At 70.9% G+C, this 229509-nt stretch carries 195 protein-coding genes, 1 tRNA gene, 3 rRNA genes and 3 pseudogenes (2 of these 202 cut by a window edge); 121 read left to right on the top strand and 81 right to left on the bottom strand.

The annotated features are described in order from the left end of the window. The 3 genes from ACQEVM_RS32640 to ACQEVM_RS32630 form a co-directional block, all read right to left on the bottom strand. A protein-coding gene (locus tag ACQEVM_RS32640) for a hypothetical protein (protein ID WP_433084990.1) crosses the window boundary here: on the bottom strand, positions 1 to 79 show its 5' end (the start). The gene continues 611 nt to the left of window position 1, outside the view; only the first 79 of its 690 coding nucleotides appear in the window; its start codon is at positions 77 to 79; the stop codon falls past the left edge of the window. Next, the gene (locus tag ACQEVM_RS32635) at positions 79 to 387 is read right to left on the bottom strand and encodes a DUF6112 family protein (protein ID WP_433084988.1); all 309 of its coding nucleotides are present in this window, start codon (positions 385 to 387) and stop codon (positions 79 to 81) included. Before ACQEVM_RS32635 ends, ACQEVM_RS32640 begins: the two co-directional genes overlap by 1 nt. 87 nt (positions 388 to 474) lie before the next feature. Further along, positions 475 to 1620, bottom strand: a complete 1146-nt coding sequence (locus tag ACQEVM_RS32630; protein ID WP_433084986.1) for a C40 family peptidase — start codon at positions 1618 to 1620, stop codon at positions 475 to 477. Between the two features lie 578 nt (positions 1621 to 2198). On the opposite strand from ACQEVM_RS32630, the gene ACQEVM_RS32625 reads away from it, so the two are divergent. Beyond that, entirely contained in the window at positions 2199 to 2945 is a 747-nt protein-coding gene (locus tag ACQEVM_RS32625; RefSeq protein ID WP_433084984.1) for a DNA-methyltransferase, read from the top strand. A gap of 96 nt (positions 2946 to 3041) precedes the next feature. On the opposite strand, the gene ACQEVM_RS32620 is transcribed toward ACQEVM_RS32625, so the two are convergent. Then, positions 3042 to 3977 carry a DUF5655 domain-containing protein gene (locus tag ACQEVM_RS32620; protein ID WP_433084982.1) on the bottom strand — a complete coding sequence of 312 codons (936 nt, stop codon included), beginning with the start codon at positions 3975 to 3977 and terminating at the stop codon, positions 3042 to 3044. Positions 3978 to 5069: 1092 nt separating this feature from the next. On the opposite strand from ACQEVM_RS32620, the gene ACQEVM_RS32615 reads away from it, so the two are divergent. Then, the gene (locus ACQEVM_RS32615) at positions 5070 to 5570 is read left to right on the top strand and encodes an N-acetyltransferase family protein (RefSeq protein ID WP_433084980.1); all 501 of its coding nucleotides are present in this window, start codon (positions 5070 to 5072) and stop codon (positions 5568 to 5570) included. Between the two features lie 133 nt (positions 5571 to 5703). On the opposite strand, the gene ACQEVM_RS32610 is transcribed toward ACQEVM_RS32615, so the two are convergent. Further along, positions 5704 to 7416: a bifunctional 3'-5' exonuclease/DNA polymerase gene (locus ACQEVM_RS32610; protein WP_433084978.1), complete on the bottom strand. Its 1713-nt coding sequence runs from the start codon at positions 7414 to 7416 to the stop codon at positions 5704 to 5706. A gap of 94 nt (positions 7417 to 7510) precedes the next feature. On the opposite strand from ACQEVM_RS32610, the gene ACQEVM_RS32605 reads away from it, so the two are divergent. Further along, complete coding sequence (locus tag ACQEVM_RS32605) at positions 7511 to 8680, top strand: DUF2786 domain-containing protein (protein WP_433084976.1); 1170 nt, start codon at positions 7511 to 7513, stop codon at positions 8678 to 8680. Between the two features lie 82 nt (positions 8681 to 8762). Here ACQEVM_RS32605 and tatA read toward each other — a convergent pair whose 3' ends face one another. Next, positions 8763 to 8957 carry a Sec-independent protein translocase subunit TatA gene (gene tatA, locus ACQEVM_RS32600; protein ID WP_433084974.1) on the bottom strand — a complete coding sequence of 65 codons (195 nt, stop codon included), beginning with the start codon at positions 8955 to 8957 and terminating at the stop codon, positions 8763 to 8765. A 30-nt stretch (positions 8958 to 8987) separates the two neighbouring features. Between tatA and ACQEVM_RS32595 the strand changes: the two genes are divergently transcribed. The 3 genes from ACQEVM_RS32595 (at position 8988) to ACQEVM_RS32585 (ending at position 11757) form a co-directional block, all read left to right on the top strand. After that, positions 8988 to 9164 (top strand): hypothetical protein, encoded by a 177-nt coding sequence (locus ACQEVM_RS32595; protein ID WP_433084972.1) that lies wholly within the window; start codon positions 8988 to 8990, stop codon positions 9162 to 9164. A 32-nt stretch (positions 9165 to 9196) separates the two neighbouring features. Continuing rightward, positions 9197 to 11254, top strand: coding sequence for an FUSC family protein (locus ACQEVM_RS32590; protein ID WP_433084970.1), 2058 nt, complete (start codon positions 9197 to 9199; stop codon positions 11252 to 11254). A gap of 257 nt (positions 11255 to 11511) precedes the next feature. Continuing rightward, positions 11512 to 11757 carry a DUF397 domain-containing protein gene (locus tag ACQEVM_RS32585; protein ID WP_053678492.1) on the top strand — a complete coding sequence of 82 codons (246 nt, stop codon included), beginning with the start codon at positions 11512 to 11514 and terminating at the stop codon, positions 11755 to 11757. A 123-nt stretch (positions 11758 to 11880) separates the two neighbouring features. On the opposite strand, the gene ACQEVM_RS32580 is transcribed toward ACQEVM_RS32585, so the two are convergent. Then, a complete protein-coding gene (locus ACQEVM_RS32580; protein WP_433084968.1) occupies positions 11881 to 12399 on the bottom strand; it encodes an ATP-binding protein in 519 nt (172 codons plus the stop codon). A 351-nt stretch (positions 12400 to 12750) separates the two neighbouring features. On the opposite strand from ACQEVM_RS32580, the gene ACQEVM_RS32575 reads away from it, so the two are divergent. From ACQEVM_RS32575 to ACQEVM_RS32550, 6 genes and pseudogenes are all read left to right on the top strand, one after another. Further along, on the top strand, positions 12751 to 13629 hold the full coding sequence (locus ACQEVM_RS32575) for a helix-turn-helix domain-containing protein (protein WP_433084966.1): 879 nt from the start codon (positions 12751 to 12753) through the stop codon (positions 13627 to 13629). A 92-nt stretch (positions 13630 to 13721) separates the two neighbouring features. Then, entirely contained in the window at positions 13722 to 15179 is a 1458-nt protein-coding gene (locus ACQEVM_RS32570; RefSeq protein WP_433084964.1) for an aldehyde dehydrogenase family protein, read from the top strand. 63 nt (positions 15180 to 15242) lie between these two features. Then, positions 15243 to 17306, top strand: a pseudogene (gene mrdA, locus ACQEVM_RS32565) (penicillin-binding protein 2); the annotation flags it as partial. Between the two features lie 155 nt (positions 17307 to 17461). Then, positions 17462 to 18016, top strand: coding sequence for a DinB family protein (locus tag ACQEVM_RS32560; protein ID WP_433084962.1), 555 nt, complete (start codon positions 17462 to 17464; stop codon positions 18014 to 18016). Positions 18017 to 18093: 77 nt separating this feature from the next. Continuing rightward, entirely contained in the window at positions 18094 to 18852 is a 759-nt protein-coding gene (locus ACQEVM_RS32555) for a MerR family transcriptional regulator (protein ID WP_433084960.1), read from the top strand. 141 nt (positions 18853 to 18993) lie between these two features. Beyond that, positions 18994 to 19698 carry a DedA family protein gene (locus ACQEVM_RS32550; protein WP_433084958.1) on the top strand — a complete coding sequence of 235 codons (705 nt, stop codon included), beginning with the start codon at positions 18994 to 18996 and terminating at the stop codon, positions 19696 to 19698. Positions 19699 to 19859: 161 nt separating this feature from the next. Here ACQEVM_RS32550 and ACQEVM_RS32545 read toward each other — a convergent pair whose 3' ends face one another. Both ACQEVM_RS32545 and ACQEVM_RS32540 read right to left on the bottom strand, forming a co-directional pair. Next, the gene (locus ACQEVM_RS32545) at positions 19860 to 21506 is read right to left on the bottom strand and encodes a threonine/serine ThrE exporter family protein (RefSeq protein ID WP_433084956.1); all 1647 of its coding nucleotides are present in this window, start codon (positions 21504 to 21506) and stop codon (positions 19860 to 19862) included. A 271-nt stretch (positions 21507 to 21777) separates the two neighbouring features. After that, positions 21778 to 22272: an inorganic diphosphatase gene (locus ACQEVM_RS32540; RefSeq protein WP_214947725.1), complete on the bottom strand. Its 495-nt coding sequence runs from the start codon at positions 22270 to 22272 to the stop codon at positions 21778 to 21780. Between the two features lie 163 nt (positions 22273 to 22435). Here ACQEVM_RS32540 and dacB point away from each other — a divergent pair, with 163 nt between their 5' ends. The 7 genes from dacB (at position 22436) to ACQEVM_RS32505 (ending at position 31117) form a co-directional block, all read left to right on the top strand. Continuing rightward, positions 22436 to 23860, top strand: coding sequence for a D-alanyl-D-alanine carboxypeptidase/D-alanyl-D-alanine endopeptidase (gene dacB / locus ACQEVM_RS32535; RefSeq protein ID WP_433084954.1), 1425 nt, complete (start codon positions 22436 to 22438; stop codon positions 23858 to 23860). Between the two features lie 52 nt (positions 23861 to 23912). Next, the gene (locus ACQEVM_RS32530) at positions 23913 to 25058 is read left to right on the top strand and encodes a zinc-dependent metalloprotease (protein WP_433084952.1); all 1146 of its coding nucleotides are present in this window, start codon (positions 23913 to 23915) and stop codon (positions 25056 to 25058) included. 338 nt (positions 25059 to 25396) lie between these two features. Then, positions 25397 to 26455, top strand: coding sequence for a tRNA lysidine(34) synthetase TilS (gene tilS, locus ACQEVM_RS32525; protein WP_433084950.1), 1059 nt, complete (start codon positions 25397 to 25399; stop codon positions 26453 to 26455). A gap of 68 nt (positions 26456 to 26523) precedes the next feature. After that, a complete protein-coding gene (gene hpt, locus ACQEVM_RS32520; RefSeq protein ID WP_053678471.1) occupies positions 26524 to 27084 on the top strand; it encodes a hypoxanthine phosphoribosyltransferase in 561 nt (186 codons plus the stop codon). A 250-nt stretch (positions 27085 to 27334) separates the two neighbouring features. Next, complete coding sequence (gene ftsH, locus ACQEVM_RS32515; protein ID WP_053678470.1) at positions 27335 to 29365, top strand: ATP-dependent zinc metalloprotease FtsH; 2031 nt, start codon at positions 27335 to 27337, stop codon at positions 29363 to 29365. 94 nt (positions 29366 to 29459) lie between these two features. After that, a complete protein-coding gene (gene folE, locus ACQEVM_RS32510) occupies positions 29460 to 30068 on the top strand; it encodes a GTP cyclohydrolase I FolE (protein WP_053678468.1) in 609 nt (202 codons plus the stop codon). A 170-nt stretch (positions 30069 to 30238) separates the two neighbouring features. Continuing rightward, entirely contained in the window at positions 30239 to 31117 is an 879-nt protein-coding gene (locus tag ACQEVM_RS32505; protein WP_433084947.1) for a hypothetical protein, read from the top strand. 16 nt (positions 31118 to 31133) lie between these two features. On the opposite strand, the gene ACQEVM_RS32500 is transcribed toward ACQEVM_RS32505, so the two are convergent. The 6 genes from ACQEVM_RS32500 to ACQEVM_RS32475 all read right to left on the bottom strand — a co-directional run bounded on the left by ACQEVM_RS32500 (position 31134) and on the right by ACQEVM_RS32475 (position 36146). Further along, entirely contained in the window at positions 31134 to 31622 is a 489-nt protein-coding gene (locus ACQEVM_RS32500; RefSeq protein ID WP_433084945.1) for a DUF3180 domain-containing protein, read from the bottom strand. A gap of 54 nt (positions 31623 to 31676) precedes the next feature. Then, positions 31677 to 32285 carry a 2-amino-4-hydroxy-6-hydroxymethyldihydropteridine diphosphokinase gene (folK, locus tag ACQEVM_RS32495; RefSeq protein WP_433084943.1) on the bottom strand — a complete coding sequence of 203 codons (609 nt, stop codon included), beginning with the start codon at positions 32283 to 32285 and terminating at the stop codon, positions 31677 to 31679. Continuing rightward, the gene (folB, locus tag ACQEVM_RS32490; RefSeq protein WP_053678462.1) at positions 32282 to 32641 is read right to left on the bottom strand and encodes a dihydroneopterin aldolase; all 360 of its coding nucleotides are present in this window, start codon (positions 32639 to 32641) and stop codon (positions 32282 to 32284) included. Before folB ends, folK begins: the two co-directional genes overlap by 4 nt. Positions 32642 to 32771: 130 nt before the next feature. Next, positions 32772 to 33215, bottom strand: a complete 444-nt coding sequence (locus ACQEVM_RS32485; protein ID WP_078998882.1) for a nuclear transport factor 2 family protein — start codon at positions 33213 to 33215, stop codon at positions 32772 to 32774. Between the two features lie 28 nt (positions 33216 to 33243). Further along, on the bottom strand, positions 33244 to 34116 hold the full coding sequence (gene folP / locus ACQEVM_RS32480; RefSeq protein WP_433084940.1) for a dihydropteroate synthase: 873 nt from the start codon (positions 34114 to 34116) through the stop codon (positions 33244 to 33246). 179 nt (positions 34117 to 34295) lie between these two features. Beyond that, positions 34296 to 36146: a phosphatidylglycerol lysyltransferase domain-containing protein gene (locus ACQEVM_RS32475; protein ID WP_433084938.1), complete on the bottom strand. Its 1851-nt coding sequence runs from the start codon at positions 36144 to 36146 to the stop codon at positions 34296 to 34298. A 153-nt stretch (positions 36147 to 36299) separates the two neighbouring features. Between ACQEVM_RS32475 and ACQEVM_RS32470 the strand changes: the two genes are divergently transcribed. After that, a complete protein-coding gene (locus ACQEVM_RS32470; RefSeq protein WP_433084936.1) occupies positions 36300 to 37409 on the top strand; it encodes an alpha/beta hydrolase in 1110 nt (369 codons plus the stop codon). An 88-nt stretch (positions 37410 to 37497) separates the two neighbouring features. Here ACQEVM_RS32470 and ACQEVM_RS32465 read toward each other — a convergent pair whose 3' ends face one another. Then, positions 37498 to 38469, bottom strand: coding sequence for an ABC transporter ATP-binding protein (locus tag ACQEVM_RS32465; protein ID WP_433084934.1), 972 nt, complete (start codon positions 38467 to 38469; stop codon positions 37498 to 37500). 168 nt (positions 38470 to 38637) lie between these two features. Between ACQEVM_RS32465 and ACQEVM_RS32460 the strand changes: the two genes are divergently transcribed. The 4 genes from ACQEVM_RS32460 (at position 38638) to ACQEVM_RS32445 (ending at position 42321) form a co-directional block, all read left to right on the top strand. Beyond that, a complete protein-coding gene (locus tag ACQEVM_RS32460) occupies positions 38638 to 39366 on the top strand; it encodes an ABC transporter permease (protein ID WP_433085518.1) in 729 nt (242 codons plus the stop codon). Between the two features lie 3 nt (positions 39367 to 39369). Then, on the top strand, positions 39370 to 40041 hold the full coding sequence (locus ACQEVM_RS32455) for an ABC transporter permease (protein ID WP_433084932.1): 672 nt from the start codon (positions 39370 to 39372) through the stop codon (positions 40039 to 40041). 65 nt (positions 40042 to 40106) lie between these two features. Further along, entirely contained in the window at positions 40107 to 41096 is a 990-nt protein-coding gene (locus ACQEVM_RS32450) for an ABC transporter substrate-binding protein (RefSeq protein ID WP_433084930.1), read from the top strand. Positions 41097 to 41208: 112 nt separating this feature from the next. Continuing rightward, entirely contained in the window at positions 41209 to 42321 is a 1113-nt protein-coding gene (locus ACQEVM_RS32445; protein ID WP_433084928.1) for a hypothetical protein, read from the top strand. Here ACQEVM_RS32445 and ACQEVM_RS32440 read toward each other — a convergent pair. The 4 genes from ACQEVM_RS32440 to ACQEVM_RS32425 all read right to left on the bottom strand — a co-directional run bounded on the left by ACQEVM_RS32440 (position 42318) and on the right by ACQEVM_RS32425 (position 45996). Further along, positions 42318 to 43580 carry an alpha/beta hydrolase family protein gene (locus ACQEVM_RS32440; RefSeq protein WP_433084926.1) on the bottom strand — a complete coding sequence of 421 codons (1263 nt, stop codon included), beginning with the start codon at positions 43578 to 43580 and terminating at the stop codon, positions 42318 to 42320. The genes ACQEVM_RS32445 and ACQEVM_RS32440 overlap by 4 nt on opposite strands. Before the next feature lie 85 nt (positions 43581 to 43665). Continuing rightward, entirely contained in the window at positions 43666 to 43881 is a 216-nt protein-coding gene (locus tag ACQEVM_RS32435) for a hypothetical protein (RefSeq protein WP_267799911.1), read from the bottom strand. 42 nt (positions 43882 to 43923) lie between these two features. Next, complete coding sequence (locus tag ACQEVM_RS32430; protein WP_433084923.1) at positions 43924 to 44808, bottom strand: arylamine N-acetyltransferase family protein; 885 nt, start codon at positions 44806 to 44808, stop codon at positions 43924 to 43926. Between the two features lie 45 nt (positions 44809 to 44853). Then, a complete protein-coding gene (locus ACQEVM_RS32425) occupies positions 44854 to 45996 on the bottom strand; it encodes an NADH-quinone oxidoreductase subunit D (protein WP_433084921.1) in 1143 nt (380 codons plus the stop codon). 31 nt (positions 45997 to 46027) lie between these two features. Here ACQEVM_RS32425 and ACQEVM_RS32420 point away from each other — a divergent pair, with 31 nt between their 5' ends. After that, a complete protein-coding gene (locus tag ACQEVM_RS32420) occupies positions 46028 to 46519 on the top strand; it encodes a PH domain-containing protein (protein WP_433084919.1) in 492 nt (163 codons plus the stop codon). Continuing rightward, positions 46516 to 47820 carry a PH domain-containing protein gene (locus ACQEVM_RS32415; RefSeq protein WP_433084917.1) on the top strand — a complete coding sequence of 435 codons (1305 nt, stop codon included), beginning with the start codon at positions 46516 to 46518 and terminating at the stop codon, positions 47818 to 47820. The genes ACQEVM_RS32420 and ACQEVM_RS32415 overlap by 4 nt, the downstream gene beginning before the upstream one ends. Positions 47821 to 47859: 39 nt before the next feature. On the opposite strand, the gene ACQEVM_RS32410 is transcribed toward ACQEVM_RS32415, so the two are convergent. The 3 genes from ACQEVM_RS32410 to ACQEVM_RS32400 form a co-directional block, all read right to left on the bottom strand. After that, positions 47860 to 48813 carry an IS481 family transposase gene (locus ACQEVM_RS32410; RefSeq protein WP_433084915.1) on the bottom strand — a complete coding sequence of 318 codons (954 nt, stop codon included), beginning with the start codon at positions 48811 to 48813 and terminating at the stop codon, positions 47860 to 47862. 120 nt (positions 48814 to 48933) lie between these two features. Beyond that, complete coding sequence (locus ACQEVM_RS32405) at positions 48934 to 49602, bottom strand: response regulator (RefSeq protein ID WP_053678436.1); 669 nt, start codon at positions 49600 to 49602, stop codon at positions 48934 to 48936. A 17-nt stretch (positions 49603 to 49619) separates the two neighbouring features. Then, positions 49620 to 50822, bottom strand: a complete 1203-nt coding sequence (locus ACQEVM_RS32400) for a sensor histidine kinase (protein ID WP_433084913.1) — start codon at positions 50820 to 50822, stop codon at positions 49620 to 49622. 107 nt (positions 50823 to 50929) lie between these two features. Between ACQEVM_RS32400 and ACQEVM_RS32395 the strand changes: the two genes are divergently transcribed. Continuing rightward, entirely contained in the window at positions 50930 to 51964 is a 1035-nt protein-coding gene (locus ACQEVM_RS32395) for an SAM-dependent methyltransferase (protein ID WP_433084911.1), read from the top strand. Positions 51965 to 51998: 34 nt separating this feature from the next. Here the strand turns inward: ACQEVM_RS32395 and ACQEVM_RS32390 are convergent, their stop codons facing one another. Both ACQEVM_RS32390 and ACQEVM_RS32385 read right to left on the bottom strand, forming a co-directional pair. Next, entirely contained in the window at positions 51999 to 53549 is a 1551-nt protein-coding gene (locus ACQEVM_RS32390) for a M28 family metallopeptidase (RefSeq protein WP_433084909.1), read from the bottom strand. 186 nt (positions 53550 to 53735) lie between these two features. After that, positions 53736 to 54860, bottom strand: coding sequence for a DUF5937 family protein (locus tag ACQEVM_RS32385; protein WP_433084907.1), 1125 nt, complete (start codon positions 54858 to 54860; stop codon positions 53736 to 53738). A 165-nt stretch (positions 54861 to 55025) separates the two neighbouring features. Here ACQEVM_RS32385 and ACQEVM_RS32380 point away from each other — a divergent pair, with 165 nt between their 5' ends. Further along, positions 55026 to 55235, top strand: coding sequence for a hypothetical protein (locus ACQEVM_RS32380; RefSeq protein ID WP_433084905.1), 210 nt, complete (start codon positions 55026 to 55028; stop codon positions 55233 to 55235). A gap of 86 nt (positions 55236 to 55321) precedes the next feature. Here the strand turns inward: ACQEVM_RS32380 and ACQEVM_RS32375 are convergent, their stop codons facing one another. Further along, positions 55322 to 56446, bottom strand: coding sequence for a threonine aldolase family protein (locus ACQEVM_RS32375; protein WP_433084903.1), 1125 nt, complete (start codon positions 56444 to 56446; stop codon positions 55322 to 55324). Between the two features lie 97 nt (positions 56447 to 56543). Here ACQEVM_RS32375 and ACQEVM_RS32370 point away from each other — a divergent pair, with 97 nt between their 5' ends. The 8 genes from ACQEVM_RS32370 to ACQEVM_RS32335 all read left to right on the top strand — a co-directional run bounded on the left by ACQEVM_RS32370 (position 56544) and on the right by ACQEVM_RS32335 (position 64807). Next, positions 56544 to 57488 carry a Rossmann-like and DUF2520 domain-containing protein gene (locus ACQEVM_RS32370; RefSeq protein WP_433084901.1) on the top strand — a complete coding sequence of 315 codons (945 nt, stop codon included), beginning with the start codon at positions 56544 to 56546 and terminating at the stop codon, positions 57486 to 57488. Further along, the gene (gene panC, locus ACQEVM_RS32365) at positions 57485 to 58480 is read left to right on the top strand and encodes a pantoate--beta-alanine ligase (RefSeq protein ID WP_433084899.1); all 996 of its coding nucleotides are present in this window, start codon (positions 57485 to 57487) and stop codon (positions 58478 to 58480) included. The genes ACQEVM_RS32370 and panC overlap by 4 nt, the downstream gene beginning before the upstream one ends. Next, positions 58477 to 60207, top strand: coding sequence for an L-aspartate oxidase (locus ACQEVM_RS32360; protein ID WP_433084897.1), 1731 nt, complete (start codon positions 58477 to 58479; stop codon positions 60205 to 60207). Before panC ends, ACQEVM_RS32360 begins: the two co-directional genes overlap by 4 nt. 44 nt (positions 60208 to 60251) lie before the next feature. Beyond that, positions 60252 to 61205 carry a carboxylating nicotinate-nucleotide diphosphorylase gene (gene nadC, locus ACQEVM_RS32355; protein ID WP_433085516.1) on the top strand — a complete coding sequence of 318 codons (954 nt, stop codon included), beginning with the start codon at positions 60252 to 60254 and terminating at the stop codon, positions 61203 to 61205. Positions 61206 to 61208: 3 nt separating this feature from the next. Beyond that, positions 61209 to 62018 (top strand): type III pantothenate kinase, encoded by an 810-nt coding sequence (locus tag ACQEVM_RS32350; protein WP_433084895.1) that lies wholly within the window; start codon positions 61209 to 61211, stop codon positions 62016 to 62018. Between the two features lie 202 nt (positions 62019 to 62220). Further along, the gene (locus ACQEVM_RS32345; RefSeq protein ID WP_433084893.1) at positions 62221 to 62973 is read left to right on the top strand and encodes a GntR family transcriptional regulator; all 753 of its coding nucleotides are present in this window, start codon (positions 62221 to 62223) and stop codon (positions 62971 to 62973) included. Between the two features lie 98 nt (positions 62974 to 63071). After that, the gene (locus ACQEVM_RS32340; protein WP_433084891.1) at positions 63072 to 63263 is read left to right on the top strand and encodes a DUF397 domain-containing protein; all 192 of its coding nucleotides are present in this window, start codon (positions 63072 to 63074) and stop codon (positions 63261 to 63263) included. Between the two features lie 2 nt (positions 63264 to 63265). After that, entirely contained in the window at positions 63266 to 64807 is a 1542-nt protein-coding gene (locus ACQEVM_RS32335) for a protein kinase domain-containing protein (RefSeq protein WP_433084889.1), read from the top strand. A 28-nt stretch (positions 64808 to 64835) separates the two neighbouring features. On the opposite strand, the gene ACQEVM_RS32330 is transcribed toward ACQEVM_RS32335, so the two are convergent. Both ACQEVM_RS32330 and ACQEVM_RS32325 read right to left on the bottom strand, forming a co-directional pair. Further along, positions 64836 to 65147, bottom strand: a complete 312-nt coding sequence (locus tag ACQEVM_RS32330; protein ID WP_433084887.1) for a winged helix-turn-helix domain-containing protein — start codon at positions 65145 to 65147, stop codon at positions 64836 to 64838. Then, positions 65144 to 65539, bottom strand: a complete 396-nt coding sequence (locus tag ACQEVM_RS32325) for a hypothetical protein (protein WP_433084885.1) — start codon at positions 65537 to 65539, stop codon at positions 65144 to 65146. The genes ACQEVM_RS32330 and ACQEVM_RS32325 overlap by 4 nt, the downstream gene beginning before the upstream one ends. A 149-nt stretch (positions 65540 to 65688) precedes the next feature. Here ACQEVM_RS32325 and ACQEVM_RS32320 point away from each other — a divergent pair, with 149 nt between their 5' ends. The 5 genes from ACQEVM_RS32320 (at position 65689) to ACQEVM_RS32300 (ending at position 68191) form a co-directional block, all read left to right on the top strand. Continuing rightward, positions 65689 to 66306 (top strand): hypothetical protein, encoded by a 618-nt coding sequence (locus ACQEVM_RS32320; RefSeq protein ID WP_433084883.1) that lies wholly within the window; start codon positions 65689 to 65691, stop codon positions 66304 to 66306. Between the two features lie 13 nt (positions 66307 to 66319). Next, a complete protein-coding gene (locus ACQEVM_RS32315) occupies positions 66320 to 66487 on the top strand; it encodes a hypothetical protein (RefSeq protein ID WP_266948012.1) in 168 nt (55 codons plus the stop codon). A gap of 171 nt (positions 66488 to 66658) precedes the next feature. Then, on the top strand, positions 66659 to 67138 hold the full coding sequence (locus tag ACQEVM_RS32310) for a BlaI/MecI/CopY family transcriptional regulator (RefSeq protein WP_433084881.1): 480 nt from the start codon (positions 66659 to 66661) through the stop codon (positions 67136 to 67138). 10 nt (positions 67139 to 67148) lie between these two features. Beyond that, a complete protein-coding gene (locus tag ACQEVM_RS32305; RefSeq protein ID WP_433084879.1) occupies positions 67149 to 67679 on the top strand; it encodes an amino-acid N-acetyltransferase in 531 nt (176 codons plus the stop codon). Positions 67680 to 67855: 176 nt separating this feature from the next. Continuing rightward, the gene (locus tag ACQEVM_RS32300; RefSeq protein WP_267801306.1) at positions 67856 to 68191 is read left to right on the top strand and encodes a histone-like nucleoid-structuring protein Lsr2; all 336 of its coding nucleotides are present in this window, start codon (positions 67856 to 67858) and stop codon (positions 68189 to 68191) included. Here ACQEVM_RS32300 and ACQEVM_RS32295 read toward each other — a convergent pair. Continuing rightward, entirely contained in the window at positions 68173 to 68775 is a 603-nt protein-coding gene (locus tag ACQEVM_RS32295; protein ID WP_433084877.1) for an SCO3374 family protein, read from the bottom strand. The two genes, ACQEVM_RS32300 and ACQEVM_RS32295, sit on opposite strands and share 19 nt — an antisense overlap. A gap of 464 nt (positions 68776 to 69239) precedes the next feature. Here ACQEVM_RS32295 and ACQEVM_RS32290 point away from each other — a divergent pair, with 464 nt between their 5' ends. Next, on the top strand, positions 69240 to 71765 hold the full coding sequence (locus ACQEVM_RS32290) for an ATP-dependent Clp protease ATP-binding subunit (protein ID WP_433084875.1): 2526 nt from the start codon (positions 69240 to 69242) through the stop codon (positions 71763 to 71765). A 680-nt stretch (positions 71766 to 72445) separates the two neighbouring features. Beyond that, positions 72446 to 73072, top strand: coding sequence for a M23 family metallopeptidase (locus ACQEVM_RS32285; protein ID WP_433084873.1), 627 nt, complete (start codon positions 72446 to 72448; stop codon positions 73070 to 73072). A 63-nt stretch (positions 73073 to 73135) separates the two neighbouring features. Here the strand turns inward: ACQEVM_RS32285 and ACQEVM_RS32280 are convergent, their stop codons facing one another. The 7 genes and pseudogenes from ACQEVM_RS32280 to ACQEVM_RS32250 all read right to left on the bottom strand — a co-directional run bounded on the left by ACQEVM_RS32280 (position 73136) and on the right by ACQEVM_RS32250 (position 79556). Then, positions 73136 to 74365 (bottom strand): LamG-like jellyroll fold domain-containing protein, encoded by a 1230-nt coding sequence (locus tag ACQEVM_RS32280; RefSeq protein ID WP_433084871.1) that lies wholly within the window; start codon positions 74363 to 74365, stop codon positions 73136 to 73138. A 140-nt stretch (positions 74366 to 74505) separates the two neighbouring features. Next, complete coding sequence (gene cseC, locus ACQEVM_RS32275) at positions 74506 to 75819, bottom strand: two-component system sensor histidine kinase CseC (protein ID WP_433084869.1); 1314 nt, start codon at positions 75817 to 75819, stop codon at positions 74506 to 74508. Then, positions 75816 to 76517 carry a two-component system response regulator CseB gene (gene cseB, locus ACQEVM_RS32270; RefSeq protein ID WP_433084867.1) on the bottom strand — a complete coding sequence of 234 codons (702 nt, stop codon included), beginning with the start codon at positions 76515 to 76517 and terminating at the stop codon, positions 75816 to 75818. The genes cseC and cseB overlap by 4 nt, the downstream gene beginning before the upstream one ends. A gap of 13 nt (positions 76518 to 76530) precedes the next feature. Next, a pseudogene (locus ACQEVM_RS32265) lies at positions 76531 to 77180 on the bottom strand (hypothetical protein). Between the two features lie 38 nt (positions 77181 to 77218). Then, a complete protein-coding gene (locus ACQEVM_RS32260; RefSeq protein ID WP_053678383.1) occupies positions 77219 to 77779 on the bottom strand; it encodes a SigE family RNA polymerase sigma factor in 561 nt (186 codons plus the stop codon). 221 nt (positions 77780 to 78000) lie between these two features. Next, the gene (locus tag ACQEVM_RS32255) at positions 78001 to 78918 is read right to left on the bottom strand and encodes an A/G-specific adenine glycosylase (RefSeq protein WP_267801313.1); all 918 of its coding nucleotides are present in this window, start codon (positions 78916 to 78918) and stop codon (positions 78001 to 78003) included. A gap of 29 nt (positions 78919 to 78947) precedes the next feature. After that, a complete protein-coding gene (locus ACQEVM_RS32250; RefSeq protein WP_433084864.1) occupies positions 78948 to 79556 on the bottom strand; it encodes a phosphatase PAP2 family protein in 609 nt (202 codons plus the stop codon). A 160-nt stretch (positions 79557 to 79716) separates the two neighbouring features. Here ACQEVM_RS32250 and ACQEVM_RS32245 point away from each other — a divergent pair, with 160 nt between their 5' ends. After that, positions 79717 to 80529 (top strand): hypothetical protein, encoded by an 813-nt coding sequence (locus tag ACQEVM_RS32245; protein WP_433084862.1) that lies wholly within the window; start codon positions 79717 to 79719, stop codon positions 80527 to 80529. Positions 80530 to 80698: 169 nt separating this feature from the next. On the opposite strand, the gene disA is transcribed toward ACQEVM_RS32245, so the two are convergent. Both disA and radA read right to left on the bottom strand, forming a co-directional pair. Next, positions 80699 to 81823 (bottom strand): DNA integrity scanning diadenylate cyclase DisA, encoded by a 1125-nt coding sequence (disA, locus tag ACQEVM_RS32240; RefSeq protein ID WP_053678377.1) that lies wholly within the window; start codon positions 81821 to 81823, stop codon positions 80699 to 80701. 183 nt (positions 81824 to 82006) lie between these two features. Then, the gene (radA, locus tag ACQEVM_RS32235; RefSeq protein ID WP_433084860.1) at positions 82007 to 83425 is read right to left on the bottom strand and encodes a DNA repair protein RadA; all 1419 of its coding nucleotides are present in this window, start codon (positions 83423 to 83425) and stop codon (positions 82007 to 82009) included. Positions 83426 to 83674: 249 nt separating this feature from the next. Here radA and ACQEVM_RS32230 point away from each other — a divergent pair, with 249 nt between their 5' ends. Beyond that, entirely contained in the window at positions 83675 to 85423 is a 1749-nt protein-coding gene (locus tag ACQEVM_RS32230) for a BACON domain-containing protein (protein WP_433084858.1), read from the top strand. Positions 85424 to 85527: 104 nt separating this feature from the next. Here the strand turns inward: ACQEVM_RS32230 and ACQEVM_RS32225 are convergent, their stop codons facing one another. Then, on the bottom strand, positions 85528 to 86355 hold the full coding sequence (locus ACQEVM_RS32225) for a hypothetical protein (RefSeq protein ID WP_433084856.1): 828 nt from the start codon (positions 86353 to 86355) through the stop codon (positions 85528 to 85530). Positions 86356 to 86418: 63 nt separating this feature from the next. Between ACQEVM_RS32225 and ACQEVM_RS32220 the strand changes: the two genes are divergently transcribed. The 4 genes from ACQEVM_RS32220 (at position 86419) to ilvD (ending at position 90984) form a co-directional block, all read left to right on the top strand. Then, the gene (locus ACQEVM_RS32220) at positions 86419 to 87348 is read left to right on the top strand and encodes a Ppx/GppA family phosphatase (RefSeq protein WP_433084854.1); all 930 of its coding nucleotides are present in this window, start codon (positions 86419 to 86421) and stop codon (positions 87346 to 87348) included. 159 nt (positions 87349 to 87507) lie between these two features. Beyond that, positions 87508 to 88347 carry a sugar phosphate isomerase/epimerase family protein gene (locus ACQEVM_RS32215; protein ID WP_351761987.1) on the top strand — a complete coding sequence of 280 codons (840 nt, stop codon included), beginning with the start codon at positions 87508 to 87510 and terminating at the stop codon, positions 88345 to 88347. Further along, positions 88344 to 88964, top strand: a complete 621-nt coding sequence (locus tag ACQEVM_RS32210; RefSeq protein WP_433084851.1) for a TetR family transcriptional regulator — start codon at positions 88344 to 88346, stop codon at positions 88962 to 88964. The genes ACQEVM_RS32215 and ACQEVM_RS32210 overlap by 4 nt, the downstream gene beginning before the upstream one ends. A 169-nt stretch (positions 88965 to 89133) precedes the next feature. Beyond that, the gene (ilvD, locus tag ACQEVM_RS32205) at positions 89134 to 90984 is read left to right on the top strand and encodes a dihydroxy-acid dehydratase (protein WP_433084849.1); all 1851 of its coding nucleotides are present in this window, start codon (positions 89134 to 89136) and stop codon (positions 90982 to 90984) included. 34 nt (positions 90985 to 91018) lie between these two features. On the opposite strand, the gene ACQEVM_RS32200 is transcribed toward ilvD, so the two are convergent. After that, positions 91019 to 93151: a protein kinase domain-containing protein gene (locus ACQEVM_RS32200; RefSeq protein WP_433084847.1), complete on the bottom strand. Its 2133-nt coding sequence runs from the start codon at positions 93149 to 93151 to the stop codon at positions 91019 to 91021. A 166-nt stretch (positions 93152 to 93317) separates the two neighbouring features. Between ACQEVM_RS32200 and ACQEVM_RS32195 the strand changes: the two genes are divergently transcribed. The 5 genes from ACQEVM_RS32195 (at position 93318) to proC (ending at position 96735) form a co-directional block, all read left to right on the top strand. Next, a complete protein-coding gene (locus ACQEVM_RS32195; RefSeq protein WP_234350031.1) occupies positions 93318 to 93560 on the top strand; it encodes an SH3 domain-containing protein in 243 nt (80 codons plus the stop codon). 107 nt (positions 93561 to 93667) lie between these two features. After that, entirely contained in the window at positions 93668 to 94198 is a 531-nt protein-coding gene (locus ACQEVM_RS32190; protein ID WP_433084845.1) for a hypothetical protein, read from the top strand. 85 nt (positions 94199 to 94283) lie between these two features. Beyond that, on the top strand, positions 94284 to 95087 hold the full coding sequence (locus ACQEVM_RS32185; protein WP_433084843.1) for an ABC transporter ATP-binding protein: 804 nt from the start codon (positions 94284 to 94286) through the stop codon (positions 95085 to 95087). Continuing rightward, positions 95084 to 95821 carry an ABC transporter permease gene (locus tag ACQEVM_RS32180; protein ID WP_433084840.1) on the top strand — a complete coding sequence of 246 codons (738 nt, stop codon included), beginning with the start codon at positions 95084 to 95086 and terminating at the stop codon, positions 95819 to 95821. The genes ACQEVM_RS32185 and ACQEVM_RS32180 overlap by 4 nt, the downstream gene beginning before the upstream one ends. Before the next feature lie 104 nt (positions 95822 to 95925). Continuing rightward, positions 95926 to 96735, top strand: a complete 810-nt coding sequence (gene proC / locus ACQEVM_RS32175; protein WP_053677118.1) for a pyrroline-5-carboxylate reductase — start codon at positions 95926 to 95928, stop codon at positions 96733 to 96735. Positions 96736 to 96789: 54 nt separating this feature from the next. Here the strand turns inward: proC and trpS are convergent, their stop codons facing one another. Continuing rightward, positions 96790 to 97788 (bottom strand): tryptophan--tRNA ligase, encoded by a 999-nt coding sequence (gene trpS, locus ACQEVM_RS32170; RefSeq protein WP_433084838.1) that lies wholly within the window; start codon positions 97786 to 97788, stop codon positions 96790 to 96792. 886 nt (positions 97789 to 98674) lie between these two features. Between trpS and ACQEVM_RS32165 the strand changes: the two genes are divergently transcribed. The 11 genes from ACQEVM_RS32165 to ACQEVM_RS32115 all read left to right on the top strand — a co-directional run bounded on the left by ACQEVM_RS32165 (position 98675) and on the right by ACQEVM_RS32115 (position 110700). Then, positions 98675 to 100199: ribosomal RNA gene (locus tag ACQEVM_RS32165) — 16S ribosomal RNA — on the top strand. Between the two features lie 286 nt (positions 100200 to 100485). Continuing rightward, positions 100486 to 103608, top strand: a 23S ribosomal RNA gene (locus ACQEVM_RS32160). A 74-nt stretch (positions 103609 to 103682) separates the two neighbouring features. After that, positions 103683 to 103800, top strand: a 5S ribosomal RNA gene (gene rrf, locus ACQEVM_RS32155). The 16S, 23S and 5S rRNA genes sit together here, the layout of an rRNA operon. A gap of 160 nt (positions 103801 to 103960) precedes the next feature. Beyond that, positions 103961 to 104617: an HAD family hydrolase gene (locus ACQEVM_RS32150; protein ID WP_433084836.1), complete on the top strand. Its 657-nt coding sequence runs from the start codon at positions 103961 to 103963 to the stop codon at positions 104615 to 104617. Between the two features lie 107 nt (positions 104618 to 104724). After that, entirely contained in the window at positions 104725 to 105951 is a 1227-nt protein-coding gene (locus ACQEVM_RS32145) for an MFS transporter (RefSeq protein ID WP_433084834.1), read from the top strand. After that, positions 105902 to 107071: an acetoin utilization protein AcuC gene (locus ACQEVM_RS32140; protein WP_433084832.1), complete on the top strand. Its 1170-nt coding sequence runs from the start codon at positions 105902 to 105904 to the stop codon at positions 107069 to 107071. Before ACQEVM_RS32145 ends, ACQEVM_RS32140 begins: the two co-directional genes overlap by 50 nt. A gap of 92 nt (positions 107072 to 107163) precedes the next feature. Next, positions 107164 to 107994: a phosphatase gene (locus ACQEVM_RS32135; protein ID WP_433084830.1), complete on the top strand. Its 831-nt coding sequence runs from the start codon at positions 107164 to 107166 to the stop codon at positions 107992 to 107994. A gap of 114 nt (positions 107995 to 108108) precedes the next feature. Continuing rightward, complete coding sequence (locus tag ACQEVM_RS32130; RefSeq protein ID WP_008738568.1) at positions 108109 to 108318, top strand: helix-turn-helix domain-containing protein; 210 nt, start codon at positions 108109 to 108111, stop codon at positions 108316 to 108318. A 140-nt stretch (positions 108319 to 108458) separates the two neighbouring features. Beyond that, positions 108459 to 108557, top strand: a complete 99-nt coding sequence (locus ACQEVM_RS32125; protein ID WP_003948845.1) for a 30S ribosomal protein bS22 — start codon at positions 108459 to 108461, stop codon at positions 108555 to 108557. Between the two features lie 95 nt (positions 108558 to 108652). Continuing rightward, complete coding sequence (locus ACQEVM_RS32120) at positions 108653 to 109726, top strand: NAD-dependent epimerase/dehydratase family protein (RefSeq protein WP_433084827.1); 1074 nt, start codon at positions 108653 to 108655, stop codon at positions 109724 to 109726. After that, positions 109726 to 110700, top strand: a complete 975-nt coding sequence (locus ACQEVM_RS32115) for a lysophospholipid acyltransferase family protein (protein ID WP_433084825.1) — start codon at positions 109726 to 109728, stop codon at positions 110698 to 110700. The genes ACQEVM_RS32120 and ACQEVM_RS32115 overlap by 1 nt, the downstream gene beginning before the upstream one ends. Positions 110701 to 110752: 52 nt before the next feature. Here the strand turns inward: ACQEVM_RS32115 and ACQEVM_RS32110 are convergent, their stop codons facing one another. From ACQEVM_RS32110 to ACQEVM_RS32100, 3 genes are all read right to left on the bottom strand, one after another. Then, positions 110753 to 111955 (bottom strand): DUF5667 domain-containing protein, encoded by a 1203-nt coding sequence (locus ACQEVM_RS32110; protein WP_433084823.1) that lies wholly within the window; start codon positions 111953 to 111955, stop codon positions 110753 to 110755. Between the two features lie 231 nt (positions 111956 to 112186). Further along, positions 112187 to 112981, bottom strand: a complete 795-nt coding sequence (locus ACQEVM_RS32105; protein WP_433084821.1) for an ECF subfamily RNA polymerase sigma factor, BldN family — start codon at positions 112979 to 112981, stop codon at positions 112187 to 112189. A 394-nt stretch (positions 112982 to 113375) separates the two neighbouring features. Next, positions 113376 to 114380 carry an HAD-IB family hydrolase gene (locus tag ACQEVM_RS32100; protein WP_433084819.1) on the bottom strand — a complete coding sequence of 335 codons (1005 nt, stop codon included), beginning with the start codon at positions 114378 to 114380 and terminating at the stop codon, positions 113376 to 113378. A 180-nt stretch (positions 114381 to 114560) separates the two neighbouring features. On the opposite strand from ACQEVM_RS32100, the gene ACQEVM_RS32095 reads away from it, so the two are divergent. From ACQEVM_RS32095 to hemB, 6 genes are all read left to right on the top strand, one after another. Further along, the gene (locus ACQEVM_RS32095) at positions 114561 to 114839 is read left to right on the top strand and encodes a glutaredoxin family protein (RefSeq protein ID WP_351750059.1); all 279 of its coding nucleotides are present in this window, start codon (positions 114561 to 114563) and stop codon (positions 114837 to 114839) included. Positions 114840 to 115112: 273 nt separating this feature from the next. Next, entirely contained in the window at positions 115113 to 115940 is an 828-nt protein-coding gene (locus ACQEVM_RS32090; protein ID WP_433084816.1) for a redox-sensing transcriptional repressor Rex, read from the top strand. Further along, positions 115937 to 117709 (top strand): glutamyl-tRNA reductase, encoded by a 1773-nt coding sequence (locus ACQEVM_RS32085; RefSeq protein WP_433084814.1) that lies wholly within the window; start codon positions 115937 to 115939, stop codon positions 117707 to 117709. The genes ACQEVM_RS32090 and ACQEVM_RS32085 overlap by 4 nt, the downstream gene beginning before the upstream one ends. Next, on the top strand, positions 117706 to 118674 hold the full coding sequence (gene hemC / locus ACQEVM_RS32080; protein ID WP_433084812.1) for a hydroxymethylbilane synthase: 969 nt from the start codon (positions 117706 to 117708) through the stop codon (positions 118672 to 118674). The genes ACQEVM_RS32085 and hemC overlap by 4 nt, the downstream gene beginning before the upstream one ends. Continuing rightward, positions 118671 to 120347 (top strand): uroporphyrinogen-III synthase, encoded by a 1677-nt coding sequence (locus ACQEVM_RS32075; RefSeq protein WP_433084810.1) that lies wholly within the window; start codon positions 118671 to 118673, stop codon positions 120345 to 120347. Before hemC ends, ACQEVM_RS32075 begins: the two co-directional genes overlap by 4 nt. A gap of 355 nt (positions 120348 to 120702) precedes the next feature. After that, a complete protein-coding gene (gene hemB, locus ACQEVM_RS32070) occupies positions 120703 to 121704 on the top strand; it encodes a porphobilinogen synthase (protein ID WP_053682953.1) in 1002 nt (333 codons plus the stop codon). A gap of 21 nt (positions 121705 to 121725) precedes the next feature. On the opposite strand, the gene ACQEVM_RS32065 is transcribed toward hemB, so the two are convergent. Further along, positions 121726 to 122292 carry a hypothetical protein gene (locus tag ACQEVM_RS32065; protein ID WP_433084808.1) on the bottom strand — a complete coding sequence of 189 codons (567 nt, stop codon included), beginning with the start codon at positions 122290 to 122292 and terminating at the stop codon, positions 121726 to 121728. A 189-nt stretch (positions 122293 to 122481) separates the two neighbouring features. Between ACQEVM_RS32065 and ACQEVM_RS32060 the strand changes: the two genes are divergently transcribed. After that, entirely contained in the window at positions 122482 to 122754 is a 273-nt protein-coding gene (locus tag ACQEVM_RS32060; RefSeq protein ID WP_053682948.1) for a DUF1876 domain-containing protein, read from the top strand. A 6-nt stretch (positions 122755 to 122760) separates the two neighbouring features. Here the strand turns inward: ACQEVM_RS32060 and ACQEVM_RS32055 are convergent, their stop codons facing one another. The 3 genes from ACQEVM_RS32055 to ACQEVM_RS32045 form a co-directional block, all read right to left on the bottom strand. Continuing rightward, entirely contained in the window at positions 122761 to 123087 is a 327-nt protein-coding gene (locus ACQEVM_RS32055; RefSeq protein ID WP_433084806.1) for a hypothetical protein, read from the bottom strand. 89 nt (positions 123088 to 123176) lie between these two features. Beyond that, positions 123177 to 123425: a DUF397 domain-containing protein gene (locus tag ACQEVM_RS32050; RefSeq protein WP_433084804.1), complete on the bottom strand. Its 249-nt coding sequence runs from the start codon at positions 123423 to 123425 to the stop codon at positions 123177 to 123179. After that, positions 123422 to 124207 (bottom strand): helix-turn-helix domain-containing protein, encoded by a 786-nt coding sequence (locus tag ACQEVM_RS32045; protein ID WP_433084802.1) that lies wholly within the window; start codon positions 124205 to 124207, stop codon positions 123422 to 123424. The genes ACQEVM_RS32050 and ACQEVM_RS32045 overlap by 4 nt, the downstream gene beginning before the upstream one ends. Before the next feature lie 151 nt (positions 124208 to 124358). Here ACQEVM_RS32045 and ACQEVM_RS32040 point away from each other — a divergent pair, with 151 nt between their 5' ends. Further along, positions 124359 to 124757 carry an ATP-binding protein gene (locus ACQEVM_RS32040; protein WP_433084800.1) on the top strand — a complete coding sequence of 133 codons (399 nt, stop codon included), beginning with the start codon at positions 124359 to 124361 and terminating at the stop codon, positions 124755 to 124757. Between the two features lie 68 nt (positions 124758 to 124825). On the opposite strand, the gene ACQEVM_RS32035 is transcribed toward ACQEVM_RS32040, so the two are convergent. Both ACQEVM_RS32035 and argS read right to left on the bottom strand, forming a co-directional pair. Then, positions 124826 to 126373 carry a hypothetical protein gene (locus ACQEVM_RS32035; protein WP_433084798.1) on the bottom strand — a complete coding sequence of 516 codons (1548 nt, stop codon included), beginning with the start codon at positions 126371 to 126373 and terminating at the stop codon, positions 124826 to 124828. Between the two features lie 198 nt (positions 126374 to 126571). Next, on the bottom strand, positions 126572 to 128344 hold the full coding sequence (argS, locus tag ACQEVM_RS32030) for an arginine--tRNA ligase (RefSeq protein WP_433084796.1): 1773 nt from the start codon (positions 128342 to 128344) through the stop codon (positions 126572 to 126574). A gap of 177 nt (positions 128345 to 128521) precedes the next feature. Between argS and lysS the strand changes: the two genes are divergently transcribed. Continuing rightward, on the top strand, positions 128522 to 130249 hold the full coding sequence (gene lysS, locus ACQEVM_RS32025) for a lysine--tRNA ligase (protein WP_433084794.1): 1728 nt from the start codon (positions 128522 to 128524) through the stop codon (positions 130247 to 130249). Positions 130250 to 130372: 123 nt separating this feature from the next. Here the strand turns inward: lysS and ACQEVM_RS32020 are convergent, their stop codons facing one another. The 3 genes from ACQEVM_RS32020 to ACQEVM_RS32010 all read right to left on the bottom strand — a co-directional run bounded on the left by ACQEVM_RS32020 (position 130373) and on the right by ACQEVM_RS32010 (position 133888). Continuing rightward, entirely contained in the window at positions 130373 to 131842 is a 1470-nt protein-coding gene (locus tag ACQEVM_RS32020; RefSeq protein ID WP_433084792.1) for a DUF2637 domain-containing protein, read from the bottom strand. A gap of 135 nt (positions 131843 to 131977) precedes the next feature. Further along, entirely contained in the window at positions 131978 to 132823 is an 846-nt protein-coding gene (locus tag ACQEVM_RS32015; RefSeq protein ID WP_433084790.1) for a DUF3558 family protein, read from the bottom strand. A 135-nt stretch (positions 132824 to 132958) separates the two neighbouring features. After that, complete coding sequence (locus tag ACQEVM_RS32010) at positions 132959 to 133888, bottom strand: DUF3558 domain-containing protein (RefSeq protein ID WP_433084788.1); 930 nt, start codon at positions 133886 to 133888, stop codon at positions 132959 to 132961. 193 nt (positions 133889 to 134081) lie between these two features. On the opposite strand from ACQEVM_RS32010, the gene ACQEVM_RS32005 reads away from it, so the two are divergent. Next, on the top strand, positions 134082 to 135275 hold the full coding sequence (locus ACQEVM_RS32005; RefSeq protein ID WP_433084786.1) for an RtcB family protein: 1194 nt from the start codon (positions 134082 to 134084) through the stop codon (positions 135273 to 135275). Positions 135276 to 135280: 5 nt separating this feature from the next. Continuing rightward, a complete protein-coding gene (locus ACQEVM_RS32000) occupies positions 135281 to 135976 on the top strand; it encodes an N-acetyltransferase family protein (protein WP_433084784.1) in 696 nt (231 codons plus the stop codon). A gap of 21 nt (positions 135977 to 135997) precedes the next feature. Here ACQEVM_RS32000 and ACQEVM_RS31995 read toward each other — a convergent pair whose 3' ends face one another. After that, positions 135998 to 136759 carry an SDR family NAD(P)-dependent oxidoreductase gene (locus tag ACQEVM_RS31995; RefSeq protein WP_053675321.1) on the bottom strand — a complete coding sequence of 254 codons (762 nt, stop codon included), beginning with the start codon at positions 136757 to 136759 and terminating at the stop codon, positions 135998 to 136000. 271 nt (positions 136760 to 137030) lie between these two features. Between ACQEVM_RS31995 and ACQEVM_RS31990 the strand changes: the two genes are divergently transcribed. Next, on the top strand, positions 137031 to 137477 hold the full coding sequence (locus ACQEVM_RS31990; RefSeq protein ID WP_433084782.1) for a hypothetical protein: 447 nt from the start codon (positions 137031 to 137033) through the stop codon (positions 137475 to 137477). 241 nt (positions 137478 to 137718) lie between these two features. Here ACQEVM_RS31990 and ACQEVM_RS31985 read toward each other — a convergent pair whose 3' ends face one another. The 3 genes from ACQEVM_RS31985 to ACQEVM_RS31975 form a co-directional block, all read right to left on the bottom strand. Continuing rightward, positions 137719 to 139317: an FAD-dependent oxidoreductase gene (locus tag ACQEVM_RS31985; protein ID WP_433084780.1), complete on the bottom strand. Its 1599-nt coding sequence runs from the start codon at positions 139315 to 139317 to the stop codon at positions 137719 to 137721. A 41-nt stretch (positions 139318 to 139358) separates the two neighbouring features. Next, complete coding sequence (locus ACQEVM_RS31980) at positions 139359 to 140108, bottom strand: Mut7-C RNAse domain-containing protein (protein WP_433084778.1); 750 nt, start codon at positions 140106 to 140108, stop codon at positions 139359 to 139361. A 931-nt stretch (positions 140109 to 141039) separates the two neighbouring features. Further along, a complete protein-coding gene (locus ACQEVM_RS31975; protein ID WP_053675327.1) occupies positions 141040 to 141477 on the bottom strand; it encodes a hypothetical protein in 438 nt (145 codons plus the stop codon). Positions 141478 to 141772: 295 nt separating this feature from the next. On the opposite strand from ACQEVM_RS31975, the gene hemL reads away from it, so the two are divergent. From hemL to ccsB, 7 genes are all read left to right on the top strand, one after another. Then, positions 141773 to 143095, top strand: a complete 1323-nt coding sequence (gene hemL / locus ACQEVM_RS31970) for a glutamate-1-semialdehyde 2,1-aminomutase (RefSeq protein WP_433084775.1) — start codon at positions 141773 to 141775, stop codon at positions 143093 to 143095. Positions 143096 to 143178: 83 nt separating this feature from the next. Then, entirely contained in the window at positions 143179 to 143826 is a 648-nt protein-coding gene (locus tag ACQEVM_RS31965) for a histidine phosphatase family protein (protein WP_433085514.1), read from the top strand. Between the two features lie 243 nt (positions 143827 to 144069). Next, positions 144070 to 145314 carry a hypothetical protein gene (locus tag ACQEVM_RS31960; protein WP_433084773.1) on the top strand — a complete coding sequence of 415 codons (1245 nt, stop codon included), beginning with the start codon at positions 144070 to 144072 and terminating at the stop codon, positions 145312 to 145314. A gap of 66 nt (positions 145315 to 145380) precedes the next feature. Continuing rightward, positions 145381 to 146016 (top strand): TlpA family protein disulfide reductase, encoded by a 636-nt coding sequence (locus ACQEVM_RS31955; RefSeq protein ID WP_433084771.1) that lies wholly within the window; start codon positions 145381 to 145383, stop codon positions 146014 to 146016. A gap of 4 nt (positions 146017 to 146020) precedes the next feature. Continuing rightward, entirely contained in the window at positions 146021 to 146806 is a 786-nt protein-coding gene (locus ACQEVM_RS31950; RefSeq protein ID WP_433084769.1) for a cytochrome c biogenesis CcdA family protein, read from the top strand. 13 nt (positions 146807 to 146819) lie between these two features. Beyond that, on the top strand, positions 146820 to 148532 hold the full coding sequence (resB, locus tag ACQEVM_RS31945; RefSeq protein ID WP_433084767.1) for a cytochrome c biogenesis protein ResB: 1713 nt from the start codon (positions 146820 to 146822) through the stop codon (positions 148530 to 148532). After that, positions 148532 to 149611 (top strand): c-type cytochrome biogenesis protein CcsB, encoded by a 1080-nt coding sequence (ccsB, locus tag ACQEVM_RS31940; protein WP_433085512.1) that lies wholly within the window; start codon positions 148532 to 148534, stop codon positions 149609 to 149611. The genes resB and ccsB overlap by 1 nt, the downstream gene beginning before the upstream one ends. A 152-nt stretch (positions 149612 to 149763) precedes the next feature. Here the strand turns inward: ccsB and ACQEVM_RS31935 are convergent, their stop codons facing one another. Then, a complete protein-coding gene (locus ACQEVM_RS31935; protein WP_433085510.1) occupies positions 149764 to 150180 on the bottom strand; it encodes a MarR family winged helix-turn-helix transcriptional regulator in 417 nt (138 codons plus the stop codon). Positions 150181 to 150357: 177 nt separating this feature from the next. Here ACQEVM_RS31935 and ACQEVM_RS31930 point away from each other — a divergent pair, with 177 nt between their 5' ends. Next, positions 150358 to 150729 carry a cupin domain-containing protein gene (locus ACQEVM_RS31930; RefSeq protein WP_433084765.1) on the top strand — a complete coding sequence of 124 codons (372 nt, stop codon included), beginning with the start codon at positions 150358 to 150360 and terminating at the stop codon, positions 150727 to 150729. Between the two features lie 32 nt (positions 150730 to 150761). Here the strand turns inward: ACQEVM_RS31930 and ACQEVM_RS31925 are convergent, their stop codons facing one another. Beyond that, entirely contained in the window at positions 150762 to 152243 is a 1482-nt protein-coding gene (locus ACQEVM_RS31925) for an MFS transporter (RefSeq protein ID WP_433084763.1), read from the bottom strand. 110 nt (positions 152244 to 152353) lie between these two features. Here ACQEVM_RS31925 and ACQEVM_RS31920 point away from each other — a divergent pair, with 110 nt between their 5' ends. After that, entirely contained in the window at positions 152354 to 153280 is a 927-nt protein-coding gene (locus ACQEVM_RS31920) for a LysR family transcriptional regulator (RefSeq protein WP_433084761.1), read from the top strand. A 54-nt stretch (positions 153281 to 153334) separates the two neighbouring features. Here ACQEVM_RS31920 and ACQEVM_RS31915 read toward each other — a convergent pair whose 3' ends face one another. Beyond that, positions 153335 to 153700 (bottom strand): PLDc N-terminal domain-containing protein, encoded by a 366-nt coding sequence (locus ACQEVM_RS31915; protein ID WP_433084759.1) that lies wholly within the window; start codon positions 153698 to 153700, stop codon positions 153335 to 153337. A 90-nt stretch (positions 153701 to 153790) separates the two neighbouring features. Between ACQEVM_RS31915 and ACQEVM_RS31910 the strand changes: the two genes are divergently transcribed. Genes ACQEVM_RS31910 through mqnP form a run of 3 tightly spaced genes read left to right on the top strand, consistent with a single transcriptional unit; the run spans position 153791 to position 156632 of the window. Further along, positions 153791 to 155245, top strand: a complete 1455-nt coding sequence (locus ACQEVM_RS31910; protein ID WP_351377011.1) for a menaquinone biosynthesis decarboxylase — start codon at positions 153791 to 153793, stop codon at positions 155243 to 155245. Continuing rightward, positions 155242 to 155712, top strand: coding sequence for a hypothetical protein (locus tag ACQEVM_RS31905; RefSeq protein WP_433084757.1), 471 nt, complete (start codon positions 155242 to 155244; stop codon positions 155710 to 155712). Before ACQEVM_RS31910 ends, ACQEVM_RS31905 begins: the two co-directional genes overlap by 4 nt. Then, entirely contained in the window at positions 155709 to 156632 is a 924-nt protein-coding gene (gene mqnP / locus ACQEVM_RS31900; protein WP_433084755.1) for a menaquinone biosynthesis prenyltransferase MqnP, read from the top strand. The genes ACQEVM_RS31905 and mqnP overlap by 4 nt, the downstream gene beginning before the upstream one ends. Here the strand turns inward: mqnP and ACQEVM_RS31895 are convergent. After that, positions 156629 to 157180, bottom strand: coding sequence for a rhomboid family intramembrane serine protease (locus ACQEVM_RS31895; protein WP_433085508.1), 552 nt, complete (start codon positions 157178 to 157180; stop codon positions 156629 to 156631). The two genes, mqnP and ACQEVM_RS31895, sit on opposite strands and share 4 nt — an antisense overlap. Before the next feature lie 153 nt (positions 157181 to 157333). On the opposite strand from ACQEVM_RS31895, the gene ACQEVM_RS31890 reads away from it, so the two are divergent. Then, the gene (locus ACQEVM_RS31890) at positions 157334 to 158023 is read left to right on the top strand and encodes a UbiX family flavin prenyltransferase (RefSeq protein ID WP_433084753.1); all 690 of its coding nucleotides are present in this window, start codon (positions 157334 to 157336) and stop codon (positions 158021 to 158023) included. Here the strand turns inward: ACQEVM_RS31890 and ACQEVM_RS31885 are convergent. Next, the gene (locus ACQEVM_RS31885) at positions 158020 to 158154 is read right to left on the bottom strand and encodes a hypothetical protein (protein WP_267803235.1); all 135 of its coding nucleotides are present in this window, start codon (positions 158152 to 158154) and stop codon (positions 158020 to 158022) included. The two genes, ACQEVM_RS31890 and ACQEVM_RS31885, sit on opposite strands and share 4 nt — an antisense overlap. Before the next feature lie 125 nt (positions 158155 to 158279). Between ACQEVM_RS31885 and ACQEVM_RS31880 the strand changes: the two genes are divergently transcribed. The 10 genes from ACQEVM_RS31880 (at position 158280) to ACQEVM_RS31835 (ending at position 170031) form a co-directional block, all read left to right on the top strand. Then, positions 158280 to 158735 carry an Lrp/AsnC family transcriptional regulator gene (locus tag ACQEVM_RS31880; protein ID WP_053682489.1) on the top strand — a complete coding sequence of 152 codons (456 nt, stop codon included), beginning with the start codon at positions 158280 to 158282 and terminating at the stop codon, positions 158733 to 158735. Between the two features lie 78 nt (positions 158736 to 158813). After that, positions 158814 to 159977 carry an aminofutalosine synthase MqnE gene (gene mqnE, locus ACQEVM_RS31875; RefSeq protein WP_053682490.1) on the top strand — a complete coding sequence of 388 codons (1164 nt, stop codon included), beginning with the start codon at positions 158814 to 158816 and terminating at the stop codon, positions 159975 to 159977. A 175-nt stretch (positions 159978 to 160152) separates the two neighbouring features. Beyond that, on the top strand, positions 160153 to 160677 hold the full coding sequence (locus ACQEVM_RS31870; RefSeq protein WP_433084750.1) for an N-acetyltransferase family protein: 525 nt from the start codon (positions 160153 to 160155) through the stop codon (positions 160675 to 160677). A 79-nt stretch (positions 160678 to 160756) separates the two neighbouring features. Further along, positions 160757 to 161095 carry a DUF4229 domain-containing protein gene (locus ACQEVM_RS31865; RefSeq protein WP_433084748.1) on the top strand — a complete coding sequence of 113 codons (339 nt, stop codon included), beginning with the start codon at positions 160757 to 160759 and terminating at the stop codon, positions 161093 to 161095. Positions 161096 to 161499: 404 nt separating this feature from the next. Then, positions 161500 to 162843: a dicarboxylate/amino acid:cation symporter gene (locus ACQEVM_RS31860; protein ID WP_433084746.1), complete on the top strand. Its 1344-nt coding sequence runs from the start codon at positions 161500 to 161502 to the stop codon at positions 162841 to 162843. Positions 162844 to 163389: 546 nt separating this feature from the next. Continuing rightward, positions 163390 to 164592 (top strand): hypothetical protein, encoded by a 1203-nt coding sequence (locus ACQEVM_RS31855; protein WP_433084744.1) that lies wholly within the window; start codon positions 163390 to 163392, stop codon positions 164590 to 164592. A gap of 110 nt (positions 164593 to 164702) precedes the next feature. Beyond that, positions 164703 to 165335, top strand: a complete 633-nt coding sequence (locus ACQEVM_RS31850) for a DinB family protein (protein ID WP_433084742.1) — start codon at positions 164703 to 164705, stop codon at positions 165333 to 165335. 186 nt (positions 165336 to 165521) lie between these two features. Next, positions 165522 to 167393, top strand: coding sequence for an AMP-dependent synthetase/ligase (locus tag ACQEVM_RS31845; RefSeq protein WP_433084740.1), 1872 nt, complete (start codon positions 165522 to 165524; stop codon positions 167391 to 167393). A 127-nt stretch (positions 167394 to 167520) separates the two neighbouring features. Further along, positions 167521 to 169065 carry an alpha/beta hydrolase gene (locus ACQEVM_RS31840; protein ID WP_433084738.1) on the top strand — a complete coding sequence of 515 codons (1545 nt, stop codon included), beginning with the start codon at positions 167521 to 167523 and terminating at the stop codon, positions 169063 to 169065. A gap of 108 nt (positions 169066 to 169173) precedes the next feature. After that, entirely contained in the window at positions 169174 to 170031 is an 858-nt protein-coding gene (locus ACQEVM_RS31835; RefSeq protein ID WP_433084736.1) for a hypothetical protein, read from the top strand. Positions 170032 to 170266: 235 nt separating this feature from the next. On the opposite strand, the gene ACQEVM_RS31830 is transcribed toward ACQEVM_RS31835, so the two are convergent. The 3 genes from ACQEVM_RS31830 to ACQEVM_RS31820 form a co-directional block, all read right to left on the bottom strand. Further along, entirely contained in the window at positions 170267 to 170479 is a 213-nt protein-coding gene (locus ACQEVM_RS31830; RefSeq protein WP_351377143.1) for a DUF397 domain-containing protein, read from the bottom strand. A gap of 207 nt (positions 170480 to 170686) precedes the next feature. Continuing rightward, on the bottom strand, positions 170687 to 171565 hold the full coding sequence (locus ACQEVM_RS31825; protein ID WP_053682498.1) for a helix-turn-helix domain-containing protein: 879 nt from the start codon (positions 171563 to 171565) through the stop codon (positions 170687 to 170689). 437 nt (positions 171566 to 172002) lie between these two features. Continuing rightward, positions 172003 to 172761 (bottom strand): GOLPH3/VPS74 family protein, encoded by a 759-nt coding sequence (locus ACQEVM_RS31820; RefSeq protein ID WP_384619954.1) that lies wholly within the window; start codon positions 172759 to 172761, stop codon positions 172003 to 172005. A gap of 186 nt (positions 172762 to 172947) precedes the next feature. Here ACQEVM_RS31820 and ACQEVM_RS31815 point away from each other — a divergent pair, with 186 nt between their 5' ends. From ACQEVM_RS31815 to ACQEVM_RS31800, 4 genes are all read left to right on the top strand, one after another. Then, a complete protein-coding gene (locus ACQEVM_RS31815; protein ID WP_433084732.1) occupies positions 172948 to 175632 on the top strand; it encodes a hypothetical protein in 2685 nt (894 codons plus the stop codon). A gap of 128 nt (positions 175633 to 175760) precedes the next feature. Then, on the top strand, positions 175761 to 177737 hold the full coding sequence (locus ACQEVM_RS31810; protein ID WP_433084730.1) for an MFS transporter: 1977 nt from the start codon (positions 175761 to 175763) through the stop codon (positions 177735 to 177737). A 98-nt stretch (positions 177738 to 177835) separates the two neighbouring features. After that, positions 177836 to 178039 carry a hypothetical protein gene (locus ACQEVM_RS31805; RefSeq protein WP_433084728.1) on the top strand — a complete coding sequence of 68 codons (204 nt, stop codon included), beginning with the start codon at positions 177836 to 177838 and terminating at the stop codon, positions 178037 to 178039. A gap of 52 nt (positions 178040 to 178091) precedes the next feature. Continuing rightward, positions 178092 to 178313, top strand: a complete 222-nt coding sequence (locus tag ACQEVM_RS31800; protein ID WP_433084726.1) for a hypothetical protein — start codon at positions 178092 to 178094, stop codon at positions 178311 to 178313. A gap of 23 nt (positions 178314 to 178336) precedes the next feature. Here the strand turns inward: ACQEVM_RS31800 and ACQEVM_RS31795 are convergent. The 5 genes from ACQEVM_RS31795 to ACQEVM_RS31775 all read right to left on the bottom strand — a co-directional run bounded on the left by ACQEVM_RS31795 (position 178337) and on the right by ACQEVM_RS31775 (position 182943). Next, a tRNA-Arg gene (locus ACQEVM_RS31795) sits at positions 178337 to 178409 on the bottom strand. A 399-nt stretch (positions 178410 to 178808) separates the two neighbouring features. Continuing rightward, positions 178809 to 180284, bottom strand: a complete 1476-nt coding sequence (locus tag ACQEVM_RS31790; protein ID WP_433084724.1) for a hypothetical protein — start codon at positions 180282 to 180284, stop codon at positions 178809 to 178811. Continuing rightward, positions 180277 to 181215, bottom strand: a complete 939-nt coding sequence (locus ACQEVM_RS31785) for a hypothetical protein (protein WP_433084722.1) — start codon at positions 181213 to 181215, stop codon at positions 180277 to 180279. Before ACQEVM_RS31785 ends, ACQEVM_RS31790 begins: the two co-directional genes overlap by 8 nt. Positions 181216 to 181440: 225 nt before the next feature. Next, positions 181441 to 182100 (bottom strand): hypothetical protein, encoded by a 660-nt coding sequence (locus ACQEVM_RS31780; protein ID WP_252309402.1) that lies wholly within the window; start codon positions 182098 to 182100, stop codon positions 181441 to 181443. 261 nt (positions 182101 to 182361) lie between these two features. Beyond that, a complete protein-coding gene (locus ACQEVM_RS31775) occupies positions 182362 to 182943 on the bottom strand; it encodes a hypothetical protein (protein WP_433084720.1) in 582 nt (193 codons plus the stop codon). A gap of 413 nt (positions 182944 to 183356) precedes the next feature. Between ACQEVM_RS31775 and ACQEVM_RS31770 the strand changes: the two genes are divergently transcribed. Together ACQEVM_RS31770 and ACQEVM_RS31765 are read left to right on the top strand one after the other, a co-directional pair. Beyond that, entirely contained in the window at positions 183357 to 183680 is a 324-nt protein-coding gene (locus ACQEVM_RS31770) for a helix-turn-helix domain-containing protein (RefSeq protein ID WP_063890625.1), read from the top strand. A 103-nt stretch (positions 183681 to 183783) separates the two neighbouring features. Continuing rightward, positions 183784 to 184179, top strand: a complete 396-nt coding sequence (locus ACQEVM_RS31765) for an NUDIX hydrolase (RefSeq protein ID WP_433084717.1) — start codon at positions 183784 to 183786, stop codon at positions 184177 to 184179. Here the strand turns inward: ACQEVM_RS31765 and ACQEVM_RS31760 are convergent. Next, a pseudogene (locus ACQEVM_RS31760) lies at positions 184157 to 185155 on the bottom strand (MFS transporter); the annotation flags it as partial. The gene ACQEVM_RS31765 and the pseudogene ACQEVM_RS31760 sit on opposite strands and share 23 nt — an antisense overlap. On the opposite strand from ACQEVM_RS31760, the gene ACQEVM_RS31755 reads away from it, so the two are divergent. Beyond that, a complete protein-coding gene (locus tag ACQEVM_RS31755) occupies positions 185147 to 185596 on the top strand; it encodes an aminotransferase class I/II-fold pyridoxal phosphate-dependent enzyme (protein WP_433084715.1) in 450 nt (149 codons plus the stop codon). The pseudogene ACQEVM_RS31760 and the gene ACQEVM_RS31755 sit on opposite strands and share 9 nt — an antisense overlap. 7 nt (positions 185597 to 185603) lie before the next feature. On the opposite strand, the gene ACQEVM_RS31750 is transcribed toward ACQEVM_RS31755, so the two are convergent. Both ACQEVM_RS31750 and ACQEVM_RS31745 read right to left on the bottom strand, forming a co-directional pair. After that, positions 185604 to 186941 (bottom strand): hypothetical protein, encoded by a 1338-nt coding sequence (locus tag ACQEVM_RS31750; RefSeq protein ID WP_433084713.1) that lies wholly within the window; start codon positions 186939 to 186941, stop codon positions 185604 to 185606. A 22-nt stretch (positions 186942 to 186963) separates the two neighbouring features. Further along, the gene (locus ACQEVM_RS31745; protein WP_433084711.1) at positions 186964 to 187461 is read right to left on the bottom strand and encodes an NUDIX domain-containing protein; all 498 of its coding nucleotides are present in this window, start codon (positions 187459 to 187461) and stop codon (positions 186964 to 186966) included. A gap of 186 nt (positions 187462 to 187647) precedes the next feature. On the opposite strand from ACQEVM_RS31745, the gene ACQEVM_RS31740 reads away from it, so the two are divergent. Together ACQEVM_RS31740 and ACQEVM_RS31735 are read left to right on the top strand one after the other, a co-directional pair. Beyond that, on the top strand, positions 187648 to 188280 hold the full coding sequence (locus ACQEVM_RS31740; RefSeq protein ID WP_252309396.1) for a hypothetical protein: 633 nt from the start codon (positions 187648 to 187650) through the stop codon (positions 188278 to 188280). A gap of 72 nt (positions 188281 to 188352) precedes the next feature. Next, positions 188353 to 189441 (top strand): helix-turn-helix domain-containing protein, encoded by a 1089-nt coding sequence (locus tag ACQEVM_RS31735; protein ID WP_433084709.1) that lies wholly within the window; start codon positions 188353 to 188355, stop codon positions 189439 to 189441. A gap of 498 nt (positions 189442 to 189939) precedes the next feature. Here ACQEVM_RS31735 and ACQEVM_RS31730 read toward each other — a convergent pair whose 3' ends face one another. The 6 genes from ACQEVM_RS31730 to ACQEVM_RS31705 all read right to left on the bottom strand — a co-directional run bounded on the left by ACQEVM_RS31730 (position 189940) and on the right by ACQEVM_RS31705 (position 201327). Then, positions 189940 to 191529 carry a protein kinase domain-containing protein gene (locus ACQEVM_RS31730; RefSeq protein WP_433085506.1) on the bottom strand — a complete coding sequence of 530 codons (1590 nt, stop codon included), beginning with the start codon at positions 191527 to 191529 and terminating at the stop codon, positions 189940 to 189942. Between the two features lie 202 nt (positions 191530 to 191731). After that, the gene (locus ACQEVM_RS31725; RefSeq protein WP_433084707.1) at positions 191732 to 192400 is read right to left on the bottom strand and encodes a hypothetical protein; all 669 of its coding nucleotides are present in this window, start codon (positions 192398 to 192400) and stop codon (positions 191732 to 191734) included. A 148-nt stretch (positions 192401 to 192548) separates the two neighbouring features. Beyond that, the gene (locus ACQEVM_RS31720; protein ID WP_433084705.1) at positions 192549 to 195749 is read right to left on the bottom strand and encodes a type I restriction endonuclease subunit R; all 3201 of its coding nucleotides are present in this window, start codon (positions 195747 to 195749) and stop codon (positions 192549 to 192551) included. A 2-nt stretch (positions 195750 to 195751) separates the two neighbouring features. Continuing rightward, the gene (locus ACQEVM_RS31715; protein WP_433085504.1) at positions 195752 to 196969 is read right to left on the bottom strand and encodes a restriction endonuclease subunit S; all 1218 of its coding nucleotides are present in this window, start codon (positions 196967 to 196969) and stop codon (positions 195752 to 195754) included. Between the two features lie 47 nt (positions 196970 to 197016). Further along, entirely contained in the window at positions 197017 to 199026 is a 2010-nt protein-coding gene (locus tag ACQEVM_RS31710; protein WP_433084703.1) for a type I restriction-modification system subunit M, read from the bottom strand. 90 nt (positions 199027 to 199116) lie between these two features. Beyond that, positions 199117 to 201327, bottom strand: a complete 2211-nt coding sequence (locus tag ACQEVM_RS31705) for an N-6 DNA methylase (RefSeq protein WP_433084701.1) — start codon at positions 201325 to 201327, stop codon at positions 199117 to 199119. A gap of 299 nt (positions 201328 to 201626) precedes the next feature. Here ACQEVM_RS31705 and ACQEVM_RS31700 point away from each other — a divergent pair, with 299 nt between their 5' ends. The 7 genes from ACQEVM_RS31700 (at position 201627) to haaN (ending at position 213217) form a co-directional block, all read left to right on the top strand. Beyond that, positions 201627 to 204083 carry an AAA family ATPase gene (locus ACQEVM_RS31700; protein WP_433084699.1) on the top strand — a complete coding sequence of 819 codons (2457 nt, stop codon included), beginning with the start codon at positions 201627 to 201629 and terminating at the stop codon, positions 204081 to 204083. Next, the gene (locus tag ACQEVM_RS31695; RefSeq protein ID WP_386394586.1) at positions 204080 to 204454 is read left to right on the top strand and encodes a hypothetical protein; all 375 of its coding nucleotides are present in this window, start codon (positions 204080 to 204082) and stop codon (positions 204452 to 204454) included. The genes ACQEVM_RS31700 and ACQEVM_RS31695 overlap by 4 nt, the downstream gene beginning before the upstream one ends. 92 nt (positions 204455 to 204546) lie before the next feature. Next, positions 204547 to 207957, top strand: a complete 3411-nt coding sequence (locus tag ACQEVM_RS31690) for an ATP-binding domain-containing protein (protein WP_433084696.1) — start codon at positions 204547 to 204549, stop codon at positions 207955 to 207957. A 462-nt stretch (positions 207958 to 208419) separates the two neighbouring features. Next, positions 208420 to 211197, top strand: a complete 2778-nt coding sequence (gene haaT / locus ACQEVM_RS31685; RefSeq protein ID WP_433084694.1) for a cyclophane-containing RiPP biosynthesis TPR protein HaaT — start codon at positions 208420 to 208422, stop codon at positions 211195 to 211197. A gap of 105 nt (positions 211198 to 211302) precedes the next feature. Continuing rightward, complete coding sequence (haaA, locus tag ACQEVM_RS31680; protein ID WP_351376913.1) at positions 211303 to 211494, top strand: HaaA family cyclophane-containing RiPP peptide; 192 nt, start codon at positions 211303 to 211305, stop codon at positions 211492 to 211494. A gap of 13 nt (positions 211495 to 211507) precedes the next feature. Continuing rightward, positions 211508 to 212659 carry an FxsB family cyclophane-forming radical SAM/SPASM peptide maturase gene (locus ACQEVM_RS31675; RefSeq protein ID WP_433084692.1) on the top strand — a complete coding sequence of 384 codons (1152 nt, stop codon included), beginning with the start codon at positions 211508 to 211510 and terminating at the stop codon, positions 212657 to 212659. 54 nt (positions 212660 to 212713) lie between these two features. Next, the gene (gene haaN, locus ACQEVM_RS31670) at positions 212714 to 213217 is read left to right on the top strand and encodes a cyclophane-containing RiPP N-acetyltransferase HaaN (protein WP_433084690.1); all 504 of its coding nucleotides are present in this window, start codon (positions 212714 to 212716) and stop codon (positions 213215 to 213217) included. Between the two features lie 1240 nt (positions 213218 to 214457). Here the strand turns inward: haaN and ACQEVM_RS31665 are convergent. Beyond that, positions 214458 to 215294: a LuxR C-terminal-related transcriptional regulator gene (locus tag ACQEVM_RS31665; RefSeq protein WP_433084688.1), complete on the bottom strand. Its 837-nt coding sequence runs from the start codon at positions 215292 to 215294 to the stop codon at positions 214458 to 214460. Positions 215295 to 215608: 314 nt separating this feature from the next. On the opposite strand from ACQEVM_RS31665, the gene ACQEVM_RS31660 reads away from it, so the two are divergent. The 5 genes from ACQEVM_RS31660 (at position 215609) to ACQEVM_RS31640 (ending at position 228527) form a co-directional block, all read left to right on the top strand. Continuing rightward, entirely contained in the window at positions 215609 to 216952 is a 1344-nt protein-coding gene (locus ACQEVM_RS31660; protein ID WP_433084686.1) for an MFS transporter, read from the top strand. Further along, positions 216912 to 220313 (top strand): type I polyketide synthase, encoded by a 3402-nt coding sequence (locus ACQEVM_RS31655; RefSeq protein ID WP_433084684.1) that lies wholly within the window; start codon positions 216912 to 216914, stop codon positions 220311 to 220313. Before ACQEVM_RS31660 ends, ACQEVM_RS31655 begins: the two co-directional genes overlap by 41 nt. Further along, positions 220310 to 226312 (top strand): MupA/Atu3671 family FMN-dependent luciferase-like monooxygenase, encoded by a 6003-nt coding sequence (locus ACQEVM_RS31650; RefSeq protein ID WP_433084682.1) that lies wholly within the window; start codon positions 220310 to 220312, stop codon positions 226310 to 226312. The genes ACQEVM_RS31655 and ACQEVM_RS31650 overlap by 4 nt, the downstream gene beginning before the upstream one ends. After that, positions 226309 to 227616 (top strand): M18 family aminopeptidase, encoded by a 1308-nt coding sequence (locus ACQEVM_RS31645; protein ID WP_433084680.1) that lies wholly within the window; start codon positions 226309 to 226311, stop codon positions 227614 to 227616. The genes ACQEVM_RS31650 and ACQEVM_RS31645 overlap by 4 nt, the downstream gene beginning before the upstream one ends. Positions 227617 to 227693: 77 nt before the next feature. Beyond that, positions 227694 to 228527 carry a thioesterase II family protein gene (locus ACQEVM_RS31640; protein WP_433084678.1) on the top strand — a complete coding sequence of 278 codons (834 nt, stop codon included), beginning with the start codon at positions 227694 to 227696 and terminating at the stop codon, positions 228525 to 228527. Here ACQEVM_RS31640 and ACQEVM_RS31635 read toward each other — a convergent pair. Then, positions 228514 to 229509: the 3' portion of a M6 family metalloprotease domain-containing protein gene (locus ACQEVM_RS31635; protein WP_433084676.1), read on the bottom strand. Its footprint extends 282 nt past the window's final position; 996 of the gene's 1278 nt are visible here — the last part of the coding sequence; the start codon falls outside the window, past its right edge; it ends in the stop codon at positions 228514 to 228516. The genes ACQEVM_RS31640 and ACQEVM_RS31635 overlap by 14 nt on opposite strands.

Raw genomic sequence — 229509 nt, 5'->3', positions numbered from 1 at the left:
CCACCAGAGCGGCGGTGCCGAGCAGCGCCCGGCGGCGCACGCGAGATGCGCCGCCGGGGTTCGAGGAGTGGGAGGGCATCAGTGGACCTGCGTCCCCAGCGTGCTGAAGAACGCGACCACGCCGTTCGCGGCGCCCAGCAGAAGGGCCGCGCCAGCGCTGACCAGCACACCCTTCTTGCCGTTGGCCTCGGCCTGGTGGCCACCGGAGTGGTGGCCCCACGCCCACACGCCCGCGCTGACGGCGAGCGCGCCGACCACGGCGATGATCCCGAAGAGGTTGAGGGAACCCATCACCTGCTTGAGGACGGCGAGGCCAGGAAGCCCGCCCTCGTTCGGCTTGATTCCGGGGTCGTAGGCGAGCTGGATGACCTTGTCGGCGAGATACATTGCGAACTCCAGTTCGATTTATTGCACGCTGAAGCCCGAGAGGGCGGAGCGGCGGTGCGAGAGGGAGGGGGGAGGGACAAGCGCCGGTCAGACGACTCGGCGGGCCGCGAGAATCTGCGACTTCCAGGACGCAAGGGTCGCGATACGCACCACATCACCGGTGTGCGGGGCGTTGACGATCAAGCCCTGGCCGATGAACATCCCTACGTGCTCGGGGACTTCGGACGTTCCTTCGGTGAAGACGAGGTCACCCGGCTTGAGGGCGTCGGCCGACGTCGCCTTGCCCTCCTTGACCTGCGTGTACGTCGTACGCGTCAGGGTGACTCCGGCGGCCTTGTACGCCTGCTGCATGAGGGAGGAGCAGTCGCACCGACCCATGGGGTCGGGCCCATGGGAGTCGGTGCAGCTCCCACCCCACTGGTACGGCGTTTTGAGCTGGCCGAGGGCCCAGCGAATCGCTGTCTGGACCTTCGCCGGAGCATCGGCTGGGATCTTGTACTCCGCCGGCACGGCGCCCGGAGGGATGGTTCCGAAGTCGGTTCCGTCCCCGTCGGCCGTACAAGCGCCCGCGGTATCTGATGAAGCGGTGTCGGTGTCAGCAGAGCCAGACGGAGAAGGGCTCGGCGACCCACCGCCGGACTTCGACAGCAGGGGGGCGATGGCCTTCTGCAAGGCGGTGGCCAGCGGCTCCCACTTGGCATACGCCTCCGGGAACCCTGACCGCTGTACGGCCTGAGCAGCCTGGGTGACGGACAGGGACTCCCAGCCCGAGACCTTCTGCAGCCCCTCGTAGAACTTGGTCGAGGCGTGCACCGGATCGAGGATCTCGTTCGCCGTGCCCCATCCCTGCGACGGCCGCTGCTGGAACAGTCCCAGCGAATCACGGTCGCCGTAGGTCAGGTTCCGGAGGCCGCTTTCCTGTAGCGCGGTTGCCAGGGCCACGACTTGCCCTCGGGCCGGAATGCTCATCGCGACGCCGGTGGCCTGGATCGTCTTCGCGTTGGGGACCTGGTCGGCAGGATCATCAAGCCCCGCGACGGAGACCGCGCCCTTGTCGCCACCGTCCAGGATGGCCTTCACCTGTGAAGCAACGGCAGCGGTATCCACAGACTGTGCACCGCCGGTCGAGCAGGAGGCCGAAGCCGTACCTGCCCCGATGGCGAGGATGGGAACGGCCAGCAGCAGCGGACCGGATGCGAAGAGACCGACGACGGCTCCGGTGGTCTTCTTCATCGCCGCTGCCGTTCACCGGTTCGGCGGTGGCCGACGGACAGCGGTGTTGGGTCGGGGCGTGGGGGTGTCAGGGCATGCTGCATCGCAGCGGCTCCTCGTGGTCCGTAGGAGGCGCGGTGCCGACTTCTCGTGCAAAGCCGTCGGCACCGCGCCGATGTGAATCCGCCTCTCAGGGCGGGCCCGGGTCAGTGGAGTTGGTAGCTCCCGGACGCCGGTCTCGGGTCAAGCGCGGCAGCCAGCCGCGCTCGTAATCTCAGGCAGAACACCGGTTCTCCTAACGGCTTCTCGGACGAAGGGCTAACGAGCCTGCCGTGCTGCCAATTTGGACGAGACAACACAGATAAGCACAGGTCAGCGAGGATTAAGCGCTGCTCTGCCCCGGTGACATGGCGAGACAGTAGACCCGGATTCCGGCCGCGCCAAATGGCTCTCGGGCTCGGCCTCGGACAGAGACACGGCTCGTTAGGTGCGGCCGGAATTCGCGATTAACCTCCGGCGCAACCCCGCTCGAAACGACCGCTGTTGAGCGACGTCCGGAGCGGGTTCAGTCCCACCGTGCCCTGAAAGAGGCCCTGCACATGAGCTACACGCTGCACCGAGGCGATGCCCTCACCGTGCTGAAGACCCTCCCGGACGAGAGCGTCAACGCCGTGATCACAGACCCGCCGTACAACTCCGGCGGACGTACCAGCTCGGACCGCACCGGTCGCACCGCGCGAGCCAAGTACGTCACCAGCAACAGTGCGCATGACCTGCAGAACTTCCCCGGAGAGAACCGCGACCAGCGTTCCTACCGCTCCTGGCTGACCGAGCTGCTCACCGAGTCGTACCGGGCCTCGACCGAGCACGCGGTCGCCATGGTCTTCACCGACTGGCGCCAGGAACCGACCACCTCGGACGCCCTGCAGATGGCGGGGTGGACCTGGAGTGGCACCATCCCGTGGATCAAGCCCTCCAGCCGGCCCCGCAAGGGCGGGCCGAAGCAGGACTCGGAGTTCATCGTCTGGGGCGTCAAGGGATCCCTCGACAACACCCGCGACCTCTACCTGCCGGGTCATTACATCGCCTCCCAGCCCCGCAAGGGCCGCGTCCACATCACCCAGAAGCCGGTCGAGGTCATGCAGCAGCTCGTCCAGGTCTGCCCCGAGGGCGGCACCGTGCTCGACCCCTTCACGGGCAGCGGCTCCACGGGAGTCGCAGCCCTGCGAGAGGGCCGCCGCTTCGTGGGCGTCGAGCTGTCCGCGCACTACGCCGATGTCGCCGAGGAGCGGCTGCGCGCCGAACTGACAAAGGACGACTTCGAGCTGGCCGGTCCGGAGGCATGAGCATGAGAGCGGGGAGCCCGGGGTCCGCGCCCCGCAGACGCCAAAGGGCGGCTGGAGTATCGAGTTACCGATGCTCCAGCCGCCCTTCTGTTTGCGTCAAGCCGCCTCGAATGCCCGCCGGATCAACGGGGCTGCCTTCTCCAGGTCGGCTGCCGCAGCGAGGCGTACCTCCAGGTCCCCGGTCCCAAGGTGGCCGATGCCGCGCATGTCCCGGGTGAAGCCCTCCTCCAGCTCGACCGTGTCCGGGTCGAGTCTGAGATAGACCAGGATCGCCTCGTGCTTCGGACGAAAGATCACGGAGGCGACGTTCACCAGCCGCCGGTAAGCGATGTAGTGCCTGAGCGGGGCCACCTCGACCTCGCCCCACGCCGTGAGTGCGTCGTCCAACTCCGCGTACAGGTCGCGCAGGCACGCCGGAACGAGACCCGCGCCCGCCGGCGCGGAAGTCGCCGGGACCGAGGGCACGCCGATGGCTGCCGTGTCCCGCTCCCGGGTTCGCCGAGACGAAGCAGCGTTGGCCGAACCTGGTGAGGAGTCCACGAGCAAAAGGCTCAGCAGATCGCCCTCGAAGACGCGGTAGCGCACCAAGTCGATCCGCTCGGGCAGCCGCTGCACGGCCACGCGGTCGTGGTGGGAGAAACCGGCCGCGATGCAGACCATCCGCGGTCGACGCCAGTCGACCGACTCGGCGGCCTCCGCCCCCAGCACCTTCCGCACGAGCGCCTCGAACTCGTGGTGCGCTGACTCCAGCCAGGACAGATAGAAGACGGCCTGCGACAGCACCCCGCTGTCGGAGCCTTTTTTGAACTCGATCACTACCGGGCTGCCGTTCTCGTCCAGCCCGAGGGTGTCGATCCTGCCCCGGTGCCACGGACCGGTCGGGTACTCCGACGCCAGGAACCGGATGCCGAGCATCGCCTCCAGGCCGGCCTCGACCCGCCGCTGCAGTTCGACCTCCAGCGCCACCGTCGAACCGGGCAGCTCGACGTCGCGCCCGCCCGCGTCTCGCCGGAACATCATCAGCTCGGCCATCACCGTCCCCCTCCCTTGATCGGTACAAGAGAAGCAATCGAAACGGCCAGAGCGGTATTCCAGGCAGGCGGCACCCCTGCCCTTGGGACGGCCCACGACCCTGGCGTCGCGTCACGCAGGGTAACTAGGGTTCTGGCACCGCTCCAGCGGCTGCCCGGCCCTACCAGAGCGAATGCGAGGATCGCCGCGTTCAGGCACATTGCCTCTGGAGCGAGGCTGAAGGACTAGCCTCTGACCCGCGCCGACGGCTGGCAGAGACCGACTGTGGTGCTGAGCGGGCTGCGGACGCGAACCGCGGTTCGGGTATCACTCCCAAGGAGGCGTTCTGCGCCGACTACGGTGGGAACCATCATGGGGAGCGACTTCGCGGGAACGGGGCAGCCGCAGGAGGCACTGTGGAGGATCTACAACCCGTGTGGCGACCCTAGTTGTCGTCATCGGTGGCCAGCCGGTGGCCGGACGCCTTTGGACGAGGTAACACGGGGAAGCACAGACCAACCAACCGCACGTACTCTGATCAGGCGAAACGTCACTCGGCGGCACGACCAAGCACCACGCAGCACGAACGCTCACGGTCTCGTAATGCGTAGGTCTCGGGTTCGAATCCCGAAGGCGGCTCTGTAGAACCCTCAGGACTCACTCGCCGTGACCTGGGGGTTTTGCTTTTTCCGGAGGGCGTTCGACGCGTGAGCGGTCCCGCGCCTGTCGCCGTACGGTCTCGGCGGTCTCCTCGGCGCCGAGCCTGGTTGATCGAACTCCCCCATGGTGCTCCGTGCGGCGTGGAGCGTCCGGCCGTCTCCGCCCCGTCCTTCGGTGTGGCGCTCGGCGAACGTGCCGCCCGGCGCCGGGAGTTCGTCGCAGGGCGGCCGGTCTTCGTCGGGCTCCGGCCGCGACGGCCGTCGCGGCGGGGTCGGCGAGCTGATCGTCGTGCGGGCCGTCCCGGGCGTGGGTGCGGTCATCGTGATGCCGCTCTCGCCCACCCTGCCCACCCGTGTGTCCTCCCTGGGGGACATGAGGTGGGCAGGGCGACGCGGCCCTGTGGCGGCCTGCGGACTAGGGTCGTCCGCGAGGAACGGACGAGGGAGAACAGAGATGCACGGTCAGCCGGCGGAGCACGCCACCCGGTCCCCGCAGGAAGGCCCCGGGGTCGTTCTGCGCGTCGCGGGCGAGGCGGACCTCCCGATCGCCGCCGAGCTGTTCCGCGGCTACCTGGACTTCTACGAGGTGACCGTCGAGGACCCCGACCAGCCGCGTGCCTTCCTCGCCGAACGCATCCGCAAGGACGAGTCGCTCGTCCTGCTCGCCGAGGTCCCGGAGATCGGAACGGTCGGCTTCGCCCAGGTCTACCGCAGCTTCTCCTCGCTCTCCATGCGGCCCATCTGGATCCTGTACGACCTGTACGTCGCCCCGGCCGGCCGGCGTACCGGCGCGGGCCGGGCACTGCTGCGCGAGGTCCTGCGCCGCGCGGCCGAGGCCGGGGTCGCCGGAGTGCAGTTGGAGACCGCCTACGACAACCACGTCGCCCAGGGGCTGTACGAGTCGGAGGGCTTCGAACGCGACGCGTTCCACGTCTACTTCCACGGCCTCGACTGACCCGCTTCCGCTCCCGAACCGGTGCGCCCAGGCTCGGTACGCCCCACGTCCCGAACGCCCTGCGGGCCGGCGGTGTTTCACGTGAAACATCCCGGCGTGGCCACCGCGTCACACGGTCGCCGCGCCGGGGCGCTCACTTCGCGTCGGCGTAACACTCCACGATCGCCGTGGTGAACGGGAACCGGACCGGCGTGTCGCCGAAGGCGATCCGCCCGGCCCGGTCACCGGCCGCGCGGATGGCCTGCGCGACGGCCTCGGCCTCCTCCGCGGGGCAGTGCACGATGACCTCGTCGTGCTGGAAGAACACCAGCTCGGCCCGCATTCCGGCGGTGGCGATGGACTGCCGAAGCGCCGCGAGCAGCAGCAGCGCCCAATCCGCCGCACTGCCCTGGACGACGAAGTTCCGGGTGAACCGGCCGCGCGCACGGGTGTTGGTGGAGGCGTAGCTCGGGGTCCAGCCGTCGTCCCGGTCCTGCGGTACGCCTGCCTCGCCGTCCGGGTCCGAGTCGGTGGCGGATACCGGAGGCGGGCAGGTCCGGCCGAGCCAGGTCCGTACGAGCCGCCCCTCCTCGCCGGCTCGGGCGGCGTCGTCCACGTACGCCACGGCGCGGGGGAAGCGGCGCCGGAGGGCGGCCAGGTTCTTGAGGCCGTCACCCGAGGTCTGGCCGTACACCGCGCCGAGGACGGCCAGTTTGGCCATGTCCCGGTCCCCGGAGAAGCCCTGCCGGGAGATCGCCGTGTAGAGGTCCTCGGGACGGCCCGCGACCTCCATGAACGCCGGGTCGCGGGAGATCGCGGCCAGCACCCGGGGCTCCATCTGGTCGGCGTCCGCGACGACGAGCCGCCAGCCGGGGTCCGCGACGACGGCGCGCCGGATCACCTTGGGGATCTGCAGGGCCCCGCCGCCGTTGGTGACCCACCGGCCGGTCAGGGTGCCTCCGGGGATGAACTCGGGGCGGAAGCGGCCGTCGTGGACCCAGTCCGCCAGCCAGGACCAGCCGTGGGCGGTGTGGATCCGGTACAGCTTCTTGAACTCGACCAGCGGTTTCACGGCCGGGTGGTCCAGCTCCTGGATCTCCCAGCGTCGGGTGGACTTGAGCTTGACCCCGGTCTCGGCGAAGGCCTTGATGACGTCGGCGGGCAGATCGGGGCGTACCCGGCGACCGAACGCGGCCGATACCTCGTCGGCCAGCTCGGCGAGTCGGCGGGGCTGCCCGCTGCCCGCGTACCGCTCGCCGAGCAGCTCGGTGAGCAGGGCGCGGTGCGTGTCGGCCCGCCAGGGGAGCCCGGAGCGGTGCATCTCGGCGGCCACCAGGAACGCGGCCGACTCGGCCGTGGTGAGCAGCCGCATCCGGTCGGGGTGGGCGGTGGCGTCGTGCCGTTCCACCTGGTCGGCGTGGACGGCGAGCAGGGCGTCCAGGGGGACCGGGGCGGGCTGCGGGTCGAAGAGGGAGTCCTGGGCACCGGGTTCGGCGGCCCGCTGCGGGGGATCCGGTGGAACGGGCCGACCCTCCAGCCGTGCCCAGGCGGCGGCGGCCGAGCGGGGCTCGCCGAAGCGGCCCTCGTGGCGGAGCAGCAGCAGTTCGGCGTTCTCGATGTCGTAGCACCGTTCGATGCGGATCCCGGCGGCGAGCAGGCGCGGATACACGGCGGCGGTGGACCGCCATACCCATCGGGTGCCGTCCGGCGCCGCCCGTACGGCCTCGGCGACCTGCCGCACGCGCACCGCCGACGCCCCGGCCGTCAGTGTCCCGCCGCCGCCGCCCTCGCCGGGCGGGACGGGGGCGGCGTGCCACCAGCCGTCGCCGTCCTCGGCGAGGGCCCAGCGGGCGGTGCGGTCGGTCATGTCCGCGAGTGTCCCACCGGGGTGTGACAGGGGTCCCGTACCCCTGTCCGACCTGCGCGGCGGTGGTCCCGGTGGGCCGTGCCAAGCTGGAGCGGTGAGAGACATCGTCGACCGTGCCTGTGAAGCCGCCCTGTACGCCGACGGCGACAGTGGCCTGGACACCGGAGCCTCGCTGCTCGCCGCCGACACGGCCCGCTGGAGCGGGGCCGCGCGGGAGCTGCTGGCGCGCGGGGAGGGGTACGTTCGGCAGGCCTGGGAGCGGGGCTGGCGGCCGGCCGACGTGGTGCGACTGGTGCGCCGGGACCTCGACGAGACGCACGTGCGGATAGCGGGGGACCTGGTCGCCGCCGAGGCGCGGCGGTACGCGCGCCTGCCCGAGCGGTGGACCGACGCCGAGGTGTGGTGGGGCGACGACGCCGGGTACGGGGATGCTCTCGCGGCACGGGAGCGGACGGACCGGTTCTCCCTGGCGACCTCCGTCCTGGAGGTGTTCCGGCTGCTGATCCGGCTGCCTTCAATCGAGCCCGTCGGTCCGCTTCCCGGCGACCCGACGGACGCCCTGGAGCACACCCACATCGAGCCCCGCATGCTGGGGCGGATCCGCGCGCTGCTGGCGAAGGCCGAGGCGACGAACTTTCCCGAGGAGGCCGAGGCGCTCAGCGCGAAGGCGCAGGAGCTGATGGCCCGGCACACGGTGGACGAGGCCCTGTTGGCCGCGCGCGGCGCCGGACCGGACCGGCGGCCCGGCGCCTGCCGGATCGGGGTGGAGCCCCCGTACGAGGAGGCCAAGGCCGTACTGCTGGACGCGGTCTCCACCGCGAACCGCTGTCGGGCGGTGTGGAACAGCGGGTTCGAGTTCTCCACGGTGGTCGGCTTCGAGAGCGACCTGGAGGCGGTGGAGCTGCTCTACACCTCGCTGCTGGTGCAGGGGACGGCTGCGATGACCCGGGCGGAGGCGGCGCAGCGCTCCGGCGGACGCAAGCGAACCAAGACGTTCCGGCAGTCGTTCCTGCTGGCGTACGCGAGCCGGCTGGGTCAGCGGCTGGCCGAGACGGCCGAGCACACCGCCTCCGAGGCCCCCGACAACCTGCCCGCCCTGGTGGCCCGGGACGTGGCGGTCACCTCCCGGGCCGAGGAGATGTTCCCCCGTACGACCACGACCCGGCTGCGCGGTGCGACCGACCTGGCGGGATGGGAGGACGGCACGGCAGCCGCCGACCGGGCGCGGGTGGGCGGCGGCGAGCGCCGCTCCCTGCGGGGGTGAGCCCCGCCGCCCCCGCTCTGCTCCGCACGTCCTGACCCCCCGGCCCTGCCGCCACCGTCCTGACGCCCCGCCTCCCGCCGCCTCAGTGCCCCGCCGGGGGCGTCGGGCCGGGCGCGGGGGAGTCCTCCGCGCGCAGCGCGCGCGTCTCCGACTTCAGGATCCGCATGGACCGGCCCAGCGAGCGGGCCATGTCGGGCAGCTTCTTCGATCCGAACACCAGCAGGCAGACGACGAGCAGCACGATCAGGTGCCAGGGCTCAAGGGCATTGCGGAGCATGGAGTACCCACCTTTCGGACGATCGCCGTCGTGACCGTCGTGACCGTCGTGACCGTCGTGACCGTCGTGACCGTCGTGACCGTCGTGACCGTTGGGACCGTCGTGACCGTTGGGACCGTTGGGATGGACAGGATGGACGGGATGGACGGGATGGTTGTGATGATCCGCCTTATGGAACAGCCTCGTGCCATACCTGTACAAATCTGAAGAAGTCCTGAAAGGGCTCTAGGCTCGACCCCATGAGCTGGCTCCGGGCGCTGAAGCACACCGCCCGGACCGGCATGAAGGTCGAACGGACCCGCCTCGAACCGCTCGTCGCCCTCCGCGCCGCCGTCGGCCTCGCGATCGTGATCGGCTTCGGGCTCGCCTTCCTGGGCCCCGGAGCGGCCGCCAGCTCCGCCTTCGGCGCTTTCATGGCCGCCATCGCCACCTTCCAGAAGAGCTGGCGCCCGCGCCCCGTCCTCGCCCTCGCCTCCGGGCTGACCCTGGCCGTCTCCACCTTCGTCGGCTACCTCGTCGGCTCCTCCACCGGCCTGTTCCTCGCCCTGCTCGCCGTCTGGACCTTCGCGGCGGGCCTGCTCTGGGCGGCCGGCCCCACCGCCGGGATCATCGCCTCCGGCAACGTCGCGGTCATGCTCGTCACCGTGACCCTGCCGACCTCCGTCGCGCAGGCCGCCGGGCACGCCGCGATGATCGCCGCCGGCGGGGTGGTGCAGGCCCTGCTGATCGTGCTGTTCCCGATCCGTCGCTGGGGCGCCCAGCGCGACGCCCTGGCCGACGCCCTCGCCGCCGAGGCCGACTACGCCCGCCGGCTGCGCCACGACCCCGTCTGCGCCTTCGACCCGCAACCCCTGATGCGGGCCCGGGACGCCGCCACCGTGACCGCGCGTCAGGCCCGCCGCCGGCCCGCCGAACTGCACGGGGCGCGGGGGCTCGCCGAACGGGTCCGGCCCGTCCTGGCCTCCCTCGCCGACCCGGCCGTCGGGGCGCCGGCCGAGGGCCCGGGGCGGGACCGGGTACGGGAACTGCTGGACGCCGCCGGCTCGGTGCTGGACGCCGCCGCGCGGGCGATCCGGCACGGGGACCCGGTACGCCTGCCCGCGCCGGCCCTGGCCGTGCTGAAGTCCCCCGACACGGCGGACCTCCTCACCGGCGCGCCGCAGCGGGCCGCGCGCCGGCTCGCCGCGCTGCTGGACGACGTGCTGGAGACCGCCGAGCCCCGCTCCGGCCGGCTCGTCGCCCCCGACGAGTCGATGCTGCGGCCGACCCTCACCGCGCTGGTGCCGACGGTCCTGAGGTCCGTACGGTCCGAACTGCACCCCGACTCGCCGATCCTGCGACACGCCGTGCGCGTCACCGCCGTGGCCTGCGCGGGCTACCTCATCGGGCAGGCCCTGCCGCTCGGGCACGGCTACTGGGCCCCGATGGCCTCCGTCATGATCATGCGGCCGGACTTCAGCCAGACGTACGCGCGGGCCGTCGCCCGGTTCGCCGGAACCCTCGTCGGGGTCGCCGTCGCCACCGGCATCGTGCAGCTCGCGCAGCCGGGGATGTACCTGTCCGGGTTCCTCGCGGTGGTCAGCGCGGGCCTCATGTACGTCCTGATGCGCACCGGCTACGCCGTCTCGCAGGTCTGCGTCTCCGCGTACGTCGTGTTCCTGCTCGGCATGGGGGGCGTCCGCTGGGACCAGACCGTGCCCGACCGGGTCGCGCTCACCCTGGTCGGCGGACTCCTCGCGATGCTCGCCTATGCCCTCTACCCGGCCTGGGAGACCCCGAGGCTGCGGACCCGCCTCGCCGACTGGATCGCGGCCGACGGACGGTACGCGGCGGCCGTGCTCGGGCACTACGCGGCCCCGGCCGACGCCCGGCGGGCCGACGTGCGCACCGCCCTGCTGGCCGCCCGGGACGCCCGGATCGACTGGCAGGACGCCGTGGACCGGGCGGCCGGGGAACCGGTGCGCCACCGCGGCCTGTCCCGTGCGGCGGCCGACGGCGCGGGCGAGGCGGTGGCCGCCCTCGGGCGCAACGCGATGCTGCTGGAGGCCCACCTGCCGGACCACTCCCAGGCCCCGGTGCCCGGTGCCGCGGCCCTGGCCGAGGCGGTGCGCGCCGACACCGAGGCGGGGGCGAAGGCGGTACGGGAGCGGGGCGTGCCGCGCTGGGAGCGCGTGCGCGCGCTCGTGTCGGACGAGGGCGCGCCGGTGTGGGGCGCCCGGGACCCGGGTGTTCTGCGCGCGGCCGGTGCCCAGCTCCTGGACGCGCTGGACGAGGTGTCCGAGGCGCTGCGGGGCTGAGCGAGCGGCCCGCCGGCGCCGCCTTGCCGTTCGCCGACGCCCGGAGGGAGGCCCCCCGCGCGAATGCGCCCGGTCCCTCCCGGGAGAATGCGGGGGGCGCTTCCTCGGCGAATGCGAGGGTCGCTCCCGTGACGAATGTGGCGGCCGTTCCGGTGACGACGACAGCACCCTCCGTGCACGTGCATCTGCCCATGCAGCTGCTTATGAACACAGCTATGATCCGGTGCAGTTGACATCTGCACTATCGGGGGCTTCCTGTGGACCACGCGTACAACGGGATGGCAGCTGCAGAACTCGCTTCCTTGTACGGGCTGACCTGGCAGAAGAGCAGACACAGCAACTCGCAAGGTTCCTGCGTCGAGTTCGCGAGACTGCCCGGCGGCGATGTCGCCATGCGCAATTCGCGATTCCCGGACGGTCCGGCTCTGGTCTACACGCCGGCGGAGATAGAGGCGCTGCTCCTGGGCGTCAAGGACGGCGAGTTCGACCACCTGATCGCCTGATCGGAACAGCGCAATGATCAAGCCATGCACGTGCACTGGCCGGGACTGATCGAAAGGATCAATCCCGGCCGGTTGCCGTTCATGCGCCGCATTTTCCCGCCTGTGAACGCGGGTGACGGCAGGTCAGTCCTGGAGCATGAAGAGCGCCCAGACGACCTTGCCGGTCAGGCGCCCCGCGAGCGGGTGCCAACCCCAGCTGTCGCTGTACGAGTCCACCAGGAACAGCCCCCGCCCGGACTCCAGGTCGAAGTTCTCCTCGGTCCGCTCCGGCGAGAACGCCCCGCCCGGCCGGTCCTCGCTGGGGTCCCGCACGGCGCACACCAATCGGGTGCTCCACCGCATCAGGTGCAGCCGAACCGGCGGCTCCGGAATGTCCGAACCCGGGCGCCCCACCCTTTCCTCATCGGGCAGGGCATGGCGCAGCGCGTTGGTCACCAGCTCGGAGACGACGAGGGAGACATCGTCGAACCGGTCGTCGAGGCCCCACTGGGACAGCGTCGACCGGGTGAAGGAACGGGCCCCGCGCACGGCCTCGAAGCGGGCGGGCAGGGCACAGGAGGCGGACCCGGAGACAGCCGTGGGGTCGACCGGGGGCAGCCCCTGCCGTAACGGCTCGAGCATGGTCGATCCATTCGTCCCCATGCGAGGCACTCCCGGGATTCGCGGACGGAGCGGCGGCTGTCGTCCAGAAAGAACTGCGGGGTGGGTCGGTCCGGCTCCTGCGCGAAGAAGAACGCAGGTGCGCGGGACCATCGTTCCGAATGCCGAAGCCGGATGCAAGGGCAGATGCACGTGCACGCGCCGGACCTGTCCCCTCCCGTGACGGTTCTTGCTCATTTCTTCCTACGCATACTTACGGACTTCTTTTCCGGGACGCCGGATTCCGTTACAGAACGAGTACGGGTCATAGCGTTTTGGTGGCAGACTGCGGGCCCTGGGGTTCGGGGGCCCCGGGACGCGACACACCGCGCAGACCACGCGCACGCCATTGCGATGGGGAGGGCAGGACTAGTGACCGCAGACGCCGGCGGTTCCGTGGTGCGCCGCATCCTCCTGGGCTCACAACTCAGGCGACTCCGAGAATCCCGCGGCATCACCCGTGAGGCGGCCGGCTACTCGATCCGCGCATCCGAATCGAAGATCAGCCGCTTGGAGTTGGGAAGGGTGAGCTTCAAGGCACGAGACGTCGAGGACCTCCTGACGCTCTACGGAGTGACCGACGGCGCGGAGCGGGAGTCCCTCCTGGGACTGGTCCGCGAGGCCAACGCCGCGGGCTGGTGGCACAGCTACGGCGACGTGCTGCCCGGGTGGTTCCAGACGTACGTCGGACTGGAGGGCGCCGCCTCGCTCATCCGCATCTACGAGGTGCAGTTCGTCCACGGACTGCTGCAGACCGAGGCCTACGCGCACGCCGTCGTCAAGCGCGGCATGCCCGGAGCCACGCCCGGCGAGATCGACCGTCGTGTCGCCCTGCGCCTGGAGCGCCAGAAGGCCCTCGTGTCGGAGAGCGCCCCGGTCTTCCACGCCGTCCTCGACGAGGCCGCCCTGCGCCGTCCCTACGGCGACCGCGACGTGATGCGCGGGCAGTTGGAGCACCTCATCGAGGTCTCGCAGCGGCCCAACGTGCAACTTCAGGTCATGCCCTTCTCCTTCGGCGGGCACGCGGGCGAGAGCGGAGCCTTCACCCTGCTGCGATTCCCGGAGTCCGACCTCCAGGACATCGTGTATCTGGAACAGCTCACCAGTGCCCTCTACCTGGACAAAGAAGAGGAAGTGGGTCAGTACACACGGGCCATGGAGCGGCTCCAGGAGGACTGCCCCGACGCGGACCGGACTCGCGATCTCCTGCGCGGACTGCTCCAACTGTCTTGATCCGCACGTACTATGACGTCTGATCAGTGCATGGCGATGACCGATCGGTCTCCGGTGCAGCGCACGGGTGCGCGCTCGCAGTAAGGGATGGCATGTCCATATTCGACGACCTGGCTCACCAGTACATCGACGGCGAATGGCTGGCCGGCACCGGTTCGTGGGACATCATCGACGTCAACCCGTACAACGGGGAGAAGCTCGCGGCCATCACCGTGGCCACCGTCGAGCAGGTGGACCAGGCCTACCGCGCCGCCGAGCGCGCCCAGAAGGAATGGGCCGCCACCAGCCCCTACGCGAGACGCGCCGTCCTGGAGCGCGCCCTGCGGATCACCGAGGAGCGCCGCAAGGAAATCGTCGAGGCGATGATCGACGAACTCGGCGGGACCCGCCCCAAGGCCGAGTACGAGGTCGACCTCGCGGCGGAGTTCATCCGCGAGGCGATCCAACTCGCCATCCGACCCGAGGGCCGCGTCCTGCCCTCGCTGGTCACGGGCAAGGAGAACCGCGTCCAGCGGCTCCCCGTCGGCGTCGTCGCGGTCATCAGTCCCTTCAACTTCCCGTTCCTGGTCACGATCAAGTCCGTCGCCCCGGCCCTGGCCCTCGGCAACGCCGTCCTGATCAAGCCCAACCAGAACGCGCCCGTGATCGGCGGCGGGGTCATCGCCAAGATCTTCGAGGACGCGGGCCTCCCGGCCGGCCTCCTCAACGTCCTGGTCACCGACATCGCCGAGATAGGCGACGCGATCCTCACCCACCCCGTCCCGAAGGTGATCTCCTTCGCCGGCTCGGACCGGGTCGGGCGTCACGTCGGTGCGGTCGCCGCCCGCCACTTCAAGCGGACCGTCCTGGAACTCAGCGGCAACAGCGCGCTGGTCGTCCTCGACGACGCCGATCTCGACTACGCGGTGGACGCGGCCGTCTTCAGCCGGTTCGTGTACCAGGGCCAGGTCTGCATGGCCGCCAACCGCATCCTCGTCGACGCCTCGGTCGCCGAGGAGTTCACCGCGAAGTTCACCGCGCGGGTGCGCGGCCTGAAGACCGGTGACCCGCGCGAGGCCGACACCCACATCGGCCCGCTGATCAACTCCTTCCAGGCCGACGCCCTCACCGCCCTCGTGGACCGCGCCGTCGAGTCCGGCGCGCAGGCGCTCGTACGAGGGTCTACGCGCGGCAACCTCGTCGAACCGACCGTGTTGGCCGGCCTCCCCGAGGACTCCCCGCTGCTGGCCCAGGAGATCTTCGGCCCGGTCGCGCTGCTGATGGTCTTCGACGGCGAGGACGAAGCGGTCCGGCTCACGAACGCGACCCCGTACGGGCTCAGCGGAGCGGTGCACACGCGCGACGTGGAACGCGGGGTCCGCTTCGCGCAGCGGATCGAGACCGGGATGATCCACGTCAACGACTCCACCATCGGCGACGAGCCGCTGGCGGCCTTCGGCGGCGAGAAGGCCTCGGGTCTGGGCCGGCTGAACGGCGAGGCCACGGTGGAGGCCTTCACCACCCAGAAGTGGATCTCGGTGCAGCACGGACGGACGCAGTTCCCGTTCTAGCCGGGGCTCCTCTTAGACTCGGCCGGGCAACCTGCAGACGCGCACGTCCCGGGGAGAACCGAGTTGACCAACATTCCGGAGACCGGGCGGACCCAGCGGGTCCAGAACCGCCTCGTGATCATCCAGATAGTGGTCTTCTCGCTGCTGCTGACGCTCGGCGGGCGCCTCTGGTACCTCCAGATCCGCAACGGCCAGGAATACACGGACGAGGCGAAGAACAACCACACCCAGCAGGTGGTCCAGCCCGCCGTGCGCGGTTCCATCCTCGACTCCCGAGGGGTCCCGCTGGCCGACAACGAGACCCGCATGGTGGTCTCCGCAAGCCGCACCGACCTGTCGAAGATGAAGGACCGCGGCAAGGACGTCCTGACCCGTCTCGCCGGGGTCCTCGGCCTCGACGCCACCGAGGTCACCGACAGCGTCCGACTGTGCGACGCCAAGACCCCCAAGCCCTGCTGGAACGGTTCCCCGTACCAGCCGATCCCCATCACCGACGAGGCGACCACCGAGCAGGTCCTGGAGATACGCGAGCACGCCGAGCAGTTCCCCGGCATCACCGCCGAACCCACCGCCCTGCGCCGCTACGCCGCCCCCGACCAGGCCAACACCTCACAGGTACTGGGCTACCTCTCGCCGGTCACCGACGAGGAGATCACCAAGGCCAAGAACTCCGAATCCCCCTACCTGCGCTCCGACCAGGTGGGCCGCTCCGGCCTGGAGCGCACCTACGACAAGGACCTCCGCGGCAAGGCCGGCGTGACCCACTACGAGGTGGACAACCTCGGCCGGGTCATCGGTCAGGCCGAGAGCGTGAAGCCGCAGCCCGGATCGAACGTCGTCACCTCGATCGACTCGCGGGTGCAGGCCGTCGCCGAGCGGGAACTGAACAACGCGATGATCGAGGCCCGCAAGGGCTACGACAAGAACACGCACCGCAACTACGAGGCCGACTCCGGCGCCGTCGTCGTCATGGAGTCCAAGACCGGCCGGATCGTCGCGATGGCCTCCAACCCGACCTACGACCCCAACGCCTGGGTCGGCGGGATCTCGGCCAAGGACTACAAGGCCCTCACCGAGAAGGGCTCCAACTACCCGCTGCTGAACCGGGCCATCCAGGGCCAGGCCGCCCCCGGCTCCATCTTCAAGGTGGTCACCTCCACGGCCGCCGTGAACGCCGGCTACCCCTTCAACGGCCGTTACCCCTGCCCCAGCTCCTACTCGGTGGGCAACCAGACCTTCACCAACTTCGAGTCCCAGGGCTACGGCGACATCACCATCGGCAAGGCCCTCGAAGTCTCCTGCGACACCGTCTACTACGGCATCGCGGACCGCGAGTGGAAGAAGGACGGCGGCATCAAGCCCAAGAACCCCGAGGACTGGTTCTTCAAGACGGCCCACGAGTTCGGCCTCGGCAAGCGCACCGGCATCGACCTGCCCAGCGAGGTGCCCGGCCGGGTCCCCGACCGGCAGTGGAAGAAGGACTTCTTCGAGGCGAGCAAGGTCGCCTGGTGCCGGGACGGCAAGAAGGACGGCACCTACGGCGAGCGGATCGCCTACGAGAACTGCCGCCAGGGCAACCAGCTCCGCGAGGGCGACGCGATCAACTACTCCATCGGCCAGGGCGACACCCTCGTCACCCCGCTCCAGATGGCCTCCGTCTACGCGGCCATCGCCAACGGCGGGACCCTGCACCAGCCCGCCGTCGGCAAGGCCGTCATCAGCCCCGACGGCACCTCGGCCCGGGAGATCGCGCCCAAGGAACTGGGCCGCCTCCCCATGGACCGGAAGCTCCGGGACAACATCGACCAGGCCCTGGCCTCCGTGGTCACCGACGGCAGCGCCGCCTGGCGGTTCGGCGGCTGGCCCCAGAAGCAGATCCCGATGCACGCGAAGACCGGTACCGCCGAGGTCCAGGGCAAGCAGACCACCTCGTGGTTCGCCTCCTACACCGCGGACTACTCGATCGTGATGACGATCTCGCAGGGCGGCACCGGCTCAGGGGCCTCGGGCCCGGCGGTCCGCAACATCTACGAGGCCATGTACGGCCTCGACGACGCCGGCAAGCAGGACCTGTCCAAGGCCCTCCTGCCCAAGCCCCGCACGGAGCTCCCGGCGATCAAGCCCGAAGCCCGCTAGCCGCTGCGGGTAGGGGCGGGGACGCGGACGCGGGCATCGGGAGGAACCGGTGCCCGCCGCCGCCCGATAGAGGACAGAAGCTGTCCGCAAGCCTTCGTAACGTGTCTCTCGTCAGCACAAGCGCACCAACGAAGGCGGTCGGTTCCATGGTCACCCACGTCCCCGCAGAGGCTTACGGCGACGAGCGCGGCGCGCTGCTCTCCTTCGTGGAGGCCCAGCGCGGCGCCCTGCGCCGCTCCCTCCTCGGCCTGACCGAGGAACAGGCCGCGAGCCGCCCCAGCGCGAGCGAGCTGTCCCTCTCGGGGCTGCTGAAGCACGTCGCGGAGACGGAACTGAACTGGCTGCGGATGGCCCAGCAGCAGCCGAACGAGAAGCAGCGCACCGAGGAGACCTGGAGCGACAGCTTCCGCCTCGTCGAGGGGGAGTCCGTCGCCGCGATGTCGGCCTTCTGGGACGGCGTCGCCGCCGAGCTGGAGGAGTTCGTCCGCACGGTGGCGAGCCTGGACGACACCTTCCCGCTGCCCGAGGCGCCCTGGTTCCCCAAGGAGGGCCGGGTCTCGATGCGCTGGTTGCTGATGCACCTCGTGGAGGAGCACGCCCGGCACGCGGGCCACGCCGACATCGTCCGCGAGTCCCTGGACGGCAAGACCGCCTTCGAGCTGGTGGCCCTGGAGAGCGCCCAGACCCGCGACCGCGGCTGACGCGACGCGCGGGCTTGCACCTCACGCCGCGTGAGGGACCACAGTGAAGGGCGTACTCGACCAGAGGAGCGGGAACGATGGGCCATTCCGTGGGCCAGGTCGCCGGGTTCGCCGGAGTCACGGTGCGCACCCTGCACCACTACGACGAGATCGGGCTGCTCTCTCCGAGCGGCCGCAACCACGCGGGGCACCGGCGGTACGACGACGCCGACCTCGACCGGTTGCAGCGCATCCTGTTCTACCGGGAGCTCGGCTTCCCCCTCGAAGAGGTCGCCGTATTGCTGGACGACCCGGACTCGGACCCGAGGGAGCACCTGCGCCGGCAGCACGCCCTCCTGACCGACCGGATCGCCCGGCTCCAGCAGATGGCCAAGGCCGTCGAGCACGCCATGGAGGCGAAGAAGATGGGCATCGACCTCACGCCCGAGGAACGGTTCGAGGTGTTCGGGGACAAGGATCCCGAACGGTACGAGCAGGAGGCGCGGGAGCGCTGGGGGGACAGCGAGACCTACGCGGAGTCGCAGCGCCGGGCCGCCACGTACACGAAGGACGACTGGAGGCTGATGCAGGACCAGGTGGCGGACTGGGGCGTCCGCTACTCGGCCCTGATGGACGCGGGCGAGCCGGCCGACGGCGAGCGCGCCATGGACATGGCCGAGGAGCACCGGCAGCACATCGGCACGTGGTTCTACGACTGCGGGTACGAGCTCCACACGTGCCTCGGTGACATGTACGTCTCCGACGAGCGGTTCAAGGAGTTCTACGACTCGATGCGGGCGGGTCTCGCCGAGCACCTGCGGGACGCGATCACCGCCAACGCCATCCGGAAGGTGTAGCCGGGGCGCGGGCAGAAGTTCCCCGTCCGGTCCCCGCAGGTACCTGGAACCTGGCGGGGACCGTGTGCGTTCATAATTGGAACCACCCGTCCTGCCTCGTGTCCCCGCACACACCCCCCGATCCAGGAGATCCCGGAACTCGTGTACACGCTTGCGCTCGGCCCTGAGTGGCTGTCCCCGGAGTACCTGATCGGGCATTTCGGCCTGATCGGCATCCTGGTCATCGTCTTCGCGGAATCCGGCCTCTTCGCGTTCCTGCCCGGCGACTCCCTGCTCTTCACCGCGGGCCTGTTCGTCGCGAGCGGCGACATCAGCCAGCCGCTGTGGCTCGTGTGCACCCTGATCGTCGCCGCCGCGATCATCGGTGACCAGGTGGGCTACCTGATCGGCAAGTACTTCGGTCCGAAGCTCTTCAATCGACCGAACAGCAAGGTGTTCAAGCGGGAGAATCTCGACGCCGCGCACGACTTCATGGAGAAGCACGGCCCCAAGGCGATCGTGCTGGCCCGCTTCGTGCCGATCATCCGCACCTTCGCGCCGATGGTCGCGGGCGCAGGCGAGATGAAGTACCGCACCTTCCTGACGTACAACGTCATCGGCGGCATCGCCTGGGGCGCGGGCGTCACCTGCCTCGGCTACCAGCTCGGCCAGTTCGACGTCATCAAGGACAACGTCGAGACGATCTTCATCGGGATCGTGCTGGTCTCCGTCATCCCGGTGATCTTCGAAGTGCTCAAGGCCCGCAAGAACAAGGCGAAGGCCGGCGAGAGCGCCGTCCGGCCCGGCGACGGCGCCCAGGACGACCCGCAGCCCCCCGGCGGGCGCGGCCGGCACGCGAAGCGCTAGCCGACCCCGTGCGGCCCTCCCCGGACCGCACACGGCCGCACAGGGCCGCGCACACCACCCTGTCGTACGACGAACGCCCCGCCCGACCTTCCCGGTCCGCGGGGCGTTCGTCGTAGGGGAGTCGCAGAAGGAGTCGCAGGGGGGCGGGGCAGGGGAGGGGCCTAGAACCCGCGGGTGCGCTTCGCGGCCCGGCGGTTGGCGGCGCTCGCGGCCCCCGGGATGCGCATGAAGAGCCGCGAGGCCTCCGAGCCGAGGTTGACGCCGATCGCGATGGCCAGGGCGATGGCCGCGGCGTTCACCAGTGACCCGAGCCCCTCGTTGAACCGGTTCTCGGCGATCAGCAGCAGTCCGTAGTACGTGGCCGAGCCCGGCAGCAGCGGGCCGATCGCCGCCGTCGTATAGGGCAGGGCGGAGGCGAAGCGGTAGCGGGAGAAGAGCTGCCCGAACAGGCCGACCAGCCCGGCCGCGATGGCCGTGGACGGCACGGGCGGGATCTCGCCCGCGTAGTGCAGGGCCCCGAAGGTGACCCAGGCGACGGCGCCGTTCAGCGTCACGATCAACACAGTGGAACGTTCCTGCTGGAGCAGGACCGCGAACGTGAACACCAGCACCATCGACGCGGCGATCTGGATCAACGGCCGCTGGGTGATCTGGAGGACCTCGTCGGGGTTCGGCTGCGCGTCGAGCTGGAGCCCGATGTACAGCACGACCAGCACGCCCATGATGATGCCGATGAAGAGGTACATGACCTCCAGCAGTCGGGCCGACGCCGTGATGTAGTAGCCGGTCAGACCGTCCTGCACGGCCGCGACCAGGGCCCGCCCCGGCAACAGCGCGAACAGCCCACCGGTGATCACCGCCGAGGCCTTGACGTCGATCTCGGCCAGCTTCAGCGCCACCCCTATGGCCGCGGGCGGCATCGCGGCGACCACGAACTGGTAGAACTCCGGCAGCCCGCGCCCCGCGCACAGCCAGGCCAACCGGTCGCCCAGGACCGCGCCGATCGCGGCGGCCAGGAAGACCAGCACCCCACCGCCGACCAGCGTGGAGGCCGCGCCGGCGAGCAGCCCCGCGGACGCGGTGAGCATCCACCCGGGGTACGGGTGCCTGTTGCGGCGGATCTCGGCGAGGCGGCGGTAGGCCTCCTCCAACGAGACGTCCATCTCGTGGGCGCTGATGTCGTCCACCAGCCGGAAGACGGCCGCCAGCCGGTTGTAGTCGGTACCGCGACGGCGCACCGTACGGTTCGCCGAGACCGGATCGTCCACCAGCGAGGGCTGGTGCGTCACGGACAACATGGTGAAGGTGACGGTGGGCTCGCAACGGTCCAGGCCGTAACTGCGGGCCACGGCGAACATCGCCGCCTCCACGTCCTCCGCCCCCTCGCCGCCGGCCAGCAGCAGCTCGCCGATGCGCAGCGTCAGGTCGAGCACGCGGCCCACGGCGGGCCCCGACTCGCTCACCCGCTGGACCGCCTCCGGCACCGGCCGCACGTCCACCGGCATGCGCAGCATCGTGCGCATCCGGTCCTGCCAGGGGGACTCCTTCATCCGCACCACGGGAAAGCCCTGGCCGGGCGTGTACGCGGGCGGGGACTGCGCGGCCGTGTAGGTGTGAGGCGTGGCGAACGCGGACCCCTCGGGCTCCACGACCACCGACGCCAAACCGTCCGGAACGGCGAACTCCGAGGTCGGTTGATCGTCCTCCGGCGCCTCCGCGTGTATCCCGACGGGTGCCGTGAACGCGCTGCGCGCCTCGTCGGATTTCGGCTTCCGGTCCTCGAAACCGACGCCCTCGCCCTCCGCCACCCGTCCTCCAGTCCACCGGCCGGCCCGTCCGCCGGCCTGATCATCAATCAGTATGCGGAACACGCCCGTCCATGGCGAAAGCGGAAGCCGCGCCCCGACCCCGCCTGCCCGACTTTCCCGACCGCACCCCGCCCGCACCCGGACCCCACGCCGCCCGCACCCGGCCCGGGCGGGGGAACGACAACGAGCGGCACCCCCTCCGAAAGGGGATGCCGCCCGCGATGTCATCGGGGAGCCGGGACGTCCCGACCACCCGTCATCGAGCCGAAGCTCAGTGGTGGCCGCCCTGGGCCTCAAGGCGCTTGTACGAGGCCTCGATCTCGGCCTCGGCCTCGGTACGACCCACCCAGTTGGCGCCCTCGACGGACTTGCCGGGCTCCAGGTCCTTGTAGACCTCGAAGAAGTGCTGGATCTCCAGGCGGTCGAACTCCGACACGTGGTGGATGTCGCGCAGGTGCTCGACACGCGGGTCCGAGGCGGGAACGCACAGCAGCTTGGCGTCGCCGCCGGCCTCGTCCGTCATGTTGAACATGCCGATCGCGCGGCACTTGATCAGGCAACCCGGGAAGGTGGGCTCGTCCAGGATGACCAGGGCGTCCAGCGGGTCGCCGTCCTCGCCCAGGGTGTTCTCGACGAAGCCGTAGTCGGCCGGGTAGCTGGTCGAGGTGAAGAGGCGACGGTCCAGGCGGATCCGGCCGGTCTCGTGGTCCACCTCGTACTTGTTCCGCGAACCCTTGGGGATCTCGATGGTGACGTCGAACTCCACGTCCTGCTCCTCCATGATCAGCTTCATTGCTTCGGGACTGCGTTGACTCACCTGCGTGCGCGTCCGATCCAGCCCTGCCGGGTGGGGTGCCATGCTCGCGGCAAGACGCAGTGGTTAAGTGTCCCTCACGCATAAGTGTGATCGCGAAAGGGGCTGGTCCGAGGTGCCATTGGACAAGACGTGGCAGCTCATCGCGGGGTCGGCCGTGGCCGGCCTCGCCCTCTCGCTGGCGACGGTGGCCGCCGCCGGTCCGTGGGACTCCGGCCAGCGTAAGGCCGAGCGGGACAGGGCCGCCTCCTGGAGCCGTACGGGTGGCGCAGATCACGCCGCCGGCGGCCTCCCGCAGGCCGCGCCGAGCGCCCCCGGCGTACTGGCCGGGATCGGCCGGGCACCCCGACAGGTGACCGCGGGCGGCCCCGGACTCGCCGAGGCACTCGAACCGCTGCTCGCCGACCGCGGGCTCGGCGACCTCCGATCGGCCGCCGTGGTGGACACCGCCACCGGGCAGGTCCTCTTCGAATCCCGCGCGCGCGAGGCCATGACCCCCGCCTCCACGGTCAAGATCGCCACGGCCGCCGCCGCCCTCGCCGCCCTGGGCCCCGAGCACAGGATCCGCACCACCGTCGTCCCCGGCACCGGACCCGGGCAGATCGTGCTCGTGGGCGGCGGCGACCCCTCCCTCACCGCCAGGAAGAAGGCACCGGCGGGCTCCGGCGGCAGCCTCGTCGCCCTCGCCGCCGACACGGCCCGCGCCCTCAAGGCCGCCGGGACGACCACCGTCGCCCTCGGCCACGACGACTCGCTCTACAGCGGCCCCACCCGCCACCCCATCGGCGTCAACGACAACATCGCCCCCGTCACCGCCCTCATGGCCGACGAGGGCCGCCCCGACGACTCCGTCTCCGGACCCGTCGACCGCACCGAGGACCCCACCGGGGACACCGCCCGCGCCTTCGCCACCCTCCTCGGTGAACGCGGCATCAAGATCACCGGCGACCCCGCCGAAGCCAAGGCCCCCACCGGGGCCAAGCCGCTCGCCACCACCCTGTCCACCCCCCTCGGCGGCCTCGTCGAGCGGATGCTGACCAACAGCGACAACGACATCGCGGAGGCCCTGGCCCGCCAGACCGCCATCGCCTCCGGACAGCCCGCGAGCTTCGAGGGCGCCGAGAAGGCCGTCGCCGCCCGGCTCGCCGCCCTCGGCGTCGACGTCACCGGCGCCCGCTTCGCCGACGGCAGCGGCCTGGCCCGCGCCGACCGGGTCACCACCGCCCTGCTCACCGCCGTCCTCGCCAAGTCCGCCGACCCCGAGCGACCCGAGCTGCGACCGGTCCTCACCGGCCTGCCCGTCGCCGGGTTCTCCGGAACCCTGCGCGCCCGCAACGCCGGCAACTCCCCGGCCGCCGGCCTCGTCCGCGCCAAGACCGGCACGCTGAGCGGGGTGAACGCCCTCGCCGGCACCGTCGTGGACCCGTCCGGACGGTTGCTCGCCTTCGCGTTCCTGACGGCGAACGGCCCCGACCCCGCCGCCGCCGAGAAGGGCCTCGACAAGCTGGCCGCCACCGTGGCGGGCACATCCGGGCCGTGACCGCGCCCTTCGGGGGGATCCGCCGCGGCGCCGGTCCACGTACGGTTGACGCATGACGAGCATCGGTGGTGTGGAGATGGTCGACTGGAACCTCGCGGTGGCGACCGCGACCCGGCTGGTCCGGCCGGGTCCGGAAGTCAGCCGCGACGAGGCCCGGGCGGTGGTGGCGGAACTCCGCCGGCACGCAAAGACCTCGGAACGGCACGTGCGCGACTTCACCCGGATGCTGCCCGACGGCGCCGAGGTGCACGACACCCCCGTCCTGGTCGTGGACCGGGTCGGCTGGGTCAAGGCCAACGTCGCCGGCTTCCGCGAACTGCTCGGACCCCTGCTCGGCAAGATGCAGGAACGCCGCGAGGGAACCCCCGGCGGCTCCGTGCTCGGCGCGTTCGGCGGCAAGGTCACCGGCGTCGAGCTGGGCATGCTGCTCAGCTTCCTGGCCTCCCGGGTGCTCGGCCAGTACGAGACCTTCGCGCCCGCGGGCCTCGACCTGCCGGGCTCCGCCGCCGGCGGCGGCCGACTGCTGCTCGTCGCGCCGAACATCGTGCACGTGGAACGCGAGCTGGAGGTCGCCCCCCACGACTTCCGGCTGTGGGTCTGCCTCCACGAGGAGACGCACCGTACGCAGTTCACGGCCGTCCCGTGGCTCCGCGCCCACCTGGAGGGCGAGATCCAGACGTTTCTCGGTGCCACCGAGATGGACCCGACGACCGTCCTGGAACGGCTCCGCGAAGCCGCCCAGTCCTTCGCGGGCGCCCGACCCGACGCCGAACGCGGCGACGAGGGCCGCTCGCTGGTCGAGCTGGTACAGACCCCCGAACAACGGGAGGTGCTGGGCCGGCTCACCGCCGTCATGTCCCTGCTCGAAGGCCACGCCGACTTCGTCATGGACGGGGTCGGCCCCGACGTGGTGCCCTCGGTGGCCGAGATCCGGGAGAAGTTCCAGCAGCGCCGGGCCAGTGGGGCCGGCCGACTCGACGCCACCCTGCGCAAGCTGCTGGGTCTCGACGCCAAACTCCGCCAGTACCGCGACGGCGAACGATTCGTCCGCGCGGTCGTCGGCCAGGTCGGCATGGACGGCTTCAACCGGGTCTGGACCTCACCGAACACGCTGCCGACCAAGGCGGAGATCGCCAAGCCCGCGGACTGGGTGGCCCGGGTGCACGGCAGGGGAAACGAGGACGGCGCAGCGGAGTGAGCCCGGGGCGATCCCGGCCGCCCCGGGGCGACCGGGAACGCCCACCGGGCGTCCGGGAGCCCCGAAGGGTCCACTTACCCGACTCACCCGCCCGACAGGCTTGAAATTGTCCCGTTGGGGGAAACAGCGTCACCCGTCCGAGGGACCGTGGGCCGTGGAAGGGCGTGCGATGCTCAGGGAACGGCTCGGTTCTGTCACCATCGACGCACTCTGAGTGACAACCGGTGCTCGCCGGAAGCTCCTCGCGGAGAACCCCGCCGATCACCGGCACCACCGAACACCCCTGCGCACCACCCCAACGCCTCCGAGGCATCCGAACTCCACGAAGGGCACCGGACATGGGTCCCCATCCTGCGGTCGCGGCGATACGCCTGGCGGTCCGCCGCGTACTCCACGACGTCCTCACCGACCTCACCGATCCGATCCAGCCACACCCGACCGGCCGCCCCGCCGACCGTCGCACCGCGCCCGGCACCCCGCCGCTCGTCCTCGTCGCCTGCTCCGGCGGCGCCGACTCCATGGCCCTCGCCTCCGCCCTCGCCTTCGAGGCCCCCAAACTCGGCATCCGCGCCGGCGGCGTCACCGTCGACCACGGCCTCCAGGCCGGCTCCGACCTGCGCGCCGCCGAAGTCGTCAGCCGCATGACCGCGCTCCGCCTCGACCCGGTGGAGTCCGTAGCCGTGCGCGTCGGCCGTGACGGCGGACCCGAGGCCGCCGCCCGCGACGCCCGCTATGGAGCCCTGGACGCCACCGCCGACCGGCTCGGAGCCGCCGCCGTACTGCTCGGCCACACCCGGGACGATCAAGCCGAAACCGTCCTGCTGGGGCTCGCCCGAGGCTCCGGCATCCGCTCCCTCTCCGGCATGGCCGAGAAGTCCGGCGGACCCGGCCGCACCAACCGCTACCGTCGCCCCTTCCTGCAGATCGACCGGCAGACCGCCCGCAAGGCCTGCATGGTCCAGTCGCTCCCCGTCTGGGACGACCCCCACAACATCGACCCCGCCTACACGCGCTCCCGACTGCGCCACGAGGGACTGCCCGCCCTGGAGAAGGCGCTGGGCAAGGGGGTCGTGGAGGCGCTCGCCCGCACCGCCCAGCTCTCCCGGGACGACGCCGACGCCCTCGACGCCTGGGCCGCCGACGCGGACGCCGGCGTCCGCGACGCGGACGGCCGCCTGGAGTGCGCGAAGTTGTACGCGCTGCCCCCCGCCGTCCGCCGCCGCGTACTGCGCCGGGCCGTGGTCGCCGCCGGCTCCCCCGCAGGCTCCCTCTTCGCCCGTCACATCGAGGAAGTGGACCGGCTCATCACCGGATGGCGCGGTCAGGGCGCCATCAACCTGCCCGGCCGGGTCGAGGCCCAGCGGCAGGGTGGCAGACTTGTCATTCGGCAGGGCTGATCGGTGCTGAAACGCGGCTGAGCCTCCGGAGGCACCCACCTCCGGAGTCGCGGCCGACAACGAAAGTGATGCGGGTGGACGAGAAGGACATGGGTTCCGACCTCGAGTCGGTGCTCATCACCAAGGAAGAGATCGACGCGAAGCTCGCCGAGCTGGCAGCGAAGATCGACGCGGAGTACGCGGGCAAGGACCTGCTCATCGTCGGCGTGCTCAAGGGCGCGGTGATGGTGATGGCGGACCTGGCACGCGCCTTGTCCACCCCGCTCACCATGGACTGGATGGCGGTGTCCTCCTACGGCGCCGGGACCCAGTCCTCGGGCGTGGTCCGGATCCTCAAGGACCTCGACACCGACATCAAGGGCAAGCACGTCCTGATCGTCGAGGACATCATCGACTCCGGCCTGACGCTGTCCTGGCTGCTGTCGAACCTGGGCTCGCGCGAACCCGCGTCCCTCCAGGTCGTCACGCTGCTGCGCAAGCCCGAGGCCGCCAAGGTCGCGATCGACGTGAAGTGGGTCGGCTTCGACATCCCGAACGAGTTCGTCGTCGGATACGGCCTGGACTACGCGGAGAAGTACCGCAACCTGCCGTTCGTCGGCACGCTCGCCCCGCACGTGTACGGCGGCTGACTCCGACGGCCGCACGCGCCCGCGTCCCGACGCGGGCGCGGCACACACCCCGACCCCTCCCGGGGAACCGACAGGGAAACCTGGGGAACCTGGAGGCGATTCCCGCCGTTGGAGCAGGGGAAGGTGGGTCTGTCAGCCGTCCCACGAGGCCGCGGGTGACAATACAGGGGTACATTCCGAAGAACAGTCTTTACTCACAGCAGCATTTACCTACGGGCAGGAGGGACGGGGTGCCTAGCGCCCCGTATGGATGGACGTGAAGCGATACTTCCGTGGGCCGGTCATGTGGATCGTGCTGGCCGTCCTCGCCGTGGTCGTGTTGATGAACGTCGTCGGCTCCGGCGGCGGCTACAAGTCGGTGGAGACCAGCGAGGTCATCAAGGCGATCAACAGTGGCCAGGTGGAGAGCGCCAAGCTCACCACCGGTGACAGCCAGATGATCAAGATCGAGCTGAAGAAGGACCAGAAGCTCGGCGACAACGACGGCACCAAGTTCCAGGCCAACTACATCGGGGACCAGGGCGTCCAACTCGCCCAGAACCTCCAGACCAAGTACGAAGCCGGTCAGATCCCGGACGGTTACACCGTCTCCCCGGACAAGACCAGCCCGTTCCTCAGCGTGCTGCTCTCGCTGCTGCCCTTCGTCCTCATCGTGGTCGTCTTCCTGTTCCTGATGAATCAGATGCAGGGCGGTGGCTCCCGGGTGATGAACTTCGGGAAGTCCAAGGCCAAGCTCATCACCAAGGACACCCCGAAGACGACGTTCGCCGATGTCGCGGGTGCGGACGAGGCCGTCGAGGAACTCCACGAGATCAAGGAGTTCCTCCAGGAGCCGGCGAAGTTCCAGGCGGTCGGCGCGAAGATCCCCAAGGGTGTGCTGCTCTACGGCCCGCCCGGCACCGGAAAGACCCTGCTCGCGCGTGCCGTCGCGGGCGAGGCCGGTGTTCCCTTCTACTCGATCTCCGGTTCCGACTTCGTCGAGATGTTCGTCGGTGTCGGTGCCTCGCGTGTCCGCGACCTGTTCGAACAGGCCAAGGCCAACGCTCCGGCGATCGTGTTCGTCGACGAGATCGACGCAGTCGGCCGGCACCGCGGTGCGGGCCTCGGCGGCGGTCACGACGAGCGTGAGCAGACCCTCAACCAGCTGCTCGTCGAGATGGACGGCTTCGACGTGAAGGGCGGCGTCATCCTGATCGCCGCCACGAACCGACCCGACATCCTCGACCCGGCGCTGCTGCGTCCGGGCCGCTTCGACCGGCAGATCGCGGTCGACCGTCCCGACATGCAGGGCCGTCTGGAGATCCTCAAGGTCCACCAGAAGGGCAAGCCGGTCGCCCCGGACGTCGACCTGGGCGCGGTCGCCCGTCGCACGCCCGGCTTCACGGGTGCCGACCTCTCCAACGTCCTGAACGAGGCCGCGCTGCTCACGGCCCGCTCGGACAAGAAGCTGGTCGACAACCACGCGCTGGACGAGGCGATCGACCGTGTCGTGGCGGGCCCGCAGAAGCGGACCCGGATCATGTCGGACCGGGAAAAGAAGATCACCGCGTACCACGAGGGCGGACACGCCCTGGTCGCGGCGGCCTCCCCGAACTCCGACCCGGTCCACAAGATCACCATCTTGTCCCGCGGTCGGGCCCTGGGTTACACCATGGTCCTGCCCGACGAGGACAAGTACTCGACCACGCGCAACGAGATGCTCGACCAGCTGGCTTACATGCTGGGCGGGCGCGCGGCCGAGGAACTGGTCTTCCACGACCCGACCACCGGTGCGGCGAACGACATCGAGAAGGCCACCGCAACGGCCCGCGCGATGGTCACGCAGTACGGCATGACCGAGCGTCTCGGTGCGATCAAGTTCGGCGGCGACAACACCGAACCGTTCCTCGGGCGCGAGATGTCGCACCCGCGGGACTACTCGGAAGAGGTCGCGGCGCTGGTCGACGAAGAGGTCAAGAAGCTCATCGAGACCGCGCACAACGAGGCCTGGGAGATCCTGGTCGAGAACCGCGACGTCCTCGACAACCTCGTCCTCGCGCTGCTGGAGAAGGAAACGCTGAACAAGGAGCAGATCGCCGAGGTCTTCTCCACCATCGTGAAGCGTCCGGCCCGCCCCGCGTGGACCGGTTCCTCCCGCCGCACCCCCTCCACCCGTCCGCCGGTGCTCTCTCCCAAGGAGCTCCAGCTGACGAACTCGGCGAACGGCACCTCGGCGGCGACGCCGGCCGTGTCGGTGGACAAGGACCCGGAGCCCTCCCCGGAGGAGCGTCCCGAGGCCTGATCAGTCCCGGAATGGATGCCGCGCCCCCCAGGTTCTAGCCTGGGGGGCGCGGCACTTTCACGTGCGCGTGTGCGTAGACAGGAACGAGGAAGAGATGACCGACCCAGTGACCCTGACCGGTGGCGAGGGCACGATCGGCGAGTTCGACGAGAAGCGCGCCGAGGCGGCCGTCCGGGAACTCCTGATCGCGGTCGGCGAGGATCCGGACCGCGAGGGCCTGCTGGCGACCCCGGGGCGGGTCGCGCGGGCGTACAAGGAGATATTCGCCGGTCTGCGGCAGCGCCCGGAGGACGTCCTGACGACGACCTTCGACCTGGGTCACGACGAGATGGTCCTGGTGAAGGACATCGAGGTCATGAGTACCTGTGAACATCATCTGGTCCCCTTCCACGGCGTGGCGCACGTCGGCTACATCCCGTCCACCGACGGCAAGATCACCGGACTGTCGAAGCTCGCCCGCCTGGTGGACGTGTTCGCCCGCCGTCCTCAGGTGCAGGAACGGTTGACCACCCAGATCGCCGAGTCCGTCATGGAGATCCTGGATCCGCGCGGGGTCATCGTGGTCATCCAGTGCGAGCACATGTGCATGACCATGCGCGGGGTTCGCAAGCCGGGAGCGAAGACCATCACGTCCGCCGTCCGCGGTCAGCTCCGTGACCCGGCGACGCGCAACGAGGCGATGAGCCTGATCATGGCCCCCTAGCCGGATTGTCAGACCTGCCCGATAACGTCGTTGATCAGACGATTGGCCTGATCGGGGGCGGGATGGGCGGGCTGCCAAGCAACCAGACCGTGAATCGGGTCGCCGGTGTGGCTCGGGCGCGAAGCCTCTGTGCCGGTGATCGGCTCTGGACCCTGGACGGTGACCGGACGGTGCCCACGGCTGTTCTGGGCGTCGCGGCCGTGAATGCCCGCGAGGTCGTGGAGGTGGTCACGGCCGGGCAGAGCTTCACGGTGGCGCCCGACCAGCTGCTGCGTACCGGTGACAGGTGGATTCCGGCCGCACAATCGGCAGGAACCATGGTGGTGTGGACGCCGCCGCGCAAGCTGTGTCGGCGCCGTCCGGTGATTCGGGCCGGCTATGACTTCGGCTACTTGGTGGGAGCCACCTGCGCCGACGGCACGGTCGGCAAGAACTACGTGTCGCTCGTCGTGAACGACAAGGGCTTCGCGGCCATGTACGCCGAGTCCCTGACGTCGGCCACCGGCCTCACCGCCCAGCTGGAATCCGTGACGAGGCCGTCCGGCTTCCTCCAGCGTGACCTTCCCGGATTCCGCGTGCGCGTGGTGTCCTCGTACCTGGCGGACGCCCTACGGCAGTACGTGGGCGGCGACGCACACCACATGCGCCAGGGCTTTCCCCGCGTCGTGTTGAGAGACCTCGCCACCTTCGGAGGCTTCCTGGACGGATACGCGGATGGCGATGGCTTCCGGCACAAGAACTGGCACGGTCGCACGGTCGTCAGCGCCAACGTTCCCTTCCTGGCAGAGCTGGCCACGATCATCGGAGCCCGCTTCACGCCGCTGAACGGGAAGGCGTCACAACTGGTGATCACCGACCGCTGGCAGCAGCGGGGCACCTTCCATGCGGAGGAACACCCCGTACACCTCGTGGAGCGCCAGACGGCGATGGTGTCCGAGGTCCGACCCCGCAGGGCCACCGGAGCCAAACCCTTCACCCTCTACACCTACCGGCTCGACCCGCATCCCCACTTCCTGGTGAACGGGCACGTGGTGTGGGCCGGGGCCTGACGGGTGGACCTCGGCCTCAGGCCGGTGCCGGGGCCTCGGGGGCGGTGTCGTCGTCCTCCGGGAGCTTCAGGACGCGTTCCAGGAACAGGGCGGCGGCGATGACCGCCGCGCCCGCCAGGACCGAGCCGCCCGCGTACCAGGCCTGGTCGCGGCGGGCGGGCACGTCGAGGGCGTCCGTCAGCAGGAAGACGCCGACGCCGCCGTACATGCCCGCCACGAGGGCCGCGACCAGGGCGCTGGCCTGTCCGAAGACCACCGCCCGGGCCGCCATCAGGGGCTCCACGCCCTTGGCCCCGGGGCGGCGCTCGCGCTGGGCCTTGAGCCGGGCGCGCATCGACAGGGCCGTCGCGAAGAGCACCACGGCGATGACCGCGAGCACGATCGGGGCGGCCAGGGGGACGCCCGGCAGCGTGCCGTAGGAGTTCCAGAGCCGGGCGCCCGCCCAGGACAGCACCCCGGCGACCAGGAAGATGCCCGCCAGGACCGCCGGCCTCAGTTGCTTCACGTACCCGTTCCCCGCTTTCCGCACCGATTCGTCAGGCAGTGAACAGGCTAACGACTAGTCGGGGAGGTGGAGTTCCAGGTCGGGTCGCGGCGTGACCCCGGTGAGGCCGATTCCGGCCAGCAGGCCGGCGACCGCGCCGCGGCCCGGGAGCTGGGCCTCCGGGTCGATGTCGTGCCAGGGGGCCAGTACGAAGGCGCGCTGGTGTGCCCGCGGGTGCGGGAGGGTGAGGACCGGGTCCTCGGAGATCACGTCGGCGTACGCGACGATGTCGACGTCGATGGTGCGGGGCCCCCAGCGTTCCTCGCGGACGCGGTCGAAGGCCTCCTCGATGGCGTGCCCGCGCTCCAGGAGCGAGGACGGCGGCAGGGTGGTCTTCACCGCGACGACGGCGTTGAAGTACGCGGGCTGCGAGCCGGGCTCGACGCCCCAGGGCTCGGTCTCGTAGACGGGGGAGACGGCCTTGACCCGCAGGCCGGGGGTGTCCCCGAGGGCGTCGATGGCGCCCTGGAGGGTCTCCAGCCGGTTGCCGAGGTTCGCGCCCAGCGCGACCACGGCCCATTTCGGGTTGGACAGGGTGACGTCCGCCGCGTCGACCGCCTCGACTACGGAGGCGGGCACCGGCTGGACGGTGGGGTCGCTCTGGGCGTTCAGTCCGTTGTTCATGCGCGGCTCCGGGTGATCGTGATGGTCACGTCGTCGAAGGGGACGGTGATCGGCGCGTCCGGCTTGTGGACGATGACCTCCACCTGCGCCACCGCTTCGTGCTTCAGGCACTGCTGGGCGATTCGCTCGGCGAGCGTCTCGATCAGGTCGACGGGCTCTCCCTGGACCACATCGACGACTTCTTCCGCGACTACCCCGTAGTGCACGGTCTTAGCCAGGTCGTCTCCGGCTGCCGCGGGTCGGGTGTCGAGGTGGAGCACCAGGTCCACGATGAAGGTCTGGCCTTCCTCGCGTTCCCGGGGGAAGACGCCGTGGTGCCCGCGAGCCTTGAGGCCGCGCAGCGCGACACGATCCACGCGAATCACTCCAACTTTCGTAGGTGCATCCGCCCCGGGACTTCCCGGGGCCATGGGCCTACGCCGAGTGCGGTCGGCGTCGTCCGCCTTCGAATTTACCTGCGATGTACGCCGCCCCCCGCCCTTGGGGTCAGTCGGAGTCCTCTTCGTCCTCATCTTCGGAGTCCGTAAGGACCGGTGAACCGTGGTGGGACCAGAGCCGCCAGCCCTCCGGTGTGCGTCGGAACACATTCGTGGCGACGACCAGCTGACCGACCAGGGGACCCAGTTCGCCGCCGTCCTCGGCGGGGCCGCCGCTGAGGATGTTCTCGGTGCAGCTGACGAGTGCGGTGTCGCCTATGACGGTGACCTTGGTGTCGGTGAGGAAGAACTGGATGTACTCGGTGTGGGACATGATCAGGGCGTAGGAGCGCAGGACCTCGCCCCGTCCCGACAGCACGGGCCAGCCCGGGTGGACGCAGGAGATCTCGTCCTCCAGCCAGAGCGCCGACAGTGCGTCGAAGTCCCCCTGCTCCATGGCCTCGTAGAAGGCCGTGTTGACCTCTTCGACGGCTTCGATGTCGGTACGGCTCACCGTGCTCCTTCCTTGTCGGTACGACGGATCACAGTGCCCCTTCCACCGCACGGGCCACCCGAACCGCGTCCGCGGTCGCCCGTACCTCGTGTACCCGTACCGCCCAGGCGCCCTGGTGGGCGGCGATGGCGGACACGGCGGCCGTGGCGGCGTCCCGTTCGCGGGCGGGCGGCGGGGCGGCGCCGTCGGCGCCTGCCAGGACCCGGCCGAGGAAACGCTTCCGCGAGGCGGCGACCAGCAGCGGGAAGCCCAGGGCCCGCAGCTCGCGCAGGTGGGCGACCAGGGCCAGGTCGTGTTCGGCGTTCTTCGCGAAGCCGAGGCCGGGGTCGACGAGGAGCCGTTCGGGGGCGATCCCGCCGGCGACGACGGCGTCGATCCGGTCGCGCAGTTCGGCGGTGACTTCGGCGACGACGTCCTCGTACACGGCCAGGTTGTTCATGCCGGCGCTGAATCCGCGCCAGTGCATGACCACGAACGGCACCTCGGCGGCGGCGACGGCCGGGATCATGCCGGGGTCGGCGAGCCCGCCGCTGACGTCGTTGACGAGTACGGCGCCGGCGGCGACGGCCCGGGCGGCGACCTCGGCGCGCATGGTGTCGACGGAGACGGCGATCCCCTCGGACGCCAGCCCGCGGACGACGGGGACGACCCGGCGCAGTTCCTCGGCGGCGTCGACGCGGGAGGCGCCGGGGCGGGTGGACTCGCCGCCGACGTCCACGAGGTCGGCGCCCTGCGCGACGAGGTCGAGGCCGCGCTTGACCGCCGCGGTGGTGTCGAACCAGCGGCCCCCGTCGGAGAACGAGTCGGGGGTGACGTTGACGACGCCCATGACCCCGCAGCGATCCCACTCCGGCAGGCCTGTCACCCGGCCCCTGGCGGTGACCCCGTGGTTCGTGTTCATGGGTCCAAGAGTAGAGCTGACCTGGATATGACAGGGCGCCGAGACGTTTCGGCCCTGTGTCGAGGGCCCCGTGGAACGCGGACGGCCCCGCCCTGGTGGGGGCGGGGCCGTCCCGGGCGGGGCCGTCCCGGGCGGGGCCGTCCCGGGCGGGGCCGGGTGCGGGGCGGGTCCGGGCGGGCTCAGGCCGCCTGGACCTCGCGCTCGGCCTGGGTCGGTACCTTCGCCATCTGGTGGTGGGCGCAGGCGCGGACCGGCTTGGGGCGGCGGCGGGCGGCGAACAGTCGGGGCAGTGCCAGCGTGACGAACCCTTCGGCCTGCATCGCGGCGAAGCCGATGCGGGGCAGGTCGCGGGTGTGCCGGAAGACGACGAAGCGGGGTTCCCAGCGGGGGCGGAACTTCGCGTTGAACTTGTACAGGGACTCGATCTGGAACCAGCGGGACAGGAAGACCAGCAGGCCGCGCCACATGCGCAGTACCGGGCCGGCGCCGATCTTCTCGCCGCGGGCGAGGGCCGAGCGGAACATCGCGAAGTTCAGGGAGACCTTCTCGATCTTCAGTGCGGGGGCGGCCTCCAGGGAGGCGACGATCAGGAGTTCGTTCATGCCGGGGTCGGCGGCCCGGTCGCGGCGCATCAGCTCCAGCGACATGCCGTCCTTGCCCCAGGGGACGAAGTGCAGGACGGCCTTCAGGTCGCCGAAGGGGCTGGTGTCGCCCTCCTCCTCGCGGTGCGCGGTGGCGATGAAGCAGTCGCCGTCGCCCGGGTCGCCGACCCGGCCGAGTGCCATGGAGAAGCCGCGCTCGGTGTCGGTGCCGCGCCACGCGTCGGCGGCGCCGCGGACCTGTTCGAGTTCCCGTTGGGTGAGGTCGCTCACCCGGCGCACCTTGGTGGTGTAGCCGTTGCGTTCGATGCGCTTCACCATCTGGCGGACATTGCGCATGGCGCGGCCGGAGAGGGAGAAGTCTTTGACATCGACAATCGCCTCGTCACCCAGCTCCAGGGCGTCCAGACCGGTTTCCCGGGTCCAGACCTCGCCCCCGGTCTCGCTGCAGCCCATGACGGCCGGGGTCCAGGAGTGGGCCTTGGCCTCCTCCATGAAGCGTTCGATGGCGCCGGGCCAGGCCTCGACGTCGCCGACCGGATCGCCGGAGGCGAGCATCACGCCGGAGACGACGCGGTAGGTGACGGCGGCCTTGCCGCTGGGGGAGAAGACGACGGCCTTGTCGCGGCGGAGTGCGAAGTGGCCGAGGGAGTCACGGCCGCCGTGCCTGGAGAGCAGCTCGCGCAGCTTGGTCTCGTCGTCGGCGGTGAGGCGCGCGGCCGGGTGTTCGGGGCGGAAGGCCAGGTAGATCGTGGTGACCGCGGTGAGCATGCCGAGGGCGCCGAGGGAGTAGCCGACGGTCCAGGAGACCCGGCCCGCGTACTCCACGGGGCCCTCGATGCCGAAGAGGCCGTACACGACGTGGCTGATCTGCTCGTAGAGGCTGGGGTTGCCGACGACCTTGCCCGGGTGGACGTTGACGATGACCAGGCCGAGGCCGATGGAGCCGGCGCTCATCAGCACGAAGTTGGCCAGGGCCTTCCAGCGGCTGCGCGGGTCCGGCAGTGCCTTGAACTCGTTCTGGTGGCGCAGGAGCAGGGCGAGGAGCACCGCCGCGATGATCACTCCGATGACGGAGTGGCGGTAGGTGAACTGCGCCACCGCTCCGGCGGGGAGCAGGACGACGGAGGCGCGCCAGGCGCGCCGCTTGTGCCGCTTGAGGCCGTGGGCCAGCAGCAGGAGCAGGACGCCGGCGCTGATGGAGAGGGCGGCGGCGAACGGGCCGAGGGAGCCGGGGAGCACCTCGGTGACCGCGTGGATCCTGCTGTGTCGGAATCGCGGGAAGACTCCTGCCGCGATGTCCAGAAGGCCGACGATCATGACGGCCGTACCTACCAGGCCGGGTACCGACTCCGGCCGTGGGCCACGGAGGATTCGGCGCACCCCGCTCGGAACCTGTCCCGACTTATCGCCATCTATCCTGCTAGACATCGCTTCCCGTTGCTCCGCGAGAGATCATGTGGCCGGAAGGCCGCAACAGCCTCCGGGGTGTGGTGCGTCCATTAGGACGACATCGACGGGGAGCGGGTTCACTCTTCCGTCGGAAATTTCCAGTCCTGCCATCAGAAAGACGACTGACTGCTCATGGGTCTCACCAGTAATACGGTTCTGGTCCTGGCCATCATCGCCGGCGTGGTGCTCTTCGCGCTCACGCTGTGGTTCTGGCCTCGGCTCTCGGGCCGCACCTGGCGCGCTTACGTGGGCCGGGTCGCTCTCCTGCTCGCCACGCAGTTGGCGCTGTTCGCGGCGGTGGGGCTCGGAGCCAACAAGTCGTTCCTCTTCTATGGTTCCTGGGCTGACCTCTTCGGTCAGGAGACGTCGATCGGCAAGGTCGTCGACCACTCGATGAGCAGCAAGGACATCAAGGTCGTCGACAAGCAGAAGCTGGACGTCCCCGGCGGCGGGAAGCCTCAGGTCGGTGGTCAGATCCTGAAGGTTGCCATAACCGGGCAGAAGTCGAAGATAACGAGCCCCGGGTACGTGTGGCTGCCGCCGGAGTACTTCCAGCCGCGGTACAAGGACCAGAACTTCCCCGCGTCGATCGTGCTGACGGGGTACCCGGGCACCGCCGAGAACCTGATCAAAGGGCTCGACTACCCGATGAAGGCCTTCAGCCTGTCCAAGGCGGGCAAGATGAAGCCGATGATCCTGGTGATGCTGCGTCCGACGGTCGCGCCGCCGCGTGACACCGAGTGCGTCGACATACCCGGTGGCCCGCAGACCGAGACCTTCTTCGGCCAGGACCTGCCGCAGGCGATCCAGAGCACGTTCCGGGTGGGCAAGAAGCCGCAGAACATGGGCTTCATCGGCAACTCGACGGGCGGCTACTGCGCCCTGAAGATCGCCGCGCACTACCCGCAGACCTTCGGTGCCGCCGCCGGCCTCTCCGCGTACTACGAGGCTCCCGACGACCCGACGACCGGTGACCTGTTCCACGGCGACGACAAGCTGAAGAAGCGTGCGGACGTGCTGCACAGCATGCGGAACAAGAAGCCGGCCGGTACGTCCTTCCTGGTCACCAGCAGTGAGAAGGGCGAGCCGAACCTCGGTGACACGCGGAAGTTCATCAAGCTGGTCAAGGGGCCGGACCGGGTCTCCTCGATCATCCTCGACAGCGGCGGCCACAACTTCAACACGTGGCGGCGCGAGATCCCGCCGATGCTGACGTGGATGAGCGGCCGCATCCAGGCCTGATCGCCGGGCCTGATCATCCGGCATGGTCGCCCTGCGCCCGGAACGCCCCCGGCCCGACCGTCTTCCGGTCGGGCCGGGGGCGTTCCGGTCAGGCCTCCTGGAGTCGGGACCGGCGCAGTGCCCGGTGCACGCCCTCCGGGGTGAGTACGCCGATCAGCGCGCCGGAGTCGGGGTCGGTGACCCCGACGCGGCCCTCGTCCTCCTGCAGGAGGGCCGCGAGGGCCTCGCGGAGGCTCGCCCCCAACGCCACCGTGGCGACGGGGGCCTTTCCGTGTTCCGGGTCCTGTTCCGCGAGGTCGGCGGTCTCGACCGGGGTGACCGCGAGGCGCTTGAGCCCCCGGTCGGTGCCGACGAAGGAGGCGACGTAGTCGGTGGCGGGCGCGGCCAGCACGGTGGCAGGCTTCGCGAACTGCTCGATGGTGCCGGTTCCGTAGACGGCGATCCGGTCCCCGAGCCGGATGGCCTCCTCCAGGTCGTGGGTGACCAGCAGGATCGTCTTGCGGACGGTCCTCTGCAGGGTCAGGAACTCGTTCTGGAGCCGCTCGCGGACCACCGGGTCCACCGCGCCGAACGGTTCGTCCATCAGCAGTACCGGCGGGTCGGCGGCCAGGGCCCGGGCCACGCCGACCCGCTGGCGCTGCCCGCCGGAGAGCTGCTCCGGGTACCGGCCGCCGTGCACGGCGGGGTCGAGGCCGACCAGTTCCAGCAGCTCCGCCGCGCGGGCGCGGGCCTTGGACTTCGGGGTGCCGAGCAGGTGCGGCACGGTCGCCGTGTTCTCCAGCACCGTCTTGTGCGGGAACAGGCCGACCTGCTGGATGACGTAGCCGATGCGGCGGCGCAGCTCGACGGGGTCGGCGGCGGCGATGTCCTCGCCGTTCACCAGGATCCGGCCCGACGTGGGCTCGATCAGCCGGTTGACCATCTTCATCGTGGTCGTCTTGCCGCAGCCGGAGGGGCCGACCAGGGTGACCAGCTCGCCCTCCGCGACCTCGAAGGTCAGATCCCGGACGGCCGTCGTCCCGTCGGGGTAGCGCTTGGTCACTTGCTCGAATCGGATCACCGGACCATCCTTCCTCACGCGCGGGTGCCGTGTGTGAAGGGCATGTTGCCCGACTGCGAAGGATTCCGGCCATTGTCGGTGGTGGGGGTTAAGGTCGGTCTGACCAGGCCCTCGGGTCGCACGGGTGTGCGGTGGCGGGCTGACGGAGCGAGGCGGGGGGTGAGTGGCTTGGCCGGGCAGAGCTGTCTGGTGGCGAACGACTGGATCTGCTGGGAGTACGTCACCTCCCGCTCCCAGGAGCTCACCGACGCCACGGTCGAGCACATCTGGATCACCGGTCTGTCGGTGGTCATCGGGCTCGTCGTGTCCGTTCCGCTCGCCCTGCTGGCCCGCCGGGGCCGCGGCTGGGCGGCGCCCGTGCTCGGCCTGACCACCCTGCTCTACACGGTTCCCTCGCTCGCCATGTTCTCCCTGTTGCTGCCGGTCTTCGGGCTCTCGGCCACGCTGGTGGTGACCGGTCTGGTGCTGTACTCGCTGACCATCCTGGTCCGCAACGTGCTGGCCGGCCTGGAAGCGGTCCCGGACGAGGTGCGGGAGGCCGCGCGCGGCATGGGGTACGGCTCGGGCCGGCTGCTGTGGCAGGTCGAACTGCCGCTGGCGCTGCCGGCGCTGCTCGCGGGGGTCCGTATCGCCACCGTGTCGACGGTCGCGCTGACGACCGTGGGGTCGATCGTGGGCAAGGGCGGGCTGGGCAACCTGATCGCGCCGGCCGTGAACAGCTCCTTCAAGGCCCAGGTGCTGACGGCCTCGGTGCTGTGCGTGCTGCTCGCGCTGGTGGCGGACCTGCTGCTGCTCGGGGTCCAGAGACTGCTCACCCCCTGGACCCGGGCCTCGGCGTCCGCTCCGAGGAAACGTATCTTCAAGCGGGCTCCGACACCCGTCGCCAAGGAGGTCTGAGCCATGGGCGTACTGGGCGAGGCCTGGGACTGGCTGGCCGACGGCGCCAACTGGGCCGGCGAGAACGGTGTCTGGCACCGGCTCGGCGAGCACGTGTACGTCAGCGGGATCGCCCTGGCCGTCGCCTGCGCGGTGGCGCTGCCGATCGGCCTGTGGCTCGGCCACCTCGGCAAGGGCGGGGCCCTCGCCGTGAACGTGTCCAACGTCGGCCGGGCGATCCCCGTCTTCGCGGTGCTGGCCCTGTTCATGGTCTCGCCGCTGCGCGGCGCGGGGTACCTGCCCACCATCGTCGCGCTCGTCCTGTTCGCCATTCCGCCGCTGCTGACCAACGCGTACGTGGGTATGCGCGAGGTGGACCGCTCGGTGGTCGAGGCGGCGAGGGGGATGGGCATGTCCGGGGCACAGCTGTTCCTGCGCGTGGAGCTGCCGCTCGCGCGCGGGCTCGTCATGACGGGGCTGCGCTCGGGCGCGGTCCAGGTCATCGCCACCGCCACCATCGCGGCCATGGTCGGCCAGGGCGGTCTGGGCCGGATCATCACCGCCGGCTTCAACACCTTCGACACCGCCCAGGTGGTTGCCGGCGCCCTCCTGGTGGCGCTGCTGGCCCTGCTGGTGGAGGGCGTGCTGGTGGCCGTCGACCGGTTCCTCCTGCGGCGCCCGTCGGTGTCCCGCTGAGCCCTGCCGCCGGTCCGTGCCCCTCGTTTTCCTTCCCGCTGTACTCACTCCCTGGAGGAGCAACCATGAGCAAGTCCACGCGCGTTCTCGGCGCGACACTGGGCGCGGTGGCCCTGACCGTCTCGCTCGCCGCGTGCGGTGGCGACAGTCTGGAGAAGGCCAAGGACGGCGGCTCGTCCGCTCCGGCCTCCTCCTCGGGCGGGGGCGCCAAGGGCAAGCTGGTGGTCGGCGCGGCCGGCTTCACCGAGTCCAACGTGCTGGCCGAGCTGTACGCACAGGTCCTGAAGGACGCCGGCTACTCCACCTCGATCACCACGGTCAACAACCGTGAGCTGTACGAGCCCTCGCTGGAGAAGGGCGAGATCGACGTCGTCCCGGAGTACGCGGCCACCCTCGCCGAGTTCCTCAACGCCAAGGTCAACGGCAAGGACGCGCCGAAGGACAAGCCGGTCGCCTCCAGCGACGCGGCGGCGACGGTGGCGGCGCTGGAGAAGCTCGCGGCGCCGCTCGGCATCAAGGCCCTCCCGGCGGGCGGGGCGGTCGACCAGAACGCCTTCGCGGTGACCAAGGAGTTCGCGGAGAAGAACAAGCTCAAGACCCTCTCGGACCTGGGCAGGTCGGGCCTGAAGGTGAAGATCGCGGCGGGCGACGAATGCGCCGTCCGTCCCTTCTGCGCCCCCGGGTTGGAGAAGACGTACGGGATCTCCGTCGCCGGCATCGACCCCAAGGGCGTCGGCACCCCCCAGGCCAAGCAGGCCGTCAAGGACGGCGTGGACCAGCTGGTGTTGACCACGACCACCGACGCCACGCTCGACTCCTTCGGCCTGGTCCTGCTGGAGGACGACAAGAAGCTCCAGAACGCCGACAACGTCCTGCCGGTGGTCAACGCCAAGGACGCGGGCGCCCCGGAGGTCGCCGCCGCGCTCGACAAGCTCACGAAGGCGCTGACGACGGCGGACCTCGTCGACCTCAACCGCAAGGTGGACGCGGAGCGTGCGAAGCCCGCCGATGTGGCCAAGGCGTACCTGGAATCCAAGGGTCTGCTGAAGAAGTAGCCCCACAACAAGATCAGTTACGCGATTGATGTGGAAATGACGGGTAACTGCCCGGCAAGAGATTGCCGGGCGGCTTCCCCACACCCCACCCACTCCCTGTAAATTTCAGGCCATGCCCCGTGGACGCCACCGCAATCCAGAACCCCTGCACCGACTGCTCACGCCGACGCTCGTCGCCGGTGTCTCCGTGGCCGGCGCCGGCGCGGCCTGGCTGCTCGCGGGCTCCGAGGGCGGCGCCGCTTGGCGCCTCCTCGTGGCCCTCACGGCCGCCTCGGGCGTGGCCGGCGCCGTCGTCATGCGCTCCTGGGACCGCTCGGCCGGTCGCCGGGTGGCCGAACTGACCCGAGAACGGGTCAAGGACGAGTGGAAGACGGAAGAGCGGATAGCCGAGCTCGAATCCGACCTCGAAGAAGCCCGCATGCTGCGCGCCAGGCTCGACACGAAGCTGCGCGCCAAGCGGGTCGAACTCGCGGGCCTGCGCGGCGAGCACGCCGCGCTGCTGCGCCGGTACGCCACCGCCGAGACGGAGCGGGCCACCGCCCTCGAAGGGCGCCGGCTGCTGGCCATCGAGGCCGCCTCGGGCCCGGGCGCGCCCAAGGAACTCCCGGCCGTGTCGCAGGAGCGCACCGTCGCCGGGGCGCCGACCGCGATCGGCTACGCCCGCGCCAACGCGGCGATGGCGGCGTTGGTGCGCAAGAACAGGGAGCGGGCCGAGGCGAGCCCCAAGGCCCTGGCATCCGGCGCGGACCCGACCCCCGGCCCCCGCACCCCGCCCCCCGGCGGCGCCCGCACCCCCGACGCCTCGCCCGCCGGCGCTCCGGCCACGACGTCCGGTGCGGCCCCCACCGCCGAGGCACACGGCCGTACGGCGGCCGGTGAGCGGGCGTCCGCCGTTCCGGCGCGGCGGCCGGCGGCGACCGTGGCCCCGTACACCGCCCCGAGGCGGTCCGCCTCGCGCGTCGAGGGCGGCTTCGACTTCTTCGGCACCAAGAACGCCGAGCAGGCCCGTGCGGCGATCGAGGCCGTGCAGAACGAGGACCTCGCCGACGTGGTCGGCGCCGAGGTCCTCGCCGTGCACAAGGCGGAGACCGTGCGCGCGGACGGTGACACGCAGTTCAAGCCGGTGACCCCCGAGCACCGTGCGGTGGGCCAGGTCATCGACCTGACGGAGCACGACGAGACCGAGCCGATCGACGTGGTCCGGCTCCGCACCGCGATCTCCTAGCGGGTGGCCCCCGAGCCGTCCCGACGCAGCGCGTCGAACCAGCGCACCACCTGGGGGGCCGACCTGAGGGCCGTCGTGAAGTGGTCCGCGTCCGGGCCCTGGTCGACGACCTTCGCCCGGACCCCGCGGCGGGCCAGGTCGGCGGCGCAGGCGCGGGAGTTGGCTATCGGCACGTCCGTGTCGGCGCCGCCCGCGTAGAGCCGTACCGGCACGTCCGGCTTCCAGTCGCAGGCGCCGTCGTTGGCCCGCAGGGCGGTGCGCAGGGCGCCGCGCGGGGCGCGGACGTTCTCGGCCCAGGCCGGGGTGAGCAGTTCCCCGGGGGTCGCCGGCAGCGCGGCGACGATCTCCTCCTCCGGGTGCGTCCCGTCGAACAGGTCCTCCACCATGCGCGCGTAGGGCGGGCGGAACACCTCGGCCGGGTCCTCGTAGAGCGGGTGGAGCCGGTTCTGGGCCGTCAGGAAGTACGAGAGGTAGAAGACGGCGGTGCGCGGCGCGACCCGGCCGTCCGCGATCCCGGGTATCTCGGACCCCGACAGGTCGTGGGGGCCGGCCATCGGGGCCAGGGCGCGCAGCCGCAGTCCGTCGCGGCCCGCGGAGAGTTCGCGGCCGACGGCCATGGCCACCTGGCCGCCCTGGGAGAAGCCGGTGGCGTACACGTCACGGGTCACGGGGCGGCCCAGTCGGTCGGCCGCGGTGCGGGAGGCCTTGAGCATGTCGACGGTGGCGGTGACGGCGGAGCGGGTGTCCATGTAGGGGTGCGGGCCGGTGCCGCCGCCGAGGCCGAGGTAGTCCGGCGCGGCGACGGCGCGGCCGGCCGAGGCGTGCAGGTACGGGGTGAGCCGGTTGTGGCCCTTGCCCCCGCTCGGCGCGCTGTCGCGGTGGGCGACGGTGCCGTGGGTGTCGGACACCAGGTCGGGCCGGGCCGGGCCGCCGCGCGGCAGGACCAGCAGCCCGGTGGCCGTGGTGGGGCGGCCCTGCGGGTCGACGGTGGCGTAGGTGAGGCGGTACGCGCGGACGCCGTACCGGACGCCCGCGGTGTCGACCCCGAGGGCGCCCAGCTCGGTGGTGACGCCGGCGCGGTCGAGGAGGTCGATCCGGGTGACGGAGATCAGGGCGCCCCGGGCGGCCGGGACCCGGACGGCGACGGTGGGTGAGGCGAGGGCCGCCGGGGCGGCTGCCACGCCGAGGACGGCCGCGAGGGCCACCGCGGCGGCTCCGCGCCGCAGCCGACGCTTGTTCTGATGCGAGGTCGTCGTCATGTCCCGAACGCTAGGACCCGCTCAGGATCCCCGACATCCCGCATTCCCCCGGCAGTCGAGGGGGCTACCCCCCGGCAGGGGCGTCTCAGAACAGCGGGAGTTGTCCCGGGTGCGGGCCCAGGGCGAAGCCGTCCAGGGTCGGCGCCGACGCGCCGAGCACGACGCGGGCGCGGGAGCCGGGGCAGGACACCAGGTCGCCGCGTCCCCGGCCGGCGGGCGGGTCGTGGCGGGCGATCCGGCCTGCGGTGACGGCGCAGTCGCGGCCGCAGGTGGGGCAGGCCCTACGGGGGGAGTGGGACATGCCCCAAGTCTGCACCCTCGCACCGACAAGGCGGGCCCGGTGTCAGCCCACCCGCGACGCGGGCGCGGTCCGCGCCGACGGCTCCTCCCGCGACTCCCGCCACTTCTCGTGCGCGCGGTCGACCCGCTCCCACAGGGCCGCCCGGTCCCGCGCGCTCAGCTCGTCGAGGGACCGCCCGAAGACGCCGGTCAGCACGTCGAAGAACTCCTCGGGCGTGTGCAGCTCCCGGTCGGTCGTCCCCGCGAGGGGGTCGATCCGGCTCAGGACGCGCCCCCGCAGGGCGTCGATGCCGTGCGCGTCGCGCCGCAGCATCGCGAAGGTGCGCACGAAACCGGAGTCCTGCCCGGTGGACAGCCGCAGGTGCTCGGCCGCGAAGTCGGCCATCGTGGCGGGGGCCGAGCGGAAGTTCATCACGGGGAAGGGGCCGTCCGGGTTCCGGTACGTCCAGCCCGGCTCCTCCCCGTCGAGCGGGACGAGCGGCTCCAACGCGTACCGGAAGTGCCCCCGTTCGAAGGTGCCCGCGCGCAGCGGCAGCGGCTCGTGGGGCCCGTCGCCCAACCCGGCGTCCACGAAGAACGCGGCCCCGTCCACCCGCACGACCAACGCGAGGTGGTCGCCGTTGACGCCCCGCGCGTCGGGCTCCTTGCACACGCCGCCGACATGGCGGGTCACGTCGTAGCCCAGTGCTTCGAGGAGCGTGGAGAAGGCGCCGTTGAGGTGGAAGCAGTAGCCGCCCAGGCCCGCCGCGAGCCGGCGCACCGACAGCTCGGGGTCGATCCCCGGCGGCCGGCCCAGCTGGATGTCGATGTTCTCGTACGGCACGCGCTCCAGGTGGGCCCGCTGGAGGGCGAAGAGCCCCTCGACGGAGGGCGCCGCCGGCTCGACGCCGAGCCGGCGCAGGTAGTCCACGCACAAGTCGGAGATCATGTGATCACCCTAGACAACGCCGCCCGGGGACCGTCGCGTTCAGGACTACTTGTCGATGTCGCCGACGACGAAGAACAGCGAACCCAGGATCGACACCATGTCCGCGACCAACTGTCCGGGCAGCAGCACGGCCAGCGCCTGGATGTTGTTGAAGGACGCCGAGCGCAGCTTCAGCCGGTACGGGGTCTTCTCGCCCTTGGACACCAGGTAGTAGCCGTTGACGCCCAGCGGGTTCTCCGTCCAGGCGTAGGTGCTCCCCTCGGGCGCCTTCAGCACCTTGGGCAGCCGCTGGTTGATCGGGCCCGGCGCCAGCTCCGCCATCCGGTCCAGGCAGGCGACGGCCAGGTCGAGGGCGTTGTGCGTCTGCTCGAGCAGCACCTCGAAGCGGGCCAGGCAGTCGCCCTCGGTCCGGGTGACCACCTTCAGCACGTCCTGGAGCTCGCCGTACGCCAGGTAGGGCTCGTCGCGGCGCAGGTCGAAATCGACGCCGGAGGCGCGGGCGATCGGGCCGGACACCCCGTAGGCGTGCACGGCCTCCGCCGACAGCACGCCCACGCCGCGGGTGCGGCCGCGGAAGATCTCGTTGCCGCGGACCAGCTTGTCGTAGACGTCCATGCGGGTGCGGACGTCCGCGACGGCGGCGCGGGCCCGGCCCAGCCAGCCGGCGGGGAGGTCCTCCTTGAGGCCGCCGACCCGGTTGAACATGTAGTGCATGCGACCGCCGGAGATCTCCTCCATGACGGCCTGGAGTTCCTCGCGCTCACGGAACGCGTGGAAGATCGGCGTGATCCCGCCCAGCTCCAGCGGGTACGAACCGAGGAACATCAGGTGGTTCAGCACCCGGTTCAGCTCGGCCAGCAACGTCCGCATCCACACGGCCCGCTCGGGGACCTCCATCCCCAGCATCCGCTCGACGGCCATGACCACGCCCAGCTCGTTGGAGAACGCGGACAGCCAGTCGTGGCGGTTCGCGAGCATCACGATCTGGCGGTAGTCGCGGGCCTCGAAGAGCTTCTCGGCGCCCCGGTGCATGTAGCCGACCACCGGTTCGGCGCTGACGATGCGCTCACCGTCCAGGACGAGGCGCAGGCGCAGCACGCCGTGCGTGGAGGGGTGCTGCGGACCGATGTTGAGCACCATGTCGGTGCTCTCCGCCGCGCCGCCGATACCGACCGTGGTCTCCGTCATGGCGGCATTGTCTCAGCCCTAGGGTGTATGCATGGGAACCGGGACAACGGGTGGGACGAGCGGACCCGAGTGGGTGGGGCTGCCGGGTGGGCTCCTCACACTCCGGCGACTGCTGCTGGTGATCTGGATGACGGTGCTCACGGCACTCACGGCGGTCGTGCTGGGCCTCACCGCCGGGCCGGCGTGGGCCGCCGTCGGGACGCTGTGGCTCGGGGTGCTGGTCTGGGGCTGGGTGCTGCTCGGCCGCAACTGGCGGTCCTGGCGGTACGCCGAGCGCGCCGACGACCTGCTGATCAGCAGGGGCGTCCTGTGGCGGGAGCAGACCGTGGTGCCGTACGGGCGGATGCAGCTGGTCGAGGTGACCTCGGGGCCGCTGGAACGCCGCTTCGGGCTGGCCTCCCTACAACTGCACACGGCGGCCGCCGCCACCGACGCCAAGATCCCCGGGCTGGTCCCGGCCGAGGCCGAACGGCTCCGCGACCGGCTGTCCGTACTCGGCGAGGCGAAGTCGGCCGGGCTGTGAGCGACACCGCCGCGCCGGAACGCCGGCTGCACTTCCTGACACCGCTGCTGCGGGCGTGGGTGCCGATCGCGGCCACCATCGGCGTCGTCGCCCAGCAGGGAGAGCGGGCCGGGGCGTGGATCGCGGACCTGTCCGGGCTGCTGCGGCTCCTGGTCCTGGCCGGGCTGGTCCTCGTCTTCGGCGCGTACGGCTTCCTGAGCTGGTGGTTCACCCACTACGCCGTCACCGACACCGAACTGCGCATCCGCAGCGGCCTGATCTTCCGGCGCACCGCGCACATCCGCCTCGACCGGCTCCAGGCCGTGGACGTCACCCGGCCGCTGCCGGCCCGCGTCGCCGGGGTCGCGAAGCTGCGGCTCGACGTCATCGGCACCGAGGACAGGGACGAGCTGGCCTACCTCGCGGAGAAGGACGCCGTCGCGCTGCGCGCCGAACTCCTGGCCCGGGCGGCCGGCTTCGCCCCCGCGGAGGCCGTGACGCTCGGCGAGGCCCCGGAACGCGGACTGCTGCGGGTCCGGCCGAGGGACCTGGTGGTCTCGCTGGTGCTGACCCTCGCCGTCTGGGCCGCCCTGGTCGCCGGGCTGGTCGTGCCGGTCGTGGTGTGGTGGTTCAGCGGCAGTGTCTGGGCCACGGCGGCCACCCTGCTGCCGTTCCTCGGCGGGGTCTGGGCCGGTACGGCGGGCCGGTTCCTCACCGAGTACGACTGGACGGTCGCCGAATCCCCCGACGGGCTCCGGATCGACCACGGGCTGCTGGACCGGGCCCACGAGACGGTGCCGCCGGGGCGGGTGCAGACCGTGCGGATCGTCGAGCCGGTGCTGTGGCGCCGGCGCGACTGGGTCCGGGTGGAGCTGGCGGTGGCCGGCTCGAAGAACGACGTCCTGGTCCCGGTGGCCTCGCGGGCCGCCGCGTACGAGGTCATCGCGCGGGTCCTGCCCGGCGTGGACCTCGGGGCCCTTTCCTTCGACCCCGCCCCGAAGGCCGGCTCGCGGTGGGTGGTCCCGGTGTGGTGGAAGGGCTACGGCCTGGCCGTGACCGAGGACGTGTTCGCCGCGCGCAGGGGGCGCCTGTGCCGCCGCACGGAGATCGTCCCGCACGCAAAGGTGCAGAGCGTGCGCCTGACCCAGGGGCCCTGGGAACGCGCCCGCGGCGTGGCCGACCTGCACGTGGACACCGGCGCGAACGCCACCGTCACCGCGCGGCTGCGGCCTTCGGCGGAGGCCGCCGCGCTGCTCCCCGCGCAGGCGGCCCGCTCCCGCAGCTCGCGCGCCGCGGCCCGGCCGGATCGCTGGATGACCTGACCGGGCGCCGCGGGCCAGGCGAGACTTCGACGACAGGGCCTAGATGTATTGCCCTGTGAGGTTGGGGACGCGGCTGGCGGGTGGTTTGCCTGCGAGTGCGGTGTGTCCGCGGTGGTGATTGTAGGTGTGTAGCCACTGGGGGAAGGCGTCGCGTCGTTCCTGCTCGGAGCGGTAGGGGCGGGCGTAGGCCCACTCGTCGAGCAGGGTCCGGTTCAGTCGTTCGACCTTGCCGTTGGTCTGGGGCCGGTAGGGCCGGGTTCGCTTGTGGGTGATCCCGGCCGCTGCCAGCACATCGCGCCAGGCGTGGGACTTGTAGCAGGAACCGTTGTCGGTCAGCACGCGCTCGACGGTGATCCCGGCGCCGGCGTAGTAGGCCTGGGCGCGCTGCCAGAAGGCGGTGGCGGTTTCCTTCTTCTCGTCGGCGTGGATCTCGCTGTAGGCGAGGCGGGAGTGGTCATCGACGGCGGTGTGGATGTACTGGTAGCCGACGCCGGACCTGTTCTTGCGGCCCACCGGCCGGCCGAGGGCTTTGTGGCCGCCGCCGTCTGGGATGTTGCCGAGCTTTTTGATGTCGACGTGGACCAGTTCGCCCGGGCGTTCGCGTTCGTAGCGGCGTATGACGCGGCCGGTGGTCCGGTCCAGGTGCGTCAGTCGGGCGATCCGGTAGCGGGTCAGGACGCGGTGGACGGTGGAGGGGACCAGCCGCAGGTGGTGGGCGATGCGGGCGGGTCCCCACCGGCGCAGGAGACGGATCTTGATGATCCGGCGTTCCGTGCGGGTGGGTGTCCGCTTCGGGCTGTGGTGCGGGCGCGAGGAGTGGTCGGCCATCCCGGCCTCGCCCTGTCGGCGGTAGCGGGCGGCCCACCGCTGGGCGGTGGTGGGTGATACCTGGAAGCGTTCGGCCGCCCGGCGTAGCGGCCAGCCGTCCTCGACGACGCAGCGGGCAAGGCGCAGGCGTCCGGTCTCGGTCAGGGGTGCATTACGGTGGGACACGAGGGCCTTTCGGTCGGTGTAGACGTCGCAATCCACACCGAACCCGGAAGGCCCTCACCCGTTCAAGATGCCCCAGCCGAGACCTGCATCACCCATCCACAACCTCCCGGGGCAATACACCTAGAGGCCGCCGGCGCGGACCAGCCCCGTCTCGTACGCCAGGACCACGACCTGTACCCGGTCGCGCAGGCCCAGCTTGGTCAGGATGCGGCCCACGTGCGTCTTGACGGTGGCCTCCGAGAGGACCAGTCGGGCCGCGATCTCGCCGTTCGACAGGCCCTGCGCCACCAGCAGCATGACCTCCCGCTCGCGCTCGGTCAGCCGCTCCACGTCCTTGTTCCGCGGCTCCGCCGTCGTGGTCGGCAGCATCGGCGCGAAGCGGTCCAGCAGGCGCCGCGTCGTGGACGGGGCGACGACGGCGTCGCCGCTGTGCACGGAGCGGATCGCGGCCAGGAGTTCCGCCGGCGGGACGTCCTTGAGCATGAAGCCGCTCGCACCGGCCTTCAGGCCGGAGAACGCGTACTCGTCCAGGTCGAACGTGGTCAGGATGATGACCTTGGGGTGTTCCTCGGGTTCGCAGATGCGCCGGGTCGCCTCGACCCCGTCGAGCCGCGGCATGCGGACGTCCATGAGCACCACGTCCACCTTGGTGGCCCGCAGCACCTCCAGCGCCTCCAGGCCGTCCCCGGCCTCGGCGACCACGTCCATGTCCGGCTGGGCGGCAAGCACCATTCGGAAGCCGGTGCGCAGCAGCACCTGATCGTCGACCAGCATCACTCGGATGGACATCGGTTACCTCGTCCTCGTCATCTCTTCTTGAGCGGGAGCAGTGCGCTGATCCGGAAGCCGCCGCCGGGACGCGGGCCCGCGTCCAGGGTGCCTCCGACCATACCGATGCGTTCCCGCATGCCGATCAGCCCGTGTCCGGCGCCGTCGGCGCCGCCGTCCTCGTACAGTTCGTGGGCCGCGCCCCGGCCGTCGTCCTCCACGAGCAGGCCCAGCCCGTCGTCGAAGTAGACCAGCCGGACGCTGGCGCTCGCCTCGGGGCCCCCGTGCTTGCGCGTGTTGGTCAGCGCCTCCTGCACGATCCGGTACGCGGTCAGTTCGACCCCGCTCGGCAGCCGGCGGGGGGCGCCCTCGACCTGGAAGTCCACCGTGAGGCCGGCGGCCCGCACCTGCTCGACCAGGACCTCGATCTGTTCCACGTCCGGCTGCGGCACGTAGTCCTCGGACTCCTGCGGTTCGCCGGTGCGCAGCACGCCCAGAAGTCGCCGCATCTCGGCCAGGGCCTGTCGGCCGGTGCCGGAGATGGTCTGGAGGGCCTCCTTGGCCTGTTCCGGTGCCACGTCCATGACGTACGCGGCGCCGTCGGCCTGCACCACCATCACCGACACGTTGTGCGCGACGACGTCGTGCAGCTCGCGGGCGATCCGGGCGCGTTCGGTGGTGACGGCCGCCTTGGCCTGGGCCTCGCGTTCCTTCTCCAGGCGCTGGTTGCGTTCGACGAGCTGGGCGTAGTAGGCGCGGCGGGTGCGCACGGAGTCGCCGAGTACCCAGGCGAGGGCGAAGGGCACGACGGCGAAGAGGGCGCCGATGATGTTGTCGCCGGTCGCGCCCCGGTCCACGTGGAAGCGCAGGAAGTACAGCGGGGACGCGGTCAGCCCGATGCCGAACGCCGCCCGGGACAGCCGGCGCGAGACGTCCGCGGACGCCGCGACCGTGTAGAGGATGATCAGCATCCCGAAGTCGCCGGTGTGTGGATCGGTGCGGGTCAGCAGTTGGTAGACGCCGGTGCCGACGGCGAGCCAGAACATGGGCACGGTCCACTTGCGGCGCAGGGCCACCACCGCGCTCATCGCGATCACCGAGGGGACGGCGATCAGACGGGTGGCGGTGCTGCTCAGACCACTGTTGGCGACTTCCAGCAGGGAGACCCCGAAGAGCAGGGCAGCCCAGAAGCTGTCGACGCCCGTGGGGTGTCTGCGGAGGAAGTCGTAGAGGCGCTGCACGTAACCCAGAGTAGGCAAAGTGGACAGGTGCTGGAGTCAACCAGAGGGGCGATCCGTTGAGGGATGAAGTACTCCCGAAGGTGGAGGGTGAGCTTAGCCTTGGGTCGATGAGCACTCAGGGCGAACGTGCGGTTCCGGTTCGTTGGCGGTCGGCGATGGAGGCCGCGCTGTACGGTCCCGACGGCTTCTACGTCCGTCCTGGTGGCGCCGGTCCCGCCGGGCACTTCCGCACCTCCGTGCACGCCTCGCGGCTGTACGCGGAGGCCGTCGCCCGGCTCCTCCTCGCGGTGGACGAGGCCCTCGGGCGCCCTCGGGGGCTGGACCTGGTCGACGTGGGGGCCGGGCGCGGGGAACTGCTCGTCGGGGTGCTGGACGCCCTGCCCGCGGAGACGGCCGCGCGGGTGCGTCCGTACGCGGTCGAGCGCGCGGCCCGGCCCGAGGGGCCGGACCCCCGGATCCACTGGGTCCCGGTACCGCCCGAACGGACGACGGGGCTGCTGTTCGCCAACGAGTGGCTGGACAACGTGCCGCTGGAGATCGCCGAGGACGGGCGCTACGTCACGGTCGCGCCCGACGGCACGGAGAGCCCCGGCGGGCCCCTGGAGGAGGCGGACCGGGCCTGGCTGGAGCGGTGGTGGCCGGCCCCGGGCCGGGCCGAGATCGGCCGCTCCCGCGACGAGGCCTGGGCGGCGGCCACCGCGACCCTGGAGCGGGGCCTGGCGGTGGCGGTGGACTACGCCCACACCAGGGAGGCCCGGCCCCCGTTCGGCACCCTCACCGGCTTCCGCGCGGGCCGGGAGGTCCCCGCGATCCCGGACGGTGGCTGCGACGTCACCGCCCACGTGGCGCTGGACGCCTGCGCGGGACCGGGCGCGACCCTGCTCACACAGCGCCGGGCCCTGGCGCTCCTCGGGGTCTCGGGCGGCAGACCGCCCCTGGCCCTGGCCTCGACGGACCCGGTGGCGTACGTCCGCGCCCTGTCGGCGGCGGGCGAGGCGGCGGAACTCACCGCGCGCGGAGGCCTGGGCGACTTCGGCTGGCTGGTCCAGCCGGTCGGCATCGCCCCCTGGCCGGCGGGGTACGGCGAAGGGGCCGGGACCGGCGAGGGAGCCGGGTACGGCGAAGGGGCCGGGACCCCCTGACGGGATCCCGACCCCTCTCACGCCCGTCGGCGTGCTACCGCTCCGTGTGGTGGTCGTGCCCGGGGCGCAGGCCCCCGCCGTTGCCCGAGCCCGTGCTCGGCTTCGCGACGACCGGCTGCGACAGCGGGGCCAGGTCGTAGGCGTAGTGGCCGACCGCGTTCGCGATGACGTCGACGTTGATGTCGAGCGCCTTCTGATCGATGTTGTTGATGTCGTCGCCCTTGCCGTGGTAGTTCACGTCGTAGGCGATCCCGGCCTGGCCGCCGAACTTCGCGGCCTGCTCGGCGGTCTTGATGCCCTCGGCGCCCGTGTCCGTACCGCCGGACGGGATGCCGGCCTCGATGAACGGGCCGTAGTCCGAGCGGCCGGTGAAGTCCGAGCCCTCGTGCGGGATGCGCTGCGCGTCGAGGAAGTCGGTGATGCCCTTCTCCAACTGCGCGGAGCCCTCGGGGCCGGGGCCCGAACCGACCTTGTCCGAGTCGTCGCCGTCGTAGACGAAGTAGGCGGCGTTCGGCGAGGCGATCATGTCGAAGTTCAGGTAGAGCCTGATCTGCTTCTTCTGCGCGTCCGTCAGACCGGCCACGTACGCCTCGGAGCCGAGCAGGCCGAACTCCTCCGCCGACCACCAGGCGAACTTGACCTTGTTCTTGACCTTCGTCTGGCTGCTCGCGAGGCGCTGCGCGACCTGGAGGATGCCGGCCGAACCGGATCCGTTGTCGTTGATGCCGGGCCCCTCCGAGACCGAGTCCAGGTGCGCGCCCAGGAAGACGGTGTTGTTCTCGTCGCCGCCCCGCGTCTCGGCCACGACGTTGTAGGTCTTGCGGTTCTCGCGCAACTCGCGGATGTCCAGGGTGATCGAGACCGGACCGGCGGCCACCTCGGCGGCGAGCTTCTCGCCCTCCGCCTGGCTGACGCCGCCCGTCGGGACCTTGCCCGCGTCCGCGGCGCCCAGGGTGCCGTTCAGCGCGCCCTCGGTGTTGTTGTAGATGACGGCGCCGACCGCGCCGGCCGCCGCCGCGTTCGCCTGCTTCACCGCGAACGTGCAGCCGCCGCGCTTCACCAGGGCGATCTTGCCGGTGAAGGTGCCGGAGGCGAAGTCGGCGGGCTCGCAACCGTTCGTGCCGTCGGCGTCGACGGGGGCGGCGGCGAGCTGCGCCGTGATGCCGTCCTCGGGGCCGCTCGCGGTGTACGTCATCAGGTTGATCGGGACTTCGCGTTCGGCGTCGCCGTTCACGGTGAGCTTTTCCGAGATGGTCTCGACATACACGAAGTCGAACTCGTTCTTCGTGACCTTGTATCCCGCCGCGCGCAGCACCGCTTCGACGTACTGGGCGGATTGCACGTGGCCCTTGGAACCGGCCACCCGGGTTCCCTTGTTGTAGTCGGCGATCGACTGGAAGACCTTCAGGTGGTTGTTGGCGCCCTTGCCGGTCGCCTCCTTGACCAGCTTCTTGGCCAATGCGTCGCCCTTGGCGGCGTCGCTCTGGGGGCCGGTGGCACCGGCGGGACCGGCGAGGAGCAGTGGGGAGACGAGAGCCACGACGGCCAGGGCGGCGGTGGCGGCGGCTATACGGCGTGAGGGCATGAAGGTCCTTTCACGACAGGTGCAGGCATACGTGTGGTGTCGCACGGTGCGCGAGGGGGAGTGGTGGTCGCACGTTAAACAGCAACGGGCCACTCTGGCCAGAGTTTTCACTGATTCCGGTTTATGAATTCCGTATATCGGTGAAACTGAGCCGGTGTTAATCGGCCACTGTCCGCCGGTTTCGACCTACCGGAGGATGCCTTCCATGAAGTCGGATCCGAGGCGTGCCACCGCCGTGACGTCCAACTGGTGCTGTGCGTAACGGCCCTGACGGTACGTGTGCAACAGCTCGGCCTTCTTGAGCACCGACAGGTGACGGGACACCTCGGGGGCGGATATGCCGTAGACCGCAGCCAGCTCGCTGGTGGTGTGCGGCCCGCGGGCCAGGCTCCGGCACAGCATCATCCGCATCGGGTGCGCCAGGGCCTCCATGCGCCGTCGGAGCACCTCCACCGAGCCGGGCCCGGACGCCAACTCGGGCGAATCGAGCGGGTAGTGGACCACCGGACGCCAGCCCGGGGCGTGCAGGACCAGCAGGTGTGGCCAGCCGAAGTGGGTCGGTATGAAGACCAGCCCCCGACCCACCCGGGGATCGGTGGCGGTCGCCGAACCGTTGACCATCTTGTCGGCGGTGATCGTGGTCCCGGCCCGATCCAGGCTCAGCGCCGACGACACCTCCCGCAGCGCGGCCGGCAACCCCTTGTGGCGGAGCACCTCCGCCTTGTGCCGGGCGTCGGCGGCCTGCCGCGGGCCGATCCGCCGCCAGACCTCGCCGAAGAAGGCCTCGTGGCAGTCCTCCAGCAACCGGCGCATCCACACCCGCACGGCGGCCGTGTCGTCCAACAGGCGGAGCGAGAACTGCAACTGGCGGGGCCCTCGCGCGGCGGCCGTGTCCAACGCCTTGGCGCGCGAGGCCGCGTCGTGGAGCGGCGAGGCCACACCGCCCTCGTTGTAGAGGGCCAGCCAGCAGTGCTCCAGGGCGGCGGTCACGAACCGCTCGTCGTCCAGCCGGTCGAGTACGTCGAGTTCCTCGGCCAGTGTCCCGGCGGGCAGGCCCGAGCCGCCGGGCACCCCGGCGAAGGGCATGAAGACGTCCGAGAACGAACTCCGCCACATGAAGTCGGCTTCCAGCAGCCGATCGGCGAGGCAGGGGTCGAGCCCGGCCCGCGTGGCGTTCGCCCACGACTGCAGCCCGGGGTGGTGGGCGGGCTGGGAGAGCGCGTGCAGGGCCATGCAGAGTTCGGCGAGTGGGGAGGGCGCGAACGCGATCCGCTCCGCGGGGAGCCCGGCGATGTCGATGGTGACGCTCATCGCCCCATTCTGTCCGGCACGGGTCGGGCAGGCGTTCGCCGGGGGGTGCCGGGCCGACGCCCGGGGAGCCGTCCCGCAAGCCGCCCACCAGGCGGAATGCGGTTCGGTTGACGAGGACCGTCAATCGACGGGACGGGTGCGGCCGAGGGGGTGAGGGTGGTCTCCATGAGCGCGATCGAGCAGTACCTCCTCGACACCTACCGGGCATCACAACACGGGACGCCCATGCCGCCGCCGCCCGGCCGGGACGACGTGGCCGTCATCCGGGAGGCCCGCGACCGGGCCCGCTCCCGCGCGGTCCTCGCCGGCCCCCCGGCCCGCCGCCGGCTGACCCGGGCCGTGCGCCGGCTCTTCTCCCGGCCCCGATCCTGCTGACGGGGCGGGGCGGCATCGGGGGCGGGCGGGGCGGCAACAGGAGCCCGGCCCGGCCCGGCCCGCCGCGCCCCCGCCCGCCGCGCCCGCTACAAGCGGGCCACGAAGTCCGCCACCGCCGCCCCGACATCCGCCCCGGTCCACTCCAGACCCGGCTCGGTGACCTCCAGTTCCGTCATCGACAACCCCGGCGGTCCCTCCGCCGACCAGCGGCGGAACAGCACCGTCCCCGTCTCCTCCGCCTGCCGCAGGCCCGCCTCCGTCAACCGCTCCGCCTCGTACGGCAGCCACACCTGGAACTGGTGCGTGTGCGGCTCCTGCGGATGGACCCGGAACCAGGGCACCCCGGCCTCCGCGAAGCCCTCCCGCAGGGCCCCGGCGACCATGCGCGCCCGCTCCACGTACGACGGCAGCCGCGGCAGCTCCCGCTCCAGCCCCGCCAGCGCGGACAGCGCCTGCGGGAACTGCCGGAAGATCTGGCCCCCGTACCGGTGCCGCCACACCCGCGCCTCCGCGACCAGCTCCGCGGAACCCGCCAGCGCGGCGCCGCTCAACCCGCCCAGCGACTTGTAGAACGACACGTACACGGAGTCCGCGAGCCCCGCGATCTCCGACAACGGCCGCCCGAAGTGCGTCGTGGACTCCCACAGCCGCGCCCCGTCGAAGTGCACCACCGCGTCCCGCGCCCGGGCCGCGTCCACCAGCGCCGTCAGCTCCTCCCACGTCGGCAGGAGGAACCCCGCGTCCCGCAGCGGCAACTCCAGCATCAGCGTGCCGAAGGGCTCCGCGACCTCCGCGACCTCCTGCGGCGTGGGCTGCCTCGGGTCCCGCGTCGGGTACACCGTCCGCAACCCCGAGACCACCGACAGCGCCCCGCCCTCCCACAGCTCCGGATGGCCCATGGGGTGCAGCGCCACCACCGGGTTCCCGGTACGTCCCGCCCAGCACCGCAGCGCGATCTGCTGCGCCATCGTCCCCGACGGGAAGAACGCCGCGTCCGCCGTCCCCAGCAGCTCGGCGACCCGCTCCTCCAGTCTGGCCACCACCCCGTCGCCGTACACGTCGGCGGACTCGTCCGGGTCGGCGGCGGCCGCCTGCGGCAGGGCCGCGAGCAGCTCGCCCACCGTCGGCTCCAGCAGGCTCCGCGAGAGCGTCCGACCCGCTCCGCGCCACGCCGCGACCAGCCGCTTCGTACGGTCTTCATCAGCAGTCATGCACCGATCATCGCCGACCGGCCGACACGCCCAGGGGCTAGCATGGCGGCGTATCGTCCGGTACCCCCCGCGGACTGGAACGGAAGGCTTTCCCCGCGTGAACGCACCCCTTCAGACGGAGCCCAGGGATCCGTCGGACCGCCCCGCACGGCTCACCGTCGGCGTCGTCGGCGCCGGCCGGGTCGGCCCCGCGCTGGCCCGCGCCCTCCAGCAGGCCGGACACCGCCCCGTCGCCGTGTCCGGCGTGTCCGAGGCCTCCCGCCGACGAGCGGCGCGACTGCTGCCCGACGTGCCCGTCGTACCGCCCGCCGAGGTGCTGGAGCGGGCCGAGCTGGTCCTGCTCACCGTCCCCGACGACGCACTGCCCTCCCTGGTCGAGGGCCTCGTCGAGACCGGCGCGATCCGCCCCGGCCGGCTCCTCGTCCACACCTCGGGGCGGTACGGGACCGCGGTCCTCGACCCCGCCCGCCGCGCGGGCGCCCTGCCGCTGGCCCTGCACCCCGTGATGACGTTCACCGGTACCGAGGTCGACGTGCAGCGCCTCGCCGGCTGCTCCTTCGGCGTCACCGCCCCCGACGAGCTGCGGCTCGCCGCCGAGGCCCTGGTCATCGAGATGGGCGGCGAACCCGAGTGGATCGCGGAGGAGAGCCGTCCGCTCTACCACGCGGCCCTCGCGCTCGGCGCGAACCACCTGGTCACCCTGGTCGCCCAGTCCATGGAACTGCTGCGCACGGCCGGCGTCGAACACCCGGACCGGATGCTCGGCCCGCTCCTCGGCGCCGCCCTGGACAACGCCCTGCGCTCCGGCGACGCGGCCCTCACCGGCCCCGTGGCCCGCGGCGACGCCGGCACCGTCGCCGCCCACGTCCTCGAACTGCGCAGGCACGCCCCCACCGCCGTCGCCGGCTACCTGGCGATGGCCCGCACGACCGCCGACCGGGCCCTCGCACACGGCCTGCTCAAGCCCGAACTCGCCGAAGACCTGCTGGGCGTGCTCGCCGACGGCGGCGACGGCATCGGCCCGGAAGGCGAACGCCGATGACCGGCCCCCTGCTCCTGAACACCGCCGGGGAACTGCACGGCCTCGCCCGCCCCGGCCGCCGAGCCGTCGTCATGACCATGGGCGCCCTGCACGACGGCCACGCCTCCCTGATCCGCACGGCCCGCGACCTCGCCGGCGCCGACGGCCAGGTCGTCGTCACCGTCTTCGTGAACCCCCTCCAGTTCGGGGCGAACGAGGACCTCGACCGCTACCCCCGCACCCTCGACGCCGACCTGCGCATCGCCGCCGGCGCCGGCGCCGACGCGGTGTTCGCCCCCGCCGCGGACGAGGTCTACCCCGGCGGCGACCCCCAGGTCCGGATCACCGCCGGCCCCATGGGCGGCCGCCTCGAAGGCGCCACCCGCCCCGGCCACTTCGACGGCATGCTGACCGTCGTCGCGAAACTGCTCCACCTCACCCGCCCCGACCTGGCCCTCTTCGGCCAGAAGGACGCGCAGCAACTGGCCCTGATCCGGCGCATGGTGACCGACCTGAACTTCCCCGTCGAGGTGGTCGGCGTACCCACCACCCGCGAGGACGACGGCCTCGCGCTGTCCTCCCGCAACCGCTACCTCTCCCCGGCGGAACGCCGCACGGCCCTCGCCCTGTCCCGCGCCCTCTTCGCGGGCCGCGACCGCCTCGCCGCCCAGGCCGCCCTGCGCGCCCGCGCCGAGGCCTCCCCGGCGAGCGACGAACGCGCCACCGCCCTGGCCCGGCTCGGCGAGATCCGCGCCTCCGCCGACGCGCACGCCGTCTCCGCGGCCGGCTCCGGCCTGCCCGACGCCGTACGGTCCGCCGCCCGGCACGTCCTGGAGGACGCGGGCCGGCACGATCCGCCTCTGGCCCTGGACTACCTGGCGCTGGTCGACCCCCAGGACTTCACCGACATCGGCCCCGGGTTCACGGGACGGGCCGTGTTGGCCGTCGCCGCCAAGGTGGGCGCGACCCGGCTGATCGACAACATCCCATTGGAGTTCGGAGCACACTCGTGAGCACTGGCAGAAGTGCCGCCGGCACCGGCATACGGCTGCACGCCCCCGCCCCCGGCTGGTCCCTCGACGCGGACGTCGTCGTCGTCGGCTCGGGCGTGGCGGGCCTGACGGTGGCGCTGCGCTGCGCCGCCGCCGGCCGCCGCACGGTCGTGGTCACCAAGGCCCGGCTCGACGACGGATCCACCCGCTGGGCCCAGGGCGGCATCGCCGCCGCCCTCGGCGACGGCGACACCCCCGAGCAGCACCTGGACGACACCCTGGTGGCGGGCGCGGGCCTGTGTGACGAGGCCGCCGTCCGGCTGCTGGTCACCGAGGGGCCGGACGCCGTACGACGCCTCATCTCGACCGGCGCCGTCTTCGACACCTCGGCCGAGACCGGGGAGATAGAGCTGACGCGGGAGGGCGGCCACCACCGCCGTCGGATCGCGCACGCCGGCGGCGACGCCACCGGCGCCGAGATCTCCCGGGCCCTCGTGGAGGCCGTCCAGGACGCGGGCATCGAGACCGTCGAGAACGCGCTCGTCCTGGACCTGCTCCAGGACGCCGAGGGCCGCACCGCGGGCGTCACCCTGCACGTCATGGGTGAGGGCCAGCACGACGGCGTGGGCGCCGTCCACGCCCCCGCGGTGATCCTCGCGACCGGCGGCATGGGCCAGGTCTTCTCGGCCACCACCAACCCGTCCGTCTCCACGGGCGACGGGGTGGCCCTCGCGCTGCGCGCCGGCGCCGAGGTCTCCGACCTCGAATTCGTCCAGTTCCACCCGACGGTGCTGTTCCTCGGCGCCGACGCCGAGGGACAACAGCCGCTGGTCTCCGAGGCCGTCCGCGGCGAGGGCGCCCACCTCGTCGACGCGGACGGCGTGCGCTTCATGGTCGGACAGCACGAACTGGCCGAACTCGCCCCCCGCGACATCGTCGCCAAGGGCATCATGCGCCGCATGCAGGCACAGGGCACCCGGCACATGTACCTTGACGCCCGGCACTTCGGCGCCCGGATGTGGGAGCAGCGCTTCCCCACGATCCTCGCCGCCTGCCGCTCCCACGGCATCGACCCGGTCACCGAGCCCATCCCGGTCGCCCCCGCCGCCCACTACGCGTCGGGCGGCGTCCGCACCGACCTGCACGGCCGCACCACGGTGCCCGGCCTGTACGCCTGTGGCGAGGTCGCCTGTACCGGCGTGCACGGCGCGAACCGGCTGGCGTCCAACTCCCTGCTGGAGGGCTTGGTCTTCGCCGAGCGGATCGCGGACGACATCGCCCGCCGGCCGCTCGCGGGCAACGGCCCCGGCATCCCCGTGCCGGCCACCGGCCCGCTCCAGCCCGCCGAGGCCCGGTACGAGATCCAGCGCATCATGACGGACGGCGCGGGCGTGCTGCGCTCCGCGGAGTCCCTGGCCACGGCCGCCGCCGCCCTCGAAGACCTGTACGCCGCGGCCCTGAACAACCTCGAAGCGCACGGCAAGACCGCCGAACCGGGCGTGGACACCTGGGAGGCCACGAACCTCCTGTGCGTGGCCCGGGTCCTGGTCGCCGCCGGCCGGCGGCGCGAGGAGACCCGCGGCTGCCACTGGCGCGAGGACCACCCCGACCGGGACGACGCCCACTGGCGCCGCCACCTGGTCGTGCGACTGTCCGCGACCGAGAAGCGGGCGCTGGTCGTCACCCCCACCGACTCGGCGGACTTCCCGCCCGTCTCCCACCCCCTCAGCCAGGAGCAGCAAGCGTGAGCACGCACCAGCACGAAGACACCGACCGCACCGCGCACGACGAACTGCCCCTCCTGGGGCAGGCCGAGGGCGGCTGCGGCGACGACTGCGCCTGCGGTGACGGCGAGGAGTCCGGCCTGGACCCGGCGCTCGCCGAGCTGCTCGCGGACGCCGGCCTGGACCCGATCGAGGTCGAGGACATCGCGCACATGGCGCTGTCCGAGGACCTCGACGGCGGGGTCGACGTCACCACCGTCGCCACCGTGCCCGAGGACGCCGAGGCCGTCGCGGACTTCATCGCGCGCGAGGACGGCGTCGTGGCCGGCCTGCGGATCGCCGAGGCCGTGTTCTCGGTGGTCTGCACCGAGGCGTTCGAGGTCGAGCGGCACGCCGAGGACGGGGACACCGTCAAGGCGGGCGAGGTGCTGCTGTCCGTCCGCGCCCGCACCCGCGACCTGCTGACGGCCGAGCGCAGCGCCCTGAACATCCTGTGCCGGCTGTCGGGCATCGCGACCGCCACCCGCCGCTGGGCCGACGTCCTGGACGGCACGTCCGCGAAGGTCCGCGACACCCGCAAGACCACTCCGGGCCTGCGCGCGCTGGAGAAGTACGCGGTCCGCTGCGGCGGCGGCGTCAACCACCGCATGTCGCTGTCGGACGCGGCGCTGGTCAAGGACAACCACGTGGTCGCGGCGGGCGGCGTCGCCCAGGCGTTCACGGCCGTCCGCGAGGCCTTCCCCGACGTCCCGATCGAGGTCGAGGTCGACACCCTCGCGCAGATCGGCGAGGTCCTGGACGCCGGCGCCGACCTGATCCTGCTGGACAACTTCACCGTCGGGCAGACCGCCGAGGCCGTCGCGCTGGTCGCCGGCCGCGCCGTCCTGGAGTCCTCCGGCCGGCTGACCCTGGACACCGCCCGCGCCTACGCCGAGACCGGCGTGGACTACCTCGCGGTCGGCGGGCTCACCCACTCCTCGCCGATCCTGGACATCGGCCTCGACCTCCGCGAGGCGGTGTAACCGATGCTCCTCACCATCGACGTGGGCAACACCCACACGGTGCTGGGCCTGTTCGACGGTGACGAGATCGTCGAGCACTGGCGCATCTCCACCGACCCGCGCAGGACGGCCGACGAGATGGCCGTCCTCATGCAGGGCCTGATGGGCATGCACCCGATGCTCGGCACCGAGCTGGGCGACGGCATCCACGGCATCGCGATCTGTTCGACGGTCCCCTCGGTGCTGCACGAACTGCGCGAGGTCACCCGCCGCTACTACGGCGACGTGCCGGCCGTGCTGGTCGAGCCCGGCATCAAGACGGGCGTGCCCATCCTCATGGACAATCCGAAGGAGGTCGGCGCGGACCGCATCATCAACGCGGTCGCGGCCGTCGAGCTGTACGGCGGACCGGCGATCGTCGTCGACTTCGGCACGGCCACCACCTTCGACGCGGTGTCCGCGAAGGGCGAGTACGTCGGCGGGGTGATCTCCCCGGGCATCGAGATCTCGATGGAGGCCCTCGGCGTGCGCGGCGCCCAGCTCCGCAAGATCGAGCTGGCCCGCCCGCGCAACGTCATCGGCAAGTCCACGGTCGAGGCGATGCAGTCGGGCGTGGTCTACGGGTTCGCCGGCCAGGTCGACGGGATCGTGAACCGGATGGCCAAGGAGCTGGCCGGCCCCACCGGCGACCCGGACGACGTCCGCGTGATCGCCACCGGTGGCCTGGCGCCGATCGTCCTCGGCGAGGCCGCGGTGATCGACGACCACGAGCCGTGGCTGACGCTGATCGGACTGCGGCTGGTCTACGAGCGCAACGCGCCCAACTTCGAGTGACGCCGCGGCGCGACGAGGCGTGACACGAGGCCCCCGCCCACCGGGCGGGGGCCTTCCTCGTCGTCCCTCGGCGTCCGTCGTCCGTCGTCCCTCGTCGTCGTGGCGGTTCACCGGCCGTCAGGCTGACGCGTCGGGTTCGACCTGATGCCTTAGCTTTGTCGGCGTCGGACGCACGTGTTTGCGACGCTCCAGGATGGTCCAAATGCCCCGTGAATCACCGTACTTGCTGGTGGTCGACGCCCTTCGGGCCCGCATCGAGGCGGGCGAGTGGGAGGTCGGCGACAAGCTTCCCTCCCGGTCGCGGTTCGCCGCCGAGTACTCCGTCGGACAGAGCGTCACCCAACGCGCCCTGGAACGGCTGATCATCGAGGGCCTCCTCGAAGGCCGCGCCGGTTCCGGGACGTTCGTGCGCACCCCGCGCCGGCGGATGCGCATGGTGCGCACCCGCCGGCGGGTGCCGAACTCGGGCAACGCCTTCCGCGCCGAGGCCCTCGAACACGGCTTCGCGGCCTCCTGGGACGCCCGGACCGTCGCCCACACCCCGGCCCCCGAACACATCGCGGCCCGCCTCGCCATCGCCCCCGGCGACCCGTGCGTGATGACCCGCTACGAGTTCATGGCCGACGGCAGCCCCGCCGAACTGTCCCAGTCCTGGGAGCCGATGGCCCTCACCGCCGACACCCCGGTCGTCCTGCCGGAGGACGGGGAGCTGCGCGGGGCCGGCGTGGTCGCGCGCATGCGGTCCATCGGCATCACGGTCGCCTCGGTGCTGGAGATACCGCGTCCGTCGCGCGCCAACCAGGCACAGGCCAACCTGCTGGGCATCAGCGTCGGCTCGCTCATCACCGAGATCGAGCGCACGTACCTGGATTCGGAGGGCCGCCCGGTGGAGACCGCGGACCTGGTCATCCCCGATTCCCGGTACGAGATCGCGTACGCGTTTCCGATCGAGTGAGCGGGAACTTCCACGGAAATGGCCGAAGTGTGCCCCTGCGGGGGTTACGGTCGGCCCACGACAGGCACCGTGACCCCGTTTCCGCCGGAGGAGACACCATGACCACGACCACTCGCCCCACCTGGCAGAAGTCGTCCCACTGCGACGACGGCGCCAACTGCGTGTACGTGTCCGCCGCGCCCGGCACCCTGGTCCGGGTGGCCGACCGCTCGGACCCCGCCCACCTCGTCATGGCCACGACGCACGCCGCCTGGGCCGCGTTCCTGGACGCCGTCAAGGCGGACGGGTAGGCATGAACGGGGCGATCCTGGCCGGCCGCTACGCGCTGGACGACCGCATCGGCGCGGGCGGCATGGGGGAGGTGTGGCGGGCCCGGGACCTCGAACTCGGCCGGGCCGTCGCCGTGAAGGTCATCGCCCGGCCCGGAGACGACAAACTCGCGCTACGGCTGCGCGCCGAGGCCCGGGCGGCCGCGGCGCTGTCGGACCCCCACGTGGTGTCCGTCCACGACGTCGGCGAGACCGTCGTCGACCACCGGACCGTGGTCTACCTGGTCATGGAACTCGTCGACGGGCACCCGCTCGGCACCGCCACCGGCCGGGCCGCGATCGAGGACGTCGTGCGCTGGGGCGCGCAGATATGCGAGGGGCTCCAGGCGGCCCACGGCGCGGGCGTCGTCCACCGCGACATCAAGCCCGGCAACGTGCTGCTCACCACCCGGGGCCGGATCAAGATCTGCGACTTCGGGATCGCCCGGCAGAGCGGCATGCAGGGACTGACCACGACCGGCCTGGCGATCGGCACACCCGCCTACATGTCGCCGGAACAGGCGCGCGGCGACGCGGTGGACGGCCGCACCGACATCTACAGCCTGGGCTGCCTCCTGTACGAACTGCTCGCCGGTGAGCTGCCGTTCACCGGATCACCCTGGGAGGTGCTTGCCCAGCACGCGCAACGCGCACCCGACTCCCTGCGGGTCCGCCGCCCCGAGATCCCCCGGGCCCTGGACCTGCTGGTCCTGAGCCTGTTGAGCAAGGACGCCGCGGACCGCCCGGACTCGGCGGCGCGGACCGCCGAACTGCTGCGCGCCGCCGTCGCCCCGCCGGCCGGGCCGGTGCCCGGGCAGGGCGCCGGCGCCAAGGCGCCGTCCTGGCAGCCGCGCCCACCGGTGACGACCCGGACCGCGGCGGAGGCCCCGGCGGTCGCCGCCCGACCGAAGCCCGAACCACAGCCGAAGGGGAGCCCCGGTTCCGAGCGCGCGCCGGGCAGGCTGGTCGTGGTCTCCCCGGGGTCCGCCTGGGCGGGCACGCTCCTGCCCGGATTGGCGGCCGGCGGCCAGCTGTTCGGCTTCGGGGCCCTGTCCGGTTTCTGGGCCGTCGCCGCTGCCTTGGGCGTCACGCTCGTCGCCTGGTTGAACAAGGAGATCCAATCGGACGAGGTGGACGCGTTCACCGGCGTCAGCCTCCTCCTCGGGCCGGCGGTCGGCCTGGCGGTGCTGCTCACGTTGCTGTTCGCCACCCCGGTGACCTGGTGGAAGGCGATCCTGGTCGGCCTCGCCACGGCGCCGGTGCTCTGGACCGTCGGCCACTGGCAGCACAAGGCGATCCGCGCCGTCTCGCGGGCCAAGGAGGCCGCTTTCCTCGCCAACGACACGGGGCAGATCGCCGGCGTGTTCGCCGCCTGGCTGACGGCCGCCCGGACACCGGTCCCGGCCCTGGGCGCGGTCGCGATCGGCGTCGGGGTCTGGATCGGGTCCGGACTGCTCGTCGGGATGCTCCTGCCCTCGGGCGCCGCCGTCCCCGGACGTCGCCAGGGGGCGTCCCCGGGCCGCTGAGCGGCCCGCGACGGCCCCGGGGCATCGCCTACGGACCCGCGATGGCCCGCAGCGCGTCCAGGTGGCGCCGGTAGACGGTCCGGCCGGCCGGGGTCAGCGAGAGCCAGGTCCGCGGGCGGCGGGCCACCCGGCCCTTGGCGACGGCCACCAGGCCCGCCTCCTCCAGCGCCGCCACCTGCTTGGACAGCACCGAGTCGGACACCTCCACGAGGTCCCGCACGAAGCCGAACTCGGCCTTGTCCACCGCGACCAGCGCCGCCACCACCGACAGCCGCACCGGCGCGTTCAACAGCGGCGCGAGCCCGTGCCGGGGATGGGTGCCCCGCTCCTCCGCGCTCATGCCGCCCGCCGCTCGGTCACCGCGCCCGCGACGGCCGGCAGCGCGCACGCCACCGCGGCCACCACCGTGAACGCCAGGTCGTCCCGGAAGACCTCGGTGCCCAGGACCACCGTCGCCGCGAACATCACGGACCAGGTCCCGATGACCAGACCGTGCTTGAGGCCGAACCCGCGCCGCACCACCCGCTGCCGCGCCGCGTACACGCTCAGCCCGCCCACGAGCAGCATGTTGGCCGCCGCGAAGACGACGGCCTGGGCGGCCCCGTGCCAGAGCAGGGACACCGGTACCAGAACCAGCTGACCCGCCGCGAAAACCCACAGGTAGCGCGCGTACCAGCCACTCCTCAGCAGCGCCGCCGCCTCCATCCGTTTGGCCTCGGTGTACTCGCTCACGGTGTCCCCCTCGTGGTCGGCGGGGCCCGACGGCCACCACCTCCTTTCCAGAGTGACGCATACTTTCCACTATGGCAAGTGTCGATCCCGCCGCGCCGCGTCCGCCCCAATTGAGTGGATTTAGTCCGATTAGCGCGTATCTTCGGCCCATGCCCACGCCCTACGGATCCCGCGGCGGCATGGCGTTCAGTGCTGCCGAGCTGCACGTGCTCAGGCGCTCGCTCGCCCACGCCCTTCAGTCCTCCACGGCCCCGCTCCCGGCCGTCGAGGTCCAGGCCTGCCTTCGCCTCGCGGCGTCGGTGGACGACGCGGTCGCCGAGGCGGAGAGGCTCAGAGACTTCCTCCTCGCCGACCTCGCCCGCTACAGAGGCGCCCTGCCCGGCAGCCTCTCCGGCTACCTGGAGCTGCTACAGGACGCCCTGGCCGCCGGTTACGAGCCCGTACCCGACGACCTCGCGGCCCTGCGCGCCCTGCGCGCCAACCCGCTCGCCACCGCCGTGCTGGAGCGGGCCCAGGCGGTCGCGGAGCGCTCCGTGCGCCGCCGGCTGCGGACGACGCCCGCCCCCCGCACCCGACTGCTCGCCCTCGCCGGCGGACGCGAGGACGAACGGGGCGGCGAGCCGAAACCCGCACCCGCCCCGGCCCCCGAGGAGCAGCCGCGCCCCGGGCGCGAGCGGCCCATTCCGACCCCCGGGGAAGTCTTCCCGCCCCGCCGGAAGCCCGCCGCGCCGGGCCGGCCCCCGGCGGACGGCCGCGCCGCCGGGTAGCTAGGCTGGGGGCATGGACTACGTTTCCGCGCTCGTGCCCCCCATCGTGATGGCCGCGTTCTTCATCGCTCTCGTCGTGACGATCGTGAAGAGCCAGGGCGGCGCCAACAAGGCGAAGGAGGACGCGGCCGTGGACGCCGTGCTCGCCTCCGCCGAGGCCACCCGGCAGCCCGGGAAGTAACCCCGGGCGAAAGCCTCGGGGACGGGCGTACGGCCTGCGGGCCGTACGCCCCATTTTGTTGCCCGGCACCGGTTCGTCGCGCGTTGCCGGCCGAATGGTCGGGCAATTCCGTACAACCCGCACTATCGTGCTGTTGTGCCTCGCCCCTTGGGAGAACTCGAAGACGCAGTGATGACACGGGTGTGGCAGTGGAACCGCCCGGTCACCGTTCGGGAAGTCCTGGAAGACCTCCAGCAGGAACGGTCCATCGCGTACACCACGGTCATGACCGTTATGGACAATCTCCATCAGAAGGGCTGGGTCCGCCGGGAAGCCGAAGGCCGCGCCTATCGATATACCGCGGTCTCCACCCGGCCCGCCTACTCGGCCGCACTGATGAACGAGGCATGGGCCACCAGCGACAACCCCGCGGCCGCTCTCGTGGCCTTCTTCGGCATGATGTCGGCGGAACAGCGCGAAGCCCTCCGCGACGCCGTGCGCATCGTCGGTCACGACGGCGAGGTCGCCGCCCCCGAACCCCGCGAAGCCCCGCAAGAGCCGGTGGCCGGGGAAGAGCCGGTACCCGAAGAGGAAGCGAAGCCCGGGGAAGCCACGGAAGAAGCGCGACCCGAAGAGGACTCCGGCGAGCGCGGGACCGAGCCGGGGCGATAGCGTCCCCCGCATGGGAGAGTTTTCCGCCGCAGAAGCAAATGCCGTGACCATCCGCCGCGCACGCACCCGCGATGTTCCCGCGCTGCGACGCCTGCTGGACCAGTACGTGCAGCAGCGGATCCTGCTCGACAAAGCCCCCGTCGTCCTTTACGAGGACATCCAGGAGTTCTGGGTCGCGGAGCGCGTCGGTGACGGTCAGGTGGTGGGCTGTGGCGCTCTGCACGTGATGTGGGAAGACCTTGCGGAAGTACGCACTCTCGCGGTGGATCGCGAGTTGAAGGGCGCCGGTGTCGGACATCGGGTACTGGCCAAGTTGTTGGAGACGGCCCGTCTGCTCGGCGTGAGCCGGGTTTTCTGCCTCACCTTCGAAGTGGACTTCTTCGCGAACCACGGCTTCGTCGAGATCGGAGAGACTCCGGTCGAGACCGATGTCTACATGGAGCTCCTGCGTTCCTATGACGAGGGCGTCGCCGAGTTCCTCGGTCTCGAACGAGTGAAGCCGAACACCTTGGGCAACAGTCGGATGCTTCTGCACCTCTGATCGATGACGGATCGATCTCGGCCGCTTTTACGGGGCTCCGCCCGCCTGTGGCCTATGTCCGAATCGCGTACGTTTCCCGCCCTGTTGACGTCCTGAACCTCTCGGCGGGGGTTTGTGTTTTCCAGGCAAAAGCGGTTTCCTTTCCGCGTACTGCATTTTCGATGAAAGGAAATCCGGTGGCACAGAAGGTTCAGGTCCTTCTTGTCGACGACCTCGACGGTGGCGAGGCGGACGAGACCGTGACGTTCGCGGTGGATGGCAAGACCTACGAGATCGACCTCACCGCCGCCAACGCTGAAAAGCTCCGCGGCCTGCTCGAGCCCTACACCAAGAGCGGCCGTCGCACCGGTGGCCGTGCCGCCGCGGGTCGCGCCAAGGGACGCGCCGCCGTTTCGGCGGGCAACCCGGACACCGCGGAAATCCGTGCGTGGGCGAAGGCGCAGGGTCTGACGGTCAACGACCGCGGCCGCGTCCCCGCCGACATTCGCGAGGCCTACGAGAACCGGGGCTGACCCACGGCGCCGACGGGCCTCGCGGGGGCCGCGCGTCGCCGCAGGCGTGCCCGGTGGCACTCCGTGGCCGCCGCGGCGACCAGACGTACGAGATCGGGTCCGGTGCCCCGGCGGCCGGCCCCGGCGCCCTGTCCGGTACCGGGCAGGGACGGCAGGAACGCCTCGCACCCCTGTTCGGGGGGCCGCAGCCACACGGCGGCCCCCCGAGGGCTTCCCTGTGGCCGCCCCGGCGGCACGGGGGCGGTGATACGGCCTCCCACACCCAGGGCGGTCAGATCCAGCGCCACCGGACCCCACTCCAGCCAGTCGAGCAGCCCGTCCAGCTCCTCTGCGCTGCCCGGGGCCACCAGGAAGCGCATGCGGCGTCCCATGACGGCCACCGGCCCGGTGTCTACCGGCCTGCGCAGCAGTCGGCCACCCGCGTCGGTCGGCAGTTCCAGTACGTCGAACCGCGTCCCGGTGACCAGCTGGGCGGGAGGGCCGCCCGCGAGGGTCCAGCCGAGCACCCGCCCGTACCAGGAGACGTACGCGTCCTCCTCGGACGGGGAGCGCGGATGCGGGACGGTCTCGGCGATGAGGGCCATGACCGGAGCAACTCCGGAAGTGCCCTGGAGTTACGCAGCGCGTCGGACGCAATACGGAACGTAAACGTCCGTGGGGCGGAGTCCCACATTCGAAGACGGAACCGTGTTCGCCCGTAGCGGAGGGAACCGTCTCCCGGGCCGCATGGAGTGTCAGTCCCCAGGGGTAAGACATTCCTAGTGGATCGGGGCGACGCGCTGATTTGAAGGGTCTCCGACCGGCTTCCGTTCGCCATCGGCGTACACGTGTGACGGGTATCTGCCTGGCCTGCGGGAACATCGTCTCGCACCATCGGGTTGGAGCAGTTGTCGGCACTTACGGCCGGGTTTTCCCGCGGACGTGAGGGTGAGCCGCGGACGGATGTCGGCAGTTGGAATGAGCTGTCCCGCCCCGCGGGACTAGCATGCGGAAGGACAGGGCGGGGACCGACCCCGAACTGCCCGACCGCTCTGAGGAGCGATAAACGATGTTCGAGAGGTTCACCGACCGCGCGCGGCGGGTTGTCGTCCTGGCTCAGGAAGAAGCCCGGATGCTCAACCACAACTACATCGGCACCGAGCACATCCTCCTGGGCTTGATCCACGAGGGTGAGGGTGTCGCCGCTAAGGCCCTGGAGAGCCTCGGGATTTCGCTCGAGGCTGTTCGTCAGCAGGTTGAGGAGATCATCGGCCAGGGGCAGCAGGCCCCGTCCGGCCACATCCCCTTCACCCCGCGGGCGAAGAAGGTCCTGGAGCTTTCGCTCCGAGAGGCCCTCCAGCTCGGCCACAACTACATCGGCACCGAGCACATCCTGCTCGGCCTGATCCGCGAGGGCGAGGGCGTCGCCGCCCAGGTCCTCGTGAAGCTGGGCGCCGATCTCAACAGGGTCCGGCAGCAGGTCATCCAGCTGCTCTCCGGCTACTCCGGAGGCGGCAAGGAGTCGGCCACGGCAGGCGGCCCGGCCGAGGGCACCCCCTCGACCTCGCTCGTCCTCGACCAGTTCGGCCGCAACCTCACGCAGGCGGCTCGCGAATCCAAGCTCGACCCGGTCATCGGGCGCGAGAAGGAGATCGAGCGGGTCATGCAGGTGCTGTCCCGCCGGACCAAGAACAACCCGGTCCTCATCGGCGAGCCCGGCGTCGGCAAGACCGCCGTCGTCGAGGGCCTGGCCCAGGCGATCGTCAAGGGCGAGGTGCCCGAGACGCTCAAGGACAAGCACCTCTACACCCTCGACCTGGGTGCACTGGTCGCCGGTTCCCGCTACCGCGGTGACTTCGAGGAGCGCCTCAAGAAGGTGCTCAAGGAGATCCGCACCCGCGGCGACATCATCCTGTTCATCGACGAGCTCCACACCCTCGTGGGTGCGGGTGCCGCCGAGGGCGCGATCGACGCCGCCAGCATCCTGAAGCCCATGCTGGCCCGTGGTGAGCTCCAGACCATCGGTGCCACGACGCTGGACGAGTACCGCAAGCACCTCGAGAAGGACGCGGCGCTGGAGCGCCGTTTCCAGCCGATCCAGGTGGCGGAGCCTTCCCTCCCCCACACGATCGAGATCCTCAAGGGGCTGCGCGACCGCTACGAGGCCCACCACCGCGTCTCCATCACGGACGAGGCCCTCGTGCAGGCGGCCACCCTGGCCGACCGGTACATCTCGGACCGCTTCCTCCCGGACAAGGCGATCGACCTGATCGACGAGGCCGGCTCCCGGATGCGCATCCGTCGGATGACCGCGCCGCCGGACCTCCGCGAGTTCGACGAGAAGATCGCGAACGTGCGTCGCGACAAGGAGTCGGCCATCGACTCCCAGGACTTCGAGAAGGCGGCTTCCCTCCGTGATTCGGAGAAGCAGCTGCTGACGGCGAAGGCCAAGCGCGAGAAGGAATGGAAGGCCGGCGACATGGACGTCGTCGCCGAGGTCGACGGCGAGCTCATCGCCGAAGTCCTCGCGACCGCGACCGGCATTCCGGTGTTCAAGCTGACCGAGGAGGAGTCCTCGCGACTCCTGCGCATGGAGGACGAGCTCCACCGTCGCGTCATCGGTCAGAAGGACGCCATCAAGGCCCTCTCGCAGGCGATCCGACGGACCCGTGCGGGTCTGAAGGACCCGAAGCGTCCCGGTGGCTCGTTCATCTTCGCCGGCCCGTCCGGTGTCGGTAAGACCGAGCTCTCCAAGACGCTCGCCGAATTCCTCTTCGGCGACGAGGACGCACTGATCTCCCTCGACATGTCGGAGTTCAGCGAGAAGCACACGGTTTCCCGTCTCTTCGGTTCGCCCCCCGGCTACGTGGGCTACGAAGAGGGCGGCCAGCTGACCGAGAAGGTCCGCCGGAAGCCGTTCTCCGTCGTCCTCTTCGACGAGGTCGAGAAGGCGCACCCGGATATCTTCAATTCCCTTCTCCAGATCCTGGAGGACGGTCGTCTGACCGACTCCCAGGGCCGGGTCGTGGACTTCAAGAACACGGTCATCATCATGACGACCAACCTGGGTACCCGGGACATCTCCAAGGGCTTCAACCTGGGCTTCGCGGCCCAGGGCGACACCAAGACCGGATACGACCGGATGAAGGCGAAGGTCAACGAAGAGCTGAAGCAGCACTTCCGGCCCGAGTTCCTCAACCGTGTCGACGACACGGTCGTCTTCCACCAGCTCACGCAGGAAGACATCATCCAGATCGTCGACCTGATGATCGCCAAGGTGGACGAGCGCCTCAAGGACCGCGACATGGGCATCGAGCTCAGCGGTGACGCGAAGCAGCTCCTGGCCAAGCGCGGCTACGACCCGATCATGGGTGCGCGCCCGCTGCGCCGGACGATCCAGCGCGAGATCGAGGACATGCTGTCGGAGAAGATCCTCTTCGGCGAGCTGCGTCCCGGTCACATCGTGGTCGTGGGTGTGGAGGGTGAGGGCGAGACCGCCAAGTTCACCTTCCGGGGCGAGGAGAAGACTCCGATCTCGGACCTTCCCCCGATCGAGGCCACGGGCTCCGGCCCGGACCTCTCCAAGGGCGCCTGAGGCCTGAACGCAGTACGAAGGGGCGGCCCCGGAACCGAAGGGTTCCGGGGCCGCCCCTTTCGCGCGTCCGGGCCCGGAAGGGCGGGGGAGAGCGGACCGGACGTCCGGGGCCCGTGTGGCCGGTGCGGGCGGGATTGCGGCCGACCCCTGCGGGCACATGCGGGTCCGGGGCGCGCAGGGACCCCGTCCCGGCCAACTCGTCCGGTACCCGCCCGCCCGGTTCCGGCAACCGCCCTCCCGGCCCGTACGGGCGCCCCGGCGGCGCGGGCGGTCCCACGGGTAGCGCCCGCGCCGGGTCGGTGGCCGGCTCGCGCGCACGGGGCTGGGGCGGAGGGTGTCCCGGGTGCTTTCCGGTGGGCCCGAGGGGCGTGACCTGGGTCTCGATCAGGGTGGGCGCAGGCTCCGCGCCCGGTGACAAGCCGCACAGGGCAAATCGGACCTACTAGGACCTTTCGTAGATCGAGTGTCCGATTTGCCCCCTCCCTTGGCCCAGTAATCGCCGGGTCAACAGTCCTCTCGGCCCCCCTCGCACCTACGAGTCGACGTAGTAATGAGGACGTTTGAGGAAGCCGGGGGGCTCGGGTTACCAAGGTGGAGCAAGTTCGCCCGGCACCCGCTCAGCATCCGCTCAGCGTGCCGGGTCACTTATTGCCCTTGTTCCCGGCCACGGAGGTCCACACATGTCCGCGAAGCGCGTCAGCACCCGTCGTACCCGTATCGCCCTCGCCGCCACCGGCCTCGGTGCCGCACTGGCCCTCGGTGCCGGAACGACCGCCGCTTTCGCCGGCGAGGCGCAGACCGCTCTCAACGGCACCCCCGGCCTCGTGGCCGCCCAGGCGAAGGCCCAGGCCGCTGCCGCCAAGCCGGCCGCCGCCGCCAAGTCGGCCGGTTCCTGGCAGAAGCCGGTCTCCGGTTACACCCTGTCCGCGACTTACGGCAAGGGCGGCAACATGTGGTCGCACAAGCACTCCGGTCAGGACTTCGCCGTTGCCGTCGGCACCAAGGTCCGTGCCGCCAGCTCCGGTGTGGTCGTCAAGGCCGGCCCCAACGGCGGTGGCGACGGTCCCGCGTACGGCAACGCCGTCGTGATCAAGCACGCGAACAACAAGTACTCCCAGTACGCGCACCTCTCGCGTATCCAGGTCAAGATCGGCCAGAAGGTCTCGGCCGCCCAGCAGATCGCCCTGTCCGGCAACACCGGCAACTCCAGCGGTCCGCACCTGCACTTCGAGATCCGCACCACCCCGAACTACGGCTCGGCCATCAACCCGGTGAGCTTCCTGCGTCAGGTCGGCGTCACCGTCTGACACGCCGCCGACGCCGGGCGACCGGCGTCCGACCCCCCGCCGTACCGGGCGGCTCGCGACGGCTCAGAACAGCAGCCACGACCCGGTCGGTGTGACCATCGGGTCGAGCTTGCCCGGCTTGAGGGCGTCGATCCGCTCCTGCGGCAGCGCGGCGTCGTAGACCCGGAGGCTGTCCATGGCGCCCTGCCAGGGCGACACCCACTGATCCTGGTGGCGTGAGCGCGCCAGTTGCAGCGGGCCCGGGGCGGGGAAGATGTCCGCGGGAACCGGGGCCTCGCCCGTCCGCTTGCCGTTCACGTACAGGGCGATCACCTTCTTCTCCGCGTCGTAGGTGCCCGTCAGCTCCGAGAAGGTCTTCTCCATCTTCGAGCTCGTGCCCGTCACCGTCGTCGTGCTGGCGTTCGCGCCCGGGGTGCCGGTCTGCACCCGGAAGATCCAGGACGGCTTGCCGTTCACCTCGTCCAGACCCAGCTCGAACGAGAACGACTTCTCGTTGCCCTGGCTGACCGCGATCTGCTGCCCCTTGGGGGAGCGGTTCCAGAGCCGGGCCGAGACCGTGAAGCTCTTCGACGGGTCCACGACGCGCTGTTGGGACTCGGCGAACGAGTTCGCGTTGCCCTTCGTGCGGATCTCGTGCCGCTTGTCGATCGGGAAGACCCCGGCCTCGGGCCCCATCTTCAGGTTCGCCTTGCCGATCTGGTCCCGCACGGTCGTCGGGTCACCCGCGACCGTGGGCGTGAGATCGATCGGATTCCTGACCCCGCTCTGCGAGGGCGCGGGCGAGTCCGAGGCGGCCGCCGTCGGCTTGTCGTCGCCCTTCCCGTCGCCGCCGCCCAGCAGCAGGAACGTTCCACCACCGGCGAGCAGCGCCAGCACGGTCACCGTGCCGACGGCCACCCACACCCGCTTCCTGCGCCGCTCCGACGCCGAACGATCGGCGAGCGCGTCCCAGTCGGGCTGATCCGACCGCTGCCGGAACGGCTCGGGCTCCGCCACCGGGCCCGGCATCGAACCGCCCTGCTGCCACGACGCGGGCGCAGCGTCGTAGGGGCCCGGCACCCCGGCGTCCTGCCGGTACGGATTCGGCTGCTGCGGTCCCGGCTGCCGCGGGTAGCCGTACCCGCCGTCCTGGTCCGAGCCCGGCGGGGGGCCGAAGCCGCCCGACGCGGGCGGGCCGGGCGGGAATCCGTAGCCACCGGACGCGGGCGCTCCCGGCGGGAACCCGTAGCCACCGCTCCCCGGGGCGGGCTGCTCGGGCTGCGGGTTGGTCGGGGGGTTCGTACCGTCGGTCATGCCACGGATGCTAGAACATCAGCCCCGCGGGGCGAACGGCCGAGGGTCCCGATACGGTCGCGATCCCGGGCCGGCGCCGCCGCGGCCCGGCCGCCACGGGTCGGGCGGACCCGCCGCCCCGGGGCGCGACGACGCCCGCCTCAGGTCTGGGGCTTCAGGATCGGGAAGCTCCCCGTCGCCGTCGGCGCGTGCTCCGGCAGCCACAGCACCGCCACCGCCCCGGCGGCCGAACCCTCCCTGTCCGCGCCGCCCGGCGCGGCCACGTTACGGAACGTCAAGCGGGCTCCCAGCACCCGCGCCTGACCCTCCGCGATGGTCAATCCCAGCCCGTGGCCCACGCCGGCCCGGTCCGTGGACCCGGTCCGGAAGCGGCTCGGCCCCTCGCGCAGCAGAGCCTCGGGGAAGCCCGGTCCGTGGTCCCGCACCCGTACGACCCGGCCCTCGACATCGACCTGGATCGGCGACTGCCCGTACCGCGCCGCGTTCGCCAGCAGGTTGCCGAGGATCCGTTCCAGCCGGCGCGGGTCGGTGCTCACGATCTCGTCCGCGACGACGCGTACGGACGCGTCCGGCATCAGCGACGCCACCCGGCGGCTGACGAACTCGCCGAGCGCCACGTCCTGCAACTCGGCCCGCTCCGAGGCGCTGTCCAGCCGGGCCACCTCCAACACGTCCTCGACCAACGCGCGCATCGCCTGCGCCCGGTCGCGCACCAGCTCCGTCGGCCGCCCCGGGGGCAGCAGTTCCGCCGCCGTGAGCAGGCCCGTCACCGGGGTCCTCAGCTCGTGCGCGATGTCCGCCGTCACCCGCCGCTCGGCCTCCAGCCGCTGCTGGAGCGCGTCCGCCATGGCATCCACGGCCCGCGCCAGGTCATCCGTCTCGTCACGTACGACACCACCCACCGCGTCGCGCACCCGGACCTCGGGATCGCCGTGCGCCACCCGCTGCGCGGCGGCGGCAGCCTTGCGCAACCGGCGCGAGATCTGCCCGCCGATGAGCACCCCGAGCGCGGAACCGCCCACCACGACGGCGAGGGAGCCGACGATCAGGGCCTGGTCCAGGTCGCGCACCATGTTGGCGCTCTCCTTGAACGGCAGGTGCAGGGACAGCAACTGTCCGTTGCCGAGCGGTACGGCCGCCCACACCTCGGGAACGCCCCGCGTGTTCTCCTGGATGTACGTGCCGCGCCGCCCGGACTGGACCTTCTGCCTCAGTTCGACCGGCAGCTCGGGGTCGTTGAGCTTGGCGCCCATCATCGGCTTGCGACCGGCGTCCACGCTGCGGGCGAGGAACTGGACCCGCTCCAGCTGGGATTCGCGGGCGCTCTCCAGCATCGAGACGCGGGCAGCACTGTGCACCACCAGACTCAGCGCCACGGCCGTCAGCGCGCCGACGGCGGCGATGGCGAGGGTGATCTTCCAGCGGATCCCGGTACGGAGTGTGAACCGCCTCATGCCTTCAGCTTGTATCCGAAGCCTCGGACCGTCTCGATCCGGTCCTGTCCGATCTTGGTGCGCAGTCGCTGGACGTGGACGTCCACGACCCGGGTGTCGCCGCCCCAGTCGTAGTCCCACACCCGTTCCAGCAGCCGGTCGCGCGACAGTACGGTGCCGGGCGCCGAGGAGAACTCCAGCAGCAGCCGCATCTCGGTGGGCGTGAGGCCCACCGGGGCACCCGCCTTGCGCACCTCCATGCCCTCGGTGTCGACCTCCAGGTCGCCGAAGGCCAGCACCCCGCGCTCATCGGCGCCGTCGTCGTCCGACGAGCCGTTCGGGCCGCCCGCGTGGCCGAAGCGGCGCAGCACGGCGCGGATCCGTGCGACGAGGACCGACCCGTCGAAGGGCTTGGTGACGTAGTCGTCGGCGCCCGCCTCCAGGCCCAGTACGACGTCGATGGAGTCGGCGCGGGCCGACAGCATGATCACCGGAACCGTGGACTCGTCGCGGATGCGCCGGCACAGGCTGACGCCGTCCATCCCGGGCACCATGACGTCGAGCAGCGCGATGTCGGGGCGGTCGGCCCGGAAGGACTCCAGGCCCGACAGTCCGTCGGGCATGGAGGTCACCACGAACCCGTCGCGCTCCAGCGCCAGGGTCGTGGCCTCGCGGATGACGTCGTCGTCCTCCACGAACAGCACATGGGTCTCGGCCATCCGGAGCCTCGCTTCAGTTCTTCTGTGAAATGGCCGGGGCGGGCTGGCCGCCGCCGTCGACCACGTTGCTGTAGTCCGTGTGGACACGGTCCTGCTCGGTGAACTTCTCACCGCTCCAGCGGTAGGTGATCACGTCCTCGCCGGACGGGTACGAGAGCGTGTCGCTCTTCCCGTAGACCGGCTTGGTGACCACCAGGTCCCCCGGTCGATCTCCGCGTAGACGGGTGGTTGTTCGTCCGCGAAGACGTTCTCGTACTTGCCGTTGTCCGCCCGGTACACGTACGAGCCGCGCCCCAGGGCGTCGGCGCAGGAGAGCACGTTCACGACGATGTCCACGGCCGGGCTCCCGGTGACCTTCCCGTAGCTCACGTCGACCGGGTACTCCCGGCCCGTGCAGGGCTTCAGGTCCCGCTTGATCGCCGCGCTGACCTTCGGGTCCGCCTTCAACAGCGCGACCGGGTCCACCTTGGGCGGCTTGCCCGCGGAGGTGTCCGAGGTCGCCGGTGAGTGGTCCCCGCCGGAGGGGGCCGGGCCGACCGGGGGACCGGTCTTCGCCACGGATTCGGTGCGGGCCGGACCGCCGTCGCGCAGGCCCGTGCCACCAGTGGCACAGCCGACCGCGAACAGCGCTGTGCCGGCGAGGACGATCGTCCCCGCCGACACCAGCACCAGCGACTTTCTGCCGCTCAAGCCTGGGCCGTTCAGGCCGCGCACCGCTCCCGCCCCTCGTACCGGATGGTGTGGTCACCGCGTTCCAGCGCGCGCATGTCGAGGTCCCGGCTCTCCAGCTCCTGCCGGAGTCGGGCCAGTGCGCGGTGCAGGGTGCTCTTCACGGTTCCCGCCGACATGCCGAGCGCCGCGGCCGTTTCCTCGGTGCTCATCTGCTCCCAGTGTCGCAGCACCACGACGCTTCGCTGCTTGGGCGCCAGAACCTTGAGGATGTCCATGAGCAGGGCGCGGTCGGCGCGCTGGTCGGAGCCGTCCTCGACGGAGGCGTCCGGAAGCTGTTCGGTGGGTACCTCGTCGAGCTTGCGGGCCCGCCACCACTCGGTACGCGTGTTGATCATGACGCGGCGGAGGTAGGCGTCGGCCAGGGACTTGTCGGCGATGCCGTCCCAGCGGCCGTAGGTGCGGACGAGGGCCGTCTGGAGGAGGTCCTGGGCGTCCGTGGGGTCCGGTACCAGGCGCCGGGCACTGCGCAGCAGCGCGTCCTGCCGGGTGCGTACGTACTCCTCGAATTCGAGTACCTCGCCGTGCGCCATCTCAGACCGCCTCCGTTCCGTCCCAACCCGCCACCGCTGCCTTACGGATTCGAAGGTACGGAGGGGTTGTCACGGCACTGTGCGGGTCAGCCTTCGGTGGACGCACGGACACCCGTAGATTGTGTAACAGCGTCTTTGAGCTGCGGGTTTCCCGGCGCCAAGCGGAATCTTCGAGTCAGCTTCGCGCCGGGTACCCCGCGCAGTGGATCAACGGATCGGGATCAGGTGCGGGCCGGCCCCTGCGGGAGTCGGTACATCCCCTGGGGGAGCGGCTCGACCAGGCCGTCGGACACCAGCCCGTCCAGCGCGCGGGCCCGTTGCACCGGCTCGTCCCAGACCGTGTCCAGCACCGCCTGCGGAACGGCGCCGACCGCCTCCCGCAGGACGGCGAGAAGCTTGCCCCGCACCTGCCGGTCGGTACCGGCGTACGTCTGCCCCCGGCGCGGCGGCCCGTCGTGCGCCGGCTTCCCCGCGAGGCGCCACGCGCACAGCCCGGCGACCGGGCAGCGCGCGCAGTCCGGACTCTTGGCCGTGCACACCAGCGCGCCCAGCTCCATCGAGGCCGCCGCCCAGCGGGCCGCGGTCTCCTCGTCCGGCGGCAGCAGGGCCCGCGCCAGACGCCGTTCGGCGGCCGTGGTCGCGTTCGGCGGGTACTCGACCCCGCCGGCGGTGCGGGCGAAGACCCGGCGGACGTTGGTGTCCAGCACCGCGTGTCGCTGCCCGTACGCGAAGGAGGCCACCGCGGCTGCCGTGTACTCGCCGATCCCGGGCAGGGCGAGCAGCTGCGCGTGATCCCGCGGCACGTCGCCCCCGTGCCGTTCCGTTATCGCGACGGCCGCCCCGTGCAGGCGCAGGGCCCGGCGGGGGTAGCCGAGGCGGCCCCAGGCGCGCACGGCCTCGCCGGGCGCCTCGGCGGCCAGGTCGGCGGGCCGGGGCCAGCGGGCGAGCCACTGCTCGTACACCGGCAGGACCCGGTTGACGGGGGTCTGCTGGAGCATGAACTCGCTGACCATCACGCCCCAGGGGCCGGCCTCGGGGCGGCGCCAGGGCAGGTCGCGGGCATGCTCGTCGAACCACGCGATCACGGGGGAGTGCAGCGCGTGGGAGACGTCGGGGGAAGGAGTGGTGGATGCAGTCATGGCAGACGGCATCCTGGCACGTTTCGTCCCTACCGCGCGGGGCCCGGACCGGTGAACCACAGCACGGGCCGGACGCCACTGGCCCGCATGGTGGCGGTGATCCTACTGATCGGACCGGCGAGGGCGAGCACGAACAGGGTGGCCAGCGCGCCGCCGAGCAGCAGGCCCAGGGCCACGTCGTGGGGGAAGTGCACGCCGACGAACACCCGGGAGAAGGCCATCAGCAGGGCGAGCGGCACGGTCAGCAGTGCGAGGCGGCCGACGGCCAGGGCCAGCGCGACGGCGGCGGCGCCCGCGATGGAGGAGTGGTTGCTGGGGAAGGACCAGTCGCCGTACTCGGGGCACGGGATCAGCGACGCGGCGGCGCCGGCCACCGTCCGGCAGGGCCGGTCCTCGTCGACGGTCGACTTCACCAGCTCGGAGGCGACGTACGCGACCGCGGTGGCGAGCGGCGCGAGGACGGCGAGCGCCATGGCGCGCGGGGCGGCCTGCCGGCGGGCACGCCACCAGACGGCTATGAAGAGCAGACCGAACGCGAACAGTCCGTACTCCGTCCAGGCCTCGGACGCCGACCGCACCCAGGGGGGCGTGGTGTGGGCGAAGTCGGTGATGTCTCTGTAGAGGTCGGAGCTGTCCATGATCACAGACCGTACTCAATGGGATGTCGCGGTCGTGTCAGCACCCTGGCCGGTTCCGATCGGTTCGGACTGGCCCCGCAGGATGATCATCGGCAAAACAAGCCCGGCGCACGGCATGTGGGGCACTGATCGCGACGTGAACTCTCGTAAGGTTCCGCTCGTGGGATCTCTGCGCAATCCGGTCGGGCCGCTCCCCTCCTCCATCTACTGGCGACGGAGGGCTGTGCTGGCGTCCGTCGTCGCGCTCCTCGCGCTCCTCGCCGTATGGACCGTCAGCTCCGGTGGGGTGAAGTCGAGTACGAACGGCAAGGGCGAAGGCGGGCGAGATCCCGTCGCCCCGATCACCCCCGGCCCCTCCGGCTCCGGGCCGGCGATCAGTCAGGCCCCGGGCGGACGCGCCGAGTCGGGAACCGGCTCCGCCGGCTCCGGTTCCGGTTCTGGTTCCGGCGCGGGCACGGCGGGCGCCGGCAAGAACGGCGAGCCGGGCGGAGGCACGGGCGGCGGCTCCGGCAACAACTCCGCCCCGGGCGGCGGCGCGAGCCAGGTACCGGCCGACTCGCCCCTGCCGACGTGCGCGCCGTCCGCGGTGCAGTGGGAGGTCAAGAGCGAGAAGAACGAGTACGAGGCGAACGAGAAGCCTCGTCTCGAACTGATCGCCCGCAATGTCTCCGGCACCACCTGCAAGGTCGACCTCGGCCCGAAGCAGGCGGTCCTGACCATCACTCAGGCGAGCAACCCCAAGGCCGTCTGGTCTTCGACGGACTGCCCGACCGGCGCGGGGAACGTCTTCTTCCGACTGGCCGCGCAGAGCGAGATCAAGGCGCCGACCCTGGAATGGGACCGCCGGTTCAGCGCCGCGGACCAGTGCCAGTCACCGCCCGCGGGAGCCGCGACCGCCGACACCTACGTGGTGGAGGTCAAGTCCCCCGGCCTGCCGGTGGCCCGCACCTCGTTCGTCCTCAAGCAGGACTGACGCCCCACGGCCGGCCGGGTACCGGGTCGCGGTGCCCGGTGCGGTGTCCGGTGTGGTGCATCGCGAGGCGGACGGCCGCCGCTGGTACCGGGCGTACTCGGGCGGTCCGACAACGCGGCGGGGAGCCGTGCCGGGCGCCGTGACCCGGTGAACCGTTTCGGTCACGGCACTAGACGTACCGCTCCAGGATCGAGGACTCCGCCAGTCGCGACAGGCCCTCGCGGACGCTCCTCGCCCGGGCCTCGCCCACGCCGTCCACCGTCTGCAGGTCGTCCACGCTCGCGGCGAGCAGCTTCTGCAGTCCGCCGAAGTGCTCCACCAGCCGCTCGATGATCGCCCCGGGCAACCGCGGCACCTTCGCCAGCAGCCGGTAGCCCCGCGGGGACACCGCCGAGTCCAGCGTCTCCGGCGACCCCGTGTATCCCAGGGCCTTCGCCACGATCGCCAGCTCCAGCAGTTCCGGATGCGTGAGCGCGTCCAGCGCCGGAAGCGCCTCGTCCACGGTGCGGGAACGCTTCGCCGTGGGCTCCGGAACGTAGTCCCGGATCACCAGCTCCCGCTCCTGCTCGATGCCGACCGTCAGCTCGTCCAGTTGCAGGGACAGCAGTCGCCCGTCCGTGCCCAGTTCGACAACGTACTCGGCGATCTCCGTCGCGATCCGGCGGACCATTTCCAGCCGCTGCGCGACCGCCGTCACATCGCGGACCGTGACCAGGTCCTCGATCTCCAGCGCGGACAGCGTGCCCGCGACCTCGTCGAGCCGCAGCTTGTACCGCTCCAGCGTGGCCAGCGCCTGGTTCGCCCGCGACAGGATCGCCCCGGACTCCTCCAGGACCCGCCGCTCACCGTCCACGTACAACGCGATCAGCCGCATCGACTGCGACACCGACACCACCGGGAACCCGCACTGCTTGGAGACGCGGTCGGCCGTGCGGTGCCGGGTGCCCGTCTCCTCCGTGTGGATGGACGCGTCCGGGACCAGCTGCACGCCGGCCCGCAGGATCTTGGTGATGTCCTTGTCCAGGATGAGCGCCCCGTCGAGCTTGCACAGCTCGCGCAGCCGGGTCGCGGTGAACTCCACGTCCAGCACGAAACCGCCGGTGCACATCGCCTCGACGTTCTTGTCCATGCCGAGGACGATCAGGCCCCCGGTGTTGCCGCGGACGATCCTCTCCAGGCCGTCTCTCAGGGGCTGACCAGGTGCGACCGCGCTCAGCGAGGCACGCATCATGGCCTCTTGCCTGGAACTCGCGCCCGACTTTCCGGATGCTGCTGCCCCGTCCTTGGCTGCCACTGCACTCCTCCGGTCGCGGGTTGCGCCGCCTGCGTACGGCCGGGCGGACCAGCACAAAGTCTACCGGCGCGGCCTGTGCGCCCGCCGAGCCTTGGCCCGCCCCGTCCCCGGACCCTACGGTGCGAACCCCCGGAAGCGCTCCCGACCCGGCAGAGCCGGCCCCCGCCCGGAGGCCGGACCGGCCTACGACCGGTCGGCCGCGCCCTCCTTGGCCGGCGTCCGCGAACGCCCGCGCGGCAGGACCCGCAGGGCGTCGCCCATGTCCGCGACCTCGATCACCTTCATGCCCGCCGGCACCTTGCCGGGGTCGCTCGGCACCAGCGCGTGCGTGAAGCCGAGCCGGTGGGCCTCGGCGAGCCGCCGCTGGACGCCGGTCACCCGCCGCACCTCGCCCGCGAGACCGACCTCCCCGATGGCGACGAGGTTCTTCGGGAGGGGCACGTCGCTCGCCGCCGAGGCCAGCGCCAGCGCGATGGCCAGGTCGGCGGCCGGCTCGGTCAGCTTCACCCCGCCCACGGTGGCGCTGTAGATGTCCCGCTTGCCCAGCGCGGTGATCCGACCGCGCTGCTCCAGCACCGCCAACATCATCGAGACGCGGGAGGTCTCCAGGCCCGACGTGGTCCGCCGGGGCGAGGGGATCTGCGAATCCACCGTCAGCGCCTGCACCTCCGCGACCAGGGGCCGCTTGCCCTCCAACGTCACCGTCAGACAGGTCCCGGGGACCGCCTCCGCACGCCGGGTCAGGAACAACCCGCTCGGGTCGGCGAGCCCGGTGATCCCCTCGTCGTGGAGTTCGAAGCAGCCGACCTCGTCGGTGGCCCCGTACCGGTTCTTCACACCGCGCACCAGTCGCAGCCGCGCGTGCCGGTCGCCCTCGAAGCTCAGGACGACGTCGACCAGGTGCTCCAGCAGCCGGGGGCCGGCGATGGCCCCGTCCTTGGTGACGTGGCCGACGAGGAGCGTGGACATGCCGCGCTCCTTGGACGCCCGGATGAGCGCGCCCGCGACCTCGCGCACCTGGGCCATGCCGCCGGGCGCGCCGTCGATCTCGGGCGAGGCGATGGTCTGTACGGAGTCCAGGATCAGCAGTGCGGGCTTCACGGCGTCGAGGTGACCCAGCACGGCCGACAGGTCCGTCTCCGCGGCCAGGAACAAGTGGTCGCTGAGCGCATTGATCCGGTCCGCCCGCAGGCGCACCTGGCTCGCCGACTCCTCGCCCGTCACGTACAGCGTCCGGTGGTCGGCGTCGGCCGCCTTCGCCGCGACGTCCAACAGCAGCGTCGACTTGCCCACGCCCGGCTCGCCCGCCAACAGCACGACCGCCCCGGGCACGAGACCGCCGCCGAGGACCCGGTCCAGTTCGCTCACGCCCGTGCTGCGCGCGGTCGCCGTCCGGACGTCGACCTGGCCGATCGGCACGGCCGCGGTCGAGACCCGACCCGCCGCGGTGGTCCGCACGGCGGGCGCGCCCATTTCCTCGACGGTGCCCCACGCCTGGCACTCGGGACACCGCCCGAGCCATTTCGCGGTCGTCCAGCCGCACTCGGTACAGCGGTAGGACGGCCGGTCCTTGGCGGATGAACGAGATGTGCGGGCTGCCATGCGCCCACCGTAGTCGCCGGCACCGACACCGCCGCCGGCCGTGCCCCGCGCGGGCTCGACGGGGGCCCGACCGCGCGCGCCCCCCGCCTCGCCCGCCTCGCCCGCTCCGCCTCGTCCGGGTTCGTCGGTCGCGGTGTGCAGGGCGGTTGTCAGCACCGCTGTCAGCGCGGGCCCGATCTGTTCACCCGTAAGGGCTAAAACTGCTGAAGGCTTCCGGGGGGTCACCGGCGCGCCGCCTACGGTCGCCAGGTGAACAGCAGCAACCAGGGACCCCTCTCATCGCGCACCGGCGCACACCGGGCGCACGGGCACAAGCCTTCAGAGGGACGCGGAGGGCAGGGACTCGCCGGCGAACAGCCTCCCCCGTTCCGACACGAGCCCTACCTCGACGGCCTGTTCACCTACTGCCTCTCGGTGCTCTGCGACCACGACACCGCGACCGACGTGCTCGGAGACGCCCTGGCCGCCGCCGAACGGCACCCCGGCCGCTGCCCCGACGAGGGCGAGCGCCGCGCCTGGCTGTACGCGCTCGCCCGCTGGGGCTGCCTGCGCCGGCTCGCCGAGCAGCGGCGCGCGCGACAGGGGGCGCACAGCGCCGGTCGTACGCCGGAGCACACCGACGCCGAGCGTGCGCCGGGTGTGCCCGGCACCCTCGACGTGTCCGCGTACCGCCGCACCGAACTGGCCCGTCTCGCCTGGCCCGAGGCCGCCGGCACCACCCCCGAGCAGCGGGAGGCCCTCGAACTCGCCGTCCGTCACCGCCTCGGCGTCCCCGAACTCGCCTCCGTCCTCGGGACCCCGCCCGCCGCCGCCCGCGAACTCCTGTCCGCCGCCGCCTGCGAGGTGGAACGCACCCGCGCCGCCCTCGCCGTCGTCGAGACCGGCAACTGCCCGGCCGTGTCCCGGCTCACCGGTGACGACGGGGACCCCCGGATCCTGCTCTCCACCCCGCTGCGCGCCGAACTCGTACGCCACGTCGACGACTGCCCGCGCTGCCGGCGCGTCGCCGAACGCGTCGGCGCCGGCGGCCCCTGGCCCGGCACCGGCGGCATCCACCCCGCCGCGCTCCCGCTCGTACCGGCCCCCCGCACCGCCGTCCGCGCCGCGATGTTGCGCTCCGGGCGGCGCGGCGGCGGCCCCGGCCCCCGCTTCGACCGCACCGGCTTCCCGATGGACCCCAAGGACCGGGCGGCCCGCCGCGACCGGTTCCGGGCCCGCGCCGTCACCACGACCGTCGTCGCCACCGTCGTCGCCGCGCCCGTGCTGGCCCTGTGGGCCGCCTACCGGGGCGCCCCCAGCACCGGCGAACCCGTCGACGGCGGCGCCACCCGGATCTCCGCCAGCGAGTCCGACATCCCGCCGCCCCCGGCCGGCGGCCGGCTGCTCGCCTCCTACGAGAACACCGGCAACACCGCCCACACCGGCGACGGGCCGGGCTTCGCCCCCGGTACCGCCGCACCCGACGTCTCCGTCGAGGTCATCAGCTCCGGCGCGCCGGCCACCCCGGAATCGGACCGCCCGGGAGCCCCCGGCCGACTCACCGTGTCGGCCACGACTCACGGCTCCACCACCCTGCTCACGCTCAGCGCGTCCGGCGGCGCCCCCGTGGACTGGCGCCTGTGGTCCGACGCGCCCTGGCTGCGGGCCGGCCAGACGGCGGGCACCCTGGCCCCCGGAGAATCGATCACCCTGAGGATCACCGTGGACGCCGCCGCCCAGCCCGTCGGCGCCTGGTCGGCCCGGGTCGGGGTGGACCCGTCCGGCGCGGTCGTCGCCATCCAGGGCCGCGGCCGGCCCGCCCCGCCGCCGAACGGGGGACCGCCGACCTCCCCGGCGAACCCCGCCCCGACCCGCACGCCGCCGACCCCGACGCCGACGCCCACCCCCACGCCGACCCCCACGCCGACCCCGACTCCCACGCCGACCCCGACGCCGACCGAGTCAGAAGGAACGGTTTCCCCGACTCCGCCCACCGATCCGCCGGCCCCGGCCTCCTGATCGCGGGCCCCCGGCGCAAGGCGCGCCGGCCCCCGGTCCGCCGGCTTTCCTCCGGTCCGCCGGCTTCCCGACCCGCCGACCTCCCGACCCGCCGGTCGACCGCCCTACGCCGTCGGCGGATCCGCGGGGTGCGGGGCCATCGGCAGCAGCGAGGCCAGCCGCGCCTCGCACAGCGCCACGAGCGCCCCGTACCCCTCCTTGCCCATCAGCTCCGTCAGCTCGGGGCGGTACGACACGTACACCGGGTCACCGGCCCCGTGCGCGGACGTGGCCGACGTGCACCACCAGTGCAGGTCGTGGCCGCCCGGACCCCAGCCGCGCCGGTCGTACTCGCCGATCGTGACCTGGAGGACCCGCGTGTCGTCGGGCCGGTCGATCCAGTCGTACGTCCGACGGATCGGCAACTGCCAGCACACGTCGGGCTTGGTCTCCAACGGCTCGCGCTTCTCGCGCAGCGCCAGGATGTGCAGCGAGCAACCGGCGCCCGCGGCGAAGCCGGGCCGGTTCTGGAAGATGCACGAACCCTCCCAGCGGCGGGTCTGCCGCTCGCCGTCCTCGTCCTTCTGCACCCAGCCGGACTCGGTGCCCACGTCGTGGAACTGCCACAGCTCCGGTGTGAGCCGGGCGACGTTCTCCGCGACGCGCTTCTCGTCGTCCTCGTCGGAGAAGTGCGCCCCGAGGGTGCAGCAGCCGTCGTCCGCCCGGCCGGCCTGGATGCCCTGGCAGCCGCTGCCGAAGATGCAGGTCCAGCGCGAGGTCAGCCAGGTCAGGTCGCAGCGGAAGATCTGTTCGTCGTCGGCGGGGTCCGGGAACTCCACCCAGGCCCGGGGAAAGTCGAGGCCCTTCTCGTCACCGGAGACCACGGGGGACTCGCCGCCCTTGGCCTTCTTCGACTTGGGGCGGGACTTGTTGGCCTTCTTCGTATTTGGCACAAACCCAAGCCTAAGGGCCCCTTGCTCCACCCCCACGCGACCGGACCAGTAGCGTTTCCCCGTATGAGACTCGGTGTCCTTGACGTGGGTTCGAACACGATCCATCTGCTGGTGGTCGACGCGCACCCCGGTGCGCGCCCGCTGCCCGCGCACTCGCACAAGGTGGAACTGCGGCTGGCGGAACTCCTCGACGAGCACGGTGCGGTCACCCCGGAGGGGATAGAGCGCCTCGTGTCGGTCCTCGGCGACGCCGTGCAGGCCGCCGAGGACAAGGGCTGCGAGGACCTGCTGCCCTTCGCGACGAGCGCCGTGCGCGAGGCCACGAACGCCGACGAGGTCCTGGCCCGGGTGAAGGCCGAGACCGGCCTCGACCTGCCCATCCTCAGCGGCGAGGACGAGGCGCGGCTGACGTTCCTCGCCGCCCGGCGCTGGTTCGGCTGGTCGGCGGGCAAGCTGCTGGTCCTCGACATCGGCGGCGGCTCGCTGGAGATCGCGTTCGGCATCGACGAGGAACCCGACGCCGCCGTGTCCCTCCCGCTGGGCGCCGGTCGCCTCACCTCGGCGTGGCTCCCGGGCGACCCCGCCGACCCGGCCGACGTGAAGGCCCTGCGCCGGCACGCGCGGGCCCAGATCGCCCGCTCGGTCGGTGTGTTCAGCCGTTTCGGAGCGCCGGACCACGTGGTGGCGACGTCCAAGACGTTCCGACAGCTGGCCCGCATCGCGGGCGCGGCCCGCTCGGCCGACGGTCTGTACGTCCAGCGTGACCTGACCCGCAAGTCACTGGAGGAGTGGGTCCCGCGCCTGGCGGCGATGACCACCGCGCAGCGCTCCACCCTCCCGGGCGTGTCCGAGGGCCGCGCCGGGCAGCTCTTGGCGGGGGCCCTGGTCGCGGAGGGCACCATGGACCTCCTCGGCGTCGAGGAGTTGGAGATCTGCCCCTGGGCGCTGCGGGAGGGCGTCATCCTCCGCCGCCTGGACCACCTCCCGTCCTGACCCGGGCCCGTCGCCCTTCCGACCGGGCCCGTCCGGCCTCGCCCCTCGTACCGGCCCGAGCCCGCGCGCGGCCCCGTCGGGCCGGGTCCACGGGCGCTGCGAACCGGCGGATCCACCCACCCTGCCCGGCGGGGGCACCGGCATCGGTAACCTGTCCCCGTGGCAGAACCCCGCCCCCAGACCCCGAGACCAAGGCCCAAGGTCGCCCTTTCCACCGCCTCCGTCTACCCGGAGTCCACGGCGACCGCCTTCGAGATCGCCGCGCGCCTCGGCTACGACGGCGTCGAGGTCATGGTCTGGACGGACCCGGTCAGCCAGGACATCGACGCCCTGCGCCGCCTCTCCGACCACCACGGGGTCCCGGTCCTCGCGATCCACGCCCCCTGCCTCCTGATCACCCAGCGCGTCTGGTCGACCGACCCCTGGACGAAGCTGCGGCGCGCCCAGTCGGCGGCCGAGCGGCTGGGCGCGGGCACCGTCGTCGTGCACCCGCCGTTCCGCTGGCAGCGCGCGTACTCCCGCGACTTCGTCTCCGGCATCTGGCGCATGGCGGACGAGACCGACGTCCGGTTCGCCGTCGAGAACATGTACCCCTGGCGCTACCGCGACCGCGAGATGCTCGCGTACGCGCCCGAGTGGGACGTCACCAAGGACGACTACCGGCACTTCACGGTGGACCTCTCGCACACCGCGACCGCACGCACCGACGCGAACGCGATGATCGACCGGATGGGCGACCGGCTCGCCCACATCCACCTCGCCGACGGCAACGGCTCCGCGAAGGACGAGCACCTCGTCCCCGGTCGCGGCACCCAGCCCTGCGCCGAACTGCTGCGCGGCCTGGCCCGTACCTCCTTCGACGGGCACGTCGTCATCGAGGTCAACACCCGGCGCGCCATGTCCTCGGCGGAACGCGAGGCCGACCTCGCCGAGGCCCTGGCCTTCACGCGGCAGCACCTCGCGGCCGCGACCAGCGACAGTCCGGCCCGCCGGCCATGACGGAACCGGTCAGGAAGCCCCGCCGCGGCCCCGGCCGTCCCCGCCAGGACGAGGCCGACGACGGCCCCGGCACGCAGGAGCGGATCCGGCTCGCGGCCCGTTCGGAGTTCGCGGCGCGCGGCTACGACAAGACCTCCGTACGCGGGATCGCGAAGGCGGCCGGCGTGGATCCGGCGCTGGTGCACCACTACTTCGGCAGCAAGGACGACCTGTTCGCCGCCGCCATCGAGGTCAGCATGGAGCCGGCCCTGGTCGTCCCGCAGATCGTCGGTTCCGGCCCGGACGGCATCGGCGAGCGCCTGGCCCGCTACTTCCTGGGCATCTGGGAGAACCCGGCCACCCGCGCCCCCCTGCTCGCCGTGATCCGCTCCGCCCTCACCCACGAGGCCGCCGCCGCGGTGCTGCGTCGGCTGATCCTGCGCCGGGTCCTGGAGCGGGTCGCGGCCGACCTCGACGTGCCCGACCCCACCTTCCGCGCCGAGCTGGCGGCCTCGCACATGATCGGCATCGCGATCCTGCGGTACGTGGTCCAGATCGAGCCCCTCGCGTCCGCGGACCCGGAGGAGATCATCGCCCTCGTGGCCCCGACCCTCCAGCGCTACCTCACCGAGCAGTGAGGTCACCGAGCAGTGAGGTCACCGGCCAGTGACCGAAAGCTGAGCCGGTCGTCCCGACATGCGGACACCGTGTCCGCATCGCGGGCGAGAGGCGTAGCCTCGTAAACAGCCATATCCACAGTCGCGGCAGGCCTCTCCGGCGCCGCCGCACTCATGGGGAGTGAACCCGATGCCCGAGCTGAGGTCCCGCACCGTCACCCACGGCCGCAACATGGCAGGCGCACGTGCGCTGATGCGCGCCTCGGGCGTAGCGAGCGCGGACATCGGAAAGCCGATCATCGCGGTGGCCAACTCCTTCACCGAGTTCGTCCCCGGACACACCCACCTGGCGCCGGTCGGCCGGATCGTCTCCGACGCCATCCGCGAGGCGGGCGCGATCCCGCGCGAGTTCAACACCATCGCGGTCGACGACGGCATCGCCATGGGGCACGGCGGCATGCTGTACTCCCTGCCCTCCCGCGACCTGATCGCGGACAGCGTCGAGTACATGGTCGAGGCGCACTGCGCCGACGCCCTGATCTGCATCTCCAACTGCGACAAGATCACCCCCGGCATGCTGATGGCCGCCATGCGCCTCAACATCCCGGTCGTCTTCGTCTCCGGCGGTCCGATGGAGGCCGGGCAGGCCATCCTCGTCGACGGCACCGTCCGCAAGCTCGACCTGATCGACGCCATGGTCGACGCCGCCAACGAGAACGTCTCGGACGAGGACGTGCTGCGGATCGAGGAGAACGCCTGTCCGACCTGCGGCTCCTGTTCGGGCATGTTCACCGCCAACTCGATGAACTGCCTCGCGGAGGCCATCGGTCTGGCCCTCCCGGGCAACGGCTCGGTCCTCGCCACGCACACCGCCCGCCGCGCCCTGTACGAGGACGCCGGCCGCACGGTCGTGGAGATCACCAAGCGCTACTACGAGGACGGCGACGAGTCCGTCCTGCCGCGCAACATCGCCACCCGCGAGGCCTTCGAGAACGCCATGGCGCTCGACATCGCGATGGGCGGCTCCACCAACACGATCCTGCACCTGCTGGCCGCGGCGCAGGAGGCGGGCCTGGAGTACGACCTCACCGACATCGACGCCGTCTCCCGCCGCGTCCCCTGCCTGTCCAAGGTCGCGCCGAACGTGGCGCCCGGCGGCACGTACTACATGGAGGACATCCACCGGGCCGGCGGCATCCCCGCCATCCTCGGCGAGCTCCACCGCGGCGGCCTCCTCAACAAGGACGTCACCTCCGTGCACTCCGACAACCTGGAGGACTGGCTCGCGCAGTGGGACGCCCGCTCCGGCACGGCGTCCGACATCGCCATGGAGCTGTGGCACGCGGCCCCCGGCTGCAAGCGCTCCGCGACCGCCTTCTCCCAGTCCGAGCGCTGGGACACCCTCGACCTCGACGCCGAGGGCGGCTGCATCCGCTCGGTGCAACACGCGTACTCCAAGGACGGCGGCCTCGCCGTCCTGCGCGGCAACATCGCGGTCGACGGCTGCGTCGTGAAGACGGCCGGCGTGGACGAGTCGATCTGGACCTTCGAGGGCCCGGCCGTGGTCTGCGAGTCGCAGGACGAGGCCGTCGACAAGATCCTCCGCAAGGAGATCAAGGAGGGCGACGTCGTCGTCATCCGCTACGAGGGCCCGCGCGGCGGCCCCGGCATGCAGGAGATGCTGTACCCGACGTCCTTCCTCAAGGGCCGCGGCCTCGGCAAGGCCTGCGCCCTCGTCACGGACGGCCGTTTCTCCGGCGGCACCTCGGGCCTGTCCATCGGCCACGCCTCCCCGGAGGCGGCCTCGGGCGGCACCATCGCCCTCGTCGAGGACGGCGACCGCATCCGCATCGACATCCCGAACCGCTCGATCGAGCTGCTGGTCGCCGACGAGGAACTGGCCGCCCGCCGCGAGGCCCTCGGCGGCGTCTACGCCCCGAAGAACCGCGAACGCAAGGTCTCCGCGGCCCTGCGCGCCTACGCCGCCATGGCCACCAGCGCCGACAAGGGCGCGGTCCGCGACGTCTCGCTCCTGGGCTGAGCCCGCCGAGTCCTCCCGAACCCCGCCGGTCGTGTCACCAGCCAGCGGGGTTCGCCGCGTCCACGGCGAAGACGGTCCCGTCGGGCGCGGACGCGTACACCCGCCCGTCGCGGACGACCGGGGCGGGCAGGGTGGAGCTGACGGCCGTCCGCCCCGTGGCCAGACGGGTCCTGGTCTGACCGACGAGCCGACCGGTCGCCGCGTCGACTGCCAGCAGGCGGCCGTCCGACACACTGAGGTACACGTGTCCGTCCGCGAACACGGGGCTCGACGCGCTTGCCGCACCGGTTTCCAGGCGCCACAGTTCCTTGTCCGCGCCGACCGCCGCGACCGTGCCCTGTGTGCCGAAGGCGTAGGTCGTGCCGTTCACCCCCACCGTCGCCTGGGCGTCGTACAGGGGAGCCGAGAGGCGGCCCCGGTGCACCGAGTGCGTCGTCAGACCGATCCTCACGATTCCCACCGCGTGGGCGCTCGCGTCGTTGTCGAGCAGGAAGAGCGCGTCGGTCGCCGTCCCGAAAGGACGAAGCCCACCGTCGGTCCGTACCTGCCAGCGCGCGGCGCCGGTGGACGCGTCCACCTCCGAGACCTCCGTCGACCGGCCGCTGCCGTCGGGCGTCGACCGGAAGAAGGAGGGCGCACCGTTCTGCCCGGTTCCACCCCACCAGCCGGATCCCGCGACTCCGGATCTGGTCCAGCGTTGGGCACCGTCGGCCGCGTCGAGGGCGCGGACGCTTCCGTCCGCCGAGGTCAGGAGGACGTGCGGGCCCGCCGTCACCACCTGCGTGCCGGCCGACAGCCCGCGCTGCCAGCGCTCGGCGCCGGTCTTCGGGTCCAGCGCCCGGAGCCGTTCGCCCCCGTCCGCCACGACGACGACCACCCCACCGGCCTCCCGGGGGACCGGCGGGGTCGCGCCCGGCCGAGCGCCACTCGCGGGCGCGGGGACGGACCATGCCACCGCGCCGTTCGTGACGTCCAGGCGGGCGGCGGTGAGGTGGCGTCCGGCGCAGTAGAGCGCCGCACCCACCGCTGAGCAGGACACAGTGTGGCCGCCGAGGGACACCGACCAAGGGGTCACGGGTGCCGGTACCGCGGCTCCGTCTTCCGGCGGCGCGGACGCGTTCCGTACGGGCGTCCGCGCGTCGGCCGCGAGCCACAGCCCGCCCCCGACCGCGCCGACGGCGAGGAGCGCGGCGGCCACCCACGCCGTCAGGACCCGCCCGCGCGGACGCCGCGCGGGTCGCCGGACGACAGCCGGCGCGGCGCGGCGGTGCGTGTTCTCCTCGTCCGGCGACGGGTCGCGCTGCCGCGGTATGCGCGGCTGCGCGGCGAACGACTGGGTGTCCTCGGAGGTCGGGCTCGTCAGCGCCCGGATCTCGGCGATCAACGTGTGGGCCGTCGGCCGTTCCTCCGGTTCCTTTGCCAGGCACCGGGCCACGATCGGGACCAGCAGGTCCGGCAGCCCCGTCAGGTCGGGCTCGCTGTGCACGACCTGGTACGCCACGAGGTAGTGGCTGTCGGAGTCGAACGGGCCGTGCCCCGTTGCCGCGTACACCAGCACCGCGCCGAGCGCGAAGACATCGGCGGCCGTCCCCACTTCCCGTGGCCGCTGGAACTGCTCCGGCGCCATGAACGGCGGGGTCCCGATCAACTTGCCGGTTTCGGTGCGCAGGTCGCTGTCGGCCGGCCGCGATATCCCGAAGTCGATGACCCGGACCCCGTCCGGGGCCATCAACACGTTGCTCGGCTTCAGATCCCGGTGCACCACCCCGGCGCGGTGGATGTCCCTGAGCGCCTCCGCCAGTCCGGCGGCGAGCCGGGTCAGCTCGATGGAGTCCAGGACGCGCTCGCGTACTCGTTCGGACAGGGTCGGCGCGTCGACGAACAGGGTGGCCATCCAAGGCCGTTCGGCGTTCGGATCGGCGTCCACGACAGGGGCGGTGAACGCCCCGCTCACCCGCCGCGCGGCCGCGACCTCCTGCCGGAAACGGGCCCGGAACTCCGGATCCACCGCATGCTGGGCGTGCACCACCTTGACGGCGAGTTTCAGCCCCGAACTGGAGGCGGCCAGGTGGACGACCCCCATACCGCCGGAGCCGAGCACGGATTCGAGCCGGTACTGCCCGGCATACTCCGGAAACCCGGCGTAGTCCGCGCGCCGCGAATGCACCGCTCACCACCCCCGCCGGAGCCTAGCCCATGGCCCGTGCGATTCTCCAAGGTCCTGCTAGCCTGCGCGCGTTGCGCTGGGCAACACCCATGGGGGGAGCTTTCACATGTCCATTGAGAATGATTCAAGCCACGTCACGAGCGTCACGGCGAGCGGTGGTCTGCCGATGTACCAGGTCGCTCCCGGCTACCGGGTCAACGTCCGCAGCGGCCCCGGGACCGGCTACGCGATCATCGACACCCTCCCGCTCGGGGCGAGCGTGTCCATCCGCTGCCAGTGCCCCGGCACCACGGTTTCGGGTCCGTACGGGACGACCGGCCTCTGGGACTGCATCGGCAACGGCCGCTTCGTGTCGGACGCCTACGTGAAGACCGGCAGCGACGGGTACGTCGCCAGCCGCTGCGACTGACCCGCATGAGCCCGCCCGGACCGACCCGCCCGGGCGGGCCCCGCCCCGCCCGTCTGCCACGTGAGACACACCCGGCCCGGTCCGCCCGTCGGGGGATAATCGCCGGTGTGAGCGACAACGACCAGCGAGACCAGAGCCGGCCCACCCCGTCCGCCGCCCCCGCGGCGCCCGGCCCCGAGCCCGAGCCGATCAAGTTCTTCGGCACCACCTGGGTCGAGCACGACGGTGGCTACGCCCTGCGCCGCGTCGGCATGGCCGCCGGCTCGCTCGTCACCGCCGTCGCCGCCGCGTTCCTGCTGCGCATGGCCTACGAGGGGCTGCAGATCGGCGACGTCGGTCCGTTCCTCAGCATCTCCGTCGTCGTCCTCTTCGCCATCGCCAGTTCCATCGCGTTCGCCAAGACCTGGGAGTCCTTCGGGACCCGCCCCCGCCCCTCGTCCGACGAGGGCGCGCTCAAGGGCCTGAAGGCGATCGGTTTCATCGGCTCCCTCATCGCGTACTTCCTGCGCTGCCTCGTCGAGGCGCCCGGCGAGAAGTTGCGCCGCGCCGAGTACGAGCGCGCGAAGGTCGAGTTCGCCCGGCGCCGCGGTGCGCGTACCGGCAACCCGGCCGCCCGCCGCCCCAAGCGCAAGCGGTAACCACCGGGTCCGGGGGTCCGGACCCGGACCCCGCACCCGTCCGCCCGGTTGACGCCCCGGCACAGCCGGGAGCATTATTCATCACATGATGAATAACTCGCCGGACGGAGCCCCGGCCGCCGTCCACGCCCGCGGCCTCACCGTCCGCCGCGGCGCCGGACGCCACCCCCGCACCGTCCTCGACGCCCTCGCCTTCGACGTCCCCCGCGGCCGGATCACCGGCCTCCTCGGCCCCTCCGGCTGCGGCAAGTCCACCCTCATGCGCGCCGTCGTCGGCACCCAGGCCCACGTCACCGGCACCCTCGACGTCCTCGGCCACCGGGCCGGCCACCCCGAACTGCGCTCCCGCATCGGCTACGTCACCCAGGCGCCCTCGGTCTACGACGACCTCACCGTCCGGCAGAACCTCGCCTACTTCGCCGCCGTCCTCGACCCCGGCCGCGCCGCAGCCGACCGCCGCGCCGCAGCCGTCACCCGAGCCATCACCGACGTGGACCTCACCGGCCGCGCGGGCGCCCTCGCCGGCAACCTCTCCGGCGGCCAGCGCAGCCGCGTCTCCCTCGCCGTCGCCCTGCTCGGCACCCCCGAGCTGCTGGTCCTCGACGAACCGACCGTCGGCCTCGACCCCGTCCTGCGACGCGACCTGTGGAACCTCTTCCACGACCTCACCACCGAGCGCGGCGCCACGATCCTCGTCTCCTCACACGTCATGGACGAGGCCGAACGGTGCCACGACCTCCTCCTCATGCGCGAGGGCCGCATCCTCGCCCAGGACACCCCCGACACCCTGCGGGACCGCACCGGATCCGCCACCGTCGAGGAGGGCTTCCTCCGCCTCGTCGACGACGCCGACACCCTCGCCCGGCAGACCCAGGAGCAGCACTCGTGAACACGGCCCGCACCCTCGCCACCGCCGCGCGCGTCCAGCGCCAGCTCCGCCACGACCCGCGCTCGATCGCCCTGATGCTGCTGGTCCCCGTCCTGATGCTGACCCTGCTCCGCTACGTCTTCGACGGAAGCGCCCGTACCTTCGACAGCGTCGGGGCCTCCCTCCTCGGGATCTTCCCCCTCATCACCATGTTCCTGGTGACCTCCATCGCCACCCTGCGCGAGCGCACCTCCGGCACCCTGGAACGCCTCCTCGCGATGCCGCTGGGCAAGGGCGACCTCATCGCCGGCTACGCCCTCGCGTTCGGCGCCGTGGCCGTCGTCCAATCCGTCCTCGCCACCGGCCTCGCCCTGTGGGCCCTCGGCCTCGACGTCGTCGGCTCCCCGTGGCTGCTCCTGCTCGTCGCCCTCCTCGACGCCCTCCTCGGCACGGCGCTCGGCCTCTTCGTCTCCGCCTTCGCCGCCTCCGAGTTCCAGGCCGTGCAGTTCATGCCGGCGGTGATCTTCCCCCAGCTCCTGCTCTGCGGACTCTTCGCACCCCGCGACACCATGCAGCCGGTCCTCGAAGGGCTCTCCGACGTCCTGCCCATGTCCTACGCCGTGGACGGCATGACCCAGGTCCTCACCCACACGGACATGACCGCCGACTTCCTCCGCGACGCCCTCGTCGTCGCCGGGTGCGCCCTGCTCGTCCTCGTCCTCGGCGCGGCCACCCTGCGCCGCCGCACCCCCTGACCGCACTCCGGACACCCCCTCGCCCCCTCGCCCCCGGGTGCAAGGATGAGGAGGTGGAGGCGGCACGCCTCCACGCACGCATCGTTCGGCGAGGTGAATCGGGCATGACCCAGACAGTCGCAGTCCTCGGTACCGGCAAGATCGGCGAGGCCCTGCTCAGCGGGATGATCCGCGGCGGATGGCCCGCCGCGAAGCTCCTCGTCACCGCCCGCCGCCCCGAGCGTGCCGAGGAACTGCGCACCCGTTACGGGGTCGAGGCCGTCACCAACGCCGAGGCCGCCAAGCGCGCCGACACCCTGATCCTCACGGTCAAGCCGCAGGACATGGGCAAGCTCCTCGAAGAACTCGCCCCCCACGTCCCCACCGACCGCCTGATCATCAGCGGCGCCGCCGGCATCCCCACCTCCTTCTTCGAGGAGCGGCTCGCCCCGGGCACGCCGGTCGTCCGCGTCATGACGAACACGCCCGCCCTCGTGGACGAGGCCATGTCCGTCATCTCCGCCGGCAGCCACGCCACCGCCGCGCACCTCCTGCACACCGAGGAGATCTTCGGCGGCGTCGGCAAGACCCTGCGCGTCCCCGAGTCGCAGCAGGACGCCGCGACCGCCCTCTCCGGCTCGGGTCCCGCCTACTTCTACTTCCTCGTCGAGGCGATGACCGACGCCGGCATCCTCCTCGGCCTGCCCCGCGCCCAGGCCCACGACCTCATCGTCCAGGCCGCCATCGGCGCCGCCGTGATGCTCCGCGACAGCGGCGAGCACCCGGTCAAGCTCCGCGAGGCGGTGACCTCCCCGGCCGGCACGACCATCAACGCCATCGTCGAGCTGGAGAAGCACGGCGTACGGGCGGCCCTCATCGCAGCCCTCGAAGCGGCCCGCGACCGCAGCCGCGAGCTCGCCTCCGGCAACAGCTGACAGGCCTCGGCGGTACGGGTCCCCCGCGCGGGGGACCCGTACCGCCGAGCCCCTTCAGGGCTCCAACAGCCCGATCGCCCGGTACGCCCGGTCCACCACGGGCCGCGCCAGGCCGCGCGCCCGCTCGGCCCCGGCCCGCAGGACCTTCTCCACCCCGCCGGGGTCGGCCGCCAGCTCGGCGTGCCGCTCCCGCACCGGCCGCAGCGTCTCCACCACCGCCTCAGCGACGTCCCGCTTCAACGCCCCGTAGCCCTGGTACCCGTCGGCCAGGGCCGCGGGCTCGCCGCCCGTGCAGGCGGCGAGGATGTCGAGCAGATTGGCGACCCCGGGCCGGTTCTCCCGGTCCAGGACCACGTCGCCGTCCCCGCTGTCGGTGACGGCCCGCATCACCTTCCTCGTCACCACCGCGGGTTCGTCGAGCATGAACACCACCCCGGGCCCGGCGTCCCCGGACTTCCCCATCTTGGAGGTCGGTTCCTGGAGGTCCATGACCCGAGCCGCCACGACCGGGTGCGTGGCCTCGGGCACCGCGAAGGTGTGTCCGTACCGCTGGTTGAACCGCACCGCGAGGTCCCGCGTCAGTTCCACGTGCTGCCGCTGGTCCTCACCGACCGGCACCCGGTCCGTCCCGTACGCGAGGATGTCGGCCGCCATCAGCACGGGATAGGTGAGCAACGACAGCCGCACCCCTTCCCCGGCGTCCCGCGCCCGCGTCGCCTTCTCGCGGTACTGGACCATCCGCCGCAGTTCCCCGTCGGTCGCGGTGCACTCCAGCAGGTACGCCAGCCGGGTGTGCTCGTCCACGTGGCTCTGTACGAAGAGCGTGCACCTCGCCGGTTCCAGGCCGGAGGCCAGCAGCAGGGTCGCGGCCTGCCTGCTGAGCCGGCGGACCCGCGCCGGATCGTGTTCCACGGTCAGCGCGTGCAGGTCCACCACGCAGAACAGGGCCTCGTCGGGTTCCTGGTCGGCGGCGACCCACTGCCGCACGGCGCCCAGGTAGTTGCCCAGCGTCAGATGCCCGGTGGGCTTGACCCCGCTGAAGATCCTCGTCATGTCCCGTCTCCCTGCTGTGTGGCTGTCATGTCGGTGCCACCGCGTCGGGCGACCGAGCCACTCCCGGGAGGGGAGAAACAGAAACGGCCGCCGAGGCGGCGGCCGTGAGCGCATGCGTGCTCGCGTGGATGGTCGGCCGCCGTCAGGCGGCCCACCAGCACAGGTTGAGCGTGTGCGCATGCGTGGTCATGGGAGCCAGGCTAGCCGTCCGGGTGACGCCTGTCCCAGAGTTGACACACCTTGACCCGGTCCGTAAGGTTCTTCGAGTTGTCCGAAGTGAGCGCCGACCCCGGTCGGTCCCCGGACAGCCATCCCGCATCACACACATTCGAACGAACGACGCACTTTGTCGTCCCGTTTTCATGCGTATATGCGAATGAGGAATCCGCGTCCCAGGACGCAGTCGCCGATTAGGTTCGGGGACAGGGAATCCGCTACTGTCTCACTCGCCGCAAGGGCCCAACAGCCCAAGCAGCGAACCCCGCTGACTGGGAGTCAGGGCCGAAAGGTTCTGATAGAGTCGGAATCGCCGGAAAGGGAAAACGCGAAAGCGAAGAACCTGGAAGGCGGAAAACAAGCGAGACTGACTCTGATAGAGTCGGAAACGCAAGAACGAAGGAAGCGCCCGGAGGAAAGCCCGAGAGGGTGAGTACAAAGGAAGCGTCCGTTCCTTGAGAACTCAACAGCGTGCCAAAAATCAACGCCAAAAGTTGATACCCCGTCCATTTCGGTGGATGAGGTTCCTTTGAAAAAGACCTGTGAGGTCGCAATCTTCGGGTTGTGGTGCTTGCAGGCGATTACACAGCGAGGACGCAGTGGTCGATCGGTCTTATTCCGACATGATCGGCCCGCTCTAAGTGCGTGTGCACCCGATTACGGGTAAACATTCATGGAGAGTTTGATCCTGGCTCAGGACGAACGCTGGCGGCGTGCTTAACACATGCAAGTCGAACGATGAAGCCCTTCGGGGTGGATTAGTGGCGAACGGGTGAGTAACACGTGGGCAATCTGCCCTTCACTCTGGGACAAGCCCTGGAAACGGGGTCTAATACCGGATAATACTCCTGCCTGCATGGGTGGGGGTTAAAAGCTCCGGCGGTGAAGGATGAGCCCGCGGCCTATCAGCTTGTTGGTGGGGTAATGGCCCACCAAGGCGACGACGGGTAGCCGGCCTGAGAGGGCGACCGGCCACACTGGGACTGAGACACGGCCCAGACTCCTACGGGAGGCAGCAGTGGGGAATATTGCACAATGGGCGAAAGCCTGATGCAGCGACGCCGCGTGAGGGATGACGGCCTTCGGGTTGTAAACCTCTTTCAGCAGGGAAGAAGCGAAAGTGACGGTACCTGCAGAAGAAGCGCCGGCTAACTACGTGCCAGCAGCCGCGGTAATACGTAGGGCGCAAGCGTTGTCCGGAATTATTGGGCGTAAAGAGCTCGTAGGCGGCTTGTCACGTCGGATGTGAAAGCCCGAGGCTTAACCTCGGGTCTGCATTCGATACGGGCTAGCTAGAGTGTGGTAGGGGAGATCGGAATTCCTGGTGTAGCGGTGAAATGCGCAGATATCAGGAGGAACACCGGTGGCGAAGGCGGATCTCTGGGCCATTACTGACGCTGAGGAGCGAAAGCGTGGGGAGCGAACAGGATTAGATACCCTGGTAGTCCACGCCGTAAACGTTGGGAACTAGGTGTTGGCGACATTCCACGTCGTCGGTGCCGCAGCTAACGCATTAAGTTCCCCGCCTGGGGAGTACGGCCGCAAGGCTAAAACTCAAAGGAATTGACGGGGGCCCGCACAAGCAGCGGAGCATGTGGCTTAATTCGACGCAACGCGAAGAACCTTACCAAGGCTTGACATATACCGGAAAGCATTAGAGATAGTGCCCCCCTTGTGGTCGGTATACAGGTGGTGCATGGCTGTCGTCAGCTCGTGTCGTGAGATGTTGGGTTAAGTCCCGCAACGAGCGCAACCCTTGTCCTGTGTTGCCAGCATGCCCTTCGGGGTGATGGGGACTCACAGGAGACCGCCGGGGTCAACTCGGAGGAAGGTGGGGACGACGTCAAGTCATCATGCCCCTTATGTCTTGGGCTGCACACGTGCTACAATGGCCGGTACAATGAGCTGCGATACCGTGAGGTGGAGCGAATCTCAAAAAGCCGGTCTCAGTTCGGATTGGGGTCTGCAACTCGACCCCATGAAGTCGGAGTTGCTAGTAATCGCAGATCAGCATTGCTGCGGTGAATACGTTCCCGGGCCTTGTACACACCGCCCGTCACGTCACGAAAGTCGGTAACACCCGAAGCCGGTGGCCCAACCCGTAAGGGAGGGAGCTGTCGAAGGTGGGACTGGCGATTGGGACGAAGTCGTAACAAGGTAGCCGTACCGGAAGGTGCGGCTGGATCACCTCCTTTCTAAGGAGCACAGTACCGATTGCAGACAAATGTTCTGCACGGTCAGCTCATGGGTGGAACGTTGATTATTTGGCACGGTCTTCCAGATGGATCACGAGTACTGCTTCGGCGTGGAAAGTGACTCACTGACGGAGGGTCGTGCCTGGCACGTTGTTGGGTATCTGAGGGTACGGCCGTAAGGTTGTATCTTCGCGATGCCGGCCCCAGTGAACTCGCCAGCTTGTCTGGTGGGGTGATGGGTGACTGGTCGTTGCTTGAGAACTACACAGTGGACGCGAGCATCTGTGGCCAAGTTTTTAAGGGCACACGGTGGATGCCTTGGCACCAGGAACCGATGAAGGACGTGAGAGGCCGCGATAGGCCCCGGGGAGCTGCCAACTGAGCTTTGATCCGGGGGTGTCCGAATGGGGAAACCCGGCAGTCGTCATGGGCTGTCACCCACTGCTGAACACATAGGCAGTGTGGAGGGAACGAGGGGAAGTGAAACATCTCAGTACCCTCAGGAAGAGAAAACAACCGTGATTCCGGGAGTAGTGGCGAGCGAAACCGGATGAGGCCAAACCGTATGCGTGTGATACCCGGCAGGGGTTGCGCATGCGGGGTTGTGGGAATTCTTTTGATCGGTCTGCCGGCCGGTCGGCGAGTCAGAAACCGTTGATGTAGTCGAAGGACATGCGAAAGGTCCGGCGTAGAGGGTAAGACCCCCGTAGACGAAACATCAGCGGCTTGCTTAAGAATCTCCCAAGTAGCACGGGGCCCGAGAAATCCCGTGTGAATCTGGCGGGACCACCCGCTAAGCCTAAATATTCCCTGGTGACCGATAGCGGATAGTACCGTGAGGGAATGGTGAAAAGTACCGCGGGAGCGGAGTGAAATAGTACCTGAAACCGTGTGCCTACAAGCCGTGGGAGCGTCGCTGTATGTGCTTGCACATACAGTCGTGACTGCGTGCCTTTTGAAGAATGAGCCTGCGAGTTAGCGGTGTGTAGCGAGGTTAACCCGTGTGGGGAAGCCGTAGCGAAAGCGAGTCCGAATAGGGCGATTGAGTTGCACGCTCTAGACCCGAAGCGGAGTGATCTAGCCATGGGCAGGTTGAAGCGGAGGTAAGACTTCGTGGAGGACCGAACCCACCAGGGTTGAAAACCTGGGGGATGACCTGTGGTTAGGGGTGAAAGGCCAATCAAACTCCGTGATAGCTGGTTCTCCCCGAAATGCATTTAGGTGCAGCGTCGTGTGTTTCTTGCCGGAGGTAGAGCACTGGATAGGCGATGGGCCCTACCGGGTTACTGACCTTAGCCAAACTCCGAATGCCGGTAAGTGAGAGCACGGCAGTGAGACTGTGGGGGATAAGCTCCATGGTCGAGAGGGAAACAGCCCAGAGCATCGACTAAGGCCCCCAAGCGTACGCTAAGTGGGAAAGGATGTGGAGTCGCAGAGACAACCAGGAGGTTGGCTTAGAAGCAGCCACCCTTGAAAGAGTGCGTAATAGCTCACTGGTCAAGTGATTCCGCGCCGACAATGTAGCGGGGCTCAAGCGTACCGCCGAAGTCGTGTCATTTCAGCAATAGGGCCAACGCCCGCTGGGATGGGTAGGGGAGCGTCGTGTGCCGGGTGAAGCAGCAGCGGAAGCTAGTTGTGGACGGTTCACGAGTGAGAATGCAGGCATGAGTAGCGATACACACGTGAGAAACGTGTGCGCCGATTGACTAAGGGTTCCTGGGTCAAGCTGATCTGCCCAGGGTAAGTCGGGACCTAAGGCGAGGCCGACAGGCGTAGTCGATGGACAACCGGTTGATATTCCGGTACCCGCTTTGAAACGCCCAATATCGAATCCTCTAATGCTAAGGCCGTGAAGCCGTTCCGGACCCTTCGGGGAAAGGAAAGTGGTGGAGCCGCCGATCCAAGGTGGTAGTAGGTAAGCGATGGGGTGACGCAGGAAGGTAGTCCAACCCGGGCGGTGGTAGTCCCGGGGTAAGGGTGTAGGCCGAGGGGTAGGCAAATCCGTCCCTCATTAAGGCTGAGACCTGATGCCGAGCCGATTGTGGTGAAGTGGATGATCCTATGCTGTCGAGAAAAGCCTCTAGCGAGTTTCATGGCGGCCCGTACCCTAAACCGACTCAGGTGGTCAGGTAGAGAATACCGAGGCGTTCGGGTGAACTATGGTTAAGGAACTCGGCAAAATGCCCCCGTAACTTCGGGAGAAGGGGGGCCATCACTGGTGATCGGATTTACTCCGTGAGCTGGGGGTGGCCGCAGAGACCAGCGAGAAGCGACTGTTTACTAAAAACACAGGTCCGTGCGAAGCCGTAAGGCGATGTATACGGACTGACGCCTGCCCGGTGCTGGAACGTTAAGGGGACCGGTTAGTGCGCTTTCGGGCGTGCGAAGCTGAGAACTTAAGCGCCAGTAAACGGCGGTGGTAACTATAACCATCCTAAGGTAGCGAAATTCCTTGTCGGGTAAGTTCCGACCTGCACGAATGGCGTAACGACTTCTCGACTGTCTCAACCATAGGCCCGGTGAAATTGCACTACGAGTAAAGATGCTCGTTTCGCGCAGCAGGACGGAAAGACCCCGGGACCTTTACTATAGTTTGATATTGGTGTTCGGTTCGGCTTGTGTAGGATAGGTGGGAGACTTTGAAGCAGCCACGCCAGTGGTTGTGGAGTCGCCGTTGAAATACCACTCTGGTCGTGCTGGATGTCTAACCTCGGTCCGTGATCCGGATCAGGGACAGTGTCTGATGGGTAGTTTAACTGGGGCGGTTGCCTCCCAAAGAGTAACGGAGGCGCCCAAAGGTTCCCTCAGCCTGGTTGGCAATCAGGTGTTGAGTGTAAGTGCACAAGGGAGCTTGACTGTGAGACCGACGGGTCGAGCAGGGACGAAAGTCGGGACTAGTGATCCGGCGGTGGCTTGTGGAAGCGCCGTCGCTCAACGGATAAAAGGTACCCCGGGGATAACAGGCTGATCTTCCCCAAGAGTCCATATCGACGGGATGGTTTGGCACCTCGATGTCGGCTCGTCGCATCCTGGGGCTGGAGTCGGTCCCAAGGGTTGGGCTGTTCGCCCATTAAAGCGGTACGCGAGCTGGGTTTAGAACGTCGTGAGACAGTTCGGTCCCTATCCGCTGTGCGCGTAGGAATATTGAGAAGGGCTGTCCCTAGTACGAGAGGACCGGGACGGACGAACCTCTGGTGTGCCAGTTGTCCTGCCAAGGGCATGGCTGGTTGGCTACGTTCGGGAGGGATAACCGCTGAAAGCATCTAAGCGGGAAGCCTGCTTCGAGATGAGTATTCCCACCTCCTTGAGAGGGTAAGGCTCCCAGTAGACGACTGGGTTGATAGGCCAGATGTGGAAGCCCGGTAACGGGTGGAGCTGACTGGTACTAATAGGCCGAGGGCTTGTCCTCAGTTGCTCGCGTCCACTGTGTTAGTTCTGAAGTAACGAACTGTGTTCATATCCGGTTGGTTAACTTCATAGTGTTTCGGTGGTCATAGCGTTAGGGAAACGCCCGGTTTACATTCCGAACCCGGAAGCTAAGCCTTTCAGCGCCGATGGTACTGCAGGGGGGACCCTGTGGGAGAGTAGGACGCCGCCGAACAATCATTGTGGGAAAGCCCCGCACCCTTCAGGGTGCGGGGCTTTTCTGCGTTCCGGACCCATTACGGTTCCCGTGGCCCGCGGCGCCGGCCGCAGTCGACACCCGGATGCCCGGCATGGGCTCGGAAGAGAACCGTGCCTGCGGCTCGTAGTGTGAACGTATGGGCTATGACCTCGTGATCTTCGACAACGACGGCGTGCTGGTGGACAGTGAGCCGATCTCCAACCGCATCCTCGCCGGGTACCTGACGGAACTGGGGCACCCCACCACCTATGACGAGTCGCTGCGCGACTACATGGGGGCCGCCGTGCACCGGGTGCACGATCTCGTGCAGGAGCGGACCGGGCAGCCGCTGCCCGGGGACTTCGACGAGACGCTCCATGCGCGGACCGCCGCTGCCTTCGAACGCGAGCTGCGACCCGTCGAGGGGATCGAGGACGTGCTCGGGGCGCTGACCGCACAAGGAGTCGCGTACTGCCTGGCCTCCTCCGGGAGCCACGAGAAGATCCGGGCCGGCCACCAGGCGGCCGGGATCGACGGATGGTTCGAGGAAGAGTGGATCTTCAGCTCGCAGGACGTGGGTCGGGGAAAGCCCGACCCCGATCTCTTCCTGCACGCGGCCGACCGGATGGGCTTCGCACCCGCGCGGTGCGTGGTCGTCGAGGACAGCCCGCTGGGGGTGCAGGCCGCGGTGGCCGCCGGAATGGACGTGCTCGGATTCACCGGGATGATGCCTGCCGACCGGCTCACCGGTGCGACCAGCTGCTTCGGCGACATGAAGGAGCTGACCCGGCTCCTTGGACTCGAGTCCTACTGACCGTTCCGGCGGCGGCCCGACCCGCCGGCCGCTCGGTCGATCACTGTTCCGAATCGGTATGTGATCTCTCTACCCACGGGTAGTCCGCGCCCCTACGCTGTGCCGCCATGACGAAAGACGTGCGGCTGCGCCGCGGGCGCGGGTCCCTGGGGTTCAGCTTCTTCGTGCAGGGCGTGACCTTCGCCCTCCTCGTGACGCGCATCCCCGCGATCCAGGACCAGTACGGGATATCCGACGGGCTGTTGCCCGCCTTCCTGGCCGCCGTGCCCATCCTCGCCGGCGTCGCCAGCGTCGCCACCGAGCACCTGGTGAAGCGCGTCGCGCCGAGCGTGGTGCTGCGATGGGCCCAGCCACTGGTGCTGTTGGCGCTGCTCGGCGTCGGCGCGGGCGATCAGATGTGGCACGTGGCGGTGGCCCTGGGGGCGTTCGGGTTCTCCGTCGGGGCGCTCGACGCCTCCATGAACATGCTCGGAGTCAGCCTGCAGCGGGCGTACGGGCGCAGCATCATGCTGGGCTTCCACGCCTCGTACAGCCTCGGCGGGATCGTCGGCGCCTCGGCCGCCTGGGCGGGGGCGCACTGGCACCTGGGGCTGTTCAGCAGCTACCTGCCCGCCGTGGTGGTGCTGTTGCCGCTCGTGGTGTTCGGGAGCCGGTACTACGTGGACAGGCGGGAGACCGCGGGGGTCCGGTCGGACGCCGAGAAGGGACTGGGGGCCGGCGGGTTCAAGCTGCTGCTGCCGCTGTGCCTGGTGATGGCGTGCGCGTACATCGGGGACTCGACGGTGTCGAACTGGAGCGCCAAGTACCTCCAGGACGTGCTGGGCAGTTCGGAGCAGCTCGCGACGGTCCCCTACAACGTGTACATGGTGACGACCCTGATCGGTCGGTCCGTGGGCGACCTGGGGGTACGACGCTTCGGGGCCGTGACCGTCGTGCGGGTCGGGACGCTGGTCGCCGCGCTCGGCTTCGGGGTGGTGGCGGTGGCGCCGGGGGCGTGGACGGGGATGCTCGGGTTCACGTTGTTGGGCATCGGGCTGTGCGTGATCGTCCCGCAGACCTTCGCGGCGGCGGGCCGGCTGTTCCCCGGGGCGTCGGCGGACACGGCCATCGCGCGGCTGAACATCTTCAACTACGTGGGGTTCCTCGTCGGGGCGCCGCTCGTGGGCGGCATCGGCGATGCCTGGAGCTATCGGGGCGCCATGCTGGTACCGATGGTGTTGGTGTTGGTGACGTTGTTCCATGCCCGCTCGTTCGGCTCGGACGGTGCCCGATACGGTGTCGGGCATGAGCGGCCGCGGGTTGTTGATGTGGGACGAGGCGGTAACGAGGTATGACTTCGGACCGAGCCATCCGATGGACCCGGTGCGTCTGGCGCTGACCATGGGCCTGGTGCGAGCCTTCGGGCTGGACCGGGAGATGGACGTACGGGCGGCGCGCGCGGCCGGTGATTCGACGTTGCGGCTCGTGCACCGCGAGGACTACGTCGCAGCGGTGCGCGAGGTGTCGGCGGACCCGGGGGTGGCCGACGGCTCCTACGGGCTCGGGACCGTCGACGACCCGGCGTTCCACGGCATGCACGAGGCGTCCGCGTTGATCGCCGGGCAGTCGGTGGCGGCTGCGGAGGCGATCTGGCGCGGGGAGGCCGGGCACGCGGTGAACTTCGCGGGCGGGCTGCACCACGCGATGCCCGGCGGGGCGGCCGGTTTCTGCGTGTACAACGACGCGGCGCTCGCCGTCGCGCGGTTGTTGGAGCTCGGTGCCGAGCGGGTCGCGTACGTGGACGTGGACGTGCACCACGGTGACGGGGTGCAGACGGCGTTCTGGGACGACCCGCGCGTGCTGACGATCTCGCTCCACGAGCATCCGCGGACTCTCTTCCCGCAGACCGGATGGCCCGAGGAGACGGGTGGGCCGGACGCCGAGGGATCGGCGGTCAATGTGGCGCTGCCGGCCGGCACCGGGGACGAGGGCTGGTTGCGTGCCTTCCACGCGAGCGTGCCGGAGCTGCTGGCGGACTTCCGGCCGCAGGTGCTGGTGAGCCAGCACGGGGCGGACACGCACTTCGAGGATCCGCTGGCACACCTCGCGGTGTCGTTGGACGCGCAACGTGCGGTCCAGGAGGCCTGTCACGCCCTGGCGCACGAGCATGCGGACGGTCGATGGCTGGCGTTGGGCGGCGGCGGGTACGCGGTGGTGGACGTCGTGCCGAGGTCCTGGACGCACCTGGTGGGGATCGCGGCGCACCGGCCGGTGGATCCCGGGGCGGCGGTCCCGGACGCGTGGCGCGACGAGGTGTACGCGCGGACCCGCGAGCCCGCGCCGCGCCGGATGACGGACGGGCGGACCGTCTCCTGGCGGGACTGGGAAGAGGGCTACGATCCGGCCGACCGGATCGATCAGGCCGTGCTGGCGATGCGCAAGGCGGTCTTCCCGCTGCGCGGGATGCTGACGTAGCGGTCCGGCCACGAGATGCATCGTTACGCCAACTGTGGGGCTGTTCGCAGGAATTGAGACTCCGCCCGGTTCGGTGCGGCAGCATCGGCAGGGTGTTGAGCACCGGAGCGTTGCGCGCGCATCTGCTGGCCGCCCGGTTGGCCGGGCCCGTCGCCACGTCGCGGGAGGAGAGCCTGCGCAGTTACCGGCTGTTCGCGGCGAGGGATCCGCGGCTGCTGCTGGGGCTGGACCCGGAACGGGGTTGGGGCGAGAGTGATCTGCTGAGGCTGATGGCGGACAAGTGCGGTGTCTCGGCGGACCCCGCGCACGTCAGCGGGCCGGACGTGATCGACCCGGAGCGGACGGTGGCCGCCCTGGAGGCCTTCGCGGGGAGGTTGGGCGAGGCGGCCGGGGCGCGGTCGCCCGTGCTGTTCGCGACCGGGCATCCCCACCGTCTCCTGGGGTTCTACGCCAGTTTGGCCGAGGCCCTGTCGGCGGTGGGATGTGTTGTCCTCACTCCGGCGCGGGGGGTGCGCATCGACATGGCGACCCGGTTCGGCGTACGCCCGCACAGCATCGACTACGTACGGGGAGTCGCATTGGTGCGGGAACCCGGCGCGCGGCCGGCGGGGAGTGCGACCGGCGCGCACACCCATTCACCGCTGCCGGTTCGGGTCGCGCTGGGGGCTCTGGCGGAGGCCGGCGAGCCACTGCCGGAGTTGGTGGTCGGGGACCACGGATGGGTCTGCGGTGCAGGTCAGCTGGGTGTGGACACGATCGGGCTGGCCGATACGGACGATCCCGCGCTGTTCGTCGGCGAGGCCGAGGGGCGGGTCTCGGTGGCTGTTCCACTTGATGACGGGGTGCGCTCGGACTACTACCGACCGCTCACGCGCTACGTGCTCGGTCGGGCGGGGCTGCCTATGCGCCAGGAGTGGCTGTAGCTCCTCTTCCCCACTCGTATCACACGCCCCTACTCTGGGGAGTGAGCGTGCGACGACGGGGCGTAACCGGAGGGGAAGCCGGTGCCCGTCATGCGCGGAAGGTCAAGGTGTGTCATGGCTGCTGGCGAGAGGCCTCTCAGTGAGGTTCAGTTCCTGACCGTGGCGGAGGTCGCCTCGGTGATGCGAGTGTCGAAGATGACCGTGTACCGCCTGGTGCACAACGGTCATCTGCCCGCTATCCGGGTGGGCCGGTCCTTCCGGGTCCCCGAGAACGCGGTTCACGAGTACCTCCGAGAGTCCTATGTGGGGGTGGAGTCGGCCTGAGAATGACCGGCGAAAGCCCTCGGATTACAAGCTCAGAGTTTGGGCGGGTAGGCTAGGCCGACGTAGGTCGTGTGGGCCCAGACGCCCCGCACCGTTCTCCGTCAACGCGGGGATGTTCCGAGAAGTGAGCGAGGGTAGTCGTGGGCTCTGTTATCAAGAAGCGGCGCAAGCGGATGGCTAAGAAGAAGCACCGCAAGCTGCTCAAGCGCACCCGCGTCCAGCGCCGTAACAAGAAGTAAACGGCAGCTGTACGTGTTCTCCGCAGCCCCTCCACCATCCTGGTGGAGGGGCTGCGGTGCAGCCGGGGTACTTCTTCGAGGGAGGCGCTGAGCTCGTGGGCAAGGTCGTGCTCGTCACCGGGGCTGCCCGGCAGCTGGGAGGCCGCTTCGTGCGGCGCATCCAGCACGAACCGGACGTCGAGCGGGTGATCGCGGTGGATGCCGTGAGTCCGTCGCATCGGCTCGGTTCTGCCGAGTTCGTGCGGACGGACATCAGACAGTCGGCCATCGTCCGGGTGCTCGCCGAGCATTCCGTCGACACGGTGGTCCACCTGGCCGTCACCGGGGGCAGTGCGGGGTCGGGCGGTGCGCGCAGCGCCGTCAAGGAAACGAACGTCATCGGGACGATGCAGCTCCTCGGGGCCTGCCAGAAGTCACCGACGGTGCGGCGGCTCGTGGTGAAGTCCAGTACCAGTGTGTACGGGGGCACCTCGCGGGATCCGGCGGTCTTCACCGAGACCACGCAGCCGAAGTCGCTGCCTCCGGCCGGCTTCGCGAAGGACGCCGCCGAGGTCGAGGGGTACGTGCGGGGCTTCGCGCGAAGACGACCGGACGTGGCCGTGTGCGTGCTGCGGTTCGCGAACATCCTGGGGCCGTACGCGGATTCCGCGCTCGCCGAGTACTTCTCGATCCCGGTGATGCCGACCGTGTTGGGTTACGACCCGAGGTTGCAGTTCGTTCACGAGGACGACGTGGTGGACGTGTTGCGGTTGGCGGCCGGGGAGCCCCGGCGCGGGACGCTCAACAGCGGGACCTTCAACATCGCGGGCGACGGCGTGTTGCTGCTGTCGCAGTGCGCGCGGCGGCTGGGGCGGCCCACGGTGCCGCTGTTGCTGCCCGCGGTGACGTGGGTGGGGTCGGCGCTGCGGGCGGTCGGCGTGACGGACTTCTCGCCCGAACAGATAAGGCTCCTGACGCACGGGCGGGTCGTGGAGACCACCCAGATGCGGGACACTCTCGGTTTCGCGCCCCTGTACACGACGGCGGAGACCTTCGCGGACTTCGCCCGGAGTCGGGGGAGCGGGCTGTTGCCGCCGGAGCGGGTCGGTCGCACGGTGGACCGGGTGGCGGGCATGCTGAAGGTGGACCTGTCGAGTGTGGAGCCGGTGGCCGAGGGAGCGAAGAGATAGTGGCGGACGCGAAAGTCATCCCGTTCGACGAGGACCGGCCGCGTCGGCGGCCGCCGCGGCGGGTGCGGGTCGCGCCACCGGTCGAGCCCGATCCCGTGGTGGAGCCGGTCCCGGCCGAGCCCGCGGCGGGCGGGGCGGGGTGGGACCGGAGGATCGCCGGCGGGCTGGCGTTCCTGCGGCGGCGGATCACCGGGGAGTACGAGGTCGACGACTTCGGCTACGACAAGGAGCTGACGGACCAGGTCCTTATGTCCTTGATGCGGCCGTTGTTCGACAAGTACTTCAGGGTCGAGGTCAAGGGCGTCGAGAACATCCCGAAGGAGGGGGGCGCGCTGATCGTGGCGAACCACTCCGGGACGTTGCCGCTGGACGGTCTGATGCTCCAGGTCGCGGTGCACGACCATCACCCCGCGGAGCGGCACCTGCGCCTGCTGGCGGCGGACCTGGTGTTCATGCTGCCGGTGGTGAACGAACTCGCCCGCAAGGCCGGGCACACGCTGGCCTGCGCGGAGGACGCGCAACGGCTGTTGGAGGCCGGGGAACTGGTCGGGGTGATGCCGGAGGGCTTCAAGGGGCTGGGCAAGCCCTTCGGGGACCGGTACAAGCTCCAGCGGTTCGGCCGGGGCGGGTTCGTGTCGACGGCGCTGCGCGCGGGAACGCCGATCGTGCCCTGCTCGATCGTGGGGGCGGAGGAGATCTACCCGATGGTCGGCAACGCGAAGACGTTGGCGCGACTGCTGGGGGTCCCCTACTTCCCGATCACGCCGACGTTTCCGTTGCTGGGGCCGCTCGGCGCGCTGCCGTTGCCGACGAAGTGGACGATCCAGTTCGGGGAGCCGATTCCCACGGACGGGTACTCGGCGGAGGCCGCCGAGGATCCGATGTTGATGTTCAACCTCACGGACCAGGTGCGGGAGCAGATCCAACACACGCTGTACCGGTTGCTGGTGCAGCGGAGGTCCGTGTTCTTCTGAGCGGGTCGGTGTGAGGGCCGGAGGGGACTGCGAGCAGTCCCCTCCGGCCTTTTCACTCGGTGTCCTCCGCCTGGATGCCCAGCCCCGGCAGGAGGCCGGGGAGGAGCGGCGGGAGGGTGATGTCCGGCTGCGGGAGCTCCGGAGTGGTGGACGGGGGCGGGGTGGACTGGTCCTGCGACGGCGGGTGGAGCAGATCGCCCGTACCGCCGAGGAGTCCGCTGCCGGGGGCCGGGGCCTTGCTGGTGCCCGGTGCCGGCGTGCTCGGGGTGGACGCCGCCGGGGCACCCGACGGGGGTGCGGACTTCTGTTTGCCCGCGGGCGCGCTCGGCTTCGCCGAGGTGCCCGGGGTGGAGCCGCGGGTCTGCGCCGGTGGCTTCGGCAGCAGTCCCTGGAGCGGCGCCACGTCCTCGTCTATGGCCTGGAAGACCGACTCCACTTCTCCGCCCACGTCGGTGAGCTGCGCCGGGAGCTTCTCCCGGAGCCTGCCCCACGCGTCGCGGTGGGAGCGGGAGAACGACGAGAGCGTCTGGATCGGCCCGAGGGAGCCGTCCCGTTCGTACGCCGCCTGGAGGAGCCGGTGGCCCTCCGCCGCATCGTGTTTCATTCCCGCCAGCGCTCGGCGGATCTCGCCCAGGGACTCGTGGTCCAGTACGCCCGTCCGGCCCCGCTCCATCAGCCTGCGGGCCTCCGACAGCCGGTTCGAGGCCTGGTCCAGGTACAGCTCGCCCCGGTCCGAATCCTCGTCGGCCATCCCCAGCTTCAGATCCTCCATGCCCCGTTTGACGGGGTAGAGGGAGTCACCCGGTAGGGCGTCCGTGCTGGCAGCGGCCACGCCGCTGAAGGCCCCTGCGGCCACACCCACGGTGAGGCCACCTGCTGCGATGCCCTTGGACCAGCGGGAGCGGGGCCGCAATTTCCGGAGCGACGTCGCCCGGTGGGCGCCGCGGCCGGTCCGCTGTTCGGGCACCAGAGGGTCGGCGGCGGCGCCTCCGGCCCTCTCCTCCTTCACCATGGCCTCCATGGCTGCGACGAGCTGGGCTCGTTGCACCACTTTGACCTCGGGGTCCAGCGCTGGGCGCGGCATTTCGCCGAGCACGCTCGCCAGGGCCAACAACCGGTCGTGGTCGGCAGGTTCGGCAGGTGCCTCGGACTGCTCGGCCGCCGGGTCCGGTTCCGAAAGGTCGGATGGGGTCCGATCCTCCAGGGCCTGGGCGAAGGCGTTCGCCCGCCGGTGCGGAGTCACGTTCGCGATCACTGGCGGCACCTCCTCTCGTCATGACGATCGACTCCCCAAGGTGTCCGGAAGGTTGCCTTCCTTGAGCACATCCACACTTTCGAGTGAGCGGCTTCGGGCAGGGCGTGTCCACAGGGAGCCTGCATTCCGCACAACGAGCGGCGCGGCACTTGGGTTACGGACGAAGGATGATCGGACCACAGCGTCATCAGAGTCATCGGCAGGGGTTACAGAGTGTGAGTAGGGCCGCGGTCAGCGGGCGTCGTCCGGGAGCAGGCGGGCCAGCGTGCGCACCGCCCGGTACTGGAGCGTCTTGATGGCGCCCTCGTTCTTCCCCATGACCCTGGCCGTCTCGGCGACGGACAGGCCCTGGAGGAAGCGCAGGGTCACGCATTCCTGCTGCTGCGGGTTGAGTTTTCGCACGGCCTCCAGGAGGGCCGCGTTGGAGAGGGATTCGAGGACGGAGTCCTCGGGGCTGCGTTCCACCTCGTTGGCGTCGAGCATCTCGCCGGTGGTGACCTCCAGCCGGAAGCGGCTGGACTTGAAGTGGTCGGCCACCAGGTTGCGCGCGATCGTCACGAGCCAGGCCCCGAAGTCCCGGCCCTGCCAGGTGAAGGTGGAGATGCGGCGCAGCGCGCGCAGGAAGGTCTCGCTGGTGAGATCCTCCGCGGTCGCCTTGCCGCCGACGCGGTAGTAGATGTAGCGGTACACCGTGTCGCTGTACTGGTCGTAGAGCCGGCCGAAGGCCTCGGCCTCGCCGGCCTGGGCGCGTTCGACCAGGTCCATCATGCGGGCCTGGTCGCTGTCCGCCGTGGGGCGGCGGGCGGCCGGCGCGCCGGCGGCGGTGCCGCCCGAGCGGCCGCGTCTGCCCACCGTCGCTCCGCCGTCGGTCAGGGCATAGCAGGGACCGGCCGGACCGAGGCCGGCAGGGATGGCGGCGAAGGCGGGGACGGCGTACGCGGTGGGGACGAAGCCACGCAGGTGGTCGAGGACCGTTGCGCGCAGCGTAGCCAGGCCCGAGGCGTCAACCCCGACAGGTGGGTACACGGGACTCCCAGAGGCAGAGCTTCCATCACGTGCAGTGCGGGACCGTTCACCCGTCGTGGCGACAGATGGGCGGTGGCATGCGTTTGAGGAGAATAACGCTTCGTACAGGCAGCGCTACACCCAGTTGCTCAAATCACCGGTTACGACACTTCTGTTGCGTGTCGAGGGCATATTCGGTCGCGGATGGTGATCGATTCTTGATCGGTTGGGTGCGCGGAATGGAAGCTTCCACGGTGGCTCGCGACCGAGTCGGGCCTGCGGGACTGCCTCGCCGGACGCGGGGGCAAGGCTGGGGGGATGACCGCCGGGCGGTCCGCCCGGGGATGGCGAAAAGCCGCCGGGCGCGGGCCGGGCGGCTTTTCGCAGGCGGGATGAGGGGGCCGGGGTGGAGCGGTTACCTGCGGCGGCGGTGCAGGGCGATGGCGGCGGCGGTGCCGCCCGCGAGCGCGCCGACGCCGGCGGCTGCCGGGACGCCGACCTTCACGGCCTTGCGGCCGGTCCGATAGTCGCGCAGTCGCCAATCGTGGGCACGGGCATGCTTGCGCAGTTTTGTGTCGGGATTGATCGCGTACGGATGTCCGACGAGCGACAGCATCGGGATGTCGTTGTGCGAATCGCTGTACGCGGCGCAGCGGTCGAGGTCCAGGCCCTCGGCGCCGGCCAGGGCGCGCACGGCCTCGGCCTTGGCGGGGCCGTGCAGGGGTTCGCCGACCAGCCGGCCGGTGTAGACGCCGTCCACGGACTCGGCGACGGTGCCCAGGGCTCCGGTCAGGCCGAGGCGGCGGGCGATGATCGTGGCGGTCTCGACGGGGGCGGCGGTGACGAGCCAGACCTTCTGGCCGGCGTCGAGGTGGGCCTGGGCGAGGGCGCGGGTGCCCGGCCAGATTCGCTCGGCCATGTACTCGTCGTAGATCTCCTCGCCGATGGACATCAGCTCGGAGACCCGGTGGCCCTTGACGATGGACAGGGCGCTGTCGCGGGCGTCCTGCATGTGCTCGGGGTCCTCGACGCCCGCGAGTCGGAACCAGGCCTGCTGCCAGGCGAAGCGGGCGAGTTCGCGGCGCTGGAAGAACTCGCGCTTGTAGAGGCCGCGGCCGAAATGGAAGATCGCGGCGCCCTGCATGACGGTGTTGTCGAGGTCGAAGAAGGCGGCGGCGAGGTCGTCTCCGGGGACCGGGAACTCGGGCTCGGCGGGCGCCTGCGGTACTTCGGCGGCTTCCGCTTCCGCGATCGAGCGGGTGGCGTCCGGCGCGTCCGGCGTCGGATCCGGAGTCTCGTCGAAAGGTGGCGCCTCGGCCTGAGCGGTCTTGCGCGCTGCCTCGGCAGAGGCCTCGCCTGCCAGCACGCTCCGCGCGGTCGCGGAGCGCCTACGGGGGGTGAGCCATCCCAGAGCGGCCATGACGCGAGCATAGCCATTGTGTTCGGGAGTTCCCGAACCGATGGGAAACGGAGGTGTGAACTCTGCGGGGCGCGCGGTCCGCGTGCGGGGGTCGCGGGCGGCGCGGGTCGTTCCGTACGGGCGGCCGGCGGGCGTCGTCGCGGGGTCCCGGCGGCCGTGGGGGCGCGGGACAATGAGGACATGAGTCCACTGCTGCGTCGCAAGGAAAAGAAGCGCCCCGAGGAGCGGCTGGTCACGCTCGTGGGGAAGCCGGGGTGTCACCTGTGCGACGACGCCCAGTCGGTGATCGAGGAGGTCTGCGCGCAGACGGGGGCGCGGTGGGAGAAGAAGGACATCTCGCAGGACGAGGAGCTCTACCGCCGCCATTGGGAGCAGATTCCGGTGGTGCTGGTGGATGGTGAACAGCACACCTTCTGGAGGGTGAACCCTGAGCGGTTGCGTCGGGCATTGGAGGGCTGACCCTCCAGGCAGTTACCATCATGGGCGATTTATGGGGACTCGGGGGCGTATCGATGAGGAGTGTGTACCGTTTTGCCCCCCTCGGGATTTGAACGGGTTCGGCCCGTTCCGGGTTCCCGTGCCGCAGTACCGACCCGCGTGACCCCGGTCACTTTGCTCGGACAAAGCGGACACAATCTTTGTGCACGCGTTCACAAAGACATAGCCTGCATTCGACGGGGCGGTCCTGGGACAAGTGGCCGCCTGCAGCCCCGCTCATCCCGCAGGAGCATCGTGGCAACTGGCCGAACTCACCGACCGGCGACCCGCAGCCGAGGTATTCCCGAGGCCACTGTCGCCCGGCTTCCGCTGTACTTGCGTGCCCTCACCGCGCTCTCCGAGCGATCGGTGCCCACGGTGTCCTCCGAGGAGCTCGCGGCCGCCGCCGGAGTCAACTCCGCGAAGCTGCGCAAGGACTTCTCGTACCTGGGTTCCTACGGGACCCGCGGCGTCGGCTACGACGTCGAGTACCTCGTCTACCAGATCTCCCGCGAGCTGGGCCTGACCCAGGACTGGCCGGTCGTCATCGTCGGCATCGGCAACCTGGGCGCGGCCCTCGCCAACTACGGCGGCTTCTCCGCGCGCGGCTTCCGCGTCGCGGCGCTGATCGACGCCGACCCGGCCATGGCCGGGAAGCCGGTCGCCGGCATGGCCGTGCAGCACACCGACGAGCTGGAGAAGATCATCGAGGACAACGGCGTCTCGATCGGGGTCATCGCGACCCCGGCCGGCGCCGCGCAGCAGGTGAGCGAGCGGCTCATCGCCGCCGGGGTCACCTCCATCCTGAACTTCGCGCCCACCGTGCTGTCGGTTCCCGAGGGCGTGGACGTGCGCAAGGTCGACCTGTCCATCGAGCTGCAGATCCTCGCCTTCCACGAGCAGCGCAAGGCCGGTGAGGGGGCCGCTGCCGCCGCTGCCGCCGGGGCCCTGTCGGACGACGAGGCCACCGGTACGGGAGCCGCTCCCGCCGCCGCCGTGGTCCCGCCCGCGGGACGCGCCACCACCACCACCTCGCGCAAGGGCAACCCCGAGGGTGACGTGCCGGCGGTGATGCCGGCATGAGTCTGCTCGTCGTAGGGCTGAGCCACCGCAGCGCGCCGGTCAGTGTGCTGGAGCGGGCCTCCCTGTCCGCCGATGCCAAGGTGAAGCTGCTGCACGACACCCTCGCCGCCGAACCGGCGACCGAGGCGACCGTGCTGGCCACCTGCAACCGGATCGAGCTGTACGCGGACGTGGACAAGTTCCACGCCGGTGTCGCCGAGCTGTCGACGCTGCTCGCGCAGCACAGCGGGGTGGCCCTGGAAGAGCTCACCCCCTATCTCTACGTGCACTACGAGGACCGGGCGGTGCACCACCTGTTCTCGGTGGCGTGCGGGCTGGACTCTATGGTCGTCGGCGAGGGGCAGATCCTCGGCCAGATCAAGGACGCGCTGGCGCTCGGGCAGGAGCAGCACACCGCCGGGCGGCTGATCAACGACCTGTTCCAGCAGGCGCTGCGGGTCGGCAAGCGGGCGCACTCGGAGACCGGGATCGACCGGGCCGGGCAGTCGCTGGTGACCTTCGGGCTGGAGCAGCTGGCCGTCCACGAGCCGGTGGACCGTTGGGCCGACGGCAAGCGGGCGCTGGTGATCGGCGCCGGCTCGATGTCCTCGTTGGCCGCCGCGACACTGGCGCGGGTCGGGGTCGCCGAGATCATGGTGGCGAACCGGACCATCGAGCGCGCGGAGCGTTTGGCCGAGATTCTGGTTGCCTCGGGCACCGGGGTGGCGGCTCGGGCGGTGCCGATGACCCGTGTGGCGGATGAGCTGACACGTGTTGACGTGGTCGTGTCCTGTACCGGGGCCACCGGGCTGGTGCTGACCGGCGACGACGTCGCGGACGCGCTGTCCAGGGGCTCCGCCCCGATCCCCGCGCCGCAGGCGCCGGCGGATCCGGGCGGCTCCCCGGCGGGATCCGCGGGGCGGGGTTCCGTCCCTGCGGCGGTCTCCGCGCCCCGCAAGGCGACGGGCTCGGGCGGCGTCCCGGTTCCCGCGCGGGACGGGTTCGCCGATGCCGAGGTCCTGGCGCGGCTGGTGGCCGCCGCCGAGGGCGGGCGGCGGCTGGCGGACGCCGGGGCCGCGCGGACCCTGACGGCGGTCGCCGAGCGCGACGACTGCCCGCTGGGCCTGGACGCGCCGACGTCCGACGGGCGTTCCGCGCTCACCGGGGTCGACGCCAACGCCCTCGAACTGCACGGCACCTGGGCCGACCAGGGTGAGGCGGCCGCCCAGCGGCAGCCCCGCCGGAGCCGGCCGGCCGTCGTGAACGGCGCGAGCGTACGGCTCGCGCTCCTCGACCTGGCGATGCCGCGTGACATCGACGCCGCCGTGCACCGGGTCCCCGGGGTGCGCCTCGTGGACATCGAGTCGCTCGCCGAGGCCTCCGCCGACGCGCCGATGGCCGCCGACGTGGACGCCGTGCGGGCGATCGTCGCGGAGGAGGTGGCCGCGTTCGGGGCCGCCCAGCGGGCCGCGCACATCACGCCCACCGTCGTCGCGCTGCGCGCCATGGCCGCCGAGGTGGTGGCGATGGAAGTGGCCCGGCTCGACGGCCGGGTGCCCGACCTCGACGACCGGCAGCGGGCCGAGGTCACCCAGACCGTGCGCCGCGTCGTCGACAAGCTCCTCCACGCGCCGACCGTGCGCGTCAAGCAGCTCGCCAGTGAGCCCGGCGGCGCCGGGTACGCCGAGGCGCTGCGCGAACTCTTCGACCTCGACCCTCAGACGGTGGCCTCCGTCAGCCGGGCGGACGCGGCCGATCCGAAGAACGACGACCCAGGACGGGCATCATGAACACACGTCCCGACCAGCCCCTCCGGCTTGGCACGCGACGCAGCAAGTTGGCCATGTCCCAGTCCGGGCACGTCGCCGAGGCGGTGCGGGCGGTCACCGGCCGTCCCGTCGAGCTCGTGGAGATCACGACCTACGGTGACGTGTCCCGCGAGCACCTCGCGCAGATCGGCGGCACCGGCGTGTTCGTCACGGCGCTGCGCGACGCCCTCGTGCGGGGCGAGGTCGACTTCGCGGTGCACTCGCTGAAGGACCTGCCGACCGCGCAGCCCGACGAGCTGGTCATCGCGGCGATGCCGCGACGGGAGGACGTGCGCGACGCGCTCGTCGCCCGTGACGGCCTGAGCTTCGAGCAGCTGCCCGACGGCGCGCGGATCGGTACCGGTTCGCCGCGGCGCACGGCGCTGCTCAACGCGTACGCCAGGAGCATGGGCAAGGTCATCGAGACGGTCCCGATCCGCGGGAACGTCGACACCCGGATCGGCTTCGTGCGCGACGGGGAACTGGACGCCGTGGTCCTCGCCGCCGCCGGGCTGAACCGGATCGGCCGCGGTGACGAGGCGACCGACCTGCTGTCCGTGGACAACGTGCTGCCCGCACCCGGCCAGGGAGCCCTGGCCGTGGAGTGCCTCGCGTCCGCCACGGACCTCATCGCCGCCCTCGGTGAACTCGACGACTCGTACACGCGAGCCGCCGTGACCGCCGAAAGGTCTCTGCTCGCCGCCCTGGAGGCCGGCTGCAGCGCGCCCGTGGGCGCGCTCGCCGACCTGTTGGCCGACGGGCAGGTTGTCAATGAAATGCGCCTGCGGGGTGTCGTCGGAACGCTCGACGGCTCGACGCTCGTGCAGCTGTCCACCACCGGTCCCGTGCCCCAGTCTCACGACGAGGCCATGGCGCTCGGACGCGAACTCGCGGACGAGATGCTGGCCAAGGGCGCGGCCGGTCTGATGGGGGAGCGATCCCTTTGAACCCCTCAATCCCCACCCACTCCGCTCTTGTGGCGGTCGCCGCCCACGGGCGCGTCACCTTCCTCGGTGCCGGGCCCGGCGACCCGGGCCTGCTGACACTGCGCGCCGTCGAGGCGCTCGGCGCTGCGGACGTGCTGATCGCGGAGCCCGAGGTGCTCGAAGTCGTACGCACCCATGCTCGCGCGGGCGTCGACACGCCGCAGCTGACGGTGGCTGACGAAGTGTCAGCAGCCGCCGGTGTCCCGGTGATCCGTGATGCCGCCAATCTTGTCATGGAGGCCGCGCGGTCCGGCAGGCGGGTGGTCCGTGCCGTCACGGGCGACCCCGGTCTCGACGGCAACGCCGCCGAGGAGATGCTGGCCTGCGCGACCGCGGGCATCCCCTTCGAGGTGGTGCCCGGTGTCGCGACCGCCGTGGGCGTGCCCGCTTACGCGGGTGTGCCGCTGAGCGGCGGCCGGGACGCCAAGGGCACGGACGTGCGCTTCGTCGACGCCCGCAACGCCTCGGCGCGCTGCTGGAGCGAGGTCGGCGCGAGCGACGGGATCCTCGTGGTCTCCGCGACCCTGGAGACCGTGTCCGCGGCCGCCGCCGAACTGGTGTCGTCCGGGCGCAAGCCCGACACCCCGCTCACCGTGACGGTGGCGGGCACCACGACGCGGCAGCGGACCTGGAACGCCACCCTGGGGACCATCGCCCAGGTGTTCAAGCAGGGGAAGGTGCTGCCCTCGCCCGAGGGCGCGCGCCCCGTGATAGCCGTGGTCGGTGAGCACGGCGCGGCCGCGCGTCACGAGGACCTGGCCTGGTTCGAGTCGAAGCCGCTGTTCGGCTGGCGGGTGCTGGTGCCGCGCACCAAGGAGCAGGCCGCCTCGCTCTCCGACCAGTTGCGTTCGTACGGCGCGGTGCCGCACGAGGTGCCGACGATCGCCGTGGAGCCGCCGCGCACCCCGCAGCAGATGGAGCGGGCGGTCAAGGGCCTGGTCACGGGCCGCTACGAGTGGATCGCCTTCACCTCGGTGAACGCCGTGAAGGCGGTGCGCGAGAAGTTCGAGGAGTACGGGCTGGACGCGCGGGCCTTCGCGGGCATCAAGGTCGCCGCGGTGGGCGAGCAGACCGCGGCGGCGCTGGTGGAGTTCGGCGTGAAGCCGGACCTGGTGCCGAGCGGCGAGCAGTCGGCCGCCGGGCTGCTGGAGGACTGGCCGCCCTACGACCCGGTCTTCGACCCGATCGACCGCGTCTTCCTGCCGCGGGCCGACATCGCGACGGAGACGCTGGTCGCCGGGCTGATAGAGCTGGGCTGGGAGGTCGACGACGTGACGGCCTACCGGACCGTGCGCGCGTCGCCGCCGCCGGCGGACACGCGCGAGGCGATCAAGGGCGGCGGTTTCGACGCCGTGATGTTCACGTCGTCGAGCACCGTCCGCAACCTGGTCGGGATCGCGGGCAAGCCGCACAACGTGACCGTCATCGCGTGCATCGGGCCCGCGACGGCCAAGACCGCGGAGGAGCACGGGCTGCGCGTGGACGTCCTGTCGCCGGAGCCGTCGGTGTCGAAGCTGGCGGAGGCGCTGGCCGAGTACGGTGCGGCGCGCCGCGACGCGGCCAAGGAGGCCGGCGAGTCGGTGGCCCGGCCGAGCGAGCGACGGCCGGGAGCGCGACGCCGACGCACGACGTGAGCCGGTGAGTCCGGTCCGCCGGCCGGTCGAACGGCCGGCCGGGCGGGGCGAGGAGTGACGGGCGCGGCCCGGGTGCGTGTGCGCCCGGGCCGCGCCCGTTTCCGGCGGCGCACCGGGCCGCGCACCGTTCGCGCGGTGTGCGGCCTCGGGCCCTGTCGTCGAAGTGGCGCCTGGCCCGCGGCGCCCGGTACCGCACCTCGCCGCGTTGTCGGGGCACCCGAGTACGTCCGGTACAAGGGCGCCCCTCCGCCTCGCGATGCACGGCACCGGACACCGCGGGCCCTACCGGCGCCACTTCGACGCCAGGACCTACGCTGGGGGCGACTGCTGTCGAAGTTCGAAGAGGCGACTGAAGATGAGCGCGTACGGATCCTTCCCCGGTTCGCGGCCCCGCCGGCTGCGCACGACTCCGGCGATGCGGCGGATGGTCGCGGAGACGCGGCTGCACCCCTCGGACCTGATCCTCCCGGCGTTCGTGCGCGAGGGCATCAGCGAGCCGGTCGCCATCGCGGCGATGCCGGGCGTCGTCCAACACACCCGGGACACGCTGCGGAAGGCGGCCGTCGAGGCGGTCTCGGCGGGGGTCGCGGGGATCATGCTCTTCGGGGTTCCGGCGGACGAGAACAAGGACGCGCGGGGCACGGCGGGCACCGAGCCGGACGGGATCCTGCAGCTCGCGATCCGCGACGTGAAGGCCGAGGTCGGTGACGACCTGGTGATCATGTCGGACCTGTGTCTGGACGAGTACACCGACCACGGGCACTGCGGCGTCCTGGACGAGCACGGGCGCGTGGACAACGACGCGACGCTGGAGCGGTACGCGGAGATGGCGCAGGTCCAGGCGGACGCGGGCGTCCACGTGGTGGGGCCGAGCGGGATGATGGACGGCCAGGTCGGCGTGATCCGTGACGCGCTCGACGAGACGGGCCACGAGGACGTCTCGATCCTGGCGTACACGGCGAAGTACTCGTCGGCGTTCTACGGTCCCTTCCGGGAGGCCGTCGGTTCCTCGCTCCAGGGCGACCGCAAGACGTACCAGCAGGATCCGGCGAACGCCCGCGAGTCGCTGCGGGAGCTGGCGCTGGACCTGGAGGAGGGCGCCGACATGGTCATGGTCAAGCCGGCGGGCCCCTACCTGGACATCCTGTACCGGGTCGCGCAGGCCGTGGACGTACCGGTCGCGGCCTACCAGATCAGTGGCGAGTACGCGATGGTCGAGGCCGCCGCGGAGAAGGGCTGGATCGAGCGCGACCGGGCGATCCTGGAGACGCTGCTCGGCATCAGGCGGGCGGGCGCGGACACGATCCTGACCTACTGGGCGACCGAGGTCGCGGGCTGGCTGCGCGAGGCGCGCTGACCCGTCGGGCGGTGCGGTGGGTCAGCCCTTGCAGGCCTGGCGGAAGGCTGCGCCGACTCCCTGGCCCCAACCCTTCCAGTAGTTCTCGCTGTGCTGCTGGGTCTTGTCGGCCGTCGGGCGGCTGTCGCAGCTCTTGGCGGCTGCCGTCTTGCCGACGCCGAAGCCTTCCTTGAAGCCCTGCCGGTAGTCCGCCTGGGCGTTCTGCGGGGGCTTGTTCGGCTTGGACGTGGGGGAGTCGGGGCTGGGCTTCGCGAGGACCTTGCAGTTGACGAAGATGAAGTTCTGGTCCTCGTTGACCGCGAGGACCGTGTAGTTGACGTTCTTCTGGAAGCGGGTCTCCCGGAAGTTGCCGCTCGCGTCGACGTTCAGCGGCTGCGTGCTCTCGCCGTCGTTGAGCTTGCGGGGGGCCGTGAAGCCCTCGCCGGTGATGACGACGGAACCGGTCGGACCGGGCGTCACGGTGCAGCTCGCGGTGGGGACCGCAGCGCCGGCGGTGGGCGCGAGGAACGCGGCGCCGCCGAGGGCGAACGAGGACGCGACGAGCGAGGTGACGGCGACGCGTCGTACGCGTCGAGTGGTGCGGGACATGAGCTGCTCCTGTCGAGGGGGAGTCGAGGAGATCGGGACGGGGGAATGGCGGGCGGCTCTGCGAGCCGCCGGCCCCCGGGTCCCTCTTCCATCGTGCGTCGCCCGCCGCGCGCCGGCGACCGGCGGAGGTCGCGGCCCGGCGCCGGCGGGCGCACCCTGGAAGCAGGGTGATCCTGGAGGTGGTGCAGCATGTCCACGCTCGTCGGATGGCACGTGGAGCTGGAGTTCTCCGAGGAGGGGCACCGCACGGGTGCGGCGGCCATGGTGAGGCTCGCGGACGGCTCCGAGATGAGGGCGCACGGCTATGCCATGCGCCACCCGTCGGACCCGGATCAGTTGCGGGTCGGCGAGGAGATCGCCGGCGCCAGGGCGCTGATGGATCTCGCGGGTCAGATGTTGCAGAAGGCGCACACGGAGATCGACGAGGCCACGGGCCGGCACTCGTACCCGCTCAACCGCTGATCCCGCTCAACCGCCGGCCTCGGCCCCGTCCCGGCGCGCACGTCGGGGCGGGGTCAGGGCGCGCAGCGCCCATTCCAGCGGGCCGCGCCGCAGGGCGCTGCCGCGCAGTGCGTACTGCCAGGTCCCGCGATCGGGTCCGGGTGGCCAGTGCCCAGGGGTGTTCGCGGGCGACGGCCTCCAGCAGGGGTGCGCGGCGGCCCCCGGGGTGCAGGGCGAGCCAGGACGGGCCGTACCCGGTGAGGGGTGGGGGGTCGGGCCGACGTGGACCGCGAACATGCCGAGGACGGCGATGCCGCGGGCCGCGTCGAGCCCGGTGAGTCGATTGGCTCCCATGCGGAGTGGGAGGGGCAAAGCGCGGTCCGAGGTTGCGTAGAAGGCCCTGGTACGTGCCTTTTCCTCGGTTCCGCCGTGCCGAGGGCGTTCTAGACGCCGACCCAGTCGGTCAGGCGGGTCCAGGTGCCGGGGGCGAGGGTCAGGGTGGGTCCGTGCGGGACCTTGGAGTCCCGCACGTGCACCTGGCCGGCGGCGCAGGCGCAGGCGGCGACCTCGACGCACTGGCCGCCTTCGTCACCGCTGTGGCTGGACTTGCGCCAGGCGACGGCGACTTCGAGGCACTGGCCGCCCTCGCTGCCGCTGTAGCTGGACTTGAACCACGCGAGTTCGGTGCTCATCGCTCTCCTGACAGCCGGTCCAACAGGTCCCTCGTCTCATCGAAGTTGAGGGCCTGGGATCGCAGCATCGCATACTTCTGAGTGAGGATGCTGACCTCGTTCGGGTCGCGCACGAGGATGCTGCCGCGCTGGGTTTCGGAGTACGCGAGGTGCTGGTGCTCGGGGGTCTCCAGCAGGGTGAACGGGCCGTCGAGACCCGCGTGGGCGGTGATGCCCAGCGGCAGGATCTGGAGGGCGATGCCGGGGCGGTCGGCGCAGGCGCGCAGGTGTCGGACCTGCTCGCGATGGACCGCCTTGCCGCCGATCCGGTCGCGCAGGGCGGCCTCCCAGATGACGAAGCTGAGCGTGGGCGGGGCCGGGCGGCGCAGTATCTCCTGACGCTTGATCCGACGGGCGGTCTGGAGCTCGATCCACTCCTCCCCGTGGTACGGCACGCGGCAGCCGAGGACGGACCGCGCGTACTCCTCGGTCTGGAGCAACCCCGGCACGGTCAGCGTGTCGTACCAGGACAGGGCGAGCGCCTCCAGCTCGCGTTCCATGTACTCCTCGGCCCACGGCGGGATGCTGTCGACCTCGGGCATCCTGTTCGCGGCGACCGTCAGCATCCCGGGCAGGCCCAGGATCCGGTCCATCCGCTCCGCGACGTCGGGCATCAGGACGCGACGGCCCTGCTCGATGGAGGCCAGCGTCTCGATGTCCATCGGCACTTCCAGCGCGAGTGCGCGCTGGGTCAGTCCTTTGGCGAGCCGGCCGGCGGCGACCATCTCGCCGACCATCTTCATCGCGGTCGAATTGGGCCGAGGCCTCTTCCTTGGTGGCATGCAACCGAACTCCCCACCTGCGCCCGAGTGATAGCCGTACCAACCCGTACTCAGTGAGGAGTACGGGTCGGTCGTCTGCGCCACGCTAGTCACGCACCGCGACCATCGCCCCGTGAACGTGAATATTCAACCCGCCCTGGTGCGGGAGCGGTTCTATCCGCGCAGCCGCCAAACCGTGCGTGCTGCAAGGGAGTTCCTGGGCGAGACCCTCGACGCGTGGGAGGTGACGGGCCGCCGGGACGACCTGTTGCTCTGCGTGAGTGAGCTGGCCACCAACGCCCTGCTGCACGGCGTCCCGCCCGGCCGGGGCTACCGGCTGCGGTTGCTGCGCTTCGAGGGCGCGGTCCGGATCGAGGTCCACGACAGCGGGGGCGGGCGACCCCGGATCGAGGACCGGGACGTGCGTGTGGAGGGGGGCCGGGGGCTGCTGCTGGTCGCGGCGCTCGCGGACCGGTGGGGGGTGGTGGCGTGCGTGCCCGGGAAGGTGGTGTGGTGCGAGTACGACACCTGAGGAACCCCCGCGGCCCGGGCGGGCGGCGGGGGTTCCCCGTACGGCGGGCGCGCGCGGGTGCGTGCGGGTCAGGCGGTGGGGCGGCGACGGCGGCCGGTGCCGGCCACCAGGGCGGCGCCCATCGCCAGGGCCACGCCGCCGGCTCCGAGGGCCCAACTGGTGGCGGGGGAACTGCCGGTGGCGGCGAGTTCACCGCCGGTGGTGCCGCCGTTGCCGCCGCCGGTGGTGCCGTCGGGGTTCTGGTCGATCGGCTTGGAGCCGCCGTCGGGGGTGTGCTGGTTGCCGGTGCCGGTGCCGGTGCCCGTTCCGGTGCCGGTGCCCGCCTTGTTGATCTTCGTCAGGGTGCCGTCGGAGTGGGACTCGGCGTACTCCCCGGTCTTCTCGTTCACCACGGCCCAGCCGGCGACGCCGAGCGTCAGGTCTCCGGTCGGGGCGTCGGCGGCGAAGCGGACGCGTACCTGTACGTCGAAGCTCCGGCCCGCTTCGACCGCGCCGCCGGCGAGGTCGAAGCCGAAGAAGACGCCGTCCTCGTCGTGGCGCTCCGCCGCGTGCCAGCCCTTCTTGCCCCGGGCGTCCTTGCTGTAGACCTCCAGGGCGATCTGGGAGGCCTTCATGGGGACCCGGTCGGGGCGCGCCATGATGAGGGCCAGGTCGAACTGTCCGAGGCGCTGCCTGCCGGTGTTGTCGACGTGGATCGAGAGGTTCTGCCAGTCGGCGCCGGCCGTGAAGCCGCCCTTCGGCACGCCGTTCACGGTGAGCGCGGGGCCCTCGGAGGGCAGCGGGATCTCCTCGCCGTCCTCCGCGCCGGCGATCTTGGCGGGGTGCCAGGAGGCCGGGGAGTGGGCGACGCCGGAGGCCGTCGTGCTGGTGCCGTCCGTGTAGATCTCGAAGGGCAGGACGGCGATGTCCGCGGCGAAGCGGACGCGCACGTCCAGGGAGTACTTCGCGTTGGCGGCGATCGAGGGGTTCTTGCCCAGGTCGTACCGGATGCCGCCGCCCAGGTCCTCGTTCCGGATCGGCGCGGCGGACTGCCAGGTCGCGCCGCTCTGGCCGGCGGCGCGGTACTCGACCTTGATCTGGGAGGGCTTGAAGCGGCCCTCCATGTCCATCATCGTCAGCTGCGGGACGTAGTTCTTGACAGCGATGTGGCCGCCGTTGTCGACCTTGACCGTCAGGTCGGTCCAGCCGCCCCCGGGCTGGAAGCCGTCCTTCGGGATGCCCTGGACGGTGACTTCGGGGCCCATCAGCATCGAGTCGGCGAGGTCGTCCTCCAGGGGGATCTCCGTCTGGCCCCCCTTCTCGGCCTGCGGGGCCCCGGGTGCCTGCGGGGCCTGGGATGCCTTCGACGTCTCGGGGGCCTTCGGGGCCGGCTCGGCGGCGGGGGAGCCCGTTGGGGCGGTCGGTGCGATCGGGGCGGGCTTGGCCTGATTGTGCTGCTGCGCGGCCGGGGCGTCGTCGGTCGCCGCAGCGGCGTCCTCCTTCGGCGCGGCGTCCGGAACGATCACGGCCGGCTGGTCGGCGGCCATGGCCGGCGTGGCGGCCAGGATGGTCGGACCCGCGACGGCGGCAGCCGCCACCAGGGCCATGCGCTTGAGCTTCACTTCGAATCCCCCCATGCCGGATGCGGACGTTCCGGCCCCGGCCCCTTTACTGAACGTGCTCAGATTAGGGGTGCGGTGGGTACCGGGGGAGGGCTTCCAGATCACGATTGATCGACATTCAACCTTCTTAAGGTGGCCGAAAAAAGACCCCGCCCCCGGAATCGGACTACCGGCGGCGGGGTCGGGCGCGTACAGGTCGTGCGTACGGAAGGGTCAGAGCTTCTCGGGGGTCCGGATCCCGAGGAGGGACATGCCCTTGGAGAGGGTGCGGGCGGTCAGGTCCGACAGGAAGAGGCGGTTCTCGCCCACGACCAGCTCCGGCTCCGGCTTCACGACCGGGCACTCGGTGTAGAAGGTCGTGAACAGCGAGGACAGCTGGTAGAGGTACGCGGCCACCTTGTGCGGCGCGTACTCCCCGGCGGCCTCCGCGACCAGCTCGCCGAAGTGGTCCAGGTGCAGGCCCAGCGCGCGCTCGGCCGGGGCCAGCTCCAGCTCCGGGTGCGCGACCGGGGAACGGTCGCCCGCCTTGCGCAGGATGGACTTGATCCGGGCGTACGCGTACTGGAGGTACACGGAGGTGTCACCGGTGAGGGAGACCATCTGGTCCAGGTCGAACTTGTAGTCGCGGGCGGCCGAGGTGGAGAGGTCCGCGTACTTGACGGCGCCGATGCCGACCTGGAGGCCGTTCTCGACGATCTCCTCCTCGGTGAGGAGGTTGCGGTCCGCGTCCTTCTCCCGGACGACGGTGGTCGCCCGCTCGACGGCCTCGTCCAGCAGGTCCACCAGCCGCACCGTCTCGCCCTCACGGGTCTTGAACGGCTTGCCGTCCTTGCCGAGGACGGTGCCGAAGGCCAGCTGCACGGCCTTGGTGTCCTCGTTCAGCCAGCCGGCGCGGCGGGCCGTCTCGAAGACCATCTTGAAGTGCAGGGACTGACGGGCGTCGACGACGTAGAGGAGCGTGGACGCGTTCAGCACGCCCACCCGGTCGCGGATCGCGGAGAGGTCGGTGGCGGCGTAACCGAAGCCGCCGTCCGACTTCCGGACGATCAACGGGGTCGGGTTGCCGTCCGGGCCCTTGACGTCGTCGAAGAAGACGCAGAGCGCGCCGTTGGAGCGGACGGCGACGCCCGAGTCCTCCAGCAGCTTGCAGGTCTCCACGAGCATGTCGTTGTAGCCGGACTCGCCGACCACGTCGGGGTCCTGGATGTCCATGTCCAGCTTGTTGAAGACGGAGTAGAAGTAGATCTTCGACTCGTCCACGAACCGCTGCCACAGCGCGAGGGTCTCCGGCTCGCCGGCCTGGAGGTCGACGACCCGGGCGCGGGCCCGCGTCTTGAACTCCTCGTCGGAGTCGAAGAGCGCGCGCGAGGCCTTGTAGAGCCGGTTCAGGTTGGACATGGCCTCCTCGCCGGAGACCTCCTCGTCCGACTTGTGGTCCAGCTCGTGCGGGTGCTCCATCAGGTACTGGATGAGCATGCCGAACTGGGTGCCCCAGTCGCCGATGTGGTGCCGGCGGACGACCTTCTCGCCCGTGAACTCCAGGATCTCGACCATCGCGGCGCCGATCACGGCGGACCGCAGGTGACCGACGTGCATCTCCTTGGCGACGTTCGGCTGGGCGTAGTCGATCACCGTGGTGCCCGGGTTCTCGGCGAGCGGCACGCCGAGGCGGTCGTCGCCGGCCCGCGCCGCGAGGGTCTCGATGATCGCCTTGTCGGTGATCGTGATGTTGAGGAAGCCGGGGCCCGAGACCTCGATCTCCTTGATCAGGTCACCCGTCGGGATGCCCTCGACCACGGTCGTCGCCAGCTCGCGCGGATTGGCCTTGGCCTTCTTCGCGAGCGCCAGGATGCCGTTGGCCTGGAAGTCGGCCCGGTCGCTTCGTCGCAGCAGCGGGTCGGCGCCACCGGCCTCCGGCAGGGCCGAGGCGAGGGCGTCCGCGACGCGCTGATTGACGGAAGAAGCGAGGGAAGGGACCGAGGCCATGAGCTGCCGTTCCTGTGAGGTTGTGCCGGTGGGTGCACTTGGTTGTTCCGACAAGTGCCGAGTATCCCACGCGCGGCCCTTCGCTTTCGCGGGATATCGGGCGCGGGGAGCAACCTCGGAGCGACCCGTTCCGTCTGGGAGAATGGCGAAGCCAGCATTCGAGTAGAAGGACGTGTCGTGGCTCAGAGCAGCACCGAGACCGACTGGGTCTCCCGTTTCGCGGACGAGGTCATCGCCGAGGCGGAGCGCCGAGCACCCGGCAAACCTGTCGTCGTCGCGTCCGGACTCTCCCCTTCCGGCCCGATCCACCTGGGCAACCTCCGCGAGGTCATGACCCCGCACCTGGTCGCGGACGAGATCCGCCGCCGGGGCGTCGAGGTCCGCCACCTGATCTCGTGGGACGACTACGACCGCTACCGGAAGGTGCCGGCCGGCGTCCCCGGCGTCGACGAGACGTGGGCCGCGCACATCGGCAAGCCGCTGACCGCCGTCCCCGCCCCGGCCGGGTCCGCGTACGGCAGCTGGGCCGAGCACTTCAAGGCCGCCATGGTCGAGGCGCTCGCCGAGATGGGCGTCGAGTACGACCCGATCAGCCAGACCGAGCAGTACACCAACGGTGTGTACCGCGAGCAGGTCCTGCACGCGATGAAGCACCGCGGCGACATCGACGCCGTGCTCGACCAGTACCGCACCAAGCAGAAGCCGGGCGGCAAGAAGCCCCAGCAGAAGCAGGTCGACGAGGCCGAGCTGGAGGCCGCCGAGGGCTCCGGCGCGGCGGCCGAGGACGACGGCAGCAGCGCCGAGGGCGGGTACTTCCCGTACAAGCCCTACTGCGCGCAGTGCGGCAAGGACTTCACCAAGGTCACGTCCTACAACGACGAGACCACGGAGCTGACCTACGTCTGCACCGAGGACGCGTTCACCGAGACGGTCAAGCTCAGCGAGTTCAACCGCGGCAAGCTGGTGTGGAAGGTCGACTGGCCGATGCGCTGGGCCTACGAGGGCGTGATCTTCGAGCCCTCGGGCGTCGACCACTCCTCGCCCGGCTCGTCCTTCCAGGTCGGCGGGCAGATCGTGCACATCTTCGGCGGCGAGCAGCCGATCGGCCCGATGTACGCGTTCGTCGGCATCAGCGGCATGGCCAAGATGTCCTCCTCGAAGGGTGGCGTCCCGACGCCCTCCGACGCGCTGAAGATCATGGAACCGCAGTTGCTGCGCTGGCTGTACGCGCGCCGCAAGCCGAACCAGTCCTTCAAGATCGCCTTCGACCAGGAGATCCAGCGGCTCTACGACGAGTGGGACAAGCTGGAGTCCAAGGTCGCCGACGGCTCCGTGCTGCCGGCCGACGCGGCGGCGCACACCCGCGCCGTCCGCACCGCGGAGGGTGAACTGCCCCGCACCCCGCGGCCGATGGCGTACCGGACGCTCGCGTCCGTCGTCGACATCACCGCCGGGCACGACGAGCAGACCCTGCGCATCCTGTCCGACCTGGACCCGACGTCGCCGCTGACCTCGCTCGACGAGGTACGGCCGCGCCTGGACCGCGCCGAGAACTGGATCACCACCCAGGTCCCGGCCGACCAGCGCACGCTGGTCCGCGAGGAGCCCGACACCGAGCTGCTGTCCTCGCTGGACGAGGAGGGCCGCGAGTCCCTGCGGCTGCTCGTCGACGGGCTCGACTCGCACTGGTCGCTCGACGGGCTCACCACCCTGGTCTACGGCGTGCCCAAGGTCATGGCCGGCCTGGAGCCCGACGCCAAGCCGACGCCGGAACTCAAGGTCGCGCAGCGGACGTTCTTCGCCCTGCTCTACCGGCTGCTCGTGACCCGGGAGACCGGGCCGCGCCTGCCCACGCTGCTGCTGGCGGTCGGGGCGGACCGGGTGCGCAAGCTGCTGGCGGTCTGAGGCAGCCGAGCCCGCCGAGGCACCGCGTACGACGCGAGGGCCCGCACCCTTCGGGGTGCGGGCCCTCGCGCGTGCGGTGCGGGCGTTGTGCGTGGCGTGGTGTCGGTGCCTTGCGGCTCCGGGTCACGCGATGTGCTCGTTCTCCAGGTCGCGCTGGTAGCGCTGCTTCAGCTCCGGCATGAGCCGCCGGATCATCGAGGCGCTGCGCGGGTGCACGATGCCGTGCCGGTCCGAGAGGTGTATGTCGACCTGCTCGGGCGTCGGGAACTGGGAGAACTCGTCGAGGTAGGCGCGGAAGACCTCGTAGGCGGCCTCCGCGAACTTCGCCTCGTCGACGTGGGCGTCGTCCCTGTCGGTGTCGGTGTCGGCTTCGGCGGCGGAAGCGGAGTCGGCCTCGCGTGCGACGGCCGCGTCCTCCCGGGAACGGGGGGCCGGGATCGGCAACTCCTGCTGCTCGGGCCGCCGCTGCTCCTCGGGGCCGGCCGGGGGCATCACCGGGATCGGCTCCAGCCCCTCCACGTACTGCGGGTTGTAGCCACCCTCGTACGCGGCCTGCGGGGCCAGCGGTGCGGCGAACCACGCGCTGTTGTGTGCCGCCGGCATGGCCGTCGGCTCCACCGCGAAGGGCGCCGGGCCGTGGAACACCGCTCCGGCCTCGGCGGGACCGGGCTGCGTGGGCTCGGCCTGCGTGGGCCCCGGCTGTGCGGGGCCGGGCTGTGCGGGCTGCGGCGGTTGGCCCTGTACGGGGGCCGCGGCCTGCGCGGGCGCCGGGGGAGCCGCGGGCGTGGCGGGCGGCCGGGGTCGCGCCGTCGCGGCCGTGAGCGCGGGTGTCTCCGCCGGAGCCTGCGCGGCCAGGACGTCGGGGAGGGCCGCCGCGCCGGGAGCCGCCGGAGGCAACAGCACCGGGTCGATGCCCGCCGCCGCCAGCCCCTCCGGGGCGGTCTGCGCCAGGGGGACCCCGATGCGGGCCAGCCGGAGCGGCATCAGCGCCTCGACGGGGGCCTTGCGACGCCAGGCCCGCCCGTACCGGGCCTGGAGCCGCGCCTGGTATATCAACCGGTCCTGCTCCATGCCGACGGCCTGCTCGTAGGAGCGCAGCTCCCACAGTTTCATCCGGCGCCACAGCTTGAAGGTCGGGAACGGCGACAACAGCCAGCGGGTGATCCGCACGCCCTCCATGTGCCGGTCCGCGGTGATGTCCGCGATCCGGCCCACCGCGTGCCGGGCCGCCTCGACGGTGACCACGAACAGGATCGGGATCACGGCGTGCATGCCCACGCCGAGCGGATCCGGCCAGGCCGCCGCGCCGTTGAACGCGATCGTCGCCGCAGTCAGCAGCCACGCCGTCTGGCGCAGCAACGGGAACGGGATCCGTATCCACGTCAGCAACAGGTCCAGCGCCAACAGCACGCAGATGCCCATGTCGATGCCGATGGGGAACACGAGCGAGAAGCTGCCGAAGCCCTTCTGCAGCGCCAGCGCGCGCACCGCGGCGTACGAGCCGGCGAAACCGATCCCCGCGATGACCACGGCACCGGCGACCACGACACCGATCAATATGCGGTGCGTGCGAGTCAGCTGCATCGCGGCCACCCGCGATCCCCTCCCCTTGACGAGCTATGGCAGGCACAGAGTACGGGTGGCGCGCGGATGGCCGGTTGTCAGCCCCGCGTCCGTTCCCGCTCCCGCCCCGGTCCCCGACCCCGTTCCCACGGTCGACCCCCGCGGTCAGCTCTCCTGGGTGGCCTGCGCGGACGGGGACTGCTCGGGAGCCTTGGACGGCTCCGCGGACTTCGAGGGCTCACCGGACTTCGAGGGCTCCGCGGACGGCTTGGCGGCCGGGGCGTTCTTGCCCGCGGCGTCGACCGAGGCCACGATCTCGCGGGCCGCGACGGTCGCGTCCTGGAGGAGCTTGGCGCGGTCCGGGGCGGCGGCGCCCTCGTACGCGGCACCGTTGTAGTCGAGGGTGACCACGACGTTCTGGGCACGGACCAGAAGGGTGTTGTTGAGGAACTCGACGTCCTTCTTCAGGTTGTAGGCGACCGAAGTGCCCTCGTCGCCGATCCCGCCGGCCGGCTCCACCTTGACGTCCTGCGCGCCCTCGACGGCCTTCGCGCCCTCGACCTGCTTCTTGTACTGCTCCTCGGCGCGCTTGTTGCCGCTGCCGAGCGAGGCGTGCGAGTCGTAGCGGACCAAGGAGATCGAGAGCCAGCGGTACTGCGAGCCCTTCAGACCGTCCTCGTCCAGGCCGTTCCAGGAGCAGCTGGCACGGGTGGACAGGTCGTTCGACTTGGTCGCCGTGCCGTTCTTCTCCTTCGCCTCCGGGACGAGCGTCTCGATGGTCTTCGCCTGTATCGCCTTGCACGGGTCGGGCAGCGAGAGGTACGCCACCTTCTCCAGGGTGGCCGAGGCCTTCGGGGTCGGCTTCGAGGACGAGGAGGAATCGGACTTCTTCTTGGCGCTGTCCGAGCCCGAGTCCTTGCCCGAATCGGAGGAGCAGCCGGCGACGGTGAGGATCATCGGGACTGCTGCGCAGGCGAGGACTCGGGTGAGGCGCGAGGCTGATCGGTGCATGGTTCCTTCAGTCGTTGAGGCTCTGCTTGGGGGCGCATTGCGGGAGCGGGACCCGAGCAACGGTAGCTCGACCCGGCGTCCGCCTGCTGTGCGCGCCGTCACGCGGGACCCGTACGCCCCCCGCGGCGGGCCGGGTCAGTCGTTGAAACGCTCGACCAGCGCCTGCGCCAACTGGCGCACGCCGTCCTGGGATTCCACGCTGGGGGGGACGGTGGCGGGGACGGCGGGCTGCACGCTGTACTCGATGGTCACGATGACGTTCGAGGTACGGAACACAAGGCGCACGGTGCGGGCCCGGGCGGCCGTGGCATCGGGGGTGCCGAGCTTGTCCTCGACGTACGCCTCGCTGCCGAGGCCCTCCAGCACGCGGGAGCCCAGCTCGGGGGGCGCGGTGGGCGAAGGACTCCCGGACGGGCTGCCGGACGGGCTCCCGGCAGGCGTGCCGCCGGGCGTACCGGAGGGGCTCGCACCGGGGGCGCTCGGGGTGCTGCTCGGCGGGGCGCTCGGGGCGGCGTTCCCGGTGGCCGGGGGTGCGATGGGGGAATTGGGCGCGGGCGCCGTCGAGGAACCCGGAGTGGGGCTGCCCGTGGGCCCGGGGAAGGGCAGGTGGGCTTCGGTGAGGCGCCGTACGAACACCTGGCGCGCCTTGTCGTCGTCGCTCGTGGTGGCGCGGTCGTACGAGACCACGCGCTCGAACCCGACCGACAGCAGCAGCGTCTCCTGCGGCGTCTGGGAGTTCCAGCGGCAGCCGACGCGCCGGTCGCCGTCGTACGAGGCGTCCGCGACCCCGGCGTACAGCTTCTCGCGCTGCTCGTCGGTGAGGCTCTCGGCGGCGGGCAGCATGGCCTTGAGCCGCTTCGCGTCGATGGCCTTGCAGGGAGCGGGCAGGCTGCGGTACTTCCCCGGTTGGGCGGGTGCCGTGGAGCTGTCTCCGGCCTTCTCGTCGCTGGTGCTCCCGTTGCCGTTCCCGTCGGTGCACCCGGTGAGGCCGGTGACGCCGGCCGCGAGTGCGGTGAGCATCGCGATGCCCGACAGGACCGGGCGTCGTACCGCCTTGCGCTGCACGTCCAATGGCTCCCTTCGACCGGCCGGCCGCCCGACGGTCAGGAAAATGCGTTGCCGCGACTTGGGCGCGGATGGAAACAATGTCTATCGCACACGCTGGTGCCGGCGCCGGTCCCAAGTCTGGTTTGGGATGAAGAGCGAGGCTTTTTGCGTATTGATACTTTCCTGTGGTTAGCGGGGTTTTGAGGCTGTTATGTCGTATGTAGAGGTGCCCGGGGCGCAGGTCCCGATCCGGATGTGGACGGATCCGGCGTCCGTCGAGGACAGCGCGATGCGTCAGTTGCACAACGTCGCCACCCTTCCGTGGATCAAGGGCCTGGCCGTCATGCCCGACGTCCACTACGGCAAGGGCGCCACGGTCGGCTCGGTCATCGCCATGAAGGACGCGGTCTGTCCGGCGGCGGTGGGCGTCGACATCGGCTGCGGCATGTCCGCCGTCAAGACCTCCCTGACGGCGAACGACCTGCCGGGCGACCTGTCGCGGCTGCGGTCGAAGATCGAGCAGGCGATCCCGGTGGGGACGGGCCTGCACCGGGACCCCGTGGACCCGGACCGGCTGTACGGATTCTCGGTGCCGGGCTACGAAAGCCTCTGGCAGCGATTCGACCACCTCGCCGACGCCGTCAAGTTCCGCCGGGAACGCGCCGCGAAGCAGATCGGCACGCTGGGCGCGGGCAACCACTTCATCGAGTTCTGTCTCGACGAGGCCGGCGCGGTCTGGCTGATGCTGCACTCCGGCTCCCGCAACATCGGCAACGAACTCGCCGCCCACCACATGGGCGTGGCCCGCGACCTCGCGCACAACCAGAACCTGGTCGACCGGGACCTCGCGGTCTTCCTCGCGGCCACCCCGGAGATGGACGCGTACCGCAACGACCTCTTCTGGGCGCAGGAGTACGCGAAGTACAACCGCGCCGCGATGATGAGCCTCTTCAAGGAGGTCGTGCGCAAGGAGTTCCGCAAGGCGAAGGTCTCCTTCGACCAGGAGATCAGCTGCCACCACAACTACGTGGCCGAGGAACGGTACGACGGCATGGACCTGCTGGTCACGCGGAAGGGCGCGATCCGCGCCGGCAGCGGAGACTTCGGGATCATCCCCGGGTCCATGGGAACGGGCTCGTACATCGTGAAGGGACTCGGCAACGAGAAGTCCTTCAACTCCGCCTCGCACGGCGCGGGCCGCAAGATGAGCCGCACCGCGGCGAAGAAGCGGTTCTCGGCGCGGGACCTGGAGGAGCAGACCCGGGGCGTGGAATGCCGCAAGGACACCGGGGTCGTGGACGAGATCCCCGGGGCCTACAAGTCGATCGAGCAGGTCATCGACCAGCAGACCGACCTGGTCAAGGTGGTGGCCAAGCTCAAGCAGGTCATCTGCGTGAAGGGCTGAACGCGATGGTCGAGGCCGGCGGTCCGCGGCACGGTGCGAGCGCCGCGGTGGAGATCCGGCGCGCGGGCCCCGGCGACGGGGACGCGCTCGGCGAGATCCACGCCGCGGCCTGGCAGGCGGCCTACGCCCCCTTCTTCGAGCCGGGGTTCGCGGCACGCGCCGTGGCCGACCGGCGCACCCGGTGGCACCGGCGGGTCGTGGGGGAGGCGGGAGAGGCAGGGGGTGTCGCGTCCGGGGTGGGTGCGGGTGTCGGCGCGGGTGCCGGTGTCGGCGCGGCTGCTGGTTCCGGGGCCGGGTCTGAGGCCGGGGCCCGGTCGGGGGCGGCGGTCACGCTGCTCGCCGTGGTCGACGGCCGCCCCCTGGCCCTGTCCGTGACGCTTCCCTCCGCGACCCGGCCCGACCACGCGGAGATCGCCAGTTTCTACGCGCACCCCGACGGGTGGGGCACCGGCGTGGCCGCCGCCCTGATGGACGAGACGCTGCGCGGCCTGCGCGCCAAGGGGTACGCCGGGGTACACCTGTGGACCCTGCGCGACACCCCGCAGTCCCGCCGCTTCTACGCCAAGTGCGGCTTCGCGCAGTGCGGTACCGCGCGCGCCTTCGACTTCGGGGAGGGCAACCGCCTCGAACAGGTCGAGTACGCCCGTCCGTTGGTGTCGGGCGCGGAGGGAGCGGGAGGGTCTGCGGGGTCGGCGGGCTGAGCCCGGGCGGCGGGCCGGCGGCTACAGCTCGCGGTGGACCTTCGTGTTCGAGGCCTGGGCGCGGGGGCGGACCACCAGCAGGTCGATGTTGACGTGGCTGGGGCGGGTCACCGCCCACGTGATGGTGTCCGCCACGTCATCGGCGGAGAGGGGCTCCGCGACGCCGGCGTAGACCTTCTCCGCCTTGTCCGCGTCGCCCCGGAAACGGGTCTTGGCGAACTCCTCGGTCTTGACCATGCCGGGAGCGATCTCGATGACGCGCACGGGCTGCCCGACGATCTCCAGACGGAGGGTCTCGGCGAGGACGCGGGCGCCGTTCTTGGCGGCGACGTACCCCGCGCCACCCTCGTAGGTGGAGTGGCCGGCGGTGGACGAGAGCACGACGACCGTGCCGTCACCGGAGGCGACGAGGGCGGGCAGCAGCGCCTGGGTGACGTGCAGCGTCCCGATGACGTTGACCTCGTACATCGTGCGCCAGTCGGCGGGGTCGCCGGTGGCGACGGGCTCGGCCCCGAGGGCGCCGCCGGCGTTGTTGACGATCACGTCGCAGCGCTCCAGCGAGGCGGCGAAGGCGTCGACGGCGGCGCGGTCGGTGACGTCGAGCGCGTACGCGGTGGCCTGGTGACCGGCCTCGGTCAGCTCGGCGGCGAGGGCCTCGATGCGGTCCTTGCGGCGGGCCGTGAGGACGACGTGGTAGCCGGCTGCGGCGAGCTGCCGGGCGGTGGCCGCACCGATTCCGCTGCTCGCGCCGGTGACTACGGCGGTTCGGGTGGCCGTGCTCATGGGCGGGGCTCCTCGTTCGATCGTGGGCGCGTCGTGGGTCGTGCGTCGTGCGTTCTGTTTCTCGGGTCGTGCGTACGGACTCGTGCGTTCGTCGTGCGTACGGACGATTCCCCGCCAGCATAGGCGGACGGGTGGATGCCGCCGGTCGGCCCCGGTAGCGGGTGGGCACGCCCACTTTCGTGTGATGGTCCGACCGGTCGGGCCGGGGGCCCGTTAGCGTCCGCGCGAGGAGGTGGTGTCGGTGCGCCGTGGTGCCGTACGAAGTGTGGTGATGGCGGGCTCGCTGGTGCTCGCGGGCGTCGGAGGCGTCGGAAGTGCCGTGGCGTCGGCGGGGCCCGAGGCGGATGTCGCGTACCACGGGAGGGTCTCCCTGGGCCATGCGCAGTTGCGGGTCTGGTTGGTCCCGGAGAACGAGGGTCCGGCGGCGCTGCCCAACGCCACGGTGCGGATGCGGCTCTCGACCGACCTCGCGGACCGGCAGGAGCTGGCCGAGGGCTGCGTCCGCGCGGGTCTGCGCGAGGTGGTCTGCGAGACGGGCGAGCTGCCGCAGCACGGCCAGGGACGACACATCGGGCTGCTGCTGGCGCTGCGCGAGCCGGTGCAGGAGGTGGTGCTGCGGGTCGACACGTATTGGAACGGCGGCGCGACCGACCGGAACCACATGAACAACGAGCACGTGGTGCTGGCGCTGGACACGGGCGATTCGTACGCCTTCTGAGCGGGGTCCACGGGTCGCGGCTTCGGGCCTCGGGCCTCGGATGCAGGGGTGATCGCGGCTTCGGACGCACGGGTCGCGGGCTTCGCGCTTCGGGCCGCCTCGGGGGCGCTCGGGCTCGGGCGCGCGCGGTGTGCGCGGAAGCCGTGTCCCCGGGGTCTTCGGCCCCGGGGACACGGCTTCCGGCTTCCCGCTGCGGCTGCGGTTTCGGCTTCGGGTTTCCGCTTCCGCTGCGGACCGTGGGTCACGGCTTGCGCTGCGTGGTTCCGGTTCCGGTTCCGGGGAGCAGCCAGTGTGCGGTGGCTGCCGCGATCTCGGAGTCCGAGGCGTGCTCGGCGCTCCAGGCCAGGTATCCGTCGGGGCGCACGAGAACGCAGGCCGTACGGTCGTCCGCCCGCCAGTGGTGATGGGCCAGGGGCGCTCCCGGCGGGGTGGCCCGGCCGGGCGGGGTGACGAGGACGAAGCCGCCGGCGCGCAGGGCCTCGTACAGCCGCAGGCCCCCGGCGAGCGGCAGGTCGGGGGCGCGCCGGCCCGCGAGCGTGGGGCGGCGGGCGCCGGCCGGCGGCGGATAGGCGATGCCGAGGCCGGAGATCGTGGCGAGGGCGCGGTCCTGGGCGGGGCCGACCCGGGCGAGGACGCCCGTGGCGAGCCTGCGGGCGGTGCGCAGGACGGGCCCGCCGACCATGACGGTGCGGACGAGGGCCCCGCTGACGCGCAGGACGCGGCGTCCGACCGGGTGGCGCTCGCGGTGGTAGCTGTCGAGGAGGGCCTCGGGGTCGGGGGCCTGCCCGTGGAGGACGGCGGCGAGCTTCCAGGAGAGATTGGCGGCGTCCTGGAGGCCGGTGTTCATGCCGAGGCCGCCGGCGGGGGAGTGGACGTGGGCGGCGTCGCCGGCGAGGAAGACGCGGCCGACGCGGTACCGGGGGACCTGCCGTTCGTCGCTCTGGAAGCGGGACATCCAGCGCGGGTCGTGCATGCCGTGATCGGTGCCGAGGGCCTGGCGGGTGATGTCGCGCACCTCGTCGAGGTCGACGGGGTTGTCGGGGACGAGCGGGTCGCCGGGGACATCCGGTCCGGCGGGGGTGTGGGAAGCGGTGGGGGTGTCGTGGCGCCAGGCGACGGCGCGGTACCAGCCGTCGCCGAAGGGGACGAGGAAGGCGAAGGCGTCGGCGGTGCCGTTGGCGGTGAGGACGTCCTGCGGCGGATCGGTGAGGCGGACGTCGGCCAGGACCATCGAGCGGACGACGGCGGCCTTGCCGGGGAAGGGGAGGCCGAGGGCTTCACGGAGGGTGGACCGGACCCCGTCGGCGCCTACCGCGTGGCGGGCGTGAATCACCTGGGTGGGCTGGATCGGTCCGGTCGTCGGTCTGTCCGTCGGGCCGGCCGTGTCCGTCGGGTGGCCGGTGGGAGTGAGGGTGACGGTGACGGTGTCGCGGTCCTGCTGAAGTCCGGTGATCCGACAGTCGTACCGGATGTGCACGCCTGTGGACAGAGCGCGACGCTCCAGGAGTTTCTCTGTCTCATATTGAGGAGTGATCAGTACGAAGGGGTAGCGGGAACGCAGGCGTTGGAGGGAGAGAGTCATGCCACCGAAGGGGCGTACGCGGTCGATCCGTCGGCCGGTGGAGACGAGTTCGTCGGCGAGGCCGCGCGCGTCGAGGAGTTCGAGGGTGCGCGCGTGGACGGCGAAGGCGCGGGTGAGGTTGGCGGCGGTGCGGGGGCGTTGCTCGACGAGGGTGACGGATAGTCCGGCGGCGGCGAGGTCACCGGCGAGCAGGAGTCCGGTGGGTCCGGCGCCGACGACGACCACGTCGACGATGTCCTTGGCGGCAGCGTCAGTCATGCCCCGGCAGTCTGCCGGCCGGGGGCCTCCGTGGAGTCGGTCTAGGCGTTGGCGTCGTCGCCGAATTCCGCGACCGCTTCGTCGACGATCCGTTCCAGGCGCGCGTGATGGGCGCCCCGCCAGTAGACGCGCTCACAGTCGGCGCACTGGGCGAACACGTCGTAGGAGCGCTGCGTGCCGTGTTCGAGACGGTCGCCCACGCTGTCCTTGTCGGCCGCCCGCAGAGGGCCGTTGCAGGCGGTGCAGCGAGTCCAAGGCATGAGCTTCGGCGCGAACCGGCTGAGGATGTCGCGCAGTTGCTCGTCGGGGTTGTCGCTGTACACGTACGCCCCGGCGAAGATCTCGCGACGGCGGAGCAGGCCGCGGTCACGGGAGAGCAGTACACGCCGCTCGGCGGCCGAGCGGGTGGCGAGGGCCGGGTCGCCGATGTCCTCGTTCTCGTAGGCGGTGTCGACTCCGAGGAGGCGCATTCGGCGGGCGAGGGTGCCGAGGTGCACGTCGAGGAGGAAACGGAGGGGGGTGTCGGGGTGGTCCTGCGCGACCTGTTGGGGGCGGTCGACGGCGAAGACCTCGACGGACTCGCCCTCCCGGGGCACGTGGGAGACGGGAACTTCCCGCCCGTCGACGAGGATCCGGCCGACCTCGGTCAGCGGGACGCCGGCCGATTCGACGACGTGGCCGAGGCTGGAAGCGCCGTCGGTGGTCGTCGGCACGCGCGCGGCGCGCCGGCTCGGCGGGGCGAACACGTGCAGTTCAGGGGCGAGGGTGAGCTGAATCCCGGGTCCGTTCACAGGGTCAGCATGCCATCGGCCGGATGGGGGTGCGGCCGAATTACGTGGTGCGGATGACGTGGTGCGGATGTCGTGGTGGCGGCCCCCGTCACGGTGCCGCGCCGGTTCGGCGCTGCGGCCGTCACGGTGTCCCGGCCGTCAAGCGCTGCGGTCGCTGCGGACGTCAAGCGCTGCGGCCGTCCGTTGCTGCGGCTGCGGCTGCGGCTGCGGGGTGGGGGCCGGTCGCGGGGACGGGCAGGGGCCGGGAGGGCGGGGGCGGGGAAGCAGGGGGGCGGGGGCACGGAACGAGAGGTCACCGCCGCCGGGGCGCACCTGGCGCGGTTCGTCCCGACGGACGACGCGGGGTCCGCTCACCTTCTGACGCGGACGCGCTCCCGCTCGCCGCACCGGGCTCCGCCGCGCCGTGCCCGGATCTGCCGCGCCGCGCCGCACTGTGCCGCGTCGGGCTCCGTTGTGCCGCGCCGGGTCGGGCCACGCCACCCCGGCCTTGGCTCCGCCGTCCCGTCCCGTCCCGCACCACGCCGCGCGGGGGAAGGCGGCACTGCCCGTGCCGCGCCGCGCCCGGCTCTGCCGCGCCGCGCCGCGCCCGGCTCTGCCGCGCCGCGCCGCACTGTGCCGCGTCGGGCTCCGTTGTGCCGCGCCACACCACCCCGGCCTTGGCTCCGCCGTCCCGTCCCGCACCACACCGCGCGGGGGAAGGCGGCACTGCCCGTGCCGCGCCGCGCCCGGCTCTGCCGCGCCGCGCCGCACTGTGCCGCGCCGCGCCGGGCCACACCACCCCGGCCTTGGCTCCGCCGTCCCGTCCCGCGCCGCGCCGCGCCCGGCTCCGCCGTCCCGTCCCGCCCCGCGCCCGGCTCCACCCCGCCCCGCCCCGATCGTCGGTCGGCGCTCCGTTCGTGATCTCGGTCACAGTCGGCCCGCCCGGCGTCGGTCAGGGCCAGACGAGGCAGTACGGCTGGTGGCCCGCTTCGTGGAGGCGGTGGGAGAAGTCCTGCCACTCGTGGAGGAGCTGGTAGACGTTGAACGCGTCACGGGGGCCGCCGCGGTCCGGGACGGTGGACCAGATGAAGGCGGCCGCGCCGACGGACTCCTCGCCGACGCCGCGCAGCGGGTCGACCACCGTCATCGGCAGCTTGACCACGGCGTAGTCGGGGTGGAGGACGACCAGTTCGAGCGGCGGCACCTTGTGCAGGGGTATGCCCTCGATGCCGGTGAGGACCATCGCCGCGACCGTCTCCGGCTTGATCTTGGTGAACAGGCCGCCCATGCCGAGTTCGTCGCCGCCCAGTTCCTCGGGACGCATGGTCACCGGGACCCTGGCCGCGGTCGCGCCGTCGGGGGCGCCGAAGTACTTGTACGTCACGCCCATGCCGCGTCCCCTGGGGAGGCCGTCGGGTGACCGGATGGGGCCGGGAACGGGATCTGCCGCGTCCGCGGCCCGGCGCCGGTGCTTCCCTCGGCGGCGGGCATCACGGGCGCGCTGCGGGTCCAGGCCGTCCGTGCCCTCGCCCGGTCCACCACCGCGTTGCATATCTCCACCCGACTGGTATTGCCTGCCCCGGCCCCGCGGCCCCCGCCACGCAGCCTGATCATCATGGCAGTGACCTCCCCCGGGGCGGCGCGGTGAAACGCCCGTCCGCAAGTCTGTCGCGGCCTCTGAGACCATGGCTGGTGTGAGCTACCCGTATCCGTATGAAGCCCCAGTCTCGCAGAACCTGTTTACGCGCGCGTCCGTTGTGACGCCCGGCGGCGTGAACTCTCCCGTGCGCGCCTTCCGCGCGGTGGGGGGTACGCCCAGGTTCATGGTGTCTGGTACCGGTCCGTATCTGACCGATGCCGACGGCCGCGAGTATGTCGACCTGGTCTGCTCGTGGGGACCGATGATCCTCGGCCATTCCCACCCGGCCGTGATCGAGGCCGTACAGGCCGCGGTCGCCCGCGGCACGTCCTTCGGTACGCCCGGTGAGGGCGAGGTGGCGCTGGCGGAGGAGATCGTCGCGCGCGTCGAACCCGTCGAGCAGGTCCGCCTGGTGTCCTCGGGCACCGAGGCGACCATGTCGGCGATCCGGCTGGCCCGCGGGTTCACCGGCCGCGCCAAGATCGTGAAGTTCGCCGGTTGCTACCACGGTCACGTCGACGCGCTGCTGGCCGCCGCCGGCTCCGGTCTGGCGACCTTCGCCCTTCCCGACACCCCGGGTGTCACGGGTGCGCAGGCCGGGGACACGATCGTGCTCCCGTACAACGACCTCGACGCGGTACGGGCGGCGTTCGCCGCGCACCCCGGCGAGATCGCCTGCGTGATCACCGAGGCGGCGCCCGGCAACATGGGCGTGGTGACGCCGGCCGAGGGCTTCAACCAGGGGCTCGCGGACGTGTGCCGGGAGAACGGCGCCCTGTACATCTCGGACGAGGTGATGACCGGTTTCCGCACCTCGCGTGCCGGTTGGTACGGCGTGGACGGGGTCAAGCCCGACCTGATGACCTTCGGCAAGGTCATGGGCGGCGGCTTCCCGGCCGCGGCGTTCGGTGGCCGCGCCGACATCATGGGCCACCTGGCCCCGGTGGGCCCGGTCTACCAGGCGGGCACCCTTTCCGGGAACCCGATCGCGACCGCCGCCGGTCTGGCGCAGCTGCGGCTGCTGGACGACGCGGCGTACGAGAAGGTCGACTCGGTCTCCGCCCAGGTTCAGGCGCTGGTCACCGAGGCCTTGAGCAAGGAGGGCGTGGCGCACCGGTTGCAGACCGCCTCCAACATGTTCTCGGTGTTCTTCACGGAGAACGAGGTGAAGAACTACGACGACGCCAAGAAGCAGGAGTCCTTCCGCTTCAACGGCTTCTTCCACTCGATGCTGGCACAGGGCGTCTACCTGCCGCCGTCGGCGTTCGAGTCCTGGTTCGTGTCCAGCGCCCACGACGAGCGGGCCATCGAGCGGATCGCCGCGGCCCTGCCCGCCGCGGCCCGCGCCGCAGCGGAGGCCACCGTATGAGCACCGAGGGAACCACCGACACGGGCGCGGGCGCCGAGACCGCCGGCCCCGCCAACCCCCCCGACATCACCGTGGTGCACCTGATGCGCCACGGCGAGGTGCACAACCCGGACGGCGTGCTCTACGGCCGCCGTGCCGGTTACCACCTCTCCGAGCTGGGCCGGGAGATGGCCGACCGGGTCGCGGAGCACCTCCAGGGTCGGGACATCACGCACGTCGTGGCGTCCCCGTTGGAGCGGGCGCAGGAGACGGCCGCGCCCGTCGCGAAGGTGCACGGTCTGGACCTGTCGACCGATGGTCGGCTGATCGAGGCGGGCAACGTCTTCGAGGGCAAGACCTTCGGCGTGGGCGACGGTGCGCTGCGCAAGCCGGAGAACTGGAAGCACCTGACGAACCCGTTCAAGCCGTCCTGGGGCGAGCCGTACGTGGAGCAGGTGGTGCGGATGATGAGCGCCATCGAGGCCGCGCGCGATGCGGCCCGCGGCCACGAGGCGGTGGCGGTCAGTCACCAGCTGCCGATCTGGATCGTGCGCAGCTTCGCGGAGAAGCGCCGGCTGTGGCACGACCCGAGGCGCCGTCAGTGCACGCTGGCCTCGTTGACCTCGTTCACGTTCCAGGGCGACAAGCTGGTGTCGGTGGGCTACAGCGAGCCGGCCCGGGACCTGGTGCCGGCGCATCTGCTGGCTGGTGCGAAGCCGGTGAAGGGGAAGTCGAAGGCCTTCGGGGCCTGAGGCGTACGGGGTCGACGCCTTCGTCGGGCCGGGCCCGGGCTTCCTTCGGGGTCCGGGCTTCCTTCGTGGGTCCGGGCTCGGTCGTGTCGGCCCGGAGGCCACCCGGCAGCCGTGTGCTGTGTGAGGGAGCGGCGTGGGCGGCCCATGGCCTCCCCATGGGTTTCTCTATTTTCATACAAGTCGACCACGGCGCGCCGCGCGCGGACTTCATTCGCCTCTGATTGTCAGTTTGTATGACATTTCATGAGCGATGTGGGCAGGACACGGGACTTCACCCGACGCGGCGCGCTCGGCCTCGGGCTCGGCGCCGTCGCGCTGGGCGCCGCCGGCTGCGGTGGCGGCTCCGGTTCGAGAGACTCCGGCGCACACCCGGATGCGACCGGCTCCGCGAAACCCGGACCGCCCGCCGTGAAGCGCATCGGGGACGGCTCCACGGCGAACACCGGCCCCCAACCCCACCAGCCTCCCGCCCCCGTCCCGCTCCAGCCGGGCGAGACGCCGCCCCAGTTCGTGGTCTTCAGCTGGGACGGCGCGGGCGAGGTCGGCAACGGTCTCTTCCCGCGCTTCCTCAAGGTCGCCAAGGACCACGGCGCGGCCATGACCTTCTTCCTCTCCGGCCTCTACCTCCTGCCGGAGTCCAAGAAGCACCTGTACCGGCCGCCGAACAACCCCGTCGGGGCCTCGGACATCGGCTACCTCAAGGACGAGAACGTCCGCAACACCCTCGGTCACGTGCGCCAGGCCTGGCTCGACGGCCATGAGATCGGGACGCACTTCAACGGGCACTTCTGCGGCGGTTCCGGTTCCGTCGCCAAGTGGTCGCCGCAGGACTGGCACGACGAGATCGACCAGGCCGTGTCCTTCGTCACGAACTGGCGCACCAACACCGGGTTCACGGACCTCGAACCGCTGCCCTTCGACTACCGCAAGGAACTCGTCGGCGGTCGCACCCCCTGTCTGCTCGGCCAGGACGGCCTGTTGCCCACCGCGCGCGAGCGCGGCTGGCGCTACGACGCGTCCTCGCCCGGCGGCCTCCAGCAGTGGCCGGCGAAGAAGTCGGGCCTGTGGGACCTGCCGCTGCAGTCCCTGCCCTTCCCCGGGCACTCCTTCGAGGTGCTCTCGATGGACTACAACATCCTGGCGAACCAGTCGAAGAACACCACCAAGGGCGTCGCCGCCAACTACCCGGGCTGGCGCACCCAGGCGACCAGCGCCTACCTCGGCGGTTTCCGGCGGGCCTACGAGACCAACCGCGCGCCCCTCTTCATCGGCAACCACTTCGAGGAGTGGAACGGCGGCATCTACATGGACGCCGTCGAGGAGGCCTTGAAGGGCATGGCGGACAAAAAGGAAGTAAGGCTCGTGTCCTTCCGGCAGTTCGTCGACTGGCTGGACGTCCAGGACCCCAAGGTGCTGGACCGGCTGCGGGGCCTCGCCCCCGGCCGGTCACCGGCCGGGGGCTGGCGCACGTATCTCACCGGTGCCTGACCAGCGTCCCGGTTCCCCGTCGGGGGGCGTGGAAGATCCGCAAATCGCCCATGCGAAACTTTTCACATGAGCCTTAGCCGCGCCCCCCGTCGCCGCCGCTCGACCAGCGGCCGCGCCATCCTGCTGACCGCGGTGACCCTCGCGAGCGCCCTCACCCTTTCGGCGTGCGGCGACTCGGGCAGCGGCAGCAAACCCTCCGGTTCCGCCGGCGGCAACTACGTGACGGGCCCCGGCGGCATCTCCACCGTCGCCAAGGGGGACCGCGCCGAGGCCCCCAGGCTGGACGGCGGGACCGTGGACGGCAAGACCCTCGACGTCACCTCCCTCAAGGGCAAGGTCGTCGTCCTCAACGTGTGGGGCTCGTGGTGTCCGCCCTGCCGGGCCGAGGCCCCGTACTTCGCGAAGGTGTCCAAGGCCATGGCCGACGCCGGCAAGGACGTCGCCTTCGTCGGGCTGAACACCCGGGACAACAGCAAGCAGAACGCCGCCTCCTTCGAGGAGACCTACGGGATCACCTACCCGAGCCTCTACGATCCGGACGGCAAGCTGATGCTCCGCTTCCCCAAGGGCACGCTCAACCCGCAGTCGATCCCCTCCACGATCGTCCTCGACAAGGAGGGCAGGATCGCCGCCCGCACCCTGGTCGCGGTCAACGAGGAGCAACTGCGCTCGATGATCGACCCGCTCCTCGCGGAGAAGTGACCTCGTGGTCTCCCAGCTCCCCCACCTCTTCCTCGCCGCCGAGGCGACCGGCGTGAACACCACCGTCCTCAACGGCGCACTGCTGCTGGCCCTGCCGCTCTCGCTGTTCGCGGGACTGGTGTCCTTCTTCTCGCCCTGCGTGCTGCCGCTGGTCCCCGGCTACCTGTCCTACGTGACCGGGGTCGGCGGAGCCGACCTCGCCGAGGCCCGCCGCGGGCGGATGCTGGCCGGCGCGGGTCTGTTCGTCCTCGGCTTCACGGCCGTGTTCGTCTCCACGGGCGCGCTCTTCGGCTACTTCGGGGCGACCCTCGCGGACAACAAGGAACCCATCTCCAGAGCCCTCGGCGCCCTGGTGATACTCCTCGGCTTCTTCTTCATGGGCTGGATCCCCGGGCTGACGATGCGCGAGTTCCGCTTCCACAAGAAGCCGGCGGCCGGGCTGGTCGGCGCGCCCCTGCTGGGCGTGCTCTTCGGGGTCGGCTGGACGCCCTGCATGGGGCCGACGCTCGCGGCGGTCAACACGCTCTCCATCGACCAGGCGACGGCGGGCCGCGGCGCGCTGCTGACCGTCGTGTTCTGTCTGGGGCTGGGGCTGCCCTTCATCGTCACCGCGATTGCCTTCCGCAAGGCGCTCGGTGCGTTCGGCTGGGTGAAGAAGCACTATGCATGGGTGATGCGGATCGGCGGCGGCATGCTGATCCTCACCGGCCTGCTGCTCGTCACAGGATGGTGGGGCACGCTCATCAGTGACATGCAGGCCTGGACCGACGGCTTCACGGTGGGGATCTGAGGACTACACGGACATGAGTACGACCGACAAGGCGTCCACCGAGACGCCGCACGAGTCCACCGAGCAGGCCGAGGCCAACGCCGACGCCGCCGCGGGCGCCCAACTGTCCACCGCCCCCCTGGAGGACGGTCCCACCGCCCCCGTCGGCATCGGCGTGATCGGGTGGGCCCGCTGGTTCTGGCGGCAGCTCACCTCCATGCGGGTGGCGCTGATCCTGCTCTTCCTGCTGTCCCTGGGTTCCATCCCGGGCTCCCTGATCCCGCAGACCCAGGTCGACGCGATGAAGGTCGCGGAGTGGAAGCGGACCCACGACTTCTGGGTGCCCGTCGCCGAGAAGCTCCAGCTCTTCGACGTCTACAGCTCGGTGTGGTTCTCCGCGATCTACATCCTGCTGTTCGTGTCGCTGATCGGCTGCATCATCCCGCGTACCTGGCAGTTCGTCGGCCAGCTCACCGGCCGCCCGCCGGCCGCCCCCCGGCGCCTCGACCGGCTGCCCGCGTACGCGACGTGGCGCACGGAGAAGGCCCCGGACGAGGTGCTCTCGTACGCGAAGGACGTGCTCGGCCGGCGCCGCTTCCGCACCGAGCCGGGCCGGGACTCCGTGGCCGGCGAGAAGGGCTACCTGCGCGAGGCCGGCAACCTGGCCTTCCACATCGCCCTGATCTTCATGCTGGTGGCCTTCGCGGTCGGGCAGCTCTACAAGTCCGAGGGCGGCAAGCTCGTCCTGCGCGGCAAGGGCTTCTCGAACACGCTCACCCAGTACGACGACTTCAAGTCCGGCAGCCTGTTCTCCTCGGACAACCTGCCGCCGTTCTCGTTCACCCTGGACAAGTTCGACGCGACGTACGAGAAGACCGGGCCGCAGAAGGGCACTCCGCGCGACTTCAAGGCGTACGTGACCTTCAACGAGGGCGCGGACGGCAAGCCGGTCAAGACCGAGATCGAGGTCAACAAGCCGCTGGAGGTCGACGGCTCCAAGATCTTCCTCCTCGGTCACGGCTACGCGCCGCTCATCTCGGTGACCGACCCCAACGGCAAGGTGATCTACAAGGACGCCGTGCCGATGCTGCCCTTCGACGCGAACCTCAGCTCGTCGGGCGCCGTCAAGGTCACCGACGGCTACAAGAACAAGGACGGCAAGGCGGAGCAGCTCGGCTTCAACGCCATGTTCGTGCCCACCTTCGCGGGTGAGGGCAAGGGCACGATGCTCTCGCAGTTCCCGGCCCTGGACTTCCCCGTCCTCGCGCTCAGCGCCTACCACGGCAGCCTCGGCGTGGACTCGGGTCTGCCGCAGAACGTGTACCAGCTGAACACCTCGAAGATGAAGCAGTTCGAGGACGACAAGGGCGAGCTGTTCAAGCAGAAGCTGCTGCCCGGCGAGACGATGACCCTGCCGAACGGCGCGGGCACCGTGAAGTTCGAGGGCGTGGAGCGCTGGGCCACCTTCTCGGTCACCCAGCAGCCGGCCAACGGCCTGGCCCTCGCGGGCGCCGTCGTCGCGATCGGCGGCCTGGCCGCCTCGCTGTTCATCCAGCGCCGCCGGATCTGGGTCCGGGCGGTCACCGGCAAGGACGGCGTCACCGTCGTCGAGATGGCGGGCCTCGGCCGCAGCGAGTCCGCCAAGCTCCCGGAGGAACTCGCGGTGCTCTCCGCCGCGCTCCACCAGCAGGCGCCCACCGCGCCCGACCAACCTGTCACGGAACCTGTCGAAGGGGAGCGCGGATGATGACGCCGCTCGCAGCCGCAGCCAACGAGAGTCTGGCTCAGCTCAGCAACTACCTGGTCTATTCGTCGATGGCGGTCTATACGCTCGCCTTCCTCGCGCACATCACCGAGTGGACGTTCGGCAGCCGCAGCAAGGTCGCCCGCACGTCCGCCGCGCTGACCACCGCCAAGGGCGCCCAGGCCCCCGCCGTACAGGTGCGGTCCCAGGGCGGCACCGCCGTGCTGGATCGGCCGAAGGTCGTCACCCGGTCCGCCTCCGGCTCGCGGGACGTGCCGGACGGTCCGGGCGCGGCCGGCGGCACCGCGCAGGGAGACCTGTACGGGCGGGTCGCGGTCTCGCTGACGGTGCTCGGCTTCCTCATCGCGGCGGCCGGTGTCGTGACCCGCGCCATGTCGGTGCAGCGGGCCCCCTGGGGCAACATGTACGAGTTCTCGGTGACCTTCTCCACGGTGGCCGTCGGCGCGTACCTGGTGCTGCTCCTGCTGAAGAAGAACGTGCGCTGGCTCGGTCTGATCCTCATCACGACCGTGCTGCTCGACCTGGGCATCGCCACCACGTGGCTGTACACCGACAGTGATCAGCTGGTGCCGGCCCTCCACTCGTACTGGCTGTGGATCCACGTCTCGACCGCCATCTTCTGCGGCGCGGTGTTCTACATCGGCGCGGCCGGCGCGGTGCTGTACCTGTTCCGCGACTCCTACGAGGCGCACCTCGAAGCCGGTCGCACGCCGGGCCGCTTCCGTTCCTCGGTCATGGAGCGGCTGCCCTCGGCGGCCTCGCTCGACAAGTTCTCGTACCGGATCAACGCGGCCGTCTTCCCGCTGTGGACCTTCACCATCGTGGCGGGCGCGATCTGGGCCGGCGACGCCTGGGGCCGCTACTGGGGCTGGGACCCCAAGGAGGTCTGGTCCTTCGTGACGTGGGTGGCGTACGCCTGCTACCTGCACGCCCGGGCCACCGCCGGCTGGAAGGGCCGCAAGGCCGCGTACCTGGCGCTCTTCGCCTTCGCCTGCTGGATCTGGAACTACTACGGCGTGAACATCCTGCTCAGCGGAAAGCACTCGTACGCGGGCGTCTGACGCGGACGTTCGACCGCACGGGCCAAGGCCCGTCGGCGTCACGGCTCATCCGAGCCGCGGCCTCGGCGGGCCTTTCGCCTTGCCCGCTCCGGGCCGCCCCGCCCCGCTCCGGGCCGACCCGAGCCCCCGCGCCGTTCAGGGAGCGGCGGGGTTCACCACACCGGGCGCAGGGCCGGGAGCGGGCCGTCCCCGTGCAGGGTGCGGACGACCCGGGTGAGTTCGCGCCGCAGCGCCGGGAGGTCGGCGGCGCCGGCCAGTTCGGCCTCCAGTTCGTGCATGATCGCGCCGGCGACGTTCAGGTGGTCGTAGGCCGCGCGGGTCAGGACCACCAGCTTGCGGCGGCCACCCCCGGGGTGCGGCTCGCGCCGTACGTACCCGCGCCGCTCCAGGTCGTCGACCATCTGCCCGGCGGCCTGCTTGGTCACCCCGAGTCGCTCGGCGAGTTCGGTGGCGGTGGCGCCGGGCCCCTTGAGGACCTGGAAGGCCATGCCGTGCAGGGGGCGCAGGTCGCCTTCGCCGACGGCGGTGAGGCGGCGGGTGAACTCGGCCAGCAGGAGCTGGAACCCCATCCCGACGAGGAGGGTCAGCTCGATGCCGGGATCTTCGCTCCCGTGGCCGCGATGTCCGGGGTCGCCGTTGCCGGCTTCGGTTCTGGTCACGGGATTCATGGTGACACGGGCGAGTCAATCTGCTTTACTCGGATCAGTGAGTAAAGTAGCTTTACTCGCATTCGAGAGGACTTCGTCATGCACGTGATCCACCCTTCCCCCGACCACGTCACCGTCACCCCGAACGCCACGATGACCGGCCACGCCGCCCCGAGCCGGGGCAGCGCCGAGCTGAGCACCTGGCACGTCGACATGCCCGCCGGGAGCGCCGGCCCCGAGCACTCCGTCACCCGCGAGCAGGTCTGGACGGTCACCTCGGGCACCCTGGAGGTCACCTCCGGGGGCCGCACCGAGCAGGTCGCCGCGGGCCGGACCCTGGTCCTGCCGCCCGACGTGCCCCGCCGCATCAGCTCCCCCGAACGGTTCGAGGCCCACGTCGCCATGCGCGCCGACGGCATCGTCTCCGTCACCGGCGCGGAAGGCACCCGGACCCTGCCCTGGGCCGTGTGACCGGGCAGGGGCCGGGTGCCGTCGCCGGGTGGTCAGGCCCCCACCGGCTCCGGCTCCGGACCCGGCTCGCAGGCCCCGGCCGCCGCCCCGAACTCCCCGGAGCCGGCCGAGGAGCCGGACGCGGGCTCGCCGCCGGGCCCGGCCGCCGTCACCGTCCCGGCTCCGCCGGCGCGTCGCCGGCGCAGGCCCGGAGCGCTGACCGCCGCGGCCGCGAGGACCGCCGCGAACGGCACCAGCAGCGCGGCCCGGTAGCCCGTCAGCGGGTCGGCGTACGCCGAGGCCACGCCGGTCACGGCGGCCAGCCCGACGGCCGCGCCGAACTGGAAGGACGTGTACAGCAGCCCGCCCGCCAGCCCCTGCTCGGACTCCTCGACGCCCTCGGTCGCCACGATCGTCAGTGGCCCGTAGACCAGCGCGAACGCCAACCCGAGCAGGATCAGGCTCGGCAGCATCATCAGGTACGTCCAGTCGGCGCCCAGCGGCAGGAACAGCCCGTACGAGAGCGCCGCCGACAGCAGCCCGCCGAAGATCAGTCGGCCGTTGCCGAACCGCCCGACCAGCCTCGGCACCAACGTCGGCGACAGCACGGCGTCGATCCCGATCACGATCATCGCGAAGCTGGTCTCCGGCGTCGACCAGCCGCGCAGTTCCTGGAGGTAGAGCACCACCAGGAACTGGAAGCCGAAGAACGCCCCCGAGAACAGCAGCGCCGCCGCGTTGGCCCGCAGCAGCGCCCCGGAGCGCAGGATTCCGAGCCGGATCAACGGCTCCGCCGTCCGCCGCTCCACCAGGGCGAACACGCCCAGCAGGGCGATCCCCGCCGCCGCCGGCCAGGCCGCGGTCTCCTCCACGCCCCACACCAACAGCACCACCGCCGCAGTCACCAACACCCCGCCCGGCAGGTCGAGGCGGCCCCGGGTCGCCCCGCGCGCCTCACGCGGCAGGAGGGCCAGCGCGCCCACGAGGATCAGCGCGGCCAGCGCCACCGGCGCGAAGAACACCCACCGCCACCCGGCGGAGGTCAACAGCCCGCCCGCGACGAGCCCGATGGAGAAACCGCCGGCCGCGGTCCCGGAGTACACCAGCAGTGCCTTCTCCCGCCGCGGTCCCTCCTCGAAGCCGGTGGTGATGATCGACAGTCCGGCCGGGGTCATGAAGGCCGCGGCCACTCCGGTGACGAACCGGGCGACGATCAACTGCCACCCCTCGTCGGCGAGTCCGCCCAGACCGGAGAAGAGCAGGAAGACGGCCAGCCAGCCAACGAACATCCGCCGCCGCCCGAACAGATCGGCCGCGCGGCCGCCCAACAGCATGAATCCGCCGTAGCCGAGCACGTACGCGCTCATCACCCACTGGAGTTCGCCGGTCTCCAGCCCGAGGTCGGCGCGGATCGAGGGCAGCGCCACGTTCAGCATCGCCACGTCGATGCCTTCGAGGAAGATCGCACCGCACAGGACGAGGAGCACGCCCCAGCGGCGCCTGTCGATCCTGCCGTCGTTGATGTGATCGGACACGGGACAACCTCACAGAACGGGAAGAAGGGGAGGGGTAGTTGCCGGCCCCACCACCTTCGTCCGCCGACCAAGGGGGGAACAACGCCGAAGAGAACGACGTTCGTTCAGCCATGCTTACCGATCGCGACGAGCTCGACTGCTTCCTGATCCTCGCGGGGGAACTGCACTTCGGCCGGACCGCCGACCGGATGCTGCTGTCCCGCGCACGCGTCAGCCAACTCGTCCAGCGCCTGGAGCGCCGCATCGGCGCGCCGCTGTTCCTGCGGACCAGCCGCAGCGTCGTCCTCACCGCCCTCGGCGCGCAGTTGCGCACCGACCTGGAACCGCACCACCGGGGGATCGGCGCCGCCCTCGACCGGGCCGCCGCAACCGCCCGCGCCGCCGACGGGGTGCTGCACGTCGGCTTCACCACGCCGCCCGCCGGAGAGGTCGTCCTGCGGGCCGCCGAAGCACTGCGCGTCACCCACCCCGGCCTGGCCGTCGAGGTGTGCGAGGTGCCGCTCTCGGATCCGTACGGGCAGTTGCGCAGCGGCGCCTTCGACGTCGCCTTCGCCGAGTTCCCGGTGCGCGAGTCGGACCTCGGGGAGGGGCCGGTGCTGTTCGTCGAGGAGCGGGCGCTGGCCGTGGCCGCCGGGCACCCGCTGGCCGCGCGGGAGGCCGTGTCCATGGAGGATCTGGCGGGGGTCGCTCTACTGGGCATCGGCGGGGACCTGCCGCCCCACCGCCGTGCGTACCTGACGCCCGCGCGCACCCCGGCCGGCCGGCCGATCGGGCGCGGCCCGGAGGTGACGAACATGCAGGAGGCGCTGATGCTGGTCGCGGCGGACCGGGGCGCGCTGCTCGTCGCCGCTCACGCGGCGACGTACTTCGCCCGCCCGGGAGTCGTGTACGTCCCCTTCTCGGACGCCGAGCCCGCCGGTTACGGCCTGGTCTGGCGCGCAGCCGACAACTCGGGCGCGGTACGGGCCTTCGCGAGCGCGGCGCTCGACTCCGTGGGACGGGGCGCGGCGGGCCGAGGGGCCGCGTCGCGCTCGTGATCCGGACGCACCCGATCGGTGGAGCCCGACGGGCGGTCCGGCCGGTCCGGGGCCCTAGTCCTTGTCGCGGTCGCGGTTCTCGTCCTTCTCGCGCTCCGCGTCCTTCTCCGTGTCCTTCTCCGCGTTCTTCTCCTCGCCCCGCTCCCTGGTGCGGTCCTGCTCCTCGCGCAGCGAGTTCAGGAACTCGGGGTTGTCGTCCGGCGCGACCCAGCGCGTGCTGCGGGCCCGGCCGGCGGACGACTGCCGCTTCTTGCCCGAGTACAGCCAGACGATCGCCCCGACGATCGGGAAGACCAGGACGATGAGGACCCAGATCACCTTCTGCAGGTGCTTGACCTCCTCCTCCGGCGTGTTCAGACAGTCGATGAAGGCATAGACGGTCAGCGCGAGAAGGAGCAGGAAGGGCAGATAGCGCAACACGGTGCGGGACCGACTCCCAGGCAGTGGCGGCGGGGCCGCGTCGGGCCCCGGTGACGCTCCCAGGGTAGAGGGTGACGGATACTGGGCCCCATGGCTTACGACGATCTCCGCTCGCTGCTCCGGGCTCTGGAGCGGGAGGGCGACCTCAAGCGCATCAAGGCCGAAGTCGACCCGTATCTGGAGATCGGGGAGATCGTCGACAGAGTGAACAAAGCGGGCGGGCCCGCGCTGCTCTTCGAGAACGTCAAGGGCTCGGCGATGCCGCTGGCCATGAACGTCTTCGGCACCGACCGCCGGCTCCTGAAGGCCCTCGGCCTGAAGTCGTACGCGGAGATCAGCGAGAAGATCGGCGGGCTGCTCAAGCCCGAGCTTCCCCAGGGCTTCATCGGCGTCCGCGAGGCCTTCGGCAAGCTGGGCTCGATGGTGCACGTGCCGCCGCGGAAGGTGAAGGGCGACGCGCCCGTCCAGGAGGTCGTGCTCACCGGCGACGACGTGGACCTGGACCTGCTGCCGGCCCTCTTCACCTGGCCCAAGGACGGCGGGTCCTTCTTCAACCTCGGCCTGACGCACACCAAGCACCCGGAGACGGGCGTGCGCAACCTCGGCCTGTACCGCCTCCAGCGGCACGACAAGCGCACCATCGGCATGCACTGGCAGATCCACAAGGACAGCCGCAACCACTACGCGGTCGCCGCGGCCCGGGGCGAGCGGCTGCCCGTCGCCATCGCCTTCGGGTGTCCGCCGGCCGTGACGTACGCGTCCACCGCGCCGCTGCCCGGCGACATCGACGAGTACCTCTTCGCCGGCTTCGTGGCGGGCAAGCGCATCGAGATGGTCGACTGCAAGACGGTCCCCCTCCAGGTGCCGGCCAACGCCGAGGTCGTCATCGAGGGCTGGTTGGAGCCGGGCGAGATGCTGCCCGAGGGCCCGTTCGGCGACCACACCGGCTTCTACACGCCGCAGGAACCGTTCCCCGCGCTGACCATCGACTGCGTGACGATGCGCAGGCGTCCGCTGCTCCAGTCGATCGTCGTCGGCCGTCCGCCGACCGAGGACGGTCCGCTCGGTCGCGCCACCGAACGCTTCTTCCTGCCCCTGCTCAAGATCATCGTGCCGGACATCGTGGACTACCACCTCCCCGAGTCGGGCGGCTTCCACAACTGCGCGATCGTCTCGATCGACAAGAAGTACCCGAAGCACGCGCAGAAGGTCATGCACGCCATCTGGGGCGCCCACATGATGTCGCTGACCAAGCTGATCATCGTGGTGGACAAGGACTGCGACGTCCACGACCTGCACGAGGTCTCCTGGCGGGCGCTCGGCAACACCGACTACTCCCGCGACCTGACCGTCGTGGAAGGACCCGTCGACCACCTGGACCACGCCTCCTACCAGCAGTTCTGGGGCGGCAAGGCGGGCATCGACGCCACACGGAAGCTGCCCGAGGAGGGCTACACCCGCGACGGCGGCTGGCCCGACATGGTGGAGTCCGACCCGGCGACGGCGGCCCTCGTGGACAGCCGCTGGAAGGAGTACGGACTGTGAGCCCGATCGCGGTGGGCGGCCCCGAGCTCTTCATCGGGGACGACACCACCTACGTGGCGCTCGTGCGCCCGGAACTCGACGCGGCGGACGAGGGCGTCCGGGCGGCGGCCGAACAGGCCGGCGTCTCGCCGGAGGAGTTCGCCGGCCCCGGGAACGTCTGGGCGCTGCTCACCGACGTCGAGGACGGCGAGGGCGACGGCTTCGAACTGCCGGGCCTGCGCGACATCGAGGCCGAGGACTTCGCGGAGCGGCTCCTCGCCGGTCTCGCCGGGGCCGCGCCGTTCACCGTCGAAGCGGGCGACGTGCTGCGCCTGGAGGGCCGTCCGACGGGCGACGACTGGGCCTTCACCGCCCACGTCACCCCGCCCGAGGGCCACGACGGGCCGGCGCAGAGCCTGGAGACCGGGCCGCTGCCCGGCGCACGACTGCTGGCCGACATCGAAGCGTTCCGGAGGAGTCTCGTATGACCTCGGCTGCCGAAGGCGTCGTCGGCCCCGGCCCGGCGCCGCAGACCGGCAACAAGGCGAAGGCCTTCCTGCGCCTGGTGATGATCGAGCACTCGGTCTTCGCGCTGCCCTTCGCCTACATCGCCGCCCTGACCGCGATGTTCGAGCTCGACGGGACCGTGCACTGGGGCCGGCTGCTGCTCGTCACCGTGTGCATGGTGGGGCTGCGGACCTTCGCGATGGCCGCCAACCGGATCATCGACCGGGAGATCGACGCCCGCAATCCCCGCACCGCCGGGCGGGAACTCGTCACGGGCGCCGTGTCGGTGCGGACCGCCTGGACGGGGGCCGGCGTCGCGCTGGTCGTGTTCCTCGGCTCGGCGGCGCTGCTGAACCCGCTGTGCCTGATGCTCGCGCCGCTCGCGGTGGTCCCGATGGTGGTCTACCCGTACGGGAAGCGCTTCACGGACTTCCCGCACGCCATCCTGGGCCTGGCCCAGGCGATCGGGCCGATCGGCGCCTGGCTGGCGATCACCGGCGAGTGGTCCTGGGACGCGGTGATCCTGGGCCTCGCGGTCGGCGTGTGGATCGGCGGCTTCGATCTGATCTTCGGCTGCCAGGACGTGGCGGCCGACCGTGCGGAGGGCGTCCGCTCGGTCCCGGCCCGCTTCGGCATCCCGGCGGCCCTGTGGGGCGCGCGCGGGGCGCACGTGGTGACCACCGGCCTGCTGGCCTGGTACGCGGTGGCGACGGGCGCGGGCCCGATCTTCTGGTTCGGCCTGCTGATCGTCGTCGCGGCCTTCGTCTACGAGCACACCATCGTGAAGCCGCACGACCTGTCCCGCCTGAACCGGGCCTTCTTCACGGTGAACGGCTTCATCGGCATCGCGTTGTTCGTCTGCGCGCTGCTGGACCTCGTCGTGCGGGGTCTGAGGATCTAGAGCACCCCGGGGGCGAGCGCCGCGCGGCGGTCGGGGCGGCGGAAGAACAGAGCCGTGACCACGCCCGCCACGAGGCCGCAGAGGTGTCCCTGCCAGCTGACCCCGGGGGTCATGGGCAGGATGCCGGACAGGGCGGTGGCGCCCCAGTAGAGGCCGATCGCCAGTCCCACCGCGATGCCGAGGACCTTGCGTTCGACGAAGCCGCGGACGACGACGTAGCCGAAGAGCCCGAAGACCACGCCGGAGGCGCCGGCGGTGAGGGTGTTCGGCGGTGAGATCAGCCAGGTGCCGAGGCCGTCGGCCGCGATGATCAGGGCGCAGACGGCCAGAAAGCGACGGATGCCCCCGAGGGCGGCGACGAAGCCGAACACCAGCAGCGGCACGCTGTTGGACGCCACGTGTGCGAAGCCGAAGTGCAGGAACGCCGCCAGGGGGGCCCGCAGGAGACTCCCCGGTTCGCGTGCCTCGATCCCGTACGCGTCGAGTGCGTGGCCGGTGACGAAGTCGACCGCCTCCAGCAACCAGAGCAGGGCCACCCATCCCAGCATCAATCGGGCGGCGGCCTTGGCCCGGTGGGTCCGGGTCCAGGTCTCGTCCACGCTCGTGCTCACTGCTGCCCCCTTGTCCCCGCGTCCCACCCCCTGGGACGTGCGGACACCTTATCGAGTGCCCGCGTGCCGTGGCCGGATAGTCTCGGAGGTATGACTGAGGGCAAGCGCACCCCGTGGGTGGTCGGGGTTTCCGGGGCGTCCGGGACGCCGTACGCGGCGGCCGTGATCCGGGGACTCCTCGCGGCGGGCGAGGGCGTGGACCTGGTGGTGAGCCGGGCCTCTCGGCTCACCCTGTTGGACGAGACCGGGATCGCCTTCCGCGACGCGCACTGGCGGAACGATCTGGCCGAGTGGCTGGGGCGCGGGGCGGACGGCAAGCCGGGCACCTTCACGGGGCTCGACCTGGACGGCGTGCGCCACTGGGCGGCGGGGGACCTGGCGGCCGGACCGAGCTCGGGCTCGTACCCGGTCAAGGGGATGCTGATCGTGCCGGCGTCGACGGCGTGCGTGGCGGGGGTCGCGCTGGGGCTGTCGAAGGACCTGCTCCAGCGGGTCGCGAGCGTGACGCTCAAGGAGCGGCGCCGACTGGTGGTCGCGGTACGCGAGACCCCGCTGAGCGGGCAGACGTTGAAGCAGCTGGTGGCGCTGGACGAGGCGGGCGCGATCGTGCTGCCCGCCTCTCCGGCCTTCTACGCGGGTGCGACGCACATCCAGGATCTGGTGGACTTCGTCGCGGGGCGAGTGCTGGACGCGGCAGGGGTGCCGCACCGGCTGTATCGCCGTTGGGAGGGGGAGCTGGGAGGCTCCCGCGCTCCCCAGGGGGCAGGCGGCGGTGACTAGCGCTTCTTGGCGCTGCGCGGCTTGCGGGTCTTGTCCACGCGCTGCGCGGCGGACGGCTGGTCGGTGCGGGATCGGTTGGCCAGCTCCTGGAGCTGTCGCATGTGCGCGTAGGCCATCTCGATCGTGTACACGGTGAAAACCACTCCTGAAGATCGTCATTGATCTGTTGAAAAGATTCACAGGGTGTTGACCCTGTGTGCCTTAGATTCTATACCTAGACTTGCAGGATCGCCGAATAATGGAAGGCTCCATATAAATGGACACGGTGGACAGGCAGCTCATCCAGGCACTCCGGGAGAACGGGCGTGCCTCGTACGCGGAGCTGGGCCGTCTCGTGGGTCTCTCCGGCCCCAGCGTCACCGACCGGATCAACCGCCTGGAGACCGCGGGCGTGATCACGGGCTACCGCGCGACCGTGGACTCGGCCTCGCTCGGCCTCGGCGTCACGGCGCTGATCGGCATCTCCCTCTCCGACGCCGCCGACCACGAGGACGTGGCGCGCCGGCTCAAGGACCTGCCGGAGATCGAGGACTGCTGGTTCATCGCCGGCGACGACTCCTTCATGTTGAAGGCGCGCGCCAGCGACGTGGACGGCCTGGAGAAGATCATCCGGAGGCTGTCCGGCACCAAGGGCGTCTCCCGCACCCGCACCACGATCGTGCTCTCCACGAAGTGGGAGAACCGGGTCGGGGAGCTGCCCGAAGAGGCCTGAGAGTACGGTGGGTCGCGGCGGTTGCAGGCAGTGCGGGACATGTAGTGCAGTGCAGGACACGTAGAGGAGACGACCGGGATGGACGCTGGGCTCAAGCGCGAGCTGGAGGAGAAGGTCCGCTCCGGCGAGCGGCTGACGCGTGAGGACGGCATCGCCCTCTACGAGTCGGACGACCTGGCCTGGCTCGGCGGCCTCGCCCACGAGGTGCGCACGCGCAAGAACGGCGACGTCGTCCACTTCAACGTCAACCGTCACCTCAACATGACGAACGTGTGCACCGCGTCCTGCGCGTACTGCTCGTTCCAGCGCAAGCCGGGCGAGAAGGACGCGTACACGATGCGCATCGAGGAAGCCGTCCGCCTGGCCAAGGCCATGGAGAACGACAACCTCACCGAACTGCACATCGTCAACGGCCTGCACCCGACCCTGCCGTGGCGCTACTACCCGCGCTCGCTCTCCGCGCTCAAGGAGGCCCTGCCGAGCGTCTCGCTGAAGGCGTTCACGGCCACCGAGATCCACCACTTCGAGACGATCTCCGGGATGTCGGCCTCCGACATCCTGGACGAGCTGATCGAGGCGGGTCTGGAGTCGCTGACCGGCGGCGGCGCCGAGATCTTCGACTGGGAGGTGCGGCAGCACATCGTCGACCACCGCACCCACTGGGAAGACTGGTCGCGCATCCACCGGCTGGCGCACTCCAAGGGGCTGAAGACCCCCGCGACGATGCTCTACGGGCACATCGAGGAGCCGCGCCACCGCGTGGACCACGTGCTGCGGCTGCGCGAGCTCCAGGACGAGACCGGCGGTTTCCAGGTCTTCATCCCGCTGCGCTACCAGCACGACTTCGTGGACATGAAGGACGGCAAGGTCCGCAACAAGCTCCAGGCGCGGACGACGATGGCGACGGGCGCCGAGGCGCTGAAGACCTTCGCCGTCTCCCGGCTGCTCTTCGACAACGTGCCGCACGTCAAGGTGTTCTGGGTGATGCACGGCGTGCAGACCGCACAGCTCGCGCTCCAGCACGGCGCGGACGACATGGACGGCTCGGTCGTCGAGTACAAGATCACGCACGACGCCGACAACTACGGCACCCCGAACAAGCTGGGTCGCGACGACCTCCTGGAGCTCATCCGCGAGGCCGGCTTCCGCCCGGTCGAGCGGAACACGCGCTACGAGATCATCCGCGAGTACCCGGGCCCGGAGGCGGGCCTGCGCGAGACGCCGCAGGCCATGCGCGTCTGACGCCCCGCATCCGGCGCCGCGCTCCGCGTCGCGCCCCGCGTCGCACTCCGCGCGTGCTTCGAGCCGCTTCGTCGGCCCGCCGTCAGGCCCCGGTCCCGTCAGGGACCGGGGCCTGACGCGCGTTCGGCCGTCAACCTCTTTGCCCGACAGCGCGTGTAATGGCTAGTCTTCGGATATGGCCCTTACCTTTACCTTCGATCCCGTGATCGACGCGGCCCTGCGCGACGGGATCATCGAGCTGTGGACCGACGTCACCAACACCGGCGGCGCGGTGGGGTTCGTACCGCCCGTGACCGCGGACGTCGTACGGCCCGAACTGGTCGAGCACCTCGCGGCCATCGCCGAAGGCCGCATGCGCCTCCTCGTCGGACGCGACGAGGAGGGCCGCGTCACCGCCACCGCGTTCCTCGCCTTCAACGCCCACCGCCTCCAACGGCACTGGGTCTGGGCGTACACCGTGATGGTCGCCCCCGCCCTCCAGGGGCGGGGCGCCGGCCGGGAGCTGATGGCGGCCCTCGCCGACTCCGCGCGCACCCTCGACGGCATCGAGGCCATCCGCCTCGGCGCCCGCGGCGGCCTCGGCCTGGAGCGCTTCTACGCGGCCTGCGGCTACAAGGAGGTCGGCCGCGTCCCCGACGCCATCCGCGTCGCACCCGGCGACGACCGCGACGACATCACCTTCCTGCTGCCGCTGCACTGAGTCCCGCCCCGGCCCGCCGCACTGACCCCGGCGGGCCGGAGCGGGGGCCCGGCGTGCTTCACTGGACGGGCACCTGTCGATGCACGAAGACGAGAGAGAAGGGGTCACCGTGTCCCTCAAGCCGAGCGCGACGATCCGCTACACCGCGATGCGCCTGGGCATCTTCGTCGGATGTCTCGTCCTCGTCGCCGCACTGGTGCGTCTGGGCTGGGTGCCCTCCGGGCTGGGTGACGCCAACGTCGCGTGGCTCGTGCTGCTCGCCCTCGTGCTGTCCGCTCCGCTCTCCTTCGTGCTGCTGCGCAAGCAGCGTGACGAGATGTCCGTGCAGATCTCCGGACGCGTCACGGGTGCGAAGGAGAAGCTGGCCGCGAACCGCAGCCAGGAGGACTCGGCCGATGACGCGGCCCGCGTGAGCTAGTACGCGGGGGCTCGGGCCCCTGTTGGTTTCATCACACACCGAACCGCCCCAGCAACGGGAATACCGCCCGTGACGCTGGGGCGTTGGTGTTTCCCGGAACGGGCGGCGCGAGTCCCGCGCCGGCCTGGCTCAAAGGGCGCCTTTGAGAATCTCAAAGGCGAAGTGTTAGCGTGTTCAACATGTTGACCACAGCTGCGCACCAGATGACCGCGAGCGTCCCGCTCGTGGCGCGCCTGCACGTCGACCTCTGCCGCCGCGTGTCCGCGGCCTGTTGCTGTCGCTGAACCGTTGTCACCGAGTTGAGCTGAATCGATACAGCAGCGGTCCCCGGCCGGCCCCCTTCTGGCTGCCGCACCGCATCACCGCAGAACCATCACCCCGTTTCCCCGTGCGTCCCCCGGAGAGTGTCCGTGTCCGAGACCCCCCAGGCCCAGGCTCCCGCCAAGGCCAGGTTCAAGTTCCCCTTCTGGGCGCAGATCGTCACCGGTCTCGTGCTCGGTGTCCTGTTCGGCTGGCTCGCCAAGAGCCAGGACGTCAGCTGGCTCAAGACCACCCTGGAGCAGGTCGGCGACATCTTCGTCCAGCTGCTGAAGCTGGCCGTCGCCCCGCTCGTCTTCTTCGCGATCCTGGTGTCCATCACCAACCTGCGGAAGGTGAACAACGCCGCCCGGCTCGCCTCCCGCACGCTGCTCTGGTTCATGATCACGTCGCTGATCGCGGTGGGCATAGGCCTCGCCATCGGCCTCCTGACCAACCCGGGCGCCGGCACCGGCCTCACCCCGCAGGACGGCAAGCTGCCCAAGCACCAGGGCTCCTGGATCGACTTCCTGACCGGCATCGTCCCCACCGACGTCATCACGCCGTTCACCGAGCTGAACGTGCTCCAGATCGTCTTCATGGCCGCCGTCGCCGGCATCGCCGCCCTCCAGCTCGGCAGCAAGGCACAGCCCGTACTGAGCCTCGCCGAGTCCGTGCTGGAGCTCCTGCAGAAGGCCCTGTGGTGGGTCATCCGCCTCGCGCCCATCGGCACCGTCGGCCTCATCGGCACCGCCATCGCCACCTACGGCTGGGACCTGATCGGCAAGTACGCCACCTTCACCGCCGACGTCTACATCGGCTCGGCGCTCGTGATGTTCGGCGTCTACCCGCTGCTCCTCGCCACGGTCGCCAAGGTCAACCCGATCCAGTTCTTCAAGGGCGCCTGGCCGGCCATCCAGCTGGCCTTCGTCTCCCGCTCCTCGGTCGGCACCATGCCCGTCACCCAGAAGGTCACCGAGCGCCTCGGCGTCCCGAAGGAGTACGCGAGTTTCGCGGTCCCGTTCGGTGCCACCACCAAGATGGACGGCTGCGCCGCGATCTACCCCGCGCTCGCCGCGATCTTCATCGCGCAGATCTTCGACGTGCAGCTGGGCATCAAGGAGTACGTGCTCATCGCCTTCGTGTCGGTGGTCGGCTCCGCCGCCACGGCCGGTCTGACGGGCGCCACGGTCATGCTGACCCTGACCCTCTCCACCCTGGGCCTGCCCCTGGAGGGCGTGGGCCTGCTGATGGCGATCGACCCGATCCTCGACATGATGCGCACCGCAACCAACGTCGCCGGCCAGGCCGTCGTCCCGGTCATCGTCTCGGCCCGCGAGGGGATCCTGGACAAGGAGGCCTACGTCACCGCGTCGTCCTCCCCGCTCGACGAGCCGTCCGAGGAGCGTTCCGACGAGCGCGCCGAGGCCCCGGTTCCGGTCGCGGCCTGACCGCTCACCGTCCGACTGCTCACCGTCCGACCGCTTGATTGCCTGACCGGCCGTCCGGCCGTCCGGCTGTCCGGCTGTGCGGGCGCTCGTCGCTCGCAGGACGCGTACTCATCGCGACCCCCGCCCCCGTCCGGGCGGGGGTCGCGGTGTTTTCCCGTACTCGGGGGCGTACCGGTGCTTCGCGGCCCGACCGCTCGGCCGGCCGCCGGTGGCCGGGGGTCCGCGGGGCTCCCGTCCGGGTGATTCCGCGAGGGTGTTTTGGGTGGGATTCTCCCTGCGAAAGACCGGCTCGGGGCCGGATCTCGGTCGACCGGAATCCGGCGCGTCCTGACCCTGGTACTTCCAAGTACGAAGAGGGTGAAATGACCCCGACCAACCCTCCCGGCCTCCCGTCGCTCGGACGGGTGAACCGTGCCAACCGGGCTGGATTTCGGTGGGGTTGCCTGACATATGCTCACCGCGACAACTCCAGAACACGAGACGGCCCCCGCCGGGACTGGCATCCCGGACGAGGGCCTGACCATCAAGGAAGACAAACCTTCCCCCATGGATATGCGGCAGCTTAACGCGCCCCCGCGCGCGTCGTCCCGGGTTCGCCCGGCGACCCACCGATCCGGCGTCCAGCACGTCACCACCCGACACACCTCGCACTACACGGTGGTCGGGAACCACCTCGCCCAACACCGGCAACTCTCCGGGCTGGCGCGCGGGGTCGGGCTCTACATCCAGTCGCTGCGCGCCGGTTCGCCGGTCGGGATCAAGGCGCTGTCCGGGCGCTTCCCCGAAGGCGTGAGCCGACTCGCCTCCGCGCTGAGGGAGTTGGAGGCGCACGGGTACCTGGAGCGGAATGTCGTCCGGCTGCCGAACGGGCGGATGGTCACCCTCACGTACTGGCACAACCAGCCGGGTGCGGTACCCGAGGCCGGCGTCCGGGCCGCGCGACCGGCGCGCCCTCCTCGCCCACCTCGGGCGGCCCGTCCGCCTCGTCGGTCTCGGGTGGAGCGGGCGCCGGAGCCGGGGGTGTGCGGGCCGTTCCCCGAGGGGTTCGAGGTGCCCGAGGGGTTCGAGGGGTTCGAGGAGCCCTGGGAGTTCAAGGGGTTCGAGGAGCCCTGGGAGTTCGAGGGGTTCGAGGAGCCGGGCCGGGAGTCCGCCGAGCCGGAGCCGGAGCCGGAGCGCGAGGTCGAGCCGGAGCGTGAGGCCGAGCCGGAGCCGGAGCCGGAGCCGGAGCCCGAGGTCGAGGCCGAGCCCGAGCCCGAGGCGTCCCTCGACCCGGTCGCCGTCGACCTGTTGGCGGGGCTGCGTCGCGTCGACGCCCGGCTGTTGCTGTCCGAGGAGGACGTTCACCGTCTCGCGCCCCGGGTCTCGTCCTGGTTCGAGCGCGGGATCCATCCGGAGGCGGTGGAGCAGGCGCTGACCTCGGACCTCCCGCATCCCCTGCGGCACGCGGCGTCCCTGCTCGCCTTCCGGTTGGAGAAGTCCCTGCCGCCCGTGCTCCCGCCGGCCCCGGTCAGGCCGCGCCACGTCCCGCCGGACCCGTTGATCACCTGCGACGGCTGTGAACGCTGCTTCCGGTCGGCCGACCCGAAGGCGCTCTGCGGCGACTGTGAGCCCCTGCTCTCGCACCGCGCCCTCGACCCCGCCGAGCACGAGGGCGCGTACGAGGGCGCGTACGAGGACGAGCACGGGGACGAGCACGGGGGCGAACGCGGGGATACGGACGGGGACGTGTGCGGCGGCGCGGGCGGCTGAGGCGCCTCGCGCGTAATCGAGGCGCGGTGCCGCGGAGCCTGTGACAGCCTGGCGGGTCACCCGATCGCCCCCCGCCTCGGGGCGAGCCGTTCATCCACAGGAGTGACCCCGTGAGCCCATCCCCCGAGACCCCCTCCCGTGTGACCCCCCTGCTGGAGCAGTTCGAGTTCGCCCGCGAGCGCCTGCTGGGCCGGCTGGCCGGGCCCGTCATGGACAGCGGCGACGGGTCGGACACCGAGGTCGGCCCGATGACCGACGAGGAGTACCTCTGGGAGCCGGTGGCGGACTGCTGGTCGGTGCGTCGGCGCTCGGAAGGGCCGGGGGCGAGGGCGACCCACCTGGCCGGCGCCGGCGAGTGGGGGCGGGACGCCGCGCCCTACCCGCACCCCGCGCCGCCTCCGTTCACCACCATCGCCTGGCGCCTGAGCCACCTCACCGAAATGCTGACGCTGCGGGCCGACCACGTGGCCGGCAGTCGGGCGCTGACCCGGGACGACTACCGGGTCAAGGGCGACGTCGCCACGGCGGTCGCGGACTTCGAGGCGGCCTCCGGGGCCTGGCGGAAGGCGCTCGCGGGTGTGGAGGACGCCGCGCTGGACACCGTGGGGTACTGCACCTACCCGCACGGCAGTGACGCGGAGGAGCCGTTCGTCGACATCGTCTGGTGGGTCAACCAGGAACTCCTGCACCACGGGGCCGAGATCGCCCTGCTTCGCGACCTCCACCGCGCCACACAGGGGTGACGGTCCGAGGGCCGCGCTCCCCGGGCGGGCCGGTGCGGCTCCCTCGGAGGGCGGGTCCGCGGTGTGTGCGTGCTGTGTGCGAGGTGGGAATGTGCCGGTCGGAGCGTGTGCGGGGGGTGGTCAGCGGCAGTTACCCGTGCGTAAATTACCGGCGGTAACTCCTGCCGAACCGAAGGAGCGCGCGCCGTGAGCACTGTCGTGCAGCAGGCCGGGCCGAAACTCGTCGAACCCGTCAAGACCGTGATCGACGGTGAGGTGCGCGAGGTGGTCGTGCCCGCGCTGGTGGGGCCGCCCCCGCACGGATCACTGGGGGACATCCCCTTCGACAACGCCGCGCAGGCCCCCGGCGAGGCCGTGCTCGCCCGCAAGGGGCCGGACGGCGCCTGGCGGGACGTGAGTGCCGCCGAGTTCGCGGCCGAGGTCCTCGCCGTGGCCAAGGGCCTGATCGCGGAAGGGCTGCGCCCCGGCGACCGGCTCGCCATCATGGCGCGGACCACGTACGAATGGACGCTGCTGGACTTCGCGGGCTGGGCCGCCGGGCTGGTCACCGTACCGATCTACCCCACCTCCTCCGCCCTCCAGGCGCGCTGGATCATCCATGATTCCGGAGCCGTGGCCTGCGCCGTCGAGGACACCGTGCAGGCGCGGATCATCAGCGGCGAGCGCGGGAACCTGCCGTGGCTGGCGCACCTGTGGGAGTTCGACACGGGGGCCGTGGCCCGCCTCGTCAAGGCCGGGGAACACATCCCCGACGCGCTGGTGCACGAACGCAGAAGAGGCCGTACGCCCCACGACGTGGCGACGCTCGTGTACACGTCGGGGACCACCGGGCAGCCCAAGGGCTGCGTACTGACGCACGGCAACTTCTTCGCCGAGGTCGACAACGCGGTCGAGCTCCTCCACCCCGTCTTCCGGGCCGAAACCGAGGAACCCGCGTCGACTCTCCTCTTCCTGCCGCTGTCCCACGTGTTCGGGCGGATGGTGGCCGTCGGATGTCTGCGGGCGCGGGTGAAACTGGGCCACGCGCCGAGCATCGCCACGGACGACCTGCTGGCGGACCTGGCGGGCTTCCGCCCGACGTTCCTCCTCGCCATCCCCTACGTGCTGGAGAAGGTCTACAACACCGCGCGGGCCACCGCCGAGCGCATGGGCCGGGCCTCGTCCTTCGACCGTGCCGCCCGGATCGCGGAGCGCTTCGGCGAGGCGGTCGAGGGCAACGCCCCGGGTCTCGGACTGCGCGCGGCACACGCCCTGTACGACCCGCTCGTCTACCGACGGATCCGGGCGGCCCTGGGCGGACGCGTCCGCTACGTCCTGAGCGGCGGCTCACCCCTCGGACGGCGGCTCGCCGCCTTCTACACCGGCGCCGGAGTCGAGGTCTTCGAGGGCTACGGACTGACCGAGACGACCGCCGCCTCCACCATCACCCCGCCGCTGAAGCCCCGGCTGGGAACCGTCGGATGGCCGCTCCCCGGGACGGCGGTACGGATCGCCGACGACGGCGAGGTGCTGCTGCGGGGGCGCCACGTCTTCGCCGGGTACTGGAACGTGGCCTGGGCGGAGCCGGGCGCCTGGTTCCCGACCGGGGACATCGGCGAACTGGACCGGGACGGCTACCTGACGATCACCGGCCGCAAGAAGGACATGATCATCACCTCCGGCGGCAAGAACGTCGCCCCGGCCGTCCTGGAGGACCGGCTGCGCGCCCACCCCCTGGTCGGCCAGTGCATGGTCGTCGGCGACAACCGGCCGTACGTGGCGGCACTGGTCACCCTGGAGCCGGAGGGGCTCGCGCACTGGCGGCAGATGCGGAAGAAGACCACCATGCCGATGCGGGAACTCGTCGAGGACGAGGAACTGCGGGCCGACGTACAACGGGCGGTGGACGAGGCGAACCAGCTGGTGTCGCGCGCGGAATCGATCCGACGCTTCGTCGTGCTGCCGGGCGAGTTCACCGAGGCGCGAGGCCACCTGACGCCTTCGCTGAAGCTGAAGCGGGGCGTGGTGGCGCGCGAGTTCGACCGCGAGGTCAACGCGCTCTACCGCGGCCGGGGCTGAGCGGGGCCGAGCCGGAAACCCGCCGGACCGGCCGGGCCCGCCGGGACCCGAGCCGCCGGCGGGCCGAGTCGGCGGGCCGCGGTTAGGGTGGGCCGGCAGGGTAGGGGGGTTTGCCCGAGGAGGGCTCGTGCGCCTGACCCGTGGTTGGTTCCGTGCCGCCGTCGCGGCCTGCGGGCTCGTGCTGGTGTCGTTGGGCGCGACCCCGCCGGCCACCGACGGACCCGCGCCGCCCCACATCCGCTGGGGCCACTGCCCCGAACGGCCGGTACCCGACGGCATGCGGTGCGGGACGCTGGACGTGCCGCTGGACCACGCCGCCCCGGCGAAGGGCACGGTCACCCTGGCCGTGGCCCGGATACCCGCGACACAGGGCGCGTCCCGCGGGCCGGTCCTGCTGAACTTCGGCGGCCCCGGCGGCCCCGGCATCGCCTCCCTCGCCGCCGACCCCACCCTCTTCGCCGACCTCGGCAAGCACCGCGACCTCGTCACCTTCGACCCCCGAGGCGTCGGGCACAGCGAGCCCGTCTCCTGCGGCGGCTCACAGGAGACCGACCCCGCCATCGCCCCGCACGACGCCGCCGGACGGCTCGCCGCCCTGCGGGCCGTGGCCCGGCGGTGCGCACTGCACTCCGGCCCGGTGCTCCCGTACATCGGCACCGTGAACGTCTCCCGCGACATGGACGTCATCCGCCGGGCCCTCGGCGCGGAGAAACTCGACTACCTCGGCTTCTCCTACGGCACCCGGCTCGGCGCCGTGTACGCCGCGCAGTTCCCCCGCACGACCGGCCGCATGGTCCTCGACGGGGTCGACACCCTCACCGAGCCGCTCGCCGAGCAGGCCCTGATGTCGGCGCGCGGGCAGCAGCGCGCCCTCGACCACTTCCTCGGCTGGTGCACCCGCCAGAGCGACTGCGTGTACGGCACGAACACCCGTACCGCCAAGCGGAAGGTCGACGCGCTCGTGGCCCGGCTCGACGTGGAACCGCTGGTCGGGCAGGACGGTTCGCACTTCACCGGGCAGGACGTGGTCGCGTCCGTCGGCACCGCCCTGTACTCGCGCAAGCTGTGGCCCGCGCTCGCGGACGGCCTCAAGGAGGTCGAGCGCGGTGACCCGATCGGACTGCTCCAGTTGGGCGGCCCGATGGAGCCGCCGCCGCAGGATCAGGATGAAGACGAGGGCGGGGGCGGGGGCGAGGGCGGCGACGGGGGTCAGGTGAAGGTGCCCGCCGACAACGGGCCGGCCGCGCAGACCGCCGTGAACTGCGCCGACGACCCGGACCGGGGCGACGACACGGCCACCCCGGCGGCGGTCCGCAAGGAGGTCGAGGGCCTGCGGGACGAGTTCCTCGCGGCATCGCGGATCTTCGGGCCGAACCAGCTGCTGACCGTCCTGTCCTGCTACGGCCGACCGCCCGGCACGGACTTCATCCGGAAGATCGACGACCCCGGGGCCCCGCGCATGCTGCTCGTCGGCACGCGCGGCGACCCGGCGACCCCGTACGAATGGACCGAGGAGACGGCCCGCCGGCTGGGCTCGGCGGTGATCCTCGACTTCAAGGGCGACGGGCACACCGGGTACGCGGAATCCCCGTGCGTACGCGAGTACGCGAACCACTTCCTGGTCGACGGCCGGCTTCCCTCCGGGACGCGGTCCTGCCCCGCCGGGCAGTGAGCGCACCGGCCGATCCGGACGGTGTCGAACCCGACGTTCCGCGTCCCGTGCGCGGTTCGGGCCCGCCCGCCCCTCCTCAACTGACGCGGCATCAGATACACCGGTGTCATGACCGCAGAAGAGCAGGAGCACGCACCGGACACCCGCCCCGACGACTACGCCGCGCTCGCCGCCGTCGGCCCCTACGGGGTCCGCCCCGGGCACGCGCTGATCACCATGGTGGAGCCGCATCCCGGACACGAGCACGCGTACAACCGCTGGTACGAGGACGACCACTACTACGCGGGCGCCATGGCCATGCCCTGGATGTACGCCGGACGCCGCTGGGTGGCCACGCGGGACCTCCAGGAGCTGCGCTACCCCGAGAAGTCGGCGGTGGCGCAGCCGGTCGGCGCCGGCTGCTACCTCTCCACGTACTGGGTCACCCGGGGTCGCTACGACGAGCACATGAAGTGGACCGTCGGCATCAACAAGCGCCTCAACCGAGACGGACGCGTCTACCAGGACCGCACCCACGTCTTCACGGCCTTCCAGGACCACGCGGCCACGGTCTACCGGGACGGCGCCGCCGGGCCCCGGGACTTCCACGCCCTCGACCACCCGTACGCCGGCCTGGTCCTCCAGGTCGTCGACGCCGACGGGCCCGAACAGCGGGCCGAACTGCTGGAGTGGCTGCGCTCGCGGGCCCTGCCGAAGCGGCTGGCGGGAGGGCCCGCGGCGATGGTGACGATCTTCCGGCCGACACCGCTGCCCGGCGACCGGATGACGTACGTCAAGCAGGTCGAGGGGGTCGACACCCGGCTGACACTGCTGTGGTTCCTGGAGACCGACCCGCGGACCTGCTGGGACCGGTTCCGGGGCTGGGAGACCGAGGTCGCGGAGACGGGACTGGGGCGGGTTGAGTTGGTCGCGCCGTTCATCCCCACCGTGCCGGGCACCGACCGGTACGTGGATCAGCTGCGCTGACCCGGGGCGCGGACACGACGGAGCCCCCTCGGCCAAGACGGCGGGTCGGTCGAGAGGGCTCCGATGGGTGGTGCGGGTGGTGCCGGTGAAGCTGTTGGTGCCTGTGGTGCCTGTGGTGCCTGTGGTGCCTGTGGTGCCTGTGGTGCCTGTGGTGCCTGTGGTGCCTGTGGTGCCGGCGACGCGGGTGGCGCCGGCGACGCGGCGGTGGGGGTCGTCGGCAAGGTCGCCTCGACGTTCAGACGAGGCGCCCCGGCCGACCCTCGACGACGTCCGCGACGAACGAGTTCCAGGAACCCGGCGCGAAGGTGAGCGACGGTCCGTCCTGCACCTTCGAGTCACGGACGGCGATGGATTCCATCACGGGGGACTTGACCTCGACGCAGGCGCCGTTTCCTCCGGAGTAAGAGGACTTGGTCCAGTTTTCCGTGGCGCCCTGACGAATAGCCATGTTTTTCTCCGGTTCGGCGAGTAGTTCCGATGGCGTGTCGGCCAATTCCCCGGCTGACGTGATCGACGCTACCCGCACCTTCCGACGGCTGAAGGGGCCGTTCACTCGACCGAGTGGCATATTCAGGTCAGGTCTTATGTGGCCGGGGAGCGACGGTGTACCGTACGGCCCCCCTTGTCACCAGGACTGATTCCTCCCCATTTGTCGCTACTTGCCGGCGTAGTGCTTGATGATCTCCGAGATGAACTGCCGGGTCTGGTCGACGTTGAGGGCCTGGGCGCGAAGGTGCTCGTACATCACGCTGTACTTCTGAACGTCATTGGCCTTCTCCAAGTACAGATCGCTCGTGACGCCCTCGATGTAGACGACGGTCGAGTCCGAGGCGTCGGGGAATTCCAGAATCGCGTACTGGCCGTTCACGCCGGGGTGCGCCCCCATCGAGAACGGCATCACCTGCACCGTGATGTACGGCTCCTCCGAGCGCTCTATCAAGTACTCCAGCTGTCGGATCATCAACTGCGCGTCGCCCACGTGCCGGCGCAGTGCCGCCTCGTCGATGACCGCCCACAGGCGGAGCGGACCGACGTCCGGATTGTTGTTGTCCGTCTCGGACAGCCGCTTCTGACGGTGCATCCGGACCTGGACGCGCTTCTCCACGTCCTGCGGCGCGGTCTCGGGCAACGCGCCGCGGATCAGGGCCTGGGCGTAGTCCGGGGTCTGGAGCAGTCCCGGGACCATCTGGGGCTCGTACGTGCGCAGGCTGGCGGCGTCCGTCTCCAGGCCGATGTAGACGCTGTACGGGATGTCGCCGAAGGCGTGCCACCAGCCCTGCTGGCGCGAGTCCTTGGCCATCTGCATCAGGGAGTCGACGAGCCGGCGGTCCTCGACCTCGTACACGTCGCACAGGTCGCGGACATCGCGCTGACTGATCGAACGCCGACCGTTCTCCAGCCGGCTGATCTTCGACTGGGAGACGAGGAGGCGCTCGGCCACCTGCTCGGCCGTCATGCCCTTGTCCTCGCGCAACTTGCGCAATTCCATGCCCAGTCGGCGGCGTCGGACGGTGGGATTGACATTGGACGCCACGGGGACGGCACCTCCGCCTTCTTCTACTCGTTCTGGTTCTGTTTCTGTCTCTCTGCGTGCCTGATGTTCAGCAGACTGCCACCGAAGGGTGTGGTACCGCTGGGGAACGGGCGGGAAAGACAGCCGCGCGGCAAGGTCGGACGTGCGGAAACGACAGACGTGCGGAAACGACAGACGCGCGGGGCGGCGGGGCCGGGTGGGCCGGCCCCGCCACCCCGCGCGCCGGCGGTTCCCGAACCGGGTCTTTGGGGGACGGCCGGTTCCGGCGATGGCGTTCGGTCGAGCGGTGTGCGTGCGGGCCGCGAATGGATCAAGGGGTGTCGCGGGTCCCACGGGTGGTGCTGGTCGTGCTGATGGGGCTGGTCGTGCTGGTCGTGCGGGTTCTGCCGGTGGTGCCGGTCCTGCGGGTTCTGCCGGTCCTGCTTGTCACCCCACGGTCAGTGCGCGGCCGCACGAGCCATCGCACCCGTCCGACGCGGCTGCATCGGCACACCGCCCGCACCGGTCGCGGAGGTGGCCGAAGCCCGCGCGGCGGGTGCCGGCGCCGGCGCGCGGTCACGGCGTGGCTGTGCCGCCACCCCGTTCTGGACGTCCATGACGGCGTGCGCCACCAGACCGCCCATGGGGTCGTGCCGGATCAGGTCCCGCAACCGGGACCTGGACGACCGCCCCTCGTTGCCGGGGTACAGGTGCTTGCCGAGTCCGACCGCGTGGGCCAGAGCGGCGAGCGCCGCGGTCCGCGGGTCCGGCGGTACACCGGTGCGGATCGCACTGTCGAGCCGGGCACGGATCTCCCGGCTGATCGCCGTGTCGGTCGCCTGGTAGCGAGTCGTCGGCAACACCCCGCACATCTGTCCCGCGACGGCATGAACCATGCCGCAACGCTCCAGATGAGCGAGGTAAATCTGACGGAGCCCCAGCCGGGGTCCGCCGATCCAGTGGACGGCCCGAACCGGGCTGCCGCGCCTGCGCAGCAGTTCCAGTGCGGAGTCCAGAGTCGGATCTCCTGTCGGCCGTGGCATCACCACGGCGATACGATCCCCGTCAGGGGCTATCCGTCCTGCCAGAGCCAGCTCCACTAGCTGTGCCCCGGCCAGGCCGAGGTCGAGCGACTGCGGCTGCGCCGTGGTTCCCGTGGTCGGGTCCAAGGCGAGCAACAGAAGCTCCTCCGGAATTGTTCTGCGGCTCCTGCCCATCCATGCCTCCCCGCGTGGATGAGTGACAGGGTGACGCCTCTCACATTCATCTGTCGAGAGCGCCTGGTCGGTTTATGGGGGAACCTGCATCTATGTCGTTCTCGTCTAGCGGGTGGGCGATGCCCCCGAGACGGGACACTGTTAGACGGTTCGGACAGCGGCCGAACGTCGATCGAGGAGGAACTGGTGGCGGGCGAGTCCCCCGACAAGTCGGTAGATGAAGGTGCGTCGGGGGCGGCGGACACCGCCGCGTCCTCCGCGGAACGGGACCCGAGGCTCTCGGTCCTGCGACCGCGCGAGCCGGAGTCCGGCGACCGGGACCCTCTGAAGGTGGCCGTCGCGGCCTGGGTCGCGTCCAAGTCGGCGGACGCGGAGCGTACGCCGGAGGGCGAGGCGGCCGGCGGCGAGGCGGCCGGCGGCGACGAGGGCTCCGGCGACGAGGACGAGGGCGAGGAGGACCCGCGCCCCGGTGCGGGGGCCGGTGCCGAGGCCGAGCCGGTCGAGGCTGCTCCCGAGCCGAAGGCGTCATCCGGTCGGGTGGACTCGACCACCACGGCCGGTTCCGTCACGGCCGGTTCCGCCGACGTCGCAGCGGAGGCCGAGGCCGAGTCCGAGGCCGAGTCAGACTCCGGTTCCGAGTCCGGTGCCCCTGCGGGTTCTGACGGGTCCGCGCGGGGTCCGGTGGCCGCCGACAAGCCCGCCGCCGCGGAACAGCGGACGACCGCGTTCGGGGTCGTGAAGCCCGCTCCGGACGCATCCGCCGAGAAGTCCACCGAAGCGGAGGGGCCCGCCGACAGCGAGCGCACCGCGGTGTTCCGGGCGTTCAGGAACGATGCCCGCGAGGCGCCGAAGACACAGCCGAAGACACAGCCGAAGCCCGAGTCGAAGCCCGAGTCGGAGCCCGAGCCGAAGCCGGGTTCCGGTTCGGATTCCGGTTCTGCCGCGGGGCGGGGTGCGGCCGTTGACCCGCGTTCCGGTTCCGGTTCCGGTTCGGGTTCGGCGGGGAAGCCGGTCGAGGACAGCGAGCGTACGGCCGTGTTCCGGGCCGTGAAGCCCGGTACCGCCCCCGGCGCCCCCACCGCGGCCAAGCCCGCGCAGGCCGACCGGCCTGCGCCCGCGAAGCCGGCCGAGGACAGCGAGCGCACGGCCGTGTTCCGTGCGGTGCGTCCCGGTGCCGCCGAGAAGCCGAAGCCGGCTTCGGGTTCCGGCCCGGCTTCCGGTTCCGGTTCTGTTCCGGGCTCTGGTTCGGGTTCCGGTTCGGGCTCTGGTTCCGGTTCCGGCTCTGGTTCCGGTTCGGCGGGGAAGTCGGCCGAGGACAGCGAGCGTACGGCCGTGTTCCGGGCCGTGAAGCCCGGTACCGCCCCCGGCGCCCCCTCGGCCGCCAAGCCCGCGCAGGGCGACCGGCCCGCACCGTCGAGCGCCGCCGGCGGTGAGCGCGCCGGCACCTTCGTGCCGTTGCGGAGTGACGACGTCCGGACCTCCGCGCCGAAGCCGGCTCCCACCGCACCGGGGTCCGCCCCGACGCGGGCGACCGCGCCCGCCGGGCCCAGGCAGGACAGCGAGCGGACCACGCAGCAGCCGCTGCCGCCCAAGCCGCCGCTCGACATGCTGGCGGACCTCACGAACAACCCGCCCCCGCCGCCGAGCCCCCTGCGCACCTTCGCGCGGCGGTTCAAGATCTACGCCCCGCTGGTCGCGCTGCTGGTGATCATCCTCGCCGTGGTGCAGCTGGTGCGCCCGCTGCCCGAGCCGCAGCTCAAGATGACGGCGCAGAGCGCGTTCACCTTCGACGGATCCGCCCCTGTCCTGCCGTGGCCGAAGGAGGGCCAGGGCTACATGGCCGCCGCCGGCCTCGGCACGGTGGGCACCTTCGGGGAGCAGAAGCCGATCGCCATCGGCAGCGTCGCGAAGACCATGACGGCGTACGTGATCCTCAAGGACCACCCGATGAAGAAGGGTGAGAAGGGTGAGATGATCCCGGTCGACAAGACGGCCGTGGACGACGGCAGGAAGGACTCCGAGGGGGAGTCCACCGTCAACACCCTCAAGGAGGGTGGCCAGATCTCGGAGTACGACGCCCTCGCCGCGATCATGATCCCCTCCGCCAACAACATCGCGCGGCTGCTCGCGCGCTGGGACTCCGGCGGTGACCAGGAGGCGTTCGTCAAGAAGATGAACGACACCGCCAAGGAACTCGGCATGACCAACACGACGTACACGGACCCCTCGGGTCTGGACGCGACCACGGTCAGCACCGCCGAGGACCAGGTCAAGCTGGGTCTCAAGGTCGTCGAAATGCCCGAGCTGATCGCGATCACCCGGCTGCCGAGGTGGACCGACCCGTCCGGCAAGACGTGGCGCAACTACAACGACCTGATCCCCTACAACGACTCGCTCGGGATCAAGACCGGCTCCACCACCAAGGCGGGCGGCAACCTGCTCTTCGCCGCCCAGAAGCAGGTCGGCAAGACGAACCAGCTGATCGTCGGCGCGGTCCTCGGTCAGCACGGCGTGCCCATCCTCGATACCGCCATCGCGGCGAGCAAGGACGTCATGCTGGCCACGCAGAAGACGCTGACCGGCGCGAACGTCGTGAAGAAGGGCCAGGTCGTCGGGTACGTCGACGACGGTCTCGGGGGCAGGACCCCGGTCGTGACCACCGCCGACGTGGAGGCGGTCGGCTGGCCGTCGCTCAAGGTCAACGTCAAGCTGGGTGAGGGCGGCGGCCCGCTGCCGCAGACCGCCAAGGCCGGTACGGAGATCGGTGTCCTGACCATCGGCGAGGGCGCCAGCCAGGTGAAGGTGCCCGTGGCCCTGAAGCAGGACCTGGTCAGCCCGAGCCTGGGCAGCAAGCTGACCCGCGTCGGCTGAGCCGCCCCGGCGGGATCGATCCGCCGGGGACGGGTTCGTTCAGGCGCTCCGGGCAACCCCGGGGCGCCTGAGCACGTCTTGGATGCGAGTGCGGTACTCGCGCAGGTGTCGGGGAGAGAGCGTCGGTAGTGACCACCGCTGAGCAGTACGGGCAGGAGCGGGAGCAGCGCGGGCGCACCGCGGGCTCCGGCCCGACCGACGCCGAAACGTTCCCTGTGGACGGCTCCGGTCCCCGTTCAGGTCCCCGTTCCGATTCCCGTTCGGGTCCTCGGTCCGGTCCCGGTCCCGGTCCCGTTTCAGGTCCTCGGTCCGGTTCGGGTGGCCCGCCGGGCATGGCGCGCCTCGCCCTTCGGTGGGCGCAGGGGCACCCCGTGCTCGTCACCACCGCCGTGGCGGCCGTCCTGCACGTCGTCTGGCTCTTCACCTTCGCCAACAGCGGCGGGGACCTCGCCGCGCAGGACGCCTGGGCCGAGTTCGTGGGCCGGCACCCCGACACGGCGTACAACCTCGCCTGGTACGGCGGGATGCACCCGGTCTCGTACAGCGTGGTGTCCCCGTACCTCATGCACATGCTCGGCGTCCGGACCACGATGATGATCGCCGGGACGGTGTCGGCCGGGCTTCTCGCGCTGATCCTGACGCGCTGCCGGGGCGCCGTCCGGCAGCCGCTGTGGCCGGCCCTCGCCGGGGTCTACGGGCTGCTGTGCAACGCACTCTCCGGCCGGGTGACCTTCGGGCTCGGCGCGATGTTCGCGCTCGGCGCGGTCGCCGCGGTCTTCTGCTGGCCGCGCGGCTGGGCCGAGCGGCGATGGGCGAAGGCCGCCGTCGCCGCCCCGCTCGCCGGGCTCGCCACCGCCGCCAGCCCGGTCGCCGGGTTGTTCCTCGGGGTGATCGCGGCCGCGCTGTTCCTGAGCAGGCGGCGACCGGGCGCGTACACCCTGGGGCTGCCCCCGGTGGCCGTGGTGGGACTGTCGGCCTGGCTGTTCCCCTTCTCGGGAACGCAGCCGATGAGGCTGGGCTCCGCCTGGCTGCCGTTCGTGTTCGGCCTGGTCATCGTCTTCCTCGTGCCGAAGCGGTGGAAGACGGTCCGGATCGCCGCCGCCGTGTACGCGCTGGGGGTGGCCCTGACCTGGCTGATCGACTCCCAGGTGGGGTCGAACGTCACCCGGCTCGTCATGCTGTTCGGCGGGGCGGTGCTGCTCGCGGCCCTGCCGTACGAGGCCCCGCGCACCCGCCGCTGGTACGCGCTCCTGCTCGCCTTCGTCGGGCTGAACGTCTGGATCACCACCAACAGCGTCACCGACATCATCCGCACCACGCCGCTCGCCTCCTGGAACCGGGAGCTGGCGCCCCTCGTCGACCGGCTCCAGAAGGCCGGCGCCGACCGGGGGCGGGTCGAGGTGGTGCCCGCGAGCAGCCACCGCGAGTCCTCCGCCTTCCCCGCGTACGTCAACCTGGCGCGCGGCTGGAACCGGCAGGCCGACCTGGAGCGCAACCCGCTCTTCTACGACGACACGCTCACCGCCGACAGCTACCGGGCCTGGCTGGGCCGCTGGGCCGTGCACTACGTGGTGCTGCCCGTCGACAAACCCGACGAGGGCGGCAAGGACGAGGCGACGCTGGTGCGCGGGGGCCTGCCGTACCTCCACCAGATCTGGGGCGACGAGAACTGGCAGCTCTTCCAGGTGCAGGCCCCCACCGATCTGGTGGCCGGACCCGCGACGGTGGTGCGCGCGGGCGCCGACCAGCTGGTCATCGACGTGAAGCAGGCAGGCCGGGTCAGCGTGCGCGTCCCGCACTCGCCGTGGCTGGGGCTGGTGGACGCCCAGGGCAAGGCGGTGGCGCCCCCGCAGGAGACCGCCGAGTCCAAGGCGGGATCCTCCGCGAAGAACCCCGGTCCGAAGCGGTTCGCGAATACCGCGGGGTGCCTGTTCAAGGCGGCCCCGGACGCGGCGGGCGACGTCTGGACCGAACTGCTGGCCCCGGCGCCGGGGGAGTACCGGGTCGCCGCGAAGTACCAGATCCCGCGGGGCACGCCCTGCCCGGAAGAACTCGTCGACGAGGTCTCGGGGCCGCGGGCGCCGGCCGACCCCTCCCGGCCATGATCGAGAGTTTTTACCCCCGGCCCGGGTGCGTGGGTCGATATATCTGCATACGATCCCAGTAGTCCGATTGGGTGCTTCCCGAGGGAGTTGACGGCGGGATGAGCAAAGAGCAGAAGCACGACGGCCAGGCAGTGATCGCGAAGGCGTCGGAGCAGGTACAGCTGCCGCGCACGCAGGGTCACGGCTTCGAAGGTCCGGTCCGCAGCAAGGTCAAGGGCGGAGCCCACACGAAGGCGGCCCTCAAGCGGGCCGGCACCCCGCAGGGCGACCGGATCGGCGAACGCAGCAGAGGCCTGAGCTGACCCCCGTCGGTTGATCGCACGGCCCTCCCGGCCCGACCGGGAGGGCCCTTTCGTGCCCGCGGTCCCCGTCCGCGCGGTCGCCGTCCGCGCGGTCGCCGTCGTGACCGTGACCGTGGAGGTCACCGACACCCTGACCGCCATCGCCATCGCCATCGCCGCCGCTGCCGTCCCCGCCGTCACCGCCGTCCGCGACGACTCACGCACCCCACACCGGACTTGCCCCCGTGTCGCCGTGCGCCCGCGCCCCGGAAACGACGAAGACCCCCGGCCGTGATCGGCGGGGGTCTCGCATCAATGTGCCCTCGGCAGGATTCGAACCTGCGACACCGGCTTTAGGAGAGCCGTGCTCTATCCCCTGAGCTACGAAGGCGGGGGCTTGTCGGAAACGCTGCCGGAAACCCCAGAGGGATCACCCGAGCCGCTTCGGCAAGCGTGCTGGTCAGATGACGTGCGCCCGCCCGGGTGGAGCTGCCCTCGCGGACACTTGCCCCGGCATACGCCTGGTAGTCGTCTGACCGCTGACAGCCTAGCGGATCGTGCTGGGAGTGGTCGCATGGATTGCCGTGGGAGTGGGCCTGAGGTGAAGGCATCGTCGTGACCTGGGGTTTCTGAGCGTCTGGGGTGGTGGGTGGGGAGGCCGGGGGTGCTGCACGGGTGTGGGCAGGCTGCTGGAGCGTCCGTTCTGTTCCGCTTGCCATGGATGGGGCCCCTTTAACGGAGCGACGGCCGCGCCCTGGGGTGGGCGCGGCCGTCGTGGGGTCGAGGGGTGTCAGGCGATGCGGAGGACCTGTTGGGCGTTGCTGCGGGCCTGGAGGTGGATCTGGTGGCTGGTGGCGTTCTGGGAGAGGGCGAAGCCGAGGACGAAGATCTTCTGGCGATCCACGCCGTAGGCGATCATGCGGCGGTTCCAGAGGCTCTGGTCGAATTGGCTGTGTACGGACTCGGAGTCGGCGCGGTAGGGGTAGAGGAGTTGGTGGGTGAGGCTGGCCTCGGGGATCTGCTGGAGGTATTCGGCTCGGTGGAAGCCGCGTTCACTGTCGCTCTTGATGCGCTTGCCGGTGTCTGCGGAGCGCAGTGACCGGTCGGCGGGGGTGGTGGTGATGCCGACGGGGACGCGGCAGTCGTGGTCGCCGTGGCGGCAGGGGATCTTGAGGACGTGGTACCAGCGGCTCTTGGTGGCCCCGGCTCGGTGCTCGAGTCTGATGATCGGGACGGGTTCGAGGATGCGGGTGCCATCGTCGATGCGGATGCTCTCGGCGATGCGGCCTTGGTCGCACCAGAGCTCGTGCCCGCTTCGGCAGGGGCTGATGCGTTCGTAGAAGACAGGGGCGACGGATCCGTGCTGCTTGTTGATGGCCAATAGGCCGGTCCGAGCGAGGGCGTCGCGGTGGACACCGCGGAAGGCCCCGTCGTAGATGACGCCCATGCAGTGGGGCAGGGCGTCCTTCAGCATGCGGAACTGGCGTACGGCGATGGCCGCTTCGTCCTCGTACTCGCCGCCGGCGACGTGGGCGAAGCTGAGGATGACACGGGTCCAGTAACCGGTGTCCCGTCCGGAGGCGAAGAACCACTTGGTGCCGCGTACCCGCCGCTTCTCCTTCTCTCCGTTCTCGTAGTAGATGCGGGCGGCCGGGTCGACGCGGTGGTTTCGGATCAGGCCGGTGTCCTCGTCCTCGATCTCCACGGCGCGCGCCTTGGAAGGTGCCTTGGGGACGGTGGCGTCGCCGACGAGGAGCTGTCGGCGTTCGGGGCGGCTCCATACCTTGGGCGCGTCCGAGGGGAACAGTCCTTGTCTCAGGGCTTGCTGGGCGGCGTACCTGCGGAACGCTTCCTCGAGTGCGTCGGCGGCCGGTACGAGAAGGTTGTTCAGGGCGTCCTGGTACTGCCCGCGGGAGGGCGCGGTGAGGGGCAGGGCTGCCGCTGCCCGGCGGCCCAGGTGGCGGCGGATGCTCGCCCGTACGCTGCGCCAGTCCTGGGGAGAGGCGAGGAGTCCTGTGGTGGAGCGCTTGGACTTCGTCACCGGGGTGAGGGCGGCCATGATCAGGTAGACGATGCCCGGGTACTCGCGGGGGCAGCCGACGACGTTCGGTGGGGGCAGGAGTTCGGCCATCTCGTAGAGGAGCGGGTAGTCGAGGCAGTCGCGGACGCGCTCCGCGATGCTGCGCTGGTCCTGGTCGGTGAGCTGGCGTTTGCGATGCGGGCGTTCGGGCTGGGGCTTGGGGGTTCCGAAGACGTCGTCAGGCACGGGCCGGACCCCCGTCGGTGTAGGCGGGGTCGGTCTGCCAGTCATAGCCGACGATGGAGGCGGCCCTGTCCAGGGATCGGAGCCCGAGCCTTCGGGCGGATTCCTCGATACGGCCGGTCACTTCGAAGGTCTCGACGGCGGCACGGGTGGTGACGGAAGCCGGGGTGACGTCGGGTTCCCCGTCAAGGCCGATCCTGCGCAGCAGATCGCGGAGCGCGACACACGTGCGCGATTGCAGGGCCGGATCGGGTGCCGGGGTACAGGACACCGCGAGGCGCGCGGTGCTCTTGTCCGGGTGCTGAGCGAGGACGTGGCGAGCTCGATCGGCCAGTACGTGGCGGCTCCAGGCGTCCAGCCGGCACCAGCGGGGGTCGTACTTGCGCGCTCCGTGCATCCAGACGCGGCTGTGCGGCAGGTCGAGGTCGGCCACGACGCTGTGCCCGATCTCGCCGCTGTGCCCGCCGGCCAGGGCGAGGGCGGCCGCGGCTGCGTGCCGGGTCGGCCGGGCCGCGTATGCGGCGTGGTGGCGCAGCAGTACGGCCTCGTCTTCGGTGAGAGGGCGGGAACCTTCGTAGGTGCGGGCGGGCAGGACGATGTTGCGTGTCGGATCCTGGTCGCTCAGGCCGAGCTCGTGCAGGGTGCGGAAGGCGGTTCGCAAGACGCTTCGGCGGACTCGGCGGGTAGCCACCGCCGAGTCCGAGACGTGGCCGTGGCGGCTCCGGCCCTTGGCGTTCACGAAGTCCTCGGCGATGCCATCGGTGACGTCCGAGATGAGCAGTACGCCTCGCGCAGTGGCGTTCCGTCCGAACCTCTTGATGAGGAGACCGAACTTGTCGAAGGTCTGCTCGGACATCTCGTCGAGGGCGGTCATCTCCCGCCATGCGTCGATGACGAGGTCGATGGCATGGATGAGAGACAGGTCGCTTCCCATGATGACGGTCCTCCGGAGGGTCGGGGAGAGCAGTTCGACCCCTCCCCCGACCCTCTGACTGGGAAGATTCGAATGATTCATTGTGTTCCGTACTTGCACCATTACGGTGGGCATGTGTGATCTCCGCTGCAACCCGGCGTGGGCGAATGGATGAGGACGCGCCGAAGAGACCCCGGGCAGGACGGCCCGGGGCGTCACTCGGTGCGGAGGGGCGAGCCGGCCTGGCTAGGCGCGGGCCGCCGGCCCTCGGAGCGAGCTCACGAGGGTCCCGTAAGCCCGCATGGCTGCTACGAAGGTGTCGTCGGGTAGCGCCATGGTCTCTTCGACGGAGCTGAGGAACAGGCCTGATGCCGGAGCGGCGGGGGGCGGGGGTGTGGGGATGGAGCCCGGGAGGCGGACCAGTCCGTCCTTGGCGACGTGGACGATCAGGGCGTAGTCGAGCCAGTCCACCAGATAGAGCCCGCGTTCGGGCGCCGCTGCGGGCAGCCCTTGGCCGAGCTCTTCGGCGAGCGTGGTCCTCTGCCGCGGCCCTTGTCGCAGGAGGCGCTTGGCGGCCTTGGTGAACCAGGCGGACTGCCAGTGGTCATGCAGGAAGAGGCGAGCGCGGGCGGAGTCCTCCGCCCGGAGCCGCGTCAACTGAAAGCCGGCATCGGTGACCGAAAGGGCTCCGTGGTGCGTCTCCAGCAGGCCGGCTTGACGAAGAAAGCCCTGCGAAGAGGAGATGTTGGAGGCGCTGAGCCCCACCTTGGTGGCGATCTCTGAGACCGGGATGGCCAGGCGGTCGTCGCCGCCCAGTTCGGCGACGGCGTCGACCACCTTCAGCTGCCGCAGGGTGGCCATTCCGCCGGTGGGCATGATGATGCGGACTTTGTCTGCGGCACTCATCGAACACCCCCGTGGGGGTACTGGAGCGCCTGACTGCTGCTGGCCTGTAGGGGCCAGTGGTGCATGAATGCGTCAGATGGCATGGCGTGGGCCCTCATTTATGATCAAGTGTTGAATGCGCAAAATTCCCGAGGGCCGGGTGGGCCGCTACTCCATGGCCTAGCCTGGAGGCGGCGCGTGGGCCCTCAGCTGACGTGTCACGGCGTCGCCAGGGTCTTCCCACCCGGGCGGCGCCTTTTTCTGTTTGGAAGATGGCGATCTCTACGTGCGCGGCTCCTTGCTGACCAGTCGGTAGAGTCCGCGGCCGACAATGAGGACCTTCCCCTTGGCCCGCATGTGGCTGGCGCAGTTGGTGATCTGCCGAGGTGTCGCGTCCGGACGCTCCAGCTGGGCATGGGCGACGATCTTGGAGGTCGGTGTATCCAGGCCGTCCACGAGCGCTTCGAGGACCAGCTCTGTGAGGGACTTCTGCTCCGTGTCGACGCCGGAGGCCGGCCGCCCCGCCGCCTGATGTGGCACACCGGAGTCGCGGGCGTCGGAGCCGGAGCTCTGCGGGTCCGCGGAATTCGGGCGTTCACCTGGATCCGTCGGTGGATGTGAGGGCTGCTTCGCCCCCAAGAACTCCTCGGCCTGGCGAACCGTGTCGCTCACGGCCGACAGTCGTACGTCGGCCGCCAGGAGGGATCGCTCCGCTTCTTCGAAGCGACGTTGGAGGTCGGCCATCTCTTGTCGCACCTCGGCCAACACGCCAGTCGCGATGACCCATTTGGCGTGTTCCCCGGCCTGGATCTCGCGAAGGTGTTCAACGAGAGGGTGCGCGGACCCCGCTCCTGTTGTGGTCATGCTCCGCTCCCCTCGGATGATCCACCCACAAGCTAGCGGGCCTTCGCCCGCTCCGCAGGCAAATGCATAGATGCGAGCGTGCAGATTCTCTGGGGTTGGGTGCAACTCCGCTGTAAGTAAGTCGTGTTGGAGGCCATGTCTCTTATGACTTGCATGATGTCTCCGGTCTCGGTGCATCTGAGAACGCTTGCCGGAGTGGCGCATCGGGCGCGCGTAGTAGCCGAGTGGCGCGTGAGGGACCGGGCGGTGTCGTCGCCCGCCACCACGGAGCGCTGCCGAAACCCTGGAATGTGCCGCACGGACGGCTCGTGGACCCTTACGCTGTTCCGTACTTGCAACACACAAGAGGTCTCCGTTGCGGGATCCGAGACAAGGGAAGGGTCGGCCCCATGGGTACGTGGGATGATCTCGGCATGCCCCGGAGCAGCAACGACAAGCAGCCGCGCGACTACGTCGTGGACGGCGCTTGGCCCAATGCCGCTCTCGCTCCTGATGCTCCGGTCAGTGCCTACTACGGCCAGTCCCTCTCCCGGAACCTCGCGCGGGCCATGTCCTCCACCGGACATACGCTGCGCAGCCTCGCGGCAGCGACCGGCCTGACCCATTCGACGATCAGCAGGGTGCTCAACGGCAGGGTCATGCCGGACTCGGGCACGCTCGCCCGCTTGGAAGCGTCCTTCGGTTTCCAGATCTGGCCCGGCCCGGCGGCGCTGCCGCCCGCGCCGCCCGAGTCCTGAGATCGCCGACTACCCACCCGTTCGGTCCGCCCGGAGTGCGTCGCGCTCCCGACGGGCCATTCTTTTTCTTGTGGGTATGTATGCACCAGAGGTGCGGCGGCGTGTGGTGTATCTCGTGTGCTTCGACGACCTTCACCGGATGGGCCTTGTCCAGTACTCGCCGGGGCTCATGAGCCTCCCCATGGGCGCGTGTGCCCCGGGTGAGTCGTACAGAGCGGCTGCATGCCGACTCGCTGCCGGCTTGGCTTTCCGGTTCGGCGGCACGGTGGCCCGGCTGGATGGCGTGTCGCCCGGTGACGGCGCACATCGGAAGGCACGTCTGTTCACGATGCACGTCGAAGGCGGCCCCGGGCCATCACAGTTGTGGCTTCCGTGGCGCCAGGCGCTCGGGGAAGTGGCGCACCTCGGAATCCCGGAGTTCGAGCCGTTCCTGGAGGGCTACCTCGAAGGCTGGATCCCGGACGGCTGGATCACGCTCACCTCGGATCGGCGGAACTGACCGGGTGGGGCTTCCTCGCCGCTGATGCCACGGCGAGCACCGTCGCGAGCAACGAAGTGGCGACGAGGGCTGCGAAGAGCGGGGAGTACCCGCCGACCTGCGTGGCGAAGGCGGCTCCGGCCCAGGGAGCGAGGGCTGCGGCGATGTGGGTGGGTGCGCCGAGAAGCCCTGAGAGGCGGCCGTAGTGCGTGGTGCCCCAGCGGTCGGTGACCGCGGTGGCCTGTAGGAGCGTGAGGTTGCCGCGGACGACTCCGGCGAAGATCGCGAGGGCGATCAGGAGCGGCATGGGGCCGGGGGTGAAGGCCAGTGATGCCGTGGTCGCACCGCCGAGGGCGATCAGGGTGGCGGTGCGGGCCGTGACCGAGGTGCGGGTCGCGAGGGCCGAGTAGAGGGTGCGGCCGAGGGTCTGGCCTGCCCCGCCGAGCCCCAGAGCCCAGGCGGCTTGCGTGGCTGTGGCTCCTCGTTCGGTGAGGAGCGGGATGAGGCCCATCACGACGGCGTACATGGCGAAGCCCGAGAGGGTGAAGGCCACGGCCAGCAGGATGAAGGGGCGGCTGCGGGGTATGGGTGTGGTGCCGTCAGTGGTGGGAGCTTGCGGTGGGGCGACCGGCCAGGGGGCGCGCAGGGCCAGGGCGTGGGCGGGGATCGTGACGGCGGCGAGGATCGCCGCGAGGACGGCGTACGTGGCGCGCCAGCTCAGGTGCTCCGCGATGACTGCCGTGAGCGGTGCGAAGACGGTGGAGGCGAGGCCGCCGGCGAGGGTGACGATGGTCAGGGCGCGGATGCGGTCCGGGCCCCACCAGCGGGTGAGGGCGGCGAAGGCGGGCGGGTAGAAGGTGGCGGCCATGGTCAAGCCGGCGAGCACCCAAACCAGTGTGAAGACGGCCAGGTTGGGGGCGGTCGCGATCAAGAGGAGTGCGAGGGTGCCGAGGACGGAGCCCGCGGTCATCACCGCGCGCGGCCCTCGGTGGCCCAGGCCATCACGGCGATCCAGAGCCACATCGCCTCCGCGCCCTCCTCCATCTCCCAGAAGGCAGCCCTCGGCGCCCTGACCGCCGACCTCACCACCGAGCTGGAACGCCGGCGACTGGAACTGGACGACCGCCGCCTGACCACCATCAAGGCGCTCGCGGACATCCCGGGCATCGACGTCGACGGCGACCCGACCGGCGCGTTCTTCCTCCTCGCCGACATCTCGGGCACCTACGGCCGCACCCTGGCGGGCCAGACCATCACCTCGGCCGAGGTCTTCGCGGAACTCCTCCTCGCGGAGGCCAACGTCGCGGTCGTCCCAGGCGCCGACTTCGCGGCCCCCAACCACGTCCGTATCTCCTACACGGTCCCGCCGGCCCGCCTGGCGGAGGCACTGACCCGAGTCGCGGACTTCGTTGTGCGACTCGGAAGAGATGTCGGGTAGGCCCGAGTCAGGGCCAGGGAGTCTCCTCGACCTCGCCTGCCATGCCGCGGATCTTCGACAGGTTCTGATGCGGTCCGCGATAGCCCAGTGACTCGAGGACCAGCAGGGACAGGTAGTGGCGGGCAAGTACCCACACCTCCGTGACGAGGCCGGGTATCCGGTAGAGCTCCCTCTGGTCCTCCTCCGGGTGGACCATGTAGTTGCGGATCTTCGTCACCACGGAGGGCCCGTCCCAGACCTGTCCGGTCCGTCGGCGCATCTCGTCGGCGAAGGCGGCCATCGCGGGCAGATGGTTGCGGTCGATGGAGACTGCGACGTTGATTTCCCCGAGAACCTTCCGCAGCTTCGCGTGGGCAGGCCACAGGCGGGTGTTCTTGTACTCCGCGCGGGTGAGAACACCACGGACGAACAGACGCTGCCACATGGCGTGCTCCAGTCCGGCAGCGGCGATCATCACGCGCTGCTCCACGAATCCCTGGTCACGCATGGCCGTGATCGCGTAGCTGATCTGCAGCTTCAGCGGTTCCGCGATCACGGGATCGGCCATCATCGGGACGAGCCCGTCAAGGAACCTGCCGAGGGCTTCGATGTCCCACGAGTCCCACCAGCCGGAGGAGTGCCTCCGCGCCGGATCGCAGTGCAGGGCACCCCAGGACTCCCAGACGGCCTGCCCGTCAGCCCCGAGGCCGACAGGGAGGAGCGGAGCGGTCCAGCGGCCAAGCGACATGCCGAGGTGCAGGGCTGTGAGAAGGTGCGTGGCCTCACTGGCGGTGAATCGCCGTCCGTCCGCACGGCTGATCTCCATCGCATGCGTCATCGCGTAGAGCCGGGTCTTGAGGAGTCCTTCCCAGACAGCGCGGTGGTCAGGGCGTACGTCCAGCACGATCTTCCAGCCGTCGACCTCGTGGGACCAGCGGCCCCCGGACCAGTACCGATCCGCACCCTCGATCCGGTCGGTCAGGTGATGCTGCCCGGTGAACCGGGGGAGGTTGAACCAGTGGACCGCGATCCTTGCCAGAGGGGCCTTGCTGTCTCCCAGGACGGCTCCGTTGATCCAGCCTTCGTCGAAATCGCGGACCCAGGCTTCCACCTCTGCCTCACCGTACGGCCGAGGAAGCCGCAGGACGGCTGTGTCCTGCGCGTACGGATGCGAGTTCGGCTCGAGGGTGACGCTCCAGTCGAGGCTGAGAACCGGTGAACACGCAAGGCTCACCTCACCGGGCACCTCTGTATCCCGCACACCGCTGACCTGCCCGCGGTGCAGACCGACCGGCTCGCCGACGTCGTTGAAGGGGTGGAACGGCTGGATGGGCGACAGAGCGGCGTCCCAAGGCGAATCGGACATGACTCTCTCCTGCCTTCGGGGTCTACGACCACCCTCTGAGCGTGACCTGCGGGCCGCCGTGCAGGAAGGCTAGTAGGGCACTGCCCGACGTGTGGACGAATTCGCCGGGCAGGTCATCGACGTGGGCCCAGCGGACCTGGGAGTGCTTGTGGGGCTCGCGGTTCTCGGGCTCGCCGGTCCACTCGTGAGTGGCGAAGACGACCGTGAGGTAACCGTTGGGAGCCTCGACGCCCCAGGCGCCGTGGATGACGTGAACGACCTCCAGCGAGTCGGCCTCCACCGTGAGGCCGGTCTCCTCATGGAGCTCGCGGACTGCGCTTTCGGTGATGGGTTCACCCGGCTCGCTCTTGCCGCCAGGCAGATCCCACAAGCCCCTGCCGAACTTGGCGTTCTTGCCGCGCTGGAGGAGTACGACGCGATTGGCGGCCCGATCGTGGACGATGACCGCCGCGACCAGCAGGGTCATCGAGTCGAACGCCGCCTTGAGGGCCGGGGAGGGGCCGTTGGTCTGCTGAGTCACGGGGTTCCTTCGTCGGGCCGGCGAGCGAGCGGGCTGCGGCGTGCTCTGAAGCCGTGCTTGTGCCGGCAACATTCGGGGGGCGGCAACTATGCATCATCTTAAGGTTCGTGGAGGGCGAACTTATAAAACTGACGCCTCGTTTGCGGTAGCCTCCTTATAACTTCCCGCCCAATCATCGGAGGCTCCGTGTCCCAAGGCGTCCATGCCCAGCTGGCGTCGCTGGGAACGAAGTTGGAGTATCTGCACCCGGCTCTGTATGCCGGCGAGGCGGCGCGGCGAACGGCCACCCCCAACCACCCCGCGAACACTGGCGGGACGCGTGCCTACCAGGAGCACGTGCGGATGCTGCGGGAAGCGCACATCCGCCACGAGGGGTGGAAACGACTTCTCCACGACCACCTCGAACTCGTCTGCAACCCGGGGAAGACGCTCGCCATCGGCACGATGGTCGGCGACGCGGCCACCGGTAACGCGAGCCTCCACCCCACCAACCTTCACAAGAGGGGCGCCGCCACGGAGCGCGCCGCCGAGCACAACGTGCAGCTCGGGCTCTTCCCGCCGCCCGTCGATCCGAACGAAGTCCTCCTCGATGAAGACGAGGCCCTGAAGCTCAAGACCTGGTTCCTGGTCTCGTACCGAGTGAAGGCCGAGGGCGGGGTCCGGATCCACAGCGAGCTGTCGCTGCCCGGGCAGGTCGATCGCGGGTTCGTCGTGAAGTGGGAGCAGCGGATACTGCTGCCGGTCATCGAGATGGACGAAATCGAACTGTCGGACGAAGATGGACCCGACGAGATCGACATCTCCGTCGAGTTTCGCTGAGGCCCATCATGTGGGGTGGCCGCGATACTGGCCGCCCCACCCGCACCATCCGGATCCCGAGGCAGTCTCACCATGGTGACCCCGTCCCGCATCACGCTGGCCCGAAAGCGCCGGGGCCTGACGCTCGCCGAGCTTTCCCAACTCGCGGGGGTCTCGCTTCAGAGCCTGTCCAACTATGAGACCGGCCGGACGGCACCCCGACGTACCACCGTGGAGCGACTCGCAGGCGCGCTCGGCTTCCCGGGAGACTTCTTCACAGGTCCGGAGATCGACGAGCTGCCCGCCGACGGCATCTCGTGGCGTGCTCGAAGCAAGACCCCGGCCCGCACTCTCGACGCCGCGCGCGCGGCCGGAACGCTGGCCGCGCTCCTCTACGACTGGATCGAGGAACGCTTCCGTCTGCCGGCCGCCGACCTCCCCTCTCTCGGCAAGCCCGACCCTGAGACCGCGGCCGAGATGGTCCGCACGACGTGGGGGCTGGGGAACGCCCCGGCACCGAACATGGTGCACCTACTGGAGGCGCACGGCGTCCGAGTCTTCTCGCTCGCGCCCGACTACGCGGAGGTCGACGCCTTCGCCGTCTGGCGCGGGAGAACCCCGTTCGTCTTCCTGAACACGATGAAGTCCGCCGAGCGCAGCCGCTTCGACGCCGCCCACGAACTCGGGCACCTCGTCATGCACGGCACCGACCGCGAGTGCGCCGGCCCCGAGGCCGAGAGGCAGGCGAACGACTTCGCCAGCGCCTTCCTCATGCCCGCTTCGAGCGTGCTGGGCCACATGCCGGCCGGGGCCCACGTCGATCAGATCCTCAAGGGCAAGGCCATCTGGAACGTGTCCGCGATGGCCCTGACCTACCGCATGCACGACCTCGGACTCCTCACCGACTGGCAGTACCGTTCCGCCTGCACCGAGCTGAGCCAGCGGGGCTACCGCAGGGCGGAGCCCGAAGGCATGAAAAAGCGGGAGACCTCTCAGGTGCTCACCAAGGTCTTCCAGGGCCTGCGGTCCACGGGAATGAAGCCGGCGGCGGTGGCAGCCGAGCTGGGCCTCACGTCGGACGAGATGAACAAGATGCTCTTCGGCCTGACGATGACGATGGTCGGCGGCGGAGGCCAGCGAGCCGCATCGGAGCCTCGGCGCGCCCTGTCCCTGGTGCCCTGAATGGCCGATGCTCGTCCTGGGTTCCGCCCTTTCGCGCTCCGTTCCTGCAGGGGCTCCTGAGGACCGCAACGATGAGGTGGAAGGGATGCCCGCCGAAGGTTCGAGCACACCAGACGGCGCGGGGTCAGCGAGGTCGCCGGGCCTCGGGGTGACGGCCGGACGCCACGCGAACGCCTGAGGAATGGGGAAGCCGGCGGCCAGCGGCTCGAAGGCGGTCGTCGCGGAGCTGGACCTGGCGACCGGCACAGGGGGCCGAAGGGCCTCGATGCAGGTGTGCGTGTTCCTAACTCACAAGCGGTGCAGCGAGGCTGGCGCGCTGTTTGATCACCCAGGCGATGGCCTTGTCGTGCGGCATCACGCGTAGCAGTACGAAGATGTCGCCACTATCCGGAGCGAGGGCGACGCCGCGGATCCCCTGGGCGATGGGGATGGTGAGGATGTGCGGCTCCTTGGCTTGCTTCAGTGACTCCAGCCGAGCCTGCGAGGTGTACGAGCGGGTTACCTGGCAGCGTTGCCGTCGAGGTCCAGGCGGATCAGGGCCAGCGCCTCGGCGATCTCGACGGTCATCTCGTCGGCGGGGCCGAACACCATGCACATGTCTTGATGGAGCGGTTCGAGGATCTGCTGGGCTTCGGCGGCCCGGCCCTGGGCGAGCAGCAGCATCCCGATGTTGTGCCGCAGCTCCACCGCTTCCTCGCTCACGTCGCTGTCGACGGCCCGCACGACGTTCAGCACGCCCTGGAGCGCGGCGAGCGCGTCGGTGACCTGGCCCAGTTCGGCGCGGCACCGGGCCGCCTGGGAGCGGCAGGCGCGGGACTGCTCGCCGGTGGGTCCGGCGATGCGGGCGTAGGCGTCGGCGAGGGCCTCGAACTCGGGCAGGGCGGCCCGGTAGTCGCCGCCGAGGAGGCGGATGGCCGCTCGCCGGCGGCGCAGCGCCAGAACGGCCTTGCTCTCGGAGCCGAGGGCGAGGGCCGCGGGTTCGATGATCTCGCCGAGCACCTCGGCGGCCTGAGCGAACCGCTCCTCCTCCAGCAGGGCGTCGGCATGGGCGTACGCCGCCTTGATGTCCTCGCGCAGTTGGGCGGGAACGGGCACCGGCCGGGCCCCCGGGAGGACGGCCGTGGGCGGCACATCATCAGGTGCGGGCGACTGGGCGCGGGCGCGGGGCGCGAAAGGACGACGGAAGACGCCCGTCGGGTCGGGCGCGCCGGCCGGCCCGGCATCGGCCGTGCCGGGCTCCTGGCCCGGAGGCGGCAGGAACGGCAGCAGCCGCGCGTACACCTCCTGAGTGTCGGCGGGCCGCGCCTCGGGCGCCTTGCGCAGAAGGTGCAGGACCAGCTCCTCCAGCGCCTCGGGGACGTCGGGCCGCAGATGCCGCAGCGGGGTGGGGGCGGCGTTGACGTGCTGGTACATCAGCATGTACTCGCTGTCCGCCTCGAACGCGATGCGTCCACTGAGGAGTTCGTGCAGCACGCAGCCCAGCGCGTACAGGTCGGTCTGCGGGGTGATGCGTCCGCCGCGCACCTGCTCGGGCGACATGTACTGGTGGGTGCCGATGGGGCTGCCGGTGGCGGTCAGCTTGGTGACGTCGGTGCGCAGGATCGCGGCGATGCCGAAGTCGAGTACCTTCACGGTGCCGTCGCGTGCGATGAGGATGTTGCCCGGCTTGAGGTCGCGGTGGATTACCGGGACGTCGTGCGCGTACGACAGTACGGTCGCGACCTGCGCGGCGACGGCGGCCGCCCAGCTGACCGGCAGCGGTCGGCCGGGGTCCAGGTAGGCGGACAGCGGTATGCCGTCGACGAGCTCCATCACCAGGAACAGCCGCTCGTACGACGCGTCGAGCACCGCGTCGTACACCTGCGGCACGCCGGGGTGCTGGATGCGTGCGGTGATGCGGGCCTCGCGGCGGAAGCGCTTGGCGAACTCCTCGGCCAGTTGCGGGGAGGTGACCGACGCCTGCCGGATGAGCTTCACGGCGACGGGCCGGTCGAGCACGGCGTCGTAGCCGCGCCACACGTCGCCCATGCCGCCGTGGCTGAGCTCCTCCAGGAGTTCGTAACGGTCGGAGATCGCCTCCTGCGGCACTTTGCCCCCGGTGTGCTGATGAACGGTCACGGTCAGGGGTCAAGTGTGGCCGCTGCGTCGATCTGCCGTCCAGCGATCACGGTGCGCGAGGGGCCACGGGGCCGCCGACCGCTGGGACCGGCACGCGCGCAAAGGCAGTGCGATGCGCGCTGCACCACTGTCCGGCAACTGAGCCGGCGGTACTGAACCCGATGCAGTGTTGCTACTTCACATCTTTGGCCAGGACGGCGACGGCGACCTTGCCCACCATCGTGGTCAGGACGTAGTTGGTTGAGCTACTGAAGGCGACACCTACGCCGGCGGGAATCGCCTTGGCCATCGCCTTCTGGGTGAAGGTGATCGACACCCGCTTGAACAACTGCTTGATCGTGACCAAGGCAGGCCCTCGCAGGTACTGATAGACCAACTTCTCGGCGATCTTCATGACCGCCGCCTTGCCGCCCTTCGACGCCATCTGTTCTACCGAACCCGCCAACGCGAGCACGAAGGCCAGGTGCTTCTTGTCCTCATCGCTCAGCTCGGTCTCGTACACCTCGACCAGGCACATGCACATGTCGATCTGGAGCTTGAGTGCCGCGGCGATATCGGTGATGCCGCCGCCCAGGACTGCGACCGCCGTCCCGACTCCTGGAATCACACTCGGGGCTGCCGTGACCGCGCCGGTGACTGCCGAAAGTTTGGAATACCGGCCGACTATCTTGGCCGCGATCCGGCGCTTGTCCTCCAGGCTCTCGGGCTCCCGCTTGAACTTGCCCTCGAAATTCGTACGGTACCCGCCCACGAGCTCAGCGGCCGCCTGCGGAGTGATGGCGATCATCTCGACGGCCTTCTGAAGCCGAGACTCTTCAAGCTCGTTCCCCGCGTGGCTCATTGTTTCCCCTCCCGATCTGCTGCACCTCGTGAAGAGGGCAACTTGCACCGCGCATCGTCTGACGCGCAGAGATTCAGTGGAATGCCCAGGAGCGTTGCGCCCCTCCAGCAGGTTGCCCCGGCCGGCGCTTCCGGCCGGGGCGTGCACATCAGAAGTCGTCGTCCAGGCCCTCTTCGCGGCGGATCATCCGCCAGGCGGCCTTGCGGGCACTGCGGTCCAGGCTGGACTTGAAGCCCTTGTCGGGGCCGAAGTACTGGCGGCCCATGCCTGCGATGCTGTCGATGTGGTCGGCCATCTTGTCTGCGAAGACGTTGTCGAAGACGAGGCCGAAGTTCTCCTCGTCGTTGACGACGGCCGCTGCCCGCACCTTCGGGTCGGCTTTGGCTTCCTCGAACGGGCGGATGACGTCCTGCTCGGTGAACTCGGTGCCGAAGCGTTCGTTGAACTTGTCGATCAACTGCGAGAGCAGCGACTTCTCGGCTTCCTTGGCACCGCCCGAGCCGTCGCCGAAGCCCTGCATCGTCGTCGGCCCCTCGGCGGTGAGGGAGACGTCGTACTCGCCGGTCTTCTCCACCCGCATGTGGCTGAGGTCGATCTCGCCGATGTCCACGCCGCCGTCTGCCCGGCGCGGCAGCCGGTTGAGGAGGTAGCGGCCGTAGAGGTGCAGCCGCTCCAGCTCGGCGTCCTGGTACGGGACGATCTGCGCGAGGAAGCCGTACTTCCTGACGTAGTCGTTGAGGGCGGCGCGGAAGTCCTCCGCGGCCTCCTGGTCGTCCGTGTCCTCGCTTTCGAGCAGGGGCGTAAAGCGGGCGACGGCGGGGGAGAGCTGCCGGTAAAGCTCGGCGTGCAGCTTTTCCCACTTGGACTGTGAGCCTGCCGCCTTCTCCTTGGCGGCGAAGTATGCGGCGGCGAAATCGTCCATCTCCTGCCCGGACAGGATCGCCGCCTGCATGACCCGGCTCTGCGCGGTGTAGAGCAGGTTGGGGTCGGAGGGGAGGGTGTTCGCCTCCTCGAAGTACGGGCGGAAGGCGTCCTGTATGTCGTTGGCGTCGTTGACGAAGTCCAGGACGGCCAAGTCCGCCTGGATCTTGCGCTCGGCGGTCCGGTTCAGCCGGGACAGGGTCTGGACGGCGGAGATGCCGGTCAGCGACTTGTTGACGTACATCGTCGTCAGCAGCGGCTGGTCGAAGCCGGTCTGGTACTTCTCCGCCACGACCAGGATCCGGTACTCGCGCTGGCCCGCACCGCCGGCCCGGGCGGCCTTGTCGTCGACACGTGTGTACGCGAACGCCTTCGGCAGCGCGCTCTCCGACAGCCCGCCGTTCTCCTTCGGCTCGGTGGTCTCCTCGCCGTCGACGGTGAGCGAGCCGGAGAAGGCGACGAGGACGCCGAGGTCGGGGTACTTGGTGTCGTAGTCCCGGTCCTTGAGGTAGCTCTTGATCGCGCGCGCCATCTGCACGGCGGACTGCCGGGAGGCGGTCACCACCATGGACTTGGCCCGGCCGCCGAGACGGGCCCGGCTGTGCGCCACGAAGTGCTCCACGATCACCTGGGCGTGCTGGGCGACCGTCGAGTCATGGGTCAGCGCGTACCGGGCGAGCAGGCCGTTCGCCTTCGACGGGTCGACCTCCCGCTCGTCCGGGTTCTGGTTCACCAGTTTCCAGTACGTGTTGTACGTGACGTAGTTCCGCAGCGGGTCGAGGATGAAGCCCTCCTCGATCGCCTGCCGCATGGAGTACGTGTGGAAGGGCCGGTAGGCCGCCTTGCCGTCGATGTCCTGGAGCGTGCCGAAGAGTTCGAGGGTCTTGGCCTTCGGCGTGGCGGTGAACGCGAAGTAGGAGAGGTTCGCGGCGCGGGAACGCTGCTCGGCCCGCTTCTTGAGCTGCTCGTCGAGGGTTGCGGTGGCCGGGGCCTTGACCGTGGTCGCGCCCGCGTCGTCCGAGTCGGAGTCCAGGCCGAGGTCGCGCAGCGCGGACCGTACAGCGGTGGCGGCGTCGCCGGACTGCGAGGAGTGCGCCTCGTCCACGATGATCGCGAAGCTGCTGCCCTGGATCTCCGTGGGGTTGCGCTGGAGGTAGTCGAGCAGCGCCGGGAAGGAGTGCAGGGTGACGGTGACGATCTTCCCGGTGTCACGGGAGAGAGCCTTGGCGAGCTGCTCGCCCTTCGCCCCGTACTTCTCGTCAATCTTCACGACGAGGCCCGCGGTCTGCTCGAAATTGCCGACGGTTTCCCGGAGCTGTGCGTCCAGGTTGCGGCGGTCGGTGATGACGATGACCTTGTCGAAGACGGGTACGCCCGGCTTGAGGCCCTTGGCGATGGCCTCGGGGTCGAGTTCGCGCGGGTCGGTCGGGGTGTGCAGGTCGCTGAGGCGGTGCGCGAGCCAGCCGATGGTGTTCGACTTGCCGGAGCCGGCCGAGGCCATGACCAGGTAGTCGTGTCCCGCGCCGTGGGTGGAGGCGTGCGCGGTGAGCTTCTTGACCGCGTCCCACTGCTGGAACCGCGGGAAGACCATCGTCTTGGTGGTGCCGCCGCCGGGTGTCTTGCTCTTGTGCAGGTGCACGAACCGCTGGAGCAGGTCCAGCCAGTTGTCCGGCTGCCAGACCTGCTCCCAGAGGTAGGAGGTCGCGTATGTGCCGTAGGCGGTGGGGGCCGGGTTGCCGGCGCCGCCGGGCTGCCCCGGACCGTTGGACCCGGTGTTGAACGGCAGGAAGCGGGTGTTCTTGCCCTTGAGCTGGGTGCCGACGAAGACCAGGTCCGGGTCGACGGCGAAGTTCGCGGCGACGCGGCGCGTGAAGATCAGCTCGGTGGGGTCCCGGTCGGTGCGGTACTGCTCCTTGGCCTGCTCCACCCCCTGCTTGGTCAGCGGGTTCTTCAGCTCGGCCGTGGCGACCGGGATTCCGTTGAGGAAGAGGGTGAGGTCCAGCCGGTTGCCCCAGTCGGCCTGCTTGGTCGCGTACTCGAGTTCCCGGACGACGGTGAGGCGGTTGCCCCGGTAGCCGTCCAGCACGGAGTCATGGGCGACGAGGTTGGGCTTGAAGTAGGCGACGCGGAGCAGGACCCCGCGGTCCTTGACGCCGTTGCGGAGGACGTCGAGGAGCCCGTTGATGGCGATGGCCTGGTCGAGGCGGGCGGCGAACCCGCGCTGTGCCTCGTTCGGGTCGCCGCCGTAGACGGTGAGCAGTTCGTTCCACTCGTCGGGCTGGGTCGCCCCGATGAAGGTGAAGAGTTCGTTGGTGTCCAGACCGAGGTCGGCCCGGTAGTCCTGCGGACGAGCCTCGCGCCAGCCGCGCTCGACCATGGCGGCGACGATGGCGTCCCCGAAGGCGGACTCCGTGTGGATGGGGCTCATGGCTACGCGGTGACTCCGTCCGTTACGTTGCGCCCGCTGGCGGTGGATACGTCGAACTGGCCGGTTACGGCGGCGGTGATGAGGGCTTGGCGGCGTTCAGCGAGCAGTGCATCTGCGCGCCTGATCCGCTCGAAAGCGGACGCCAAGCGAGTCATGTCGGAATCCAGCAGGCGAGCAACTCGGAGCTGTAGATCACGAGGAAGCAAAACTACGGCGTTTCGGTGCAGGTCGTTCCTGTTCACGCCGGGAACTGCGGCGCGAGCCTGCTCCATTTCATAAGGCAACGATCGCAAGACGTGGTAGCAATAGCGCGGATCGTTACCATTGAAGTTCTTTACATACAGCGTGGTGTTGTGGGGCCAGTAGGAATCGTCAACCCAATGAACGTTGCCGACAGACCCATATCGTCCGATGACGACTCCCGGGCCCGAAGCGAGCGCGATGTCATGCCAGCCATTCGGCCCGGCTGTTGTGACCACAGGCACCTCGCCGGGCCTCCGCTGATCGTCCGTAAGATCTGCACCTCGTTGCAGTTGCAAGAGCCTGATAAGGGGAACTAGTTGGGCCCGAGGATGCATAGAAGGAAGCCATGGCAAGCCAGTGTCTACACTTCCCTCACCTAGTCGTGCCCCCGCCACGCCCAAGGGTAGCGAAGCACGTTCGCGCTCGACGAGGAGGTCTCGTTGACGGTTGAACTTGCGGCGCAGTTGGTCGATGCGGACGGTCTCGGCGTCGAGGAAGTCGGCGATGTGACGCTGCTCCTCTACGCTCGGCAGGGGAACCGGCAAGGCGGCAACTTGACGCTCACTCACTGACGGGACAGGGCCTGGGTTGGTAATTTTCGCCATATCGAGTAGCAGCATGAGGTAGCGCCAATAGCGAGGATCGCCATGCTCCGGCTCGAATGCGCGAACATTGTCATCCACAATGCAAGTGCGACCGGTGATGCAACGTTGATTCAGGAGCAATGCAGCGCCTACTCGCGCATACAGGATACTCCCTCTGGGGACAATGCGAGCTCCGAGCCGACGGGCCGTCTGACGGTCCACCCAGTTGTTCGCCCCCGAGACTACGCCAAGACGGTCAGCCCGAGGAAAGTCGGAAACTTTGATGAACGGCAGATCTCCCTGCGCGGCCCCTTGGTAGGCGTGCGGGAATGTGGTGCCCATATGAAACCGTCCGACTCGGCCGAGAGTTGTCGTTGGCCAACCTGGCCGCACGTTAGTCAGCCAGTCGACAGCTGTTGCTGACTGAGTAGGGGCAGAGTTCACTGCGTCACCTCACCCAGCAGCACCTGAATCTCCGCCTCCAGCGACTTCAGTTCCGCGTCGATCTCCGCCAGCGGCCTCGGCGGCTTGTACACGTAGAAGTGCCGGGTGAACGGGATCTCGTAGCCGATCTTCGTCTTCGTGTGGTCGATCCACGCGTCAGGGACGTGCGGATGCACCTCGCGCTTGAGGTAGTCCTCGACGTCCTCGCCGAGCGGAACGTTCTCGTAGTCCCGCAGGTCCGCGTCCGGCTCCGGCGCGCCCTTGACCTTCTGGACCTCGCCCTCCGGGTTCCGGACCCCGATCGTCTCCCGTACCGTCTTCGCGAACGGCGCGCCCGACGGCCAGGTCAGACCGGCCGCGACCACCGCGTCCTTGAGCGCGATGAACGCCTCCGACTTCGTCGTCCAGGACGAGCCGAGCAGCGTACGCACCGCCGCGACGAACTCCTCACTCCGTTCCAGCCTGGCCACCGGCTTGGCCTCCGCCAGTGCCGCCAAGGTCTCCTCCGTGACCTCGAAGCGCAGCTTCCACGGGCGTTCGACGCAGATGCGCTGGTAGCCGAAGTCCTCGTTGGCGAAGAGCTTCACCTTGCCGTGCAACGGGTGCTCGGGGTCCTTCGCGACCTCGACGGCTTCCGCGTACAGCCGGGTGATGTCGCCGATGTGGTCGGGGCGGCCGTTCGTCCCGTCGCCGAGCTCCTTGCGTTTGTCGCCAAGCGACTTGCGCATCTTCTGCCAGTAGTCGCGCGCGTCGAGCAGGACGACCTTGCCCTTGTGGTCGGCGTCCTTGCGGTTGGTCAGGATCCAGAAGTACGTGGAAATGCCGGTGTTGTAGAAGAGCTGGTCAGGGAGGGCGACGATCGCCTCCAGCCAGTCGTTCTCCAGGATCCAACGCCGGATCTCCGACTCACCAGACCCCGCCGCGCCACTGAACAGGGGGGAGCCGTTGAAGACGATGGCGATGCGGGAACCGCCCCCGCCGTTCACGTCCACCGGCTTCATCTTCGAGATCATGTGCTGGAGGAAGAGCAGCGAGCCGTCGTTGATGCGCGGCAGGCCCGCGCCGAAGCGGCCGGCGTCGCCGAGCGACTTGTGCTCGTACTCGACCTCCTCCTTGACCTTCTTCCACTCCACGCCGAACGGCGGGTTGGCGAGGATGTAGTCGAACTTCCGGCGGGCGTGGCCGTCGTCGGAGAAGGAGTTGCCGAAGCGGATGTTCTCCGGGTCCTGGCCCTTGATCATGAGGTCGGACCGGCAGATCGCCCAGGACTCGGGGTTGAGCTCCTGCCCGTACACCTCGACCGTCGCGTCCGGGTTAAGGGAGTTGATGTGGTCTTCGGCGGCGCTGAGCATGCCGCCGGTGCCGCAGGCCGGGTCCATGACGGTGCGGACGACACCGGGCAGGCTGAGGGCGTCCGCGTCAGGCGCCACCAGCAGGTTGACCATCAGCTTGATGACCTCGCGCGGGGTGAAGTGCTCACCCGCGGTCTCGTTCGACTGCTCGGCGAAGCGGCGGATCAGCTCCTCGAAGATGTAGCCCATGTTGTGGTTGGGCACGACATCGGGGTGCAGGTCGAGATCGGTGAACCTGCCGATGACCTGGTAGAGCAGATTCGCGCTGTCGAGCTTCCTTACCTGCTGGTTGAACTCGTACTTGTCGAGGACCTCGCGGGCGTTGTCGGAGAAGGCACCAACGTAGATCTGCAGGTTCTTCGCCGCGTTCTGCGGGTCGGCCGCGATCTTCTTGAGCGTGAGGTCGCTCTTGTTGTAGAAGGAGTGGCCCGAGGCCTTGCGCAGGAAGTGATCGGTGTCGATCTCCTGGCCCGCGAATCTGCCGACGGTCTCGGCAACCTTCTCGCGCGTCGGCTCCAGGACGCACTCCAGGCGGCGCAGCACGGTGAACGGCAGAATGACCTTGCCGTAGTCGGACTGTCGGTAGTCGCCGCGCAGGAGATCGGCGACGGACCAGGCATGGTTCGCCAGCTCCGTGTGCTTACTGCTGTTCAAGAGGTCCCGGCTTCCTTCCGAAGAGCACCGTCCGGGCGTGGGACGGCAGGGGTCCAGTGTGGTCGTGTGAGATAGGACGCGTGGGGCGTTTCAGACAGAACGGCTACCCGGAGTGCCCGGGCTGGCCGGTGGCAGGAGTACCCCGGCGGTCAGGCCGGTGGTCAGGGTGGCCGCGGTGTCAGCAGCGAGGTCGGCGGTTCGGCGGACGGCCGTGCGCAGTTCGTGCACGCGGCGGAAGGCCTCCCCGTAGCGCCGCTGTTCCTCCAGGGGCAGCAGCGGTACGCGCAGGCGCCCCGGTGTGACGTGTACGAGGCTGCTGCCGGTCGACGCGGAGGCGATGTTGTCCTGGGCGCCGAGGAACCCGGCCAGAAACCACGGGTCGAGGCGGGCGGGGTCGGGGCGCAGGAGGTGGATGTGCTGACCCAGCAGGGCTCCGGCGTCCCGGTCGTCCGCCACCCGGGTCATCGCGGCCGCGTCGCTGCCGCCCGCGACGGCGCGTACGAGAACGTCCCCGGCGGCTACCGGTTGCGCGGCCTCCGAGTGGATGTCGACAGTCGTACCGGACGGCGGGTTTCCGGCCGCGATGTCGCGGGCGGCGAGGACTGGCCGCTCCACGGTGGGGGCGCCGGAGCTCTTGGAGCCTCGTGTGCCGGGCGTCGCCGCCCGCAGCACGGTCAGGGCTCCGCCGCGTGCCAGGTCGGAGACGGTCGCCGTACGCCACTCGCGGGCCGAGCCCCCGGAGGGCTGCCACCCGCCGGAGGCGGAAGAGGCTGCCAGCGCGGTGACCTGCTCGGCCAGCTGCTTGTGCAGGTCGTCAACGCGGCGGGCCAGGGCGGCCGGGTCGATGTCAGCCGCGGTCGCCCGGACATGGCGGGCCGGGGTGACATCGACGACGTCGTCGAGGAGGTCGACGAGCGGCACCGCGCGGGCGACGCCGGGATCGTCGGCGTAGGTGTCGGGTGCGGTGGTGAACGCGGCCCACTGGCCGAGGACCCGGTCGGTCAGCCCCGCCCAGTCGAAGGAGGCGGCGGAGGAAGAGGCGGTGGAAGAGGACGAGCCGGATCGGCGGGGGCGTGAGCCGCCACGGGTGCCGGCGTCGGCCGTGGCCGTGGCCGTGTCGGTGGCGGACGCCGTGCCCGGGGCGCTGTCCCGCTGCTCGCCCTCCCCGTCGACGAACAGCACCGTCGTACGGTCCGTGCCGCCCGGCTCGGGGCGTTGGAACACCCAGATCTGCAGGCCGATGTGGAGCGGATACGCGGCACGTGCCGGAAGGGAGACGACGGCGCGCAGGGCCCCGGCGCGGATGAGTTCCGCGCGGACGCGGCGGCCGGAGGAGCGGAAGGCGAGCGCGGGCGGCAGCAGCATGACCGCGTGGCCCCCGGGCTCCAGGTGCGCGAGGGAGTGCTGCACCCAGGCCAGTTCGGACTCGAAGCGCGGCGGAAGTCCGTACGCCCACCTCGGGTCGTAGGCCAGCTCGTCGTGACCCCAGTCCCGGTCGCCGAACGGCGGGTTGCACAGGACGGCGTCCACGGTGACGTCGGGAAAGGCGTCGTCGCGCAGGCTGTCGCCCACGCGGATCGTCGTCTCGGCCTCGGGTGCGGCGAGCAGCAGCCGGACCGCAGTGCGCCGGCCCTGGACGGGGAGCGAGTCCTGCCCGAACAGCTCCCGCGCGCCCTGCCGGGCGGCGGACGCCAGGAGCGTGCCGCTGCCGCAGGCGGGATCGAGGATGCGGGACGCGTCGGCGGGCAGGAGTCGTGCCATGAGCAGGGCCAGGCCCTCCGGGGTCTGGTAGACGCCGCTGACGGCGCCCTCGTCCAGTTCGCGTTCGGCGAGGACGTCGACGGCGGCCTGTGGCCCCGCCTCACGGACGCAACCCAGCAGCGCGCGGACCGCGTCCGCGTCGTCCGGACCGTAGCGGACCGGCTCGGCCTCGGGCACGGCGGCCGGAAGCTCGCCCGCGGTCTTCTCCGCTCGGGCGATCAACCGGTCGTCGGGCAGGGCGACGAGTTCGGCCAGTTCCTCCTGTGTGCGGCGGGACGCGGCAGCCGCCAGCGGGAACAGTCGCGCGGCCGCTCCCGAGCCGGGACCCAGTAGCCGGAGCGCCGTACGCAGCTCCTCGGTCGGCGAGGCGGTGGAGGTGTGCCCGCGGCCCCGCAGCCAAGCCTGGACGGCCGGCAGGTCGTAGAGCGGGCTGGATTCCGTGCCTGCGCTGGGAGCCGGAAAGTCGTCGTGGCGGCGGCGCCAGTTGCTGACGGTTGCGCGCGTGACCCCTGCGATACGGGAGATCTCGGCGGCCGTCACATGCGCTGAGGGTGCCGGTCGGGCTGGTGGCTGCTGGGGCATGGCGTGGGGTTCCGCACCTCTCGGGCCAGTCGGACAGGGACGGTTAACACACTACAACAGTCGTCAAATTCGTCAAGTAGTTTGACAGTGCTTTCAGTGTCATGCTTGTCTAGTCATGGTTCTGAGTGTAAGCGCGGGCTGACTGCGCAACGGCACTGTGGACCCCCGACGCGAACGCCGGGGCGCCATCCCGCACCACCCGCGTGCTGGTGTCCGCCCCACCGTCCGAACGAGCATCCGGCCCCCGGGAGACGCACATGACCGTGACGGAACAGCCCCAGCTCAACGCGGACGAACCCACCGACCCCCGCTCGGCCGCACCCGGCCGACCAGCCCCGCCCCTGGCCGATCTGGTACGGACCCGTCTGGGCGAGGCGGCACTCCCCGAGTCCGTGAAGGTGCTGCTGAAGGAGGCGCTGGGTGAGAACGAGACCCGTGGAACCTCCCCGGGCGGCCGGATCTACCTCGGCTCCCTCGCCGTCAACGGCTTCCGCGGCATCGGCCCCCGTGCTCGGCTGAGCCTCAGCCCCCGCCCCGGCGTCAACCTCGTCGTGGGCCGCAACGGCTCCGGCAAGTCCAGCCTCGCCGAAGCCATCGAGGTCGGCTTCACCGGCACCCGGGCCCACCGGCCGGGCCAGGACGCAACGCGCGGCGGCCACTGGTACAACCTCCACGACGCCGACAGCCCCAAGATCGAGATCAAGCTCGCCATCGAGGGCGACACCGGCAACAGCACCCTCGCCCGCACCTGGACGAGCCGGGAGTTCGGCAGCTCCGAAGCCACCTTCAAGCGCCCGGGTCACGGGACGGTCCCCGTGGCCGACGCCGGCTGGGACACGGCCCTCGCCGACCACCGGCCGTTCCTCTCGTACACCGACCTCGACCTCATGCTCACCGGCAAGCCGTCCGAGCGGTACGACGCGATCGCCACCATCCTCGGCATGGAGCTGCTCTCCACCGCGACCAACCGGCTGAGCGTGCGGGAGAAGGCCCTCGCGTCCGGCACGAAGGAGATGAAGGACGCCCTCCCCGGCCTGAAGGAGGCCCTCTACACGCTGGAGGACGACGACCGCGCTGTGCGGGCCCTGCTCGCCGTGGACACCCCGGGCGCCCCGGACCTCGACACCATCGACGCCCTCGTCGCCGGACTCCCCCCGGCCGACGACAGCCGGCTCGCCGAGCTCCGGAGCGAAGCCGGGGTACAGGGGCCCGACCTGGCGGAAGTCGAGGACGCCGTCCGGCGGCTGCGGATCGCCCTCGCCGACGTGGAAGACCTGCACGGCACCGACGCCGAGAACGCCCGGCTGCGCGCCGACCTGCTGGAGAAGGCCCTCGCCCACGCCGACCGGCACCCCGACGACGTCTGCCCGACGTGCGGAACGGAACGGGTCCTCGGACGGGAGTGGTACGAGCGTGCCTCCCGCCAGGCGGCGGAGCTGCGCAACGAGGCGAAGTCCGCCGAGGACGCGCACAACGCCGTCCGGACCGCCAAGCGAAGCCTCCACAACCTCATCGAGAACCCGCGGCAGATCCCCGTCGCACTGGCCGCCCCGTGGAAGGTGTGGACCGACTGCCGGCAGATCACCGAACCCACCGAGCTCGCCAGGTGCGCCGAAGAAGCCGCCAAGGTCCTCGCCGACGCCTGCGACACCGTCAGGAGGCACGCGGCCCACGAGCTGGGAAAGCGCGACGAACGGTGGCGCGCGCTCCTCACCCGGCTCGCCGCCTGGGCGGACAAGGCGCGCGAGACCGAACGGGACAAGCCTCTGCTGAGCGGCCTCCGGAAGGCGCTGAAGTGGCTCAAGGACCTCTCCACCGAGCTGCGGGAACAGCGCATGGAACGGTTCACCGACGCCACGCAGGACATTTGGCAGCGCCTGCGGCAGGAAAGCAACGTCGACCTTGCGGCCGTCAGCCTGATGGGCAGCGAGAAGGCGACCGTCCGCAAGCTCGTCATGGCGGCCTCCGTCGACGGCCAGGACGCCCCGGCGCTCGACGTCATGAGCCAGGGGGAGCTGCACTCCCTCGCGCTCTCCCTCTTTCTGCCGAGGGCCACGACCGCGGACAGCCCGTTCGGCTTCCTCGTCATCGACGACCCCGTGCAGTCCATGGACCCGACCAAGGTGCACGGACTCGCACAGGTGCTGCACGAGTTGGGCAGGCACCGGCAGATCGTCGTCTTCACCCACGATCCCCGTCTGCAGAAGGCGTTCACCGACCAGGAGCTGCCGGTCACGGTCTTCCAGGTGACGCGGGGCGAGGAGTCCCGGGTGAGGGTCGACTGCGTCGATGACCCGGTCAAGCAGGCCGTCGGCGACGCCCGGGCCATCGCCGCCACCCCGGACCTGCCCCCCGAGACGTACCGCCACGTGCTGCCCGGCCTGTGCCGGATCGCCTTGGAGAACGCGTTCCTCGAAGCCGCGTGGATCCGCCACCACCGCGTCGGCGGCTCGGAGCACGACCTCCAGACCGCAATCGACAGCGCGGAGAGGTTCCGGGAGGTCGCGGCCTTCGCCCTCTTCGGCGACGTGAAGCGCGGTGACGACGTCACGAGGGAGGTGCTCCGCCGCTACGGAAGCTCGGCATGGTCGCTGATCCAGCAGTGCCAGAAGGGGGCCCACCCCAGCGGCGCGTCGATCCCCGACCCGCAGCGCTTCGTCTCGGACGTGGAGGACCTGGCGCAGAAGATCCGCAAGCCGGAGGCGACCGCATGACCACCCCTGTCCCCGCGTCCGTCGAAGGCCTGCTGCTGACGGCCGACCGCCTCCTCGACGGCGAACTCGCCGACGCCACCACCGCCGGCCGGCACCGCGGCGCCTGCCTCGCGCTGCGGACCGCACTGGAGCTGTGCGTCGACCGGGTGCTGGACGCCGTGATGCCCGGTCTGCCCCGCACCACGGGGCGCGCCAAGCTGCTCCTCCTGCACTCCGTCGCGCCGGCCGAAACGGCCCGTCGGGCGAAGGCCCTCTGGTCCCAGCTGAGTCTGGGATGCCACTACCACCTGTACGAGTTCGGACCCACGTACGACCAGGTGCGGGTCTGGCGGGACGAGGCCGGCGGTCTCGTCCGTGAACTCGGCAACTGATCGTTCGTCACCGTCCGTTTTCTGATAGTTGTTTCACGGGGTACGGGCACATGCCCGTGGCGGTGTCCCCCGGCACCGCAGGGAGGACGCACATGAGCACCACCACTCGGGACGAGATCCTCGCCGGCGAGCAGCGGGCGGTGGACCACGCGTACGACTGCTACACCACGAAGCTGGCCGAACTGAGCGGCACCTCGGCGGCCACCGCCTCGGCGAGCGGCAAGGACGGGATCGCCAACCGGGCCGAAGCGGAGGCGCGGGCCGAGGCCTACGGGGGACTGGGCGACGAGGCGCTGGTCTTCTCACGCGTCGACGCCCCGGAGGACCCGGGCGGAGAGCCCCGGCCGTGGTACATCGGGCGCCGCGGGGTGAAGGACAGCGCGAACGACCCGGTTGTCCTGCTGTGGACCAGCCCCGTGGCGAAGACCTGGAGCGAGGCCCGGCCCGAGAGCCCGGGCGAGGTGGTCCTGCGCCGTCAGCTCCGCTGCGTACAGCGGATCGTCGAGGGCTACTTCGACGAGATCTCCCCGCCGGCACCCGCTCCCGAGGCCGTACCCGTACCCGAGTCCGCCGACGTACCGGTGCCCCGCCGGGCCGCCGACGACAGCACGGCGGAGGAGGCGGACGCGTCCCCCACCCCGGAACGTACGTCGGCCCCCACGCCCGGCGATGTCGTACGACGGCAGCGGCGTAAGGCACCCCAGCTGGACGACTTCCTGCTGCAGGAGCTCCAGCGGTCGCGCGGCGGCAGGATGAGGGACATCGTCGAGACCATCCGCCGCGACCAGATGGCGCTGGTCACCGGTTCGCCCGCGGACATCCTCGTCGTGCAGGGCGGCCCCGGTACCGGCAAGTCCGCGGTCGGTCTCCACCGGGTGACCTGGCTCGTCAACAACGAGCACTTCAAGGCCCAGGACATCCTCGTCATCGGCCCCCACCAACGGTTCCTCGACTACGTCGGACAGGTCCTCCCCACCCTCGGTACCCGGGACGTCAACGCCGTCCAGCTGGACCGCCTGTGGGAGGGCGAGACCCTCGGTGTGGATTCCCCGAAGGCGCGTATGGCGAAGTCGGGGGAAGGTATGGCGGCCGTACTGCGGCGCCGGGTCGAGAGCGACTACCGTCCCGACGCCCTCGACGCCCTCACCGTCGCCCCCTCCTACGAGGGCGACGAGCCCGCGATCGTCGTCACCGCCGGCAGTACGACCCTCCGCGTGCCGAAGTCCGAGGTCCTGGCCCTCCTCGACCAGGCTCACGCCGGCGACGGTCCCTTCCGCGAGCGGCGGGACCGCTTCCGCGGCCTCTTCGTCGACCGGCTCCTCCAAGAGCTCGCCGATGTCGCACCGCGCCGCGGACAGGCAGGCACGATCCGCCGCGACCTGGAACGCAACCGGCGGGTCGAGCGCCTCGTCGAACGCGTCTGGCCGTCCCCCGGCCCCCGGGAGGCCCTGCGCAGCCTCTACGACTCGGCCGACCTCCTGCGGGAATGCGCCGACGGCATCCTCGACGAGTACGAGCGGACGGCCCTGCTGCGGGCGCGCGCCGCCAGCGCCGACGCCGACCCCTGGACCCTCGACGACCACGTCTGCCTCGAAGAGCTTCGCGTGCTGATCAGCGGTGAGACCCCGCCGCGATACGGCCACATCGTGGTCGACGAGGCCCAGGACCTCACGCCCATGCAGGCCCGCTCCCTGCGGAGGCGCTGCGCCGTGGGCGGCTCCATGACCGTCCTGGGCGACCTCGCGCAGGCGACGGGCGCCCACACCCCGACGAGCTGGGACCTGCTCGGCGCACTCCTCTCCGACCACGGCGACTGGAGCGTGGCTCAGCTCACCACCAGCTACCGCGTCCCCGCCGAGATCATGGAGTTCGTCGCCCCTCTCGCCCGCGTGGTCGCCCCGTCCCTGCCCTACCCCCAGGCTGTCCGTGAGGCGGGCGCCGACGCCGTGCGGACCGTGGCGACCGAACCGTGGAAGCTGCTCGACGACACCGTCGCCCACGTGGCACGCCTGGTGCGCACCAGCGACGGCAACAGCCCCCGCTCCGTTGCCGTCATCGTCCCCGACGATTCCGATTGGCTGGACGCCATCAGCCACCGAATCCACGAGGGTGGAGCCATCGCCGAGCGCGATCGCGATGCCGTGTCCGTACTGGCCGCCGCGCAGGCCAAGGGGATGGAGTACGACCACGTCCTGGTCGTCGAGCCCGCGACGATCGCCGACCGCGGTCCGGCCGGGCTGCGCCAGCTGTACGTGGCCCTCACCCGCAGCACCCAAAGCCTGACGGTCCTGCACACCGCCGCGTTGCCGGAGGTGCTCACCACCTCCGCAGACGACGCCGAACCCGCGGCACCGGAGGTCCGGCCAGCGGGCGCGGCGGAAAGCCTTCCCCGGATCGGCAGCGATGTCCGGGTCGAGGTCGTAGGCCACGTCTCCGGCGGTCGGTACAAGGTCAGGCCGCTGTCTCCGGTGATCGGCCGGCCGCTCGTGCTCACCGTCCGCCAAGGCTCGGTTCCCCCGCGCCGAGGTGACAAGCTGGACTGCTGGGTGTTCGCGAACGACACGAGTCAGACGGTGCTCACCGCCGACCAGCGTGGCCGGTCGCCCGTCTCGGAGCGGATGGCGGGGCGCTATCTCGCGGCGCTGGACGTGCTGGGAGAGCTGACCGGCAGCGACGGCGACGTTCCCGAGGCCCGCAGTCGCCTCTCCGAACTCCAGGGCATGGCCAACCGCATCCTTCGCCGGGACCAGGCTGACTGGGTCGACGTGCTTCATCTGTTCGGTGATCCGGACAGAGAGCGACTCGGAGCTCTTCGAGACCTTGCCGCGACAACCAACCGTGCGCTCAAAGAGGGCACTTTCGACGCAGGTCGGCTCGCGGAGGCACTGGACGCTTCCGGCTGGGCAGGGCCCCTCGCTGAAGCACGGCGAGAGCTTCAGGAACGCTTCAGCATGACGACGAAGCCGAACTCCGACGGCGCGATCCCCGTCGCCCCGGCGCAACCAGATCAGAGGGAAGAGGTGCAGATGACCACCGCGTACACCACCGCCGCAACGCCGGCTGCGACCACGAAGGACGGTTTCCTCCGCGCGCTGGAAGCGGCTGCCGAGGCCGACCGTACTTGCAGGAAGCACGAGGCGGTCCGTCATGCGCTGAAGGCATCACTTCTCTGGGCGGACCTCCAGCCGGCCGACTCCTCGGTCGTCGACGTCAGCTGCGTCACCCAGCACGGGCTCTTCCTCTACGAGGCCTTGGGCGCAGGCTGCTCCACCTATGCGGACCTGCGATCGGGCGCGACCCGCCTGCTCGAGATCAACCACACGCTGCCCGCGCCGGCCGACGGTCTCTACCTTGTCCTCTCCGAACCGCCTGCCGAAGACTGGTCTGTGGACACGATTCGCGATGTCTTCCGTGTCAATGTCATCTGGCGCAGCCCGACCGGCTGGGGCGGCGAGAACGCGCACACGGCCTTCGGCTCTTCCGGGGTGAGCAATCACCAGTAGCCGTCATTCAGTTCTCGCCTTCGCCTGCTGGAGCAGGCGAAGCAGAAGCAGGTGACACCGCGGGGTTGGGAGTGAAGTCGAGCAGGTCAGACGCCTGTGGCCCCTCAGTGGCGCCCGTGATCATGCGTTCGGCGACGCTACCAGGGCTGACTACACACCCATTGCCGAGGATCACTCTCCGCTGGCGATCAGTAGCACGTTCACCTGATCATCTGGCCGGCTCCATGAAAGGGGCGTCGGTGCGCCCGGCGTAGAAGCCATGCACAGGTTGGCTGATACGAGCCGGTGTGTGGCGGGGAGCTGACCTTGACCAGGGTCCGTGAGAGCTGGTCCGCTTGTGCGCGATAGGGCGTCGGATTCGGGGGTTGCGTTCGTGACCAGAGCTACAGCTGGAAAGCTGTGCCGCGCCACAGGCGGCCGGCCCGAACGGACCAATCCCTGCTCCGTCAAGACGACCCACGCATGAGGCTCCGGCGGGGGATTTCCGTCGCCGTCGTGGCCGCCGGCGGAGCCGTTACGACCATGCTCGTGGGCCTCGTCACCAACGCCGTGTCCGAGTCGCAGTGGCCCGGGTGGCTGGGGTGGTTGCAGCGGCATGGCTGGTTCTCGTTCGCTTTGCTCGGCGGGGCCATGGTCGGGCTGGCGGTGCTGCTTGCCGCGCTGTCGGAGTCGGGGGCGCCGGAACGCCGCGCTGCGCCGACGCCCCAGTCAGAGGAAGGGGCGGTGCCTCCGGGTGCTGCCCTCGTGCTGCGGTCCCTGCCGCGCGACACCACCGCGTTCACCGACCGGACCGCCGAACTCGAGGCGCTGGTACGGTCCGTACGGAACTCGCAGGAGAGCGGCGAGGCGCTGCCCGTGCATGTGATCGATGGAATGCCAGGGGTCGGGAAGACGACGTTCGCCGTACACGCAGGACATGTGTTGTCGGAGCGATTCCCGGACGGCCAGCTCTTCGTGAATCTCAACGGGCACACGACAGGAAGGCCCCCCGTCCAGGCCACGGAAGCGCTGGCATCGTTGCTGGCGGCGACCGGAGTGCCGGCGCAGCGGATCCCTGTCGGCGACGACCTGGGTGCGGTCACCGAGGCGAGGGCGGCCATGTGGCGGAGCCAGCTCGCGAACAAGAAGGCACTGCTCATCCTCGACAACGCGTCCAGCTATCGCCAGCTGGAGCCCCTGCTCCCCGGCGGGAGCGACTGTCTCGTGCTGGTGACGAGCCGGAAGCGGTTGGCTGCGTACGAGGAGGTGGTCCTGCCAGTGGAGGCGTTGCCGGCGGAGCATGCGGTCGACCTGTTCGTACGCCTCAGCGGGCGATCGGCGGAGTCGCTCGATCGGTCCGTCCTCGAGCAGTTGGTGGAGCTGTGCGGGTACCTGCCACTGGGGGTGTCGTTGCTCGCCGCGCGGCTGCGCCATCGCCCGTCGTGGAGCGCCGAGGATCTCCGTGCGCGTCTGGTCACCGCCGGGGACCGGCTGGGAGAGCTGCGAGCTGGGGAGCGCGCGGTCGCGGCGACGTTCAGCCTGTCCTACCAGGACCTCACACCTGAGCGGCAGCACTTCTTCCGGTGTCTCGGCCTCTACCCTGGAACCGAGCTCGATGTCTTCTCCGGGGCCGCGCTCGGCTCGGTCTCGGTGGCGGCGGCACGCGAGGGACTCGACACGCTCTACGACGCCCATCTGATCGAGGAACAACCGGGAAGCCGGTTCCGGCTTCACGACCTCCTACGCGACTATGCCCGCGGTCTCGCCGACGAGGGAGGCAGCATGACCCCTGTTCATGCCGTTCAGCGCGTGTGCTCCTACTACCTGGCCGTCCTCGCTGTCGCGAACAGACACATTGCCCGCAACGGCGCCTCCGCACCGAATTCTCCGGATGGCGCCGCCCAGGTCGAGACCCCTCCCATCGATTCACGTACGGCGGCTCTCGGCTGGCTGGAGGACGAGCGGGCCAACGTCCTGGCCTGCATCCGAAGGGCAAACGACCTCGCGCTGCACGAGTTGGTGATCCACATGGCTGCGGCGATGGCCCCCTTCCTGCGGCAGGCCGGGCCCTGGGACCAAGCCGTTGGCCTCCACCGGACCGCCGCCGAGGCCGCCCGGCACACCGGCGACCGGCGGGCGCTGGCCAACGCGCTGGCCGAGCTCGGAGTCGTCCGGCGCTTCATGGCGGCCTACCCCGAGGCCATTGAGGCACTGAACGAAGCGGTGACGGAGTACGAGGCGGTCGGCGAGAAGCGAGGCAAGGCCGCCGCTCTGAACCAGGTGGGCATCGTCTGGTACATGACCGCGGACAACGACGCCTCTGCCCGGGCGCAGACCGAGGCCCTCGTGCTCTATCGGGAAGTCGGCGACCGTCTCGGCCAGGCGAACGCGCTCGCGGACCTCGGCATGGTGCGCAGGCAGACCAGCCGGTTCGACACAGCGGTTGCGGCACAGACCGAAGCGCTGGCGATCTACCGGGAGCTGGGCGACCAATATGGGGAGGCCAACTCACTGCGGGACCTTGGCATCGTGCACTGTCTCCTGGGCGAGTATCAGCTGGCTGAGCAGCGCCACCGTGAGGCATTCGACATCTACCGGGAACTCGACGACCGGGTCCACCAGGCGTACGCCCTCAACGAGCTCGGAGTCGTACGGCGCCTGACCGGCGATCCCACCGGAGCGCGGGAGGCTCACACCCAGGCACTGGAGTACTTCACCGAGCTCGGTGAACGGTTCGGCCGCACGAACAGCGTTCGCCACCTCGGGGTACTGGACCGCATGGACGGGAACGTCACGGAGGCGATCCGGCTGTTGGACGACGCCCTGGGCTCGTACCGAGATCTCGGCAGCCGTGGTGGCGAAGCCGCCGCTCTGGGAGAGCTGGGTGCGGCGCGCGGGGTCGCCGGGGAGCGGGACGGTGCCGTCGAGTTGTTCCGGCGGAGTCTGGACATCCTCCGAGAGCTCGGCGACCGGTGCGGTGAGGCGGAGGTCCTGAACCACTGGGGGACGCTGCTGCACTCCTCCGGTGACTGGGCTGCCGCCCGCGGACTCTTCGAGCAGGCGCTGGGGCTGGCCCGCGACATCCGCTGCCCGCTTGAAGAGGCACGGGCTTTGGAGGGGATCGGCCGTTGCGATTGGACGGCCGGCGAACGGGCGCGGGGCGAAGGGGCGCTGCGTGAAGCGCGCAATGTGTACCGACGGTTGGGCATCGGCGGGGCGGCAGATGTCGTCGAGCGGCTCATTGCGTCGCAGGCCGAGTAGCGGGGCACGTGACCGGATTCGATATGTCGCCGAGGGTAGCGGCGCTGCTACCTTGCGGCTGGTCTGCCACCTCAATCGCCGTTGCACTGCCCCGAGGAGCGTCGAATGCCGTCACGTACGCCCGTCCCCGCACCGCATGCTCCGGTACCCGGCGTCGCGGAGTCCATCAACGGTTCGGCCGTACTGGATCGTGTCGCCGTCCGCGTACGGCAGCGGCTGGCGGCCGAGCAGACGGCGTCGAACCACGCCGGCGAGGGTGGTCACCAGGCTTCGCTGATCTGGACCTGGCCTCTTTGAGCCGCTCCGCTCGATGACACCGCGCGCGGACGCCCCCTTTCGGTCGTTCATCCTCAAGGTTGCCAATCGCTGCAACATCGACTGCGACTACTGCTACGTCTTCAACTCCGCTGACCAGGCCTGGCGGCACCTGCCTGCCCGGATGAGTACGGACGTGGCCCGGGCGGCTGGGCTGCGAATCGGTGAGCACGCAGCGGTGCACGGCCTGCGGAGCGTGCACGTCGTGCTGCACGGCGGTGAGCCGTTGCTCACCGGCCCCCGGCACATGGCAGACCTGCTCGGCGCCGTACAGAAAGGTGTTCCGGCCGGTGTGCCGGTCCGTTTCGAGCTTCAGACCAACGGGACGCTCCTCACGGAGCCGTGGCTGGACCTCTTCGAGCGGTACGCGGTCGTCGTGGGCGTCAGCCTCGACGGACCGCCGACCGCGAATGACCGGCACCGGTTGACACACGCCTCGCGATCGAGTGCCGCCTCGGCCGTACGAGGCATCGAACTCCTGCGGTCCCGGCCGCACCTGTTCGCAGGGCTGCTCGCGGTCGTCGACCTGGCCAACGACCCGGTCGAGGTACACGACTACCTGGCGTCGTTCGAGCCGCCTGTGATCGACTTCGGCCTGCCGCACGGGACGCACGACGAGCCGCCGCATCGCGACGACCCGAGTGTGCCCGAGTACGGGTTGTGGATGGGCCGCGTCTACGACGCCTGGCTCGCCCGGCCGGAACAGCGGCACAGTGTGCGGATGCTGGAGGACATCGTGGCTCTGAGCTCCGGAGTGCACAGCTCGGTGGAGTCCCTCGGCCTGGCCCCGCCGACGAGCATCGTGATCGAGTCGGACGGCACGATCGAGGGCGTGGACACCCTGCGGTCCGTCGAGGAAGGCGCCTCCTGGCTGGGACGCGACGTCTTCAGCCAGTCCTTCAATGAGGTCCTTCACCATCCGAAGCTCCTGCACCGGCAAAACGGGAAGGCCGCGCTCGCCGATCAGTGCCAGAGCTGTCCTCTGGTAGAGGTGTGCGGTGGGGGCTATCTACCTCACCGCTTCAGCACCGACCGCGGCTACCGAAACCCCTCGGTCTACTGTGCGGATCTGGAGTACCTCATCCGGCATGTTCAGGGCTCCCTGCGCCAGCACGGCTGGGCTCCTCAGACGCTGACGCCCCCGTAGCCACGAGCCGTGCCGCCACGTCAGGATCACGCATGGAAACGAACGAGTGAAGCGATGAAAGAGCGACAGGAGATGTCGATGACCGTGACGATCCGCCCCGCCGAAAGGCGCGACACCGAGGCAGTGGCCGATCTGATCGAGGAGATCGAACGGTTCTACGGATCGACCGAGATCCAGCCGCTCGAGGAGCGCCGCTCCCAGGTGGAGGAGGCGCTCTTCGGCTCCCCGCCGTTGGCGTCCGCTCTCTTGGTCGAGGACGAGGCTGGTGATCTCGTCGGGCTCGCCGCCTACTCGTTCCTCTGGCCGGCAGCCGGCTCCTCCCACTCGCTGTTCCTGAAAGAGCTCTATGTCCGCGGCACCCTCCGCCGCCAAGGCGTCGGCGCCCGCCTCATGGACGAGCTCCGCGCCCTGGCCTCAGCACGTCCCGGATGCAGCCGGGTCGAGTGGATGACGGACCACGACAACCCCGGCGCGCGTGCCTTCTACAAGTCGTTGGGGTTCGCGGAGTTCGATGGGAAGATCGTCTACCGTGTGGACACCGGTACGACGTCAGGGTGAGGCGGGGCTGTGAAGGAATGGCGTTGCGAGCGCTGCGACTTCATCATCGGGCTGGGCTGTGCGTGCCCGCCCGACGGATCCGCGCCAAAAGCCCGCCCAGCGACCTCGCTCCGGCAGGAGTGGCGAGGCTTCCTTGCGGACACGATTCTGATCTCACCGACGCAGTACGCGCACATTCCCGGGGCTTGCACCCATCTGACCGAGGAACTGGTGACCGCCCCGCGCTGGGGATGGATCCCCACACCTCCGGCCGGGCTGTGGCACCGGTTGAGCAGTAGCCATCCGGCGACCGCGACCGAGGGAAACACCACACGGCAGGCGATCAGGCGGTGCGAGGAGTGCCAGACATCGCTGGCGTGATGTGAGCTGCCTTGGACGAGCGGCAGCGCGCCGATGACTGTTGCACGGTGTCGATGCGGCCGGTGACGAGGGTTAGGCGCCAGCGGTGGGTCGACTGACTGCAGTACGACCTGAGGGGGATTTCGATGGCACCGTCAATAAGCTTCTGAGCTGCAACGATGTCCCGAGCGTTCCGAGAATGGGAGCGGAGCGTTTTCGGCAGCTTCCACAGTAGGCTTCTGACCTGGGCCTTTAGGGTTTCCGTCAAGCCCCACGAAGGCGGGGGTCTGTCGCGAACCTCGCCGCAAACCCCGGAGGGATCGCGCGAGCCGTCTCGACAAACATGCTGGTCAGATGGCGTGCGCACCTTCGGGTGCAGATGTCCTCGCGGACACTTTCCCCGGCGCGCGTTCGGTAGCCGACCGACCGCTGACAGCCTAGCGGATCGTGCTGGGAGTGGTCGCATGGATTGCCGCAGGTGCGGGCCGGGGCGAGGGGAAGGATCGTGACCTGGAGGTTCTGATGGCCTGGGGTGGGGACACGGAGGCGCCGCAGGCGATCATGCGGCGGTGGGCGAACTGGCAACACCTGCGGTACGCCCTGTGGAATCGGGAACCACCACCACGCTCTCCAGGGCCCTGGAGAAAGCGGACGGTCGGTACGCCGCCGCGACGGAGGAGGAACCGTCGGGAGGTCTTCGCGGAGAGCCGGCGGGCGGGTACGAACCGGCCTCGGTCGGCCGGCGGTGGCGTCGCCCCGATTCACGAGTCCTGGGAGGAGCAGGTCTGACGTGAAGCCGCATCGGAGAGGACCGCGGCTCGTGCTCCGCGCCACCGATCCCTCCCGCGCCACCCGAATCCCCGACCACCGCCGCCCCCCACCACCCACCCCCCCCAGGGCGTCAGCTCGGGTCGTCCAGGAGGCCCGACGCGGCCAGCAGGTAGCCGAGTTGGGCCCGGCTTCCGCTGCCCAACTCCAGGGAGACTTTGCGTATGTGTTCGGCGACGCTGCGGCGGCTCATGCCCAGTCGGCGGGCGATGGAGCTGTCGGTTTCGCCGCCGATCACCGCGCGCAGGATGGTCCGTTGCAGGTCGGAGGTGACGATCGGGCCGCGGGAGGCGGAACCCGTGGGGAGGATCGGGGTGGAACGCTCCCAGGTCTGGTCGAAGTACCGGGTCAGGAAACGCACCAGCGACGGGTCGTCGATGTGCAGTGCGCCCTCGGCGGGTTCGTCGGACAGTTGGATGAACGCCACGTCCTGATCGCAGATGATGACGCGTTCGATGATCTCGGCCTGGCTGCGGACCTCGGCGCCGGCCGCCGTGACCTGCTCGATGTACCACATGGTGGGTCGGTGCGTCTGGACGGTGTGTTGGTAGAGGGTCCGTTGGCGCACGCCCCGTTCCAGCGCGCGCAGGTCCCGCTCCAGGGCCTCGGTGAGGGCCCCTTCGGGGCGTCCGCCCCCGGGCTGCACGGTGCGCAGCTCCTCCCGGCAACTGCCCACGGCCGCCTCCAGCGTGGCGCTGATGACGTCCTGGCCGACGAGTCGGACCGGGGCGGGGCGCGCCGCGTCCTGCTCCTGCGCGTACACCGCCTCGAAGGCGGACAGTCGGGCCTTCGCGGCGCGCACGGAGCGGCGCTGCCGCGTCAGGAGGTCCTCCAGGGGGCCCATGGTCGCGAAGGTCGCGGCGGCGGGTGTGACGGGCACGGCGTACCCGGGGTCCTCGCGGTCCTCCATGACGAGATGGAGCCTCCACAGGCAGGACGGCAGCCCCTCGCGCGGGGCTCGGCCCTCGCGCAGCGCCGTGCGGTAGGCGGTCAGAGCGGCCTTGCAGGGCTGGGGGTTTGGGGGCGATTCGTCGCAATCGCATCCGACTGTGCCGAAATGATCTTGCTTCACAACTGTGCACATTACATTCGTGCAACCCGATATCCCTATGAGCGCAGGGCCGCCGGTTTATGTTCGCCAGGCACTCTGCGCGGGCGTTCGAGGGGGAAGTCATCCATGTCTGGTTCGGTTCGGGACGACGCCTTAGCGCCACAGGCCCACCCGTGACCTCCGGCACGGCTCTCAAGGAGCGTCGGTACCGGATCCTGGTGGCCGGTTACGCGATCTCCTCGTACGGCACCTTCCTCAACCTGGTCGCACTGAACCTGTACGTGTACGCGGTGACCGAGCGGGCTCTGGCCGTGGGCGCGTTCATGACCGTGCGGTTCGCCGCCGGGTTCCTGACCGGCCTGGTCGCCGGGCCGCTCCTGGCCCGCTGCTCCGCCAAGGGCGCCATGCTCTGGGCGAACCTGCTCCAGGCGGCGGCGATGCTGCTCCTCGTGGTGGTGCCGGACGAGTACCACACGGCCTCGCTGTTCACCGTCTCCGCCGTGGTCGGCGCCGCGGGCACCCTGTTCATGGTCGCGTTCCGCAGCTCGATCCCGCACATGGTCGGCGAGGGCCGCACCACATGGGCCAACTCGCTTATGGTCAGTTGGCGTTCCATGGCCATGGTGGCCGGCTTCGCCTCCTCGGGCGTCGTGGTCTCGCTGATGGGCTACACCGCCGCCTTCCTCGCGGACATGGCCACCTTCCTGGTCTGCGCCCTCACCGTCGCCCTGCTGCCCATGGCCCGGGACGCGGCCGACACCGCGACCGACGGCGCGAAGGGCAAGGGCGACCCGGAGGGCGCCGAGGGGACGCAGGGGAAGATCCGGTCCTCCGCCGCTCTCGCCGCGCTGGGAGCGGCCCCCGCCCTGCTGCTGATGGTGGCGTTGCGCGGGGTCGACGCACTGGGATCGTCCTCGCACAACGCGGCCCTGCCCGTGTACTCCACCCGACTCGACGCCGACTCCCCGGCCGTCTTCGTCAGCGTCTTCTGGTGCGTGTGGGCCATCGGGAACGTCCTCGCCCAACAGGTGCTGCGCCGGTACGCGAAGCGCACCGAACGCGCCGTCGGATCCCTCGGCTTCGGACTCGGCACCATCGTGATGTCGGGCACCTTCATCCTGGCGTTCGCCGGGTTCCCGTGGGCCGCGACGATCGTGATCGCCCTGCTCGCCGGGGCGGCCGACGGGCTCACCGAAGTCTCGTACACCTCGCACCTGCAGACCCTCCCCAGCGGCCTGCGCACCCACGCCTTCGGGCTCTCCGCGACCGTCGAGAACCTCGGCTTCGGCGTCGGGATGATCGTGGTCGCGACCGCGCTGGACGCCTTCACCCCGCTGTCGGTCGTCGCCGTCGCGCACGGCGCCGCCATCGTCGTGGCCCTGGTCTTCGTGGCGCAGGTGCTCTGGCAGCGCAACGCGTCGCGGAAGGCGACGGCGGACAGCGACGAGGGAGGGAACGGCGATGCGGGACCGGCGCGTGGCAGTCATCGGGATGGCGCTGAGGTTTCCGGGGGCTGACACGCCCGCGCGGTACTGGGACGACATCCGCTCCGGCGCATCGCACGTACGCCCCTTCACCGAGGCCGAGTTCGCGTCCGCCGGGTTACCGGAGGACCTCTACCGGGCCCCGGACTTCACCGGCGCGAGCGCGCTGCTGCCCGGCATCGACGGCTTCGACGCAGCCTTCTTCGGGATGAGCGGCCGCGAGGCCACCCTGACCGACCCCCAGCAGCGGCTGTTCCTGGAGTGCTGCCACCACGTGCTGGAGGACGCCGGGCGCGCCGGCACCTCCGAGCGGGTCGGCGTGTACGCGAGCATCGGCTACCGCCTGTACTCCCTGCACAGCTACCTCGCGTCCCAGATCGGCCGGCAGGGCACCTCAGGCACCTCAGGCACCCCAGGCACCGCGGCCACCCCGGGCACCCCAGGCGCCCAGGGAGTCCCGGGTGCTTCGGGCGACTGGGCCGAGGTCAAGCAGATCCAGGTCGGCAACCACCCCGACTTCACCGCCACCCGGGCCGCCTTCCGGCTCGGACTCACCGGGCCGGCCGTCAACGTCGCCACCGCCTGCTCCAGCGGCCTGGTCTCCGTCCACCTGGCCTGCCAGGCCCTGCTCGCCGGCGACGCCGACCTGATGGTGGTGGGCTCCGCCGCGCTGCACCTGCCACAGATCACCGGGCACCGGCACGTGCGGGGGTCGACGATCTCCCGGACCGGCGCCGTACGGGCCTTCGACGCGGCGGCCGACGGCACGGTCGGCGGCAACGGGGTGGCCGCCGTCCTGCTCAAGCCCCTGGCGAGGGCGCTCGCCGACGGGGACACCGTGCACGGGGTGATCCTGGGCTCCGCCGTGACCAACGACGGCGCGGACAAGGCCGGTTTCGCGGCCCCCGGCGTCGCGGGCCAGCGGGACGCGGTGCTCGGCGCACTGGCGAACGCCGGCGTCGGGGCCGACACGATCGGCTATCTGGAGGCGCACGGCACCGGCACCTACAAGGGCGACCCGATCGAGTTCGCCGCGCTCACCGAGGCCTACCGGCGGCACACCGACCGCATCGGATTCTGTGCCCTCGGCTCCACCAAGCCGGCCATCGGACACCTGGACAGCGCCGCCGGGCTCGCCGGACTGATCAAGGCCCTGCTCGTCCTGCGGCACGCCACGATCCCCCCGCTGGTGAACCTCACGCGCCCCAACCCCCTGCTGGGCGTGGAGAGCAGCCCGTTCACGCTGCCCCGGCGGGCCGCACCGTGGACCGTCGACGGGCCGCGCCGCGCGGGCGTGCACTCCATCGGCATGGGAGGCACCAACGCGCACGTGATCCTCGAAGAGGCCCCCGCCGCCCCCGCACGCCCCTCGGGCGGCCCGGTCCCCGCCCTGCTGCCCCTGTCGGCGCAGAGCCCCCGAGCCCTGGACGACAGCGCCCGGGCACTGCGCGACACCCTGCGCGGGCGCCCGGACCTCGCCCCCGCCGACGTGCTGACCACCCTGGCCCTCGGCCGGCGTCATCTGCGCCACCGGCTCGTCGTCACCGCGCCCGCCGGGCGCATGGCCGACGCCCTGGACGCGTACCTCGCGGACCCGGCGCGGTACGACGGCGCGCAGTCCCCGGCGGTGCGGGCGGCGAACCCGGACCGCGCCGACGGGGTCACCGCCCACCACACCGGGACGGTCGAGGCGCAGGCGCCGATCGCGCCCGGGTTCGTCTTCAGCGGCCAGGGCAGCGGCCGGCCCGGGATGGCCGGCGCGCTCGCCGCGCGTTTCCCCCAGGCGGCCGAGGTGCTCCGCGAGTGCGCCCGGATCCACCGGGAGGAGACCGGAGAGGACCACTTCCTCGACCGGATCGTCGCCGGCGAGGGACCCGGCCGGTGGGACACCGACTTCGCCCAACCGGCGATCTTCGCCCTCCAGATCGCCCAGGCCCGGCTCTGGCGGCACCTGGGCGTGACCCCGTCCGTCGTCGCCGGACACAGCGTGGGGGAGTACGCGGCCCTGTGCGTCGCGGGCGCCCTCACGGTCGAGGACGGCATGCGGTTGCTGTGCCGGCGCGGCCGGCTCATGCAGGGCACCGAGCCCGGCGCCATGCTGGCCGTGTTCAGCCCCCTGGGACGCGTACGGGAACTCCTCGACGCCCTCGGACGGTCGGCGCACGGCCGCCTCGAACTGGCCGTGTCCAACGGACCCGCGCAGCACGTCGTCGCCGGCCGGCCGGCCGCGGTGGAGGCGGCCCGCTCCTGGCTCGCCGAACGCGGGGAGACGAGCGAACCGCTGCCCGTCGACCGCGCCTTCCACACCGCGCTGCTCGACCCGGTGCTGGACGCGTTCCGCGCCGTCGCCGAGAGGGCCGAACTACGCCCCGTGCAGGTTGATTTCGTCAGCGGGATCGACGGTCGGACCCGGCCGGTCGGGTGGCTGCCCGATGCCGATCACCTGGTCCGCCAGGCCCGGCACACGGCCGACTTCCACGCGGTGCTGAGCGCCCTCGCGCCCGCCGTCGGAGTCCTCGTCGAGCTCGGACACGGCGCACCCCTGACCGGTCTGGCCCGCCGGGCGGTAGCCGGCACCCTCTGCATCCCCACCTGGCCCGCCGCCCGCGCCGGGCGCGAGGGCGACGATCCGGACGGCCCGTGGACCGCGGTGGCCCGACTGCACTGCGCCGGCGTCGCCATCGACTGGGCCGCGCTCCTCGACGGCTGCGCCGGTCGGCGCGTCCCGCTGCCCGTGTACCCCTTCCAGCACCGGTCGTACTGGACCGGGCCCCCACCGCATTCCGGTCCCGAGGCGGACCGCGCACCCACGAACCACGGCTCCATGGAGGACGGCATGACCGAACGGGACGTACTCAAGCGCGTACGCGAACTCACCGCGCGCCACCTCGGTTACGACCTCGCCGAGGTGCCTGCCGGGCAGACGTTCATCGGTCTCGGCGCCGACTCGCTGCAACTCATCGGCATGTTGAGGCAGTTGGAGGCCGAGTTCCGGGTGCGGATCACGATCCGCGACGTGCTGGAGGACGCCGGCACCCCGGAGCTGACGGCCCGCCTGATCGCCTCGCGCTCCTCGGGCACCCCGCTGTTCGCCGAGCCCGAGGAGCCCGCCCCGCTGACCGTGCTCGCACCGGCACCCCTGCCCGCTCCGGCGCCCGTACCCGTGCCCGCTCCGGCGCCCGCGCCCCTGCCGGCTCCGGCGCCCGCACCCGTGTCCGTGGCGGCGCCCGCACCCGCAGGGGAGTCCGCGCGCCCTGCTGCCACCGAGTACGCGCACCGCGCGGAGATCGCCGAGCTCAGCCGTCAGATCGACCTGCTGGCCGAGACCCAGGCCGCCATGCTGGTGCAGCTGTCCGAGGCCGTGGCCCTGCTCGGTGCCGAGCGCGCCCGATGACCGGCACCGCGGCCGACCGCGCCGCCGCGCTCTCCCGGCAGCTCACGGCGCAGCTCGCCGCCGCCAGGGCCCGCCTCACGCCACCACCGCCGCCCGAGCCGACGCCCGAGCCGACGCCGCCCCCGACACCCGCTCCGCCGCCCGAGCCGCCGTCTTCGCACGGCCCGCGCGTCGTGCTGCCCGAGGGCTCCGGGATGGTCGGCGACGGCGCCGACCGCTCCCGGCGCGCCCACGCCGCCGACCTCGGCCGCCGCCTGGTCGAACGCACCCGCACGTCGAAGGAGCTGGCCCAGAGCCGGCGGGCCGTGCTGGCCGACAGCCGGGCCGTCGTCGGCTTCCGTCGCTCCACCAAGGAGACCCTGTACCCGCTGGTGGCCCGTTCGGCGCGCGGCGCACGACTCACGGACGTGGACGGCAACCAGTACACCGACATCACGATGGGCTTCGGCGCCCTGCTCTTCGGGCACGAGCCGGAGTTCGTCACGGCGGCCGTGCGCGGGCACCTCGACGACGGCCTGCGGTTCGGCCCCCGGCCGGTCGAGGCCGGGGAGGTCGCCCAACTCCTCGCCGACCTCACCGGCCTGGAACGGGTGGCGTTCGCGAACTCCGGCACGGAGGCCAACTCGGCCGCCCTGCGCCTCGCCCGCGCAGCGACCGGACGCGACCGCGTCGTCATGTTCCGCGGCTCCTACCACGGACACATCGACTCGGTGCTGGGCCGCCCCGGCCCGGAGGCCGGACGCGCCGTACCCGTCGCCCGGGGCATCCCGGACAGCGCCGTCGCCGAACTCCTCGTCCTCGAATACGGCAGCCGGGAAGCCCTGGAGACCATCGACGCGCTCGGCGACACCATCGCCGCCGTCATCGTCGAACCGGTCCAGTGCCGCAACCCCGCACTGCGCCCCGTCGAGTTCCTGCGCACCCTGCGCGAACTCACCCGGCGGCGCGGCATCGTGCTGCTCTTCGACGAGATGCTCACCGGCCTGCGCCCCCACCCCCGGGGCGCACAGCACCACTTCGGCGTCGTCCCCGACCTCGCCACCTACGGCAAGGCGCTGGGCAGCGGCTTCCCGATCGGGGCGATAGCCGGCCGCGCGGACATCCTGGACGGGGTGGACGGCGGTTTCTGGCGGTACGGAGACGACAGCCGGCCCGAGGTCGAGACCACCTTCTTCGGCGGCACGTACATGCAGCACCCGCTGTCCATGGCGGCGGCCAAGGCGGTCCTCACCCACCTCACCGCCGAGGGCCCCGCCCTCCAGGAGCGGCTCAACGCCAGGACCGACGCCCTCGCCGACGACCTGAACGGCTTCTTCCGGGACGAGGAATTCCCCCTGGAAATGGCCCACTTCGGGTCCATGTTCCGGTTCACCCACCGGGCCGACATGGAACTGCTCTACCAGCACCTCCTGACGCGCGGGGTCTACGTCTGGGAGTGGCGCAGCTTCTACCTGTCCACCGCCCACACCGACGCCGACGTCGAACGGGTCTCCGACGCGGTGAAGGACTCGCTGCGCGCCCTGCGCGCCGGCGGCTTCTTCCCCACCACCCGCCCGGGCGGCCGGTCGCGGCCGGCCGCGCGGCCCGCCCGCCCCCGGCCCGCCCCCGACTTCGGGATGTACTTCTTCGGCGACTACCCCGACACCGACGAAGGGACCGCCGGTGCCGCCGGTGGGCACGTGCCGCGACCCGCCGACGCGTACGCGCGGATCATCGAGACGGCGCGCTTCGCCGACGAGCGAGGCTTCAGCTCGCTGTGGGTTCCCGAACGACACTTCCACTCCTTCGGGGGCCTCTTCCCCAACCCGTCCGTCCTCGCGTCCGCGCTGGCCCGGGAGACCGACCGCATCCGGCTGAACGCCGGCTCCGTGGTCCTGCCGCTGCACGACCCGGTCCGGGTCGCCGAGGAGTGGTCGGTCGTCGACAACCTCTCCGGCGGGCGGGTCGGGATCGGCTGCGCGACCGGCTGGCACGCCCAGGACTTCGCCCTCCACCCGGACCGCTTCGCGCGCCGCAAGGAGATCGGGTTCGCCCACCTGGACGACGTACGGACCCTGTGGCGCGGCGGAACCCTGCGCCGGACCACGGGGAGCGGCGCGGAGGTCGGGATCCGCGTCCACCCCCGCCCGGTGCAGGCCGAACCCCCGATGTTCTTGGCCACCTCCGGGCGCCGGGACTCGTACGAGGCGGCGGCGGAACGCGACCTGGGCATTGTCACCAACCTGATGAACCAGACGATCGCCGAGCTGGCGGAGAACGTCCGCCACTACCGCAAGGCGCGCGAGCGGCACGGCCTCGACCCCGACACGGGCCGCGTGACCGTACTCCTGCACACGTACCTCGGCGAGGACCACGCGACGGCACGGGCGCAGGCACTGGAGCCGATGAGCCGCTACCTGCGGTCCTCCCTCCAGATGCGCTCGGCCGCCGGCGCGCTTGCGGGCAACCCTCGGGACGTGGCCGGCGCGAGCGACGAGGACCTCGACTACCTCTTCCGCCGGGCGTACGACCGGTACTGCGACGAACGCGCCCTGATCGGCACGCCCGAGACCTGTGCCCCGGTGGTCGAAGCACTGCGACGGGCGGGCGTCGACGAGATCGCCTCCCTCGTCGACTTCGGCATGCCGGCCGACCTGATGCGGTCCGGACTGGAACGGCTCGACGCGCTGCGGGCCCGGTTCCACGACCCCGACCTGCACGACCCCGGCTTCCACGACCCCGGCGAGGCCGCCGAGGAAGCCGTGGCCGAGGTCGTCGAGGGGCCCGTCGACGTGTCCGCGCCCGCTACCGACGCCCAGCGCCGGATCTGGCTCGCGTCCCAGCTCATCGGTGACCCGGCCGCCCACAACGAGATCCAGGCCGTACGGCTGAGCGGAGCCCTGGACGCGGCGGCCCTCGGCGAGGCCGTCGCAGGCCTCGTGGAACGGCACGCCGCGCTGCGGACCGTGTTCCGCGCGGGCACCGGGGACGAGACGGTCCGACAGGTCGTCCGGGCCGACGCGGACATCGCGCTGCGGTCGAGCGACCTGCGGGACCACGCCGACGCGGACGCCGCCGTCGCCGCCGTCCTGACGCGGGAGAGCACGCGGCCGTACGACCTGGCCGAGGGGCCGCTGTTCACCCCGCGCCTGTTGGCCCTCGCCGACGACGAGCACGTCCTGGTGCTGGGCATGCACCACATCGTCACCGACGGGCACTCCGCCACCCTGCTCGCCGCCGATCTGGAGGAGTTGTACACGGCCTCCGTCGAGGGACGTGCCGCCCGCTTCACCGTGCCCGCCGGCACCACGGTCGGCGCACCCGAGCCCGAGCGGGACCCGGCCGACCTGCGCTGGTGGCAGGACCGGCTCACGCCGCCGCCGGCCGCGCTCGCCCTGCCCACCGACCGCCCCCGGGGTCGCCGGGTCGCCGGGAGGGGCGCGGCCGTCGAGATCCGTCTCGACGCCGCCCGCACCTCCGCGCTCCAGGAATGGAGCGGGCAACGGGGCGTCACCCTCTTCGCCACGCTCCTGACCGGCTGGCAGCTCGTCCTGCGCGAGCGCTCCGGGCAGGACGAGTTCGTCGTCGGCTCCACCTTCGGCCGGCGTACGCCCGAGACCGCCGACACGGTCGGCTTCCACGCCTGTGTGCTGCCTCTGCGGGTGTCCCTGACGGACACGACGTCCCTCACCGACGCCGTGCGCGCCACGCGCGACGCGTTGTTCGACGCCGACGCCCACCAACACGTCGACCTCGACGCGCTGATGACCGCCGTCAACCCCGACCGGGGCCACCCGCGCCCGCTGATCACCGTGTCGGCCGATCTCGACACCGCCCCGCTGACCCGCGTCCACCTGCCCGGACTGCGCGCCCGAGAGGTGCCTGGCGGTACGGAGTCGGCGCCGCTGGAGATGGCCCTGATGGCCATCCGCAGCGGCTCCGAACTGCGCTTGCGCCTGCGCCACGACGCCGACCTGTTCGACGTGGGGACGGCGCGCGCCCATCTGGACGACCTCGACCGGATCCTCGCCGCGATGGCGGGCGGCGACGCCGAACGGGTCGGGGACACCGCGGCCGGCTCCGCCGTCGTCGTGTCCGCCGGCCAGGTGCCGCAGGAGCTGCGGACGATCTGGAAGGCGGTCCTGAAGGTCGAAGAGGTCGCCGACGACAGCGACTTCTTCGACCTCGGCGGCAACTCGATATCGGCGATCCGCCTGATCAACCGGGTACGCGAGACGCTGGACGTCGACTTCGCCATGGCGGACTTCTTCGCGGACGCCAACCTGGGCGCGATGGCCCGCCGACTGGCGGGCGGGCAGGACCCGACCGGCGGGTACGACCCGACGATGGGGCGCGACTCCGCGACCGCGCAGGACCAGGCCACCGGGCACGACCCCGCCACCGCGCAGGACCCGGCCACCCCGCAGGACCCGGCCACCGCGCAGGACCCCGCCACCGCGCAGGACCCCGCCACCGGGCACGGCCCCGCCACCGCGCAGGACCCGCCGCCGGTCCGGCCGGTGAAGGTCCCCGCCCCGCGCGAGGGCGAGGTCGTCGAGCGGGCGCCGGTCAGCGACCAGCAGGAGCGGATGATCGCGGGCCACCTCTCCGTGCCGCAGCCGCAGGTCTGGAACATGCCCACCCGGATCCGCTTCCGGGGCGCCCTGAAACCCGACGCGCTGCGCGCCGCGCTCACCGAGCTGGTGGCCCGCCACCAGGCCCTGCGCCTGCGCTTCGCCCGGGACCCCGACACCGCCCGGGACCCCGACACCGCCCGGGACCCCGACACCGCCCGGGACCCCGACACCGCCCGGGACCCCGACACGGGCCCCGGTACCGCCCAGGACCCCCGCACCGGCCGGGAATGGTGGCAGGAGGTGTTGGCCGCCCGGCCCGTCCGCCTCCCGATCGAGGACCTGACCCGGCTGGCGCCCGCGAAGCGGACCGCGCGGGCCGACCGGGTGTGCCGCCGGCTGGCGGACACCCCCATCGACATCACCCGTTCGACGCTGGCCCCGCTGAAGCTGCTGCGGCTCGCCAAGGACGAGTGGCTGCTGATGTTCGTCCTGCACCACATCGCCGCCGACGGCTGGGCACACTCGATGCTCGTCTCCGAGCTCGCCGAGTTGTACACGGCCGCTGCCGAGGGCAGGGCGCACACCCTCGCGGCGCCGGCTTCCCAGCCGACGGACTACGCCCGCCACCAGAGGGCGACGAAGGACCCCGCGACCGAGGCCCGACGGGCCGCGTACTGCGCTGCGTACCTCGAAGGCGTGCCGACCCGTTCCGACGTCCCCACGGACCGGCCGCGCCCCGAGAAGCCGAGCGGCGACGGCGGCACGATCCGCGGCGTGGTGCCCGGCACCGTCCGCACGGCCGTCGAGAGGTTGGCGACGGCCCGCAGGGTCACCCCGTTCGCGGTGTCGGCGGCGGCGCTGGGCGTCCACCTGGCCCGGCTCTCCGGTGTGCGGGACATCCTGTTGAGCGTCCCGTACGCCAACCGCGAGCGCGTCGAGTTCGAATCGCTCGTGGCGATGACGACGACCGCCGTCATGGTCCGCGTCCGCGTCGACCCGGACGAGAGCTTCGCCGACCTGGTGGGCCGGACCGGCGCGGAGGCCATGGCCGTCATGGCCAACGTCCTGCCCACCGCGCGCATCATGCGGGCGATGCGGGACGCCGGGGCCACCGAGGTGCCCGACCGGGTGCCGTACGTCCTCGGGTTCCAGAACTACCCCGACACCGACATCGAGATCCCCGGCCTCCAAGTGGAGGTGGAGGACCTCGCACCGCCGGTGTGCCGGGCCGAGCTGGTCTTCGGGCTCTCGCCCCGCCGGGACCCGTCCCTCGGCTACCGCACCTTCCTGGAGTACTCGGCCGACCTGTGGGACGGGCGCACGGCCGAAGGCCTCCTTTCTTCCTACGCAACGCTGCTCGCAGACCTGAGCGCCCAACCCGACCGTCGGATCGCGGCCCTGCTCAGCACTCAACCGACGCCCCGAGAGGCGGAATCCGAATGACTCTGGTCAACGACCCCAGCCACGCCGAGGACCTGCTCGCCTTCCTGAAGGACAGCTCCTCGCCCTACCACGCGGTGGCCGAGTCCGCCCGCCGCCTGGAGAAGGCCGGCTTCACCGAGCTGAGCGAGACCGAGGAATGGACCGGCGGCACCGGAGGCAGGTTCATCACCCGCGCCGGCGCCCTCATCGCCTGGTACGTCCCCGAGGGGGCCCCCGCGCACACCCCCTTCCGGATCATCGGCGCGCACACGGACTCGCCCAACCTGCGGGTCAAGCCCACGCCCGACACCTCGTCCGCCGGCTGGCGGCAGATCGCCGTGGAGGTCTACGGAGGCGTCCCGCTCAACACCTGGCTCGACCGGGACCTCGGCATCTCGGGTCGGATCAGCCTGCGCGACGGCGGGTCCACCCTCGTCAAGATCGACGAACCCCTCTTCCGGGTACCGCAGTTGGCCATCCACCTGGACCGATCGGTGAACGACGGTCTCGCCCTCGACCGGCAGCGCCAGACGCAGCCGATCTGGGCCCTGGGCGCCTCGGAGCCCGGCGCGCTGCTGCGCCGGATCGCCCGCGCCGCCGACCGGGACCCCGACCAGATCCTCGGTTGGGACCTGATGCTGCACGACATCCAGCCTCCCGGACACCTCGGCGAGGAAAGCGAGTTCCTGGTCTCCTCGCGCCTGGACAACCTGGTGTCCGTGCACGCGGGCGTCACCGCGCTCACGGCCGCCGCCGAGGCCTACGCGGGGAACACGGTCCCGGCGGAGGGTCCGCGGATCCCCGTGCTCGCGGCCTTCGACCACGAGGAGTGCGGCAGCGGCTCCGAGACCGGCGCCCGCAGCCCGCTGCTCGAACGGATCCTGAACCGCTCCGTCAGCGGTCGCGGAGGCGGCGGCGAGGACTGGTCGCGGGCCATCGCCGGATCGTTCTGCGTGTCCTCCGACATGGCCCACGCCGTGCACCCCAACTACAGCGAGCGCCACGACCCGGACAACCACCCGCTGCCCAACGGCGGCCCCGTGGTGAAGGTCAACGTCAACCAGCGGTACGCCACCGACGGCACCGGGTTCGCGGCGTTCGCCGCCGCCTGCGAGCGGGCCGACGTGCCGTGGCAGCGGTTCGTCTCCAACAACGCGATGGCCTGCGGCACCTCGATCGGCCCGCTCACCGCCGCCCAACTCGGCGTGACCACCGTGGACGTGGGCATTCCCGGCCTGTCCATGCACTCCGCGCGCGAGCTGGTCGGCGCCCAGGACCCCGGCTACCTGACGCGGGCCCTCGCCGAGTTCGTCACGACGGGCTGACGCCCCACGCGCAGAGGGCCGCGGCACCGCCCGCGGCCCCCTGCGCCCCGACCCACGCCCTCCGGGAGAGACCGAGCATGTCCGCACGAAACGTCGTCATCAAAGGCGCCGACCCGCGGGACGCCGTCCTGCGCGTCCTGATCCTTCCGCACGCCGGCGCCGGCGCGGCGGCCGGTCTGGCCTTCGCGGAGCGCGCTCCGGCCGACTGGCTCGTCGCCACGGCCCGGCTGCCCGGCCGGGAGTCCCGCCTCCGCGAGGGCGTTCCCGCACTGCCCGGCCTGGTGGCCGAGGTCGTCACCACCCTGCACTCGCTGCCCGGCACCGCCCCCCTGATCGTCGTCGGCGTGTGCTCCGGGGCGGTGATCGCCCTGGAGGCCGTGCGCGCCGTGCAGGGCGCCGGCGGCGACCTCGTCGCCGGGCTGGTGGTCGTCTCCCAGTGGGCGGTGACGGAGGAGCCCGACCCCGACCGCCCGTCCCTGCGCGACGTGGACGACCCCACCCGCGTCCTGGAGATCCTCCGGGAGTTCGGCGGAGTACCGCAGTCGTTGGCCGCCGACCCGGAGATGCTCGGTCTGGTGCTGCCGGCCATCGTCGCGGACATGGTGGCCGTCGAGGACTACACGTCGGGCCCGGAACCGCTCCTCGCCTGCCCGCTGCTGACCGTCTTCGGGGACGCGGACGACCTGTGTCCCGACGAGCGGACCGAGGACTGGGCCCTGTTCGGCGAGAACGTCCGCGGCGCCTGGGTGCCGGGCGGACACATGCTCCTCACGGACAGCCCGGAGGCGGTGGTGGACGCCCTCGTCGGCAATCTCGACCAGTTCACCGCGGGCCACGCCCCCCAGGCCCTGTCGTCGACGTCTCGCCTGGCCCGCGGCGCCACTTCGACGACAGGGCCTACGGCCGGGTGACGCGCACCTGGAAGCTGCCGTTGCGCAGCTCGCCCACCACCGAGACGCTGATGCCCGCCTTGTCGTCGCTGAAGGTCTCGCCCGGCCGGAACGGCGCGTCGGACAGTTCCGCGTGCACGTTCGGCCGCCGTGTACAGCCTCCGCCGGCGTTCGTGCTGTCGGACACGGTGATCGGTCCGCGCCCGGTGTCGATGTCGGAGTCCACCTTGTAGATGAGGACGCCCGGTTTGCAGACGGACTCGTCGTTGCCGGCCTGGGTGCGCACCTCGATCGCGTACCCGACGCTCTCCGACAGCGGTACGAAGGCCAGTTTCGTGCCGCCCCGCACCGCCAGCGGGGACAGCACGTGATCACTCACCCCTGACTTGGAGGCACAGCTGATCTGGTCGGCGTCGAGCCAGCCCAGCTTCCACTTGTGCCAGCCCAGCAGGTCGTTGTTGGAGCCCCAGTCCTCGCTCATGATGTCCCAGTGCCCGACCGTGCCGCCGCCGTCGGAGGTGTACAGGTCGGGCAGCCCGAAGACGTGCCCGTTCTCGTGCGGGAGCACCCGGTACCCGGTCTGCCGGTAGGTGCCCGAGCCGTCGTCCTGGCGGCTGTAGACGAAGGACGTGTTCGCCAGGGGCACCCCGTCGGCGACGGGGGCCTCGCCGTTGCCGGAGAAGGTCACGGACAGGACCGTGTCCAGGGCGGAGGGCCCCGCGTTCGGGGTGACGAGGATGTTGACGAGGTCGTACCGGCTGAAGTCCACCTCGGAGTCGGCGGCCTTCGCGATGTGCTCGACCAGCTGGCGGTACCCGGGCTCGTAGGGGGAGCCGCGCCCGATCCCGTACGCCGCGAACGGCATCGGCATCCGCAGCCACGTCCTTATCGGTGCCTCGGCCACGTAGGTGAGCCGCCCGTAGGAGCTGGTGCGGAACCAGTCGGCGGTCTGCGGGAAGAACTCCGCCATCCGGTCGAGGGCCGTGCCCTCGCCCTTGGCGTC

Origin of the sequence: Streptomyces sp. CA-243310, assembly GCF_050936775.1 — a bacterium.
Classification (GTDB): Bacteria; Actinomycetota; Actinomycetes; order Streptomycetales; family Streptomycetaceae; genus Streptomyces.
Note: the sequence above shows the minus strand (reverse complement) of the source record. Positions and strands in the feature narration are given on the sequence as shown.

What these genes read in the sequence shown, in the direction of transcription:
- ACQEVM_RS32130 (WP_008738568.1), top strand. Translation starts at nt 108,109, where the DNA reads ATGGCTGCTGGCGAGAGGCCTCTCAGTGAGGTTCAGTTCCTGACCGTG.
- ACQEVM_RS32295 (WP_433084877.1), bottom strand. Translation starts at nt 68,775, where the DNA reads ATGGCCCTCATCGCCGAGACCGTCCCGCATCCGCGCTCCCCGTCCGAG.
- ACQEVM_RS32045 (WP_433084802.1), bottom strand. Translation starts at nt 124,207, where the DNA reads ATGAAGATGGTCGGCGAGATGGTCGCCGCCGGCCGGCTCGCCAAAGGA.
- ACQEVM_RS32150 (WP_433084836.1), top strand. Translation starts at nt 103,961, where the DNA reads ATGGGCTATGACCTCGTGATCTTCGACAACGACGGCGTGCTGGTGGAC.
- folP (WP_433084940.1), bottom strand. Translation starts at nt 34,116, where the DNA reads ATGAACACGAACCACGGGGTCACCGCCAGGGGCCGGGTGACAGGCCTG.
- ACQEVM_RS32615 (WP_433084980.1), top strand. Translation starts at nt 5,070, where the DNA reads ATGCACGGTCAGCCGGCGGAGCACGCCACCCGGTCCCCGCAGGAAGGC.
- ACQEVM_RS32470 (WP_433084936.1), top strand. Translation starts at nt 36,300, where the DNA reads ATGGGTCTCACCAGTAATACGGTTCTGGTCCTGGCCATCATCGCCGGC.
- ACQEVM_RS32285 (WP_433084873.1), top strand. Translation starts at nt 72,446, where the DNA reads ATGTCCGCGAAGCGCGTCAGCACCCGTCGTACCCGTATCGCCCTCGCC.
- haaN (WP_433084690.1), top strand. Translation starts at nt 212,714, where the DNA reads ATGAAAGAGCGACAGGAGATGTCGATGACCGTGACGATCCGCCCCGCC.
- ACQEVM_RS32385 (WP_433084907.1), bottom strand. Translation starts at nt 54,860, where the DNA reads ATGAGCGTCACCATCGACATCGCCGGGCTCCCCGCGGAGCGGATCGCG.
- ACQEVM_RS32095 (WP_351750059.1), top strand. Translation starts at nt 114,561, where the DNA reads ATGAGTCCACTGCTGCGTCGCAAGGAAAAGAAGCGCCCCGAGGAGCGG.
- ACQEVM_RS31770 (WP_063890625.1), top strand. Translation starts at nt 183,357, where the DNA reads ATGCCCCGGAGCAGCAACGACAAGCAGCCGCGCGACTACGTCGTGGAC.
- hemL (WP_433084775.1), top strand. Translation starts at nt 141,773, where the DNA reads ATGGCTGGTGTGAGCTACCCGTATCCGTATGAAGCCCCAGTCTCGCAG.
- ACQEVM_RS31975 (WP_053675327.1), bottom strand. Translation starts at nt 141,477, where the DNA reads ATGGGCGTGACGTACAAGTACTTCGGCGCCCCCGACGGCGCGACCGCG.
- ACQEVM_RS31690 (WP_433084696.1), top strand. Translation starts at nt 204,547, where the DNA reads ATGAGCACCACCACTCGGGACGAGATCCTCGCCGGCGAGCAGCGGGCG.
- mqnP (WP_433084755.1), top strand. Translation starts at nt 155,709, where the DNA reads ATGACCTCGGCTGCCGAAGGCGTCGTCGGCCCCGGCCCGGCGCCGCAG.
- resB (WP_433084767.1), top strand. Translation starts at nt 146,820, where the DNA reads ATGAGTACGACCGACAAGGCGTCCACCGAGACGCCGCACGAGTCCACC.
- ACQEVM_RS31645 (WP_433084680.1), top strand. Translation starts at nt 226,309, where the DNA reads ATGACTCTGGTCAACGACCCCAGCCACGCCGAGGACCTGCTCGCCTTC.
- proC (WP_053677118.1), top strand. Translation starts at nt 95,926, where the DNA reads ATGACCCAGACAGTCGCAGTCCTCGGTACCGGCAAGATCGGCGAGGCC.
- ACQEVM_RS31750 (WP_433084713.1), bottom strand. Translation starts at nt 186,941, where the DNA reads ATGTCCGATTCGCCTTGGGACGCCGCTCTGTCGCCCATCCAGCCGTTC.
- ACQEVM_RS32255 (WP_267801313.1), bottom strand. Translation starts at nt 78,918, where the DNA reads ATGACTGCATCCACCACTCCTTCCCCCGACGTCTCCCACGCGCTGCAC.
- ACQEVM_RS31920 (WP_433084761.1), top strand. Translation starts at nt 152,354, where the DNA reads ATGCTTACCGATCGCGACGAGCTCGACTGCTTCCTGATCCTCGCGGGG.
- ACQEVM_RS32420 (WP_433084919.1), top strand. Translation starts at nt 46,028, where the DNA reads ATGGGAACCGGGACAACGGGTGGGACGAGCGGACCCGAGTGGGTGGGG.
- ACQEVM_RS32310 (WP_433084881.1), top strand. Translation starts at nt 66,659, where the DNA reads ATGACACGGGTGTGGCAGTGGAACCGCCCGGTCACCGTTCGGGAAGTC.
- ACQEVM_RS31640 (WP_433084678.1), top strand. Translation starts at nt 227,694, where the DNA reads ATGTCCGCACGAAACGTCGTCATCAAAGGCGCCGACCCGCGGGACGCC.
- ACQEVM_RS32140 (WP_433084832.1), top strand. Translation starts at nt 105,902, where the DNA reads ATGAGCGGCCGCGGGTTGTTGATGTGGGACGAGGCGGTAACGAGGTAT.
- ACQEVM_RS31890 (WP_433084753.1), top strand. Translation starts at nt 157,334, where the DNA reads ATGACTGAGGGCAAGCGCACCCCGTGGGTGGTCGGGGTTTCCGGGGCG.
- ACQEVM_RS32085 (WP_433084814.1), top strand. Translation starts at nt 115,937, where the DNA reads ATGAGTCTGCTCGTCGTAGGGCTGAGCCACCGCAGCGCGCCGGTCAGT.
- ACQEVM_RS32375 (WP_433084903.1), bottom strand. Translation starts at nt 56,446, where the DNA reads ATGACTGCTGATGAAGACCGTACGAAGCGGCTGGTCGCGGCGTGGCGC.
- ACQEVM_RS32100 (WP_433084819.1), bottom strand. Translation starts at nt 114,380, where the DNA reads ATGGCCGCTCTGGGATGGCTCACCCCCCGTAGGCGCTCCGCGACCGCG.
- ACQEVM_RS32185 (WP_433084843.1), top strand. Translation starts at nt 94,284, where the DNA reads ATGATGAATAACTCGCCGGACGGAGCCCCGGCCGCCGTCCACGCCCGC.
- panC (WP_433084899.1), top strand. Translation starts at nt 57,485, where the DNA reads ATGACCGGCCCCCTGCTCCTGAACACCGCCGGGGAACTGCACGGCCTC.
- ACQEVM_RS32390 (WP_433084909.1), bottom strand. Translation starts at nt 53,549, where the DNA reads ATGCCCTCACGCCGTATAGCCGCCGCCACCGCCGCCCTGGCCGTCGTG.
- ACQEVM_RS32260 (WP_053678383.1), bottom strand. Translation starts at nt 77,779, where the DNA reads ATGGCGCACGGCGAGGTACTCGAATTCGAGGAGTACGTACGCACCCGG.
- ACQEVM_RS32290 (WP_433084875.1), top strand. Translation starts at nt 69,240, where the DNA reads ATGTTCGAGAGGTTCACCGACCGCGCGCGGCGGGTTGTCGTCCTGGCT.
- tatA (WP_433084974.1), bottom strand. Translation starts at nt 8,957, where the DNA reads ATGCTCCGCAATGCCCTTGAGCCCTGGCACCTGATCGTGCTGCTCGTC.
- ACQEVM_RS32335 (WP_433084889.1), top strand. Translation starts at nt 63,266, where the DNA reads ATGAACGGGGCGATCCTGGCCGGCCGCTACGCGCTGGACGACCGCATC.
- trpS (WP_433084838.1), bottom strand. Translation starts at nt 97,788, where the DNA reads ATGACGAGGATCTTCAGCGGGGTCAAGCCCACCGGGCATCTGACGCTG.
- ACQEVM_RS31910 (WP_351377011.1), top strand. Translation starts at nt 153,791, where the DNA reads ATGGCTTACGACGATCTCCGCTCGCTGCTCCGGGCTCTGGAGCGGGAG.
- ACQEVM_RS32210 (WP_433084851.1), top strand. Translation starts at nt 88,344, where the DNA reads ATGACGGAACCGGTCAGGAAGCCCCGCCGCGGCCCCGGCCGTCCCCGC.
- ACQEVM_RS31865 (WP_433084748.1), top strand. Translation starts at nt 160,757, where the DNA reads ATGCACGAAGACGAGAGAGAAGGGGTCACCGTGTCCCTCAAGCCGAGC.
- ACQEVM_RS32625 (WP_433084984.1), top strand. Translation starts at nt 2,199, where the DNA reads ATGAGCTACACGCTGCACCGAGGCGATGCCCTCACCGTGCTGAAGACC.
- ACQEVM_RS31955 (WP_433084771.1), top strand. Translation starts at nt 145,381, where the DNA reads ATGAGCCTTAGCCGCGCCCCCCGTCGCCGCCGCTCGACCAGCGGCCGC.
- ACQEVM_RS32035 (WP_433084798.1), bottom strand. Translation starts at nt 126,373, where the DNA reads ATGGGGGGATTCGAAGTGAAGCTCAAGCGCATGGCCCTGGTGGCGGCT.
- hemB (WP_053682953.1), top strand. Translation starts at nt 120,703, where the DNA reads ATGAGCGCGTACGGATCCTTCCCCGGTTCGCGGCCCCGCCGGCTGCGC.
- cseB (WP_433084867.1), bottom strand. Translation starts at nt 76,517, where the DNA reads ATGGCCGAGACCCATGTGCTGTTCGTGGAGGACGACGACGTCATCCGC.
- ACQEVM_RS31985 (WP_433084780.1), bottom strand. Translation starts at nt 139,317, where the DNA reads ATGACTGACGCTGCCGCCAAGGACATCGTCGACGTGGTCGTCGTCGGC.
- ACQEVM_RS31700 (WP_433084699.1), top strand. Translation starts at nt 201,627, where the DNA reads ATGACCGTGACGGAACAGCCCCAGCTCAACGCGGACGAACCCACCGAC.
- ftsH (WP_053678470.1), top strand. Translation starts at nt 27,335, where the DNA reads ATGGACGTGAAGCGATACTTCCGTGGGCCGGTCATGTGGATCGTGCTG.
- ACQEVM_RS31735 (WP_433084709.1), top strand. Translation starts at nt 188,353, where the DNA reads ATGGTGACCCCGTCCCGCATCACGCTGGCCCGAAAGCGCCGGGGCCTG.
- ACQEVM_RS31695 (WP_386394586.1), top strand. Translation starts at nt 204,080, where the DNA reads ATGACCACCCCTGTCCCCGCGTCCGTCGAAGGCCTGCTGCTGACGGCC.
- ACQEVM_RS31960 (WP_433084773.1), top strand. Translation starts at nt 144,070, where the DNA reads ATGAGCGATGTGGGCAGGACACGGGACTTCACCCGACGCGGCGCGCTC.
- hpt (WP_053678471.1), top strand. Translation starts at nt 26,524, where the DNA reads ATGCGGGTGGACGAGAAGGACATGGGTTCCGACCTCGAGTCGGTGCTC.
- ACQEVM_RS31820 (WP_384619954.1), bottom strand. Translation starts at nt 172,761, where the DNA reads ATGGGCAGGAGCCGCAGAACAATTCCGGAGGAGCTTCTGTTGCTCGCC.
- ACQEVM_RS32425 (WP_433084921.1), bottom strand. Translation starts at nt 45,996, where the DNA reads ATGACGGAGACCACGGTCGGTATCGGCGGCGCGGCGGAGAGCACCGAC.
- ACQEVM_RS31665 (WP_433084688.1), bottom strand. Translation starts at nt 215,294, where the DNA reads ATGGAGGACCGCGAGGACCCCGGGTACGCCGTGCCCGTCACACCCGCC.
- ACQEVM_RS32015 (WP_433084790.1), bottom strand. Translation starts at nt 132,823, where the DNA reads ATGCACCGATCAGCCTCGCGCCTCACCCGAGTCCTCGCCTGCGCAGCA.
- ACQEVM_RS31965 (WP_433085514.1), top strand. Translation starts at nt 143,179, where the DNA reads ATGCGCCACGGCGAGGTGCACAACCCGGACGGCGTGCTCTACGGCCGC.
- ACQEVM_RS32220 (WP_433084854.1), top strand. Translation starts at nt 86,419, where the DNA reads ATGAGACTCGGTGTCCTTGACGTGGGTTCGAACACGATCCATCTGCTG.
- ACQEVM_RS32435 (WP_267799911.1), bottom strand. Translation starts at nt 43,881, where the DNA reads ATGTCCCACTCCCCCCGTAGGGCCTGCCCCACCTGCGGCCGCGACTGC.
- ACQEVM_RS31725 (WP_433084707.1), bottom strand. Translation starts at nt 192,400, where the DNA reads ATGAGCCACGCGGGGAACGAGCTTGAAGAGTCTCGGCTTCAGAAGGCC.
- ACQEVM_RS31870 (WP_433084750.1), top strand. Translation starts at nt 160,153, where the DNA reads ATGGCCCTTACCTTTACCTTCGATCCCGTGATCGACGCGGCCCTGCGC.
- ACQEVM_RS32555 (WP_433084960.1), top strand. Translation starts at nt 18,094, where the DNA reads ATGGGCCATTCCGTGGGCCAGGTCGCCGGGTTCGCCGGAGTCACGGTG.
- ACQEVM_RS32055 (WP_433084806.1), bottom strand. Translation starts at nt 123,087, where the DNA reads ATGGGAGCCAATCGACTCACCGGGCTCGACGCGGCCCGCGGCATCGCC.
- ccsB (WP_433085512.1), top strand. Translation starts at nt 148,532, where the DNA reads ATGACGCCGCTCGCAGCCGCAGCCAACGAGAGTCTGGCTCAGCTCAGC.
- ACQEVM_RS32455 (WP_433084932.1), top strand. Translation starts at nt 39,370, where the DNA reads ATGGGCGTACTGGGCGAGGCCTGGGACTGGCTGGCCGACGGCGCCAAC.
- ACQEVM_RS32330 (WP_433084887.1), bottom strand. Translation starts at nt 65,147, where the DNA reads ATGAGCGCGGAGGAGCGGGGCACCCATCCCCGGCACGGGCTCGCGCCG.
- ACQEVM_RS32570 (WP_433084964.1), top strand. Translation starts at nt 13,722, where the DNA reads ATGTCCATATTCGACGACCTGGCTCACCAGTACATCGACGGCGAATGG.
- hemC (WP_433084812.1), top strand. Translation starts at nt 117,706, where the DNA reads ATGAACACACGTCCCGACCAGCCCCTCCGGCTTGGCACGCGACGCAGC.
- ACQEVM_RS32445 (WP_433084928.1), top strand. Translation starts at nt 41,209, where the DNA reads ATGCCCCGTGGACGCCACCGCAATCCAGAACCCCTGCACCGACTGCTC.
- ACQEVM_RS31775 (WP_433084720.1), bottom strand. Translation starts at nt 182,943, where the DNA reads ATGACCACAACAGGAGCGGGGTCCGCGCACCCTCTCGTTGAACACCTT.
- ACQEVM_RS32050 (WP_433084804.1), bottom strand. Translation starts at nt 123,425, where the DNA reads ATGAGCACCGAACTCGCGTGGTTCAAGTCCAGCTACAGCGGCAGCGAG.
- ACQEVM_RS32380 (WP_433084905.1), top strand. Translation starts at nt 55,026, where the DNA reads ATGAGCGCGATCGAGCAGTACCTCCTCGACACCTACCGGGCATCACAA.
- ACQEVM_RS32195 (WP_234350031.1), top strand. Translation starts at nt 93,318, where the DNA reads ATGTACCAGGTCGCTCCCGGCTACCGGGTCAACGTCCGCAGCGGCCCC.
- ACQEVM_RS31935 (WP_433085510.1), bottom strand. Translation starts at nt 150,180, where the DNA reads ATGGGGTTCCAGCTCCTGCTGGCCGAGTTCACCCGCCGCCTCACCGCC.
- ACQEVM_RS32340 (WP_433084891.1), top strand. Translation starts at nt 63,072, where the DNA reads ATGACCACGACCACTCGCCCCACCTGGCAGAAGTCGTCCCACTGCGAC.
- ACQEVM_RS31650 (WP_433084682.1), top strand. Translation starts at nt 220,310, where the DNA reads ATGACCGGCACCGCGGCCGACCGCGCCGCCGCGCTCTCCCGGCAGCTC.
- ACQEVM_RS31995 (WP_053675321.1), bottom strand. Translation starts at nt 136,759, where the DNA reads ATGAGCACGGCCACCCGAACCGCCGTAGTCACCGGCGCGAGCAGCGGA.
- ACQEVM_RS32440 (WP_433084926.1), bottom strand. Translation starts at nt 43,580, where the DNA reads ATGACGACGACCTCGCATCAGAACAAGCGTCGGCTGCGGCGCGGAGCC.
- ACQEVM_RS32145 (WP_433084834.1), top strand. Translation starts at nt 104,725, where the DNA reads ATGACGAAAGACGTGCGGCTGCGCCGCGGGCGCGGGTCCCTGGGGTTC.
- ACQEVM_RS31675 (WP_433084692.1), top strand. Translation starts at nt 211,508, where the DNA reads ATGACACCGCGCGCGGACGCCCCCTTTCGGTCGTTCATCCTCAAGGTT.
- ACQEVM_RS32590 (WP_433084970.1), top strand. Translation starts at nt 9,197, where the DNA reads ATGAGCTGGCTCCGGGCGCTGAAGCACACCGCCCGGACCGGCATGAAG.
- ACQEVM_RS32350 (WP_433084895.1), top strand. Translation starts at nt 61,209, where the DNA reads ATGCTCCTCACCATCGACGTGGGCAACACCCACACGGTGCTGGGCCTG.
- ilvD (WP_433084849.1), top strand. Translation starts at nt 89,134, where the DNA reads ATGCCCGAGCTGAGGTCCCGCACCGTCACCCACGGCCGCAACATGGCA.
- ACQEVM_RS32280 (WP_433084871.1), bottom strand. Translation starts at nt 74,365, where the DNA reads ATGACCGACGGTACGAACCCCCCGACCAACCCGCAGCCCGAGCAGCCC.
- ACQEVM_RS32530 (WP_433084952.1), top strand. Translation starts at nt 23,913, where the DNA reads ATGACGAGCATCGGTGGTGTGGAGATGGTCGACTGGAACCTCGCGGTG.
- ACQEVM_RS31930 (WP_433084765.1), top strand. Translation starts at nt 150,358, where the DNA reads ATGCACGTGATCCACCCTTCCCCCGACCACGTCACCGTCACCCCGAAC.
- ACQEVM_RS32005 (WP_433084786.1), top strand. Translation starts at nt 134,082, where the DNA reads ATGTCGTATGTAGAGGTGCCCGGGGCGCAGGTCCCGATCCGGATGTGG.
- haaA (WP_351376913.1), top strand. Translation starts at nt 211,303, where the DNA reads ATGCCGTCACGTACGCCCGTCCCCGCACCGCATGCTCCGGTACCCGGC.
- ACQEVM_RS32320 (WP_433084883.1), top strand. Translation starts at nt 65,689, where the DNA reads ATGCCCACGCCCTACGGATCCCGCGGCGGCATGGCGTTCAGTGCTGCC.
- ACQEVM_RS31805 (WP_433084728.1), top strand. Translation starts at nt 177,836, where the DNA reads ATGAGCAAAGAGCAGAAGCACGACGGCCAGGCAGTGATCGCGAAGGCG.
- ACQEVM_RS32560 (WP_433084962.1), top strand. Translation starts at nt 17,462, where the DNA reads ATGGTCACCCACGTCCCCGCAGAGGCTTACGGCGACGAGCGCGGCGCG.
- ACQEVM_RS32345 (WP_433084893.1), top strand. Translation starts at nt 62,221, where the DNA reads ATGCCCCGTGAATCACCGTACTTGCTGGTGGTCGACGCCCTTCGGGCC.
- ACQEVM_RS31720 (WP_433084705.1), bottom strand. Translation starts at nt 195,749, where the DNA reads ATGAGCCCCATCCACACGGAGTCCGCCTTCGGGGACGCCATCGTCGCC.
- ACQEVM_RS32575 (WP_433084966.1), top strand. Translation starts at nt 12,751, where the DNA reads ATGGGGAGGGCAGGACTAGTGACCGCAGACGCCGGCGGTTCCGTGGTG.
- ACQEVM_RS31895 (WP_433085508.1), bottom strand. Translation starts at nt 157,180, where the DNA reads ATGCTGGGATGGGTGGCCCTGCTCTGGTTGCTGGAGGCGGTCGACTTC.
- haaT (WP_433084694.1), top strand. Translation starts at nt 208,420, where the DNA reads ATGAGGCTCCGGCGGGGGATTTCCGTCGCCGTCGTGGCCGCCGGCGGA.
- ACQEVM_RS31835 (WP_433084736.1), top strand. Translation starts at nt 169,174, where the DNA reads ATGACCGCAGAAGAGCAGGAGCACGCACCGGACACCCGCCCCGACGAC.
- ACQEVM_RS32450 (WP_433084930.1), top strand. Translation starts at nt 40,107, where the DNA reads ATGAGCAAGTCCACGCGCGTTCTCGGCGCGACACTGGGCGCGGTGGCC.
- ACQEVM_RS31785 (WP_433084722.1), bottom strand. Translation starts at nt 181,215, where the DNA reads ATGGGAAGCGACCTGTCTCTCATCCATGCCATCGACCTCGTCATCGAC.
- ACQEVM_RS32250 (WP_433084864.1), bottom strand. Translation starts at nt 79,556, where the DNA reads ATGGACAGCTCCGACCTCTACAGAGACATCACCGACTTCGCCCACACC.
- ACQEVM_RS32630 (WP_433084986.1), bottom strand. Translation starts at nt 1,620, where the DNA reads ATGAAGAAGACCACCGGAGCCGTCGTCGGTCTCTTCGCATCCGGTCCG.
- radA (WP_433084860.1), bottom strand. Translation starts at nt 83,425, where the DNA reads ATGGCAGCCCGCACATCTCGTTCATCCGCCAAGGACCGGCCGTCCTAC.
- ACQEVM_RS32430 (WP_433084923.1), bottom strand. Translation starts at nt 44,808, where the DNA reads ATGATCTCCGACTTGTGCGTGGACTACCTGCGCCGGCTCGGCGTCGAG.
- folE (WP_053678468.1), top strand. Translation starts at nt 29,460, where the DNA reads ATGACCGACCCAGTGACCCTGACCGGTGGCGAGGGCACGATCGGCGAG.
- ACQEVM_RS32635 (WP_433084988.1), bottom strand. Translation starts at nt 387, where the DNA reads ATGTATCTCGCCGACAAGGTCATCCAGCTCGCCTACGACCCCGGAATC.
- ACQEVM_RS32395 (WP_433084911.1), top strand. Translation starts at nt 50,930, where the DNA reads ATGAGCACTCAGGGCGAACGTGCGGTTCCGGTTCGTTGGCGGTCGGCG.
- ACQEVM_RS32620 (WP_433084982.1), bottom strand. Translation starts at nt 3,977, where the DNA reads ATGGCCGAGCTGATGATGTTCCGGCGAGACGCGGGCGGGCGCGACGTC.
- ACQEVM_RS32580 (WP_433084968.1), bottom strand. Translation starts at nt 12,399, where the DNA reads ATGGGGACGAATGGATCGACCATGCTCGAGCCGTTACGGCAGGGGCTG.
- ACQEVM_RS31780 (WP_252309402.1), bottom strand. Translation starts at nt 182,100, where the DNA reads ATGAGTGCCGCAGACAAAGTCCGCATCATCATGCCCACCGGCGGAATG.
- ACQEVM_RS31990 (WP_433084782.1), top strand. Translation starts at nt 137,031, where the DNA reads ATGGCGGGCTCGCTGGTGCTCGCGGGCGTCGGAGGCGTCGGAAGTGCC.
- tilS (WP_433084950.1), top strand. Translation starts at nt 25,397, where the DNA reads ATGGGTCCCCATCCTGCGGTCGCGGCGATACGCCTGGCGGTCCGCCGC.
- ACQEVM_RS32060 (WP_053682948.1), top strand. Translation starts at nt 122,482, where the DNA reads ATGTCCACGCTCGTCGGATGGCACGTGGAGCTGGAGTTCTCCGAGGAG.
- folK (WP_433084943.1), bottom strand. Translation starts at nt 32,285, where the DNA reads ATGAACAACGGACTGAACGCCCAGAGCGACCCCACCGTCCAGCCGGTG.
- ACQEVM_RS32315 (WP_266948012.1), top strand. Translation starts at nt 66,320, where the DNA reads ATGGACTACGTTTCCGCGCTCGTGCCCCCCATCGTGATGGCCGCGTTC.
- cseC (WP_433084869.1), bottom strand. Translation starts at nt 75,819, where the DNA reads ATGAGGCGGTTCACACTCCGTACCGGGATCCGCTGGAAGATCACCCTC.
- ACQEVM_RS32065 (WP_433084808.1), bottom strand. Translation starts at nt 122,292, where the DNA reads ATGTCCCGCACCACTCGACGCGTACGACGCGTCGCCGTCACCTCGCTC.
- ACQEVM_RS32405 (WP_053678436.1), bottom strand. Translation starts at nt 49,602, where the DNA reads ATGTCCATCCGAGTGATGCTGGTCGACGATCAGGTGCTGCTGCGCACC.
- argS (WP_433084796.1), bottom strand. Translation starts at nt 128,344, where the DNA reads ATGGCCTCGGTCCCTTCCCTCGCTTCTTCCGTCAATCAGCGCGTCGCG.
- ACQEVM_RS32000 (WP_433084784.1), top strand. Translation starts at nt 135,281, where the DNA reads ATGGTCGAGGCCGGCGGTCCGCGGCACGGTGCGAGCGCCGCGGTGGAG.
- ACQEVM_RS31830 (WP_351377143.1), bottom strand. Translation starts at nt 170,479, where the DNA reads ATGGCTATTCGTCAGGGCGCCACGGAAAACTGGACCAAGTCCTCTTAC.
- ACQEVM_RS31855 (WP_433084744.1), top strand. Translation starts at nt 163,390, where the DNA reads ATGGATATGCGGCAGCTTAACGCGCCCCCGCGCGCGTCGTCCCGGGTT.
- ACQEVM_RS32610 (WP_433084978.1), bottom strand. Translation starts at nt 7,416, where the DNA reads ATGACCGACCGCACCGCCCGCTGGGCCCTCGCCGAGGACGGCGACGGC.
- ACQEVM_RS31880 (WP_053682489.1), top strand. Translation starts at nt 158,280, where the DNA reads ATGGACACGGTGGACAGGCAGCTCATCCAGGCACTCCGGGAGAACGGG.
- ACQEVM_RS32305 (WP_433084879.1), top strand. Translation starts at nt 67,149, where the DNA reads ATGGGAGAGTTTTCCGCCGCAGAAGCAAATGCCGTGACCATCCGCCGC.
- mqnE (WP_053682490.1), top strand. Translation starts at nt 158,814, where the DNA reads ATGGACGCTGGGCTCAAGCGCGAGCTGGAGGAGAAGGTCCGCTCCGGC.
- ACQEVM_RS32475 (WP_433084938.1), bottom strand. Translation starts at nt 36,146, where the DNA reads ATGTCTAGCAGGATAGATGGCGATAAGTCGGGACAGGTTCCGAGCGGG.